This window comes from Mycetocola sp. Y719 (assembly GCF_056713205.1).
Genome location: NZ_JBWYGY010000002.1, coordinates 623,283 through 853,968, shown reverse-complemented (window position 1 = coordinate 853,968; position 230,686 = coordinate 623,283). Strand labels below are relative to the sequence as shown.

Sequence of the window (230,686 nt, the reverse complement as noted above, 5' to 3'; positions counted from 1 at the left end):
TGCGGCTCGATTCGCTTCCCGTGCTTCCCTCAGGCAAGCCCGACCGGCTCGCGATCATCGCGATCGTCGCCGTGGCTCTGCGGGACGACGAGTCCGGCCCGTCGATCCCGGTATAGCCCTCACACACGGCGACGGCCGGGGCCGAATGCCCCGGCCGTGACGACCGCGCGATCAGGCGTCGACGGACTTCTGCGATTCCTTCACCGTCAGGCTCTCCTGCTCGTTGCCTGCCGCGACCTCGATCTTGCGCGGTTTCGCACGCTCGCTGACCGGGATCGTGACGCTGAGCACGCCGTTCGTGTAGTTCGCGGCGATGCGCTCGATGTCGATTCCCTGGCCGAGGTTGAGCTGGCGGAGGAAGGAGCCAGACATCCGCTCGCGGGCGATCCACTTGGCGCCCTCGGCGGCGGCGAGGGTGCGTTCGGCGCGGATCGTCAGCAGCTGTCCGTCCACGTCGATGTCGACCGATCCGGGATCGATACCGGGGAGGTCGGCCGAGAGGACGTAGTGGTCGCCTTCACGATAGAGATCCATGGGCATCAGGCGCGGGCCCTGGCGTGCGCCGAGCATGGCTTCGGTGACGCGGTCGAGGTCGCGGAACGGGTCGAAATTCAGTGCCATCTGAGAGATCCTCCTTGTTCGTTGTCTCTGTGGGTTGTCAGAGTTGAGTCGATGGGACTCAACTTGGAAACCATATTAATAATCGCCGCGAAAATGTCCAGTCGGTTCGTGTTTGCTCTGAGAGAACGGGCAGGCGGATGCCGGGTAAGCTTCTCGCGGAACAGAGGGAGGTTGCCCCGTGGCAGCTCAGAAGCAGAGGCCGACGGCCCCACAGTCACCCAGCGGTGCCAGGCCGAAGGGCAAGGGCAGGAGCGGCAATCCGGCCGCACGGCCGTACGAGAAGATCCGCCCGGCGACGTTCGGCGACTGGGTCGCCGGTGCACGTGTCTTCACACTGTCGATGTCGATCTCCCCCGTGCTCGTCGGAACCGGCGCTGCCACCGTTGCCAACGACCCGGGCGAATTCCACTGGGTGCGCGCCCTGCTCTGCCTCGTGATCGCCGTCAGCCTGCAGATCGGCGTGAACTACGCCAACGACTATTCAGACGGCATCCGCGGAACCGACCGTCACCGCGTAGGACCGTTCCGCCTCGTCGGCAGCGGACGGGCGAAGCCGAAGACGGTTCTCATCGTCGCCCTCGCCTTCTTCGGAGTGGCTGCAGTAGCCGGCCTCGTCCTCACCGTCATCACAGGACTCTGGTGGCTCATCGCCGTCGGCGCCGTCGCCATCCTGGCCGGCTGGTTCTACACCGGTGGCCGTCGCCCGTATGGATACAACGCACTCGGCGAGCTCTTCGTCTTCGTGTTCTTCGGACTGGTGGCAACCCTCGGCACGGCGTACGTGCAGTCCTTCACGCTCAACCAGGAGGCCTGGCTCGGCGCGGTCGGCGTCGGACTCATCGCCGTGGCCACCCTCATCGTCAACAACATCCGTGACATCGCCCAGGACGAGGAGGCCGGCAAACGAACCCTCACCGTGCTGCTCGGCGGACGGGCCAGCCGTGCGCTCTACATCGTCTGCGTGCTCGCACCGTTCGGAATCGCCGTGTGGCTGGCGTTCTTCTACCCGATCGCGTGGTTCGCGCTGTTCGGGCTCCTCGCGGCGCTGCCTGCGGTCATCATCGTGGCCACAGCGCGCAGTGCGAAGGAGTTCGTGCTCGCGCTCAAGCTCACCGGTCTCGTGCAACTGCTGTACGGGCTCGCGCTGCTCTGGGCGTTCTGGAAATAGCCTCAGCGGTCGGTGGGTGAGGTGGTGTCCCTCGCGGATGCCGCCGCATCCGTCACCGAATCCTCAGCGTCCTCGTCACCGCTGGCTTTGCCCTTCGACCTGTGCCGGAGGTCGTAGAGGTCACGCGAGACGGCCTCCCGCGGCGTGCGGAGGAAGATGTACGACACGCTCAGCCCGATCAGTGCGGCGAGCACGGTCGCGATCCACGGCTCGATCCCGAGGAACAGCAGGATGACGAGCGGGATGGCGAATGCGGCCAGGCGCAGCACCGTGTAGTACACGACGGGGGGAATGCGTTTCACCCTCCCAGTGTAAACGGGCGCGGCTGAGGGAGCCCGGGCCTGCCCGGCGACAGGGGGCAAGTTCCCAGAACGGCGGGCTACGATGAAGCTATGCGCTGGTTCATCATTTTGGCGGTCGTTCTCGTTGTCGTGACGATCTATTCGGTGATCGACTGCGCCGTGATCCCCGCCAACCGCGTCCGTGGGCTGAAGAAGCCCGCGTGGATCGTCATCATCCTGCTGCTCCCCGTCCTCGGCGTCATCCTCTGGTTCGTCATCGGTCGGGCTCGCGCCGGGCACGAGGCCAAGCCGCGCCTCGCTCCCGATGACGACCCGGCGTTCATCGGCACCCTCGGCCGTGACCACGAGCAGGATGAACGAATCCGCCGCCTCGAGGAAGAACTCGCCGCGCTCGATTCAGACGCTCCAGACCCCGGTGCCACCGGCAAGCCGACACCGACACCAGACGACACCCCGGACGGTACGGCTGGCCACACGCCCGACGACTCGGGCCGAACGGATGCCTGACGCCGGTCCGGCAACCACGTACTCCGTCGCTCTCCTGGAGGAACTGGTGCGCCTCGGCGTGCAGGACCTCGTCGTCTGCCCTGGCTCGAGGTCGCAGGCGCTCTCGCTCGCTGCAGCGGCCCTGGAACGGGCCGGCTCGATCCGGCTCCACGTGCGCATCGACGAGCGGGTGGCCGGATTCCTCGCCCTCGGTCTCGCCGTGGAGAGCGGTTCGCCCGCTGCCGTGATCGTCACAAGCGGCACGGCGGTCGCCAACCTGCACCCCGCCGTTCTCGAGGCGAACCACTCTGGCGTCCCGCTGCTCCTGCTCACCGCCGATCGCCCTGACGAACTCCGCGGCATCCGCTCGAATCAGACCACCCACCAGGCCGGCATCTTCGGTGTCGCCGTGCGCTTCACCCGCGATGTGCCCGCCCCGATGGGTGAGGTCGATGATGCGGCATCCGCCAGGACCCTCGCCAGGCTTGCCGTCGATGCAGCCGTCGGTGTCGGCCCGGCCGGCCCTGGGCCCGTTCACCTCAACCTCGCACTGCGCGAACCGTTGTCGACGCCGATCGTCGCGCTCGACCGGGTTGAGCAGACGGGCACTCCCGTTGCCCGGACCTCCAGGATCACCCGGCCAGGGATCCTCCTCGAACGTGGCAAGCGCACCGTCGTCATCGCCGGCCATGGCGCAGGCCCCGTGGCCGAATCGCTCGCCCATGCCGGCGGCTGGCCGCTGCTCGCCGAGGTGTCGAGCGGAGCGCGCTTCGGCAGGAACCTCATCGTGGCCTACCGTGAGTTGCTCGCCGATCCGGACTTCGGAGGCCAGGTCGAGCGGGCCGTCGTGTTCGGGCACCCCACGCTCAGCCGCGAAGTGCCCGCCCTTCTCACCCGCGACGGCGTCGAGGTCGTCGTCGTCGCCCCGACCGGCGACGAGGTATACAACCCCGGCCACCGCGCTGCCCACATCGTCGGCGCAGCGGCCATCGTCGACGGAAGCATCGATCGCGCCTGGATCGGATCCTGGGTCCAGGCGTCCCGGACCATCTCCGACGAGAAATCCCACGACGTCGCCCCCGACCTCGAGGCCGCCCATTCGTCTGACCCCGCCGTCCGCCTCGGTTACGTGAAGGGTGAATTCGCGGCCGTCAGGGCTCGGATCGACCGCCGGATGCTCGCCCTCGCCGTCTGGGGAGCCACCTGGCCGCACGACCGCCTGGTGCTCGGCGCATCGCGACTGATTCGAGACGTCGACGCCGCCGTGCCCGGCAAAAAGATCCACGTCCACTCGAACCGGGGACTCGCCGGCATCGACGGCACCGTGGCCACAGCCCTGGGGATCGCCATCGCCAGCCAGGTCGATGGTGCTGGAGTCACCCGGGTCCTGCTCGGCGACCTGACACTTCTCCATGACGCCGGAGCGCTGCTCGGCGGCATGGGCGAGACGACGCCCAGGATCCAGGTCATCGTCGGCAACGACGGCGGAGGCACGATCTTCGACGGCCTCGAAGTGGCCGAGTCCACCGAGAACGCCGATTTCGACCGGGTGCTCTACACGCCGCAGCGGGTCGACCTGGCCGCACTGGCCGCCGCCTACGGCTGGTCGTACGTGAAGGCGACCACGAGGGGAGACCTCGACCAGGCGCTCACGGCCCCCGTGGCATCCGGCGTTCTCATCGAGGTCCCGCTCGACCGCTGACACCGCGCGGGATTCCGCAAGGCATTGAGCATCGGCTGTGCGGCCGCCACAATGAGCCAATGACCTCAACGAAGCGGCAAACAGAAACGGCGTGGGAGAAGTCCTGTGCGGAACTCCTCCGTGTGGACAGCGATTTCACACTGGCCGACGTCGACGCGAACTCGACGCCCGGATTTCTCGGCGGGAAGAAGAAAGGCAAGGCGGAACTCGCCGCCGCCGCCCTCGACCTGGACGAGAAACAGGAGCGGCTGTTCGCCGCATCGAAGGGCGAGGCGACGGATGCCGTTCTGCTCGTCCTGCAGGCGATGGACACCGCGGGAAAGGGCGGCATCGTGCGGCACGTCGTCGGCTCCGTCGACCCGCAGGGTGTCACCGTCGCGGCGTTCAAAGCGCCGACGAAGGCAGAGCTCCAGCACGACTTCCTCTGGCGGATCCGCAAACGCCTGCCCGAGCCTGGCTTCATCGGGGTGTTCGACCGATCCCACTACGAAGACGTCCTCATCGCGCGCGTCCACGGACTCGTCGAGCCCGTGGAGATCGAACGGCGGTACGGAGCCATCCTCGACTTCGAGAAGGAAATCGCCGACCGCGGCATCCGGATCATCAAGGTCATGCTGCACATCAGCGCCGACGAACAGAAGGCGCGCCTCGCTGAGCGCATCGACCGGCCGGACAAACACTGGAAGTTCAACCCGGGAGACATCGACGAGAGGCAGCACTGGCCGGAGTATCAGGCTGCATTCCAGACGATGTTCGAGCGGACCTCGACGGACGAGGCGCCCTGGCTCGTCGTGCCGGCGAACAAGAAGTGGTACGCACGGGTGGCCGTCCAGCGCCTGCTCATCGACACGCTGACCCAGATCGACCCGCAGTGGCCGCCGGCCGATTTCGATGTGGCTGAGCAGAAGGCCCGGCTGGCCGCGACCTAGCCGAACGCGTCGACGATCGGCCGGAACTTCATCCGGGTTTCGGTCAGTTCCTTGTCCGGAACGGACTCTCCGACGATTCCGCCACCGGCATATGCCGTGACGTCACCGCCAGGCGCGACCTGGGCGCAGCGGAGGGCGATGGCCCATTCGCCGTCGCCGTCCGCGCCGACCCATCCGACTGGTCCGGCGTACCGGCCCCTGTCGAACGGCTCGAGCTCGGCGATGAGGGCAACGGCGGCAGGCGTCGGCGATCCGGCGACCGCGGCCGTCGGGTGCAGCGCGTCGATGAGGTCGAGCGACGTGGCGTCGTCGGTGAGTGTGCCTTCGATGTCGGTGGCGAGGTGCCAGAGATTCGGCAGCTTGAGGGTGAACGGCATCTCGCTGGTCAGCACGTGTGAGGTGTGCGGCCGGAGCGACGCCAGCACGCTCTGCACGGCGAACTGATGCTCGTCCTGATCCTTGGTGCTGGTGACGAGGTTGACGGCCGCCTGCTGGTCCGCTTCGGCGTCCGCGCCGCGAGAGGCCGTCCCGGCGAGGACCCTGGCTGTGACCGAACCGTCCTGCACCCCGACGAGGGTCTCCGGGCTCGAGCCGACCAGGCCGTCGATGGCGAACGTCCAGCAGTCCGGGTAGCCGAGCGCGAGATCGGAGACGACGCGTCGGAGGTCGGCGTCAGCGGGGATGCGACCGGTGAGGTCTCTCGACAGAACGACCTTGCTGAGGTCGCCGTCGAGGATCCTGGCGACAGCCTGCGCCACGTGCGCCTGGAAACCGGCGGCGGTCTCGGCACCCGGAGTCAGGGTGACGCGGTACTCGGGTCCGAACGCCGTCGCCCGGAGTTCAGGCGAAACCGCGTCCTGCTGCTCGCCGCGCACCCGGATCCGGGTGAGCCAGGTCACTCCGTCGCGACGTCCGAGAACGATCTGCGGCACGATCAGCACACTCGACTGTGCCGATCGGTCGGCGAACGCGAACGTGCCGAATGCGACCAGCCCCGTGCCCGGCATCCGGAGCGGGTCGGTGACGGTGGCCGCTGCGGCCACGTCCCGCCAGGCGGTCGCGGCATCCTTCATCCGGGTCTGGCCGGAGAATTCGAGCCGCAGCGCTTCACCGATGCCGGCGATACCGGCGCCCTTGCGCAGCCAGAGGAGGGGGCGCTGGGGGTCGACGAGGGCGATGAGCGAGCGGACATCGTCGACCTTGTGGGTCTCGACGATCAGATGCTGCACGGAGGATGCGAGTGTGCCGGGTTGAGTCACCCCCCAAGCGTACGCCTCGGCGCGAGGCACCCAGCCGGCGGTCGGCTGATGTTCAGCGGGCTCCGAGGCAGTCCGGGCTGAGCACGCGGGTCGTGGATGCCGGGTTGGTCGTCAGCTTCTCCGGCGCGCGCGTCGGTCGCACGGTCAGGTCTCCTCCGCAATTGGGGCAACGGCCGCCGGGGAACGTGGCGGCGCAGTCCTCGCACCAGGTGCATTCGAACGAGCAGATGAGCACGTTCGCATCGCCGGGGGACAGGTCGCGATCGCAGCATTCACAGTTAGGACGCATCTGGAGCATGCGGTTTCCTCTTCGTCTCGCCGGTCTGCCGTCTGGTCGTGTCGCCAGCGTAGCGGGCGTTGGCCGGCGCAGACAGCACTCGGCGTGGGCCGAGCGCAAGGCCCTGCCCGGGGCCATCGGCCGGTGCACCCCCGGACGTAGACTGAGAGGATGAACAAGGCAGATCTCTCCAAGCAGCCACAGCAGGTTTCCGCCATGTTCGACCAGGTCTCGACGCATTACGACCGCACGAACACGGTGATGAGCGTCGGCAACGACCAGCTGTGGCGGGTCGCGACGACGCGGGCCATCGATCCGCACCCCGGCGACCGCATCCTCGACCTCGCCGCCGGCACCGGGACCTCGAGCGCATCCATCGCCAAGTCTGGTGCTACCGTCATCGCCGCGGATTTCTCCCCCGGCATGATCGAGGTCGGGCGCAAGAAGTTCGGTCGCGTGCGCAACATGCAGTTCGTCGAGGCGGATGCCACGGATCTCCCGTTCGCCGACGATGAGTTCGATGCGACGACCATCTCGTTCGGGCTCCGCAACGTCGTCGAGCCGAAGAAGGCGATCGCCGAGATGTTCCGCGTCACCAGGCCGGGCGGCAGGATCGTCATCTGCGAGTTCTCGACGCCGCCGAACCCGGTCATGAAGGGGCTCTACGACTTCTACCTGAAGCGCGTCACGCCGCTGCTGGTCAAGTTCTCGAGCTCCAACCCCGACGCATACGACTACCTCAACGACTCGATCAAGGCGTGGCCGCCCCAGGCTGAGCTTTCCTCCTGGTTGCGTGGAGCGGGCTGGACCGAGGTCAAGCACCGCGATCTCACCGGTGGCATCGTCGCGCTGCACCGCGGCACAAAGCCCGACGCCTGATCTATCGCCCAGGCGGAATCGGGAATCCGATGGCCCGCAGGACAGCGGAGAACCGACCCTCGCGGTACCCGGAGACGGTTGGTGGGAGGGGTCCGCTGCGGAGGAATCGATCCGCGTCGACGCCGTGCTGCATCGCGCGCTTGAGGTCGCGGGTGCGAGCGTGGGATGCACGATGTCCGGCTTCCAGCACGATCCCGCTGACCCGCTCGCGGTCGCTTCGCGTGCCTGCGGCGATCTCTGCTTCGACCTGATCCGAGTACTGGTCGAACTCCCGCTCGGGGGGCTGCGATTGCCCTCCCGCGCGCGAGAACCGGAAGGTGCTCGCTGATCGGGCTGACGCCGGTCGTAGCGAGCCGTCTGCGGTATCGCGCTGCGGCGGCGGGCCGATAGCATCGCTGGATGACCTCGCGGCCGGCCACCTCCACACGCCAGTCGCGGGCATCCCGACGGGCGGGCGTGATCGTCGGGATCGCGATCGTCGTCGCGTTCATCGCCGCCCTCCTCGTGGCGGATGCTCGCTGGGCGGTCCCCGACTGGGTCGCGCTTCTCTACCTCGGCATGAGCATCCTCTGCTTCATCGTCTATGCCGTGGACAAGTCCGCCGCCGTCGCTTCTCGGAGGAGGATCTCCGAGAACACCCTGCTCGGCCTCGGCCTCGTCGGCGGATGGCCCGGCGCGATCCTGGCCCAGCAGTTCCTTCGGCACAAACTCAGGAAGCGGCCGTTCATGGTGCCGTTCGTTGCGACGGTGATCGGAAATGTGAGCGTCCTTGTCCTGCTGCTCACGCCGCTCGGCTCACGGATTCTCGACGCCGTCCTCTGAGCGATCCCCCGCCCCGGTTCTCCCGGTCACCCACTCTCCTGATGGCAGACTGGAGGAGAGCGAAGGAGGCGTGTCATGGACCTGATCCCATTGACCCCTGTCTCCCGACGCGACGACCTCCGCGCCGACTGTTCCCGCTGTGTCGGCCTGTGCTGCGTCGCTCTCGCGTTCGCGCGTTCCGCCGACTTCGCCTTCAGCAAGGACGCAGGCGAGCCGTGCGTGAACCTCGCTGAGGACTACCTCTGCGTGATCCACCCCGACCTGAGGCAACGCGGTTTCAAGGGTTGCACGGTCTTCGACTGCTTCGGTGCCGGTCAGAAGGTGACCCAGCACACGTTCGGCGGAACCAGCTGGCGCGACGACGCCGACGTGCGCCGGGAGATGTTCGGCGTGTTCCCGCTCGTTCGCCAGCTCCAGGAGCTGCTCTGGTACCTCGACGGAGCCATCGGGATGCCGCAGACGGCTCCCATCCGTGACGATCTGGAGCGGGCGTACGAGCAGACGGAAGCGCTCACAACGGCTTCCGCCGACAGAATCCTCTCCCTGGACCTCGACGAATACCGCGGCGAGATCGCGCCGATCCTCCACCGGGCGAGTGAGCTTGTGCGGGCGGGTGTGGCGATCTCGAAAGCGGCCGGCGGCATCCAGCCGGGAGCCGACCTCATGGGAGCGCACCTCGCGGGTCAGGACCTGCGCGGCGCCAACCTGCGCGGCGCCTGGCTCATCGGCGCCGACCTCCGATCCTGTGACCTGTCGTTCGCCGACGTCATCGGGGCGGACTTCCGCGACGCCGAGCTCGGGGGAGCGGATCTTGCGTCGACCCTGTTCCTCACCCAGTTCCAGGTCAACGCAGCGCAGGGTGATGCCAGGACCGTCCTGCCGCCATCCGTCTCTCGTCCGTCGCACTGGCGGCGCTGAGGGCCGCTCAACCCCTGAGATGGCAGTTTCGACCTCAAAAAGGCTGTCCGGGTGAATCTTGGGTGCGCAACTGCACTCTCGCGTGCTCGAAGGTCAGTGAAGCATCCCCGTCACCACCGTGGCGTCGAACGCGTCCGAGTGCTCGAGAGTTGCGTGCAGACCGGCCCGCGCGACGATCTCGGCCGTGCGATCGGCCTGCCCCTCGCTGGTCTCGATGAGCAGGCGGCCGCCGGGGCGCAGCCACGCGGATGCCTCCTGTGCGATCCGTCGATGCAGGTCTAGCCCGTCGCGTCCTCCGTCGAGACTCGCCCGCGCTTCGTGGAGCCGCGCCTCCCTCGGCATGGTGTCGATGTGTTCGGTGGGGACGTACGGGGCGTTCGCCACGATCAGGTCGACGGTTCCCGGCAGCCCGCGCGGGAGGGCGTCGTAGAGGTCGCCCTGGAACGCCTGCCCTGAGATGTTGGAGCGGGCGCAACGGACGGCGTCCGGGTCGATGTCGGTCGCGTAGAGATCGATCGAGCGGACCCGGTCGGTGAGTGCTACGCCGATCGCCCCAGAACCGCAGCAGAGGTCGACGACCCTCGGATGCTCCGCCTCCGCGGCGAGTGCGGTCGCGAGTCCCACGAGGAATTCCGTGCGCCGCCGGGGAACGAAGACGCGCGGTTCCACACGGATGCGCAGGCCGCAGAATTCCGCCCAGCCGAGGATGTACTCGAGTGGTTCCCCGGCCGCGCGACGCGCGACGAGAGCGTCCAGCCCGACGGCATCCGGAGCCGCATCGAGAAGAAGCTCGGCCTCCTCCTCGGCGAACACACACCCTGCCGCCCTCAACCGGGCAGTCAGATCCCCCGAGACGCCGACCGTCACTCGTAGAACTTCTCCTTGCGGGCGAGCCGGTCGACGAACTGCTCGATCCGCCTGGCGCGGGTCTCGGGGCGCTTGGCGTCCTGGATCCGGTAGTACACGGCGTACCGGTTCTGGCTGTTGAGTGTCTCGAAGAATGCGGCAGCGTCAGGGTTCTTCTCCAGCGCCGAAACGAAATCGGGGTGGGGCTCGGCCGTCTTCGGCCCGTCGTACGCCCGTTCCCAGCGCCCATCGGCACGCGCCCGCTCCACCTCGGCCAGCCCGCGCGGCTTCATCCGGCCGTCCGCGATCATCGCCTCCGCCGTCCGCACGTTGCGCGCCGACCAGGGGCTCCTCGCCCGCCTCGGTGTGAACTTCTGCACGTAGGTGGCGTCGTCGATCCGCCGTGCCTGACCGTCGATCCAGCCGTAGGCGAGTGCGACATCGAGGGCCTCGGCATAGGTGACCGTGGTCTGACCCGAACCCTTCTTCGCCAGCACCAGCCAGACGCCAGGCGACGAGTCCTGGTTCTCCTCGACCCACCGGCGGAAGTCATCCGGCCCATCGAACCGCAGGGTCTCCTGGTCTGCGACCATCACTCGCCCAGCATCGATCCGCTGCGGAACTCGAGGATCTCGAGGTAATGCGCGTTGTACATCACCCCGAGGATGTTGCCGAACGGGTCGATGACCGACCCCGTGACGAACCCCGGCCCGCGCGTCGTGATCTCCTCGTGCAGTGTCGCACCGAGCGAGAGCAGACGTTCCATGGCGCCTTCCACGTCGTCGACATGCCAGTACGTGATCACACCGCCGGGATCACTCGACGCGCCATGGGGTGAATAACGCCGGTCGAGGAGCCCCAGTTCATGCTGGTAGTCACCGATCCGGAACTCGAGGTACGCCGGCGTCCCTTCCTCGGGTCGGGCGAAATATGGTCCGATCCCCAGTACTTCGGCGTACCAGTCCCGGGCCTTGTCCATGTCATCCGCGAACAGGACGACTGTGCTGAGTCCTCGAAGCATTCCGGCTCCTCTCGCCTGTGCGGCGCTTGCCGCAGGTCGTCTCCCATCTTCCCCCGAGCATCCGATTGCGTCTATGGCCGGGGGAAACTGTTGTGAGAATGCCCGCACGCAACCATTGACACGTGAATCCGCGCGGCAGTAGCTTTCGGGCATGACTACCCGATCAACGGATGCTTCGCGTCCGGCCGCCCCCGGCGGCGAAGGAAAGGGCCTGGCAGCAGGCACCCTCGGCCTGTGGGGATCCGTGGTGATCGGACTCGCGTCCACCGCCCCGGTGTACTCGCTGGTCGCTACCCTCGGCTTCGTTGTGCTCGCGGTCGGTGCGCAGGCACCCATCGCTTTCATCGTGGCCTTCATCCCGATGCTCTTCATCGCCTTCGCTTACCGCGAGCTCAACCGCGCCGTGCCCGACTGCGGTACCGCGTTCACCTGGGGCACGAAGGCCTTCGGACCTGTCGTCGGCTGGATGGGCGGGTGGGGCGTCGCCGTCGCCGGCATGGTCGTGCTCGCGAACCTCGCCCAGATCGGCGGCCAGTACCTCTGGCTGCTCGTCGGTGACGGATCCCTCGCGTCGAACGTGCCGCTCGTCACCGCCACCGGCGTCGCGTTCATCGCCCTGATGACGTGGGTGAGCTACCGCGGCGTCGAGTTCGGCGAACGACTCCAGAACATCCTCCTCGCCGTCCAGTACGCGGCCCTGCTGCTCTTCGTGGTCGTCGCCTTCATCCACGTCGCGAACGGAACAGCACCGAACGCCACACCGATCTCGCTCGAGTGGTTCAACCCGTTCGGCTTCACCGACTACTCCGGCTTCATCGAGGCCGTGCTTCTGGCGCTCTTCATCTACTGGGGCTGGGACACCTGCCTGTCGCTCAACGAGGAGACGAAGGACCCGAAACGCATCCCGGGCCTCGCCGCCCTCGTGACCACCGTCATCCTCCTCGTCACCTATGTGACCGTCGCCGTGGCCGCCATGTCGTACGCCGGGCTCGGGACCGATGGTGCCGGCCTCAACAACGAGGACAACGCCAACGACGTCTTCCTCGCTCTCAAGGACCTCGTCCTCGGACCGTGGGCGTGGATCCTCGTCGTGGCCGTGCTCGTCTCCGCCGTCTCGTCCACGCAGACGACCATCCTCCCCACCGCACGCGGAACGCTGGCGATGGCCGCATACAAGGCCCTGCCGCACCGCTTCTCCGTGGTGCACCCGCGGTACCACACGCCGTCGTTCTCGACCCTGGTGATGGGCATCGTCGCGATCGTCTACTACGTCGGGATGACGCTCATCTCGGAGAACATCCTGGCCGACTCGATCCTCTCCCTCGGCCTGGCCATCGCGTTCTACTACGGCATCACCGGCTTCGCCTGCTTCTGGTACTTCCGGAAGGACCTCTTCAGGTCGGCACGCGACTTCTTCTTCAAGGGACTGTTCCCGCTGCTCGGCGGCCTGATGCTGGCGTACGCATTCATCCAGTCCTGCATCGACATGTACGACGTCGAGTACGGCTACTCCGTGCTCCTCGGGATCGGCGGTACGTTCGTCATCGGGGTGGGGTCGCTCGCCTTCGGCGTCGTCCTCATGCTCATCTGGTGGGCGTTCCCCGGGTCGAAGCCGTTCTTCCGTGGCGAAAGCCTCAACCGGGACACCGCCGTCCTCGTCCCGGAAACCCCTGAGACCTATGGGCGTTCCATCGACGGCGGACTGACCTAAGGAGATCCAGCACATGCGCATCCTCATCGTCGGCACCGGCGGAGTCGGTTCGGCCGCCGTCCGCATCGCCGTCCGCCGCGACTTCTTCGAGAAGCTCGTCATCGCCGACTACGACCCGGCCAGGCCGGACGCGCTCGTCGCCGACGTCGGAGACGACAGGCTCGTCGCCGCCCAGGTCGACGCGTCAAGCGCCGATGCCGTGGCTGAGCTGATCCGCGAGCACGACATCACCCACGTGCTCAACGCCGTCGACCCACGCTTCGTCATGCCGATCTTCAACGGGTGTTTCGCAGGCGGCGCCGTCTACCTCGACATGGCGATGAGCCTGTCGCACCCCCACCCAGAGAAACCGCATGAACTCCCCGGGGTGAAGCTCGGTGACGAGCAGTTCGAGCAGGACACGATGTGGGCGGATGCCGGTCGGCTCGCGCTGGTCGGGATCGGCGTGGAGCCCGGGCTGTCCGACGTGTTCGCCCGGTACGCCGAAGACGAGCTGTTCTCCGAGATCGACGAGCTCGGGGTCCGTGATGGCGCCAACCTCACCGTCGACGGCTATGACTTCGCCCCGTCGTTCTCCATCTGGACGACGATCGAGGAGTGTCTGAACCCGCCGGTGATCTTCGAGAAGGATCGCGGCTGGTTCACGACGCCACCGTTCAGCGAACCTGAGGTGTTCGACTTCCCCGAGGGCATCGGGCCGGTGGAATGCGTCAACGTTGAGCACGAAGAGGTGCTTCTGATGCCGCGCTGGACGAAGGCGAAGCGGGTCACCTTCAAGTACGGCCTCGGTGACGAGTTCATCAACGTGCTCAAAGTGCTGCACACGCTCGGCCTCGACAAGACGGACCCGATCACGGTGAAAGGGGTCCAGGTCGCGCCGCGTGACCTCGTCGCGGCTGCGCTCCCAGACCCTGCGACGCTCGGCGACCGGATGCACGGCAAGACCTGTGCAGGCGTGTGGGTGCGCGGGATGGGCAAGGACGGCAAGCCGAGGTCGACGTATCTCTACCACGTCGTCGACAACCAGGAATCGATGGCCGAGTACGGCTCGCAGGCCGTCGTCTGGCAGACGGCCATCAACCCCGTCATCGCCCTCGAACTCGTCGCAACGGGAGTCTGGGAGGGCACAGGGGTCCGCGGCCCTGAAGCATTCGACGCCCGGCCGTTCCTCGACCTGCTCGCCGCCGACGCCCCTCGCGGGTACGGGTCGCCGTGGGGGATCGAAGAGAAATAATCGCCGGTGCAGGCACAGGTAGGCTAGACCATGTGAATCCGAGTGCCACGCGGCGTGCCACCAGCCTGTCCAGCCACCTGGGCCAGACCGACCGCATTTTCGCTTCGCCCAAAACCAGGCAACTGCTCGCCGCCGTCGACGACGGCCTCGAGCAGATCGAACGTGGGCTCGATTCGGAACTGATCTTCGCCGACACCGTCGCGGATGCCTCGACGCGCTACCTGCTCGAAGCCGGCGGCAAGCGCGTCCGGCCGATGCTCATCCTCCTCACCGCCCAGCTCGGTGGGGGGAACACCGTCGATGTGATCACCGCGGCCGAGGCGATCGAGATCACCCACCTCGCCTCGCTCTACCACGACGACGTCATGGACGATGCCGACCGCAGGCGCGGTGTGCCCAGCGCACACGCCGTCTTCGGCAACTCGGTGGCCATCCTCACCGGCGACCTGCTCTTCGCCCGCGCCAGCCAGCTCATGGCCGGTCTCGGCGAACGTGCCATCCGCCTGCAGTCCGACACGTTCGAGCGACTCGTCCTCGGCCAGCTCCACGAAACCGTGGGGCCTCAGGACGGCGAGGACGCTGAAACGCACTACCTCCAGGTGCTCGCAGACAAGACCGGATCGCTCATCGCGGCCGCCGCGCAGGCCGGCGTGATCTTCTCCGGCGCCGACGACTCATTCGAGGCGCCCGTCGTCGAGTACGGCGAGAAGATCGGCATCGCCTTCCAGCTCATCGACGACGTCATCGACCTGTCGCCGCAGCCCGAAGAGACCGGAAAGGTACCTGGCACCGACCTGCGTGCCGGTGTCGCCACCCTCCCGCTCATCCACCTCCGTGTTCTGGCCGAGACCGACGCAGACGCGGCAGCTCTCCTCGCCCGGATCGAGGCCGAGGCCGCAGAGGGGACGTACGGTGAGGCATCCGCCGATTTCACCGCAGCCATCACCGAACTGCGCCAGCACCCCGTGACCATCCGTACCCTCGCCGAAGCCCATCGCTGGGCGCACGAGGCCGTCGCAGCACTCGACCCGCTGCCTGACGGCCCCGTGAAGCAGGCACTCACTCGATTCGCGGAGACGATCGTCGACCGCAGCAAGTAAGGAACCAGACGCAGATGACCAAGTTGAGACTCGCGATTGTCGGCGCCGGACCCGCTGGGATCTACGCAGCGGACATCCTCCTTAAGGCCGAACGCAAGTTCGATGTGTCGATCGACCTCTTCGACCGACTGCCGGCCCCGTACGGACTCGTCCGTTACGGAGTCGCACCTGACCACCCGCGGATCAAGGGCATCATCAACGCCCTCCGCGAGGTGCTCGACCGTGGCGACATCCGGGTCTTCGGCAACGTCGACTTCGGCACGGACATCACTCTCGACGACCTCAAGCGCCACTACAACGCCGTCATCTTCGCGACGGGTGCCGTTCGCGACGCCGACCTGAACATCCCGGGCATCGACCTCGAGGGATCCTACGGCGCCGCGGACTTCGTCAGCTGGTTCGACGGCCACCCGGATGTTCCCCGCGAGTGGCCGCTCACCGCCAGGTCGGTCGCCGTGATCGGCAACGGCAACGTGGCGCTCGACGTCTCACGCATGCTCGCGAAGCATGCGGATGACCTGCTCTCCACCGAGATCCCGGAGAACGTCTACGAGGGGCTCAAGGCCTCCCCTGTCACCGACGTCCACGTCTTCGGACGCCGCGGCCCTGCGCAGGTGAAGTTCACCCCGCTCGAACTCCGCGAACTCGGCGAACTCAATGACGTCGACATGGTGCTCTATGACGAGGACTTCGACTACGACGACGCGTCGAAGACCGCGATCGCCAGCAACAAGCAGGTCATGGTCATCGACAAGATCCTGCAGAAATGGCGCGAGCGCCCCACTGGCACCGCTTCGCGGCGGCTGCACCTGCACTTCTACGCCAAGCCTCTCGAGGTCGTCGGCGACGAGAACGGCCGCGTCGCCGCGTTCCGGTACGAGCGCACCCGCCCGGATGCCGAGGGCGGCGTCGTCGGGACGGGCGAGATCCGCGAGGTGCCCATCCAGGCCATCTACCGCGCCGTCGGCTATTTCGGGTCGCCGCTCGACGGCATCCCGTTCGACAAGAAGCACGGTGTGATTCCCAACCGTGAGGGCGTCGCGCTCAGGAAGGGCAGCAACGACATCGTTCCGGGGGTCTACGCGACCGGCTGGATCAAGCGCGGCCCTGTCGGGCTCATCGGACACACCAAGTCGGATGCCATGGAGACGATCAAGCACGTCATCAACGGCGAAGGCAGCTGGTGGAGTCCTGAGGCGCCGGAGGAGCAGGCCATTCTCGACCTGCTCGACTCCCGCGGAGTCACCTACACGGACCTCGACGGCTGGCACAACCTCGACCAGCACGAGATCGCCCTCGGCGAGCCGCACGGCCGGGCCAGGGTCAAGGTCGTTCCTCGCGACGAGATGGTGGCGATCTCCCGGGCCGAGGCTGCCCGCGGCTGAGACCCGTCCGATCATGTGGCGGCTTGCCGCGCCCCGATAGGGTGGTGGCATGTCGACCGCAGGAAGTCCCCAGGCCCCGTACGACCAGCAGGCGCAAGGCGCCCCGACCGGATACCCGCAGGCGCAGCGGCCGACGGCTGACAAAGCCGTCGTGAGGCAGATCCTCTTCGGCGGTGCTGTCGTTATCGGGATCGCCGTCGCCACGAGCATCCTCTCCACGATCGGCACCGCGGTCTACGGATTTCGGGGAGAGCAGATCTTCGGGCTGGTCTGGAGCATCTTCATCGCTCTGGTCTTCATCGCCGGTGCCGGTCTGAGCGCTCTGTACATCGCGCCGTTCGCCAAAGCCGTCTCGGCGGCGGACCTGATCAAGCGGCTCGCGATCGCCGCGTCCGTCGGCGCAGCAGCCCTGCTCGTCCTCAACTTCATCTGGTCGGTGATCAACGGCGGACAGTACCTCGTCCAGGCGATCATCAGCGCGGGAATCTTCGGCTCGATCACGACCGGCCTGACCTACGGTGCATTCTTCGCGCTCGGTGTGTTCGTCGCCCGCGCGCTGCCTGCGGCGCCGCGCAGGCAGGGATACGCCGGCCAGCCGCAGGGCTACGCCCCTCAGCAGCCCGCCCAGCAGCAGGGATACCCGGCACCCGGACATGTCCAGCCTCAGGCGCCTGTCCAGGCTCCTGGCTACGTCCAGCCGCAGGCTCCCGGCTACGTCCAGCCGGCCGCGCAGCCCCAGCAGCCACTCCCGCCTCAGGGGTAGCACCCGATGGCCGGCGCCGAGCGATCGCCAGGGGACCACTGGGTCCCCGACGTTCTCGGTGAGCCGTTCGAGCAGCGAACCCTCGTCCTCGAGGACGATGTCGAGGGGGAGACCGTCGCGACCCTCGTGCGGCGACGGGAGCCTCCTCTCGGTGGCATCCGCTCCGTGTTCGGTCCTGCCCGCGGCTGGGACGTGCTCTACGTGCACGGCTGGTCCGACTACTTCTTCCAGAAGGAGCTTGCGGAGTTCTGGCACGGGCAGGGTGCCCGGTTCTACGCACTCGACCTGCGGAAATACGGCCGCAGCCTGCGACCGCACCACAGCCCGGGTTACGCGACGAGCCTCAGCGTGTACGACGAGGACATCGACGCTGCCCTCTCCGTCATCGGCCATGGCCCAGGTGATGACAGGGCGTCCAGGCGCCTCCTGCTGATGGGGCATTCGACCGGTGGGCTCACACTCAGCCTGTGGGCGGACAGGAACCCCGGTCGCGCTGACGCCCTCGTCCTCAACAGCCCGTGGCTCGAGTTCCAGGCCGGCGCGATCGGGCGGCGGGCGATCGCCCCGCTCGCGAACATCGGGGCGAGGCTCGATCCGAGAGGACAGCTGCCCAACGTCGACCTCGGCTTCTACACCCGGGCTGTGTCGAAGACGATGGACGGGGAGTGGGACTACAACACCGACTGGCGGCCTGCGCGCGGTTTCGCAGCCCACCCGGCCTGGCTCGCCGCCGTGCTCGCCGGGCACAACCGGGTCGCCGCCGGGCTGTCGATCTCCGTCCCTGTGCTGACCCTGCTTTCTGCCCGCTCGACGCTCTCTGCGACCTGGACACCCGAGATGCTCTCGAGCGACATCGTGCTCGTCGTCGATGAGATTGCCGAGCAGTCGCTGAGACTCGCCCCGACCGTGACGGTCGCGCGCATCGACGGCGCGCTGCACGACGTGCTGTTGTCGCGGCAGCCGGTGCGTGCGGCCGCGTACGACGAGATCACGCGCTGGGCGTCCGCCTACCTCGACTGACGGCATCCGCCCGGCGACCGACCACGAGGCTGATCTGTCCGAAAAGGCGATTCGGCAGGACCGTGAGCGACCGTTCCGGACCGATCGATCTCGCCGATAGCCGTTCGGGACCGACCGATTCGATCACGACGGCTCACTCCCCGAACTGAAGCGCCAGCCAGAGGTTCGTGCGCGCGTCCACGGTCGCGAGCGACCGCCCGGTGAGGCGTTCGACAAGCGCGACCCGGTTCTTGAGCGTGTGCCTGTGGATGTCGAGGGACCGCGCGGCCGGGTCCCACTGCCCGTTGTGCTCGAGCCAGGTCCGCACGTCGGTGAGTAGTTCTGTGTCGTGCTCGGCGTCGTGATCCCGCACCGGCCTGAGGAGGGCACGCGCGACCTCGACCGCAGCGGCGTGCGGAAGCAGCGCGGCCAGCCCGCGTTCCGCCACCTCCGAGAAGACGGCGACGGATGCCACGCCGTCGCGCGGCGAGGCTACCGGCTCCGCGGCAGCCGCTGACTCCCGCAGTACCCGGCCGAGCGCCTGCGACGCCTGGCTCACCCCGGTGGCGGTCTCGCTCCAGGGCAGTGGATCGGAGACCCCGGCCGGCAGCCTGTGCACCCGGCTCAGTTCGGACGCGAGGTCAGCGGCGGCATCCGCTGCCACCCCGACAACCACCCGGCTGTCGCTCGCCGCGAAGAAGAGGTCGCCGGCGAACTCGGCGTCACGCGCCTCGAGGTCTCCGAACAGGCCCTCCCTGCCTGCAGCAGTCGGTTCGAAGACAACGAACCCCACCGGTTCGGGCGGGAGCTCCCCGCCCATCTGCTGCACGATACGGCGAACGAGCGCGACATTGCCTTCGAGCAGGGTCTGGAACAGCCCGCTGCGCAGGCGACCTCGAGCTCGCCCGAGCTCCCGGTTCTGCTCCAGCGCCAGCCCGGTCAGGGCGATGACGCTCGTCACGACGGTCTGGTCGGCGGCGTCCAGCGGCGAATCCCCGGCGATGATGAGAACACCCCGAAGTGCACCCCTCCTGCCGAGCGTCTGCAGCGTGATCTGGCCCGCCTCGTCACTGATCGTCGAACTCGACCGCTGCCCGCGACCGATCAGGCGTTCCGCCTCGAGCACCACCCGGGCGAGGGCGCCGTCCCCGGCAAGCGCAGGGACGGCGGATGCCTCGTCGAAGACCCTGGCGAGGTGTCCGCGCGAGTCCACGAGGCCGACCCAACGGTTCAGCTGACGGGAGAGCTCCTTGAGAATCGCCGACGTGGCATCCGGCCGAAGCGCGGCGAAGGAGATGGCACGCTGGGCGTTGAGCGCCCAGGTGTCCCTGGCGTGGGATGCTTCGGCGATGAGATCGGCAGCTGTGCGGATGACCGCGATGAACGGCACCCGGTACGGGACCTCGAAGAGCGGCATGTCGAATCGGGCGCACGCGGCCACGAGTTCGGGCGGGGTGCCCGCGCGGATCACTTCGGTACCGAACCCGATGCCGACGAGACCGTGGGCGATGAGCCGTTCGACGTAGGCGTCGAAGTCGGCGGAAGAGACCGTGGCCGGGTCGAACTGGGTGCCAGTGGTCAGGACGAGCTGGCCGGCGTCGAGGAACGGCGTGGGGTCGGCGAGGTCGGAGCTGTGGATCCACGAGATCGGTGCGCTGAGCCGGTCGGATGAGCCCCCTGCCAGCAGGCGGAGGTCGAGAGCGCGGGTCTCGAGCAATCGGCGAACGGTGGGGTGCATCTGCTCACCGTACGCGAATTGACAGACTGGCAAAAGGACCTGACCCGGATGGCCATTCCGGCAGTTCCAGCGGGAGTCAGCCGCTCCTAGTCTGGCAAGCACGCTACGAGCGAAGGAGAACGACGACGATGACCCTCACCACGACCGCGACAGGCGGGCCCGCCCTTGCCCAGGAGCGGAGGATCGTGACCGCGATCCCCGGTCCGCGCTCCGAAGCGCTGATGGCGCGCAAGAACAGTGCTGTCGCCTCGGCCGTGGGAACCACGATGCCCGTCTTCGCGGAAGCGGCGGGCGGCGGAGTGGTCGTCGACGTCGACGGCAATTCGTTCATCGACCTCGGCTCGGGGATCGCCGTGACCGGCGTCGGCAACAGTGCCCCCCGCGTCGTCGAGGCGGTGCAGGCCCAGGTGGCCGCGTTCACCCACACCTGTTTCATGATCACGCCGTACGACTCGTACGTCGAGGTTGCCGAGGCACTCAACCGCCTCACGCCCGGCGACCACGACAAGCGCAGCGCCCTCTTCAACTCAGGAGCGGAAGCCGTCGAGAATGCCGTCAAGGTCGCTCGGAGCTACACCGGCAAGCAGGCCGTCGTGGCGTTCGACCACGCGTACCACGGGCGGACCAACCTCACGATGGCGCTGACAGCGAAGTCGATGCCATACAAGAGCGGATTCGGGCCGTTCGCCTCCGAGATCTACCGGGCGCCGATGTCCTATCCGTTCCGTGACGGACTGACCGGCCCCGAAGCAGCGAAGCGCGCCATCTCGATGATCGAGAAGCAGATCGGCGCGGCCAACCTCGCCGCGATCATCATCGAACCGATCCAGGGCGAAGGCGGCTTCATCGTTCCCGCCGACGGATTCATCCCCGCGATCGTGGACTGGGCCAGGGCCAACGGCGTCGTCTTCATCGCCGACGAGGTGCAGACAGGGTTCGCGCGCACCGGCGACCTGTTCGCCAGCGAGCACGAGGGAATCGTGCCGGACATCGTCGTGACGGCCAAGGGAATCGCAGGGGGCCTGCCGCTCTCGGCGATCACCGGACGGGCCGAGATCCTCGACGCCACCCACGCCGGCGGCCTCGGGGGCACATACGGCGGCAACCCGATCGCCTGCGCGGCCGCACTCGCCGCCATCGAGACGTACGTCGAAGACGACCTCGCCGGGGCGGCCCGCCGCATCGGCGCCACCATCGTCGACCGGTTCTCGTCTGCGCAGGCGACAGACCCACGTATCGGCGACGTCCGTGGCCGCGGGGCGATGATCGCCATCGAGTTCGTCGACCCGGAGACGAACGAACCAGATGCTGCGCTGACCGGCCGAATCGCGAAGGCGGCGCATCAGGCGGGCGTGATCGTGCTCACCTGCGGAACCTATGGGAACGTCATCCGTTTCCTCCCGCCCCTGTCGATCTCGGACGCGTTGCTCACCGAAGGCATCGACGTCGTCCTCAACGCATTGGAGAACGCATGATTTCCGAGAAGGATCTGCTCGCGAAGGTGCCGACGGGGCTGTTCATCGGCGGCGAGTGGCGGTCGACCGAGAAGACGATCGACGTCTTCGACCCGTCGACGGGCGCCGTCCTCGCATCCATCGCTGATGCATCGGCCGCGGATGCCACCGCAGCACTCGACGCGGCCGTCGCGGTCCAGGACGAGTGGGCGGCCACCCCGCCACGCACGAGGTCGAACATCCTCAGGAAGGCGTTCGATCTCATGCAGGAGCGCCGCGACGAGTTCGCGCTGCTGATGACGCTGGAGATGGGCAAGCCGCTGGCCGAATCCAACGGTGAGGTCACCTACGGTGGCGAGTTCCTCCGCTGGTTCAGCGAGGAGGCCGTCCGGATCACCGGCCGCTACGGCACGAACCCCGAGGGCACCGGGCGGATGATCGTCTCCCAGCACCCGGTCGGACCGTGCTACCTGATCACCCCGTGGAACTTCCCGCTCGCGATGGCCACCCGCAAGATCGCTCCGGCGCTCGCCGCTGGCTGCACCGTGGTCGTGAAGCCCGCATCGCTCACCCCGCTCACCACGCTGTACGTGGCACGGTTGTTCGAAGACGCCGGGCTTCCGGCGGGCGTTCTCAACGTGATCACGACGTCATCGTCCGGCGCTGTCACCGAGCCTCTGCTCAACGACCCTCGCCTCAGGAAGCTCAGCTTCACCGGCTCCACCCCTGTCGGGCAGAAGCTCATCGAGCAGTCGGCGAAGAACGTGCTGCGCACCTCGATGGAACTGGGCGGGAACGCCCCGTTCGTCGTGTTCGACGATGCCGACCTGGATGCCGCCGTCGACGGTGCGATCGCCGCCAAGTTCCGCAACATCGGCCAGGCCTGCACCGCAGCGAACCGCTTCATCGTGCACGCCGCTGTCGCCGACGAGTTCGCGCGCCGGGTCACCGACCGGGTGAAGGGTTTCGCCATCGGCCGCGGCACAGAGGATGGCGTCACCATCGGCCCGCTCATCGACGACCGCGCCGTCGCCAAGGCGGCCCAGCTCGTCGACGACGCCGTCGCCAAGGGCGCGACCCTGCTCACCGGCGGATCAGCCGTGGACCGCGAAGGCACGTTCTACGAGCCGACCGTGCTCTCGGACGTCCAGGCCGGGTCGGACATCCTCCGCGAGGAGATCTTCGGGCCGGTGCTCGCCATCGTCCCGTTCACCGATGAGGCGGATGCCATCCGGCTCGCCAACGACACCGAGTATGGTCTCGTGAGCTACGTCTTCACGAAGGACCTCGCCAGAGGGCAGCGCATGATCGACAAACTGCAGACCGGCATGATGGGGCTGAACGTCGGAGTGATCTCCAACGCGGCCGCCCCGTTCGGCGGCGTCAAGCAGTCCGGAATCGGCCGGGAGGGTGGGCTCGAAGGAATCCACGAATACCTCTCCACCAAGTACACGATGACCCCGGCTCCCTGAGCCGACGCCTGAAAGGACAGACAATGACGTTGACCACTCTCACCACATTGCAGAACTACATCGGCGGCAGCTTCGTCGACGCGTCGGCCGTTGACACCATCGACGTGATCAATCCGGGCACAGGCGACGTCGTCGCCCGGTCGCCGATCTCGACCATCGACGACGTGAACGCGGCGTTCGACGCCGCGAAGACGGCCTTCACGACGTGGAAGCGCACGACGCCGGGGCAGCGCCAGGCGATGCTGCTGCAGATCGCGGATGCCATGGAGGCGAACGCGGACGAGCTCGTCGAAGCGCAACACCGCAACACCGGCCAGCCGCGGGAGGCGATCCGCGTCGAGGAGGTTCTCGCTGGGGCCGATCACATGCGCTTCTTCGCCGGTGCGGCCCGGGTGCTCGAAGGCAAGAGCGCGGGGGAGTACCTCGAGGGACACACGTCGTTCGTGCGGCGTGAGCCGATCGGCGTCGTCGCCCAGGTGACTCCGTGGAACTACCCGATCATGATGGCGATCTGGAAGATCGCCCCAGCGCTCGCCGCGGGGAACACGGTCGTGCTCAAGCCGAGCGACACCACCCCGGAGTCCACCCTCGTCCTCGCCAAGCTCACCCAGGGCATCCTCCCCGACGGCGTGCTCAACGTCATCCTCGGCAACGGCGCGACCGGCCAGGCCATGACCGAGCACCCGGTGCCCGGGCTCGTGTCGATCACCGGGTCGGTCCGTGCCGGAATGGCGGTGGCGGCATCCGCTGCGAAGAACCTCCACAGGGCGCACCTCGAGCTGGGAGGCAAGGCCCCGGCGATCGTGTTCGCCGACGCCGACATCGCCGCGACAGCGGAGGGCGTCGCAGGGGCGGGGTACTTCAACGCCGGCCAGGACTGCACTGCGGTCACGCGGGTGCTTGTGCACGAGTCCATCCATGACGAGTTCGTCGCTGAGCTCGTCAAGGCCGCCGAGGCCACGAAGACCGGAGACGCCGAGGACCCGGACGCCTACTACGGTCCGCTCAACAACGCGTCACACTTCGCCAAGGTGTCGACGGTGATCGAGTCGCTGCCAGCCCACGCGAGGGTTGTGACCGGCGGCCACCGGGTCGGGGAGTCGGGCTTCTACTACGCGCCGACGGTGATCACCGGGGTCAGCCAGGTGGACGCCTGCGTGCAGGAGGAGACCTTCGGCCCCGTTCTCACGGTGCAGAGCTTCTCGACGGAGGAGGAAGCCGTCGAGATGGCCAACGACGTGCAGTACGCCCTCGCGTCAAGCGTCTGGACGAAGGACCACGGCACCGCGATGCGCGTTTCGCGCGACCTCGACTTCGGCGCGGTTTGGATCAACACCCACATCCTGCTCGCCGCGGAGATGCCGCACGGAGGGTTCAAGATGTCCGGCTACGGCAAGGACCTGTCGTCGTACGGCCTCGAGGACTACACGCGGATCAAGCACGTGATGAGCGCCCTGTGACCACCGGAAGAGAGAACACCATGACCGACCTGGAACGTGACGTCGTCATCATCGGAGCGGGAGCATCCGGCCTCACCGCGGCGACACGACTGCGTGCCGCAGGACTGAGCGTCGCCGTGCTCGAAGCGCGCGATCGCGTCGGCGGCCGCCTGTGGACCAACGACATCGACGGTGCAACGCTCGAGATCGGCGGCCAGTGGGTGTCCCCCGACCAGGACGCGCTGATCGAGACGCTTGCGGAGCTGGGCCTCGACACCTACTCGCGCTACCGCGAGGGCGACAGCGTCTACATCAACGCCCTCGGCTCCCACACGAGGTTCACGGGAGAGATCTTCCCCGTCGAAGCCTCGACGCAGCGCGAGATGGAACGCCTCATCCGTGTGCTCGACGTGCTCGTGGCCGAGATCGGGCCGCGGGAACCGTGGGCGCATCCGATGGCGGAGGAACTCGACTCGGTCACCTGGATCGACTGGCTGGAGAGCCAGACGGACGACATCGAGGCCAGGGACAACATCGCCCTGTTCATCGCCGAGGCGATGATCACCAAGCCTGCGCATGCGTTCTCGGCCCTGCAGGCCATCCTCATGGCGGCATCCGCCGGGAGCTTCTCCCACCTCGTCGACGCCGACTTCATCCTCGACAAGCGGGTCGTCGGCGGCCTGCAGCAGGTTCCACTGCTCCTCGCCGAGAAGCTCGGGGACGACGTGTTCCTCGGTCAGCCCGTCCGGCGCCTGGACTGGTCGGAGACGGGGGTCACCGCGACGGCCGACGGCATGAGCGTGAGGGCGCGTCACGCCATCGTCGCCGTCCCGCCGAACCTGTACTCGCGCATCGACTTCCAGCCTTCGCTTCCCCGGCGCCAGCAGCAGATGCACCAGCACCTGTCGCTGGGTCTCGTCATCAAGGTCCACGCCGTATACGAGTCGCCGTTCTGGCGTGACGCCGGCCTGTCCGGCACCGCGTTCAGCCCGTACGAGATCGTGCACGAGGCGTACGACAACACCAACTTCGAAGACCCGCGGGGCACGCTCGTCGGTTTCGTCTCAGACAAGAAGGCCGACCACCTCTTCACCCTGCCGGCCGAGGAACGGAAGCGGATCATCCTCACCTCGCTGTCGCACTACTACGGCGAGCAGGCGCTGAATCCCGTCGTCTACTACGAGAGTGACTGGGGCTCAGAGGAGTGGACGCGCGGAGCCTACGCCGCGAGCTTCGACATGGGGGGCCTGCACCGGTATGGCGCCGACCTCCGCACCGCCGTCGGGCCGATCCACTGGTCGTGCAGCGACCTCGCCGCCGAGGGCTACCAGCACGTGGACGGCGCCATCCGGATGGGTCGCGAGACAGCGGACGCCATTCTCGCCGACCGTTCCTGACCCCACGCCAGAACCCGACCCCGACCGTTTCGACCGCATCACACGGCTTTTCCCTGCAGTACCCGAACCGCAAAGGAGCACCCCTGCACATGCGTTACATCGTTGGTTATACCGATACACCGGCCGGCGCGGATGCGCTTGCGCTCGGGGTGCGGCTGGCACGGTCGATGGGCGCGAGCCTCGACATCGTGACCGTCCTGCACAGCGAGGCACGGCCGACACTCGTCCCGTCCGATGCCGGCTACGAGCGTTTCCTCCACGAAACAGCTGAGGGCTGGTTGAAGGAAGCGGCCGCCGTCGTCCCTCGGGACGTGCCGACCGAGGGTCACATCGTCTACGCCGAGTCGTTCGCCAGGGGGTTGCTCGACACGAGCCGTGACCTCGAGGGGTCGATGATCGTCGTCGGCGCCGCACGCGGCGGTCTCCTCGGCCGTGCCACGGTGGGTAGCGTGGCGAGCGCCCTCCTGCACTCGGCAGTCGTTCCCGTCGCCCTGGCGCCCGAGGGCTCCAGCTCGACGATCGGCCTCAACAACATCTCGCGGATCACCTGCGCGATCGGCACGCGGCCGGGAGCGGATGAACTGCTGGATGCCTCTGTCCTGACGGCGCGAGCGGCCCACGTGCCGCTCCGCCTGATCTCCCTCGTGACCCTCGACATGGACGACATGTCCACGCCGCCTGCGGTCGCCGAGCGGGCGGCCACCCACGCCGAGCAGGTGCTCGCATACGCCGCCGAGCACCTCCCGGGGGATCTCGACGTGTCGGTGCTCACGGCATCCGGCAACCGGGTGGAGGATGCCGTCAACCAGGTCGACTGGGAACCGGAAGAACTCGTCTTCGTCGGGTCCAGCCGCCTGGCGAAACCACGCCACATCTTCCTGGGCTCCACGGCAGCGAAGATGCTGCGCGAACTGCCCGTCCCCATGGTCGTGGTTCCCCGCGACTCCGTTCTGAGCATCGAGGACTGACATCATGACTGAAACCAAAGCCGAACACGGGCTGTCCAAGAAAGGCCTGAGCGCGGGTTCGGTCGGCCTGATCGGTGCCATCGTCATCGGAATCTCGTGCATCGCACCGGCGTACACGATGACGGCAGCACTCGGCCCCACCGTCTCAGAGGTCGGACTCCAGGTCCCGGCCATCATCCTCGTCGGGTTCATCCCGATGCTTCTCGTCGCTTTCGGCTACCGCGAACTCAACCGTTCGATGCCTGACAGTGGCACATCGTTCACCTGGGCGACCAGGGCGTTCGGCCCATGGATCGGCTGGATGGCCGGGTGGGGGCTCATCGCAGCGACGATCCTCGTGTTGTCGAACCTCGCCGGGATCGCGGTGGACTTCTTCTACCTGATGCTCGCGCAGATCTTCAACAACCCCGACATCGCCGATCTCGCCCTGAACCCGATCATCAACGTCGTCACCTGCCTCGCATTCATGCTCGGTGCGACCGCGATCTCGTATCGCGACATGCAGACCACCCAGAAGGTGCAGTACGTGCTCGTCGGCTTCCAGCTGCTCGTGCTCGTGCTGTTCGGAGTCGTCGCGTTCATCCACGTCGCCAACGGAACGGCGTTCGACGCCACACCGGTCAGCCTCGAGTGGTTCAACCCTTTCGCCGTCGAGTCGTTCAGTGCATTCGCCGCCGGCCTGTCCCTGTCGATCTTCATCTTCTGGGGCTGGGATGTCACGCTGACGATGAACGAAGAGACGAAGGGATCACGGTCGACCCCCGGTCGCGCCGCCACCCTCACCGTCGTCATCATCGTCATCCTGTACCTGCTCATCGCCACGGCGTCGATCAGCTTCGCAGGCACCGGGACCGGCGAGTTCGGGCTCGGCAACGAGGACATCCAGGGCAACGTGTTCTTCGCGCTGGCCGGGCCGGTTCTCGGACCGCTCGCCATCCTCGTCTCGATCGCGGTGCTGTCCAGTTCGGCCGCTTCGCTGCAGTCGACGTTTGTGTCACCGGCCCGCACCCTGCTGGCCATGGGGCACTACGGCGCCCTGCCCGCGAAGTTCGCGAAGGTCAGCCCGCGGTTCCTCACCCCCGGATACGCGACGATCGTCTCGGCCGTCGTGGCATCCGCGTTCTACGCCATCATGCGGTTCATCTCCGAAGACGTGCTCTGGGATACCATCACCGCCCTCGGCATGATGATCTGCTTCTACTACGGCATCACCGCGTTCGCGGCTGTGTGGTACTTCAGGAAGCAGTTCTTCGCTTCGGCCAGGAACTTCTTCTTCCAGCTGCTGTTCCCGCTGGTCGGAGGAATCATCCTCGCCGTGCTGTTCTTCGTGACTATCAAGGACAGCATGGACCCGGACTACGGCAGCGGTTCGAACATCGGGGGCGTTGGTCTCGTGTTCATCCTCGGCATGACTGTCATCATCTCGGGCATCGTGATCATGATCATCCAGGCGATCCGTCGCCCGGCGTTCTTCCGCGGAGAGACCCTCTCGCTCGGCGTCTCTGACGGCAAGGAGGACGACGCGCTCGACGACCTGCCGGTGTAGCCCCCACACGCGAGTTGCCGGGTTTGAGGGGGTTCCCCCGAGGTCGGACCCCGGCAAACCCGGCAACTCGCGTAGCGTGTGGGTGTGACTGATCGGCTCGCGCGGCGCCTGGGACTCGGGGATGCCGTCTTCATCGGCCTCGGCTCGATGATCGGCGCCGGCGTCTTCGCCGCATTCGCCCCGGCGGCGGCCGCAGCGGGCTGGGGTCTGCTCGTCGGACTCGTCGTGGCCGCGGTCATCGCGTACTGCAACGCGTCGGCGTCTGCGCAGCTCGCGGCCCAGTATCCGTCCTCAGGTGGGACGTATCTGTACGGCCGGGAGCGGCTCGGCCCCTGGTGGGGTTTCGCCGCGGGCTGGAGCTTCATCATCGGCAAGACCGCGAGCTGCGCGGCCATGGCCCTCACCTTCGCTGCCTATGCAGCGCCCGCCGGGTGGGAGAAGCCCGTGGCCGTCGTCGCTGTCGCCGGTCTCGTGGCCGTGAACTACGTCGGGGTCACCAGGACAGCGCTGCTCACCCGTGTGCTCGTCGTGGTGACGCTGCTCGTGCTCGCCGTCGTCGTCACCGCCGGGCTTGCGGCGCCGACGGCTCCCGTCGATTTCGCATTCATCGGAGGCGACCCGATCTCCGTCTGGCTCGGCACCCACGGGGTTTTCGATGCGGGCGTCTACGGCATCCTGCAGTCGGCCGGCCTGCTGTTCTTCGCGTTCGCCGGGTACGCCCGCATCGCGACCATGGGTGAGGAGGTGCGCGATCCGGCGCGCACCATTCCCCGGGCGATCCTCGGCGCACTCGCGATCGTGGTCGTGATCTACGCGGTGGTTGCACTCGTGTCGCTGCGCACCCTGGGACCTGTCGCCCTCGCCTCGTCCGCAGCGCCGCTCGTCGACGTGGCCACGGCAGGCGGCTGGGACTGGACGGCGCCGGTGGTCCGGATCGGAGCGGCAGCTGCCTCTCTCGGAGCCCTGCTCGCCCTCATTGCCGGCATCGGCAGGACGAGCCTGGCCATGGCGCGCGAGGGCGATCTTCCCCGCTCGCTGGCGGCGGTTCATTCGCGATACCGGGTCCCGCACCGCGCCGAGCTCACCCTCGGCGTGATCGTTCTCGTCGTGGTGCTCGTCGCCGATCTTCGGGGGGCGATCGCCTTCTCATCGTTCGGGGTGCTGCTGTACTACTTCGTCGCGAACCTGGCTGCATTCAGGCAGGATGCTCCCCAGCGGCGGTTCCCGCGCTGGCTGCAGGTGCTCGGCATGGTCGGATGCCTGGTGCTCGTCGTCACGCTTCCACCTGTCGGCATCGTGATCGGCGTCCTCGTGCTGGCTGTCGGTCTCGTGGGGCGGCTGGCTGTCCGCCGGATGGCGGCCTAGACGGACTTCTGCCCGCGATAGAACGCGACGGTGTCGTCGAGCGCACTTTCCCACGGCGTGGCCGACACGCCCAGTGCGCGTCCCGTCTCCGAGGCGTCCGACAGGAAGGGAGCGGTCATCTGGTAGCTCGACGCGGCCACCTCCCTGAGCACCGGGTTGAAGACGCCGACGGTGCGGAGGAGCCACGACGGCAGACCGGTCACCGAGCCGGTGACCCCGTAGCGTGCGTCGATCTGCCGGCAGATCTCCGTGCGGCTGAGGTCTGTGGCCGCCGGGACGTGCCAGATCCGCCCCCAGTCGCCGTCGTACGAGGATGCCGCGACGAGGGTCTTCGCCATGTCCGGCAGATAGGCCCAGCTGTGGGCCGCGTCAGGGTCTCCCACCGCGGACGACCGTTTACCGGCGAGGATCGGGCCGAAGAACCGTGTGCCCAGGTGGGCGTCACCGGTCGCGCCAGGCCCGAAGTAGTCGCTTGCCCGAACCTCGACCGCGCGGACGTCGCCGCGTTCGGTTGCGGCGCGAAGAGTTCCCCAGAGGTCGCGACGCACCTCCCCCTTCGACTCGGCCGGGATCTCGGGAGAACGCTCGGTCATCGGCATCGTCGCGTGCCCGTATGAATACAGGTTGCCGACCATCACGATGTCCGCGCCTGTGGACCGAGCCGCCTGGATCACGGCATCCACGATCGGAGGCCACTCGGAACGCCAGCGGTGGTACGGCGGATTCGTGCAGACGACGATCGTGGAGCATCCCGTGGCCGCGCGTGTCAGGGCCGCTGCGTCCGTCGCGTCGAGCCCGACGGCGCGGGCTCCGGGGAGCACGGTCGTCGACCGCGTCGCCACTGTCACCTCGTGCCCGCCATCGAGGAAGGTTCGCGTCGCGGTCGACCCGACCGGGCCGGCACCGAGAACGAGCACGCTCATGTCAACTCCATCCGCAGGGTTTCCTGGCCAGAGCCTAGCCCCGGCCGCGGCGCTATGGTGGGCGGGTGGACCTGCAGATGGTGGAGACCGCCGGCGGCGTGACGATTGCGTGCCGTGTCTCAGGAGACCGGGGAGCGCCTGCTGCGGTCCTCCTGCACGGGCTCGGAGAAGGAGCCTCGAGCTGGGATGCGGTCGAACCACGGTTTTCGGACCGGTTCCGCGTCGTGGCCGTCGACCTGCGCGGCCACGGGGCCAGCGACAGGCCCGGGGAGTATTCGTTCCCCCTGATGCGCGACGATGTCATCGGCGTGCTCGATGCTCTCGGGCTCGTGGATGTCGTCCTCGTCGGGCACTCGATGGGAGGAACGGTCGCTTACCTCGTCGCATCCGCCCGCCCGGACCTCGTCGCACGGCTCGTCGTCGAGGATGCTCCTCCGCCGTATCCGCGCGCGAAGCGGGTCCCCGAGCGCCCGGATGAGCCGCTCGACTTCGATTGGGTGGTCGTCTCGGCGATCCTCGACGAGGTCAACGATCCGACGCGCCGGTGGTGGGGTGTGCTGCCCGGGATCGCTGCGCCCACGCTGCTCATCGGGGGAGGGCCGTCGAGCTCCATCCCTCAAGACCTGCTCGTGGAGGTGTCCACACTCATCCCGGACTGTCGCCTGGTCGAGATCGACGCCGGGCACGACGTCCACGAAACCCGACCGGACGACTTCGCGGATGCCGTTGTCGGCTGGTTGGACGAGACCGCTCCGGGCAAGCGACCTAGCGGAAGTTGATGAACTGCAGGTCGATGTCGAGGTCCTTGCCCTTGAGCAGGGCGATCGTCTCCTGGAGGTCGTCGCGGCTCTTCGACTGGACACGCAATTCGTCGCCCTGGATCTGACTCTTGACGCCCTTCGGCGCCTCGTCGCGGATGATCTTATTGATCTTCTTTGCGTTCTCCTGCGTGATGCCGTCCTTGAGCTCCGCTTCTATGCGGTACTCCTTGCCGCTGGCGAACGGCTCGCCCGAGTCGAGGCTCTTCAGCGAGATGCCGCGCTTGATGAGCTTCGTCTGGAAGACGTCGAGGATCGCTTTCACGCGCTCCTCGCTGTTCGCCTTCATGAGGATCTTGTCGCCGGACTGTGCGATGGATGCCCCAGTCCCCTTGAAATCGTAGCGCTGCTCGATCTCCTTGTGCGCCTGGTGGAGTGCGTTGTCCGCCTCCATCTTGTCGACCTTGCTGACCACGTCAAACGATGAATCTGCCATGCGCCGAGTCTATCGGCCCGGATTCGGCTGTGTGCGAGGGTCAGCCGGCATCCCGGGCGCACCGGAACCCGATGTGCGTCGTTGCCGTGTCGTCCGCCTGTGGGGAGCGAGCGGCCGGGCGGTAGCGCAGGCAGTATTCGGGAGCACAGAGGTGGGACCCGCCCTTCAACGCCCGGCGCGGGATGCGAGACCCCGGCTCCATGCTCCTGGTGCGACGGGCGTCGTCGCCAGGGCTGCAACCGCACCCGCACCCCTCGTCCGCAGTGCTCATTGCGAGAAGGTCCGCACAAGTGTCGCTCGACGGGACCTCGTGCCGTGGCAGGAAGTACGAGCTCGTCCACTCCCACACGTTGCCGATCAGGTCGGAGAATCCGAAGGGGTTCGCCGGGAACGACCCCACAGGGGAGGTTCCCACCCATCCGTCTGCACCGGTGTTCAGATAAGGGAACCGACCCTGCCACGTGTTCGCCATCAACGCGCCGTCGACGCGGGGCTCCCGGCCCCAGGCGTACGGCGTGGCATCGTCACTGCCGCCCCGCGCGGCGAACTCCCACTCTGTCTCCGTGGGCAGTCGTTTCCCTGCCCATGCGGCGTACGCGGAGGCATCCTCGAACGCGATATGGACGACGGGGTGGTCATCCTTGCCTGTGAGGTCGGACTCCGGCCCGAACGGATGCCGCCACTGGGCGCCCGGCTCCCACGACCACCACTGGCGCCAGTTCCCGAGGTCGACCGGGCCGGGTGTCTGCGTGAAGACGAGAGCGCCGGGGATGAGAGCCTCCACAGGTACGCCGGGGAAGTCGACGGGGTCGAGCGCCCGCTCCGCCACCGTCACGTGGCCGGTGTCCGCGACGAACGCCGCGAACTGGGCGTTGGTCACCGGATGCCTGTCGAGATCGAATGCGGCGACGTCGGTGATGTGCTCAGGCGATTCCTCGGGGTAGAACGCGTTCGACCCCATGCGGAACCTGCCACCGGACAGGCGGATCATCGACGACGTGGCCAGCATGTCGAGAGCCTAAGCCAACGATCCTCGTCACCGCTAGGACCCCGCCCGACCGCGTGGTCCTGGACGGGCGACTCTCACCCCGAACAGATGGGGCGCACTGGTGCCGTGGCTATTTATTGTGGTCCCGACCGGTCCGCGATCCGGTGAGGAAGCAGGCGGTAGTGCTCCAGGGACTGACCCGACGGAACGTCACGACAGAGGTGCTCGCGGGCGTCACTCTGCTGGCGATCGCGGTCCCGCTCAACATCGGGTACGCCCAGATCGCTGGGCTGCCGCCGACCGCCGGACTGTACGCCCTCATTCTCCCGGCCGTCGTGTACGCGCTCATCGTCTCGTCCCGCCAGCTCGTCGCCTCACCCGACGCCGCCGCTGCAGCACTCGTGGCGTCGTCCCTGGGCGGTCTCGCGGTCGCCGGCAGCGCGAACTACGTCACACTGGCGCTGGCCCAGGCGATCATCTGCGGTGTGCTGCTCGTTCTCGCTTCCGTCTTCAAACTCGGGTTCCTCGCCAACTTCCTCAGCAAGCCGATCCTCATCGGGTTCGTCGGGGGGCTTGCCCTCGACATCATGGTGTCGCAGGTCGCGAAGATGCTCGGGGTGAAGATCGACAGTGGTGAGGAGTTCATCGGCAAGGTCGTCGCACTCGTCGGCGGACTTCCTGCCGCGAACGGCTGGTCCATCGTGATTGCGGCTGGCTCGCTCGTCGTGCTCATCGTCGGCAGGCGGATCGCCCGCGCGGTGCCATGGGCTCTCGTCGTCCTCATCCTGTCCACGATCCTGGTCGTCGTCGCAGGGCTTGAGGCGATGGACGTCGCGGTCCTCGGGCCGGTCGACGCAGGACCCCCGACACTCACCTGGCCGATTCTCCAGTGGACGACCTGGCTCCAGCTGATCCCCTCAGCCATCGCCCTGGCCATGGTGACGATGGCCGAGGGGCTCCTTGTCTCACGCAGCTACGGCGAGAAGCGCGGCTACCCGACCACCCCGAACCGCGACCTGATGGCATTCGGTGCGAGCAATGTGGCCGCAGGGATGTCCGGAGGGTTCGCGGTCGGATCATCCACCTCGCGGACGGCGGCGATGGACCAGGCGGGCTCGCGGACCCAACTGCCCTCTCTCGTCGCCGCCGTCGGCACGCTCCTCCTCGTCCTGTTCGGAACGGCGCTGCTCGAAGACATTCCGTCTTCGGCCATCGGGGCGATCGTGTTCGTCGCCATCCTTCCCCTGTTGGGGATCCGCGAATTCGCCTCGCTGTGGAGACTCCGCCGGTCGGAGTTCGTCGTCGGCGCCGCGTGCTTCGCCGGCGCCCTTCTCCTCGGCCCGATCGCCGGTATCGTCGTGGCGTTCGTCCTGTCCCTCATCGACCTGGCGCGGCGGGCAGCGAACCCGGCTATCGACGTGCTCGGCGGCGACGACTCGCCGCGTCATTCGCTCCTGCCCGTGGCACCCGACGTCTCGGTGAGCGCACCCGGGCTTGTGATCATGCGCTTCGCCGCCCCACTGTTCTTCGCCAACGCCGGCGTCTTCGAGGATTCGGTGCGCAAGGCCGTGGCGGCGGCGGGGGCCGGCCAGGTGCGGAATTTCGTCCTCGACATGGAGGCCGTCACCGACCTCGACGTGACCGGAGCGGAGTCCGCCACCTCGACGCTCGCCTGGCTCAGAGACCAGGGCATCAGCGTCGCGTACAGCCGCGTCCGACCCGATCTCGAGGCGCAGCTGAGGCACTTCGACCTCGTCGGCGACGCCGTGATGTACAGCACGAATCGTCTCGCCGTGCACGAGCTCAGCGGCCCAGGCGGACCGGCCGAAAAGGCGTGAGAGCGCACACGGATGCGATCCACGACGGATGCCACCCGGATGGGGTGAAGTTCGGACCGGTCAGGCATTCTGTGCGCGGTATGGGAATAGGTTTCTTCTCGACGGACCTCGATCCCGTCGGAGGAGTGGGGAGAAATGGAACTGTGGGATAGCTTCTGGAGCGTGTTCGTCTGGTTCTTCTGGATCTACGTGCTCATGGCGTACTTCTTCGCCCTGTTCAGCGTCATCGGCGACATCTTCCGTGACCACACGCTCAACGGATGGGGGAAGGCTCTCTGGCTCATCTTCCTCATTTTCCTGCCGATCCTGGCACTGCTCGTCTACGTGATCGCGCGCGGCAAGGGCATGAGCGAGCGGTCGATGCGCAGCGCCGCAGACGCGCGCAAGGAGACCGACGCATACATCCGCTCCGTCGCGTCGACCAGTTCAGCAGACGAGATAGCGAAGGCTCAGAGCCTCCTCGAATCTGGCGCCATCTCTCCCGAAGAGTTCGCCGCTCTCAAGGCCAGAGCCCTGGCCTGAGACGCGACCGCGGCCTCCGCTACTGCGGGGGCCGTGCTGTCGACGACCGCACGATGAGTTCGTACGGCAGAGGGACGTCTGCGCTCGAAGGAACGGTCGTCGCGGGTTCCAGGAGTTGCATCAGGGCCTCGACGGCCTGCTCTCCCTGGCGTCGGGGGAATTGCGCGACCGTCGTCAGCCCGAAGAACGTCGAGAGCTGGTGGTCGTCGATGCCGACAACCGAGACGTCGTGCGGAACGTGCAGGCCAAGGTCGCGTGCGGCGAGGATGCTGCCGATCGCCATTTCATCGGACGAGGCGAAGATCGCCGTCGGCCGGTTATGGGGACTGCCGAGCAGCTGCTTGGCTGCCTCGTACCCGCCGGGGAGGGTGAAGTCCGCGGGACGGAAGAGCGTCTCGTCGACCTGCACCCCGGCATCCTGCAGTGCACCCTCGTAGCCGATCCGACGGTTGGACGGCAGATGGAAGTCCAGGTCGAATTCCTGCCCGCCGCCGATGTGCGCGATCCGGGTGTGCCCGAGGCCGATGAGGTGTTCGGTGGCCAGCCTGGCCACCGAGACGTCGTCCATGGTGAGGCTGAACACACCGGCGATGGGCCCACCGACGCCGATCAGCGGTTTGCCCATGGCGTGGAGACTCGACACTTCGTCCTCGGTCAGTTCGAGGCCGATGGCGATGACGGCGTCAACCCGCTGCCGCAGCAGGAAGTGGTCGAACACGCTCTTGCGTTCCTCTCCGCCCCCGGTGAGGTTGTACAACGTGAGGTCGTAGCCCAGCCGGAGTAGAGCGCTCTCAGCACCTTCGATGACCGAAGCGAAGAACCAGTGGTTGAGGAACGGAACGACGACACCGACGTTGCGGGTCCTGCCGGACGCGAGGCTGGAGGCGTTCGACGAGACGACGTAGTCCAGCTCACTCGCAGCCTGGGCGACTTTGAGCCTGGTCGCGTCGGAGACGTAGCCGCGCCCGCTGAGCGCGCGCGATACCGTCGCCGTTGAGACGCCTGCGCGACGCGCGACCTCTTCGATGCCCGCCATGGGACCCCTTTTTGTGAGCGTGGATGCCAGTGGCCAGCATAGCGACGCGCGCGGATGCTCCCCGGCAGTGGCGCAAGCCGAGCCGGTGTGGGACGCTCGGAACGGACGAAAGGGCACTGCATGCACAGGGACGATGACCGCGTGATCGTGATCGGAGACGCACTGATCGACGAGCTCACGGATGCCGCCGGGAGCCGCGAATTCGTCGGCGGCGCCGCGCTCAACGTCGCGGTCGGTCTCGCCAGGCTCGGCGTGCCTACCACCCTCATCGCGATGGTCGGAGACGATGCGGACGGCAGGAGCATCCGCGCCTTCCTCGACCAGTACGGTGTCGAACTGATCGCAACCCCCGGTCTCCTCGGCTCATCGCGTGCGGTCAGCGACCGCAGCGCAGGAGAACCCAGGTACAGCTTCAACCAGGCCGCACAGCGGCGCCGGATCGTGTTCGGCGACGACGAGAGGCTCGCCATCGCCGACGCCAGACTCGTCGTCGTGAGCTGCTTCCCGTTCGACGACGACGAGCAGTCTGCCGGGCTGGAGGAATCCGTGGCCAATCCCGGCCGCCGGCTCGTGATCGACCCGAATCCGCGGAGCGGGATGATGAACGACCTCGATCGCTTCGTCGCGAACTTCGAGCGCATCGGTGCCACCGCTCTGCTGTGCAAGGTCGGGGACGAGGATGCCGAACTGCTCTACGGCACCGATCTGCCGCACCTCGTCGACCTGCTGCACCAGGCGGGCACCGCGACCGTGCTCGCCACGGCCGGCCGCGACGGGGCATCCGTCTCGACGTCCGCGGGAACGGTGTCGAGACCGATCGTTCCTCTGCAGGAGCCGGTCATCGACACGATGGGCGCCGGTGACGCGACACTCGCGGCCGCAGTGCGCACGATCCTCCTCGACGGTGTGCCCGCCGACGACGCCGGATGGGGAAAGCTCCTCGACGACGCCATGCTCATCGCGGCGCTGACCTGCCGCCACGAGGGCGCGCTGTTGCAGTTGCCGCCGGTCGCAGGGGCCTGAGGGCGGCCGATTTCCGGAAGACGACCGGCAAGGGTACTATTTTCACGCGCCTTCGGTTGTCTGTACAAGTCGGTCGAGTGCGTCTGGCGAGTTACCCAAGCGGCCAAAGGGATCTGACTGTAAATCAGACTGCTCAGCATTCGGGGGTTCGAATCCCTCACTCGCCACGCTGTTAAAAAGGGAGTCCACGCGGGCTCCCTTTTTCGTTCCCCTGCCGAGACTGCAGCAGAGGCTCCACAGGGAGCCCCGTTGGAGCCTCTGCTGCACTGTGGATGCCATCGCCCACGGACGGGACTGGCGCCACCCCGCGGGCCAGTATGCTGCAAACACAATGAAGAATCTCCGCCAATCAGCTTTCGTCGCATCCCTCGCGGTTGCGGCGACCCTGCTCATCTCCCCGGCCGTCCAAGCGTCTCAGGCAGCCCCAGCCCCTTCCACGGCCGTCGTCGCCGCTCCGCCGACGGACCTCGTTCAAACGAAGGTGTTCGGCGCCATCCGACGCGACAGCGCCACCGGGAAATGGCTCGCCATCAATGATGCGATGCATGTGTCCCACGGGATCGCATCAGTCGAGAACTACAAGAACAAGGCCCTGAAGATCACCTTCGAGACACCGGCGGCCTACGTCGGCAGTTTCACGGCAACACCGGACGAAACCCTGGCGAAGGCGAACGTAAGGATGGGGACAAGCGTCGGCCTTGCCCACGCGTACCTGTACATGTACCAGGGCACCTCGAAAATACCCGTGAACCCGAACACGATCACGGCGGCCTCAGCGAACATCTGGATCGACGTCACACACTGGGTCGTACCGTAGCGAGCCGCGCGTGTCTCGCCGAGACAGCAGTAGTGGTCTGAAAACGAGCCAGGTTCGAGTCACCGCTGCACTCTCGACGGCTCACAGTGGGTAGCGCACGCCGGTGAGGGTCTCGGATGCCGTCCACAACTCTGCGGCGAGCGTCGCGTCACTCGCGAGCGCGGTGCGTCCGACCAGTGTGGGGTGGCCGTGCTGCTCCATCCGTCCGTCGGGGCCGACGTAGCTGGCGCCTGGTAGGTCCTGCGTCGCGGCGAAGAGGGTCGGCAACGCGCCCATCTCCGGCGACTGGGCGAAGAGTCGATTGCCGAGGCTGCTGAGCCGCTTCAACACGGCGTTTGTCGCCGGCCCGCTCTGCAGGTTCGTCGACGCCCAGCCGGGGTGCGCGGCAACGGCGCGTAGCGGAGATCCGGTTCCCTGCAGTCGGCGCTGGAGCTCGAGGGTGAACAACAGGTTCGCCAGCTTCGACTGGGCGTATGCCGCCCAGGGCTTATACGTTCTCCTCTCCCAGTTGAGGTCGGAGAGGTCGATGGACCCTGTCCTGTGAACGGTGGACGAGACGGTCACCACGCGATCGGTGATCCGCGTGAGCAGGAGGTTTGTGAGGGCGAAGTGGCCGAGGTGGTTGGTGCCGAACTGCATCTCGAAGCCGTCCTTCGTCCTGGCCTCCGGGATCGCCATCACACCGGCGTTGTTGATGAGGATGTCGATCGTCCCGTCCCACCCATCGGCGAAGGCGCGGATCGACGCCAGATCGGCGAGGTCGAGCTGGCGGACCTCGATGGGCCCTGGGATTGCGGCGGCCGCCTCCTCGCCACGGGTCACGTCGCGAACGGCCATCACCACGCGGGCTCCCGCCGCGGCGAGTGCCGCGCTCGTTGCCCGCCCGAGCCCGCTGTTCGCTCCCGTCACGATCACGGTGCGGCCGTTTTGCGGGGTGATGTCGGCGGCGGTCCATGTGCTCATATCGCCCAATGTAGTCGCGGATCAGCTCCGTCGTCGGGGAGGCGCGTTCTGGCAATACCCCCCGGGTTGGGGGAGAGGCTTTTTCTCGCAACAGCAGCGTGGCGGAACCAACTATGGCACCATGACTGATACCTCGCGCACCACCCCGATAAGTGCGCGGGAGATTGGCCGAGTCTTGGATCTTCGCGATTATTTCCGCGTATTGCGCAAAGGCTGGTGGATCGTCGTCGCCTCGCTCCTCCTTGGCGTTGGCGCGGCGACCGCCGTCACGTTGGTCCAGACCCCGTCGTACAGCGCGACCGCGAAGGTCTTCGTTTCGACGCAATCCGCCGGCACGGTTTCCGACCTCGTACAGGGCAATGCGTTCAGCGTGCAGAGGGTGAGAACCTATTCCGACCTCGTGTCCACACCCCTCGTCCTGCTGCCGGTGATACGTCAGCTCGACCTGGACATGTCGCCGGAACTCCTGGCGACGCGGATCGTGGCTTCTGCGCCTCTGGACACGTCGATCATTGCCATCACCGTGAACGACACGGACGCTGAACGTGCTGCGGCCATCGCGAACTCCGCGTCACAGAACCTTGCGGCGGTGGTCCAGGACGTCGAAACTCCGGCGCTGGATGAGGCCATTTCGCCGGTGAAGCTGACGCGTGCCCAGGAAGCGACGGTGCCGCTGAGGCCAGCGAGTCCGAACATCCCGCTCTACCTCGCCCTGGGTGCTGCCGCCGGGTTGATCATCGGGATCCTGATCGCCATTCTGCGTGAGACGCTCGAAACGCGGATCCGAAACGAAAACGATCTCAAGCAGGTCACCGATGTCGCCGTGCTCGGCGGCATCGGATTCGACCCGAACGCCAGGGACAACCCTCTTACCGTGCACGCTGACCCGCAGAGTCGCCGTGCCGAGTCGTTCCGCACGTTGCGGACGAATCTGTCGTTTCTGGAAGTGGCGCGGGCAGAACGCAGCTTCGTCATCACCTCCTCCATCCAGAGCGAAGGAAAAAGTACGACCGGCGCCAACCTCGCCATTGCCCTCGCTGATGCCGGTTTTCGAGTGCTCCTGGTCGATGCCGACCTCCGCAGGCCGACGGTCGCCGACTACATGGGCCTGGAAGGTGCCATCGGGCTCACCGACGTGCTGATCGGGCGAGCGGAGCTGCGGGACGTCATGCAGCCGTGGGGAATGGCAGGGCTCTTCGTTCTTCCCGCCGGCCACGTACCGCCGAACCCCAGCGAACTGTTGGGTTCGACACGGATGTCGCAGCTCATCGCCGAGCTCAACGAGAGCTTCGACGTGGTTCTCTTCGATTCGCCGCCGCTGTTGCCGGTCACCGACGCGGCCATTCTCGCCAAGAAGGTCGGCGGCACGATCATGGTCGTCGCGGCTGGTCGAACCCACAAGAACCAGCTCAGGGGCGCCCTGGCCGCCCTGGCAAACGTCGGTGCGCCGGTGTCGGGGATCGTTCTGACGATGCTGCCGACCAAGGGGTCGAATGCCGGATACGAACTGGGCTACGGCACATACGGGTACGAGCCGGACACCACAACCGTCAAGCGCGTGAAGCTCCGAAAATGACGGTCTCAGCCGATCCCACGGCACGGGCACCTGGACGCCCGTCCGGACCCGACGCGGTGGAGCGGATCATCGTCCATCAGTTCGACCCTGCACGCCCGTCCCCAGGGGGGATCGACACCATCCTGCGTGGCATCTGCCGGTATTCCCCTGAGGGCCTGAGGCTGGCGATCGTGGGCGTGGACACCGGGGCGGGCCCATCGACTCGCCGCCTGGGCCGGTGGGAGCGACACCAGTTCGGCGACCGTTTCGTGTGGTTCCTTCCGGTCGTACGCCTGGATCCCGCAGATCTCTCGAGGAAGGTCCCGCATTCGATCCGGCTGATGGCTGGACTTCTCCGGTACCGAACGCGGCTTCCTGAACGACGGATGGTTGAGGCGCACCGAATGGATGTCGCCCTTGCGCTGCGTTTCCTTGTGCGAGTACCTCAGGGCTATTTCGTCCACACCCAGAGGAACGGCCTCACCGGCGACACGTCCGACTCCCTGTGGCGGCTGTTCCACGACGCACACGGACGACTCGAGAAGAGCGTCGTGCACAAGGCGAAAACCGTCACCGTCTTCAACGAGGCTTACGCGGAGACGATTCGCAGCTGGAATCCGCGGACTCGATTCTCGCCGACCTGGTTCGACCCCGACCTGGTCGTCGCGGGTCGTCGCGACCGGGACGCGGACAGGATCGTCTGGGTCGGCCGGCTGGAAGCTCCGAAGGACCCTGCCCTGGCGATCGATGTGTTCGAAAAGCTCAGCGCTGCGCATCCCGAACGGGATTGGTCGCTCGAGATGCTGGGATCAGGAACGCGCCTGGCCGCCCTGCGTGAGCGTGTTGAGCAGATGCCGGCCGAGCTCCGGAACCGGGTGCAGGTCCGTGGCCGGGTCGAACCGGCTGAAGTCGCAGAGACGCTGGCGCGAAGCGGTGTGTTCCTCATGACGTCGCATCCCGGATACGAGGGCTTCCCCTGTGTCCTGGTCGAGGCGATGGTTGCCGGACTCGTGCCGGTCGTGACACAGGGCTCTGACACCGGAGGGCTCGTGGTGAACGAGAGCACCGGCTACGTGACCGGCCGCGATCCGAGCGAGATCGCAGATCGTGTCGCATCCTCCGGGGCGATCAGCAGGTCTGCCGTTCGGGACACCGTCACATCGCTGAGTGCCCCCGCTGTCGTCGGTCAGATCTACGCCGATTGGCCGAGCGATGACTGACTTCAAGCTGAGGACGGACTCCGCCACCACGCTCACCAGGTTGCGTGTGCACGCGGACGGCAGCCTGACCCTGGCAGGAGAGCCGCTGTTCTGGCGATCGCCTGCGGTGCTGCTGGAGCGCATCCGGGTGATGCGGAACATGGCTCAGCCGGTGCTGGTCGTCACACCGAACGTCGATCAGACAATCGATCTCGACAGGGATCCGAAATTCCGCGGGGCGTATCGGGACGCAGGGCTACGGCTCATCGACGGGGCTCCGCTGACGATGCTTGCGCGGCTCCTCGGCGCAACCGGGGTGCATCGGCACACCGGCGCCGACCTGTTGCCCTTCCTTGTGAGCGAGTCGGAACGTGAGGGGTGGACGGTGGCGATCGCCGGAGGCAGCGCGGGTGTGAGCGGCCTGGCCGTCGCGCGACTGCAGGAGGCGCACCCGGGCGCGAAGGTGGTGAGCGTACCCTTCCCCTACCTCTCCGTCGTGGACGACCCGAGATCCAAAGAGGTCGTGGACGAACTGTGCAATATTTCCGCGGACATCGTCTTCCTGTGCCTCGGGGCACCGAAACAGGAGATGTGGTTCACGCACTGGCGCTCGATGCTTCCGCCGGGCGTGTACATCGGTGCAGGCGCCGCAGTTGATTTCGCCGCAGGAACGGCGCGTCGAGCACCCTCCGTCCTTCGACGCCTCGGAGCGGAATGGTTGTGGCGGCTTGCTCAGGAGCCGAAGCGGCTGGGGACGCGATATCTCGTGAAAGGGCCCGCATTTCTGGCTGTCGTCTGCCGGTCGATCCTCTTGCACGAACGGCGGAGCATTCGTCTGGCACGCGAGGACCTGCCGTGAAGGCTCCAGGGCCGGAAACCGTGGCGATCCTGGCCCCCAGTCTCTCCGGCGGCGGCGCGGAGCACGTGGCCTCGAGGTGGGCGTCCGCCCTGCAGGCGAGGGGATACCGGGTACGCGTTCTGCTCACCAACCCGTCGGAAGACGACCTGGCCACGGCCAACCTCGAGGTCGCGGATGTGAGCAGTCGACTGCGCAGTTTCGTGGGTTCAGTACCCCGAGTGCGGCGAGCACTCCGCGACACCCCTGTCGATGCGGTCCTGTCAGTGATGCCGTACTGGAACCTCGTCGCGCTGATCGTCGCCGCCACCCTTCCTGCGCCCATCCGGCCCAGCGTGACCATCAGCGACCACACACTGCATGTACCTCAGCGGGCGACAGCAAGCCGCTCGACCAGATTCCAGCTGGCTCTCGCCAAACTGCTTTACCGGCGAGCGGGGTCGTGGATCGCCGTGTCCCACCCTGTTGCCGCGGAGATGGCTGCGCTGTACGGGCTCGACTCTTCCCGCCTGTGGGTGGTCGTCAACCCCGTGTCGGATTCGAGCGGGACGCGCCGACTGCCGGTTCCGGTCGCTGAGTCGGATGCGACGTTGCGGCTGGTATTCGCCGGGCGGCTCTCGCCTGAGAAGAGACCGCTGACCGCGGTGCAGGTCGCGGCCACTCTCGCTCGCGACCATTCAGTCCCTGTCGCGCTCGATGTCTTCGGGGCCGGCCCGCTCGAGGACGACATGCGAACACTGGCCCGGTCGTTGGGCGTGCCGATCACCTTCCATGGCTGGGCAGATCGGTGGTACGACCGCGTCGCGCCACGCTCCGTGTTGTTGATGCCGTCCAAGGTGGAGGGTTTCGGCAATGTGCTCGTCGAGGCGGCCGCTGCCTCGATCCCCGCCGTCGTCTCCTCGCGGGCGCTCGGGGTGGCAGACGCCTGCATCCCGGGGATCACCGCCGTCCTCGCGTCAACGGATTCCGTTCCCGCGTACGCGCTCGCAGTGTTGGAGGCCCGTTCGCTTCCCTTCCCCGTCATCGATGAGTGGTTGAGACGCTTCTCGAGCGAGACCGGCGGCGATCTGGTGGCTGAAGCGGTATCCAGGGCGGCGATCCGATGAGCGCCGTCATCGGATCCTGGAACGCCCCAGCCCCCGGACTCACGGTTTCCGGCGTTGCCGGCAGGCCATCGACCGTGACATTCGTCTATGCCATCGCCGTCACGCTTCTCCTCGCCTTACGCACACCGTTCTCCGCGAACATCTCGTTCGGCGTGGCCCTGGCTCTGATCGCCTTTCCCGTGACGCTTCGCCCCTGGTTGTCGTCGCGGTGGGGAATCGTGGTGACGATCCTGGCAGGCCTTGCGCTTGCCGGTGGCGCCCTTCTGATCGAACCGGGACTGAAGGCGGACCCCGGCAGATACTTCAGCCAGGGAACCGCGATCTACCAGGCATCCGTTCTGGTGGGACTCGTGCTGGCAGCGGCGACAGCGCAATGGGCGCTCACCGTCCTCGGACTGAACCGGTTCCTCATTCTGTGGGCCGCTGGACTCATCGTGTCGACACCGTTCATGAGCGGGGGATTCGCGGAGAACCCGTGGAAATATGGCCTTGCCCTCCCCGTGAGCGTGCTCGTACTGAGCCTCGTCAGCCGTGGCGGACCCGTGTTCAACGTGACCGCGCTCGCGATCCTGGTGCTGATCTCGACGTACTTCTCGTATCGCTCCTGGGTCCAGGTGCTGGTCGCAGCAGCGGTCGTCATCTATGTCCTGCGCACCTCACGAGAGAAGCCGGGAAGACCCAGGCGTTCGCGGGTGCTCGTGGGGATCGCACTGGGTGCCGGGGTTCTTGCTTTCGCCTGGCTGCTGTCCCTTCTGGCCACCGAAGGGGTCCTCGGCGAGGCGGTGCAACGACGCACCGTGGAGCAGGCGAATGTGACAGGCAACCTTCTGCTCGGCGCGCGACCGGAGTGGGCCGCTGCATGGTCGCTCGCCGAGCGGCATCCGTTCGGAATCGGGTTGGGGGTGTCCCCATCGTCGACGGACTGGTCGACGGCAGTTCGGGCGATGCCGTTCTCGAACAGCGCCCTGCAGGACTCGGGAACAGTCTCCGGATACTTCCGATCGGGAGAGGTGTCGTTCCACTCGGTGTTGTGGTCCTTCTGGGGGACCTACGGCATTCTCGGTTTCGCACTGGTGGCGGTCGTCGTCGTTCTCATCGTGAAGACGCTGCTGTCTCTCGACTCCCTCCGGTTGAGCACGCCGGTGATGGCCGCCGTCGCGGTGTTGATGATCGGCGCCGCGTGGGATCTTCTGTTCAGCCCGCTCGCCCTGGCGCCGCTCGCCGCCACCCTCGCGGTGATCGCCTGGTTGCCTCGTGAGGCCCAACGACGGCGCGATCCGTGGCACGAACGGCTGGAGGAGTACACATGAGCGCGAGGCCCCAGCCGAAGATCACCGTGATCACGGTGACGCTCAACGACCTCGAGGGGCTGAAGAAGACCCTGTCGAGCGTGCGTGAGCAGGTGGGCAGCAATTGTGAGCATTGGGTCATCGATGGCGGATCCATCGATGGTTCCCGCGAATTGCTGGCTGACTATGTCGCGTCCACCGCCGGCGCCCACTTCGTCTCTGAGGCGGACGCGGGGATATTCGACGCCATGAACAAAGGCATCGCCCTGGCGACGGGGGAGCTCTTGGTGTTCCTCAACTCCGGCGATTGCTTCACCGACCCCGGGGTCCTGGGGTTCGTATCGCGGGAATGGGCGCGCGGGAACTGGGAGTGGGGCTACGGCGCAGTCCGGTACGTCGCCGCGGATGGCGAGGTGGTTTCCGGATCCCTCCAGTCACCGTTCCGCCGTCGGCGTCTGCAGCTCGGATTTCGGTTCGCGCCGTGGCCTGCCACCTACATCAGCCGTGACCTGATCCGGCGCGTGGGCGGCTTCGACGATCGATTCGGCTTCGCCGCAGACCAGGAGCTTGCGATCCGTGCTGCCGCCGTCGCGGAACCGGTCACCTGGGTCCGGTTCATGGCCGATTTTCTGCTCGGGGGCGTCCACTCGCAAAGCAGCTTCCTCACGCGGGAACGGCTGTGGCACCGCATGCGTGTTCACAACGGCGTTCCGGTTCTCGGTTCGAGGGTCGTCGATCTCGGGGCGGCGTACTCGATCGCCTGCTTCCGTGAGCTTCGCAGGCGGGGTGCTGCGTTCGCCGGCAGAGGGAGGCGCTGACCGGTGACGATCGACGGGTCGACGGGGGCGGTGGCTCTGCCTGTCGAGGGGAAGGCGAATGGACGCAATGCCGCGCAGGCGATCCTCTCGTCCGCAGGAGCGCGGGTGGCGGTCTTGCCGCTCACCGGTGTGTGCTCGATTCTCACAGCCCGTCTGGTCACGGATACCTACGGGGTCGACGGCTACGCCGTCTTCTCGCTGATTGCCGCCCTGCCGTTCCTCTTCCCGTTCATCGATCTCGGGGTGGGCGCCGCGGTCGCCAATGCGGCGGGCGCATTGCCCGCTCACCCGCACGAGTACCGGGAGACCCTCGCCAGGGCTCGTCGCGTGCTCCTTCTCGTCAGCGCGAGCGTGCTCCTCGCCGTGCTCGGGATCGCGGCCCTCGGCGCGTGGCCTGCGCTGACAGGGCTCCCGGACTCGGCGACCGTGAACTGGGGAATCGCGGGCGCCATGGTGCTGTTCGCCGTTGCCATTCCGGGTTCGCTCGGGCATTCGATGTTGTTCGGAATGCGCAAGAACAGCTGGTCGGTATGGATTCAGGGGCTGGGGCCGCCGATCACCCTGCTTCTCGTCGTCGCGGCAACGCTCTGGGCGTCGACGATCTTCGCTGCTCTCGTCGCGACCACCGCCGGCATCCTCGTCTCCTCCTGGGTGGCGACAGCAGTCGCTTCGCGAGTCGGAGTCGCACGTGCCGCTCGCCGTGCCGCGCGGGCATCGCCACGACGCGCGACGCGAGTTGTCCTGTGGGCCACCGCCTGGCCCATGCTGATCGTGTCCCTCTCGCTTCCGGTGAGCTTTCAGACGGGCAGGCTTGTCCTCAGCTGGCAGGCCACGCTCGAGGATGTGGCCATCTATTCCGCCGCCATGGTTGCCTTCCTTCCGGTATTCTCCATCGCCCAGGTCGCCGGCCAGTCGCTGTGGGGCGAGTTCGCCGGTGTGCGGGCTCGATCGGAGAGCGGCGCCGCCGAGTACCTGACCGGACTCAAAGTGGTCGCATTCGTGGGCCTGGTCGGTGCCGTGGGACTGGTCGTGTTCGGCCCGTGGCTCTCAGGGCTCGCGGTCAACGATGCGGTGCAGTTCCCGCCAGGGCTCTTCTGGATACTCGGGGCCACCGTGCTCGTCCAGGCGCTGTATATTCCGTCCGGAATGTACCTGACCGACGCGCCAGGGTTACGCTTCCAGGCGTTGCTCGCCGTGCTCATGGGCGTGTTCGTGCTGTCAGCGTCAGTGCTGACGGCCGGTCCGCTCGGCGTGATGGGCGTTGCGCTGAGCCTGCTCTGCGGCATCGTCGTGTTCCAACTCGTGCCCGGCACGATCAGAGTGCTTGCTTCCATCGGCCGCCACGAACACGCTGACCCGGCATGACCGAGTTTCTGGTGGCCGGTCCCCGGGCGTGGCCGCATCCGTCGTTCTACCCCGTTGAAGCTGTTGTCGACGCGCTGAGTGCTCAGGGCGGTGATCGCGTCGGGGTGGGAGGTCTCTACGGAAAAGTGGTGAGCAGGCTGGGACTGAACCTCTCCGGCCGCGGGCTCCTCCCCATCGTGGTGCCGCTCATGGGCCCCCGCAGGCACCAACTCGCGGACGCGGCGATTCGTGGCCGCCCCGTCGTACTGGCGTGGGATGTGTGGGAGGACTCCGTTGCGGAGTGGATCGAGCTTCTGCACGACTTTCGCGTGCCCGTCGTTTTCTGCACGTCAACGGCGGCACGGGACCTGTTACAGGAGCGAGGGTTCGAAGGCAGGCTTCTCTACCTGCCCGAGGCGACCTCGGTTTCTCTGTATCGACCCGGTTCGCCACTGTCCGAGCGTCCCATCCAGGTGCTCGAGCTCGGCCGAAGGTGGGATGCCTGGCACGACCCGGTGCACAGGTCCGGCCTGCTCGACCAGATCGAGTCGCGGTACGAAGTCGTGAGCGGACAGGTCGTCTTCGACAGCCGAGCCGACCTCATCGACGGGTTAGCCTCGTCGGCGATCTCCGTCTGTTTTCCACGAAGCCTGACCCACCCTGCGGCTGCCGGGAATGTGGAAACGTTCACGCACCGCTACCTGGAGTCCATGGCATCCGGCTGTCTCATTCTGGGTCACGCCCCAGCAGACCTCGTCGACCTCTTCGGCTACAACCCGGTCATCGAAGCGGACGTGCGGGATGCCGCGACGCAGTTGAGATCGATCATCAATGACCTCGACGCCTATCAGGGTCTTGTGGACAGGAATCTGGAAACCGTGAGGCGAGTGGGCGACTGGGAGCAGCGTGCACGGTACATCACCGGCGTTGTGGGCTCCCTGAAATCGTCAGGCGCCAGCCGGCGCTGGGAACGGAGGAGTCTGTGAGTCAGGCGGTTGAGCGAAATCCGGCCGATGCGCAGTTGCCGCCCCCTGCACCCGCCGGTGCACGTCGGGTGAGCTACCTGGACGGCGCACGCGCGACAGCGGCGCTGTTCGTGCTGGTGCACCACACGTACTGCATGGCTTACCCGATCCGAGACGGCATCGAACCCGCGGGCGTCCTGGGATATGCGGTTGGTTGGATGGTCTACGGTCACTTCGGGGTCACGGTGTTCATCGTCCTCGCTGGATACTCCCTGTTCATCGCGCTCGCCCATCGATCCGGTCGCCTCCCCGGTGGATTCGTCGGATATCTCAAACGCCGGGCGTGGCGGATCCTCCCACCGTTCTGGGCCGCACTGCTGGTCACGATCGTGCTTGTGCTTGTTTTCATCGGTTCTCCCACGGGAACCCATTGGGACCAGTCAGTACCGACGAGTCCGAAGGGGTGGGTGGTCGACGCCCTGCTCCTGCAGGACATCGTCCCCGTTCAGGATGCCGCATACACGTTCTGGTCGATATCCGTCGAGTGGCATATTTACTTCCTCGTTCCGGTGATCCTCGTGATTCGGACACGGTCCACCTGGGCCGTAGCGATCGGAGTCGGCGTCAGCATCGGGCTGGTCGGAATGGTGCTCGCAGTGGTGAGTGAGAAGTTCGGTCGCATTCACCCGGAGTACTACGCGGTCTTCGCCCTGGCCGCCGGCGGATGCCTCATCGTCGCCCACGCGCCAGCCTGGGCGCGCCGTGTGCCGTGGAGAGTGACCTCAGCAGTTGCCCTCTCGAGTGTCGTTGCTCTGTGCCTCACGCACGATTTCGCATGGGCGATCTCACATTTTCCCTGGCTCGACCTCGTGGTGGGCGTGGGCGTGGTGTCGCTGTTGATCGCGATCGGTCTGGGAAAGGCCGACCGCGTCGCCAGCACTCTCTCGTGGGCGCCACTCGCCCGAATCGGTGCCTTTTCCTACAGCATGTATCTTGTCCACGCTCAGTTGCTTCAAGTGTTCTGGCAGACGGCGGTGGACCCGTTCAACCTCGACCGGCCGATGCAGCTCCTCCTCGGGTGGGCTGTCGGGGTCCCCCTGATCGTCGGGGCGAGTTACGGCTTCTCCCTCCTCGCGGAACAGCCGGTCGTGCGCAGGGAAGCTCGTATCAAGGCGCTGGGCAACGCGCTCGAACCCAACGCGATCCAACGCTGAGCGGAGCGTTCCGCCGCGACCGAGCCGATGCGATGGACGGCATGTTCACCGTCGACGTGCGTCGTGGGCAGGGCCGTCGGCGCCCTGCAATCGATTTCCGAAGCCGTTCTCGCTCCCGACGAGACATATACCCCCCAGTGCGGGGGTGAAAACCAGATCACGATAGCGGAACGTGAGGAATCTTCGGTAATTTCTGACTCGTGCCCGTCGCTTCCCGAAGCGACAGGCTCACCCGATTCACCGGCACCACCTGATCCATCACCGAAGACCGCTTGCAGCCCCTCCGGCTGCGGCAGCACTAGATGCCCGACCATCGCTACCCGAGCTTTCACCAGCCTTCTCTCACGCTGGGCGCTACCTCGCGACGCTGTGCTTTGGCAGAGAAGGATAACCATGTCGTTGCGCAGTTCGTCCCTCGAGTCCCGCTCCTCCGGTTGGCTCCGCTCCGGAGCCACGATTGCGATTTCCGCGCTGACGCTCACACTTCTGAGTGCGACACCGGCCTTCGCTGTTCCGATAGCCGACGTTCCCGCCAACACCGCCGAGTGGGCATCGACGCCATACTCGCCGTTGCAGCCGGGCGAGATCGCCGCGACCGGCAACACGAAGGCACTGACCTTCGACGGTACGGAGGGCGGCCTGAATGCCAGTGGCGACGTCGCTACCGGGTTCACGATGGTCCAGCCATCCACCGCTGATCCGCAGTGGTATCAACCCGAGAATCTCTCGGTGAGCGGCGGCAAGCTCAACATCACAGCCACCAAGGGCATCGCCTACCTCAACAACGACCCCGCAGCGGGCAACGGTGGCACGCGCAACCAGCAGGACAACACCATGGGAGTCGGTCTGAGCGCCCAGGGCAAGATCCTGCGACTCAGCACCGTCGTCGCCAGCCCGACGGGAGCGTACAACTCGGCACAGGCCGGCCTGTGGTTCGGCGCCAATGACGACAACTTCGTCAAGTTCGTCCTTGCGGCGCCCGGGACCACCGTCGGTGCGAACACCCGCCAGATCCAGCTCGCCCGCGAGGTCGGTGCGGTATCGGCCAGCACCGCCGCGTACCAGGTGAACGTCGACACGACCACGGCGACCATCCCGAACGGCACGGCAGTCACGCTCCAGCTCGACATCAACACGGTCACGGGCAAGGCCAATGCCAGCTACCGGCTCGGCACAGGGGCACTGGTCCCGCTGGCAGCGGGGCTGGACGTTCCCGCCAACTTCTTCAACGGCTCGCTCCTCACCGGAACAGCACTGCCGGGAGTCGACTCGTTCGGTGGAGTCTTCACCACCAAGCGCAACATGCCGGTCGCGACACCTCTGGTGTACTCCTTCGACTCATTCGCCGTGTCAGAGCTGGACACCACGGCTCCCGCCGCCCCTACGAACCTCATCGGTCAGGCGACACCGAACGGAATCAACCTGGGCTGGGCGGCATCAGCAGACTCTGATGTTGCCGGCTACCGGGTGTACCGGTCGACGAGCACCCCTGTGAGCACCACGGGAACGCCGATCTCCGGATCCAGCCCCATCACCAGCACCACGTTCGCGGACTCCTCCACCTTCATCGGCGTCGGGTACCACTACGCCGTCACCGCGGTCGACACCAGCGGGAACGTCTCCGCGGGCGCGCAGTCCGCCGCTCTGACCTCGCCTTCGCCCCAGGGGACGCTCGTCGAGAAGGTGAACTTCTCGACAGCCGCCGGTCCGGCGGTCAACGGCTACATCAAGGACTCTGGCCTCGCCTATGACGCGACACGCGGGTACGGCTGGATCACGGCTGACAACGGAGCCCCGTTCGACTTCTCGCTCAACTCGCGGGTGCGCACCAACACCGGTGTCACAACCGACCCTCGTCTCGCGTCACTGGTGCACATGCAGTACGGCGACACGACGAACGCCAATCCCGCCACAGGCATCACGACCGAAGAGGGTGTCTGGGAGTACGAACTGCCCAACGGCACATACAACGTCGTTGCTGCGGTCGGCGACTCCGCCTCGGGCAACTACGACAGCACGCACGCACTGCGCGCCGAAGGGGTCCAGTTCCTCGCGCCGTTCCCCGGTACGGCAGCTCGCGAGTACGACGAGGCTGTGGCGACCGTCGAGGTGACTGACGGAAAGCTCTCCATCGACGCAGAGGGTGGCACGAACAGCAAGATCACGTACGTCGAGATCTTCCGCGTCGCTGCAGCAGCCCTCCCCGCCCCGACCGACGTTTCCGCAGTGCTGAACGACGACGACGGCGTCGACCTCAGCTGGCAGGGTGTCGACGGCGCCACCGGCTACAACGTCTTCCGCGGGCCGTCGGCCGACGTCGACACCTCAGGCTCTCCGGTGAACGCTGAACCGCTGACTGAGACCACTTTCACCGACGACACTGTCGAAGCGGGAACCACGTACCACTACGTCGTCATCGCACTCGGCGAAACGAACTCGGCAGCCTCGCAGGCTGCGAGCGTGTCGGTTCCTGAAGCACCGACTGCTCCTGCAACCCCGACGAACGTCGCCGGGTCCCTCGACAGCAGCGATCGCGCGGTCATCTCCTGGGATGCCGTGGCCGCTGCGGGAGGATACAACGTCTTCCGCGGCGACTCGGCGACCGTTGCGGTCAACGGGTCTCCCGTGAACACGAGCCTGCTCACCACGACGACGTTCACCGACTTCACGGCATTGGCCGGTGAGACCTACTACTACGTGGTTGTAGCCGTCGGCGCAGACGGGCTGACCTCTGCGCCGTCGTCGCCCTCCGTTCAGGTTGTGATCCCCGATGAGCCGATTGTGCCCGGGGAGTGCGTGAGCACGGAATGGTCGGTGGACTACTTCTCGGGCACCGAGCTCGGAGGTTCCGCGATCGCAACAGAATGCGTCACCGAGATCGACCAGACCACTGCGCCTGCTGGTGTGGGTCCCGATCAGTACTCGGCCCGGTTCACGAAGGTGATCGACGAGGGTGCGGGTACGTACCGGTTCTCCGCTCTGAGCGATGACGGCATCCGGGTCACTGTCGATGGCGCTCTCGTGATCGACGAGTGGTACGGCCAGGCAGGCACGGACGAGCACGTCGGTTCGATCACTCTGACCGAGGGTGAGCACGTCGTGGTCGTCGAGTACTTCCAGGGTTACGGCGGAGCGAAGCTCATCGTCGACTACGAGAAGCTCGTCACGGGCTGCGTCGACTCTGAGTGGTCGGTGAACTACTTCTCGGGCACTGCCCTTGACGGTGCGGCGATCGAGACGGACTGCGTGTCCGACATCGACCAGACCTCTGCTCCCGCCGGCGTCGGACCCGACCAGTACTCCGCCCGGTTCACCCGGACCATCGAGGGTGCCGGAGCGTACGATTTCACCGCGCTCAGCGATGACGGCGTCCGAGTCTTCGTCGACGGCGCTGTCGTCATCGACGAGTGGTACGGCCAGGCCGGCACAGAACTCCACGTCGGCTCCGTGACTCTGACCGAGGGCGAGCACGTCGTGGTCGTCGAGTACTACCAGGCCTACGGCGGGGCAAAGCTGCAGGTGGACTATGCGCCGGCTGTCACGGAATGCATCACGGCCGAGTGGTCGGTGGACTACTTCGCCGGCACCGATCTCGAAGGTTCCGCGATCTCGACCGAGTGTGTGACCGAGATCAACCAGACATTCAACTCGGGCGACGGTCCTGTGGGTGTCGGTGCCGATCAGTACTCGGCCCGGTTCACGAAGGTGATCGACGAGGGTGCGGGTACGTACCGGTTCTCCGCTCTGAGCGATGACGGCATCCGGGTCACTGTCGATGGCGCTCTCGTGATCGACGAGTGGTACGGCCAGGCAGGCACGGACGAGCACGTCGGTTCGATCACTCTGACCGAGGGCGAGCACGTCGTGGTCGTCGAGTACTTCCAGGGTTACGGCGGAGCGAAGCTCATCGTGGACTACGAGAAGGTCACGACCGGGTGCACGGCCTCTGAATGGTCGGTGAACTACTTCTCGGGCACTGCCCTTGCTGGTGCGGCGATCGAGACGGACTGCGTGTCTGACATCAACCAGACCTCCGCTCCCGCCGGCGTCGGACCCGACCAGTACTCCGCCCGGTTCACCAAGATCCTCAACGAGGGGGCGGGAACATACGAGTTCTCCGTCTTCAGCGATGACGGCGTCCGCGTCTTCGTCGACGGCGCTGTCGTCATCGACGAGTGGTACGGCCAGGCCGGCACGGAGGAGCACGTCGGCTCCGTGACTCTGACCGAGGGCGAGCACGTCGTGGTCGTCGAGTACTACCAGGCCTACGGCGGAGCGAAGCTCGTCGTCGGCTACGAGAAGACCGGTGTCGACACAGAGGCCCCCAACGCTCCCAGCGAACTGGTGACTTCTCCCGGTGACGACGCGATCCGCCTCGACTGGGCGACGAGCTCCTCCAGTGACACCGCCGGCTACCGCGTCTATCGCGGAACGGCCCCAGGAGTCGCCGCGACCGGGACACCTCTCAGCGGAACGTCGCTCCTGACGGCACCGACGTACGTCGACTCGGCGATCGTCGCCGGAACAACGTACTACTACGTCGTCACAGCAGTGGATGCCGCCGGCAACGCGTCGGTCGTCTCCAACGAGGCGATGGGGCTGTTCACCGAGGAGCCGGACACCGAAGCGCCTCTCGCGCCCAGCGCACTCGCTGCGACCGGCGGCGACGACACCGTCTCACTCACCTGGACCGCGTCGTCCTCGGCCGACACGATCGGCTACCTGGTCTACAGAGGGCTCGAGCCCTCTGTGCTCAACGAGGGTGAGATCGTCTCCGGTGCGGCTCCCATCACAGGATCGACCTACACGGACACAACCGTCTCCAACGGGACAACGTACTTCTATGCGGTTGTCGCGGTCGACCTGGCCGGGAACGAATCCGTGGCGTCAAATGAGGTCTACGCCGTGCCTGTGGTGCCGAACACGACCAACGTGAAGGTGGACTTCACCGCCACGAACGGCGTCCCCGCTGCCGGTTACGTAGCCGACTGGGGCCAGGCGTACAGTGCCCGCACCAGCGCCAACCAGGGCACAGGGCTCACGTATGGCTGGATCGACGCCGACGGAAACGATCTGAGTCTCGTCAGTAACGGCCGCGATCGCGGCCGTGCCGGAGTGGAAGAACGCGTCGACTCGATCATTCACATGCAGTACGGCGACGTGAGCGGCGGCACCGGAACCAACGGTGTGAAGAACGAGGGCCAGTGGGAGCTGGCCGTGCCACAGGGCCTCTACGAGGTCACAGTGGCCGTCGGCGACGAACCCGGCGCGGATGGTGTGTACGACTCGAACCACATCATCAACGTCGAGGGTTCGGTCGGTATCGAGACGTTCGTAGCCACTGCGGCGGCTGAGTACAGGACGGTGACGACCACCGTCGGCGTCTGGGACGGCAAGCTGACGGTGGACGCCGTAGGCGGCACCAACACGAAGCTCGGCTACGTCGACGTGAAGGGCATCGAACGCGAACCGCACGTCGACACGGTTCTCCCTGAGAACCGCTCCACCGGCCACGACGTGAACGCGGGCGTCTCGGCGACGATCCGCATTCCGTACGCCGGCGTCGGAGTCGACCCCCTTTCCCTCCCCAACAATGTCAAGCTCTTCGAACTGCCGAGCGGAACGCAGGTGCCGACAACGGTGGGAACATCCGGAGGAAACGACGTCATCTCCCTCGCGCCGAACGACCCGCTCAAGCCGAGCACGCGCTACCGGTTCGTCGTGACGAGCGGAGTGCTCGACAACTTCGGCGCCCCCTTCGTCCCCTTCACCTCTGTGTTCACGACGGGAACCGGTGAGATCGTCGAGAGCGACGACTTCACTCCGGCCACCAACATCGCGTTCGAGAAAGTGGAGCTGCCGATCGGTGCGGGGACCTACTGGTCGTCATTCACCTTCGGCCCGGACAACAAGCTCTACGCGGCTTCGATCGGTGAGGGACTCTACCGATTCACGGTGAACGCCGACGGAACCCTGTCGAACAAGGAAGACCTGGGTTACCAGGGGATGGCCATGATCGGCCTGGTCTTCGACAAGAGTGCAACCGCAGGCAACCTCAAGCTGTGGGTGACCACGACGACCGCGAACTTCAATGAGCAGGGTCAGTGGGTCAGCGGAATCAGCATGCTGACCGGACCGAACCTCGCAACGCGCAACCAGGTGTTCAGCGAGCTGCCCCGGTCGCTGTCTGACCACCTCACCAACTCGATGGCATATGGGCCGGACGGACGCATCTACTTCCAGCAGGGTTCAAACCAGGCTTCGGGCGACCTCGACAACTCGTGGGGTCAACGAGGTGAGCAACTGCTCACGGCGGCGACCCTTGTCTTCGACCCGGCGAACAGCCAGGTCTCCGCAGCCGCAGCAGGTGGCGGTGCGATCAGCGTCAAGACCGCGCAGGGTGGGACATACAACCCGTACGCACCGACGGCACCGCTGAAGATCTATGCCTCAGGCATCCGCAACGCATACGACCTCGTGTGGCACTCCAACGGACACCTCTACGTCGCGACCAACGGCACGGCCGGCGGCGCCAACACTCCCGGTGTCACGGCAAACGCCAACGGAACCTTCACGCGGGAGGCCGCAGCGGGCATCCCCGGATTCTCGACGGTCGACGGAACAGACGTGACGCCACAGTGTGTTCGCCGCGGCTACACCGGTGGTTCGGTTCCGCCGCTCGCCAACCAGCCCACGCAACGTGACCTCCTCTTCGACGTCGTCGAGGGTGGCTACTACGGACACCCGAACCCGACCAGGTGTGAGTTCGTGCTCAACGAGGGCAACGACCCGGCGAATCCGCCGAAGTCAGCCGGACAGGGCGGTTCACGGTACCCATTGGGTACGAAGGCCGACCCCAACTACCGCGGGATCGCTTACGACTTCGAGTTCAACAAGTCTCCGAACGGTTCGATCGAGTACAAGAGTGCGACGTTCGGTGGCCAGCTGAAGGGCCGACTCGTCATCACTCGCTTCTCGAACAACAACGACCTGATCTTCCTGCAGCCCGACCAGGCCACCGGCGAGATTCTCGGCGCGCAGACCGAGGTCGGCATCACCGGCGTGGCGAACACGACCATGCAGGGTGTCGGAGGGTTCAACGACCCACTCGAAGTTGTCGAGGACCTCCGAAACGGAAACCTGTATGTCAACCAGTACGACCGGAGCGGAAGCAGCCAGAAGCTGTACCTGCTGCGGGTGCCGGCGAGCCAGCAGGCGTCCAAGATCAGCACATCCGCTGACGAGATGATCTTCTCCGCCGTCAAGAGCACGACGTCGGCGACGAAGAACATCACCGTCACCAACGGAAGCACCGAAGCTGTCACGCTCTCGGCGACGGTCAGCGGGGCGAACGCAACCGAGTTCGCGGTGGTCTCCGGCAACGGGGCATCCCTCGCACCCGGTGCCAGCACCACCGTCGGGCTGCAGTTCAAGCCAGGCACGACGGTGGGCCAGCGGTCAACGCAGTTGACGCTTTCGGCGGGTTCGTCTACGGTCACGGTCGGGGTTTACGGCCTGACCATGAATGGAATCGAAGGCGGCAACGAACCCACCCTGAACAATGTGCTTGGAACGCTTGGACACAACCTCGACGTCGGATGGACGAACCTCGAGGGAGGCGTGCAGCCGACCGCCAAGGGCGACGAGGTGCTCGAACCGCTCTTCGTGAAGAGTGGAACCGGGACGGTCTCGATCACCCCGATCGCTCACTACGCTCCGCGGGAGAACATCCCGTTCGGCTGGTACACGGGTGATGGCGCCCAGGCCGATCGGCGCGAAGTCGGTGCGATCTCTTCGGCAGGCTACCAATCGCTCCTTCCCCCGGTCACGTCGGGAAGCGCTACGAGCTTCGACCCTGGCAGTGCAACCTTCGGGCTGTACTACTACTCCGGAGTGTTCCAGCGGTTCGGTTACACCGAGGACCGGCTGAACACCGGCATCGCGCACCGCGCACGCATCTACCCGGCGGCGAACAGGTCGGGTGTGCTGATGCCCAACTCCTACATCGTTGCCTTCGAGGACGCGAGCAACGGCGACTACCAGGACTACCTGTTCCTCGTGAAGGGCATCAAGCCGGTCACGGACACGGGTTCGATCGACGGAGCCGTCCGGGTGGACTTCACGACGGCGGCCGGTGACCTCGCAGCCGGGTACCTGCGTGACTACGGGCAGGCGTACGCGCCTCGCACCGGGGTCGCCCAGGGCAGCGGGCTCACCTACGGCTGGAAGGACCAGGTCACGGAAAACGACCTCGACCTCTCTGTCGGTGGAACCACTCCAGGCAACGGTCGGGACCGTGCAACCAGTCAGCCGGACACGCGGCTCGACAGCTTCATGCACATGCAGTCCGCAGACGTCGCAGGCACATTCAACGGAACTGTGGCCCGCGCGTTCTGGGAGCTCGCGCTCCCGAACGGCGAGTACACGGTGACCGTTGGAGTCGGCGACCCTGCACCGCAGACGTCCGACCAGGAGATCCACCAGATCAACCTGGAGAACACGTCACTCATCAACCTGTTCACGCCGACCGGCGCCGCCGGCGCCGCGACCCGTCACACCACCGCGACGAAGACCGTCTCCGTAACGGACGGCGCGCTGACCGTTGACGCCATCGGCGGGCGGAACACGAAGATCAGCTACATCGATGTCGTTCCTGTCGAGGACACCGGCGGGGACGATCCGACGGATGGTGCACAGGTGAAGGTGGCCTTCCAGCCCACCGCAGCCTCCACCCCCGCTGGATGGACCGCGGAGACCGGCTCGGCATACTCCGAGGCTCGTGGCTTCGGGTGGCTGAACGCCGCCAACGGGCAGCCCGTCGACCGCACGGTCGCGACTCGCACCAGGACGGCGCCCATGTCGGGCATCTCGTTCCCCACTGACCCACTGTTGAGGAGCTTCGCATTCCTCGACAACGAGTCGCAGCCCACCTATACGGACGGCATCTGGGAGTACAAGGTGCCGAACGGTTCATATGAAGTAGCTGTTTCCGTCGGCGATGCCAACTACATCGACTCGACCCACGGCGTCACCGTCGAGGGCCAGCCGATCATCGCGAACTTCCTGCCGACCGAGACCACTCCATTCCAGACCGGCGTGCGTGATGTGACAGTCACGGACGGCAAGATCTCGATCGCGAACTCCGGAACCAACACGAAGATCAACTGGGTGTCGATCAAGGGAGACGGGCTGGACGAACCTGCTCAGCCGCAGACCAGGATCAACTTCCAGCCGGCAAGCACGACGGTTCCAAGTGGCTGGCTCGCCGACACCGGCGCGGCCTTCGCGGCTACGCCCGGCTACGGCTGGCTCGTGAACGGTCAGCCGGCAGACCGGTCGGCCAACACGCGCCACCGCACCGCGGCGACCTCGGGAATCACGTACCCGGCGGGAGACGTCACGCGCCAGACGCTGATCCTCACGCAGGCCACGTCGACTGCTGGTACGTCCGACGGTGTGTGGGAGTACGCCGTCGCCAACGGTACATACACGGTTTCCGTTTCCGTCGGTGACTCAGGGTTCATTGACTCCGTGCACGGTGTATCGGCTGAAGGGTCCGCCCTGATCAGCGGGTTCACCCCGACGAACGGCACACCGTTCGCCACAGGAACCGCGACGGTCATCGTCGCCGATGGCAAGCTCACGCTCAACCCGACCGGCACCAACACGAAGTTCAACTGGGTCACCATCCAGGGAGCGGCACTGGCCGCACCGACGGTGGGGATCAAGGTGAACGGCGCGGATGTCGGTGCCACCTGGACAGGCGGAACCGCCAACGTGACCGTTCAGGCGGCTGCAGGCAACGGCGAAGCACTTGAGTCGCTCGTCTACACCGTGAACGGGGGCGCCGAAACGCCGTACACCACTCCGATCGTCCTGGATGCCGTCGGCAACTATGTGCTGGAAGTGACCGCCACCGACAGCGAGGGTCGCCAGACGGTGCGCGAGGTGCAGTTCGAAATCCTCAACATCGGCGGCACATTGACCCTGCGCAACCAGCAGGCGACCCGGGTGGGCAGCGCAACTACCGACGTCATTCCCGGATTCCGTGAAGACACGCTCGTCATGCACAGGATCAATGCCGGAAAGACAACCCACACCACGACCGAATCGGGAACGGTGAACCTCACCAACACGGGCACGAAGGACCTGCGCATCTCCAGCATCACGCTCGGCGGCGCCAGCCCGACGCAGTTCGAACTCGTGAACCCGCCTGTTCTGCCGCTGCTCATCGCTCCAGGTGCCAGTGTGCCGATCACGGCGAAGTTCATCTCGACAACCGGAAGCAGGGGAGTGCGCACCGCAACGGTGAACATCGCATCGAGCGACCCGGCCAAGGGCAACACCGTCGTGCAGCTCCGTGGCGGGTACATGACGCAACCGGAAGGCAACAGCGAGCTCACCCTCCCTCAGATCATCGATCTGTTCGGCTGGACGACGAATGTGGGCCCCCTCACCGACGGAGGCCTGGGTAACGGATCCGAGAACCCCGGTGCTCCGCTCAACGGGGAAGAGGTCAGGTCCAACCTGTGGAAGAGGCTGGACGCAGGCAAGCCGGTTCAGGTGCGCCAGCTCGCGGCATTCCACGGGTGCTGCACAGCGACCGAAACCGTGAATGTCAACGGCACATCGGCCACTCACAACGCCACGTATGGCCAGGGTGTCCTTCCGCTCAACAACGCGTTGAACGGTCCGACCCAACTCAGCACGAACCCGGGTGCCACAACCACATTCGGGATCGTCGTTGCCGGCCAGAGCACGAACAACAACAACTACCGCGCCGTCAAGACCTGGCCGGTACGCGATGCAGACGGCAAGATCGTGCCCGGTTCGTGGATCGTGGGTCACGACTACATCAGCTCGCCGAGCCAGTGTGGGATCTCCCCGACGAACTGTGACTTCCAGGACAACGTCTATCTCATCTCGAACGTCCTGCCCGTTGCATCGTCAGACACGGTGGTGCCGACCCCACCGGCCGGTCTGACCGGAGTCGTCCAGGGCACCGGGGTCAACCTGACCTGGAACGCCAGTACGGCGTCGGATCTGGCCGGATACCGGATCGAGCGTGCCACCGCTGCTGCTGGACCATGGACGAACGTGAGCGGTGCAGCATCGATCACCACCACGAGCTTCCGCGACGCGGCCCTGCCGTTCGCCAACACGGTGTACTACCGGGTGCTCGCGATCGATGCCTCAGGCAACGTCTCGGCGCCGAACTCCAGCACCGGGATCGACATCTCGTCGACGGGCAGCCAGGCGATCCGGATCAATGCGGGTGGCGGGGCGGTGACGACGAACGGCACCAGCTGGCTCGCCGACCAGTTCTTCGTCGGTGGCAAGACGTACTCGAACGCGTCGGTGACTCAGATCTCCGGCACGACCGATGACGCCATCTACCTCAGCGAGCGCAGCGCGACGACCGACCTGGGAACCTTCGGATACGACATCCCCGTACCCGACGGCACCTACACGGTCAAGCTGCACTTCGCCGAGCTCTACTGGGGTGCAACGGGCGGTGGAGCAGGGGGTAACGGCAAGCGGGTGTTCAACGCGAACTTCGAAGGAGGTACCGCAGAGATCACCGGTCTCGACCTGAACGCCAGGGTCGGCTCGATGGCCGCCTATGTCACCACCAACACCGTCACGGTGACCGGCGGAGTTCTCGACATCGACTTCTCGGCGACGGTGAACCAGCCGAAGGTGTCTGCAATCGAGGTCATCCGCTGAGGTTCAGCAGGATCATCAGGCGTCTTCGGATCCCGGCCCGATAACGGCAAAGAGCCCCGGCCTTCTCTGTGAAGGTCGGGGCTCTTTGTGAATCGCGAATGTCGTCCCCGATTCGGTGCCATCGCCGAGAGTGCAGCAGTGGCGCGAAAATCGGCTAATTTCGAGCCACTACTGCACTCTCGAAGCCTGCCGGTGTCAGTCCGCGGCAGCCAGGCTGTGCCAGGTGTCGAAGGCGACGGCCGCCGCCCCAGTGACATCGCCGGCCTCGCACAACTGAATCAGCTCCTCATGCCGGTCCGGGGAGCGCCGGCCGTCGGGCGAAGCGAAGCGAACGCGCTCGATGCGACGGAGCACCGGCATGAACTGCTCGAGAATCGACGAGATCGCCCGGTTGCCTGCGACCGCTACGGGAATGTCGTGGAACTCGTCGTCCGCGAGGATCGCGGCGTCGATGTCCCCGGCCGCGAGCGCGGTGTCGAAACGGCCGGCCGCGTCGCGCATCGCCTGGAGGTCCGTCGCGGTGAGGCGGGTGACCGCCTCGGAGACCGCCAGAGCGTGCATGGCCGCGACGACATCGCGCGCTTCCTGCGTCGCGCGCGCGTCGAGCGAGCTGACGACCGTGGACTGACCGGGGTGGGTCACCACGAGCCCGCTCTGCGCGAGGCGGAGGAGGGCTTCGCGCACAGGGGTGCGGCTCACGCCGAGCCACGCGGCCAGGTCGCCGTCCTTCAACTGTTCACCCGGAGCGAAGGTGCCATCGATGACGGCGTCGCGGAGGCGCCGGTAGACGTCGTCGCGCAGGAGCGAGCGGCCGACGGGGGGTTGGTTCGTGGGGATGGGCACCCCCATATAGTGCATCCTTTTCGCGCTCTCGCCCAATTTGACGGTGCCCCCTCGACAAACTTCTGCGATACGCAATATATTACATATCGATTGCGTTACCCTCACTACCGATTCCCCTCCCGGAAGCGGACATCACTCGAATGGAAGGAAAGTTGAAATGAACACCCCCTCTGAGAAGCAGACCATCGTCCTCGTCCATGGTGCATATGCGGACTCGTCGAGCTGGAACGGATCGGTCACCGCGCTCCGCCAGGCCGGTCATCCGGTGATCGCGGTCGCCAATCCCCTGCGCGGGCTGGACAGCGACGCGGAATACCTGCGCAGCGTCCTCGAGAGCATCACCGGCCCGATCGTTCTCGCCGGTCACTCGTACGGCGGACACGTCATGAGCCACGCGGCCGACGGCAACCCGAACGTCACCGCCCTCGTCTTCGTCGCGAGCTTCCTCGCGGAGCCGGGCGAAAGCCTCGTCGATCTCGTCGAGAAGTTCCCTGGCGCCCAGCTCGGCAGTGCGGCCCAGCCAGTTCCGTACCGCACGGCTCCGGAGGGCGATGTGGGGACCGACCTCTACATCGATCAGACGAGGTTCCCGGCCCTGTTCGCCGGCGACGTCGACCTTGCCGTTGCCGAGAGAATGGCAATGACGCAGCGTCCCCTCGCGCTCGCGGCGTTCCAGGCCCCTGCCACCCGTGCGGCCTGGACGACGATCGAGTCGTGGACGCTCGCCGCGACCGAGGACCTCGCGATCCCGACCGAGTTGTCGCGCTTCATGGCGAAGCGTGCGAACGCTCACCTCATCGAGGTGGATGCCTCACACGCGGTCACGGTGTCGCAGCCGGATGCTGTCACGGGCGTCATCCTCGAGGCGGCCAGATCAACGGTCCGTGAGGTCGCTCAGGCGGCCGTCCGGTAATCCGATCATCGTCGGCCCCGTCGCTGTCACGAGACAGCGCGGGGCCGACGGGCTGACCGAACAGACAGGACATAGACATGATCGAGCCGTTCGAGATCCCGCTCTGGGCCGAGCTCGCTGCTGCCGGCCTCGGCGGACTCCAGGGCGCGCTCTTCGCCGGCGGGGTCACCGACCGCCGCATCGATGTGCTCGGTGTGATGCTCATCGGCATCGGGGTCGCCCTCGGCGGAAGCCTGTTGCGCGACATCCTCATCGGCGAACCCCCTGCCGCGTTCCGTGGGGACTGGTACCTTCTCGTCGCCGCGGCATCCGCATTCGTCGGGATGACCCTCCAACGGCTGCTCGCCCGCCTCGATCCGATCATCCTGGTGCTGGATGCCGTGACGATCGGTCTTTTCGGCGCGATCGGCACATCCAAAGCGCTGTCCATCGGGCTCCCGGCCGTCCCGGCGGTCTTCGTCGGCGCTGCGGCCGCCGTCGGAGGATCCGTCCTTCGTGACGTGACACTCAACCTGCCGGTCACCCTGTTCCACGTCGGCTCGCTCTACGCGGTTGCCGCGGCGGCGGGATCCGTGCTCCTCGTCGTGCTGGTCGCACTGGGCATCCCCGTGCTTTACGCAGCGATCGCCGGTGTCGTGCTCACGACCATCACGCGCCTTCTCGCCGTGCTGTTCGGCTGGACCTTCCCCGAACAGCACGCACTCATCGTCAGGCGACGGAGGGCGCGAGCGGCCTGACGTCGACCCGGACTGCACAACCTTGATGGGCGAAGGATGACGGAGCGACAGCCTGATGAACGAGAACAGGGTGCCTCGCCGACGGCGAGACACCCTGAACGAAAGGGAGAAGACCTACGCGGCGACGAGGGCCTCGTCGCGCACGGACTCCATGGCGCGAGCCCAGACGACGAGCTGGTCGAGCATCGGCACGACGGTCGCGGCCGAAAGCTCGGTCGGAGCGAACGTGCTGAAGTTCTCGAAGTCGGTGAAGAGGCTGAACATGCCGGTCTTCTGGACGTGCGCGACCTGCAGCTCCGAGAGGATGCCACGGAGGTGCTCCATGGCACGGACGCCGGAGGCCGATCCGTATCCGACGAGGCCGGCAGCCTTGTTCGCGAACTCTGCGTTGAGGTACGAGAGCGCGTTGGCGAGTGCGGGGGTGACCGAGTGGTTGTACTCAGCGGTGATGAAGACGAAGCCATCGAACTCAGCGATCTTCTCGGCCCAGACCTTGGTGTGGTCGTTCATGTAGTTCTGGTATGCGGCCGGGTAGCCCTCGTCGAGGAGCGGGAGTGCGTAGTCAGCGATGTCGACCAGCTCGAATTCGGCATCCGTGCGCTGCTGGGCCTGGGCGAGAACCCACTCGGCGACGCCGATGTTGTTGCGGCCGGGACGGGTGCTGCCGGTGATGATGGCGATCTTAGTCATTCAAGACCTTTCATTTGGTTGACGTGTCAATTACACTGAGAGTCATCCTGCAGGAATTTGATTGTCATGTCAACTAAACGGACGGAGGAGGGATCATGAATGAAGAGACTTCCCAGCCTCGGTGGCTGGACGAGCGCGAGAAAGAAGTCTGGCTCGCCCTTCGCGAATTCATCTGGGGCTTCCCGGCCGCCGTCGACAGGCAGCTGCAGCGCGACTCCGACCTGTCGATCGTCGAGTATTCCGTCCTCGCCGCGCTGTCTGAATGCCCGGGCAGCCGCAAGCGATCAGGCGACCTCGCGTCAGACCTCGGCTGGGAGCGCAGCAGGCTGTCGCACCTGGTCAAGCGCATGGAGACCAAGGGCGTCGTGGAGAGAGCCCACTCGGATGACGACGGCCGCGGCCAGGAGATCGTACTGACGGATGCCGGCTGGGAACTGATCAGGGAGGCGGCGCCAGGCCACGTGACCTTCGTTCGTGAGGCGGTGTTCGATCCGTTGAGCCCCGAGGAGCAGGACGTACTCGCGAGGGCCCTCGACCGGATCCGCGGTCGGATCTCGGAGGACGGCCTGTGGAGCGGTCAGAAGCAGACCCAGGTCTGCCCGCCCGGAACCGCCTGATGCCCGTGGACGCAGCTTCGGTCCTGTGCACGCCGGTGGTCTAGCGTTGACAGGACGAAGCGAGAGGATTCCCCTGTGAGTTCAGACCTGCAGAAACTGGCCACCGACATCGCCACCCAGGCCGGGGAACTCATCCTTCGCCGCCGTCACGAAGGCGTCACCGTCGCCGCGACGAAGTCCTCGGCCGTCGACGTGGTCACGCTCGCTGACCGGGAGTCCGAGGACCTCATCCGTTCGCTGATCGCCGACGCCAGGCCCGGCGACGGATTCCTCGGCGAGGAATCGGATGCCACGTCGGGCACGACAGGTCTCACCTGGGTCGTCGATCCGATCGACGGCACCGTCAACTACCTCTACGACATCCCGAACTACGCGGTCAGCATCGCCGTCGTCGAGGGCGACCCGGGCCCGCACACCTGGACGGCGCTCGCTGCGACGGTGGTGAACCCCGCGGCGGGAGAGACGTTCAGTGCCGCTCGGGGCGCGGGTGCGACCCTCAACGGCTCGCCGATCCACGCCAACCCCGCCGTCGATGCTGCGCTTGCCATGATCGGGACCGGGTTCTCCTACACGGCCGAGCGGCGGATCTGGCAGGCCGGGATCGTCCAGCAGCTCATCGGGCAGGTGCGCGACATCCGTCGCGTCGGGTCTGCAGCGCTGGACCTCTGCTGGGTGGCCAATGGCCGGCTCGACGCCTACTACGAACGCGGGCTCAACGCCTGGGATCACGCCGCCGGTGTACTCATCGCCCAGGAGGCTGGGGCCCGAGTGGGTGGCCTGCACGGGAGGGAGGCGAGCAGTGACTTCACCCTCGCAGCATCGCCTCAGCTCTTCGACGAGCTCCACGAGCTGCTTCTCGACGCCGGCGCGGAGGCATCCATTCTCGGCTGACCTCTATGCATCGTCGGCGGGCCAAATGCAAGCCTTCCGCCTGAAATAGGGAGCGATTCGGAGTGCTTCTAGGGTTGCATCCCGGGAGGCAACACCATGACAGCCGCAACAACATCACAGACCCCGACGACGGATGCCGCACCCGCGTCGAAACTCACGCAGAAGATCACCGGTCCGCTGCTCTTTCTCTTCATCCTCGGCGACGTTCTTGGAGCAGGCATCTACGCCCTCATGGGCGTTCTCTCGGAGAACGTCGGCGGTGCGCTGTGGGCTCCGCTCGTCGTCGCCCTTCTTCTCGCGCTGCTCACCGCCGGGTCGTACGCCGAGCTGGTGACGAAGTACCCGAGGGCCGGAGGCGCGGCCGTCTTCGCTGAACGCGCGTTCAAGCAGCCGATCATCTCGTTCCTCGTCGGCTTCAGCATGCTTGCCGCCGGAGTGACGAGCGCAGCCGGGCTGTCGCTCGCCTTCTCGGGCCAGTACCTCTCCACCTTCATCGAGGTGCCCGTGGTTCCCGCGGCCATGGTCTTCCTCGTTCTCGTCGCGTGCCTCAACGCCCGTGGGATCAGTGAATCGCTCAAGAGCAACGTGGTCATGACGATCATCGAACTCAGCGGTCTCGTGATCGTGATCGTCGTCGTGGCCGTCATGCTCGGTAACGGCGGCGGAGACGTGTCGCGGATCGGCCAGTTCCCGGAGGGCTCCGTCCCGGCGATGGCGACCCTCAGCGCCGCCATCATCGCGTACTACTCCTTCGTTGGCTTCGAGACCTCCGCGAACGTCGCCGAAGAGATCCGCAACCCCAGCAAGGTCTACCCGCTGGCCCTCTTCGGCTCGCTCGCAACGGCCGGAGTCGTGTACGTCCTCGTCGGTCTCGCCAGCGCCATCGCACTGCCCGCGAACGAGCTGTCGGAGTCGTCGGGTCCGCTGCTCTCGGTCGTCGCGGCATCCGGAGTCGGTGTCCCCGAGTGGCTGTTCAGCCTCATCGCCCTCGTCGCTGTTGCCAACGGCGCCCTGCTCACGATGATCATGTCGTCGAGGCTCACCTTCGGGATGGCTGAGCACGGCCTGCTGCCAAGCGCACTCGGAAAAGTGCTGCCGAACCGCAAGACACCGTGGGCCGCGATTGTCGCCACCACCGTCGTCGCAATGCTGCTCACCCTCGTCGGTGACCTGTCGACGCTCGCCGAAACGGTCGTGCTCCTGCTGCTGTTCGTCTTCATCTCGACGAACGTCGCCGTGCTCGTGCTCCGCAAGGACAGGGTCGACCACAAGCACTTCCGGGTGTGGACGATCGTCCCTGTGCTCGGGGTGCTCTCGTGCATTCTCCTGCTCACTCAGCAGAGCGGGATCGTCTGGCTCTTCGGCGGGGGACTGCTCGCCCTCGGTGTCGTCCTCTACTTCATCGCCCGTTGGGTGCGCGGCCGCGCCTCCTGATCGCCACCCGCCCGAGAGGAGAAGCGCTCGAGAATTCGGGCGCTTCTCCCGGTGAGTGTGCTGGAGCCGCGAATCGTCCTGTCGGGTGGCAGGCCGGGTGCCTAGGCTGCGGCCGTGAGTCCGTCGATGAGCGGTGTCGTCGGACGACCGATCAGCCGCGACAGGTCGCCGGTCGTCTCGGCGAGGAGCCCGTCGCGCGTGTTCCCATCGAGGGCGACGACGAAGCCGACCGTCCCGTCGTCCAGTCCCGCGCCGCGGAGGATCTCGGCGTGGGCCTCGGGATCGACGGAGGTGTGGACGACGTCCCTGCCTGCAACTGCGGCCAGTGCAACAGCCAGGTCGTCTCCCGTCCAGGCGACATCGCCCGACAACTCGTAGGTGGCGCCATCGTGTCCGTCCGTTGTGAGCACGACGGCGGCCGCTTCGGCGTAGTCGGTCCGTGAGGCGCTGGCGATCCGTCCTTCGCCGGTGCTCGAGAGGAACACCCCGGTCTCCCTCGCCTGGGCCAGCGCCCCGGCGTAGTTCTCGGTGTACCAGCCGTTGCGGAGGATCGTGAAGGGGATGCCGGATGCCCTGATCAGTTCCTCGGTCGCCTTGTGCTCGGGTGCCAGGATCAGCTCGGACGTGTCCGCCCGTGGGGCGCTCGTGTAGACGATCCGGGAGATCCCGGCTGCCTGCGCCGCGGCGATCGCGTTGCCGTGTTGTGCCACGCGCTGTCCCACTTCGCTGCCGGAGACGAGCATGAGGGTGTCGGCGCCGTCCAAGGCAGCGTCGAGGGTGGAAGGCACCGAGTAGTCGATGACCGCCGTGCGGACGCCGGCCGAGGTGAGGTCGGCGAGCTTCGACCCGGTGCGTCCGGCGGCGACGATCTGTGCAGGATCGACACCGCGGGCGATCAGGTGGTCGACGATGAGGCGGCCGAGGGAACCGGTGGCTCCTGTGACGACGATTGACATGTTTTCCTTTCACTGGCCCGCGCTCACGGGCCTGTCCATGGGTGGAACCGACGGAGGACCGCGGTACTTCCCGATGGGAGGTACCCACTTTCCGGTAAGCTACTTACCATGACGGATACGGGAGCGAAAGAACGGTTGGCCGACCTGGTCGGAACGGGCGTGCCAGGCGGCCCGAACGTCTTCGCAGCGAACTGCTCCAGCCGCGTCGTGCTCGATCACGTCACGAGCAAATGGGGAGTCCTCATCCTCGTGGCATTGTCCGGTGAGACACTCCGCTGGGGTGAACTCCGGCGCACGATCGAGGGGATCAGCGAGAAGATGCTCGCACAGACGCTGCGCACCCTCGAAGCAGACGGTTTCGTGCATCGCGACGCTCACCCGACGATCCCGCCGCACGTCGAGTACAGCCTCACCGAGCTCGGGCAGGACCTGTCCGCGCAGCTGCTCCCGCTCGTGCGATGGGTGGGCGCGCACGCCGACGGAATCGTCGGCGGCGCACGCTGAACAGGAACGTCAAGCCAGAACCGCCCGCCGGCTCCTGTTGACCGTGCATGGGCGCCAGAATCACCTGTCGGGGATCAGGCGACGGTAGTGCCCAGCAGTGACCCGATCGCGAAGGTCGCCGCCAGCGCGAGCGCACCGCCGACGACCACTCGGACGGTCGGGCGCAGCATCGGGCTGCCACCCAGCCTCGCGCCGAGGGCCCCAGTGAGGGCGAGGGCAACGAGCACGGCTGCGAACGTGATCGGGATGCGCCATTCTGCCGGCGGCAGCAGGACGGCGAGCATCGGAAGGGTCGCGCCGATGGTGAAGGCGATCGCTGAGGCGATGGCCGCGTGCCAGGGGTTGGCGACGCTGTCCTCATCGATGTTCAGTTCCAGCGAGAGGTGAGCCGCGAGCGCGTCCTTCTCGGTCAGTTCGCCGGCGACCTGCCGTGCCGTGTCTTCCGAGAGCCCACGTTCACGGAGCATCCCGGTGAGCTCCAGGAGCTCTTCTTCTGGCATGTCGCGGAGTTCGTCGCGTTCCCTGGCGATGAGCGCACGTTCGCTGTCGCGTTGGCTCGAGACCGAGACGTATTCGCCGAGCGCCATCGAGATCGCCCCACCGACCAGCCCCGCCATTCCTGCAGTGAGGATCGGGAAGAACGCGCTCGTCGCGCTGGCAACGCCGACGACGATCGCTGCAACGGAGACGATGCCGTCGTTCGCCCCGAGCACCCCTGCACGGAGCCAGTTCAACCGGGACGCGGTCGCGTTGCCGTGGGGTTCGTCCTGGTGGGCACCGGATGGAGCCGGTTCGATCGCGTTCATGTGCTCAGCTAAGCACGAGGTCGCCGTGTCGTCACCCGGCGCAACGCAGAAGGGCGGGCAGCCGAAGCCACCCGCCCGTGTGCTGTGCGAAGACCTACGGAGTGCGCACCCAGATCGTCGAGTCCGCACCGATCGTGGTGCCGTCGACGGAACCACTCGCCAGCAGGACCTCGGACGACGCGAACGCCTCCGGGATCGCGGCGATCGTGCGGCCGGTGTTCGCGATGACCGTGATGGGCCCGTTGCTGAACGCCACGACCTGCTCGGCGAAGCCGTCGTGCCAGGTCAGGGTGCCGAGGCCGAGCTCGTGGGCCCGGCGGAGACGGAGGGCCTCGCGGTACAGCTCGAGGGTCGAACCCTCGACGCCGACCTGACTGTCCCTCGCGTAACCGTCCCAGTCGTCCGGCTGCGGGAGCCAGGCGGCGCCTGTCGCGTTGAAGCCGTATGCCGGTGCGCCTGCTTCCCAGGGGATGGGCACACGACATCCGTCACGACCGTAGCGTTCGCGGTTCGTGCGGAACCAGGTCGGGTCCTGGCGGGCGTCGTCCGGCAGGTGGATGACCTCGGGCAGGCCGAGCTCCTCGCCCTGGTAGAGGTATGCGCCGCCGGGAAGGGCGAGCATGAGCGCGGTCGCCGCGCGAGCACGGCGGAGGCCGGTCTCGCGGATGGGCTGCCCGGGACTCTTCGGCCCGATGCCGTGACCCTGGGGGTTCTCGGCCGTGACGGCCAGGCGGCTCGCGTGGCGCACGACGTCGTGGTTCGAGAGCACCCAGGTGCTCGGAGCGCCGACGGCGCTGAACGCCTCGAGGGACTCGTCGATGACGGCCCGGAGAGCGGATGCCTCCCACGGCGTCTCGAGGTACGGGAAGTTGAAGGCCTGCTGCATCTCGTCCGGACGCACCCACTTCGCCATCTTCGACAGTGGCTCGACCCACGCCTCTGCGCAGAGCACGCGGTCACCCTCGTACTCCTCGAGGACGGTGTGCCAGTCGCGGTAGATGTCGTGCACGCCTTCCTGGCCCCAGTACGGAGCACCGTCGTCACCGATGTCGTCGATGGCGGGCTCGAGTCCGACCGGAGTGCCGCTGCCGCCCATGCTGCCGCCCTCGGCTGGCGGTGTGTAGTCGGGCAGGCCGTCGGCCTTGATCATGCCGTGGGCGACGTCGACCCGGAAGCCGTCGACCCCGCGGTCGAGCCAGAACCGGAGCACGCCGCGGAACATCTCGCGGACCTCCTCGTTGGTCCAATCGAAGTCGGGCTGGCTCGCGTCGAAGATGTGCAGGTACCACTGGCCTGGGGTGCCGTCCGCATCGGTGGTCCGGCTCCATGCCGGGCCGCCGAACACGCTCTGCCAGTTGTTCGGCTCGAGTTCGCCGTTCTCGCCCTGGCCGTCGCGGAACATGTAGCGAGCGCGTTCAGGGGAGCCAGGGGCGGCCGCGAGGGCGGCCTGGAACCACGGGTGAGCGTCGGACGAGTGGTTGGGGACGAGGTCGACGATGACGCGGATGCCGAATTCGTGTGCCTTCTCGGTCATCGCGTCGAAGTCGGCGAGGGTTCCGAATATCGGGTCGACGTCACAGTAGTCGGCCACGTCGTAGCCGGCGTCCTTCTGGGGGCTCGTCATGAAGGGTGAGAGCCAGATGGCATCGATCCCCAGCGATTTCAGTGAAGACAGCCGGGACGTGATGCCGGGCAGGTCACCGAGACCGTCCCCGTTCGCGTCCGCGAATGACCGGGGGTAGATCTGGTAGATGACGGCAGAACGCCACCACTCTGTGCTGTTGCGCGAATTCATGCCGCTTACTCTATGGCATCGCCTGTGGCATGTGGAAGCGCTTGCCTACAAGGGGGCAGCGTCGAAGTCACGATTGCGCATACATTCGCTCCTGTCAGCTTGTACTTTGTTCATCGAGCAGGTATATCTGGAAACGCTTGCAGTATTGCGGGCACCGAGAGAACGGCCTTTCACTTCCGAGGAGCTCCCCACGAGGGAGACGGGACACAGCACCCGGCATCCGAGGGCGGCAACGAGGCCACTCACTCGACAGGATCCTGATGAAAGGCACACACCAATGAGGGTGAAAAACTCTTCACTTCTGAAGGCCGGCGCGATTGCGACCATCGCGACGATCGCGCTTGCCGGATGCGCCGGCGGTGGGAACACCTCCGACGACGACAACAAATCCGACGCGACCCTGACCGTCTGGGTCGACGCCGACCGCGCACCCGTCCTCAAGGACGCGGCTGCCGACTTCACCAAGGAGTCCGGCGTCAAGGTCAAGCTGGTCCAGAAGGACTTCGCCAAGATCCAGGACGAGTTCATCGCCCAGGTTCCGTCGGGCAAGGGCCCGGACATCACCATCGGGGCGCACGACTGGCTCGGCAACCTCGTCACCAACGGTGTCGTCCAGCCGATCGAGCTCGGCGACAAGGCCGCTGAGTTCGAAGACGTCGCCGTCCAGGCGATGAGCTACGAGGGCAAGACCTACGGTCTGCCGTACGCGATCGAGAACATCGCGCTGCTCCGCAACACGGCGCTCGCCGCAGAGGCACCGACGGACTACGACGACATGGTCGCCGACGGCACGGCCGCAGGCACCGAGTTCCCGTTCCTCGTCCAGGTCGGTCCCGAGAGCGACCCGTACCACCTGTACCCGTTCCAGACCTCCTTCGGCGCCCCCGTCTTCGGCACCAACGAAGACGGCAGCTACAACCCCGAAGACCTTCAGATCGGTGAGGGCACCGAGTTCGCCACCTGGCTCGGCGAGCAGGGTGCTGCAGGACTGCTGAGCACGTCGATCACGGGTGACATCGCCAAGGAGAAGTTCAACGCCGGCGCGAGCCCGTACTTCATCACCGGCCCGTGGAACGTCGGAGCGGCTCAGGAAGCCGGTATCGACGTGGCCGTCGACCCGATCCCGTCCGCGGGTGGCGAGGTCGCACAGCCGTTCGTGGGCGTCCAGGGCTTCTTCGTCTCGGCGAAGAGCAAGAACACCCTCGCGGCCAACGAGTTCCTCACGAACTTCATCGGCACCGAAGAAGTCCAGACGGCCCTGTTCGAGAAGGGCCAGCGCCCGCCGGCCCTGACCGCCTCGTTCGAGAAGGCCGCATCCGACCCGATCGTCGCCGCGTTCGGTGAAGTCGGCGCCAACGGTGTCCCGCAGCCGTCCATCCCGCAGATGGGCAAGGTCTGGCAGTTCTGGGGCGTCACCGAAGCCGCCATCATCGACGGTGGCGACCCCGTGTCGCTCTGGACGAAGATGACCGCAGACATCCAGGCTGCGATCGCAGAATAACGAGACGCATCGCCGGCCGGGCAGCATCCGCTTCCCGGCCGGCGTTCTCGTCCCGTCGATGCCAAGAAACACACTGAGGCGACAATGAGCACAGGCACGAAGCCCACGACCACCGAGAACACCCCGCAGATCGCCGAGTCCAAACGATCGAAGCGCGCCGGGCGGATCGCCGAGCAGGCATCTGGGGGCATCGTCGCCCTGCTGGTCAAGATCGGCTTGCTCGCGGTCGTCGACGCCATCGCGGTCTACGCGCTGTTCATCCTGTTCCTCAAGCAGGACTGGGTGATCTTCGCGATCGTGCTGGTCGTGACCGCGGCCATCAATGTCATCTATTTCAGGCGCGGACTGCTCCCGTTGAAGTACCTGGCGCCCGGCCTGATCTTCCTGCTCATCTTCCAGGTCTTCGTGATCGGCTATACGGCCTATATCTCCTTCACCAACTACGGCACTGGCCACAACAGCACCAAGGACGACGCCGTCACCGCGTTGATCCAGTCGGCTCAGTACCGTGTTCCCGACTCGCCCACATACGGGCTCACGATCGTCGAGCAACTCGGCGCCTTCAACTTCCTCGTCACGGACCCGGACGGCGAAGTGTCGATCGGTAACACCGAGACGCCGCTGACCGAGGTTTCCGACGCCGAGATGTCCGGCGACAAGGCAGTCAGCGTCCCCGGGTACAACACTCTCGACTTCACCGAGATCATCGCCAACCAGGACGCCATCGCGGCCATGACCGTGCAGATCTCGGACGATCCGAACGATGGAGCGCTCCGGACGCCGGACGGTTCGAGCGCCTACCTCTACCTTTCGACGCTGAGCTTTGACGAAGCCGCTGACACGATGACGAACACCGACACCGGGGTCGTCTACTCCGACACAGGCAACGGCGCATTCACCTCCGAGAGCGGTGAGGAACTCCTCCCGGGCTGGAGCGTCGTCGTCGGCGCCGAGAACTACGTGAAGGCGTTCACCGACCAGAGCATCCGCGGGCCGCTCCTCAGCGTCACAGCCTGGACCTTCGCGTTCGCCTTGCTCAGCGTCGCGACGACGTTCGTCCTCGGCCTCTTCCTCGCCATCGTCTTCAACGACATGCGGATGCGCGGGCGCAAGTTCTACCGCGTGCTGATGATCCTGCCCTATGCCTTCCCCGGTTTCCTCGGCGCACTGGTCTGGGCGGGCATGCTCAACAAGGACTTCGGTTTCGTCAACCTCGCGCTCCTCGGCGGGGCGGAGATCCCGTGGCTCACCAATGAGTGGCTGGCGAAGTTCAGCATCCTCTTCGTGAACCTGTGGCTCGGTTTCCCCTACATGTTCCTTGTCTGCACCGGAGCGCTGCAATCCATCCCGGATGAGCTGCAGGAGGCGGCGAAGATGGACGGCGCGAACCCGTGGCAGGTATTCAGGCGGATCAAGTTCCCCCTTCTCCTCGTCTCGATCGCACCGCTGCTGATCGCGTCGTTCGCGTTCAACTTCAACAACTTCAACCTCATCTACATGCTCACGAACGGTGGGCCACGGGATGCCGCAGCCAGCATCAACGTCGGCGCGTCCGACATCCTGATCTCGATGGTCTACAAGGTGGCGTTCGTCGGCGCGAACCGCGACTACGGTCTCGCCAGCGCCTTCTCGATCATCATCTTCCTCATCGTCGCGATCATCTCCATCGTGAGTTTCCGGCAGACCAAGGCCCTGGAGGATCTGAACTAATGAGTACCTCAGCACCCGTCATCTCCGGAACCGCGTCCTCGCCGCTGCCGATCCCCGAGAAGCGACCATTCAAGTTCTCCCGCTGGTTCGCGGCAACCGGATGGCGGCACCTCATCGGTATCGTCATGATCGTCTTCTCGGTGTTCCCGCTGCTCTACGTGCTGTCGGCATCTCTCAACCCGATCGGGACCCTGCTCCAGTCCAACGGGCTGTTCTCATCGATCGGCGTCGACAACTACGTCGAACTGTTCAACAACCCGCAGCGGCCATACGCCGCCTGGTTCGCGAACACCCTCGTCATCGGGATCACGACGGCAGTCGGCACCGTTTTCCTCGGTGCCCTCGCCGCCTACTGTTTCAGCAGGATGCGTTTCACCGGCCGACGCATGGGGCTTCTCTCGCTCCTGATCGTGCAGATCTTTCCGCAGCTGCTCGCCGTCGTGGCCATCTTCCTGCTCCTGACGACGCTCGGCGAGATCTTCCCGATCCTCGGGCTCGACAACCAGATCGCACTCATCATGGTGTACCTCGGAGGCGCGCTCGGCGTGAACACCTACCTGATGTACGGCTTCTTCAACACGGTGCCGTCGTCGCTCGATGAGGCCGCCAAACTCGACGGTGCCGGCCATGCCCGGATCTTCTTCACGATCATCCTGCGCCTCGTCGCGCCGATCCTCGCGGTCGTCGGTCTGCTGAGCTTCATCGCCACCACCAACGACTTCGTCATCTCGAGCGTCGTGCTCGTGACCCCGGAGAAGCAGACCCTTGCCGTCGGGCTGTACCAGTTCGTCTCGGACGAGTTCACGAGCAACTGGGGCGTATTCGCCGCCGGTGCCGTGCTCGCCGCACTGCCCGTGATGGCACTGTTCCTCTACCTGCAGAAGTACATCGTCAGCGGTCTGACCGCTGGGGCAGTCAAGTAGCGTGCTCGAACCGCACCACGACGGTTCACCGCTGTACGTCTCCAACCTCTCGCCTGACCTGGGCGACGTGGTTCGCGTGCGCATCCGTGTCCCGGAGGCGCTCGGTCCGGTCAGGGCCGTGCGGGTCAGGTCGAACCCGGACAGGGAGCCCCGGCTCTCGACAGCCGACCGGCTGCACGCCGCAGACGGCTGGGTCTGGTGGGAAGCGGAGATCCTCATCGAGAATCCGGTGCACGGGTACCGGTTCCTCGTCAGGCTCGACGACGGTACAGACCTCTGGGTGAACGCGCGAGGGGTTTTCCGGATCGAGACGCTGGACAGCGAAGACTTCAAGCTGACGACGCACCCGCCTGCGCCCACCTGGGCGGCGTCGACGGTGATGTACCAGGTCTTCCCCGACCGTTTCGCCCGCTCGGCTGCCGCAGACGACCGCGAGATCCCGGACTGGGCGATCCCCGCCGGATGGACGGATGCCGTCGACCTGGTCCCGCCTGCGCGGTCGTCGCAGCTCTACGGCGGCGACCTCGACGGAATCGTCGAACGTCTCGACCACCTCGAGCGACTCGGTGTGACGATGCTGTACCTCACGCCTGTGTTCCCCGGCCGGTCGAATCACCGCTACGACGCCTCCAACTTCGACACCGTCGACCCGCTCCTCGGTGGGGACGAAGCCCTGGCGCGGCTGACCGACGCCGCCCACGCTCGCGGGCTCACTGTCATCGGCGACCTCACCAGCAACCACTCTGGAGACGCCCACGAGTGGTTCGTTGCCGCCCACCGGCATCCCGAAGCCGTCGAAAGCGACTTCTACCACTGGCTGGACGACGAGCAGGAGACCTACGCGTCCTGGCTCGGCGTGCCCAGCCTGCCCAAGTTCAACTGGAACTCGCCCGAACTGCGCCGTCGATTCATCGGCGGGGACGACTCGGTCGTCGCGGCCTGGCTCAAACCTCCGTACTCCCTCGACGGCTGGCGCATCGACGTCGCGAACATGACAGGCAGATACGGCGACGAGGACCTGAACGCCGACGTGCGCCAGACGATCCGACGCACGATGATCGACGTGAACCCGGACACCATCCTCCTGGCCGAGTCCACGAACGACGCCTCGACGGACTTCCAGGGCGACGCCTGGCACGGTGCCATGACCTACGCGAACTTCACCAGACCGCTGTGGGGCTGGCTGTCCCGGCCGGGGAGCCCGGCAGGAGGCGGCCTCGGGATGACCATGGACGCGATCCCGACCTACAGCGGGGTCCAGTTCTACGAGGCGCATCGCCAGTTCTCGGCCGGGTTCCCCTGGCGCACCCGCCTCGCGAACATGAACGCCCTCGACACCCACGACACCCCGCGATTCGCGACGAGGGCACTCCCCGGCGTCATCCCCGTCGCCGTAGGACTGTCGATGACACTCCCGGGGATCCCTGTCGTCTTCGCCGGCGACGAGTTCGGACTGACCGGCGTCGACGGAGAACACTCCAGGACGCCGATCCCGTGGGGAGAGCTCGACGCGGCTGCCGACACGATCGACCTCTATGCGGCACTGATCGGGCTGAGGCGCAACCGCCCGGCCTTGAACGGCGGCGGGATGCGCTGGCTCCACGTCGGCGATGACGTGCTCGCCTTCGTCCGCGAGAGTGCTGATGAGAGCATCCTGATCGTCGCCGCGCGCTCAGACGTCGACATCCTGCTCGAACCGGATGCCGTCGCCGGCGTCACGGACGCCGTCCCGCTGTTCGGCGAAGGAGAGTTGCTGGCCAGCGAGGACGGGATCCGGGTACAGGCACAGGGGCCGGTGTTCCTGGCCTGGTCGTTGCGGGGGATTCCCGTCGGCTAGCCCTTCGGCTTTGCGGGCTTCTCCCGCTTGTCCTTGCCTTTCCCTTTCCCTCTGTCCTTGTCTTTGCCCGGAGCTCCTGGACCCTCGTCATCGTCATCGTCATCGTCATCGTCATCGACCGGCGCGACGGGCGTCGCCGTCTCGGTGGGCGCCGGAGTGACCTGTGCGTCGACGGCAGCCTGGACATCGGCCTTGACCACGGTCAGTGCCGCCTCGATGCGCTGGTAGCGGGAGAACGAGATCGTCCCGTCAGCGGCTGCGGCATCCAGATCCGCTTCCAGTGCGGCCACTTCGTCGAGCGCGCCCGAGTAGCTGCCGTCCGCGATCGCGGTGGTGATCGAGAGCACGCGGGTCTGAAGCTGTTCCGCCCCGTCGGAACTCAGGTCAGACGGAGCGCTCTGACACCCTGAGAGCCCGAACACGAGCGCCGAGGCGAGCGCCGTGCGAAGGAGAACGGTCTGGGTGCCGTGGAGTGCCATCCACTCACCCCTCGCCGTCTTCGCCGTCATCCTCGGCGTCCTTCTCGGCGTCCTTTTTTGCCTTCTCGTCGGCCTTCTTCTGTTCCTCAGCGAGCTTCTTCGCGGCTTCTTCCGCCTTTTTCCTGGCTTCTTCAGCTGCCTTCTCCGTCGCCTCCCTGGCCTTCTTCTCGGCTTCGGTCTCCTCATCGGGAGGGGTGTCGGTCTCGTCCGTCGGTGCGACCGGCGCGACCGTCTCGGTGGGCTCGGCGGGGGCCTGGGCGTCGATCGCGGCCTGGAGGTCTGCCTTCACCGCCGAGAGTGCGGCATCGATGCGCTGATGGCGTGAGAACGAGACGGTGCCATCCGCTGCGGCGGCGTCGAGTTCTGTTTCGAGTGCTGTCAGCTCCTCGAGTGCGGCAGCATACCCACCGTCCGCGACGGACGAGCTGGCAGCCAGCACGCGGGCCTGGAATGCTTTGGCCTGCTCGGCACCGAGATCAGGTGCGCTGGTCTGGCAGCCGGCGGTGAGCCCGAGAACGAGAATGGCCGAGGCGATCGCTGAAAAAAGTCGTGTTCTCATGGCGTCACGCTGTCCTGAAGATCCTTGAGGTGCTCGCCGATGGTCCCAGGCACGGCGGGATAGTCGACGGCGGGGTTCGCCTCACCCTGTCCGTTCATCACACCGATGCCGATAGCGACGGCGATCACGACGGCGGCGATGGTGCCGGCGATGACGAGCGTGCGGGTCCGCTTCTTCGGAGTCCTTGACGCTCGGGTGCGTCGGGCCGGAGCGGCAATCGTAGGGGAGTGCGTGGGGAGCGGGGGCGGCCCCTTCTCCAGGACGGCAGTGACCTCGGTCTCGGTCTGCACCGGGAAGAGTTTGGTGGGTTCCGGGGCGACGTCGGCCAGCGCGGTCATCGCCGCCGTGGCATCCGATTCGGCGTCCGCGCTCTTCCGGAATCCGTGTACGGGAGCGATACCTCTCAATGCAAGGGCCACCTCGTGCGCGTTGGGCCTGGATTCCGCCGTGCGCGACGTCATCGCCGCGATTGTTTCGGCGACGAGCGGGTCGAGGTCGTCGGGGATGGCGGGATCGCGTGTGATCGGGGCGAGGGCGGCTTCCTGACCGTGTCCGGCGAACGCCCGTTCGCCGGTGATGCACTCCAGCAGGACGAGCCCCAGTGAGTAGACGTCCGTGGCGGGTCCGACATTGTCGCCTCGGGCCTGCTCTGGACTCAGGTAGCCTGCCGAGCCGACGGTGAAATGCGTCGCGGTCAGGCGGGCACCGTCGACGAGCCTGGCGATGCCGAAATCACTGAGTTTCGGATGCGCCCTGGTGTCCGTCCCAGCCGTGTGGGCCAGGAGGATGTTCGCGGGCTTCACATCCCGGTGGACGACACCCTTCTCGTGGATGTAGTGGAGCGCGTCAGCGAGGTCGGCGCCGATGTGACGGACCTCGTCGACGGGGAGCGGTCCCGTGTCGAGTGCGTTGCGGAGGTCCGAACCCGAGATCAGTTCCATCACGAGGTACGAGCGCGGGTTCAGAGGGTCCGTCTCGTCGTTGCCGGCGTCGAAGAGGGTGACGAGGCCCGGGTGGCTGAGGCTGGCCAGCATCGCGACCTCGCCCTGCTGACGCCGGAAGTCCGACGGATTCGTCGAAGCGACCCTGAACAGTTTGATCGCCACGTCGCGGTTGAGGGTTTCGTCGCGGGCACGGTAGACCGACGCCATACCGCCGGTACCGATCAGGCTGATGAGCCGGTATCGGTCGCCGAGGGTGATGTCGATTGCCGGGGCGTTCGGGTTCGTATTCATGGGCGTCCTCGCCCCATGCTACGTCGAAGCGCCTTCCAGCGGCACGCTGTTCAAGAGGCACCCAGAGTGGTGCTATTCTCTACTGGTGCCATTTTGAAATGGTTGCGCCCCGATAGCTCAGTGGTAGAGCACTTCCATGGTAAGGAAGGGGTCGTCGGTTCAAACCCGACTCGGGGCTCGTTACTTTCTCGGACAGCCGGGCGAAGTTTCGCGGCAGGGTAGCTCAGTTGGTGAGAGCGCACGACTCATAATCGTGAGGTCGCGGGTTCGAATCCCGCTCCTGCTACGGGGAAAGGCTCTCAAAGCCTCTTCCCATGTGGCCCCGAGGTCTCGCCACCTCGGGGCTTTCTCCTTTTCCTGACCGCACGCAGAAGGAACCACGTGAGCGACGATCGCACCCTGGGGCTCACCCTCGGCGGTGGGGGCGCCTTCGGAGCCGCCCACGTCGGCGTTCTCCAGGTGCTTGCCGAACGCGGCATCCGTCCGGGGATCGCCACAGGGACCAGTTCGGGCGCGCTCGTCGCAGCGGCTTACGCCGCAGGCATCGAACCGTCGGCGATCGAGAATGCGGCGCTCGGGTTCCGCTGGCGCGCGATCGCCAGGTGGTCGTCCGTTCCCCGTTGGGGCCTGCTCGACACGGAAGCGCTCGCGGATGCGGTGCGCGGCGCTCTCGGCGCCGATCCGCTGATCGAGCAGCTTCCCCGCCGATTCGCTGCAGTCGCCACCGACCTTCGAACCCGGCGCACCGTGACGATCGACGAAGGACCGCTGAGCGTTGCACTGAGGTCGACGATCGCCGTCCCCGGCCTCCTCCCGCCCGTACGCCGCGGTGACGCGCTGCTGGCGGATGGCGGCATCCTCGACAACGTCCCGGTCGACGCCGCGCGCGCTCTCGGCGCATCCCGCACGATCGTGGTGAGGTTGCACGCCAAGTGGGAGAACGTGCGGATGATGCGAACCCAGAACCTCACCGCCGACCTCAGGCGCGACCCGTCGATCGTGCTGATCGAACCCGAGATGGAGGGGATGGCGCAGTGGACCATGCGCGATGTGCCCCGCCTCATCGCCGAGGGACGACGGGCGGCGACGGTGGCGCTGGACGCGGCCGCACGGCCTCCAGAGCGTGCAGGTGCAACCCCACCGGAAACCTCCGTCTCGGCCGCCAGAATGCAAGCCGGTCAACGTTCAGCCTGAGGCGACGTAAAATCGGTGGGCAGCATGTAGCCCGATCTTGCAATTCGACAGGGAGTCCCCGTGGACGGAAACGCGACCACCACGCACCGTAACGTTGCGTTGCTGTCTGTCACGAGCACCCTCGCCAGGCGCGTCACCACGTCGGAGGAGATCGACTCCAGGCTGAGTTCCGTCCTCACCCGCCTCAAACTGCCGACCGGGCTGCTGCAGCGCGTCGCCGGTGTGCACGAGCGGCGCAACTGGGACGACACCCAGTCCTTCGACCGGGCCGCCGTGGATGCCGGGCAGCGCGCGTTGGCGTCCGCAGGTGTTTCCGCGGACCGGATCGGCCTCCTCATCAACACATCGGTGACCCGGAAACACCTCGAGCCGTCGGTCGCGGTCAAGCTGCACCACGGACTCGGCTTGCCCTCGTCTGCCATCAACTTCGACATCGCGAACGCCTGCCTCGGTTTCGTGAACGGCATGAGCCTTGCCGCCCAGCTCATCGACTCGGGTCAGATCGAATACGCAATGATCATCGACGGCGAAGACGCCGACGACATCCAGAACAACACCATCGAACGGCTCGGCCGTGACGGCATCAGCCGCAAGGACTTCATGAGCGAGTTCGCCAGCCTGACCCTCGGCTCAGGTGCGGCAGCCGCTGTGCTCGGCAGGGCGGATGCCAACCCCGGGGGTCACCGTATCCTCGGTGGCGTAACCAGGGCGGCCACCCAGTTCAACGAACTCTGCGTCGGCAGCGTCGATGGCATGTTCACCGACGCCAAGGCGCTGCTCAAGGGCGGGATGCAACTGGTCGTGTCCGCCTGGAAGGAAGCCCGAAGGGACTGGAGCTGGTCAGCCATGGACCGCTACATCATGCACCAGGTCTCCGACGTGCACACCAATGCCATCATCAAGGCCGTCGGCATCGACCGGACCAGGGTCCCGCTGACCTACCCGAAGCTCGGGAACGTGGGTCCTGCATCGATCCCGATCACTCTCGAGCGCGAGTCGGCAAGCCTTCGCGCCGGCGACCGTGTCCTGCTCATGGGGGTCGGCTCAGGGCTCAACACCGCGATGATGGAAATCGCCTGGTGAGCTTCCGACTGCCCGCCGCAGCCGGAACCCTTTCGCCGGCAGCGTCGCCCCCACCCGGCCTCGACGGGCTCGACCCGGCGTTCTCCCGGGTGGTGCGGGCCCGCGAGCGCGGAGCATCCGTCGATCGCGGGTGGCATCTCCTCGACAATGCCGACCGACTGGCCGAACTCGGTGTCGAACCGGTCGGCACCATCCTCGCCGTCCACGGAAACCCGACCTGGTCGTACCTCTGGCGGCGACTGGTCGACCAGGCGACGACCACGGCGGCTGCCGGCGGTGACGCCTGGCGGGTGGTCGCCGTCGACCAGCTCGACATGGGATTCTCGGAGCGCACGGGAACCGTGCGTCCGCTCGCGCGGCGGGTCAGGGATCTCGGAGACCTGACCGACGCTCTCGGCCTGGCCGGCAGGGTGATCGCTCTCGGGCACGACTGGGGCGGAGTCGTGTCACTGGGCTGGGCGGTCGACCACCCAGACCTGCTCGCCGGGGTGATGCTTCTCAATACCGCTGTGCACCAGCCGGAGGCGCGGCCGATCCCGGCGCCGCTCCGGCTCGCACTTCGCCCGGGCGTTCTCAGCGCGTCCACCGTGTCGACGCCTGCGTTCCTCGAGACCACTCTCGCCCTCGCCCACCCTGCGCTGTCGGCGCAGGTCAAGGACGGCTACCGCGCCCCATACCGGTCGGCGGATCGGCGCGGAGGGATCGGCGGTTTCGTCGCAGACATCCCCGTCGCCCCAGACCACGAAAGTCGCGCCGAGCTCGATCGGATCGCCGACGGCGTCACCCGGCTCCGTGTCCCCGCGCTCATGCTCTGGGGCCCGCGCGATCCGATCTTCAGCGACAGGTACCTCGACGACCTCATCGACAGGATGCCGCACGCTGACGTCCATCGGTTCGAGGGCGCCGGTCACCTCGTCGCCGAAGACGTCGACTACGCGTCTGCTCTGCTCACCTGGCTGGGCGACAGCATCCGTACCCCCGAGACGATGCCGACCGTCGACGCGACCCACGACCGCCCGCCGCTCTGGCACTACCTCGACGAGCTCAGCGACAGCGCCGAGACCGCCGTCATCGACATGGTCCCTTCGGGAGGCGACGCCCCGCGCGTGGTCAGCTGGCGGCTCCTGTCTCGGCGGGTGCGGCAGCTCGCATCAGGCCTCGGCCACGCCGGTGTGAAGAAGGGCGACCGGGTGTCGCTCCTCATTCCGCCGAGCGCCGACCTCGTCGCCGTTCTCTACGCCTGCCTTCGGATCGGAGCCGTCGTGGTTGTCGCCGACGCAGGACTCGGCCTCGGCGGGCTGACCCGCGCGGTCCGCGGCGCCTGCCCCGACCACGTCATCGGTGCGGCCCCCGGCCTCGCCGCCGCCCGCGCGCTGGGCTGGCCCGGCCAGAAGATCTCGACGGCGACCTTCCCCGCGCCGGTGCGTCGCGCGCTCGGGGTGTCGCACACCCTCGCCGAACTCATCCACCTCGGATCGGACGAACGGATGCCGTCGCCGCCGGCCGCCGACGACACCGCCGCCATCCTCTTCACCTCAGGCTCAACCGGCCCCGCCAAGGGGGTCGTCTACACGCACGCACAGCTCTCGGCCGTGCGCGACGCCCTGGCCGCCCAGTACGGCGTCGGGGTCGGGACGGGACTCGTCGCCGGATTCGCACCGTTCGCCCTGCTCGGCCCTGCCCTCGGTGCGCGCTCGGTCACGCCCGACATGGACGTCACCTCTCCGAAGACGCTCACCGCGACGGCCGTTGCCGCAGCGGTGAAGGCGGTCGACGGGACAGTGGTCTTCCTCTCCCCGGCGGCTGTGGCCAATGTCGTCGCGACGGCCGGCGACCTCACCGCAGACGACCACCGTGCCCTCGGCGGCGTCGAACAGTTCCTCTCCGCAGGCGCCCCGGTGTCCGAACCGCTCCTCGCCGCCATCTCGGCGCTGATGCCAGGCGCGACGGCACATACCCCGTACGGCATGACCGAAGGGCTGTTGATGACCGACATCACCCTCGACGGCATCCGCGACGCATCGGCTGACGTAACCGGTGCCGGCGGAGTCTGTGTCGGGACCCCTTCCGGCCCCACGCGCGTGCGGATCTCGCCTCTCGATGATGCCGGTGCAGCGACCGGCGAGCCGACGGATGCCCCGCTCGTCACGGGCGAGATCCTCGTCTCCGCCCCACACGTCGAAGACCACTACGACCGTCTCTGGCTCACCCACCGCGCGAGCAGGCGCGGCGGGATCCCCGGAGAGCGCTGGCATCGCACAGGTGACGTCGGTCACCTCGACGCCGCAGGCAGGCTCTGGGTCGAGGGGCGGATGCCGCACGTCATCACCACCCCGGGCGGCGTCGTCACGCCGGTCGGGCCCGAGCAGCGCATCGAGACCGTCGCCGGGGTGGCCAGGACCGCCGTCGTCGGGATCGGCCCACGCGGCGTGCAACAGGTCGTCGCCGTGGTGGAGACCTCTCCCGTCGCACGCCGGGTCGGGCTCGCGTCACCGCAGCTCGCCGCCGCGGTTCGTGCTGCCGTCGACGTGCCGGTCGCTGCCGTGCTCGTCGTGCCGCACCTGCCCACCGACATCAGGCACAACTCGAAGATCAACCGGTCTGCGCTCTCGGAGTGGGCCGGCGGCATCCTCTCCGGCGGGCGGATGGTCTCGCCGTGAGAGTCCTCGTCACCGGGGCCAGCGGCCTGCTCGGCCGCGCCGTCGCCGCCGAACTGATCTCCGCCGGGCACGAGGTCCGCTGCTTCCAGCGACGGGCGTCTGGCGTCGCAGGCGCCGAGGATCTTCTCGGGTCGGTCACCGAACCGGACGAGGTCGCTTCGGCCGTGAGCGGGCAGGACGCGGTCGTGCACCTGGCGGCAAAGGTCTCCCTCGCCGGAGACCCCGTCGAGTTCGATGTCGTCAATGTCGCGGGGACGCGCTACCTCATGGACGCTGCCCGTTCAGAAGGCATCGAGAGGTTCGTCTACGTTTCCTCGCCGTCAGTGGCGCACGCCGGATCCTCGATCGTCGGCGACGACGCGCTCGCCGCCGACCCGTTCAGCGCCAGGGGAGATTACGCCCGCACCAAGGCTGAGGCTGAACTGCAGGTGCTGCGGGCCGATTCAGACGTTTTCCGTGTCGTCGCGGTTCGACCCCACCTGGTCTGGGGTCCCGGCGACACCCAGCTCGTCGAGCGCGTGATCGAGCGCGCCAGGCACGGCAGGCTTCCCCTGCTCGACTCGGGGGCGGCACTCATCGACTCGACGTATGTCGACAACGCTGCTTCGGCCATCGCTGCGGCACTGTCACGTGTCGACGACATCCATGGACAGTCATACGTGGTGACCAATGGAGAGCCCAGGCCCGTTGCCGAGCTGATCGCGGCGATGTGCGCGGCGGGCGGAGTCAGCGCCCCGCGGTGGCGGGTGCCGGCATCCGTCGCGAAGACCGCCGGGTCGATCATCGAAGCCGCCTGGCGGCTCAAGCCGGGCACCGATGAGCCTCCGATGACCAGGTTCCTCGCCGAGCAGCTGTCGACGGCGCACTGGTTCGACCAGCGTCGGACCCGGGCCGACCTGCAGTGGACGCCGGCGGTGTCGCTCGACGAGGGCTTCCGCCACCTCGCGGCCCACTATGGGCAGCACCCCGCCGTCGATCACTCCGTTGACGACGCCGATCGGTCCTGAAGGGTCACTCTCGCGATCGATCGGTCCCGAAAGGTCGTTCGTGCGCCGGCCGCGCATCCCTTTGGGCCCACTCGCCCCCCGAAGCTCCACGCACGCCGGCGAGCGAAGCGAAGCCGTGCTTGTACTCAGGCGGCTGACGGCATCGTGTGCCGAGGGTGTGGTCGGGCGCCCATGGGCGCCGGTGCACGAGGCCGCCAGCCGCCGTCCCACCCCATGGGCGCCGGTGCAGGACTTCGCCGCCCGCGTGAACAGAGGTCAGGAGTCGACGACCGACGCCCAGCTCTCACCGTCGACGATGTGCTGACGCCACTGTCGAACAGCCTTCGCCGCTCCGATGCCCATCACACCGACGAGTCGTCCGCCGCGTCTGAACAGGGCGATCATCCGGCGCTCGTCGAACGATCCCTCGACGACGCGCACTTCGTCGTAGCCGCGCAACCAGCCGTGGACCTGGAGTTTGTGGTCGTACTGGTCGGTCCAGAAGTAGGGAACCGCGGCGAACGGGGTGCTCTCGCCGTCGATCAGCCTGCGGGCCACGTGCATTCCCTGTTCGGTGGCGTTGGTGCGGTGCTCGACCCGCATCGACTGGTCGAAGACCGGGTTGTCCCAGCGGGCGACATCGCCGGCCGCATACACACCCGGTGCCGCCGACAGGTCGGGGGCGCACTCGATCCCGTCGCCGATCCGGATGCCGCTGCCGCGAAGCCAGTCGAGGTGGGGGGCCGCTCCGATTGCCACGAAGACCACGTCCGCGTGGAGTACCGAACCGTCGACCAGGGTGACGCCGCTGACCCGACCGGCCTCTGCGTCGACCGTGGTGACGATCGATGCCGGTCCGGTGTGGAGTGTCACGCCGTGCGCACGGTGCAGCCGGGCCACCTGCTCGCCGACCGCGGTACCGAGGCTGCGCTCGAGCAGCGTTGCTGCACCGGAGACGACCGTGACGTCGACGCCGAGCCCGACGGCGGTCGCGGCCACCTCGGTCCCGAGGAATCCGCCCCCGACGACGATGAGACGACGGCCGGGCAACAGTTCACCCTGGAGGGCGACGGCGTCGTCGATGGTGCGCATCGTGTACACACCGGTGACGCCTCTGCTCCCCGGAAGGATGCGCGGCTGGACCCCGGTGGCGAGAACGAGCCGGTCGAAAGTCAGGTCGCTGCCGTCTGAGAGCGACAGGGTGCTGCGGTCCAGGTCCAGCCCGGTCGCGGCCACTCCGGAACGGAAGCCGACGGCGAGGTCGCGGAACTCGTCCTCGGTCTTCAACTGGACCCTGGCGGCATCCCATTCGCCGGACAGCAGGTGTTTGGAGAGCGGCGGACGGTCGTACGGCCGATGCGCTTCCGCGCCGATCAGTGTGACGTCGCCGTCGTACCCGTTCCGTCGCAGTGCGGCGGCGGTCGTCAGCCCTGCGGCCGACGCACCGACGATCGCGATGCTGGTGGGGTCACCGGTCATTCATCGTCCTGCAGGCGGAGGGCGGCCGACGGGCAGCTGAGCACGGCGTCGCGAACGGCCTCGTAATCCTCGGCGTCCGGGTTCGGCGCGAGGAGGATGACCTTGCCGACCTCGTCGTCCTGATCGAACACGGCCGGGGCGAGAGTCACACAGACGCCGGCAGCGACACACACCTCAGTATCGGCAATAACCTTCATCGGGAAACCTCTTCTCTCCGGCGACGAGCTCTTCAACGCCTGGGACAATTCTGCCAGTCCCCGGCCGTCCGTCATCGCGCGGGCCAAATTCGCCGCTCTATTGGCGGCGACTGTCAGGCAGCAGGGGTATCGAGCGCCCGGTGCATGACGTGCAGTCCGACGAGGCCGTCGGATGGGTGGTCGAATGCTTCGGGCACGGTGGCCAGGATGGTGAAGCCGAGCGACTGCCACAGCGCGATCGCCGCAGTGTTCGTCTCGACAACGGCGTTGAACTGCATGGCGTGGTATCTGTCGCGCGCCGCCCGATCGAGGACGTGGGTGGCGAGGGCCCGCCCCACTCCGCGTCCGGAAGCATTCGAGGCGACCATGAACCCCGCGTTCGCGACGTGGGAGCCGGCGGCCGGCTGGTTCGGGTGCATCTCCGCCGTGCCGAGAACCGTTCCGTTCTCGTCGACAGCGACGAACACCCGCCCTCCCGGCTTCTCCATCCACCACGCTCGCGCGGCGTCCTCCGAGGTGTCCCTCGGCCAGCAGTAGGTTTCACCTGCGGCGACGATCTCCCAGAGGATCGGCCAGATCCTCTCCCAGTCGTCGGCGTGGGCATCCCGGATCAGCATGGCTCAACGCTACCGGGCATCGCCCGCCGCCGCCGGTGATAGCGTCGATGTGCACGGTCCAGAGCAGGGAGACGGATGCCGCAGCAGCACCCAACGCGATGGTGGATCGGTCTCGTTCTCCTCGGCCTCGTCGCCGGATTCCTGTCCGGGCTGTTCGGGGTCGGCGGCGGCATCCTCATCGTTCCCGCCCTTGTCCTCCTGTTCGGATTCGACCAGAGAGTTGCGGCAGGAACGTCTCTCGCCGCAATCGTGCCGATGGCCCTCGTCGGCGTGATCAGTTACGCGGTCGCCGGCTCTGTCGACTGGATCGCGGCGGCCCTGCTCGCCCTGGCAGCGATCGGCGGCGCCCAGATCGGCAGCCACCTGCTCAACCGGCTGCCCCTGCAGGCTCTGCGCTGGGCCTTCATCGGCTTCCTGGTCGTCATCATCGTGAGTCTCTTCCTCGTGATTCCGTCACGCGACTCCGTCATCGACCTGACCGTCGGATCCGTGCTCGGTCTGCTCGCACTCGGGCTCGTCACGGGGGTCCTGTCCGGTCTCCTCGGCATCGGCGGCGGAGTGATCATCGTTCCCATGCTCATCGTGCTGTTCGGCGCGAGCGACCTCGTCGCCAAAGGGACATCGCTCGTGATGATCATCCCGACCGCGATCTCAGGGACCCTCGGCAACCTCCGCCGCCACAACGTGGATCTTCGCGCAGCCGCGGTGATCGGGGTCGCAGCCTGCACGACGACGGCGCTCGGGGCGCTCGCTGCTGCTGCGCTGGATCCGGCCGTTGCGAACCTCGTGTTCGCCGCGTTCGTCGCCGTCATCGCCGTGCAGCTGACAGTGAAGGCACTGCGTACACCTCGCTGAGCAAGCCCCTATGCCCTGCCCCCGGCCGTGGCTAGCCTGAGGGACAGCGCCGCCCACAGGGGAGGCCGAGAGCGGAGGAGACCCGATGGCATCCATGGATGAACTGATGAGCCAGATCCCGATCGGCGACGTCGCCGCGAAACTCGGCGTCGACGAGCAGACGGCACGGGCCGCCGTCGAGCAGGCGCTCCCCGCTCTTGTCAGCGGGCTGGAGGCGAATGCGCACGATCCCGGCGGTGCGGCATCCATCGAGAAGGCGGTGTCGAAGCATTCCCCGTCCCTCGTGGAGGGCGGCGTGGACCTCGCCGAGGTCGACACCGACGACGGAGACAAAATCGTCAGCCACATCTTCGGCCCGAATCGGGAACAGGTCGTCGCGACCCTGGGAACACAGCCCGCCGCAGCCAGCCAGGGAACAGGTGGCCTTGTCGGCAAGCTTCTCCCGATTCTCGCGCCGATCGTTCTCAGCTACCTGGCGAAGCAGTTCCTCGAACGGAAGCAGTCGACCGAGACGGCACAGCCGACCGAACCGATGCAACCGAAGCAGCCGAAGACCGAACCAGAGGGCGGTCTCGGGGGCCTGCTCGGCGGAATTCTCGGCGGCGGTTCGTCGTCCGAATCGTCCGAGTCGTCCGGCGGCGGGATCGGCGACATCCTCGGAGGGCTTCTCGGCGGCGGATCCGGAGGGGGAATCGGAGACCTGCTCGGCGGTCTGCTCGGCGCCGGACGCAAATAACCGTCGGGAGCACCGCCCGCGGCGAGAGTGGGCGCAGGGAACCCGCGAAGGGCGCCGGGTAGGCTGGAGCCGTGTCAGTAAACCCCGAACTCCAGGGTCGCGTCTTCCCGCCGGCCCCGCCCTACCTGGTCGGACGGGAGAAGGTGCGTGAGTTCTCGCGCGCCGTCTTCGCCACCAGCCCGATCAACCTGGATCCGGATGCCGCTGTTGCGGCCGGTCACGCGGACGTCGTCGCTCCACCCACCTTCCCCGTCGTCATCCAGGAGCACACCCTCGCGCAGTTGCTCGGTGAGCCCGACGCCGGGATCGACTTCTCCCGCGTCGTGCACGGTGACCAGCGCTTCACCTACTCGCGACCGATCGTCGCAGGCGACGAGCTCACCGCGACGCTCACTGTCACGAGCGTGAAGACCCTCGGCCCCCACGCCATGGTCACCGCGTCGTCGGAAATGCTCGACGGGTCAGGTGCCCACGTCGTCACCGCGATCTCCACCCTCGTCGTGCGAGGTGGCGAATGAGCGCCCCGCTTCTCGACAGCCTGACCGTCGGCGATGTCGTCGCCGAGCGGGAGTTCGCGCTCAGCCGGGATTCCCTCGTCCGCTACGCCGGGGCATCCGGTGACTTCAACCCCATCCACTACCGGGATGACGTGGCCGCATCCGTCGGGCTCCCAGGCGTTCTCGCCCACGGGATGCTCACCATGGGCTTCGCCGTCCAGCCGGTGGTCGACTGGGTCGGCGACCCCGCCCTCGTCGCCGACTACCAGGTCAAGTTCACCCGGCCCGTTCCTGTCGACCCCGAGTCGGGCGCGACCGTCTCCGTCACCGCGAAGATCGGCGCGCTCACCGAGACCACGGCCCGCGTCGACCTCACCGTGACGTTCGACGGCTCCACGGTGCTCGGCAAAGCCCAGGTCGTCGTTGCGCTGGGATAGGCGGCGATGACCGAGACGCTCGCCGACCTGACAACGCTGAAGGTCGGCGGCCCCGCCGTTCGCCTCGTCCGGGCGACCACCCGCGAAGAGCTCGTCTCCGCCGTCGCCGACGAGTGGGAGAACGGCGAGGAGCCACTCGTCCTCGGTGGCGGGTCGAACACCCTCGCCTCCGACGACGGCTACGACGGCACGGTGGTTCTCGTCGCGACCAGCGGGATAGAACGGCTCGATGCCCCCGCAGGGCGGGTGCGGCTCCGGGTCGAAGCCGGTGAACCGTGGGACGCGCTCGTGGCGACCGCTGTCGAGAACGGATGGAGCGGGATCGAAGCCCTCAGCGGCATCCCCGGCTCGACCGGCGCTGCTCCGATTCAGAACATCGGCGCATACGGGCAGGAACTCGAATCCGCGCTCGTGTCGATCGATTTCCTCGACCGTGAGCGTTCCGAGGTCGTCCGCGTGCCTGCCGACGAACTCGCACTCGGCTACCGGACGTCCGTGCTCAAACGCCATGGTGGCTCGGTGCCCGAACGCGATGGCGTCGTGCTCGCCATCGAACTCGAGCTCGGCGACGACAGCGGGCTCAGCGCTCCGATCGGCTATGCCCAGCTCGCTTCGGCACTCGGTGTCGACCTGGGAGATCGACTTCCGATCGCAGACGTGAGGCGCACTGTTCTGACGTTGCGCGCATCGAAGGGCATGGTCCTCGACGCAGCGGATCCTGACACCTTCAGTGCCGGCTCCTTCTTCACGAACCCGATCGTCTCGGAGGCGTTCGCACGGTCGCTTCCCGCGGATGCTCCGCGCTGGCCGATCGCAGAGGGACACGACGACGCGGTCGTCATCCCGCTCCGCGAGTGGGACGGCACCGTGCCCACTCCGTCGTTCGAACACAACGCCCAGGTCAAGCTCAGCGCCGCGTGGCTGATCGAGCGTTCGGGCATCCGTCGCGGGTTCCGGCTTCCGGGGTCACGAGCGGGAATCTCGACGAAGCACACCCTCGCCCTCACCAACACGGGTGGAGCGACCGCCGACGAGATCGCCGCGCTCGCGCGTTTCGTGCAGGCGCGCGTCGCCGCCGAGTTCGGAGTCGTGCTTCAGCCCGAACCCGTGTTCGTCGGCCTCTCGCTCTGACGCCTCGCGCGGGTGTTTCAGCGTCGCGCGGGTGAGAAACCACCCGCGTCAGGCCGAACCACCCGCGCGAGCGCGGAGCGGGCTAGCCGAAGAGCTTCTGCAGCCGCTGCACGCCCTCGAGCAACGCGTCGTCGCCGAGCGCGTAGCTGAAGCGCAGGTAGCCCGACGGTCCGAAGGCCTCACCCGGGACGGCGGCGACCTCGGCCTGGTCGAGCATGAGGTCGGCGAGCTCGAGCGACGTCGTCGGGGTGACCCCGCCCCACTCGCGACCGAGCAGTGCGGAGACGTCGGGGTAGACGTAGAACGCGCCCTGCGGCGTGGGGGTGTGGAAGCCCTCGATCTTGTTGAGTTCGGCGACGATGACACCGCGGCGGCGGTCGAAGGCCTGGCGCATGGCCACGACCTCGTCCTGCGGGCCGGTCAGCGCGGCGATCGCTGCCCGCTGGGCGACGTTGTTGACGTTGCCGGACAGGTGCGACTGCAGGTTGGACAGTGCCTTGATGGCTGATGCCGGTCCGACGGTCCAGCCGACCCTCCAACCGGTCATCGCGTAGGTCTTCGCGACGCCGTTCACGAGCAGGGTCTGCCCGGCCAGCTCTGGCACGGCCTCGACGATCGAGAGCGCCTTCGCGGCGGTCCCTGAGCCTGCCGAAGGGTAGGTGAGGTTCTGGTAGATCTCATCTGTGATGACCCAGAGGTTGTTCTCGAGTGCCCACTGTCCGATCGCGGCGGTCTGCTCGGGAGAGTAGACGGAGCCGGTCGGGTTCGACGGTGAAACGAAGAGCAGCACCTTGGTGCGGTCGGTCCGTGCGGCTTCGAGCTGCTCGACGGTGACCTGGTAGTTCTGGGAGGCGTCCGCGAACACCTCGACGGCGACGCCGTCGGCCAGGGCGATGACTTCGGGGTACGTGGTCCAGAACGGCGTGGGCACGATGACCTCGTCGCCCGGGTCGAGCAGCACCTGGAATGCCTCGTACACCGACTGCTTGCCGCCGTTGGTCACGAGAACCTGGTTGATGGATGCGTCGAGGCCGGAGTCCCTGCGGGTCTTTTCGACGATGGCCTCGCGCAGGTCGGGAAGACCTGCTGCAGGCGTGTACCTGTGGTTCTTCGGGTCACGTGCTGCGGCGACAGCGGCCTCGACGATGTGCTCCGGCGTGGAGAAGTCCGGTTCTCCTGCCGCGTAGCTGATGACGGGGCGGCCCTGGGCCTGCAGCGATTTCGCCTTGGCGTCGACCTTCAGCGTTGCTGATTCGGCGATGGCGGTGATCTTCTTCGAGAGTGTCGGTGGTGTGCTCACGTTAGAAGGGTACCGCCTGCGGGGCGAGGCTGAAGGTGGAGACGAAACGTCCGAGAAGCGCCGGGTTCCCGTCGAGAATCCGCACGATCCCCTGCTCGATGGCTGCCTCGGCCGTGACGTCCCCTGCGATCACCGCATGGATGTCGGAACCCGCCGCGAAATGCAGGTCGGGGGGAGCGTCGTTCGGCGTCGGGGGCGAAACCCGCAGGGTCGCATCGTCCACACGGAGCGAGAGGTCGACGCCCGTGATGCGCGCTCGATAGGTGGTGGGCGGAAACGTGGAGGCGGCATCCGCCCGGAACGTTGATCGAAAATCCATCGTCATCGAGTCCGAGGTGATGACGTCGTCCACATCAGGCTCGCCCATGGCACGGAATCCCCACCGGCCGAGCGCCAGGACGACATCCTCGAGTTCGCGGCCGACGTCGGTGAGTTCGTAGACGATGGAGCGGAGAAGCGGGGCGCGTCGGATGACGCCGCCCTCCTGCAGCTCCTTCAACCGGGTGCTGAGGATGTTGGTGGGGATGCGAGGCAGCCCGGCCTTCAGGTCGGTGTAACGTCGCGGGCCGACGAGCAGGTCGCGAACGATGAGCAGTGCCCACCGTTCGCCGACCAGCTCGAGGGCGCTGGCGACACCGCAGTACTGACCGTAGTTACGAGCTGCCATGGGTGGGCCCTCAGGCCTGGGCTCCCTGCCCTGCCATGTACGCTTCAGGTCCCTTCTCGGCGGCGACGGGATCCATGTAGAGGAATCCCAGGATGTTGCCGTCGGGGTCTTCGATATCGCGCGAGTACATGAACCCATAGTCCTGGGCCGGGCGGGGTTCTTTCCCTCCCGCGGCGATGCCCTTCTCCATGATGAGGTCGACTTCTTCGCGGTTGTCCCTGCTGAAGGCGATCGACGCCTGCGCGTGCGTCGTCGTGTCGATGATCGTCTTGTCGGTGAAGGTTCCGAGATACTCGCGGGTGAGGACCATGAAGAAGATGTTCTTGTCGATGACGACGCACGCGGCGTTCTCATCGGTGAACACCGGGTTGATGTCCCAGCCGAGGCCCGTATAGAACGCCTTCGAGCGCTCCAGGTCCGTTGTGGGGAGGTTGACGAAGATGTCGGTCACGAGAGACTCCTTTGACGATCCGGCGATGGCGGTCACCGCCCAGAGCCATGCTTGCAAAAAACAAGTAGATCGGTCAAGGGGCAATCCAGAGAAATTCCGAGGGCGGCCATGGCTATCGAATGGATTGCACTATCTATTGTTTATCGATACGATTCGATCGACCGACATTAGGAGCATCTCATGGGCAAAGTCACCATCCTCGCGCTGCGCATCGTGATCGCGCTGGCGCTCGCCGGGTCACTCTTCGTGCAGGTGGTCATGATGCCGCTCGTGTGGGCCGACCTCGACGGAGCAGCGGACGGGGAACGGATCGCGTTCATCGCGATCCTCGTCCTCGGAATCGTGACCATGCAGGTCAGTGCCGTCTGCATCTGGCAGCTCCTGACCATGGTGCGGCGAGGGTCGGTGTTCTCGATCGCCGCCTTCAAATATGTGGATGTCGTGATCGGCGCGATCGCGGCGGCATCCGTTCTCACCTTCCTGCTCGCCGTGCTCCTGGCCCCTGGTGACGTGGCGCCCGGGATCGTCGGACTCATCTGCGGGGCCGCCCTGGTCATCGCGGGCGTCGCGCTGATCGTCCTCGTGCTGAGGGCGCTGCTCGCCCAGGCCGTCGCTCGAGAGGTCGAGGCAGAACGGCTGCGTTCCGAACTGAACGAGGTGATCTGATGCCCATCGTGGTCGACATCGACGTCATGCTTGCGAGGCGCAAGATGGCCGTCGGTACCCTCGCCGAACGCGTCGGGGTCACCCCCGCCAACATCGCCGTGCTCAAGAACGGCCGGGCCAAGGCGGTGAGGTTCACCACGCTCGAGGCTCTGTGCGAAGTCCTCGAGTGCCAGCCGGGAGATCTCCTGCGCTGGGAGCCCGGAAAGTCCGACGGCGACGGATCACGGGAAAGGCCGGGCGACACGGACACCGTGTCCGCGTCGCCAGGCCCGGCCTGATCCGTCAGCGGGATGCCTACGCCAGGTCGACGAGGAACCGCGAGTACGCGCCGACCGTGAGGAAGGTCGGGAACTCGTCCCTCAGCGCCACGTCGCGGAACACCTCGGCGGCGTCGTCGAACCGGTCGCCGTCGAATCGGGTGACGTCGGCGAGCAGGTCGGAGAGGATGCCTTCGACCCGGTCACGGGTGATCGGGGTGCCGTCGTCCGTCCGCACGTCCTGATGGATCCACTGCCAGATCTGTGACCGGCTGATCTCGGCCGTCGCGGCGTCCTCCATCAGGTTGTCGATGGCCGCCGCGCCGATGCCGCGGAGCCAGGACTCGAGGTACCGAACGCCGATCGAGACGTTGTCGCGGAGGCCGGCATCCGTCACCGCGCGACCGATGTGAACGTCGAGCAACTGCGCGGCGGTCACCTCGACGTCGTCCCGCTGCCGGGCGACCTGGTTCGGTCGCTCCCCGAGCACGGCGTCGAACTCGGCGCGGGCGGTGTCGATGAGGTCGGGGTGCGCGACCCAGGTGCCGTCGAAACCGTCACCGGCCTCGCGTTTCTTGTCTGCAGACACCTTCTCGATCGCGCGGGCCGTCACGTCAGGGTCCCTGCGGTTCGGGATGAACGCGCTCATTCCACCGATGGCGTGGGCGCCCCTGCTGTGGCAGGTCTTCACGAGAAGTTCGGTGTACGCCCGCATGAACGGCACGGTCATCGTGACTTCGCTGCGGTCGGGAAGCACGAACCTGGCACCCCTGCCTCGGTAGTTCTTGATGATCGAGAAGATGTAGTCCCAGCGACCGGCGTTGAGGCCGGCGCAGTGGTCGCGGAGTTCGTAGAGGATTTCGTCCATCTCGAACGCAGCGGGCAGCGTCTCGATCAGGACCGTGGCACGGATCGTTCCGTGGGGGATGCCTGAGCGCCGCTCCGAGAAGGAGAACACGTCGTCCCACAGCCGGGCCTCCTCGCTCGACTCGAGTTTGGCGAGGTAGAAGTACGGTCCCCGGCCGCCGTCGATGAGGGCCTGAGCGTTGTGGAAGAAATACAGGCCGAAGTCGACCAGGCTGCCCGATGCGGCCATCGCCTGTCCGGACGAATCGACGAACTGCAGGTGCTTCTCGACGAGGTGCCAGCCCCGGGGGCGCATCACGATCGTGGGGGTCTCACCGGTCGTGAGCCGGTACTCCTTCCCGTCGGCGCTGGTGAAGTCGATCTGCCTGCGGATGGCGTCGAACAACGACAGTTGGCCGCCGATGACGTTGGTCCAGGTGGGACTTGTCGCGTCCTCCTGGTCGGCGAGCCAGACCTTCGCGCCGGAATTCAGCGCATTGATCGTCATCTTGCGGTCGGTCGGCCCGGTGATCTCGACCCGGCGGTCGTCGAGGCCGGGGCCTGCTCCGGCGACGCGCCAGGAGGCATCCGCCCGGATGGCGGCGGTGTCGTCCCGGAACTTCGGGTCACGGCCGTTGCCGATCTCGAAGCGGCGGCGCATCCGGTCCGCGAGGCGGTCGTGGCGTGAGCCGGCGAATCGCTGGTGCAGGTCGGCGAGGAAGGCGAGCGCATCGGGGGTGAGGATCTCGTCGAAGCGCTCGTGCACGCGTCCGACGAGCTCAATACGTGGGCCCGCGGGCTGCTGGGTGCGGATGGGGGAGGTGGTCGGTGCCGGGGTGTGCTCGGCGAGCAGTGTGTTCATGATGAAAGTCCTTAGTATCGTGCGGGTCAGTGGAACTGGTCTTCTTCGGTCGAACCGACGAGCGCGAGGGTGGCGCTCGTCGGGTTCAGTGCCGTCGCGATCCGGTCGAAGTAGCCTGTTCCCACTTCGCGCTGGTGTTTCGTAGCGGTGTAACCGGACGCTTCCGATGCGAACTCGGCTTCCTGTAGTTCGACGTACGCGCTCATGGCGCGGTTCCTGTAGTCCTGGGCGAGCGTGAACATGGAGTGGTTCAGCGCATGGAAGCCGGCCAGCGTGATGAACTGGAAGGCGTAGCCCATGGCGGCGAGTTCCTTCTGGAAGGTCGCGATCTGCGCGTCGTCGAGGTGGGATTTCCAGTTGAACGACGGCGAGCAGTTGTAGGCGAGTTTCTTGCCGGGGAAGTCCTGGTGAATGCGCTCGGCGAACCGCCGGGCGAGCTCGAGGTCGGGTTCGGCCGATTCGACCCAGAGCAGGTCGGCGTACTCGGCGTAGGCCAGGCCTCGGGAGATGACGGTGTCGATGCCGTTGCGCACCTCGTAGAAGCCCTCGGCCGTGCGGGTACCGGTGAGGAACTCGCGGTCACGCTCGTCCACGTCGCTGGTCAGCAGTGTCGCGGCGAGGGCATCCGTTCGGGCGATGATGACGCTCGGGACACCGGCGACATCGGCTGCGAGCCGGGCGGCGTTGAGGGTGCGGATGTGCTGGCTGGTCGGCACGAGCACCTTGCCGCCCATGTGGCCGCACTTTTTCTCGCTGGCGAGCTGGTCCTCCCAGTGCACGCCTGCTGCTCCGGCCTGGATCATGGATGCCATGAGCTCGTATGCGTTCAGGGGGCCACCGAAGCCGGCCTCGGCGTCCGCCACGATCGGCGCCATCCAGTCGACGGTGGTCGAGCCGGTTTCAGCGAACTCGATCTGGTCGGCGCGGAGCAACGCATTGTTGATGCGGCGGACGACGGACGGGACCGAGTTTGCCGGGTACAGAGACTGGTCCGGGTAGGTCTGGCCGGAGAGGTTGGCGTCGGCTGCGACCTGCCAGCCGGAGAGGTAGATGGCCTTGAGCCCGGCGCGGACCTGTTGCACGGCCTGGTTGCCGGTGAGGGCGCCGAGCGCAGGCACCCACTCCTCGGTGTGGATGAGGTTCCACAGGTTCTCCGCGCCGCGGCGGGCGAGCGTCGAGTCCTCACGGACGCTGCCGCGGAGAGCGATGACCTCGTCGGCCGTGTAATCGCGGCGGACACCTTCCCAGCGGGGGTCGGCGTCCCACTCGAGCTGCAGTTCGGCTGCGGTCTGGGTCTGGTCACCTGGGCGGATGTTCTCGGTGCTCATCGTCGTGCTCCTTCGGTTCGTGTGAATCGAGTCTGTGGGCCGCGCAACCGCCGCGGTCGGGATTCTTACGCAGAAATATGGCTGTTCTTCTGTTTGGCGAAAGGACCGCCGGATGGCACGATGACAGCATGAACAGCACCGCAGCTGAGCCTGTCTTCGTCGCCGCCGACGACGAGAGCGAGGGCGCCGTCGACGCGCTCACGCTCGGTCGGCGCATCCGGGACATCCGTCTCTCCCGCCGAATGACGCTCGAGCAGCTCGGCGCCGCCATCGACAGGGCCCCGTCGCAAGTGTCGACGATCGAGAACGGCAAGCGGGAGCCGCGGTTGTCGATGCTTCGGCAGATCGCCATTGTGCTCGGCACAACAACCGACGAACTTCTGCGAGACGAGGCGCCGTCGGAGCGCGCCGCACTCGAGATCGCGGTCGAGCGAGCACAGCGGGGCCCCGTCTTCTCGGCTCTCGGAATCCAGCCGGTGCGGGTGTCGAAGGGGCACAGCGACGAGACCCTGCGGGCGATCCTCACGTTGCACCAGGAGGTCGAACGGCTGCACCGCGAACGGGCGGCAACACCCGAAGAAGCCAGGCGAGCCAACGCCCAGTTGCGCGCGACCATGCGCGCGAAGGACAACTACTTCCCAGAGCTCGAAGCGCGGGCGACGGAGCTGCTCGCCGCGGTCGGTCACTCCGGCGGCCCCGTGTCGCAGCAGCTGGTCGGCGACATGGCCAACCACCTCGGGTTCACGCTGCACTATGTCGGTGACCTGCCGCACTCGACCCGTTCGGTGACGGACAGCCGCAACGGGCGGATCTACCTGCCCACCCAGCAGTCCGCATCGAGGGACTCACGCTCGCCGGTGGTGCAGGCATTCGCCAGCCACGTCCTCGGGCACCAGGAACCGTCGAACTATGCGGACTTCCTCCGTCAGCGGGTTGAGACGAACTACCTCACCGCCGCCATCCTTCTTCCTGAAGCGGATGCCGTCCGGTTCCTCACCGAGGCGAAGAATTTCAGGCGCATCTCCCTGGAGGATCTGAGGGATGCCTTCGCCGTCTCGTACGAGACCGCTGCTCACCGGTTCACCAACCTCGCGACCGCGCGTCTCGGCATCCCTGTCCACTTCACGAAGGTGCACGAATCGGGCACGATCGTGAAGGCCTACTCCAACGACGGAGTGAAGCACCCCACTGATGCCCTTGGGGCAGTGGAGGGGACGACCGTCTGCCGTAAGTGGACCGCGTTCACCGTGTTCGCCGCGGAGGATCGTTTCAGCCCGTGGTACCAGTACACCGACAACCCCAACGGCACCTACTGGTGCACGTCGCGGATCGAGAAGGCCAAAGAGGGGGACTACTCGGTGACCGTCGGCGTGCCGTTCGAGCATGTGAAGTGGTTCCGTGGCCGTGAGACCACGAACAGGTCGCAATCCAGCTGCCCGGACGAGAGGTGCTGCAAGAGCGCTCCGAGCGAGCTCGCCGAGAAGTGGGCCCACCAGTCATGGCCGGCGGCACGGACACCGACAAGCCTGCTCGCAGCTCTCCCGACCGGAACCTTCCCCGGGGTCGACGAGGTCGAGGTCTACTCATTCCTCGAAGCGCACGAGCCTAGATGAGCGGGACCTGGGGGAGGCGGTCGCCGCGGAGGATCGACACGGCAGCGGCCAGCGTCCCGTCATCCCCGACGTTGCCGGCGAAGACGACGTAGGGGAGGCCGTCCAGGTCAGGATTCTCTCCGCCCTCGTTCAGCCAGAGCGAGACGATGCCGGGAAACAGCTGGCCGGCGACGGTCGCGCGCCGGATCTTGAGGCCGTCTGTCGCAACGTCACTCGACGTGATGCCGCCCTTGGCGAGTACCCACGCCGGTGGTGCTTCATGCACAGCAACCGAGGTGAGGCTGATCAGCGCCGCGGAAACCGTCTGGGCGATGACGAGACTGGAGTGGCCGGTGTCGCCGACGATCTGTGTCCTGCTCGAGGACAGAAGCGCGTCGGTTCGGCTGAGCGCGGCGGCGAGGGCATCGCCGCATCGGGAGAGCTCGTCCTCGGCACTGGCTGGATCGAGAAGCCGGGGCACATCCAGTTCGACGACGGCGATGTCAGGGAAGTCGTCACGCAGACGCGCCACCTGCCTCGTGGTCAGCTCGACGTGCGAGCCGACGACGACGAGTCCATTGCCAGGCCGGCTTCCTGCAGGGAAGATCTCGTCGTGCGTCAGCGGTTGGCGACCCGGTACCCCGAGGCGGGCGGCGGCGAACGACGGGCCGCTCCTGGTGAGGATCCTGGCTCCCGCCTGCTCAGCGGCGAGGATGCCATGGGCAACGACGTCCAGGTCGCTGTCATCGAGTGCATTCACCACGACAGGGGCGGCATCCGCGCAGCTGAGAATGATGTCGCGGACGCGGTCGCTCCCTCCCAGGCGGATGTCGTCGAGACCGATGCTCGTCACATCGCCGGCCCGTATTGCTCCGTGGGTCTTCTCCTCGACGTAGTCCCTGAGATTCGACGACGTGAATCCGAATGTCACATCGCGGGCGTAACCCGACTGCCCGACAGGGGTGAACGTGCCGTCGCTTTCGGCATAGTGAACGTCTCCCACGGTGACCCGCCCGGCTGCGAGGTAGGCCGGGACGAGGATGAGTGCGTCGTATGGCGCGCCCGCCACCCGGGCCTCGTCGATCAGCAGGTCGGTTTCGAGCGGGTAGTGACCACGCAGGGTCGAGTCGCCGCGCACGATGAGCGTGTAGTCCGCGCCCCGGTCGCGTGCCGCTTGTCTGATCTGCTCCGAAACAGCCGCCATCGTCGCGCGCGCTTCGTCGTCGTTGAGGCCCCGCGTATTGGTGAGGACGAAGAATCCGTTGCCCGGCTGGTCGAACGCCCAGAGCAGGTCGTCACGGGTCCAGCGTGTCAGAACGGGGGTGTCGTGCACCGACTGGCTTCCGGTGGGATCGTCGTCGAGGACGATCACCCATCTCTGTGCGGCTGCGTTCGCGTCGCGGACGCGGGCGCGGGCGTCCCCGGTCTCCACTGGCTCAGGCGCCGATGACCTCAGCTGTTCCGCGCTCTGTGGGACCAATGGTTCCGTGCCGTCGCTCATGCCGCTCCGTCCGCGTTCGCCGACTTGCTCGGCATCATTCGACTGTGACTATGCCCGCACAACTCGTGCGCATACCGAAAATATCCTATAGGATTAAAAACGAATCGGACAGGTGCCGACGTGACCGACACAGCTCAACGGTGAGGAAGAACACGATGACCAGGCTTTGGAACGAACCCGAGAACTTCGCAGACGAAATGATCGATGGTTTCGTCCGCGCCAACGGCCGCTGGGTCCGGAGGGTGTCCGGTGGGGTCACCCGCTCGACCCGATCTGAAGAGCCCACGGTGTCGCTCGTCATCGGCGGGGGTTCAGGACACTACCCGGCGTTCGGCGGCCTGGTCGGACACGGGCTCGCCCACGGCGCGGCCATGGGTAATCTTTTCGCGTCGCCGTCCGCCCAGCAGGTGGAATCGGTCGCCAGGACCAGCGATCAGGGCCGGGGAATCCTGCTCAGTTACGGCAACTATGCGGGCGATGTGCTGCACTTCACCGAGGCGCAGGACAAGCTTCGCTCGGAGGGCATCGACTGCCGCACCGTCACAGTGACCGACGACATCTTCAGCGCGCCGGCACAGGAAAAAGAGAGACGTCGAGGCATCGCCGGCGACCTCACCGTCTTCAAGGTCGCCGGGGCCGCCGCTGCCGCCGGGTACGACATCGACGGCGTCGAGCGGGCCGCGATCCTCGCCAACGACCGGACACGCTCCATGGGTGTCGCGTTCACCGGATGCACCCTCCCCGGCGCCGACGAGCCGCTGTTCTCGGTTCCTGAGGGTCGGATGGCCATCGGCCTCGGCATCCACGGCGAACCGGGAATCGACGAGGTCGACATCCCCACGGCGGACGGACTCGGCGACCTGTTCGTCGAGCGACTGCTCGACGCCGCGGAGATCCCGGAAGGAGTGTCACTCCGGGGAGCGCGGGTTGTCCCGATTCTCAACGGACTCGGCTCGGTCAAGAACGAAGAGCTCTACATCGTCTTCGCCCGCGTCGCCGCCCTGCTCGACGAGGCGGGCGCGGAGATCGTGGATCCGCAGGTCGGGGAGTTCTGCACGAGCTTCGACATGGCCGGGGTCTCACTCACCCTGCTCTGGCTCGACGACGAGCTGGAAACCCTCTGGAGCGCCCCGGCAGACACTCCCGCGTTTCGCACCGGGTCCGTCGACACCGGGTCCCTTGTCCAGCGCGGCGAGATCGACGACTCGGTAGCCGCCGAGGTCATCCCAGAGTCAAGCGATGAATCGCGCCGCGCAGCGACGGTGATCGTTGACGCGCTGGATGCGATCGTCGCCGTCATCGACGAGAACGCCGACGAACTCGGACGGATCGATTCGATCGCCGGCGACGGTGACCACGGCATCGGGATGAAGCGCGGATCACACGCCGCAGCCGCGGCAGCGCGAGAATCCCTGGCGAAGGATGCAGGGGCGCAGAGTGTTCTCGCCTCGGCGGCCGACGCCTGGTCGAACCGCGGTGGCGGAACCTCCGGTGCCATCTGGGGTGTCATTCTGCGCACGGTCGGAGAGCACCTCGGCAATACGACGCCCGTCGAGGCGGCCGCAGTGGCGACAGGCGTGGACGCTGCCAGGCAGGCCGTTATGGACTTCGGAAAGGCCACGGTCGGAGACAAGACCATGGTCGACGCGCTCGTGCCGTTCGCCGCACGTCTCAGCGACGGAGTTGCATCAGGCGATTCGTTGATCGGCGCCTGGGCGACCGCGAGCGCCGCGGCGAAGAACGCAGCAGACGCGACCGCAGACATGATGCCGGGCATGGGCCGCGCCCGCTCCCACGGCGAAAAGGCACTCGGCGTCGCCGACCCCGGCGCCGTCTCCCTGGCGATGATCACCGCGGCCGTCCTCGAGGTGCTCCGCGGAGCATCCGACCACTGATTTCGACACCTCACGAGAAGGAGCACCACCATGAGCGCACTGCGCATTGTCGTCGGCTGTGACGACGCAGGATTCGAGTACAAGGAACGGCTGAAAGCGGACCTCGAGGCAAACGACCTCGTCGCATCCGTCACCGATGTCGGTGTGAACGCCGACGGACACACCAACTACCCGACGATCGCTATCGCCGCCGCCGAGATGGTCGCACGAGGAGACGCCGACCGGGCACTTCTCATCTGTGGCACCGGACTCGGCGTCGCCATCGCGGCCAACAAGGTCGCAGGGGTGCGTGCCGTGACGGCTCACGACGGCTTCTCGGTCGAGCGTGCCGTGCTGTCCAACAATGCGCAGGTGCTCTGCATGGGGCAGCGCGTCGTCGGCATCGAGCTCGCCCGCCGCCTCGCGCGCGAATGGCTGACTTACACCTTCGACGAATCGAGCGCATCGAACGACAAGGTGCGGGAGATCAGCAGCTACGAAGGCGTCTGATGTCCGCCCCAGGCTCGCCCCGGTTCCTCATCGGGGTGAGCCACAAAATGTACTTCTCGCACGGGCGCGCCGTTCAGTGGTGCCGCGAGGTGGCCGGCATCGCGCGGGAGCACCGCGCGATCGTCGGCGGTGACGTTCAACTTTTCGTCATTCCGACCTACCTGGCGGTTCCGGCAGCGCTCGACCTGCTCGGGTCTCTCGCTCTCGTGGGAGCACAGGACCTCAGCACCGAGGACGCGGGCGCGTTCACCGGTGAGGTGAGCGGCGCGGAGATTGCCGAACTGGGCTGCGCCGTGGTCGAAGTCGGGCACGCCGAACGACGCAGGCTCTTCGGCGAGAGCGACGACATCGTTGCGCAGAAGACGGATGCGGCGCTGCGCAACGGTCTCGACCCCGTACTGTGCGTCGGAGAACCTGATCAGACTTCTCCGGCGGAGGCGATCCGTGTCTGCGTCGGTCAGATCGACTCGGCGCTTGCCCCGAGCCGGCGGGCGGGCCGCAACGGCCGCATCATCGTGGCGTACGAGCCCCATTGGGCGATCGGCGCCCCTGAACCGGCGTCCGCTGACCACATCCGGCGTGTGTGCTCGGCACTTCGCGACCACCTCGGGACACTCCCGGATTTTCCCGGGTCCGTGGTCATCTATGGCGGGAGCGCCGGGCCGGGTCTTCTGCGGCTGATCGCCGACGGCGTCGACGGCCTCTTCCTCGGCCGATTCGCCCACGATGCCGAATCGCTCGGCGTGATCCTCGATGAAGCGGCCGATGCGGCATCCGACCCTCGCCTCATTGATAGTGTCGGTACCTGAAGCCCGAGGAGAACCCATGCGAGAACCCATCTACCACCTGGGTACTGCGGTGGTGATCGAACGCAAAGGGCTGCGGGACCGCGTGTACGACCTCGTCCTTGACATGCTCGCCGGCCAGGCGATAGCTCCGGGCACCCGCTTGTCGATCGACGCGATCGCGCGCGACCTCAAGGTCTCTCCGACGCCGGTGAGGGAAGCGCTGGTCCAGCTGGAACGGACGGGCCTCGTCACACGCGAGCCTCTCAAGGGTTACCGGGTCGCACCTCAGATCACGGACGGCCAGCTCGAGTCCCTCTTCGACACCCGGATCGTGCTGGAGGGCGGCGCTGCCGCACTTGCCGCCAGGAACGCCGACGCCCTCGTTCCGCGTCTGGAAGCCGCACTGGACGAGCACCGGGCAGTCACGGCAACAGTTCGTGCTGCGGCGGCAACCGACACTCTGACGGTCGCGCTGCTCCGTGAGTATTTCACGGTCGACTGGAACTTCCACCACCTCATTTTCGAGGGGACGGACAATCCGTTCCTGATCGACATGTCGGAGGCCATCTCGACACGGGTCCACCGTATGCGCCAGACGGTGCTGAGCGGTGTGACCGACGCCGACGATGCCGTCATCGAGCACACCCGTATCCTCGAGGCGTTCCGCTCAGGAGACCCGGCCGCCGCTTCGTCTGCCATGTGTGCCCACATCGAGAAGGTTCGCTCCCGATCGCGCACGGACGCGAGCACCCCGGAGACTCCCGTTCTCTGACACGGCGTGTGGACCGTATCCACAGAGAACCGGGCTGGGTCCATGAGGACCCAGCCCGGTTTCTTCAGTTCGATGTCAGTGGACAGGGGGCGCGTCCTCGAGGAGCGCATCCGACCTGGCCTTGAAGAACCGGGTGCAGTACAGCATGACGGCGGCGAGGAAGGCGAAGACGCCGAGTGACACGACTCCCCACACTCCGCTGTCGGTCGGTACCGCTTCGTTGATGCCTGTTCGCATGATCGGTGCGACGAAGCCTCCGAGGTTTCCGAGCGAGTTGATCAGGCCGATACCAGCCGCGGCAGCGGTTCCGGTGAGGAACGCCGTCGGATATGACCAGGTGATCGGTCCGACCGAGAGGAAGCTGGCAACGGCGATGGTGATGAACAGGATGCCGATGATGGGCAGGTTGTTTGCGCCGGCCCAGGCAGAGCCGAGGATGGCGAGGCCGGTGAGGATGTAGAACGACGTTCCCCAGTTGCGGCGACGGATGATGGTCGATGCGTGCTTGCCGAAGTAGTAGCAGGCGAAGAGTCCGACGAGCCACGGAATTGCTGAGACCAGCCCGACCTGCCAGCCGACTTCCTGCCCGATGAGCCCGGCAACCTGCTGGGGGAGGTAGAACGTGGTGCCGTATACGGCGATCTGGAGGCAGAAGTAGATGATGGTGAAGTACCACACCTTCCAGCTGGACATTGCGCGCCAGACCCCGGACGGGCCGTCTTCGGTGCGGACGGCGTCTTCCTTCGCCATCACGTCTGTCAGGGCGTCCTTCTCGTCCTGATTGAGGAACTTGGCCTGCTGCGGACTGTTCACCAGGAAGACCAGAGCGGCGATGCCGGCGATGACTGCCAGCATGCCCTCGACGAAGAACATGACCTGCCAGCCGTGCCACGGGGTGAACGTGTCACCGAAGCTGATCAGGCCGCCGCTGAGCGGGGCACCGATCATCTGCGAGAACGGCTGCGCCAGGTAGAAGATCGCGAACATCTGCACGCGAACCTTGTTGGGGAACCACTCCGCGAGGAACATGATCACGCCGGGGAACAGCCCTGCCTCGGTGACGCCGAGGAGGAACCGCAGGATGATGAACATCGTGTCACCCGTGGTGAAGGCGAACGCCGCTGCGACGATTCCCCAGGTGATCGCGATGCGCGCGAGCCAGAAGCGAGCGCCGAACTTCTTCAGCAGCAGGTTGCTGGGAATCTCGAAGATCGCGTAGCCGATGAAGAAGATTCCCGCTCCGAGCGCGAATGCGCCCTCGGAGATGCCGCGGTCGACCGCGAGGGCTTCCTGGGCGAAGCCGATGTTCGTCCGGTCGAGGAACGCGACGAAGTACAGGATGACGAGCATCGGCATGAGATGCCGTGCCGCCTTCGAGATGGCCGACTTGAGAGCCGGGCTGTGGGCATTGGTGTCAATGCCGACAAGCGGAGTGGATGCTGACACGTGTTCTCTCCTTTGAGGTGTTGCGAGGTTGGGTGAAGGCATCGGCGGTCGGCGCCGGAATGCCCGGAGTCGATCAGCCGAGGAAGCTCGGGGCGATCAGCCAGATTCCGACGCCGACGAGAATGATCCCGATGGCGAGGAAGAAGATGCGTCCTTTGGACCAGGGGCCTGTTGCGCCAGTCATGATGGTCTCCTTCAATGCATGTAGAGGCCGCCGTCAACGTTCAGGGTCTGGCCCGTCACGAATCCGGAGTCCTCGCTGATGAGGTACGCGATGGCAGCCGCGATGTCACGCGGTGTACCGATGCGGGGGAGAACGCCGTCGGCAGCCATGGCTTCCTTGCGTTCCTCGGTCAGTGTTCCGCCCATGATGTCCGTGTCGATCGGGCCGGGCGAGATCACGTTGACGGTGATGCCGTCCTTACCGAGCTCGCGGGCGACACTCCTGGAGAAGCCGATGACGCCGGCCTTCGCTGCGGAGTACGCGGTCTTGCTGAACGTTCCACCGCCACGCTGGGCCGAGACGGAAGAGAGGTTGACCACACGGCCGACCCCGCTCGTGACCATGGATTCCACAGCGCGACGGGTCGCGAAATGGACTCCGTTCATGTTGATACCCATGACCCGGTTCCACTCTTCTGCGGTCACCTCGAGGTAGGGAACCGGCGACGAGACCCCGGCGAGGTTCACGAGTGCGACCACCTGGGGCAGTGCCGCCTCGAGCGTGTCGAAGGCGGCGCGCACCTGGGATTCGTCAGCGACATTGGCGCCGGCGCCGGCGGCGGCGACGCCGTGCTGCTCGGCGATCTCTGTCGCGACGGAGGAGGCGGCATCCGCGTCGAGGTCGATGATGCCGATGTTCCACCCCCGTTCGGCGAGGTAGTGGGCTGAGGCCCGACCGATCCCGCGGGGTGACGCCGCGCCAGTGAGAATGACCGTGCGGGACTCAGGAAATGGTGTTGCCATGATTCTGATCCGATCGTCAGTTCGAAGGGTGAATGGGTGCTGGGCCGAGCTCGTCCATGAGCTTCTTGATGGCCACGTATGCCTTGTTGCGGTATGCGACGAGTTCTGCGGTGCGCTCGGCGGGGACGTCGAGGTAGCCCGCGCCAGTCTTGGTGCCGAACTTGCCGGCGTCGACGAGCTCGGCGAGCGACTTCGGCGTTGCGAAACGTTCCGGCCAGCGGGTCTGCATGGACTCGTAGCAGAAGGCGTACACGTCGAGACCCGCCATGTCGGCGATTGCGAACGGTCCGAAGACCGGCAGACGGAAGCCGAACGTCGTGCGGACGATCGTGTCGACGTCTTCGGCGGTGGCGACGCCTTCTTCGACGAGCTGGGTCGCCTCGCTGAACAGTGCGTACTGGAGCCGGTTGAGGACGAAGCCGGTTGAATCCTTGACCCGCGCGGTTTCCTTACCCGTTGCCGCGACGATCTCCTCGACCACGGAGATCACCGCAGGGTCGGTTGTCTCGTGGGGGATGAGTTCGACGCCAGGGATGAACGGGGCGGGATTCGAGAAGTGGACCCCGAGGAACCGCTCGGGGTTGATCACGGCTTCGGCGAGAGAGCTGATGAGGATCGTCGAGGTGTTGGAACCGATGATCGCGTCTGCCCGCGCCGCCTCGCTGATTCGGCGAAGGGTGGCGTGCTTGATCTCGATCTTCTCGGGAACGGCTTCCTCGATGAAGTCGGCGTCTGCGACAGCTTCTTCGATGGATGCGGACGGTGAGAGGTTGGCCTGGATGCGCTCGACGGCATCCGCGGGGAACAGGCCGTCGGCGACGAACTGGCGGGCCTCTTCGATGAGGCGCTCATAGTTGTTCGTGGCGATCTCTTCGGAGATGTCAGCGATGCGGACGGTCGCTCCGGACAGCGCGAGCACCTGGGCGATGCCTCCGCCCATGTATCCCGAGCCGACGACGGCGATGATGCGATTGGTCATGATTTTCTCCTATGCCTTGGGAAGAAGTGAGCGGATGTACTTCTGGTTGGTGGCGCACATGCCGAGGCTGTCTCCGCCGTAGTGTTCGGCGAGGATGATGCCGTTGTAACCGAGAGCGAGCGCGTCGCGGAACACCTGGCGGTAGTTGATGAGCCCCGCTTCCATCGTCGAAGGAACCGAAGTGAACCAGCTGCCGTCCACCGCTTCGTCTCGGGTGTAGTTCTTCACGTGCCAGTAGTTCGCGTATGGGAGGGTCTTCGCGAAGAGTTCGCGCCAGTCCTCCACCGGGCGGTGCAGACGGATGAGGTTCGCGACGTCCGGGTTGATGCCGACGTTGTCGAGACCGACGGCTTCGACGAAGCGGACTGCGCTGTCAGCGGTGCCGATGTAGGTGTCCTCGTACATCTCGAGCGACAGCGGCAGGCCGACGGACGCTGCGTGTTCTCCGAGTTCGCGGATGCGCTTGACCGCCGTGTCCCACACGTCGCGGTCATCCGGGTCCTTCGGGCCTTCGGCCGTCCAGAACCACAGTGCCTTCTTCTGTGCGGCGCTGAAGGGCTGATGGAGTCCTGTGGAGAAGACCTCCATGCCCCACTCGGCGGCGGCATCGATCGTGCGGTGCGCGTATGCGAGGTTCTTCTCTTCCGAGCCAGGCATGATCACACTCTGGCGCTGAAGGTGGACTGACGGAATGCCGACGCCGTGCGACTTCGCGATGGAGAGGAACTCATCACGGCGCGACGGCTCGAGGTCTGCGGGGCGGACATGGCTGTCTGCGAGCTCGGCCAAAGTGAAGCCCACGTCGGCGACCTGCGCGAACATGTCGTCCCAGACCTCCGCGGGGGCGTCGTGCATCGCAAGACCCTGCTTGTCGACGGGCGGAAACGCGTGGAGACAGGTGGCGATGGGCCAGGTCTCTGCCGTATAGCTGGGCGTGTCAGTCGGCATGATTGCTCCGTTGCAGTTCGAGGGGTGTGCGCTGCACTTAGAGCAGCGAGAAAAGATCCTATAGGAAATAGTAGTCCGTGGGGTCTGTGCTGTAAAGGTCGGGGCGATTTCGCCGGCGTCCCGCGGGCGCAGGAGTGGTTTTTGCTGAGCCCCGATCGTCGCGTACACTTGTCGAGGTAGTTGAAATCTGCCAAGCTTTTTTGCGCCTATTTTTCAGGCAATCCACAGCGGACCCGAAAGAACAGCAAGAAGAAGTGCGTCAGGTTTCGCTCCCTGACCGGGATATCCGGGTCTAGGGCGGTGGCTCAATTGGTAGAGCAGCGGTCTCCAAAACCGCAGGTTGCAGGTTCGAGTCCTGTCCGCCCTGCGCGTCGGTATTGAACGTCCTGAATGCCGACACACGAAAGGTGTAACCAGGTGGCCCGAAAAGTTATCGACGAACCAAGCGAGGAAATCGTCGCAGCCGCGAAGAAGGAACGTGCGGAAAAGCGCGGACCCTTCGCCGGGATCATCCTGTTCCTGAAGCAGGTCATCGCTGAGCTCAAGAAGGTCGTCACTCCGACCAGAAAAGAGCTGTTCAGCTACACCGGCGTCGTACTCGTGTTCGTCGTGATCATGATGGCCCTCGTGTATGGCCTGGACCAGCTGTTCAGCTGGCTCGTGATCTTCGTCTTCGGGACTCCCGCCTCGTAACAACCGGGCGGCATCCGATCGACAGTGATCGACAACGCGGACGGTGGCAGTGAACATGGCCACCCCACAAGCAAAGAGGAATGAGATTTAGGTGTCTGAGAGAAATCTGGACGACGTCGACTGGGCAACTGCTGCTGAGCAGTCCAGCGAGGAAGACGAAGCACAGGAGGGCAACGTGCTGGCCGCCGAGGAAAACTCGGTAGACGCCGCAGAGCACAAGGCCCTGCACGTCGAGGACTCCAACGAGACGATCGACCTGGATGCCGTCCTCGACGCCCTGGCCGAAGCCAACGACCCCGAAGCTGACGCCGTCGTCGACGACGCGCTCGAGATCGATGAGGCCGACGAGGTCGAAGCCGCCGCTGAGGCGATCGAAGACGAGGTCGAGATCGAAGCAGAAGAGGAAGCCTCCGAAGAGCCCGAGGTCGAGCCGTACACCGGTGAAGAGCCCGACGCCGGAGAGCCGGCAGACGTCGACCCCTATGACGCCTTCCGCGCCGAACTGCGCAGCCTCCCTGGCAAGTGGTTCGTCATCCACTCTTACGCCGGCTTCGAGCGCAAGGTCAAGGCGAACATCGAGCAGCGCAAGGGCTCGCTCGACGTCGCCGACTACATCTACCAGGTCGAAGTTCCGATGGAAGATGTCGTCGAGATCAAGAACGGCCAGCGCAAGATGGTCACCCGCGTGCGCATCCCCGGATACGTGCTCGTCCGCATGGACCTCAACGAGGACTCCTGGTCGGTCGTCCGTCACACGCCCGGTGTCACCGGCTTCGTGGGCAACGCCCACAACCCGACGCCTCTGCGCTTCGAAGAGTCCTTCAACATGCTGAAGAGCCTCGTCGAGGTCAAGGACACCGCTCCGGCGAAGACCGGTGGAGGCAAGGGCGGCCAGACCCCCCGCGCCATCCCTGCCGAGGTCGACTTCGAGATCGGCGAGACCATCACGATCAAGGAAGGCTCGTTCGCAGGCCTTCCCGGTTCGATCAGCGAGATCAAGCCGGAGAGCGGAAAGCTCACCGTCCTCGTCTCCCTGTTCGAGCGCGAGACCCCGGTCGAGCTCAGCTTCGACCAGGTCACGAAACTCTAGATTTCCCTATCCACCGCGGCCCAACCGGGCCGGCGGGAGAGCATCCGTCAACTGACGGGAGCTCGAAACCCAATAAGAAGGAAGAAACATGGCACCGAAGAAGAAGGTTACTGGTCTGATCAAGCTTCAGATCAAGGCCGGCGCCGCCAACCCCGCCCCGCCCATCGGCCCGGCCCTGGGTCAGCACGGCGTGAACATCATGGAGTTCTGCAAGGCGTACAACGCTCAGACGGAAGCCCAGCGCGGCAACGTCATCCCGGTGGAGATCACCGTCTACGAGGACCGTTCGTTCACGTTCATCCTCAAGACCCCTCCGGCCGCTGAGCTCATCAAGAAGGCCGCAGGCGTTGCCAAGGGTTCAGGAACCCCGCACACCGTCAAGGTCGCAAAGCTCACCAAGGAGCAGGTCCGCGAGATCGCCGAAGTCAAGATGGCCGACCTCAACGCGAACGACATCGAGGCTGCCTCGAAGATCATCGCCGGAACCGCACGTTCCATGGGAATCACCACAGAGGCGTAGAGCCCTCACGGTCACGAGCTTCGCTCGCGGCCTCAGGTCCCGGGCTCCGCTCGCGGCCTCCAGATTTATACCGTGGCAGCGCCGGCCAGGCGCAAATGACCACATTCTCGAATTGGAGAAATTCACATGGCACAGAAGTCAAAGGCCTACCGGGCCGCAGCCGAGAAAATCGGCACTGACAAGGTTTACACCGCAGAAGAGGCAGTCGCACTCGCCAAGGAGACCGGCTCAGCCAAGTTCGACTCGACCGTCGAGGTTGCTCTCAAGCTCGGTGTCGACCCCCGCAAGGCAGACCAGATGGTCCGCGGTACCGTGATCCTTCCTCACGGCACCGGTAAGACCGCCCGCGTCATCGTCTTCGCAACGGGCCCAGCAGCAGAGGCCGCTCTCGCGGCAGGCGCTGACGAGGTCGGTGGCGACGAGCTCATCGAGAAGGTGGCCGCTGGCTACACCTCGTTCGACTCCGCCGTCTCGACCCCTGAACTCATGGGCAAGGTCGGTCGTCTCGGTAAGGTCCTCGGACCCCGCGGCCTCATGCCGAACCCGAAGACCGGCACCGTGACCCCCGACGTCGCGAAGGCTGTCTCCGAGATCAAGGGTGGAAAGATCGAGTTCCGCGTCGACAAGCACTCCAACGTGCACTTCGTCGTCGGCAAGGCCTCGTTCGCTCCCGAGCAGCTCAACGAGAACATCCAGTCGGCCCTCGAAGAGGTCAACCGTCTGAAGCCGTCCTCCTCGAAGGGCCGCTACATCCTGAAGGGCACCGTCTCGACCACCTTCGGTCCTGGCATCCCGATGGACATCAACAGCATCTAGTCCGTTCGGACTGACCGAAAGGGCCCCGCGATTTCGCGGGGCCCTTTTTGCGTGCCGTGAACGCGCGCTCGTGCACATAAAGTGGACGGGTGGATGTGAACGTGAGACGCGCAGGGGTGACGGATGCCGCAGGGCTGGCTGAGCTGGCGGAGGCGACTTTTCCGCTCGCCTGCCCGCCCGGGAGTGCGCCCGAGGACATCGCAGACTTCATCGCCACGCACCTCACCGCCGAACGCTTCACCGACTACCTCGCCGACGATCGTCGAACCATCATGGTGGCGGAGGACTCTGACGGGATGTGCGGGTACACGATGCTCATCCTCGGCGATCCGGCGGACGCCGACGTCGCAGCATCCCTCACTCTTGTGCCGACCATCGAGCTGAGCAAGGTCTACGTCCTGGCGGGTTCACATGGCCGTGGCGTCTCGGCACCGCTGATCGCCGCGACCCTCGACGCCGCAGGGAAGACCGGCGCGGCCAGTGTCTGGCTCGGTGTCAACGAGCTCAACGGCCGTGCCGTTCGCTTCTACGAGAAGAGCGGCTTCCGGATCGTCGGGAAGAAGTCCTTCAGGCTCGGCACCCAGCTGGAGAACGACTTCGTCATGGAACGCTCACTCTGACGCTGCTCGGCGCCCAGCCGGTCAGTGCGCAGGGACGGTGAGGACGATCTTTCCGCGCGTGTGACCGGATTCGAGCGCGCGGTGCGCGTCAGCGGCATCCGCCAGGTCGAAGACCTGATCGACGAAGACCCGCACGTCACCTGACTCGAGCAGCCGTGTGATCGTCGAGAGGGCGTCTCCGTCAGGCGCCACCTTGTACGTCGTCGCGCGGACGCCCGCTGCCGCCGCCTCGTCGAGGAAGGTGGGCCAGCTCCCGGTGGGCGCGTTGACGATCAGTCCGCCGGGGTTGAGGACGGACAGCGATCGGCTGCCGGTGTCGTCGTGGACGTTGCCGATCAGGTCGATGACGACGTCGATGTGGCTGAGGACGTCGTCGAACCGCGTCGTCGTGTAGTCGATGACCTCGGCGGCCCCGAGTTCGCGGAGCCAGTCCTGGTTGCGGCCGGACCCCGTCGCGATGACGTGTGCGCCGAAGTATCGCGCGAACTGTACGGCGAAGTGACCGACGCCCCCGCTGCCGGCGTGGATGAGCATCCTCTGGCCCTGGTGCGCTTTGGCGACCTCGACAACCATCCCCCATGCCGTCAGAGCGGCGAGAGGGACGCCTGCGGCTTCGACATGGGAGAGGCTCGGCGGTTTCCTGGCCACTGAGAGGCTCGACACGGCGAGGTACTGGGCGTACGTGCCCGGCATCCGCGGGACCATGGCCATTCCGTAGACCTCGGTTCCCGGGGAGAGCGGATGCGCCTCGTACGGAGACTTCACCACCACGCCGCTGAAATCGTTACCGAGGATGGCGGGGTAGCTGATGCCCGATGACACGCCTCCGCCTGCCCTGGTCTTCGCGTCGGTCGGGTTGATACCCGCTGCGACGACACGAACGACGAACTCGGAGACGTACGACGCCGGCGTCGGCACCGTCGCGAGGTGAAGCACGTCAGGTTCACCGGTCCGATCGATCACCGCAGCGAGCATGGTCTCGGGGACCGTTTCGCCTGCGGAGCCCGCTGGCATCTCATCCTGTGTGGCCGTCATGCCCCGAGTCTGCCACGTCATCCCCACACCCTCACGCATGTGAGCCCCCAGTCGTCGTTGCCATGCCCCCAGCTAACTCCCGCAATGAGTCGGCGGTGTTACGGCTCCGTTCCCGCATCGCTAACAGTTCCGCAGCAACCGCTGGGAGCGGCGATAGGGTGTGCGCATGCGCAAAGTCTTCGGCGTCATCCGCATCGTCGCGGCGGGCGTGATCCTGGCCGCGATCATCGCCCAGCTGGTCTACAGCCTCAGCTTCGACCTGCCGGACGTGCCGTTCTTCCTCGTGAACTTCTTCAGTTTCTTCACCATCCAGTCGAACGTCCTCGCCGCAGCGAGTCTTCTCGTCGGAGCATGGTTCTGTTTCACCCGCCCGGTCGATCCGGCCTGGTTCAACCTCGCCCTCGCCGCGACGGTCACCTACATGGCGACCACAGGCGTCGTCTACAACCTGCTGCTGCGCCAGGTCTCGCTCGATCAGGCGTCGACCCTGGGCTGGTCGAACGAGGTTCTCCACCTCATCGCGCCGATCTACATGGTGCTCGTCTGGCTCTTCTCGCCCGGCCGGACACCTGTGGCCTGGAACCGGCTCTGGGTTCTCGCCGTCTATCCGGTCCTCTGGTCGCTGTACACGATGCTCAGGGGCGCGATCACCGACTGGTATCCGTACCCGTTCCTGAACCCGGGCCAGCCGGGAGGCTACGGCGCCGTGGTGATCTACATCATCGCCATCGCTTCGGTCATCCTGCTCACCGGGGCCGGCGTCGTCTGGCTGAGCAGGCGGACCCTGCGCTCCAGGGCTGGGGCGGCCTGAGCTACGGGATGTCGTACGGGTCGTCGTTCACCAGATAGCGCGACACGCGCGTCGTCCGGCGGTGCAGCTCGTCGATGAGGTTGTTGGCGAGACCGACCAGCTTGCCGATCTCCTTCTCGTCGCGGTCGATCCAGCGGCAGCGTGGCTCCTCGCCCACCGGAACGAAATTGGTGTGCTCCTCCCAGACCACGAGCGTGCGCTCGGCTCCGAGGACATACTGCTGCCACCAGATCTGACGCAGGTAGTTGCGCGGGACCGAGCGCCAGGGCTTCGTGGTGGTCTTGATCTCGGCGAGGACGAGAGCACCGGATGCCGTCACCGCGAGACCGTCAGGTGTTGCCAGATGCCGTCTCTCCATTTCGGCGTGGAAGAGCGCCGACGACGGCGCGATGCCGTGGGTGGCAGCGACCCAGCGGGCGATCTCGGGCTCGCGTGCCCGCCCGTGATCGGTGAACGCGTTGCCGGAGAACCCGTTGCCTCCGCCGAGCTTCTCGGTCGCGACAGCGTCGATGGCCGCCGGGCCGGAGAGCCTGGCGACATCCGTGGCTGTGATTCCCCGAGACCGTGCCCGGAGCCACGCGACCCGGTCCGTCGAGTCAGCGACGAATCGGTCGAGGTAGGTGGTTGGCACCCCTCTATTCTGCCTCCGCTCGGGCGACACGCCCGCCAGCGCGACTCCCTCGGCGCGCCCCACGCGTAGTGGGGTGGGGGTTCCCGTCCGCAACTTCGGAGAAACGGCGCGAAAGGGCCAGATCTCGGCTCGGAGATGCCGTTGCGTCGACAATCTCCGAACGATGGCACCCCGGTGTGGCTACAGGGCCTGCGCGGCCGCCGTGAGCATCTGATTCAGCGTGGGGACGCCCGTCGCACGGAAGACCTCGGTGCCGCCGTCGTCGAGGACGATGACCGTCGGGGTGATCCGGATGCCGTCGTCAGCCGCCAGCACGTTCTCCCTGGCCACGTCGCGCTCGATGACCGTCGCCTGCGGAACGAGACGCGCGGCATCCGCGAGCACCGACCGCGCCTGGGCACACGGTGCGCAGAATGCGGAGGTGTAGAGAACGAGTTGCATGTAGCAAGCCAACCACGTCTCCGGCAATCCCATTCCCTGTACGGCCGGATGGACCAGACTGGGGGCATGAGAATTGCAGTCACAGGCGGATCAGGAAAACTCGGCAGGACCGTCGTGCGGGAACTCCGCGACGCCGGCCTTCAGGTCATCAACCTCGACGCCAACGGAGAACGTGGGCCGGGCTTCGTCAGGGTCGACCTCACCGACTACGGGCAGACCGTGGACGCGATCATGGGGGTCGACGACCAGCACGGCGGGTTCGACGCCATCGTGCACCTGGCCGCCATCCCGGCGCCAGGCATCACCAGCGACGTCGCCACGTTCCACAACAACATCCTGGCCAGCTACAACGTCTTCCACGCTGCGATTCGTGCAGGGATCCGCAACGTCGTCTACGCGTCGAGCGAGACCGTGCTCGGCCTTCCGTTCGACGTTCCGCCGCCGTACATCCCGGTGGACGAGGACTACGCGGCGCGGCCGGAGAGCACCTACTCGCTGGTCAAGCACCTCGAGGAGCAGATGGCCATCGAACTGGTCCGCTGGCATCCCGATCTCAAAATCGTCGCCTTGCGCTTCTCCAACGTCATGGATCCGGCCGACTACGCGGCCTTCCCCTCCTACGACGACGATGCGAAGAACCGCAAGTGGAACCTCTGGGGCTACATCGACGGACGGGACGGCGCGCAAGCGGTGCTCCGCGCACTCGAACTGGAGACCGTCGGGTTCGATCGGTTCATCATCGCGGCCGCGGACACCGTGTCCGATCGCCCGAACGCCGAGCTCATCGCCGAGGTCTTCCCCGACGTCCCCGTGACGCGCGAGGTGGGCGAACACGAGACGCTGCTCTCGATAGACAAGGCTCGCCGGATCCTCGACTACTCGCCGAAGCACTCCTGGCGCGACCCCAGGGACTGAGGGTCAGATCGACTCGTTGACCTTGGCGAGAAGCTCGGTCAGGCGGGTGAGGTCTGCGGTGTCCCATTCGGCCAGCCGTGAACGCCACAGCTCCTGGCCATGTGTCCTGATCCTGGTGACCCGCTCGGCTCCGACCTCGGATGCCGCCAGGTAGGTTGCCCTGCCGTCCTCCGGGTCGGCCTCCCGCACGACGAGTCCCAGCTCTTCGAGCTGTTTCACCGTGCGGCTGATCGTGCTCTTGTCGGTCATCAGCAACTCGCCGATCGTTCCGGCGTGCATCCGTCCACCCCTGACCAGCGACGACAGCACCTTATAGCCCAGGGGCTGGAGGTCGGGGTGGACCTGCTCTGCCCGCTCCCGCATGAGACCGCGTACCCGGTTGAAGATCAGGCTGAACTCGTGTTCCACGTCGCCGATGGCTGTGTCGATGTCTATCGTGCCATCGCTGGTCTCTGTCATCGTGGGTTCCGCTCTGTGCCTGCCACGGCATCCGTGTCGATCCGGGCGTCATGGCCAGTCTCGCGCACCACGGCGACGGATGCCGTCGACACGTCGACGAGGATCTCTTCCGCGTCGACAGCGGCGGTCTTCCCGTCGGCCATCCGCTCGATCGCGGTCTTCGTGCCGAGGCTGAGGTTCGGCAGAAAGATGATCGCGACGAGCGTGACGATGGCGAGCGGTGCGGCCACCAGGAAGATGTCGGCGACGGCCTGTCCGTAGACCGACTCGATGATAGTGCGGACGCCGACAGGCAGTTCGTTGACCTTCGGGATCGTGCCGCTCTGAAGGGATTCGGCGATCGCGGCCCCTGGTGCGCCGAGTTTGACGATCGCGGCCTGCAGGGCATCCGCCTTGTCGGAGAGGAGCCCTGTGACCTGGCTGGCGAGGACGGCGCCCATCACCGAGACGCCGATGGTGCCGCCGAGGCTGCGGAAGAAGGCGATCCCTGAGCTCGCGACGCCGAGCTGCTTGATGTCGACCGCGTTCTGCACGATGAGTACGAGGTTCTGCATGACCATTCCGACGCCGGAGCCGAGGACGAACATGTACACGGAGACGAGGACGTAGTTCGTGTCGTATTGGATGGTTCCCATGAGGAACATCCCGGCAGCGAGGGCGATCGAGCCCGCGATCATGTACGGCTTCCAGACGCCGAACCGGCTGATCAGGTTGCCGACGACCGTCGAGGTGATGAGCAGTCCGCCGATCATCGGAAGGGTCAGCAGGCCGGATTCGGTCGGTGTGGCGCCTCGGGCGAGCTGCATGTACTGGCCGAGGAACACCGAGGTGCCGAACATGGCGACACCGACCGCGATGGACGAGATGACCGAGAGGGTGAAGGTGCGGTTCTTGAACAGCGACATCGGGATGATCGGGTCGGCGACGTTCAGCTCGACGATCACGGCTGCGACGAGCAGGATGACGGAGAGACCGACCATCCAGGCCGTGTTCCAGCTGGCCCACTCGAACTGGTTGCCGGCCATGGTGACCCAGATCAGCAGGAGGGAGACGCCACCGGCGATGAGCGCAGCACCGAGGTAGTCGATGCGCACCTTGGCCTGCTTCGCGCGCTTGGGCAGGTGCAGTGTCTTCTGCAGAAGGATGATGGCCGCGATGGCGAACGGGAGAGCGACGAAGAAGTTCCAGCGCCAGCCGAAGCTGTCGGTGATGATGCCGCCGACGAGAGGGCCGCCGATGGTTCCGACGGCCATGACGGCGCCGAAGAGTCCCAGGTACCTGCCGCGCTCACGCGGGCTGATGATGTCGGCCATGATGATCTGGCTGAGCGCAGTGAGGCCGCCCGCGCCGAGTCCCTGGAACACGCGGAAGGTGATGAGAGTGGCGGTGTCCTGCGAGAACCCGGCGAGGGCCGAACCGACCACGAAGAGCACGAGCGACAGCTGGATGAGCAGCTTGCGGTTGAACAGGTCGGCGAATTTTCCCCAGATCGGCGTCGACACGGTCGTCGCCAGCAGGGTGGACGTGACGACCCAGGTGAAAGCCGCCTGGTCACCGTTGAGGTCGGAGATGATCCGCGGCAGCGAGGTCGAGACCACGGTGCCGGCGAGGATCGAGACGAACATGCCGAGCAGCAGGCCGGACAGCGCCTCGAGCACCTGCCGGTGGTTCATGACGGGCGCGTCTGCGCCGGTGGAAAGGGAAGTGGACACGGGAACTCCAGAAACATAGAGAAGGGAGGCCCGCCGTTGCGCCCCGAAAAGTTGACTGACATCAACTATAAATCCAATGGTGGATGTAAGTCAACTATCTCTTCCATCGGATTCGAACGACGGATGCCGCCGGCCGACTGGCCGACGGCATCCGTCGCGTTCTCTGGTGTTCCCTGGTGTGCCTAGGTGATGTCCTTCACCTGACCGTTCTTGATGTGCAGCCGACGCTGAGCGCGTTTCGCGACCGCGGAGTCATGCGTGACGATGATGAGGGTGAGCCCGAGTTCCGCCCACAGTCTCTCGAGCAGGCCCATGATGTCGTCGCGGGTGTCCTCGTCGAGTGCGCCGGTCGGTTCGTCCGCCAGGAGTACGGAGGGCTTCTTCACGATGGCCCTGGCGATGGCGACCCGCTGCTGCTGCCCTCCTGACAACTCGGCAGGCCGGTGGCTGCCGCGGTCGGCGAGCCCGACCGACGCGAGGGCTTCGACCGCCCGCTGGGCACGCTCCGCGGCGGGGAGCCTGAGTGGAACGAGGGCCATCTCGACGTTCTCCTGGGCGCTGAGTGTCGGAATGAGGTTGAAGCTCTGGAAGACGATTCCGACCTTGTGGGCCCTGAGCGCCGTGAGTCCGGATTCCGGCAGCGAGCTGAGGTCGCTGTCTCCGAAGACGATCTTCCCTGAGCTCGGCCGGTCGAGGGCACCGAGCATCTGCAGGAGCGTCGACTTGCCACCCCCCGTCGGCCCCTGCACGGCGACCATCTGCCCGTCGGGGATGGTGAGGTCGACCCGGTTGAGGGCAGTGATGGTGGTCTTGCCTTGAATGTAGGTTTTCGAGAGTGCTGAGAGCGTGTACATGATTGTCCTATCGGTGTCTGGGGGTCAGGAAACGGAGCGAAGCGCTTCGGCCGGGCGGAGACGCGAAGCGCGCCACCCGCCGATGGCGCCGGCGAGAAGGCCGCCGGCGACCGCGATGGCTGCGGCGACAAGAATCACGACCGGTGTGACAGGGGCAGTGAGCACGATGTCGGTCGTTGCGGCGACCGCCTCAGCGGGACCGCCGAATCCTCCCCGGCCGCCCGGCCCCCCGGCTCCGGTCGCCGACGTCGCGGTCGATGCACCGAGCGTGATGCCTGTCAGGTCGATCACGAGTACGGCGGTGAGGCCGACGACCACACCGACCGCTCCTCCGATCAACGCCTGCACGGTCGACTCGCCTGCGACCTGGCCGACGATCCTGCGATCCGACCAGCCGATGGCCTTGAGCGTGCCGAACTCCCGGGTCCGGCGGGCGACACCGGAGATCGTGAAGAGCACGGCGATGAGGAAGGCGGCGAGCAGGACGAGGAGGGAGAGCCAGAAACCGAGGCCGGAGACGAGACCGGATGCCGATGCCAGGGATCCCGAGACGCTCGAGGCAAGGTCGTCCTGCGTGCTGACCGTTGCATCCGTCAGTTCGGCTTCGATGTCACTCTTCACCTGGTCGATGGCGGTGGACGATGCGGCCTGGACGGAGATCGTCGACACCTGGCCGTCGAGACCGGCGACCGACTGTGCGACGTCGAGCGGGATGTAGACGTTCGAGGCCGTCGTGGCATCCGATGAACCTGATGCGACGGTACCGACCACCTCGAAGTCGGTCCCGCCGAGCTCGAGGGTGTCGCCCACGGCGAGCTCGGCGGAGGTCGCGTACGCGGCGTCGAGCACAGCGACGAAGCTGCCCTCATCGGCTGCGTCGAGCCCGCGGCCCTCGTCGAGGGTCACGGCCGAGAGCGGTCCGACATTGTCACCCGCGGGATCGAGCCCGAGCACGGTGAACGAGTCCACGTCGAAGGAGCTTCCGCCTTCGCCGTCCGCGCCGCCGGGGGCCTGGCCGTCTGCCGGCCGCTCCATCTGCGAAAAGTCCGGAAGTTCGCCGTTGAACGTCGTGTTGGTCAGCGACAGTGTGGCCGTCGCGGCGGCGACGTTTTCGACATCCTTCACTGTGGACAGGGCAGCTGCGTCAAACGTGGCTGCGCCGAAACCTGCCGAGAGACGCGACTGGCTCACCTGGGTCGTTCCGTCCTCGGTGGCCGTACCCTCGTCTGCGCCGAAATCGAAGGCTCCAGGGCCTCCGCCTGCCCCAGGTTCGCCTTCCTCAGGCGGCTCGGGTGTCGTACTGACGGTGATGTCTGTACCGACGCCGTAGACCGAGGCGAGGACGGAGGACTGTGCGTCCTTCACCCCGGCAGAGACGGCGTTGACGACGATGACCAGGGCGATGGCGAGTGCCATGCCGAGGGCGATGATGAGAGTCTGCTTCCGGCGGCCGACGAGCTCGCGCCTCAGATACGTTCCGAACATGGTTTCCTTCGCTTCGTGCCGGCATCCGGCCAGGCCTCATGGCGCGGCCTCCTGGCCGCGGTCCGACTCACGCTAGGGATGACGTTTATGGCAGGACTATGCCGTTCCTGAGTGTTTGCCCTGCGCGGTTTCCTGCGGTCACAGCCCGGACATCGGCGGTTCATAGGATGCTCATAGGAATACGTCGATACTGGAACGCGTGAGCACATTCCTTTCCTCTTCGTCCCAGCCGTCTGCTCCTCTGCGTCGTGCAGACGGAAGCCCGATCCGCGTGCTCGTCGTCGACGACGAGCACAGCCTGACGGACCTGCTCAAGATGGCCCTGCGCTACGAGGGGTGGGAGATCCGCACGGCTGACACCGGCAGGAGCGCTCTCGCCATCGCCAGGGAGTTCCGACCGGACGCGGTCGTCCTCGACATCATGCTTCCCGATCTCGACGGCCTGACCGTGCTCCAGCGCCTCCGGGCAGAGGGCGACGACGTCCCTGTGCTCTTCCTCACCGCGAAGGATGCCCTCGACGAGCGCATCGCCGGTCTCACCGCCGGCGGCGACGACTACGTCACCAAGCCGTTCAGCCTCGAGGAAGTCGTGGCGCGACTGAGGGGGCTCATCCGCCGGTCGACCCTCACGGCGGCATCCGACGGGCCGCTGCTCACCATCGGGGATCTCAGTCTCGACGAGGACAGCCACGAGGTCTCGAGGGCGGGTGTGCCGATCGACCTCACGGCGACCGAGTACGAACTGCTGCGCTTCCTCATGCGGAACCCGCGCCGAGTGCTGAGCAAGGTCCAGATCCTCGACCGGGTCTGGAGTTACGACTTCGAGGGCAAATCCAGCGTGGTGGAGATCTACATCTCTTACCTGCGCAAGAAGATCGACGCCGGCCGGGCGCCGATGATCCACACCGTCCGCGGTGCCGGCTACATGCTGAAGCCAGCGGGGGTCTCCGCGTGACACACCTGTCACGGTGGACCTTGCGGCGCCGACTCATCGTCGCCGTCGTCGCACTTCTGGCGCTCGCCGCCGTGGTGATCGGGACGTCGAGCGTGCTCAGCGTCCAGACCGTCCTGCTCGACCGCGTCGACAGCCAGCTCACCGCTGCGACCAGCCGGTCGTCGGGTGCCGCCGACGTCGGACAGCGCGGGGGGCAGTTCCCGCAGGATGCCCAGCCCCCTGTGCCCGATTTCATCGGGGCGCCTGGACAGTCCGCAGGCACGCTCGGGGCCATCATCGATGGTGGCGCCGTGCGCTACGCCGGCTACACCGACGACGCGGGCAATCTCCTGCCGCTGACCACGGCCCAGGTCGAAGCGCTCCTCACGCTCGAGCTCGGTGCCGACCCCGTTTCGGTCGACCTCCCCGGAGACCTCGGTCGCTACCGGGTCGCCGCTGTCGAGACCGCAAGAGGCGCGCTCGTCGTCGGGCTGCCACTGGCCGACCTCGACTTCACCGTCGGACAACTGATCGCGGGGATCGCGGCGATCTCTCTCGGTGCCCTCGCCATCGCCGGGTGTGCCGCCTACCTCATCGTCCGGCTCACGCTGCGCCCGCTCGAGCGTGTGGCGCAGACGGCATCCGACGTCTCCGAGCTGCCCCTCGACCGCGGCGAGGTCGCGCTCGCCGTTCGAGTGCCAGAAGAGGACGCAGACCCGCACACCGAGGTCGGCAGGGTCGGTGCCGCGATCAACAGGATGCTCGGCCATGTGTCGGACGCCCTGCAGGCCAGACAGGCGTCGGAGAACAAGGTCAGGACCTTCGTCTCCGACGCCAGCCACGAACTGCGGACCCCACTTGCATCCATCCGGGGCTACGCCGAACTGACCCGTCGATCGGGGGAGCAGCTCCCTGAGGACGCCACGTACGCGCTCGGCCGGATCGAATCCGAGGCGGTGCGGATGACTGCGATCGTCGAGGACCTGCTCCTCCTCGCCCGACTCGACGAGGGTCGCGAACTCGTCAAGAAGCCCGTCGATCTGACCGCGTTGCTCAGTCACGCGGTCAGCGACGCGCGCGCGGCATCGCCAGACCACGACTGGGCGCTCGACGGTCCTCGCGAACCAGTCGAGGTGACCGGAGACATGCAGAGGCTGTTCCAGGTCGTCTCGAATCTGCTCGCCAACGCGCGGGTGCACACCCCGTCGGGGACACGCGTCGAGACTCGGCTGACGACAACGGAGAAGGATGCCGTGATCACGATCACCGACGACGGCCCCGGCATCGACCCCGACGTGCTCGGGAACGTCTTCGAGCGCTTCGTCCGTGGCGACGCGTCGCGGCAGCGTGCCTCAGGTGGCACCGGCCTGGGACTCGCGATCGTCGCAGGCGTCGTCGATGCGCACGGCGGCTCTGTCGCTGTTGCGTCCGAGCCCGGTCGCACCGAGTTCCGGGTCACCCTCCCGCTGGCGGCGCCGACAGTGCAGTAGTGGCTCGAAGATCGACGTTTTTCCCGCCACTACTGCACTCTCGGCAACGGGCGCAGGGCGGAGGGTAGAGTGGCCGCGAGCGGAGGGCCGGATGACCAAGGTCGATCTCAAGGCGGAGCGCAAGGACCTCTACGCCCCGAAAGAGGGCGTATTCGTCGAGGTCGACGTGCCGCCGATGAGCTACCTGATGGTCGACGGACACGGTGACCCGAACTCCGAGTCCGCGTACACCGAGGCCGTCGAGGCTCTCTTCGCGGTGTCGTATGCGGTGAAGTTCACCAGCAAGCGGAAGCTCGATCGCGACTACGTCGTCATGCCCCTCGAAGGACTGTGGTGGGCCGACGACCACACCGTGTTCGCCGCCGGCAGCAAGAGCGACTGGGACTGGACGATGATGCTCCGCCAGCCGGACTGGGTGACAGGCGCGATGATCAGTGAGGCGACGGATGCCGTCACCGGCAGGAAGCACCTCCCCGGGGTGCCCCGACTCCGTTTCGCCGTCCTCGACGAAGGCCGGAGCATCCAGACCCTGCATCTCGGAGGATACGACGACGAGGGTCCCGTCCTCGACGAGCTGCATTCCCGCTACCTCCCCTCCCGCGGGCTGGCGGAGACGGGCAAGCATCACGAGATCTACCTCAGCGATCCGCGAAAAACGGATACAGCCAAACTCCGAACCATCCTTCGCCAGCCCGTGCGCGCGCTTGCATCAGAACCAAGGGAAGAAACGCCATGACCGAAACGCCAGCCGCAGTCCTCTTCGATGTCGACGGAACGCTCGTCGACTCGAACTACCTCCACGTCGAGGCCTGGATGCACGCCTTCGACGAACTGAACGTGCCAGTGCCGGCCTGGCGAGTGCACCGCTCCATCGGCCTCGACTCGGCGAAACTCCTCGACGCACTCCTCGGCGAACGGGCCGACGAACTGGGGGAGCAGGCGAAGACCCTCCATTCCGGTTTTTACCGCTCTCTGGCCTATCGGCTGACCCCGCTCAGCGGGTCGCGGGAGCTCCTGCAAGCACTCAAGGACCGCGGCACGACCGTCGTGCTGGCGACATCGGCCCCTGAGGACGAGCTCGCGCTGCTGACCGACACCCTCGACGCCGACGACCTCATCGACGCGGTCACCAACGCCGATGACGTCGAGTCGGCCAAGCCCGATCCGGCGGTCGTGGAGGTCGCCCTGAAGAAGGCCGGTGTGCCCGCAGCGCATGCGCTCTTCGTCGGCGACAGCGTGTGGGACTGCATCGCAGCCTCCCGCGCCGGCGTCAGCACGATCGGGCTGCTGTGCGGAGGCACGTCGTCCGCAGAACTTCTCTCCGCCGGTGCAATCGCCGTCTACGACGATCCGGCCGCCCTGCTGCGCGAACTCCACCTGAGCCCGCTCGCCTGACCTGCAGCCGCCCGATTTGGCCGGATGGCGACGGATGCCCTAAGCTGGGACAAAACCAAAGACCGCAGGTTTTCGGCGTGCGCGCGCAAGCGAGCATCCGATCGAAGGTTCTCATGAAGAGACAACCAGCGCAGGTGAACGAAACACTCTCGAGATTTTCTCTCTGACTGCTCCGTGCGCTTGCGCCGGAGCTTTTTTCATGTTCTGAGCCCACTGGGTCTGAGGCTCGTGCCGCTTCCGCGGTACGAGGAAGACTAATCAAGGAGTGGCTATGGCGAACAAGGAAGCCTCGGTTGCCGAACTCACGGAGAAATTCCAGAGCTCGACCGCCGTTCTGCTGACCGAGTACCGCGGCCTCACTGTTGCACAGCTCAAGACGCTGCGCACCACCATCAGTGCAGACGCAACCTACGCCGTGGTGAAGAACACGCTGACCAAGATCGCCGCGAACAATGCGGGCATTTCGTCGTTTGACGAAGAGCTCGTTGGACCGTCGGCCATCGCATTCGTGCACGGTGACCCTGTCACCGTCGCGAAGAGCCTGCGCGACTTTGCCAAGGCAAACCCTCTCCTGGTGATCAAGGGCGGTTACTTTGACGGTAACCCTCTGACCGCCGCAGAGGTAGGCAAGCTCGCCGACCTCGAGTCCCGCGAAGTTCTGCTCGGCAAGCTTGCCGGCGCCTTCAAGGCCTCGCTGTTCGGAGCCGCATATCTGTTCAACGCACCGCTCTCGAAGGCCGTTCGCACGGTCGACGCGCTGCGTGAGAAGCAGGAGTCCGCTTCCTAGGTTCAGACCTGGGCAAGCGGTGAGTAGACCAAAGAAATCTAAGGGAGAAAATCATGGCAAAGCTGTCAACTGAGGAACTGCTTGAGCAGTTCAAGGGACTTACGCTCATCGAACTCAGCGAGTTCGTGAAGGCATTCGAGGAGACCTTCGAGGTCACCGCCGCTGCACCTGTTGCTGTTGCTGGCCCGGCTGCTGCCGGCGCTGCTGCAGAAGAGGTCGAAGAGAAGGACTCGTTCGACGTCGTTCTCGAGTCGGTCGGCGACAAGAAGATCCAGGTCATCAAGACCGTCCGCGAGCTCACCTCGCTGGGTCTCGGCGAGGCCAAGGCCGTCGTCGATGGTGCTCCGAAGGCCGTCCTCGAGGGCGCAAACAAGGAGACTGCCGAGAAGGCAAAGGCTGCACTCGAAGAGGCCGGCGCAACCGTCACCCTCAAGTAATTTGCGCCCCTCTGGGGCTCTCACTTGATGTGACGTGCGCTGTCGTTTTCGACAGTCTGTTACGCGAAAGGCGTCGTTCCTCCTGGGACGGCGCCTTTCGCCGTTAAGTACCGGCGGAGACGGTCATGGAACCGTCCGAAACGGCTGCTCCCACGGTCGATCGGTCCGAATGGGTCGCTCACGGAAATGAGGAACGACCGTCGGGGGCCGATCGGCGCGTCTCAGACGGCGTCAGCGCCGAGCTGAGCGTGCGCCGTGCTGGCGCGGATGACGAGGCGTGCAGGCATCTCGATGACATCAGGGGCTGTCGGTTCGCCGGCTACGGCCGCGAGGAGGTCGGCGACCGCTGACTGCCCCTGCACCCTCGGCTGTTGCTCGATGGTCGTGAGCGAGAACATCTCGGCGTACTCGTGGCCGTCGATGCCGATGACCGAGAGGTCGCCGGGGACCCGGACCCCGATGCGGCGCGCGGCGATGATCGCGCCGATGGCGACCTCATCGCAGGCGGCGAAGACCGCACTCGGGCGAGAGGTCGCGTCGCTGAGTGCGTGGGTGCCCGCCTCGTAGCCGCCCGGCACGCTCATCGCCGTCTGGGCTGTCCGGATCTGGCTGTCGAGGCCGGCAGCAGCCATGGCCTGGAGGTAACCGGCGAGCCTGTGGCTGTGGATGGTCTGTTCGTCGGGGTGACCGATGACCCCGCCGATGTACATGATCCGCCGGTGGCCCAGCCCGATCAGGTGTTCGGTGGCCAGCCGCGCCGCGCCGACATCGTCGATCGTCAGTGACCGGATACCGGAGACGGGCGCACCGACACTGACCATCGGGATGCCCAGGCGCAGGAGCCGCTCCGTCTCGCCGGGGGTGGGTTCGACCCCGATCGCGATCACCCCGTCGAACCGCTTGCGAGCGAGGAAGAAGTCGAAGACACGGTCGCGATCGGCCGATCCGGGGTGCAGGTTGTAGAGCGTCGTGTCGTAACCGCGATTGAGCAGCGCCTCCTCGATCCCCTCGAGAATCTCGCCGAAGAACCAGCGGTTGATGAAGGGGATGACGACGCCGATGTTCTTGGTCTGACCGGTGACGAGGCCGGCAGCGTTGGGCGACGCGACGAAGCCGATCTCCTTCGCCGCCTGCTGGACCCGCCTGCGGGTTTCGTCAGCCACGTAACCCTTGCCGGAGAGGGCCCGGGATGCCGTCGCCTTGGAGACGCCGGCGCGCGCGGCGACATCCGCGATTGCGCTGCCCATGGTGGCCTCCCGACGCTGGGGGCTGAGTACCGGCGTCGAACCGGGACTGAGTTGTCTGGAACAGGGTACCGAAAACGGACACGGCATGGAACCGGTTACACATTTTGACCTCGAAGTGCCGGTGCCCGTTTACCCGAAACTCCGGAGGTTTCCGCGAGAGAGCGCGATCATGCCCTGATTTCGTTATCCCAGCGTGCTTGTGTATCTCCCTGTGGTGCCGTAACTTTTGCATGGAACCGGTTCCCTATGGGCTGCCGGAATTGCACCAGCAGGCTCGAGGCTCCCAACCTCAGCCCAGAGAAATCACACTCAATGAGGAGAACAGAGATGAGCTTCACGACCAAACGCCGCATCCTGATGCCGCTCGCGGCCGCCGGGATCGTCGGTCTCGCACTCACCGGTTGTACCGGCGATGAGGCAGCGGGAAACAAGGCCGATACGGACTGCGCCGATTACGAGACGTACGGCACTTTCGACGACAACCCCGAGGTCACGATCGGTGGCACCATCCTTGACGCTGAGGCGGATCGCCTCGTCGAATCCTGGAAGGACTTCGCTACCTGCACCGGCATCGACGTGTCCTACCAGGGCACCAAGGAATTCGAGGCCCAGATCGCCGTTCTGGCAGAGGCAGGAAACGCCCCTGACATCGGCATCGTCCCCCAGCCCGGACTTCTGCAGCGTCTCGCCGCCGGTGGTTGGCTGCAGCCGGCACCCGAGGCCGTCGAAGCCAACGTCGACGAATTCTGGGGCGAAGACTGGAAGGGCTACGGAAGCCACGACGGAACGTTCTACTCTGCTCCGCTGATGGCGAGCATCAAGGGTTATGTCTGGTACTCACCGGCCGAGTTCGAGGAGAAGGGCTATGAAGTCCCCGAGACCCTCGACGAGCTCACCGCCCTGAGCGAGGAGATCGCTGCCGAAGGCGACCACAAGCCATGGTGCGTCGGCCTCGGCTCCGGTGACGCCACCGGCTGGCCGGGAACCGACTGGGTCGAGGACTTCGTCCTTCGTCAGTCCGGTCCTGAGGTCTACGACCAGTGGGTCGCCCACGAGATCCCGTTCAACGACCCGCAGATCGTCGAGGCATTCGATGCTGCAGGCGAGTACATCAAGAACGCGGACATGGTGAACGGTGGACTCGGTGACGTCTCCAGCGTCATCTCGACCGAGTTCAACGGTGCCGGCCTGCCGATCCTCGAGGGCACCTGCTCTCTGCACCACCAGGCATCCTTCTACGAGGGATTCTGGCCAGAGGGCACCGAGGTCAGCCCAGACGGTGACGTCTTCGCCTTCCTGCTTCCCTCGGTCGAAGCCGGCGGAGACAAGGCAGTGACCGGCGGCGGAGAGTTCCCCGTCGCATTCTCCGAGGGTGAAGAGATCGACGCCGTCCGCGCCTACCTCTCCAGCGACACCTGGGCGAACAACCGGGTCAAGCTCGGCGGTGTGATCAGCGCGAACAAGGGTCTCGACCCCGAGAACGCTTCGAGCGACGTGCTGAAGCAGAGCATCGAGATCCTTCAGGACGAGAACGCCGTGTTCCGCTTCGACGGCTCCGACCTGATGCCGGCCGCAGTAGGCGCAGACTCGTTCTTCAAGGGAATCGTCGCGTGGGTCAGCGGCGACAGCACCCAGGAGACGGTCGACGCGATCGAAAACAGCTGGCCGAAGAGCTAGTTGACACCACCTGTTGAGGGCGGGGTCGCCATCCGGCGGCTCCGCCCTTGATCTCCCACTTCCGAAAGGCGTAGTTCAATGACGACCGCTGACCTCATCGGCAAAATAATCCAGGTGGTAGGCGGCCTTGCCATTTTCGCCGCCTTCATCGGCATCCTGTTCTTCATCCTCGACAGGGGCCCCAAGCGCGGCAAGGACTACGTCCAGATCGCCGTCTTCCTCGCGCCAGCCCTGTTCCTCATCCTCCTGGGCCTCATCTACCCGGCCATCCGCACGAGCCTCCTGGCGTTCACCGACAACGGTGGCGAATTCAACGGCCTCGACAACTTCGTCTGGATGTTCACGCAGCCCGCGATCATCAGCACCCTGATCAACACCGTCGTCTGGGTCCTGCTCGTGCCGCTGATCTCAACGGCCGTCGGGCTCGCCTATGCGATGTTCATCGACAAGTCCCGCGGCGAGAAGATCTACAAGGCACTCGTGTTCATGCCCATGGCCATCTCCATGGTCGGTGCCGGCATCATCTGGAAATTCGTCTACGACTACCGGCAGGCAGGCGACGAGCAGATCGGTCTGCTCAACCAGATCGTCGTGTGGTTCGGGGGCGAGCCCGTCCAGTGGCTGCAGACCTCCCCGATCAACACGTTCCTCCTCATCGTCGTCATGATCTGGATCCAGACCGGATTCGCCATGGTCGTGCTCTCTGCCGCCATCAAAGCCGTTCCGGTGGAGCAGCTCGAAGCCGCCGAGATCGATGGGACCAACGCATGGGAGCGGTTCATCAACGTGACGCTCCCTGGCATCCGTGGTTCCCTCGTCGTCGTTCTCACCACGATCTCCATTGCAACACTGAAGGTGTTCGACATCGTGCGCACGATGACCGCTGGAAACTTCGACACCAGCGTCATCGCCAACGAGATGTACACGCAGGCGTTCAGGGCCGCTGAACCCGGACGGGGCTCGGCGCTCGCGCTCGTGCTCTTCATCCTCGTTCTGCCGATCGTCATCTACAACGTCCGAGTCATGCGGAAGCAGAGGGAAATCCGATGAGCACCACACCGATTGCCCCCACCACCGGCGACGCCGGCACCGGCAAGGCCCTCGCGAAAGGAGCCGACGAGGAAGTCGGCCCCAAGTCGCACCGGGTCAAGCGACGGCTGACCTCACGCAGGGCCTCGATCGTCGCCCTGCTGATCGCCGTGATCTGGACCATTCCGACCTTCGGACTGTTCATCTCGTCGTTCCGCCCGGCCGAGCTGATCCAGACCACCGGTTGGTGGACGATCTTCCAGAACCCCGGCTTCACCCTGGACAACTACCGCGAAGTCCTGCTCTCGTCGTCCCAATCGTCGCCGCAGCTGGGTTCGTACTTCGTGAACTCACTGGCGATCGCGATCCCGGGCACCATCTTCCCGCTGATCCTCGGGGCCATGGCCGCATACGCCTTCGCCTGGATGAAGTTCAGGGGATCTGGCTGGTTGTTCATCCTGATCTTCGCACTGCAGATCGTGCCGCTTCAGATGGCACTTCTTCCGCTGCTGCAGACGTTCACGGTGTTCCTCCGGCCGATTCAGGAGACGCTGCACGAGATCATCCCGATCATCCCCGAGCAGAATTACCTGCCGGTCTGGATAGCGCACACGATGTTCGGGCTCCCGCTCATCATCTTCCTGCTGCACAACTTCATTTCGGAGATCCCGGGTGAAGTGATCGAGGCCGCACGTGTCGACGGGGCGAGCCCCGGGCAGATCTTCTTCCGGATCGTCCTCCCGCTCTCGCTGCCCGCCATCGCGTCCGTTGCGATCTTCCAGTTCCTCTGGGTGTGGAACGACCTGCTTGTCGCCCTGATCTTCTCGGGCGGCACAGCGGATGTCGCTCCACTCACGCAGAGACTCGCGGAACTCACCGGTACCAGAGGGCAGGACTGGCAGCGATTGACTGCTGCGGCGTTCGTCTCACTGATCGTGCCGCTGATCGTGTTCTTCAGCTTGCAGCGCTACTTCGTGCGCGGACTGCTCGCCGGGTCCACGAAGGGGTAGCCACGCGAATCCTCGTCACCCTGACCCCGGCATCCGCGAGTCTGATGCCGGGGTTAGGGTGAATCCATGAGTATGCATGGGGGCGGCGGCGGAGGTCGCGGCGGAGGTGGAGGAGGCCGGATGCGTGGCGGCGGCGACGAAGAAGCCCAGCGCGCCGTCAACGCCGAAGCGCCGCGGATCCCGCACCTGTTCCCCCGCATCGCCGCCCTGTTCAGGCCGCACCGCGCAAAGATCTCTCTCACCATCGCGCTCGTTCTGATCGGCGCCGCATTGAGCGTCATCCCGCCGCTGCTGGTAGAGCGCGCGTTCGACGAGGGCTTGTTCCCCGAGAGCGGCGGACCGAACCTCCCCGCCCTCACGCAGATCGTCGCGGTGATGATCGGCGTGTATGTGCTGGCGACCGGGCTCGGCGTCTGGCAGACCTGGCTCACCGCGACGGTCGGCAACACGGTCATGGGCCAGCTGCGGGTCTCCCTGTTCCGACGCCTTCAGGCGATGGAGCTGAGCTTTTTCACGCGGACGAAGACCGGAGTGATCCAATCCCGGCTGCAGAACGATGTCGGCGGTGTCGCCGGCGCGCTGAGCAACACCATCGCCAGCGTGCTCGGCAACACCGTGACGGTTCTCGCCGCGTTCGTGGCGATGGTGCTCATCAACTGGCAACTGACGATCGTCGCTTTGGTGCTCATGCCCATCCTCGTGATCGCGCAGCGTCGTGTCGGACAGGTGCGGGCGAGGATCGCGACCAAGACGCAGGAATCCCTCTCCGACATGACCGCGATCACACAAGAGACCCTGAGCGTCTCCGGCGTGCTGCTGTCGAAGAGTTTCAACCAGCAGCCCGCCGAGATCGCGCGCTATTCGACGTCGAACGACGAGCAGGTCGATCTGCAGGTCAAGCAGACGATGAGCGGCCAGTGGTTCTTCGCGATGGTGAACATCTTCCTGTCGTCGATCCCCGCCATCGTGTACCTCGTGGCCGGCATGCTCATGGCCGGCGGTGCGCCGGACATCACAGCGGGCGCCATCGTCGCCTTCACGACCGTGCAGTCGCGGCTGCTCTTCCCGCTGATGGCCCTGATGCGAGTCGGACTGGACCTGCAGACATCCGGTGCCCTCTTCGCCCGGATCTTCGAGTACCTCGATCTCAAGCCGGCGATCGCCGATCGACCGGACGCCGTGCCTGTGACGGATGCCAGGGGTCGCCTCGGCAGCGTCACCTTCGACGAGGTGTCGTTCCGATACCCCGACGCGACACCGGAGTCCCGGCCAACGCTCGATCGCGTCTCGTTCACGATCGAACCCGGGCAGTTCGCGGCCTTCGTCGGGCCGAGCGGCGCTGGCAAGACGACCGTGTCGTACCTCGTGCCCCGGTTCTATGACGCGACAGGGGGACGCGTACTCTTCGCGGGCAGGGACGTCCGCGAGCTCTCCCACGAGTCGCTGGTCTCGAACATCGGTATCGTCAGCCAGGAGACGTACCTGTTCCACGCCTCGATCGCCGAGAACCTCCGGTATGCCAGGCCGGATGCCACAGATGAGGAGCTCGAGATTGCGGCGAGGGCCGCGAACATCCACGACACGATCGTGTCGTTCGAGCAGGGCTACGACACCGTCGTAGGCGAACGTGGCTACCGGCTGTCCGGTGGTGAGAAACAGCGGATCGCGATCGCCCGGGTGATGCTCAAGGACCCGGCAGTGCTCGTGCTCGACGAGGCGACGAGTGCTCTCGACACGATCTCGGAGCGCGTCGTCCAACGGGCGCTGGAGGCGGCATCCGCCGGCCGGACGACCATCGCGATCGCCCACCGGCTGTCGACCGTGGTGTCCGCCGACGTGATCTTCGTGATCGAAGGCGGGCGGATCGCGGAGAAGGGCACGCACGCGGAGCTGCTTGCGCTCGACAGGACGTACACGCGGATGTACGAGGAGCAGGTGGTCGCGCGGCCGCTCGTCGACTGACGCCGGGTCGTGGGCGGCAGACGTGCGCGGCTAGCGGTGTTCCTTGCTGAGGTTGAGGACTTCGCCGACGTCGAGGAGCGGATAGGGAACCGGGGCCGGTCGGTCAGGGTTGAGGTAGAACAGGTCGATGACAGAGATTCCGAGGCGGGCAGCGACCTCCTCGGCGAGGTCGTCAGCGGCGACGGTGTAACTCCTGGGCTGACCGTCGACCAGGGTCACCTCACCGGTCGCACCCCCGGTCTTGCCCGAGTCGGCGACGACGAGTCCCGGCCGCATGTCCGGGATCGTCCATTCGAGGATCGCGCTCGCGGCGACGGAGACGTAGCATCCCGCCTGAAACGCCTCGAAATCGGGAACGGCGATGAGCACGGTGTCGAGGAAACTCGGATCGCCACGCGGCAAGGGGAAGGCCTGCTCCGGGTCGGCCGGGATGTTGCCGTACGAGCGATTCATGCTCGACGTCGTGCATCTCTCATCGGGTCCGACGACGATCGGCGACACACGCAGTTCGATGTCACCCTCGCGATCGGAACGGAAGTCGAGCAGCCGTAGTTCGAAGGTCCCTTTCCCGGTGACACGGACGTCGACGTCGCCGGAGATGTGGGGATCACCGACCAGCGTGCCTGTCGCCACCACGGTGCCGACGTCGAGCACCGGCGGCTCGATCGACGGCCGCGGTGTGGACGACGGGGATGAAGTGGGCGTCGGTGTGGTCCACGCGATGGTCGGTCCCGTCGTCGTGCCGAAACTGCATCCACTCAGGATGAGGGCCATCATGAGGGGCACGCCGGCGCAGAGCAAACGGCTTCTCGGTGCCACAACGCCCCCCAAGGGCCGCGGTCACTCCGGTCGGCCGTGTTGCGAGGCTAGCGCAGGGCCGTGCCAGTCGGCGAGCACGCGATCGGGGGGTGCGGCCGGGGCTCAGCGGGTGGGAAGGCGCTGCTCCCGAGCCACCGATACGCGACGCACCACCTCGAGCGGCGTCGTGAACACGTGGTGTTTTGTGAGGCGCACGATGCGCCATCCGTTCTCCACCAGCCTGTCGAGACGATCGATGTCGTGATGGATCTGCTCTGCCGTCATCCAGTGGTGGGCGCCCTCGTATTCGATCGCGATCCTGAGGTCCGGGTAGGCCAGGTCGACGCATCCGAGGAAACGTCCGCCGTCGTCGTACGCATCGAAATTGAGAACGGGCTCAGGCAGCCCGGCGTCGACGAGGATGAGTCGCACCCACGTCTCTGGCCGCGACCACGAATCGGTGCGGATGCAGCCGAACGCGTCGCGGAGGGCACCGATGCCTGGCCTGCGCCCCGCGTCTATCGCCGCGCGCAGTTGCTCCAGGGTCGCCAGTGGTGGCCGGTGGGAGCCGTTTCCTCCGCCAGAGGTTCGCCGGCAGACGATCGCGTCGCCGGCAGCAACGAGGTCGTACGGGTGGAGCAGCGCACCCAGTCCGGCCCACGTCGAAGCGGGTGTCGTGAGCCGCAATCCGTCGTGCATGGTCACGTGCGCAAGACGCAGGTCGATCTCGCGACCGCGAACGCCCGCCCCTCGCGGTGCACGGCGAGGTCGAAACACCGAAACGTCGAGGAGTTGACCGCCGAGGCGCGGAAGCGGCACGTCCCACAGAATCGCGGCCGTGGTGTGGCTGAAGAACTGAGACGGTGGCATTCCCGTCGCGTACGCCTGCGCACGCCGCAGTGTGTCCGCGCGGGCGCGCTCCGCCGAGTCCGACGCTGTGGCGATGATCGGGATCCGGGAAAGCACTCCCCGAAACGACCGGTCGAGATCGTGCGCATCGAGCCGCGACCTCCCGACACCGAGGCCCCTGGCCTGGGCGAACGTGAACGCTTCAGAAAGCTCGGACGGTAGAGGACGAGGTGTGCGCATCCGCCACGGTCCCACCGGATCATGCGGGGAGGTGGTCCCGTCGGGAAAGTGTGCACAATATCTGGCCTGTGGAAAGTGTCGAGTTGCATAGCGGTAGCCGGTGCGTAACGTGTTCATCCGTCGCGAATGTCGACTTTGACGTTTCGAATCCGGCATATGCGACGGATGAGTTCGCGGCGGCATCCCGAGCCGGCGTCATCCGTCGCCAATGCCGGCTTTCAGCACGGAAACCCAACACATACGACGGATGAACCGAACCGCTCGCGACCTATTCGGCGGGGCGCTCCTCGAGCATCGACTCCATCAGGTCGATCTCCGACTGCTGCGCCTTCACCACGCCGGTCGCGAACGTGCGCACCGTCGAGTTCGTGCTGCGGTCGAGCACGGCCTCGGCCATGTCGATCGCCCCCTGGTGGTGGGCGATCATCAGTTCGAGGAACATCCGCTCGGCGGCAACACCCTCGAGTGTCTTCAGCTCGGCGATCTGCTCGGGAGTCGCCAGACCCGGCATCGGCTCACCCGGCTGATGAGCGTCGTCTCCGCTGCCGTGGTCGTGCCCCTCGCCCTTGAGCGTTGGCCGGGTCATCCACGTCATCGACGGTTCAGACGAGGCCTGCGGCAATCCCCACGCCGCGAGCCACCCGCGCATCATGCCGGACTGTGCGCCCTGCGTGGTCGCGATGTCGTACGCCAGCAGTCGGACCTCGTCGTCGTCCGTGAGGTCGCGGATGATGAACGAAAGCTCGACGCCCTGGTTGTGGTGGGTCTGCATGTCACGCGAGAAGCCGGCCTCGGCGCTCTCCGTGGTCGGGGTCGGGTTCTGCAGCGTCGACAGTCGTCCCACCGAGAACGCCACGACACCCACGACGACGATCGCGACGATCGCCAGCAGGATCAGGGCGACAGGGGAGCGGCGTCGGGAACCGTCGGCCGTTGCTTCGTCGGATGCTCCGGCATCCGTCTCGAAACCGGCCGTCACGTTACGCCTTGCCCGGTCCGTCGATGGCGCCGGTGCAGAGAGCGCCGGGCTCCGGAACGTCCTCGCTCTGCCAGAACTCCTCGAAGAACTCGCCGATGCGCTCGTCAGAGGCCTCGTCGATCTGCAGCTGGGCGTCCCAACCGGAGAGCACGATGGGGGAGGGGAGGTCCTCGAACGGCGAGAGGATCACGTACGTGGACGGCAGCTTCGACTTGAGGGTGTCGAGTTCCTCGTCGGAGATGGACGGGTCGTATGTGACCCAGATCGCACCGTGCTCGAGCGAGTGGACGGCGTTCTCGTTGGTCTGCGGCTCGGTGTAGATGCCACAGTTCAGCCAGGCCTGCGCGTGGTCGCCACCGGCGGGCGGGGTCTGCGCGTAGTTGACGGTTCCCTCGACGTGGTTGTTGGTGTTCTCGAAGGTCTCGACGCCCTCGATCTCGGCACCCGAACCTCCTGCGGAGTATGTGGCGTTCTTCGGCATGGTCAGAACGACACTCGTCACGACGAGCGCAACGATGGCGAGACCGCCGACGACGGCCGAGATGATGCCGATCCGCTTGTTGCGGGCCTTCTTCGCCTGCTCCTTCTTGTACGACTCCACCTTGGCGGCACGCTGCTCAGCGCGCTGCTCCTTGATGGTCAACTGCCTGGCGGGGTTGCCGCTCTTGGTGCCGGGGGAATCGCTTCGGGGGGTCACGGAGGCCTCTCGTCTCTGGGGATGCTCACGGCAGAACCTCTATGCGCGCGCATATGCCGGAGTCCTTCCAGTTTATGGGCCCCCGTCACGGTTGTCTGGGAGCCTGCGGTGAACGTCGGCGTGTATGACGTCGCCAGCCCGGACCGACCGTCGCCTGTAACAGACGGATGCCAGCGGCTAGGCTCGGAAGGCACGGCCACGAGCCGGCACCGGGCCCGTCGAAACACGGCAGTGCGCCCGACGAACACACACCACCGAACGGACGAACGTGAAGTACGCAGAGAGCATCGTCGACCTCGTGGGGAACACCCCGCTGATCCGGCTCAACCGAGTGACCGATGGCATCAGCGCGACGGTTCTCGCGAAGGTCGAATACTTCAACCCAGGCGGAAGCGTCAAGGACCGCATCGCGACGCGGATCATCGACGCCGCCGAGGCAGCCGGACAGTTGAAGCCGGGCGGCACCATCGTCGAACCGACGAGCGGTAACACCGGAGTCGGCCTGGCCATCGTCGCCCAGCAGCGCGGGTACCACTGTGTCTTCGTCGTCCCCGACAAGGTCGGCGAGGAGAAGCGCCAGGTCCTCACCGCATATGGTGCCGAGGTCGTCGTCACGCCGACATCCGTCGCTCCCGACCACCCCGAGTCCTACTACAGCGTCTCCGACCGGCTCGCCGCCGAGATCCCCGGTGCGTTCAAGCCCAACCAGTACTTCAACCAGAACGGCCCGCTCAGCCACTTCGAGACGACCGGACCCGAGATCTGGGACGACACCGACGGCAGGGTCACCCACTTCGTCGCGGGGGTCGGCACCGGCGGCACGATCACAGGCACCGGCCGCTTCCTGCGCGAAGCGTCCAACGGTGGCGTCCGTGTCATCGGAGCGGACCCCGAGGGATCCGTCTACTCCGGAGGCACCGGTCGCCCGTACCTCGTCGAAGGCGTCGGCGAAGATATGTGGCCAGGGGCATATGACCCGGGCGTCGTCGACGAGATCATCGCTGTGACGGATGCCGAGTCATTCGCGATGACCCGCAGACTGGCCCTCGAGGAGGGACTGCTCGTCGGCGGATCCAGCGGAATGGCCGTCGTCGCAGCTCTCCAGGCTGCTCGCGGCCTCGGCAAGGACGACATCGTGGTCGTTCTCCTGCCAGACGGCGGCCGCGGCTACCTCGCCAAGATCTTCAACGACAAGTGGATGCGCTCATACGGCTTCCTCGACGACTCCAGCGACCAGCGCACCGTCGGAGACATCGTCCGGGCGAAGGGCGGCGAGCTTCCCGCGCTTCTCCACGCCCACCCGAGCGACACCGTGCACGACGCGATCAGCGTGATGGCCGAGTTCGGCGTCTCGCAGCTCCCCGTGCTCAGCGCCGAACCTCCCGTCGTCATGGGCGAGGTCGTCGGAGCGATCTCCGAGAGTTCGCTGCTGGACAGCGTCTTCAACGGCGATGCGAAGCTGACGGATGCCGTCGCCACCGTCAACCAGGCCCCGCTGCCGATCATCGGATCAGGTGACTCGCTTGCGGCGGCTCGCACGGCACTCAAGGCATCCGATGCCCTCATGGTCACACACGGCGGCAAGCCGCACGCGGTCATCACCCGGCAGGACCTGCTGACCTTCCTCAGCGAATAGCCCCACCCCGAAAGCAAGAGAGAATTCCATGCGCACCAAGGACACAGGATTCGCCACGCGCGCGATCCACGCCGGCCAGGCCTTCGACCCGACCACGGGGGCCGTGATCCCACCGATCTACCAGTCGTCGACGTTCGTGCAGACGAAGATCGGCGGGCTCCGCAACGGCTACGAGTACGGCCGCGGGGGCAACCCGACCCGTGACGGACTCGAAGCGCAGCTCGCGGCGCTCGAGGGCGGGGCGCACGGCATCTCCTTCGCGTCCGGCCTCGCAGCCGAAGACGCCCTGCTCCGCGGCATCCTCAAGCCCGGTGACCACATCGTCATCGGCAACGACGCATACGGCGGGACCTACCGGCTGATCAACCGCATCTTCGGCGCGTGGGGAGTCACTCACACCGTCGTCGACATGTCCAACCTGCGCTCGGTGCAGGCGGCCATCGTGCCTGAGACCCGCGTCCTCTGGGTCGAGACCCCGTCGAATCCGCTGATGAAGATCACCGACATCGCCGAACTGGCCGAGGTCGGCCATTCAGCCGGCCTTGTCGTGGTCGTCGACAACACCTTCGCGTCGCCCGCGTTGCAGCAGCCGCTGACCTTCGGCGCCGACGTGGTCGTGCACTCCACCACGAAGTACATCGGCGGACATTCGGACGTCATCGGAGGCGCCCTCGTACTCAACGACGACGAGATGCACGAGAAGGTCAGATTCATGCAGTTCGCGGCCGGCGCGGTCGCCGCCCCGATGGAGGCCTACCTCACCAGCAGGGGAGTGAAGACGCTCGACGTGCGCATGCAGCGCCACAGCGAGAACGCCCAGGCCATCGCCGAGTACTTCGCGGAGCACAGCGCCATCGACACGGTCTACTACCCCGGCCTCGAGTCCCACCCCGGTCACGCACTCGCTGCGAAGCAGATGTCCCGGTTCGGCGGGATGCTCTCACTCGCGTTCGCCGGCGGAGAGCGGGTCGCGCGCCGCTTCGCCGAGTCGACCCGGTTGTTCCAGCTCGCCGAGTCACTCGGCGGCATCGAGTCGCTCGTCAACTACCCGGCCGAGATGACGCACGCCTCGGTCGCGGGCACCGATCTCGCCGTGCCCGCGAACATCATCCGCCTCTCGGTTGGTCTCGAGTCGATCGATGACCTGCTCGCCGATGTCGATCGCGCCGTCGGGAAAGCGCTCAAGAAGCGCTGACGTCGACAACCCGGAGCCGTTCCCGCGTCGTCAACGGGGGCAGGATACCGGAGGGAGTCCACGCCCGGGAGACCGTGGACAGCCGGACGATCGTGGCGCTGTACTGGGGGAATGAGCATTCCCAATCCACTCGACCAGTACCCCCGCCCACCGTTCACCGTCGACGACTCCGGAGACGAACCGGTGATGTCGCCGAGCCCGGACCACGGTGAGGAGACCTACCGAGGCACCGGCAGGCTCGCCGGTCGCCGTGCCTTCATCACCGGCGGCAACTCGGGCCTGGGCCGCGCGACAGCGATCGCCTTCGCCCGGGAAGGTGCTGACGTCGTCTTCACCTTCCACAGCGATGAGGAAGGCGCGACCGAGGCGCTCGACGTCATCGAGAAGAGTGGCGTCACCGGGGGGATGCTCAAGGTCGACATCTCCCAGGAGGCGGAATGCGTGGATGCCGTCGGGAAGGCCGCGGCCACCCTCGGTGGCCTCGACATCCTCGTGATGGTCGCCGGGTACCAGAACAACGTGGACGACATCCTCGACCTGGAGACCGAGCAGATCGACCTCACCTTCCGCACGAATGTCTACTCGCTCTACTGGCTCACGAGGGCCGCGCTGGAACATCTCCCCGCTGGTGGAAGCATCATCACCACGAGCAGCGTCCAGGCGAATCAGCCCTCCGCTGACAAGCTCGACTATGCGGCGACCAAGGGCGCGATCGTCACGTTCACCAAGGCTCTCGCCCAGCAGCTCGCCCCACGCGGAATCCGGGTCAATTCTGTTGCCCCCGGGCCGTTCTGGACGAACCTGCAGCCCGACTCGTCGGACGCTGAGAGCCTGACCGATTTCGGCAGTGGCACCCCGTACGGACGGCCGGGCCAGCCTGCGGAGATTGCCGGGGCGTACGTCTACCTGGCGAGTGCGGACGCCAGCTACACGAGCGGGGCAACGATCGTCGTCTCCGGGGGCTCCCCGATCTGAGTCGGCGCTCGCCCGGATGGCGGAAATGCGTGGAAGTATGTCATTTCCGCCATCGCGCGGCATCCCGTCTCCCGGCACGATTGAGGGATGACCGCTCCACGTACCGCGACACCGGCCGCCCAGGATGAGGCGCCTGCCGGCGGTTCGATCGGGCTGGTCCTCGGCAGCGCGATGTACACCGCCGCCGTGCTCGGCACGGGGATCCTGCTGCTGCCCGCGCTGGCCGCGCGCGCTGCCGGCCCCGCCTCGATCGTCGCCGTCCTTGCCGTGCTCGTACTCTCGGTGCCGCTCGCCGGGACGTTCGCGGCGCTCGCGGCCCGGCATCCGGATTCCGGCGGAGTCGCCACATACGTGAGGCTCGCGCTCGGACCGACGGCAGCGAGGGCGACCGGGTACTGGTTCTTCTTCGGGGTGAGCGTCGGCATGCCCGTCATCGGGCTGCTCGCCGCCGAGTACATCGTCGCGTCCGCCGGACTCGACCGGAGCGCGGTCTACCTCATCGCGCCCGCCATCCTCATTCCGCCGCTCCTGTTCAACGCGGTCGGCCTGCGTCTCGCCGGTCCCGTCCAACTCGTGCTCACCGCAGCCCTCGTGCTGCTGGTGGTCGGCGCAGTCGCCCTGTCGCTTCCCCAGTCGGATGCCGCCAACTGGCAGCCGTTCCTCCCGAACGGCTGGGGAGGGGTCGGCCTCGCCATCAGCCTGTTCGTCTGGGCGTTCGCCGGCTGGGAAGCCGTCACGCACATCGCCGGGGAGTTCAGGCATCCGCGCCGGACCATCCCATGGGCGACGGCGATCGCCATCGCCGTCGTCGGCGCCGCCTACCTCGCCCTGCAGTACGTGACCGTCTCAGTCCTCGGTGGGCGGGCTGCCACGTCGACCGTCCCGCTCATCGACCTCGTCGACACTGCAGTGCCCGGCGCCGGTCGGATCGGCGTAACGGTGATCGCGGTGATCGTCGCACTCGGGGTGATGAACGCGTACGCCGGCGCGTTCGCGAAGCTCGGAGCCTCCCTCGGCCGTGACGGCGACCTGCCGCGCTGGCTCGGCGCAGGGGCCGAGCAGGGCGGAGTGCCCCGCCGCGCCCTGCTCCTCGTCGCTGCGCTCGGCCTCGCCTATATGACGGCCGCGTGGCTGACCGGAGGCAACCTCGAGGCCTTCGTGCTCATCCACACGAGCTCGATGGTCGCGGTGTACGCGCTGGGCATGATCGCCGCACTCCGGCTGCTCGAGCGCTACTCAGCCGGATGGTGGATGGCCGTCGTGGCAGCCGTGATGGTCGCCGGCCTGCTGTTGCTCGCCGGACTGACCCTCGTCGTTCCGCTCGCTCTCGGGCTCGCCGCGGTCGTCGTGACGCTCGTGAAGCACAGGTTGGGACGCACAGCTGTCGTGGTGCCTGGTGCGTGACTCCGCCTGGATGCCTCCGGCGGGCGCTCGTCCCGACGCTGACTGCACGCGCGGAAAATGGCTAGGCTCGAGAGCGTGACTTCCAACGCCAGGCTTGACGCGGCATCCGCGCGCCCGGGGCAGGAGGAGCCGCCTGGCATCTACTCGGCACGCTACCTGTGGGTGACGATCGGCACCTGTGCCCTCGTCTTCCTCGCTGCCTTCGAGTCGCTGGCTGTGACAACGATCATGCCGCTCGTGAGCGCCGATCTCGACGGGGCGTCACTGTACGCGCTGGCCTTCGCCGGACCTCTGGCGTCGGGAGTCGTCGGCATGGTCGTCGCGGGGAACTGGTCGGACAGAAACGGCCCCGTCGCTCCCCTGATCACGTCGGTCGCCGTGTTCATCGCCGGGCTCATCATCGCGGGGACCGCTGTGGACATGTGGATGCTCGTGGTCGGCCGCCTCGTGCAGGGCCTCGGCTCGGGAGCCATGAACGTGGCCCTCTACGTCGTGGTCGCGCGGATCTACCCACCGGCGCTCCACGCGAAGATCTTTGCCGGCTTCGCTGCTGCCTGGGTGATCCCGTCGCTGATCGGACCGTTCGCCGCCGGTGTCGTCGCCGAACTGACGAGCTGGCACTGGGTCTTCCTCGGGGTGGTCGGACTCATCCTCGTCGCCATGCTCATGGTCGTGCCTGCACTGAAGATGCTCACAGGGGATCCGGACTTCGGTGTCGAGGGTCGTCCGCGGTGGGCTGCTGGCCCGATCGCCTGGGCGCTGCTCGCAGCGACGGCCGTTCTGGGCTTGAACCTCTCCGCCCAGCTCGACGGCGCGTTCGTCGGCATCGTCGCGGTCCTGGCCATCGGAATCGCGCTCCTCGCCGTGAAACCCCTTGTCCCGACCGGCACGCTCAGGGCCGCACGTGGACTGCCGACGGTGATCCTCGTCCGCGGTCTCATCGCTGCAGCATTCTTCGGCGCCGAGGTCTACATCCCCTATTTGCTCACCGAGCAGTACGACTTCTCACCCGCCTTCGCCGGTCTTGCCCTCACCGGTGCCGCACTGACCTGGGCGTCGGCGTCGTGGCTCCAGGGCAGGCTCGGTGATGCGCTGACGCACGTGCGTGCGATGTGGATCGGGTCTCTGCTCGTGCTCGCCTCGATCCTCATCGCGGTTCTCACCTCGGCTGCCGGTCTTTCCCCGGTGGTCATCATCGCGGGTTGGCTGCTCGGCGGAGCCGGGATGGGGCTCATGTACCCGCGGCTCAGCGTGCTGACCCTCGCGTACTCGACCGAACGGGACCAGGGCTTCAACAGTTCCGCCCTGTCGATCTCGGATTCGCTCGGCGGAGCGCTCGCACTGGCATCCACCGGCATCGTCTTCACGGCCCTCGCCGGGATGGGCGGAGCATGGTCGTTCACCGGATGCTTCGCCCTCGCCGCGGCGATCGGTTGCGCGGCTGTCGCCGTCGGTTCGCGGGTCGGCACCGGACAGCGCGTCACCGGCGACACACGAGCATAACTCCGCCGTGTCGCGCGCAGGGCTCGACCCTGTCGGCGGGAAGTGCGGCCCGTGCGCCCGTTCCGCGGCGGAGCTGTGCGCCAGTCAGCCAGATGTGACAGCCGTGTGACACCGCGCCGATCTTGTCACATAGCCGTCACATCCGCCCCTGACGCCACTTCCGTGAGGTGGAGTTCCTCGCCCGGACGTGCATAATTGACGTAATCGCGCGGATGTGACCGTGCACATGGATTCAAGGGTGTTTCGGTGACAGACAGCGTCGACAAGGGCAAAGCCCCGAACATCCGCGACGTCGCGCGTCTCGCCGGAGTGAGTCACCAGACCGTTTCGCGCGTGCTCAACGACCACCCGAGCATCCGGGACTCGACCAGGCAGCGCGTCCTCGACGTGATGAACGAGTTGCAGTACCGACCCAACCGTGCCGCCAGGGCCCTCGTCACGAGCCGGTCGCGTACCCTCGGCGTGCTGGCCTCCCAGCGTGCCCACTACGGTCCGTCGAGCATCATCCAGAGCATCGAGAGCGCCGCACAGGACGCCGGCTACATGGTGTCGACGGCGAACATCACCGCCACGGACGAAGACTCGATCATCACGGCGCTCGATCATCTCAACGCCCAGGCGATCGAAGGCCTTGTCATCATCGCGCCGCAGGTCCGGGTGTTCCGCGCGATCTCCAACCTCGACCTTCGTGTGCCGTTCGTCACGATGAACACGAGCGAAGGCAGTGACGACCATGTCATCGCCGTCGACCAGGTCGCGGGCGCGCGCCTCGCCACCCGGCACCTCATCGAACTCGGTCACCGCAGCATCTACCACCTCGCAGGCCCACAGGACTGGATCGAGGCTGAAGCGCGGATGCGCGGATTCCTCGAGGAGATGAACGCGCAGGATGTTCCGACGACCGCCCCGATCCTCGGGGACTGGTCTGCGGAGTTCGGCTACTACGCCGGCAGGGAGCTGATGAGGGTGAGGGACTTCACGGCGATCTTCTCGTCGAACGACCAGATGGCGCTCGGTCTCATCCACGCCATCAGGGACGCGGGCCAGGACGTTCCGCACGATGTCTCCATCGTCGGTTTCGACGACATCCCCGAGGCCGCACATTTCTGGCCGCCGCTCACGACGGTGCGCCAGGACTTCACCGAACTCGGCAGGCGGTGCGTCGCCCAGCTCCTCGGGACGATGGGGGACGCCGCCGGCGAGTACGCCGCGCGGATCCAGCCCGAGCTCATCGTGCGCTCGTCGACGGGCCCGCCCTCGTTCTGACCGCCCCGGAACGGCTCCCCTGGCGGGGTTACCAAACTGAGACATTCCGACTTGACAGAGGAGTTGGTTTTCTGAGTAACATGTGACAACAATGTGAACGGTCACATTGCAAGGTCGGAAACGACAGTGACGAAGGAGTCCCCACACCTTTTCGCGGTTACCCGCATTCCCGTCCTGCTTCGGCAGCCGGATCGAGCACGGCATTCATGGACGCAGCCTGCTCACGCGGAACACCACCCCCTGTCTGAGATTTCAGGCGACAAAGACGTCCATGGCACCGATTACAGAGAGGTAAAACACAGTGAAGAAGATTCTCATCGCGACACTCGCGGCAGGCGCAATGGTCGTGTCGCTCGCAGCGTGCTCGCAGGGCGGCTCAGGCGAAGGCGACGGAGCGGGCGGAGGCGCCCTCGTCGGTGTCGCCATGCCCACCAAGTCGAGCGAGCGCTGGATCCAGGACGGCAACGCCGTCAAGGAGCAGCTCGAAGCCGAGGGCTTCAAGGTCGACCTGCAGTACGCAGAAGACGACATCCCCACCCAGGTCTCGCAGATCGAGAACATGATCACCAAGGGCGCAGAAGCCCTGATCATCGCTTCGATCGACGGCACGACGCTGACGCAGGTCCTCCAGGACGCCGCTGACGCCGAGATCCCCGTCATCGCATACGACCGCCTCATCCGCGACACCGAGAACGTCAGCTACTACGCGTCGTTCGACAACTACAAGGTCGGCGTCCAGCAGGCCAACTCGGTGCTCAACGGCCTCGGCCTCGTCGACCTCGAAGGTGCACCGGTTGACGGCGCTCCCGAAGGTCCGTTCAACATCGAGATGTTCGCCGGCTCACCCGACGACAACAACGCAACCTTCTTCTGGAACGGCGCTCAGGACACCCTGAAGCCGTTCATCGATGCAGGCACGCTGGTCGTCAAGAGCGGCCAGACGAGCTTCGAGCAGGCTGCCACGCTCCGCTGGGACGGCGAAACCGCCCAGAAGCGCATGGAGAACATCCTCACGTCGAGCTACTCGGACGGCACCAAGGTCAACGGCGTTCTCTCGCCGTACGACGGCATCTCCCGAGGCATCATCTCGGCTCTGACCGACGCAGGTTACACGGTCGGTGACGAATGGCCCATCATCTCGGGTCAGGACGCTGAGCTCGACTCGGTCAAGGCCATCAACTCCGGCGAGCAGTTCGCAACCATCTTCAAGGACACCCGCAAGCTGGCAACGGCCGCGGTCGAGATGACGGTTGCCGTTCTGAACGATGAGGAGCCCGAGGTGAACAACACCGAGGACTACGACAACGGCAAGTTCGTCGTCCCGTCCTTCCTCCTCGAGTCGCAGATCGTCGTCAAGGACAACATCAACGAAGTCCTGGTCGAGTCCGGCTACTGGACCGAAGAAGAAATCGGCTAACACCGGTTCACTGCTGCACGCCGGTGGGGGAGTAGATTCTCCTCCACCGGCGTACAGCCAGCAATGAAGCAGGTTTTCGGTATGGAGAAGGTGCGAAAGTGACCACAAACATCCTCGAGATGCGCAGCATCACCAAGACGTTCCCCGGTGTCAAGGCACTGTCGGACGTCACACTCGACGTTGAGCGGGGCACTGTCCACGCCATCTGCGGTGAGAACGGGGCAGGCAAGTCGACGCTCATGAAGGTGCTCTCGGGTGTCTACCCGCACGGCACGTACACGGGCGACATCGTCTTCGAAGACGAGACCGTCGAGTTCAAGGACATCCGGGACTCGGAAGCCAAGGGCATCGTCATCATCCACCAGGAGCTCGCGCTGAGCCCCTACCTCTCGATCGCCGAGAACATCTTCCTCAACAACGAACAGACCGGCGCGCTCGGTCTCATCGACTGGAACAAGACCAACCACGAGGCGGCGAAGCTGCTGGCCCGGGTCGGCCTGAAGGAAAACCCGACCACAAAGATCCTCGACATCGGTGTCGGCAAGCAGCAGCTCGTCGAGATCGCCAAGGCGCTGTCGAAGCGGGTCAAACTGCTCATCCTCGATGAGCCGACCGCTGCCCTCAACGACGAGGACTCCGACCACCTGCTCGACCTGATCCTGCACCTCAAGGAGCAGGGCATCACGTCGATCATCATCAGCCACAAGCTCAACGAGATCAAGAAGGTCGCAGACACGGTCACCGTGATCCGCGACGGCAAGACGATCGAGACCATCCAGAAGACGGATGTCACGGAAGAGCGCATCATCAAGGACATGGTCGGTCGCGACCTCGAACACCGCTACCCGGATCACACGCCGAACATCGGCGCCGAGATCCTGCGTGTCGAGGACTGGACCGCCCACCACCCGCAGGACCCCACCCGTGTCATGGTCGACAACGTCAGCCTCAACGTGCGCGCCGGTGAGATCGTCGGCATCGCCGGCCTGATGGGCGCCGGACGTACCGAGTTCGCCATGAGCCTGTTCGGACACACCTACGGCACGCGTATCTCGGGCAAGGTGTTCAAGCACGGCATCGAGATCAAGACGCGCACCGTCTCCGAGGCGATCAAGAACGGCCTGGCCTACGCCACTGAGGACCGTAAGCACTACGGACTCAACCTGCTCGAGGACATCAAGCGCAACATCGCCCTCGCCTCGCTCGACAAGCTCTCCAACAACGGACTCGTGAACGACAACGAGGAATACAAGGTCGCCGACGGCTATCGCAAGAGCATGAACATCAAGGCGCCGAACGTGCTGGCCAAGACGGGCAAGCTGTCAGGCGGCAACCAGCAGAAGGTCGTGCTGTCGAAGTGGATCTACTCCGACCCTGAGGTGCTCATCCTCGACGAGCCGACCCGCGGCATCGACGTCGGCGCCAAGTACGAGATCTACGCGATCATCAACGCCCTCGCCGCCGAAGGCAAGGGGATCATCGTCATCTCCAGCGAACTTCCCGAGCTCCTCGGCATCTGCGACCGCATCTACGCCCTCAGTGAGGGACGCATCACCGGCCAGCTTCCGATCGAGGAAGCCAACCCGGAATCCCTTCTCAAGCTCATGACCATGGAAAAGCCGCGCTAGCGCGCCCGGCACCACCAAGGAGAACCTCGACATGTCAAACACCCAGACCCCGGTGACCGAAGAAACCGCTGCAGGCGGCGGAATCCACCCCACCGAGAACAAGTTCACCAGCTGGCTCAGCCACCTGGTCTCCGACCTCGGCAAGAACGGTATCTTCCTCGCCCTGCTGGCGGTCGTGCTGTTCTTCGCCATCGTCACAGACGGCATCCTGCTGCGCCCGCAGAACATCTCGAACCTCATCGTGCAGAACGGGTACATCCTCGTCCTGGCCATCGGCATGGTGATGATCATCATCGCCGGCCACATCGACCTCTCGGTCGGTTCGGTCGCCGCATTCGTCGGCGCCTGCTCGGGTGTGTTCGCCGTCTCGTGGGGTCTTCCGTGGTGGCTCTCGATCATCCTGTCGCTCGGAATCGGTGCGCTCGTCGGTGTCTGGCAGGGCTTCTGGGTCGCGTATGTCGGGATTCCAGCGTTCATCGTGACGCTGGCAGGCATGCTCATCTTCCGCGGGCTCGCCCTCGTGGTCCTCGGCAACGCCAACATCGGTTCGTTCCCGGCCGAGTACCGCGCACTCGGAAACGGCTTCCTCAGCAACGTCTTCGGTGACCTCGAACTCGACCCGCTCACGCTCATCGTCGCTGCCGTCGCCGTCGTCGCCCTCATCATCGGTCAGTTCCGCACCCGCAGCGCCCGCCAGAAGTACGGCCAGGAGGTCGAGCCGATCGTCTGGTTCGTCGCCAAGCTCGTTCTCATCACCGTCGCGATCGGTTTCTTCGCCTACGCGCTTGCCAGCTACAAGGGCATCCCCATCACGCTCATCGTGCTGGCCGTCCTCGTGCTCATCTACGGCATCATCATGAACCGCAGCGTCTTCGGCCGCCACGTCTATGCAATCGGTGGCAACCGTCACGCCGCAGAGCTGTCGGGCATCAAGACCCGCAAGACCGACTTCCTCCTGTTCGTGAACATGGGCGTGCTCGCTGCCCTCGCCGGTCTCATCTTCACCGCCCGCCTCAACCTTGCAGGTCCGAAGGCCGGAGACGGTTTCGAACTCGAGGCCATTTCGGCCGCATTCATCGGTGGAGCGGCCGTGCAGGGTGGCGTCGGAACCATCGGCGGCGCGATCATCGGTGGTCTGATCATCGGTGTCCTGAACAACGGTATGTCGATCCTGGGCCTCGGCATCGAGTGGCAGCAGGCCGTCAAGGGCCTCGTGCTTTTGCTCGCGGTCGCCTTCGACGTCTACAACAAGCGTCGCTCGGGCGGCAAGTAACGCACCCGCCCGGGTCGCAGGCGCTCTGCCGGCGACCCGGGCGATCCTCCATGAAAGAGAAGCGGATGCCCCTCCTCGGCGCGGTGCCGGACGGCGCGCGGCTGATCGCCGTGCTCGGCGGCGTGCCCGCGTCAGACGGAGTGCCGGTTCTCGGAGCCGAATCGCTCATCATCCCGCTGCAGTCCGTCGGCTACAACGTCCTGCTCGGCGCCGAAGGGGGCAGCGGCTTCTTCCCCAGGAAGCGGGATCTCGACCGACGCGCAACCGAACTGCTCGGCATAGTCGGACTAGCCGTGAAGCCGTCGACACCGATCCTCGACCTCGACATGGTCGACCGCCGGATCGTCGAACTGGCACGGGCCCTGGCCAAGACTCCGGAGCTGGTCATCGTCGATGACCGGTCCCTGGTGTTCAGCGCCGACGAATCCCGGCGCTGGTACGCGGCGCTCGCCCGGGCGGCAGACGTGACTCCGGTCGTCGTCGCCGTGCAGGGGATCGCAGAGCTGAGACGGTCTCCGCGTCCTCTCGACGCCGTGAGCGTCATCCGGAACGGCACGGTCGTCGGCACGACGAGCCCGACGGACAGCGCCAGGCTGATGGACCTTCTCGTCGGCGACGACGAGCGGCCGGCCAGGCCCGCCCGCGTGTTCGGGCCTGTCGTTCTCGAGCTCCGGGACATCTCGGTGTCGCATCCGGTCCATCGGAACCGGCCGGTCGTGGAGGACGCCTCCCTGTCGGTACGTGCGGGCGAGATCGTCGGCCTCGCCGGCGCGCAGGATCTTGTCCTCGGCGTCTTCGGATCATCCTCAGGCGGTCGGGTCGACGGCACCGTCCTGCTCGACGGCGAACCGGTCGACCTCTCCTCCGTCGAGCGCGCAATCGCCGCACGCGTACTGTTCATCTCGGAGTACCCGCCCGCATACGACGTCGGCCTGATCGGTGGCATCCCGACAAGCGTCTCAGGGGAGTCCCTGGCGCGGCTGGCGAAGATGGGGATCATCGACTCCAGGCGGGATTATGTTCCCCGGCGTGCCCCGTCGATGCTCATCGACGCCATCCCCGGCGCCCGGTCGCGGCCGTCCACGAAGGACATGGACGACGTGCTCGCCGGATGGGCCGTTACGCCGCCACGTGTCGCGCTCCTCACCGAGCCGTTCTCCGGACTCTCGCCTGCGGAGCGCGAGGCCAGGCGCGACCTCATCGAAGCCATCGCAGAAGCAGGGGCGGCCGTTGTGCTCGAGGCCGGGGACGCCACCCAGCTCGTCGGCGTATGCGATCGCTTCGTCGTTCAGAGGGGCACCCGCCTCGCCGCCGAACTCACGGGCGACGATGCCACCGCCCGTGGCCTGGCCGAACTCAGCATCCGCACCGACTTACAACGTTAGAATTGACCGAAAAGAGAGAGGCTCACGTGAGCACCTATTCCCCTGAGATCGAAGTCGCCATCGCCCGGGTCCGGGCAGACGTCTCCCGCCTGCACGGCGAACTCGTGCGCTACGGCCTCGTCGTCTGGACCGGCGGGAACGTCTCCGGCCGAGTGCCGGGCGCCGACCTGTTCGTGATCAAGCCGTCAGGCGTGAGCTACGACGACCTGGCACCCGAGAACATGATCCTCTGCGACCTCGACGGCGCCGTCATCCCCGGAACCCCCGGCTCCGAGCGGTCGCCGTCGAGTGACACGGCAGCGCACGCTTACGTCTACCGCCACATGCCAGAGGTCGGCGGTGTCGTGCACACCCACTCCACCTACGCGGTGGCGTGGGCGGCGCGCAACGAGCCGATCCCGTGCGTGATCACGGCCATGGCCGACGAATTCGGCGACGAGATCCCCGTCGGTCCGTTCGCCATCATCGGAGACGACTCGATCGGTCGCGGCATCGTCGAGACGCTCACCGGCCACCGAAGCCGCGCCGTCCTCATGGCCAACCACGGCCCGTTCACCATCGGCAAGGATGCGAAGGATGCCGTCAAGGCCGCCGTGATGGTGGAAGACGTCGCCCGCACCGTGCACATCTCCCGCCAGCTCGGCGACGCCGTGCCGATTCCCCAGCCCGCCATCGATTCGCTGTTCGACCGCTACCAGAACGTCTACGGCCAGGCGCCGCAGGGCGCGCTCGCCGATTCCCAAGGAGACACACATGCCTAAACTCACCACCTCGCTCGATGCCTACGAGGTCTGGTTCCTCACCGGAAGCCAGAACCTCTACGGCGAAGAAACACTCAAGCAGGTCGCCGACCAGTCGCAGGAGATCGCGCGGACGCTCGGGGCCGCATCCGACGTCCCGGTGAAGGTCGTCTGGAAGCCCGTGCTCAAGGACTCCGAATCGATCCGCCGCGCGGCTCTCGACGCAAACTCCGACGACAAGGTCATCGGCCTCATCGCCTGGATGCACACGTTCTCACCGGCGAAGATGTGGATCGCCGGCCTCGACGCGTTGAAGAAGCCGCTGCTTCACCTGCACACGCAGGCCAACGTGGCGCTGCCGTGGGGCGAGATCGACTTCGACTTCATGAACCTCAACCAGGCCGCGCACGGCGACCGGGAGTTCGGCTACATCCAGACCCGTCTCGGCGTCTCGCGCAAGACGGTCGTCGGCCACGTCTCCAACCCGGCCGTCACCGCGCAGGTCGGCACGTGGATGCGCGCCGCCGCCGGGTGGGCAGCCACCCACGAGCTCAAGCTCGCGCGTTTCGGCGACAACATGCGTTACGTGGCCGTCACCGAGGGCGACAAGACCGAGGCAGAGCTGCGGTTCGGCGTCCAGGTCAACACCTGGGGAGTGAACGAACTGGCGGATGCCGTTGCCGCGGCTTCCGAGAGCGACATCGACGCCCTCGTCGCCGAGTACGAAGAGCTCTACGACGTCGTCCCCGAGCTCCGCAAGGGTGGCGACCGCCACTCCTCGCTCCGCGACGGAGCAGCGATCGAGATCGGCCTGCGCTCGTTCCTCGAGGAGGGCGGCTTCGGCGCGTTCACGACCTCGTTCGAAGACCTCGGTGCTCTCAAGCAGCTCCCGGGCCTCGCCGTGCAGCGCCTCATGGCCGAGGGATACGGCTTCGGTGCCGAGGGAGACTGGAAGACCGCGATCCTCGTGCGCGCGGCGTCCGTCATGGGCGCAGGCCTGCCAGGAGGCGCCTCACTCATGGAGGACTACACCTACCACCTCGTCCCAGGGGAGGAACAGATCCTCGGCGCCCACATGCTCGAGGTCAGCCCTGGTCTCTCGTCGGCGAAGCCGACACTCGAGATCCACCCGCTCGGCATCGGAGGCAAGGACGACCCCGTGCGCCTGGTCTTCAACGCAGACCCCGGCCCAGCCGTCGTCGTCGCCATGAGTGACATGCGTGACCGGTTCCGTCTCGTCGCGAACGTCGTCGACGTGATCGAGCCGGCGGAAGCACTGCCGAAGCTTCCCGTCGGCCGCGCGGTGTGGAAGCCTCAGCCGTCGTTCGCCACGTCGGCAGCAGCCTGGCTGACCGCGGGTGCCGCGCACCACACGGTCATGTCGACCGCGGTGGGCGTCGACGTGTTCCGTGACTTCGCCGAGATCGCGAAGACCGAGCTGCTCGTCATCGACAACGACACCACGCTCGACGGCTTCGCTCGGGAGGTCCGCTGGAACAACGCGTACTACCGCCTGGCGCAGGGCTTCTAGGGAACATCGACGAGAGGGGCGGGTGCCATCGGGCATCCGCCCCTCTTCTTGTGCCGTTTGTGATCGCTCACAATTGATCGCGAAATATTCCATAAGACTCTTGTGCTCGTCATTTTGTGAGCGCTAACATTCGAGGCACGGCCAGAATGGACTGGCCGACCGGCACCACGACACAGCAGTGCGAATCCCGTCGTCGCCGGCCGAACAAGGAGGTTTGGTTGTGAAAAAGACACTCGGAGCAGCGGTCGCGATCGGCGCGCTGCTCCTGACACTCACCGGTTGCGCCCAGGGGGGCGGGGGCGGTGACGCGGGGGAAGGGCCCAAGGACCCGGCCGACATCACCGTCGGGTTCGCCCAGGTCGGAGCGGAGAGCGGATGGCGCACGGCCAACACCGCAGACATCCAGTCCGCTTTCGAAGAAGCAGGCATCCCGCTGAAGTTCTCCGACGCCCAGCAGAAGCAGGAGAACCAGATCAAGGCGATCCGGTCGTACATCCAGCAGCAGGTCGACGTCATCGCCTTCTCGCCGGTCGTCGAGACCGGATGGGACGCCGTTCTCAACGAGGCCAAGGACGCCGGCATCCCCGTGGTGCTGACCGACCGCGCCGTCGACAGCAAGGACGACTCGCTCTACGTGAGCTTCCTCGGCTCGGACTTCATCGAGGAAGGCAAGAAGGCCGGTGAGTGGCTGGTCGAGCAGTACAAGGACTCGACCGACCCGGTGAAGATCATCCAGCTCGAGGGAACCACAGGTGCTGCACCGGCGCTCGACCGCGCCGAGGGCTTCGCCGATGTCATCAAGGCGGACGAGAAGTTCGAGGTCGTCGCGTCGCAGACCGGTGACTTCACCCGCGCAGGCGGAAAGCAGGTCACCGAGGCGCTGCTGAAATCGAACCCGGACGTCAACGTGATCTACGCACACAACGACGACATGGGCCTCGGCGCGATCGAGGCGATCGAGGCAGCGGGACTCGTGCCAGGTGAGGACATCACCATCATCACGATCGACGCGGTCAAGGACGGCATGCAGGCCCTCGCCGATGGCAAGATCAACTTCATCGTCGAATGCTCGCCGTTGCTCGGCAAGCAGCTCGTCGACATCGTGAAGAAGGTCGTCGCAGGCGAAGAGGTCGAGAAGCGCATCATCACGGAGGAGACCACCTTCACCCAGGAGCAGGCCATCGAGGCGCTGCCCGACCGTCAGTACTAGGCAAGACAGCGAGCCGGGGCCGGGCCGAGAGGTCCGGCCCCGATACGCTGCGACAGGCATCCGTCCCTCAGCGCAGAGAGATTCCAGCATGACCGAACCACAGCCAGCCGTCGCGATGGAGCACATCTCGATCAGCTTCCCCGGGGTGAAGGCCCTCGACGACGTCAGTTTCCGGATGTTCCCCGGCGAAGTCCATTCGCTGATGGGCGAGAACGGGGCCGGTAAATCGACCCTGATCAAGGCGTTGACCGGTGTGTACCGGATCGACAGCGGCGTGATTCTGCTGGGCGGCGAATCCGTCTCGTTCAGCGGTACCGCCGAAGCGCAGGCCGCCGGCGTCTCGACCGTCTACCAGGAGGTCAACCTCCTCACCAACCTCACCGTGGCCGAGAACATCATGCTCGGCCGCGAACCCCGCAGGTGGGGCGGTATCGACTGGAAAGCCACCCGCAGGCGTGCTGCCGAACTACTGAAGCGCCTCCACCTCGACATCGACCCGAACTCGCGGCTCGGCTCCCACTCGCTCGCCGTGCAGCAGCTCGTCGCGATCGCCAGGGCCACAGACATCAACGCCCGCGTGCTCATCCTCGACGAGCCGACATCGAGCCTCGACGCCGACGAGGTCCAGGAACTGTTCCGGATCATCAGGAACCTCAAGAAGGACGGAGTCGCGATCCTCTTCGTCTCCCACTTCCTCGACCAGGTCTATGAGATCTCCGACCGGCTCACCGTGCTGCGCAACGGCAAGCTCGTCGGCGAGTACCTGACCGACGAGATCCTTCGGATCGAACTCGTGCAGAAGATGATCGGCAAGGAACTCACCGTCCTCGAGGCACTCGAACGCAAGACGAAGGCGCAGTCGGTCGACGAGGACGCACTCGTGCCGTACATCAGCGCCATCGGCCTCGGCAGGAAAGGGTCGATCGAGCCGATCGACCTCGAGGTGTACGAAGGTGAGGTCGTCGGCCTCGCAGGGCTTCTCGGCTCCGGTCGCACCGAACTTGCGCGCATCCTCGCCGGAGTCGACCGGGCGGATGTCGGAACGCTCACCGTCGCGGGGGCGACCAGACGCATCCGCAATCCGCGCCAGGCGATCCGAGACCGCATCGTGTACTCCAGCGAGAACCGGAGGGAGGAAGGCATCCTCGACGATCTCTCCGTCCGCGACAACATCGCCCTTGCCCTGCAGGCAGACCGCGGCTGGTTCCGGCCGATCCCCAAGAAGCGGCAGAACGAGCTCGCCGAGAGCTACATCCAGGCCCTCAACATCCGCCCAGCGAACCCGGACGCGCTCCTCAAAAACCTCTCGGGAGGCAACCAGCAGAAGGTGCTCCTGGCGCGCTGGCTCGCCATCGCACCGCGACTCCTCATCCTCGACGAGCCGACACGAGGCATCGACGTCGGGGCGAAAGCCGAGATCCAGAAGCTCGTGTCGAATCTCGCCGAGAACGGGATGAGCGTCGTCTACATCTCCGCCGAACTCGACGAGGTTCTCCGGCTGAGCCACCGGGTCGCGGTCATGCGCGACCGCAGGATGGTCGCCGACATCGAGAACGACGATCTCACCACGGACAACCTGCTGGCGATCATCGCCGAAGGCGCTGAAACGGAGGCGGTCGCATGAGACGACTGATGGCACACCGGTTGTTCTGGCCGGTCGTGATGCTGCTCGTGCTGCTGCTGATCAACCTGATCGCGTTCCCGGGGTTCTTCTCCGTCCAGGTCCGCGACGGGCACCTCTTCGGCAGCCTCATCGACATCCTGCGCAACGGCTCACCGACCCTCATGATCGCCATCGGCATGACCCTCGTCATCGCCACCCGCGGGATCGACCTGTCGGTCGGCGCGATCTGCGCGATCTCCGGCGCGGTGGCCTGTTCGATCATTCTCGGTTCATCGGACCCTGGTAGCCCAGGCACCGTCGCCGTCGCCGTGATCGTCGCGATCCTCATCTCCCTCGTGCTCGGCCTCTGGAACGGTTTCCTCGTCTCGATCCTCGGCATCCAGCCGATCATCGCGACGCTGATCCTGATGACCGCGGGGCGGGGCGTCGCCATGCTCATCACGGAGGGGCAGATCCTCACGGTGAACAGCCCGCCGTTCAAAGTGCTCGGCTCCGGCTTCTTCGGAGGTCTGCCCGTCTCAGTGCTCATCGCAGCTGCCCTCTTCCTCTTCGCGCTGCTCATCACGAGGCGCACAGCGCTCGGACTGATGATCGAGGCTGTCGGAATCAACCCGGAGGCATCCCGCCTCGCCGGTGTCCGGTCGCGTGGCCTGCTCATCAGCGTCTACGTGTTCACGGCATTCTGTGCCGCACTCGCCGGCCTGGTGCTGACCAGCAACCAGACGGCAGCGGACGCCAACAACACCGGGTTGTTCATCGAACTGGATGCCATTCTGGCCGTGGTCATCGGCGGAACGTCACTCGCTGGCGGCCGGTATTCGCTGTTCGGGACCCTGATCGGTGCGCTCGTCATCCAGACGCTCGTGACGACCGTCTACACCGTCGGGATCCCCCCGATCGCGACCATGGTGTTCAAAGCGGCCGTCGTCACCGCCGTCTGCCTGCTCCAGTCGCCGCGGACCACCGAACTGATCGACTCCTGGCATCGCCGCAACGCGGCCCGCCGCATCTCGGAGGTTTCCGCATGACCGCCATCGCCCCGTCCCCGCAGCGGCCCGCCACGCCTGTCCGGGCATTCGACCGCATACGAGACGCTCTGACCAACCCGAAGTACGGGCCCGTCATCGTGACAGCAGTGCTGCTGGTCGGGATGTTTGTGGTCGGCGCCTTCCGTTACCGGGGGTTCACGAACCCGCAGGTGATCGCCAACCTCTTCATCGACAACGCCTACCTGCTCGTGCTCGCCGTCGGCATGACCTTCGTCATCCTCACCGGAGGCATCGACCTCTCGGTCGGCGCCGTGCTCGCGATGTCGACGATGATCACGGCCAGCCTGCTGCAGTCCGGATGGTCTCCAGGGGTGATCATCCCGCTGGTGCTCATCCTCACGTCCTTCCTCGGGTTGCTCGTCGGGCTGATGATCCACTACTTCCAGATCCAGCCGTTCATCGCGACGCTCGCGGCCATGTTCCTGGCAAGGGGGCTCTGCTACGTGATCAGCAACACGACGATCTCGATCGTCGACCCGGTGTTCGTCGCCCTCGCGCAGACACGGATCCCGCTGGCACCCCGGCTGAGCATCACGCCGAGCGTGATCATCGCGGTGCTCGTCATCGCCGTGGCGGTCTACGTCCTCCACTACACGCGTCTCGGTCGCACGGTCTATGCGATCGGCGGGAGCGAGCAGTCCGGCGTGCTGATGGGGCTCCCGATCGCGCGGACCAAGGTGCTCGTCTACGTGATCAGCGGATTCTGCTCGGGCCTCGCCGGCGTGCTGTACAGCTTCTACACGCTGTCCGGCTACGCACTGACGGCGATCGGAACGGAACTGGATGCCATCGCGGCCGTCGTGATCGGCGGCACCCTGCTGACCGGCGGGTACGGCTTCGTCCTCGGCTCGGTCCTCGGCGTGCTCGTGCTCGGCACGATCCAGACCCTCATCACCTTCGACGGCAACCTCACCTCATGGTGGACCCGCATCTTCATCGGCGCGCTGCTGCTCGTCTTCATCATCCTGCAGAAGGTGCTGACGGCGAGACGGACGTAACCCGCGGCATCCGCCCGGAAACGTGGCCGGAGCTGTCGGGCGCACCGGGTGAGGCCCGTGAGGCGGGATAATCGAATGAGCATGCAGGGGCGCGAGTCGCCGGGCAGGAGTGGGCCGAGGTGGTGACGAACGAAGACGAGCGTGCGCGCGTCGCCAACATCTTCGATGTCGCGCGGCTCGCCGGAGTCAGCCACCAGACCGTCTCCCGGGTGCTCAACGACCTGCCGAACGTGCGGCCAGCCACGAGGGACCGCGTCGAGAAGGCGATCAAGCAGCTCCGGTACACGCCGTCGCAGGCCGCCCGTGCCCTCGTCACCCGGCGGTCGCGCACGATCGGGCTGATCACGACGGGCGGACCGGACTACGGGCCGTCGTCCACGGCGCTGCACTTCAACGACGCGGCTCGCGATGCACGGTACGCCGTGAGCATGGCGAGCATGCTCGACTCAGATCCGGCCTCGCTGCGATCCGCCGTCGAGCTGCTCGTGCGACAGAACGTCGAGGCCATCGTGCTCATCGCTGCTCACGCCGGAGCGCTCGACGCGATCCTCGGCATCGAACTGGGTGTTCCGCTCGTGGCCGTCGACGCTGGCAGACGGCCGGGGGTGCACAGCGTCGCGCTCGACCAGTACGCGGGGGCGCGTGCCGCCGTCGAGCACCTGATCGGGCTGGGGCACCGCGACATCCGTCACATCTCGGGGCCGCGCGATTCGACGGACGCCTCCGAGCGGGTGCGCGGCTGGCGCGACGCGCTCGCCGAATCCGGTCTCGTCGCGCGTGAACACCTCGTCGGCGACTGGACGCCGGCGAGCGGACACCGCCACGGACTGGCGCTCGTCGGCGACCGCGAGATGACCGCCGTGTTCTCCGGTAACGACCAGATGGCGCTCGGGCTCATCCATGCGCTCACCCAGGGTGGGCTGCGGGTGCCGCAGAATGTCAGCGTCGTCGGATTCGACGACATCCCGGAGGCCGAGCACTTCGCGCCGCCGCTGACCACGATCCGGCAGGACTTCGACGGACTCGGTCGCGACATCATGACCGAGCTTCTTGCCGTACTTCAGGACGAGCAGGCCGCCGACCTTCCGCGCATCGTTCCCGAGCTCGTCGTGCGTGAGTCGACGGCGCCACCGCGAGCCTGATTCGCCGTGGTGTGTCTGGTGCTGCCGCTCGACAGGAGAGCCGCTGCTGGAGCGGCTGTCTGCTCGTGTTGAGCGTTCGTTCACGCCGGATTCTCCTGTTGGGCGTCACGCGGCGCCGGGTTCTGGCACTGTTGAAGGCATGACCGACCTCAGAGTGGCGATCGCGCCAGACTCCTTCAAAGGCACAGCGACCGCGAGCGAGGTGACGGCAGCACTCGCTGAGGGCTGGTTGTCGGTCCGCCCGAGTGACACCGTGATCCGGATGCCGCTGGCCGACGGCGGCGAGGGAACGCTCGACGCGTTCGAGCTCGCGGTGGCTGATGCGAGGCGGATGCCGGTCACTGTGACCGGTCCCGATGGCCGACCGGTCGACGCGAGCTGGATCCTCCTGCCGGACAACTCCGCGGTCGTCGAACTGGCCACGACGAGTGGCATCACCCTGCTCGATCCGCTGCAGCCGCTCGACGCGCACACCATCGGGTTCGGCGAGGCGATCGCCGCGGCCGTGGACTCGGGCGTCGACCGGCTCTACCTCGCGATCGGCGGAAGCTCGTCGACGGACGGCGGAGCAGGCACCCTGACCGCGCTCGGCGCCGTGTTGTCGGACTCATCGGGGAAGCCGGTCGTGCCGGGAGGCCGCGGGCTCGCCACCGTCGCGGCGATCGATGCCGCCGACCTCCGTGCACTCCCGGCCGGAGGCGCGACGATCCTCAGCGACGTGACGAACCCGCTGCTCGGCCCGCTGGGCGCTGCCGCCGTGTTCGGTCCGCAGAAGGGAGCAGACGAGGCGCAGGTCGCCGAGCTCGACTCCGGGCTTGAGCGGCTCGCATCCGTCCTGGGTGGAGACCCCTCGACGCCGGGAGCGGGCGCAGCCGGTGGAACCGGGTTCGCGCTCCTGGCCTGGGGCGCGACGGTCGCCGCGGGGGCAGAAGCGGTCGGTGAGGTGATGCACGCGCCGGAGACCGTGGCATCCGCGACGATCGTGATCACGGGGGAGGGACGCTTCGACGGGCAGTCGGATGCCGGAAAGGTGCCGTCATACGTCCGGTCGCTGGCCGAGCAGACCGGGGCGTCGCCGCTGCTCGTGGCAGGCGCGATCACGGCCGAGCCTGACGGGTTCGCGCACGCGGTGTCGTTGACAGACCTCGCCGGAAGCGCCGAGGCCGCCATGACAGACACGGTGCACTGGCTGCGTGAGGCGGGGGCACAGCTCGCGCGGGCGGTCGACGCGCCTCCTGCAGGCTAGCCCGCGCTCGCGCGCGCGATCTGCTCACGTGTTCCGGACGTACTCACCCGTCACGCGAGGTGAGTGGGTCCGGAAATGGTGAGTGCGCTGAAGGCGATGGCTGCGCGGCTCACAACCCGAGCGTCGGGTTCGCAGCGCGCATCGCGTCGAGCGCTGAGGTCGCGGCAGGACCCGTCGTGCTGAGGTCGTTGGAGTTGACCATGATCCACAGGTCGCCCGTGAACAGGTGGGTCGCCGCAATCGTGGAGACCTCGTTCTCGCCGGTCATCTCGAACGTCGTGACCGTCCCGGTGGTCTCGGTCGAGAAGCCCGCAGCGGTGAGCGCCGCCTCCAGGCTGCTGCGCTGCTCCTCGGTCACTTCGACCGCGTGGATCGTGAAGACGCCGTCGGAGTTCGGCACGCCCCACGAGCACGCTCTCGCCTGGGTCGACGCCGCGAGCGTGCTGTCGATCTCGTCGAGGGGGAACCACCCGCCGGATTCCGTCGGCGGCCGTTCGCCGAGGAATTCCGTCGCATCGGAGAACAACGCCCGTGCGTCCTCGATCGGCAGCAGAACCTCGCAATCGACGATCGTCAGGGGCTCGGCGGTCGGGGTCGCCGATGGGCTCGGTGTCGCCGACGGCTCGTCCGTCGCGCTCGGGCTCGGCCCTGTTCCTGTCGGCGCACAGCCCGAAAGGGCTACCGCCACCGCGGCGCCTGCCAACACCAGTCGTGCCCTCATGCGCAGCATGGTAGCCCTCGACCGGTCGGGCCGATAGGGGGGCTTCGCAGGTCGTTCGCGGTGCGGTCGCGAGTGGAGTCCGCGGCCTACTCACCTGTACCGGACGTGCTCACCCCGCGTACCAGGTGAGTACGTCCGTAACAGGTGAGTACGTCCGCAACAGGGACGTGACCCGCGTCGGCGCTACCCGGCGCTCAGCGGCACGGCCGCTGGTCGCTCGACGGTGCTGTCGACGCGCTCTTCGTGCCCGGAGTCCGCTGACCGCAGCACCGATTCGAGGATGTCGAGGACGTGGAAAGCGAGCCGTCCACCGGCGCGCGGCTCGGACCCTGCCGGGGTGTCTGCGAGGTCCGCGAGCCCGAAACCCCTGCCGCTGTCGCGGTATCCGCCGCTCACGGGAAGCTCTGCCCAGTCGTCGGCACCGAGGGGGAAATGCCTCACCGTCCCGTCGAAGGTGTTGGGGTCGGGCACCGCGAGGCTGCCGGCATCCCCGTGGACCTCGATCGGTGCCGCGAGGGTCTTGACCGCGTCGAAGCTCATCAGCAGGGTCGAGATCGCGCCGGACTCATGGGTGAGGATGCCGGTGACGTGCGTGTCGATCGACACAGGGACGCTCTCGCCTGCCCTGGGACCTGCCCCGATCACGCGGCTGTCGCGCAGGTGGCTGGCGACACCGACGACGCGGTCGACGGGGCCGAGCATCGTGACGAGCGCCGAGACGTAATACGGCCCCATGTCGAGCAGCGGACCGCCGCCTGGGGAGTAGTAGAAGTCGGGATTCGGATGCCACCGCTCGTGTCCAGGAGTGACCATGGTCGCCGTCGCAGCGACGGGAGTGCCGATGAGCCCGTCGTCGATCGCCTGCCTGGCGGTCTGGATGCCGGTGCCGAGCACGGTGTCAGGCGCACAGCCGACGAGGACGCCCGCCTGCGTCGCGGCGTCCAGCACCTCCCGTGCTTCCGCGGTGGTGACGGCGAGGGGTTTCTCGCCGTAGACGTTCTTCCCGGCGGCGATGGCCCTCAGCGCGATCGGCGCGTGCGCTGCCGGAATGGTCAGGTTGAGGACGGTGTCGACGGCAGGGTCGGCGAGGAGCTCGTCGACCGAACACGCCCGCACGCCGTGCTCGGCGGCGACGGCTTCCGCGCGGGAGATGTCGAGGTCTGCCACAGCCACGAGTTTCAGTTGCGGCAGTTTCGGGAGGTTGGCGAGGTACTGGGCCGAAATGGCTCCGACCCCGATGATCCCGAGGTTCAGCGGCTGGCCCACAGGAGTCCCCTTTCGATGATCGTGCGGACGTTCTCATCCTGCAGCACGGCGACGGAGTGCCCCGGTGTCGCCACGAAGATCCGCCCATCGCCCCACTGCCGTGTCCACACGGCAGGCGATGTGACCTCACGATGCCAGGGGTCGCCAGGGCGCACCTTCTGCGTCGTCGTCGCGAGCACGTCGTTGAGCTCGTCGGAGAGAACCCAGTACTGCTCGGTCACCAGGTCGAAATCGGCGATGCCTTCGGTGATCGGATGCCGCCGGCCGAGGTCGGTCAGTTCCACCGCGTACGGGACGAAATTGTCGGTCTCGTCACCGACGACCGGTTCACCCTCCGGCTTGCCGGGGTGGTTGGCGAACTGTCCACCGACGAACTGGAGGTAGTCGCTCGATGAGCGGAAGGAGTCGGCGATCCCGCCGTGCCAGCCCGCAAGACCGGTACCGGCACGCACCGCGGCGATCAGCCCGGCGAGTTCCGGTTTCTCGATGGTGGACATCGTCACGCACTGGACGATGAGATCCATGGATGCCATGGCGTCGGCATCCGCGTACACGGCCGTCGAGTCCTCGACGCGCACGGTGAAGCCATTGGCCTCGAGATACGGGATGAAGAGGTCGGTCGCCGCGACGGGAGCGTGGCCCTCCCATCCGCCTCGGACGATGAGTGCGTTGCGTTCGTTTGCCATTGGCGGGGTGCTCCTTTGCGGGTACTGGCCAGTCAGCCGTCCTTCGATGCTAGCCGTGCGCAGCGGCCACGTGCAGTAATTCGTTGCGTGACACGACAAAATTGAGGGATGCGGTCCGACGGTGCGTTTCAGTCGAGCCAGTGCCGAAGCGTCCTGGCCTCGCTCGCCAGGAGGGCGGGGTCGTCGTCCGGAACGAATTCGAGCAACGCGTCGGTCACGCGGGGAAGCGTCTGCAGGAACGGCAGCACCCGCTGCCAGAGTTCTGAGCGCCCGTCGAGAGGCAGCCGTTCGGAGTCCGGCCACCACGAGAACACGTGCACGGCGGACACCCAGGGGGTGACGGCCTCGAGTTCGGCGAAGGCGGCCGCGTCGGTGAGACCCTTGCTCGGCTGCCAGTATGAGCTGACGTTGTCAGACGCGACCTCCTCCAGGAGGCGTCTGGCCGAGTCGCCGGTGTCTGTCAGGGTGCCGCCGTGAAACTCGACGGCGAGTTCGACGCCGTAATCCTCGGCACGCAGGGCACTCTCGCGGAGGATGGCCGTTGTCTCCGCCCGCTCGGCGGGCGACACGCTCGCCGATCCCGCCCGCCCCGCCCAGACACGGACGCGAGGAGCGCCGATGGCGGATGCCGCAGCGAGGAGGTCGTCGATGTCCTCGCTCGGCGTGCACCGGAAGTACGAGCCCAGGGAGGCCACAGCAAGTCCCGCGTCGCGGGTCAGGTCGCCTGTGCGGCTCGCCCCATCGAGGTCGTCGATGGGGACGTGGACGTCTGTGCCCCACTCGATGGCGTCGAGTCCGACCGTGCCTGCCTGCGCGATCACGTCGTCCACAGCAAGCTCGCGGAATGTGACGGAGCAGAGCCCCGCGCGGATGGCCGCCGATCGCGTCGTCATGTGATCCAGCGTATGACGACCGGGGTCGGTGGGGATAGTCTCCGTCGCCCACCCGCCCCGGTCAGCGCAACCCACCCAGCGACGTCCTGATGCGGTCGAAGACGGCGGCGTCGACGTCGACTCCCGCCGTCTGCAGGGTGAGCACGGCAGCGCCGATCACTCCGTCGGGCACCTGCCTCGTCTCTGACACGAGCCCGGACGCCGTTGCGGCAGTCGCGACGGCCTCGGCCACGACGCTCTTCTGCGCGAGGATGCTCCCGCCGAGAACCAGGGGACCGGTGAGTTCGGGATCCGCGACCGCTCCGAACAGCCGGGCGAGCGCTTCAGCCGCTTCGCCGAGGATCGACCGCGCGGCCTCATCACCGGTCGCCTGGAAGGCGAGCGGCGCGAACCGCGACAGTTCGACCGGGCGGAGCCGGTAGACGGCGTCGGTGACGAGCCGGAGGACACCAGGGCGACCGTCCGCATCGATGCCGGCATCCGATTCCAGGCCGAGGGCATCCAGCAGAAGTCCGGTGAGAGCCGTCGGGCCCGACCTGCCGTCCAGGGCGGCCACGGCATCCCGCACGACGCGGTGCCCGATCCAGAACCCGGATCCGACATCGCCTAGCAACCAACCCAGACCGTCGGCCGCGCGGTCGACGATGCCGCCGCGCACCCGGATGCCCGCAGCCCCCGTCCCCCCGACGAGCGCGTAGCCCTCCGGCTCGTATGTGCCGGAGAAGAACGTCGCGAGCAGGTCAGAGCGCAGCTCGACCGAACCAGAGAATCCGGCATCGGCCAGGGCGCTGGTCACCCAGTCGGTCTCGGGAGAGACGCCGGACCCGGCCATCGCGAGGATCCCCGAGCCGATGTCCTGAGGGGACAGCTGCGCCACCGCCGTGGCCGTCGAGATGGCACCAACGACGGCGGATGCCGCCCGCTCGGTTCCGGAGGAGATCGGATTGCCGCCGCCGGCCGTTCCGTAACCCAGGCAGGTGCCGTCAGCGGCGACGAGGACGGCACGGGTGCTCGTGCCACCGGCGTCCACAGCGAGAAAAGCGGGCATTGTCATCCGTTCGAAACAGGACAGGGGTCATCGTTACCAATTCTTAACAAAGGCGTCATTGACCACGTGAGGTTCTAAGAATAGTTTTCAACAAAGCTTCAAACCAGTGAAACGGATTTTCAGCCAATGACGACGCAGTCAACGATGAGTACCTCAGAGGGTGGCGTTCGTGTATCCAATCGCATTCAGGCAAACCTGCCACAGATGTCGAGCGTCATGGTGAAAATCGCCGAGCTTCTTCTCGAGAATCCCGCCGCCCCTCTCGAGCTCTCGATCACTGAGCTGGCGGAGAAGGCGGGGACGTCGGCAGCGACCGTCACACGGTTCTGCCGGCTGATCGGCTACAGCGGTTACGTCCAGTTCCGGGTGGGAGTGGCCAGCGATGTCGGACGCGGGGACGCCCACCAGTCCTGGCGGGAAGACATCGGTCGCGGATTCGACCCCGACGACGCGCCTCGCGGCGTGCTCAGCACACTGCTCAACTCGCACATCCGGTCACTGCAGTCGACCGCCGAACTCATCGACCTCGACCTCGTCGCCGACATCGCGACCGCGATCAGCGAAAGTGAACACCTCGACATCTACGGCATCGGCGGAAGCGCCGGGATGGCCGCAGAGATGCAGAGTCGTCTCTACCGGATCGGCATCAATGCACACTGCTGGGGCGAAGTGCATGGCGGCCTGACGAGCGCGGCGATCCTCGGCAAAGGAGCCGTCGCGATCGGCATCTCCAACACGGGGCGCACCGAGGAGACGATCCAGATGCTCTCCCAGGCGAAGTCTTCAGGTGCCTTCACCATCGCACTGAGCAACAGCGCCGACTCGCCACTTGCCGAGGTCGCCGATGTCACCGTCATCACCGCCGCCCCCGAGCTGTACCTCCAGCCGGACGACCTGTCCGCCAAGCATTCACAACTGTTCGTCCTGGATCTTCTCTACCTCCTCGTCGCCCAACTGAACTTCACCGAGATCGCCACGAAACTCGCCGCATCGGCGATGGCTGTCTCCGAGCACCGCCGCCCAGCGCACGTGCGCACCGTTCGTCGGCCGCGCGAACGCGACATCACCCCAGGGAGTCCCGCCAATGTCTGACCTCGTCCCCGAATTCCTCGACCAGGCGACCCGTCGCCTCGAAGCGATCGCCGAGATGGCCGCCACGGGCGGCTATGACGACGCGATCGATCTCATCGTCGCGTCGCTCGACGCTGGCGGGGTCGTTCAGGCTTTCGGAACCGGCCACTCCCAGGCGTTCGCCATGGAGATCGCCGGCCGCGCGGGTGGACTCATCCCGACGAACAACCTCGCCCTGCGCGACATCGTCCTGCACGGCAGTCGCGATGTGTCCGTGCTCGGCGGCTCGAGCCTCGAGCGCGATCCTTCCGTCGTCGACGAACTCTTCACCGTGTCACTGATCAACGACGCCGACATCTTCATCATCGCGTCGAACTCCGGCGTCAATGGTTCGATCGTCGGGGTGGCTCTGAAAGCGAAGGAGCTCGGCCACAAGGTCATCGCCGTGACGAGCATCGAACACACCAACGCGGTCGAACCGAAGCACCCGAGCGGCAAGCGCCTCAGCGAGATCGCCGACGTGGTGATCGACAACCGCGCCCCGTTCGGAGACACCACCCTGTCGCTCCCCGGTGACATCGGAGTGGGTGCGATCTCCTCGATCACATCCGCATTTATCGCACAGCTTCTCACCATCGAGGTGTCCCGCCGGATCTCAGAGGCGGGGGCCGTTCCCCCTCTGTACATCTCGGCGAACATCCCGGGGGGAGATGAACACAACACCGCACTGGAAAATCTCTACCGCGACCGCATCAGGCGCACCGCATGACCCCGAGCCCTTAACCCACCCAGCACCACCCGTATCCCACACAGAGTTCCACCCCCACACGGAAGGTACACACAACAATGATGAACATCACCAACCTCGAGATGGACCGAAGGAACGTCCTCCGCGGCGCGATCGCTGCCGCGGTGCTCATTCCTCTCGGCAGCACCCTCGCCTCCTGTGCCACCGGCGGACCGTCGACCACCGCACCGGGCGGAACGGTTTCAGCGAAGAACCCGTTCGGCCTCGCAGCTGACTCGACGGTCGACTCGGTCATCTTCGACGGCGGCTACGGCGTCGACTACGTCGAGTACGCGGCCAAGATCCTTGAGAAGAACCACGACGGCGTCACCGCGAAGGTCGCTTCGTCGACCCAGATCTCGCAGGAACTGCAGCCGCGTTTCGTCGGCGGTAACCCGCCTGACCTCATCGACAACTCCGGTGCGGGCTCGATCGGCTTCAACACGATCCTCGAACAGCTCGAGGACCTCTCCGACATCATCGAGGCCGAGAACCTCGAGGGTGAGAAGATCGCCGACACCCTGTACGGCGGAGTTCTGAAGCCGGGCACATTCGATGGCAAGCTCGCCGCGCTCAACTACGTGCTGACCGTGTACGGCGTCTGGTACTCGTCGAGCCTGTTCGAGGAGAATGGCTGGACCCCGCCGACGACGTGGGCAGAGGCACTCGAGCTCGGCGCAAAGGCGAAGGAGAAGGGCAAGTACCTCTTCGTCTTCGGTAAGGAAGCCGCGACCTACTACCAGACCCTCGCCATCGAGTCGGCGATCAAGGAAGGCGGCGACGAGGTCCGTCTCGCCCTGGAGAACCTGGAGGAGGGCTGCTGGTCGCTCCCCGCCGTGCAGAGCGTCTTCGACGCCATGCACGAGGTCATCGCGGCCGGCTACATGAAGCCGGGTGGTTCCGGTACCCAGTTCACGGCCGCACAGGCACAGTGGAGCAACGACATGGACGCGCTCCTCTACCCGTCTGGTTCCTGGATCGAGAACGAGATGAAGGACAACACGGCCGAGGGCTTCGCCATGAAGGGCTTCGCTGCTCCGGTCGTCTCGTCCGGTTCGGCAATGCCCCCTGAGGCGCTGCACTCCACAGCAGGCGAGCCGTTCATCGTCCCCTCGCAGGGCAAGAACGTCGCCGGTGGCAAGGAGCTGCTCCGCACGATGCTGTCGAAGGAAGCCGCGACGAACTTCGCCAAGACGAAGCTCGCCCCGACCATCGTCAAGGGACTCGTGCCCGCCGACGGTTTCGGGTCCACGGCTCTCGTGTCGCAGACCGACATGCTCGATGCCGCCGGTGAGAACATCTTCACCTGGGGCTTCGTCGACCTGTACGGCATGAACCCCGACCAGCTCGTGCTCTGGAACACCTTCCTCGAAGGTAAATCCGACGTCGCCGCGCTCACCGCAGGCCTCCAGGCCATCACCGACAAGGTGAGGGACGACGACTCGGTCAACAAGATCGAGATCAAGTGATCGATACCGCACTCGCCAACACGAAGCCGGGCAGCCAGAAGGCTGCCCGGCCGCGGAAGCGCAAACCCACATTCGACTACGTGACGTTCATGGTGGTCTTCCTCGGGCTGCCGCTTGCCATCTTCCTGATCTTCGTGATCTGGCCGTTCGCCCAGGCCGTCTTCTACTCGCTGACGGACTGGTCGGGCTTCAGCCCCGAGATGCAGGTCATCGGTCTCGAGAACTATGTCCGGCTGTTCAACGACGACATCTTCATGACGGCCCTGTGGAACAACGTCCTGCTTGCTGTCCTCGTCCCGTTCATCACGATCGTTCTCGCGCTCGCCCTCGCCACCCTGGTGACCGTGGGCGGACCGAGCCATGGTCCGATCCGCGGACTTCGCAATTCCAGCTTCTACCGGGTCGTCTCGTTCTTCCCGTACGTCATCCCCGCGATCGTCACCGGCATCCTGTGGGGCCAGATCTACAACCCCGCCGGGCTGCTCAACGGCCTCCTGGGATTGATCGGTCTCGACATGTTCGAGTCGTTCCCCTGGCTGGGTGACGAACGGACGGCGATGGGTGCCACCATCTTCGTCATCGTCTGGGGCTTCGTCGGCTTCTACATGGTGCTGTTCGTCGCCGCGATCAAGGGCGTTCCGGCGGAGACATACGAGGCAGCGCGCATCGACGGTGCCGGACGTGCCAGGACCGCGTTCTCGATCACCATCCCGCTGATCAGGGACAACATCCAGACCGCGTACATCTACCTCGGGATCATGGCGCTCGACGCCTTCGTCTACATGCAGGCGCTCAACCCGGGCGGTGGACCGAACAACTCCACCCTCGTGATGAGCCAGCAGCTGTTCAGGACGGCATTCAACAAGGGTGAGTTCGGCCAGGCAAGCGCCATGGGCGTCGTCCTCGCCATCGTCACGCTGATCTTCGCTGCGATCGTGTTCGCCGTGAACCGCATCACCGGCGGCAAGGACGAGGAGAGCCGAGCATGACCACTGAAGCGATCACAACCCGCGGAGCCACCGGCGACCGCAAACCGCCCGTCTTCACCCGCAAACCGAAGAACACGCCAGGCGACAAGGCCGTCGGTGCGCTCTCGCACACCGCCCTTGTCATCTGGTCGATCATCGTCATCCTTCCGCTCCTGTGGACGCTGATGACGAGTTTCAAGACGACGAAGGAGATCTTCGCGTCACCGTTCTCGCTGCCGGCGGACTGGAACTTCAACAACTACGTCTCGGCGTGGACGCAGGAGGGCATCGGCAACTACTTCCTCAACACCGTCATCGTCGTCGGGTTCGCGCTCGTCATCGTGATGGTGCTCGGGGCGATGTGTGCCTACGTGCTCGCCCGCTACAAGTTCTTCGGCAGCCGCGCGATCTATTACCTGATGCTCGCTGGGCTCACCTTCCCGGTGTTCCTCGCGATCGTGCCGTTGTTCTTCGTCCTCCGCAACATCGGACTGCTGAACACGCTGCCGGGGCTGATCCTCACCTACGTCGCGTTCGCTCTGCCGTTCACGGTGTTCTTCCTGTACTCCTTCTTCAAGGGGCTTCCAGATGAGATCGCCGAAGCAGCGGCCATCGACGGTGCAGGCGAATGGCGCACGTTCTTCCAGGTGATGCTGCCGATGGCGAAACCGGGAATGGCATCCGTCGCCATCTTCAACTTCCTCGGCCTGTGGAACCAGTTCCTCCTGCCGGTGGCGTTGAACACCGACAAGAACAACTACGTGCTCTCGCAGGGCATGGCGTCGTTCGCGTCGTCTGCCGGGTACGCCGTCGACTTCGGGGCGCTCTTCGCGGCCGTGGTCATCACCATCGTGCCCGTGCTCATCGCGTACGTGATCTTCCAGCGTCAGCTGCAGGGTTCGGTCAGCCAGGGGACGATGAAGTAGTTTCTCGCACGGAATCGACAGTGCAGTAGTGGCGCGAAAAACACGTAGGGAAGCGCCACTACTGCACTCTCGACATCGGTAGGGTGTGGCCATGACTGAGACACCGGATGCCGCTGCTCCCCTCGAGCGCGCGGGCTGGATTCGCCGCAATGCGGCGCTGATCTGGGCCGGGGGACTCGTCCTGATCGGAGTCGTCGTCTCGGTGCTCGGATCGGGCCTGGCGCCCATCGCGATCGGACACCTCGGCTACGCGCCGCTCGCCGCGACGATCCTCTTCGACGGTCCGCCGTTCTGGCTGGAGCCCTTCTTCATCGGACTGGTCATCGCGCTGGCAGGGCTTCTCATTCTCGCCGCGAGCCTCGGCTACCGAGCCGGGGTCAAGCGCGCCCAGCTCACCCGCCCGTCCGTGACGGCATCGAGAGCGCAGTAGTGGCTCGAAAAGCGCTCAGTGAAGCGCCACTACTGCAGTCTCGACGCTCGGGCCGGGCACTCAGGCGCGGTGCGCCCGGTACTGCTCGCGGATGATCGACCGGAAGTCGACAGCGGGCTCGGCGACGATCGACAGCGGCCAGTCCGGGCGCTCACCGGTGAGGATCCACGCGGCCTGAGCCGCGGCACCAGCGGCGACGTATTCACCGGGGGTGGGGATGACGACGGGCACGTCGAAGACCTGGGCGGCGATCTGCTGAACGGCGGGGTTCTGGGCTGCACCGCCCACGATGAGGATGCGCTGCGCCTCGACACCCTGCGCGCGAACGGCCTCGAGACCGTCGGCGAGGCCGCAGAGCAGCCCCTCGATCGCGGCCCTCGCGAGGTTCTCGCGAGTGGTCGACCCGAGGGTCATGCCGAAGAGGGTCGCCGTGGCATCCGGAAGGTTCGGGGTGCGCTCGCCCTCGAAGTACGGCTGCAGGACGAGGCCGTCGGCACCGGGTTCTGCTGAGAGGGCGAGTGTGCCGAGTTCGTCGTGACTGACGCCGAGAAGCGCAGCGATCGAGTCGAGGATGCGTGCCGCGTTGAGGGTGGCGATGAGCGGGAGGAACAGGCCGGATGCGTCGGCGAACCCGGCGACGGTGCCTGTGGCATCCGTCGCCGGAGTCTCGGTGACGGCGAAGACGGTGCCGCTCGTTCCGATGGAGAGGACGACGTCACCGGCCGCAGCGCCCAGACCGAGGGCGGCGCCGGCGTTGTCGCCCGCGCCAGGCCCGACGAGCGTGCCACCGGGAGTGACGCCCGCCTGATCTCCTGGACCGAGAACGCGGGGGAGGACCGCCGAGTGGCCGAGGGCACGCTCGAAGAGTGCGAGGTCGTACTCGCCGGTGACGGCGGACCAGTACGCGGTTCCTGAGGCGTCCGACCGGTCGGTTGTGAGCTCTTCGAGCACAGGGCCGAGCTCGGATTCGTCCGCGGGGCCGAAGCCACGCAGGCGCCAGGTCAGCCAGTCGTGGGGGAGTGCGACGGCGGCGACCCTGACGGCGTTGTCCGGTTCGACATCGCGCAGCCAGCGGAGTTTGGACGCCGTGAACGAGGCGACGGGCACGACCCCGATGGCCTGGGCGTATTCGTCCGCGCCGACTTCGGCGATGAGGTCACGTGCGGCCTGAGCGCTCCTGGTGTCGTTCCAGAGCAGCGCGTCGCGGATGACGCGACCGTCGGCATCGAGCACAACCATTCCGTGCTGCTGTCCGCCGACAGAGATCGCCGCGACGTCATCGAGGCCGCCTGCCTCGGCGATTGCCGAGGTGAGGGCATCCCACCAGGCTGACGGTGGAACCTCGGTGCCTGCCGGATGCGACGCGCGGCCCTGGCGCACGATCGCGCCGGTGTCGGCATCCGTGACGACGATCTTGCAGCTCTGGGTCGATGAATCGATGCCGGCGACGAGTGTCATGGGGCCCTTCGGGGTCGAACGGTGAAGAACGCAGGCCCCGACGGATGGTGCTCGCCAATCCGTCAGGGCCCACGCCCGGTGTGATGGGGTCTATCGCGCGTTCAGCAGGTGCTCGAGAGCCAGCTGCTGAAGACGGACGAACCCGAAGCCCTTGCCGTTGAAGTAGGCGTCAGCGTCGAAGTTCTCGTACGCCGAGGTGTCGGCGAGGAAGTCGTCGTAGCTTTCCCCAGCGCCGAGGGTCGGGGTGCTGAGCTCGTCGACGCGCGAGGCGGCGAGGGCTTCCTGCACCTCGGGGTCGGCGCGGAACGCTGCTGCGCGCTCCTTGAGCAGGAGGTAGGTGCGCATGTTCGCCGCTGCGGACTCCCAGACACCGGTCTCGTCTTCTGTGCGGCTCGGCTTGTAGTCGAAGTGGCGGGGGCCGTCGTATGCCGGTCCGCCGTTCGGTCCGCCGTTTTCGAGCAGGTCGACGAGTGAGAACGCGTTCTGCAGGTCGCCGTGACCGAAAACGAGGTCCTGGTCGTACTTGATGCCACGCTGCCCGTTGAGGTCGATGTGGAAGAGCTTGCCTGCGTCCAGGGCCTGGGCGATGCCGGCGGTGAAGTTGAGCCCGGCCATCTGCTCGTGGCCGACCTCGGGGTTCACTCCGACGAGTTCGGGGCGCTCGAGGGTGTGGATGAAGGCGATCGCGTGTCCGAGGGTCGGCAGCAGGATGTCGCCGCGCGGCTCGTTGGGCTTGGGTTCGATCGCGAAGCGGATGTCGTAACCCTTGTCGGTGACGTAGTCGCCGAGCAGGTTGACGGCCTCGCGGTAGCGTTCGAGTGCGCCGCGGATGTCTTTGGCAGCGTCGTACTCAGCACCCTCGCGGCCGCCCCACATGACGAAGGTCTTGGCGCCGAGCTCGGCGGCGAGGTCGACGTTGCGCATGACCTTGCGGAGAGCGAAGCGGCGGACGTCGCGGTCGTTGGAGGTGAATCCGCCGTCCTTGAAGACCGGGGCGCTGAACAGGTTGGTGGTGACCATCGGCACGATGATGCCGGTGTCTGCGAGGGCCTGCTTGAGGCGGTCGATCTGCTTCTGGCGCTCGGCGTCGGTGGAGCCGAAGGCGAAGAGGTCGTCGTCGTGGAAGGTGAGACCGTATGCCCCGAGCTCGGAGATCTTCTCGACGCCGTGCACCACATCGAGGGGAGCGCGGGTCGGGCCGCCGAAGGGGTCGGCTCCGTTGTAGCCGATGGTCCAGAGCCCGAACGAGAACTTGTCTTCGCGGGTGGGGGTCAGTGACATGGGTCGTGCTCCGATTCAGCGTCGTTGATGATTTGTTGGTTGTTAAAACATATTACACGAGGCGCGCGGCCTGGCTACCCCTCACACCACAATTTCAGGAACTGTGGTCCGCGCGGCCGGCGTCGACCTCGCGGAAGAAGGCGATCGCCCGCTGCTCGTCGATGATGCCGCCTCCTTCGTGCCCGTTGTACTGCCAGAGCGACATCGACTTCTCGCCGGCGTAGACGTTGTACGCGCCGAAGATCGTGGACGGCGGGCAGGTGGCATCCATCTGGCTCGCGGAGAACAGGGCGGGCGCGTGCGCGCGCCTGGCGAAGTTCACGCCGTCGAAGTAGGGCAGCACGGCCGCGACGGTGTCGACCTTGTCGCGGTGGACGGCGAGGAAGTCGCGGATCTCCTTGTACGGGTAGGCGTCGGTGATCACCGTTGCGCGGGGGAAGTCGCAGAGGAACGGAACGCACGGCGCGACGGCGGCAAGGTCGGGCACGAGGCCGGCCACTGCGACCGCGATCCCTCCGCCCTGGCTCTGGCCGAACACGGAAACGCGCGCGGGGTCGACCATCGGAAGGTCGCGCACGGTGTCGATGGCGCGGACGGCGTCGGCGAACAGGCGCCGGTAGTAGTACGTCTCCCTGTCCTCGATCCCCCTCGTCATCACGCCAGGGCCCTGCGGCCCCGAGCCCACCGGGTCCGGGGTGTCGCCGCGCGACCAGACGCTCCCCTGGCCGCGGGTGTCCATCTGGAAGCTCACGAACCCGGACGACGCCCAGAGCAGGTTCTCGAGGTGATGCCCGCGTCCGCCGCCGTATCCGATGTACTGAACGACGGCGGGCAACGGCCCGGTCGCGCCCTTCGGCACACGCAGCCACGCCTTCACCTTCTGCCCGTCCCAGCCCGAGAACGTCACGTCGAAGACGTCGATGGTCGTGAGTCCCGAGTCGACCGGTTCGATGACGACAGCGGATGCCGCGGCGCGGGCGGCGGCGATGTTCGCCTCCCAGAACGCATCGAAATCCTCGGGTTCGGTCTGGCTGCTGCGGTAATCGGGGAGCTGGGATTCGGGCATGTCGACGTACATGGAGGCGCTTTCGCTCGGGAGACGGAAAATCTCTGACCACCCTAGCGAGGTCGATCGGAGATATGTCGGCGCAATCCACAAATGACTTGCGCCTGCCGGATCGGTGTCTTATGCTCCTGAGAAGCATCAGTCGAAACGTTTAGACAATGGAGTTCTCAGATGGCCAACATCCACGACGTCGCACGCGTCGCCGGTGTGTCCATCTCCACGGTCTCGTACGCGCTCAGCGGCAAACGGTCGATCGCCGAGTCCACGCGCCGCCGCATCGACGACGCCGTCCTCAAGCTCGACTACCGCCCGAACGCCGGTGCGCGGATGCTCAAGGGCACGCGCACGAACATCCTCGCCCTGAGCGCCCCTCTCCACTCCGGCACCTATGCGCCTGCCCACATGACCTTCGTGCTCTCCGTGGCCACCGCGGCTCGCAAATACGACTACGACGTGCTCCTGCTCACCCAGGACGAGGCGACGAGCGGCCTGCGTCGTGTCGCGCGGAGTTCACTCGTCGACGGCATCATCCTGCTCGACGTGTCAACGGTCGACGTGCGGACCGACCTCGTCCGCGAGCTGGGGCTCCCCGCCGCTCTGGTCGGAATCCCCGCAGACACCACAGGGCTCACCTGTGTCGACCTCGACTTCGAGGCGGCAGGGGCACTGAGCGTCCGACGGCTTGCCGAGCAGGGTCACCTGGCGATCGGACTGCTCGGACAGACCCCCATGGTCTACGAGCGCGGCTCGAACTTCCCCGCGCGATTCCGCAGCGGCTTCCTGGCCGAAGCGGAGCGCAGGGGACTGCGAGTCGGGTTCGTGCCGTCTGACGAAGACGCCGTGAGCGTCGCGCGCGCCTTCGACGACCTCGTGTCCGCGATCCCTGGGATGACCGCCCTCGTCCTCAACTCCAACGAATCCGTCCAGACCGCCCTGCTCGAACTGCTTCGGCACCGCGGCATCCGCGTACCGCAGGGCCTCTCGATCATCTCGGCCTGCTCCAGCTTCGATACCTCTCATTTCAACCCGCCCCTCGACGTCATCCCGCTTCCTGCCGACCTCTCCTGCACCAGGGCCATCGAGCTCACCATGGCGCAGCTGGCCGGCGACGTCGATCCGCACGTCGAGCTCATCGAGCCGTCGTATGTCGACCTCGGGTCGACGGCCCTCCCGACGTAACCGCCCCCTCGCCGTTACGTCGTTCTCTGTCCCGACTATCGAAACGTTTCGAACACCACTCAGCAGGCCCGCCTGCCTCTACAAGGAAGTAGCACTCATGAAGAAACGAAGGATCCCCCTCGCCGGAATCGCCGCCATCGGCGTCAGCGCCCTGCTGCTCAGCGGATGCTCCGGGGCCGCCGGTTCGTCCGACGGCGGCGACGTCACCCTCGACTTCTGGTCGTGGGCACCCAACACCCAGGAGCTCGTCGACGTCTGGAACGAGGAGAACCCCGACATCCAGGTCAAGTACACCGACGCCGGTGGAGGAAAAGACTCGTCCGCGAAGCTGCTCACCGCTAGCAGGGCAGGGAATGCGCCCGACCTCGCCGCCGTCGAGTACACGACGTTGCCGTCGCTCATCGTCGCCGATGTGCCGCTCGACATCACCGAGCTCGTCACCGACGCCAAGGATGCGTACACGGAGGGCACCTGGGAACAGGTCACCTTCGACGGCCACATCTTCGGGATGCCGCAGGATGTCGGACCGATGTCGTTCCTCTACCGTTCGGACAAGCTCGCCGAATGGGGCATCCCTGTTCCGACCACCTGGCAGGAATTCGCCGACGCCGCGAAGGCCGTCCGTGCTGCCGACCCGAACGCCTACCTCGCGTCCCTCCCCGCCGGCGAGTTCGGCTTCTACGCCGGAGTGGCCACGCAGGCGGGCTCGGAATGGTGGTCGATCAAGGACGACACCTGGACAGTCGGAATCGCCGACGAGGAATCGCTGGCCGTCGCTGACTTCTTCGAGAAGCTCGTCGCCGAGGATCTCGTCAACACCGACCCGCTCCTCACTCCCGAGTGGAACGCCAAGGCGAACAGCGGGCAGGTCCTCTCCTGGCCGTCTGCGCTCTGGTCGCCGGGTGTGATCGAGGGCGTCGCCCCCGACACGATCGGCAAGTGGTCGATGGCCCCCCTGCCACAGTGGGAGGCGGGCGAAAAGGCCGTCGCCTACCAGGGCGGATCGAGCGTCATCGTGACCAAGAACTCCGAGCACCCCGAAGAGGCCGCGAAGTTCGCGACCTGGCTGAACGCCAGCGAAGAGGGCGCCAACCTGGTGCTGACCGTCCAGAACGGCTACCCGGCCGCCATCTCCGGCCAGGAAGACGCCACCTCGAGCGAACCACCCGCGCTCATGCCGCAGCAGACCGACTACTACGACCTGGCCGCCGAGATCTCGTCCGACACCATCCCCGTCACCTGGGGACCGAACGTCAACGTCGCCGAGAGCACCTTCACCGACCTGCTGAACAAGGCCATCGCCGACGGCACGCCGTGGCGTGACGCGTTCATCGCCGTTCAGGACGTCGTCGTCAAGGACATGGTCAAGGCCGGATTCACGGTCTCCAACAAGTAACGCGACCCGTCGCGCTTCCGCCGCCAGGCATCCGCTCGCCCTCTCGACGGGCGGATGCCTGGGGGCACGAAGAAAGGACAGCACGTGTCTACATCACTCGCCACCAGGCCGCCGGTCACCGGCGTGCGCCAGCAGCAGCCGAGGCGCAGGAGACGACGGACGATCGCGCCATACGTCTTCCTGGCGCCCGCCCTCGCGCTGTTCGTGGTCTTCATGCTCGTGCCGATCGTCTATGCGGCCTACCTGAGCTTCCAGACCTACAAACTCGAGGGCGGTGGGATCCTCGGCACCCGCGTGCAGGTGTTCGCCGGACTCGAGAACTACATCGCCGTCCTCACCGATCCTGAACTCGGTGCAGGATTCGGACGCCTTGCGGTCTACGGCATCATCTCGGTGCCGCTGACTCTCGGCCTCGCCCTGCTCTTCGCACTGCTTCTCGACGTGCAGACGGTGAAGGCCAAGCGCTTCTCCCGCATCGCGATCTTCATCCCGTACGCGGTCCCCGGCGTCGTGGCCGCCCTGCTCTGGGGATTCATGTACCTGCCGGGGACGAGCCCGTTCTCGTACATCACGAACGCACTCGGCTGGGGCACGATCCCGTTCCTCGACGACCCGGCGATCTTCGGATCCATCGCCAACATCGCGGTCTGGGGTGGTGTCGGCTTCAACATGATCATCATCTACACGGCACTCCGCGGCATCCCGACCGAGATCTACGAGGCCGCGCGGATCGACGGCGCGAACGAGTGGCAGATCGCATTGCGCATCAAGGTGCCGCTCGTCGTCCCGGCCCTCGTCCTCACCGGGATCTTCTCCCTCATCGGTGCACTCCAGCTGTATTCGGAGCCGATGACGCTCAAGCCGATGACCAACGAGATCAGCCAGTCCTGGGTGCCGCTGATGACCATCTACAAGATGGCCTTCATCACCGATGACCTGCCTGGTGCCGCCGCCCTCTCGGTCGTGCTCGCCGTCGGAACGGTCATCGTCTCCGCCCTTGTTCTCTGGCTCACCAACCGCAAATCGACAGGAGCCGTCTCATGACCGCCATCGCCCGTGCGCCACGGTCGTCTCTGCGCGCCCCATCCGCCCCCGGTTCCCGGCCGTCGCTCAGGGCGCGCCTGATCCCGACGATCATCCTCCTCATCGGCGCCGCATACTGCCTCGTCCCCGTCGCATGGGTGTTCTCCGCGATGACGAAATCGCGCAGCGAGCTGTTCACGACGTTCTCCTTCGTTCCGGGTACCGGTCTGTGGGAGAACCTCTCCGCGCTCTTCAGCTACGGCGGAGGACAGTACGGGATGTGGGCACTCAACTCCCTCCTCTACGCGGGTGTCGGCGGCGTGCTGTCGACCCTCGTATCGGCGATGGCCGGCTACGCCCTCGCGAAGTACGAATTCAGGGGCAGGAATCTCATCTTCTTCACCATCCTCGGTGGCGTGCTCATCCCCGGCATCACCCTGGCCATCCCTCAATACCTGCTGCTCTCGCAGCTCGGACTGGCGGGCGGATACCTCTCCGTGCTGCTGCCGCTGATCATCAGCCCGTTCGGCATCTATCTCTCCCGCGTCTACGCGGCGTCGGCCATCCCGTCCGACATCATGGAGGCCTCCCGCATCGACGGGGCGAGCGAGTGGCGGATCTTCCGCTCGATGGCGCTGCCGATGATGGTGCCTGGGATGGTCACCGTCTTCATGCTGCAGTTCGTCGGCATCTGGAACAACTTCCTCCTGCCGTACGTCATGCTGTCCAACCAGGAGAGCTATCCGCTCACCGTCGGCCTGTACACGCTGCTGTCGAAGGGCTCGGGCACTCCGGCGCTCTACGGCCTGGCCATCACGGGTGCGGCGATCTCCATCGTCCCTCTCGTGCTGCTCATGCTGTTCCTGCAGCGGTTCTGGCGCCTGGATCTGCTGTCCGGTGGACTGAAAGGCTGAGCCCATGACGCCACCAGCATCCCTCCGCCCCCTCGGGACAGGCGGCCCGCTCGTCTCACGCCTCTGCCTCGGCACATCGTCCTGGTCGCAGGCCCGGGTCGGGAACGGGCCAGTGCCCGCGCTCGATGAGGTACTCGGCATGCCCGCAGACGCCCCAGGGCGCATCACCTTCCTCGACACGTCGAATGAGTACGGCGGGGGCAACAGTGAGATCGTGATCGGTGCGGCCATCGACGGCGGACCTGGCGACATCGTTCTCCAGACGAAGCTCGATCGCGACCCGGACACCGGCGACTTCGGCGGCGAGCGGATGCGACGGAGCCTCGCCGAGAGCCTCGACCGGCTCCGAATCGAATCGGTTCCCCTGCTGTACCTGCACGATCCAGAACTGATCAGCTACGACGAGGCCTTCGCCGTCGACGGCCCGGTCGCCGCCCTCGTGGCGATGAAGGAATCAGGGGTCGCCGAGCGGATCGGCATCTCCGGCGGTCCTGCGCCGATGCTCAGCCACTACGTCGGGACCGGGCTGTTCGACGCGGTGATCACTCACAACAGGTTCACCCTCGTCGACCGCTCGTCGGCTGAACTCGTCGCCGAAGCGGCAGGGCGCGGCATGGCCGTGGTGAACGCCGCGGTCTACGGAGGAGGCGCCCTCGCCAACTGGCCGCGACCGGCGACCCGGTATGCCTACGAGCAGGCCACCCCTGCCGTCACCGATGCCGTCCGGCTGATGGGAGAGGCCTGCGCGCGCGCTGGGGTTCCTCTTGCCGCCGCAGCCATCCAGTTCAGTTCGCGGCACCCGGATGTCACGTCTACCGTGATCGGCGCGACCTCCGCCGCCCACATCCGGGACGCCATCGCCGCAGACCTCCTCGACATCCCCGAGTCGCTCTGGGAGGAACTCGAAACGCTCGTGCCACCGTCGAACGCGTGGAAAGAACCACCGTCGTCGACCTGGCCGCCGGCATCCTGACCCGTCCCCTGCACACGCAGCTCCACCGAAAGAGAACCTCACCGTCATGAACAGCATCCTGTCCTGCGCCAACGACCTGCCGGAGCCGACCGCGTTCCGCCGGATCTCCGACGGATTCGCCTTCGGAGGCGACTACAGCCCAGAGCAGTGGCCGGAGGAGGTCTGGATCGAAGACATCGAGCTGATGCGCCGCGCAGGGGTGAACTCGGTCAACCTCGGCGTCTTCTCCTGGGGCCTGATCGAGGTGGCAGACGGGGAGTTCGACTTCGGCTGGCTCGATCGCATCATGGACCTCCTGCACGAGGGCGGAGTGGGCGTCAACCTGGCCACCCCGACCGCCGCGCCGCCGATCTGGCTGCACCAGGCACACCCGGAGATCCTCCCCGTCGACGACCGCGGCGTTCGGCTGGCACAGGGTGGCCGTCTCGGTTGGTCACCCAGCTCGGCGACCTTTCGGAGGTACGCCCTCCGCATCGTCGAGAAGCTCGCCGAACGCTACGGCGAGCACCCGGCGCTGCGCCTCTGGCACGTGAGCAACGAACTGGGCAACGAGAACAACCATTGCTTCAGCGACGAAACCGGACTCGCGTGGCAGGCCTGGCTGGAGAAGAAGTTCGGCGCCATCGACGCGCTCAACGACGCCTGGGGCACGGCGTTCTGGGGCCACCACTACACCTCGTTCGACCAGGTCCAGCCGCCGCGGCACAGCGGCACAGGGCACAACCCCGGCCTGCTGCTCGATTTCGAGCGCTTCAGCTCAGACGCGCTGCTCGACCACTATCGCGCAGAGCGGGAGGTGCTCCGCCGGATCACACCGAACATCCCCATCACCACCAACTTCATGGTGCAGAACCACCCTGGCGTCGCCGACTACCGAGCCTGGGCAGCCGAGGTCGACCTGGTCGCCAACGACCACTACACGATCGGCATCGACCCCGAACGGCACGGGGAGCTGGCATTCAGCGCCGACCGCGTGCGGGGTATGGCAGGGGGCGACCCCTGGCTGCTGATCGAACACTCGACATCTGCTGTCAACTGGCAGCCGCGCAACCGCGCGAAGTCCCCAGGGGAGCTTGCCCGCAACAGCCTCGCCCACATCGCCCGCGGCGCCGAAGGCGCACTGTTCTTCCAGTGGCGCCAGTCGACGGCAGGAAGCGAACAGTTCCACTCCGCGGTCGTCCCGCACGGCGGAGCGGACACGAAGGTCTACCGCGAAGCCGAAGCCCTCGGTGCGACGCTCAAGGCGATCGCAGAGGTGGCCGGGAGTCGCGTCGAACGCGCATCCGTCGCGATGCTGTTCGACTACGACGCCGCCATGGCCCTCCGCGCCGGGCGGAAACCGACCGTCGACGTCACAGCGATCGACCAGGCGCTCGAACTCCATCGCGCATTCACCGCGCGGGGGATCGCCGTCGACATCCTCCACCCGTCGGACGATCTCGACGGCTACACGGCCGTCGTCGTGCCCACCCTGCTCCTGATGAGCGGCGAGAACGCCGCGCGGCTGACCGCCTGGGTCGACGGCGGCGGGCACGCGATCGTCACCTACTTCTCCGGCATCGTCGACGAGCACAACCGGGTGCACGGCACATACCCCGGTGTCCTCCGTGAACTGCTCGGCGTGCGGGTGGAGGAGTTCTACCCGCTGTTCGAAGGCGAACAGGTCACCATCGACAACGGCTGGGCCGGCTCGATCTGGACCGAGCTCGCCCACCTCGACGGAGCCGAACCGGTTGCCTCGTACACGTCGGGCGAACTCGCCGGCGTCCCGGTGATCACGCGGAACCCGGTCGGCTCGGGCACCGCCACATACGTGGCCACCCACCTCGATGCCGCATCCACTGGAGAGCTCGTCGACGACCTCGTCAGCCGCGCCGCCCTCCGGCCGGTCGCCGTCGCCGACCGGGGCCTCGAACTGGTGCGCCGGGTCGGTCAGGACCGGTCGTGGCTCTTCGCCATCAACCATTCGTCCACACCGCTGCGCCTCGAGGCCTCGGGTCTCGACCTCGTCACCGACACCCGATTCGAGCCGGGCCCCGTCGCGCCCGGCGCCGTCATCGTTCTCAGAGAGGACACCCGCGCATGAAGTTCACAGACGGATACTGGCTCGCGCGCCCAGGCGTCACCGCTCTGTACGCCCAGGAGGCATACGACATCGACCCCGGTGAGGACGTGCTTCGGATCACGGCCCCCACGAAGGTGATCGAACGCCGTGGTGACGTGCTCAACCGCCCCGCGCTGACCGTGACCCTGTCCTCGCCGCTCGACGGCGTCATCCGGGTGCGGGTCGAGAAGGACACGGGCGCTGCCACCGGCCCCGGCTTCGACCTCGTCGGCGCCGGCGACCCGGACGTCGCGATCGAGGTGACGGATGCCGGAGGCGCGCTCACCGCGGGACCGCTCACCGCGCGCATCGCGCAGGGGGCCCCGTGGAACCTGAGTTTCGAGGCCGAGGGCCGCACGCTCACGTCGAGCGGCCACAAGTCGATCGGATACATGGCCCTGTCAGACGGCGCGCCTGTCACCACCGAGCCGGCCGGGCTTTCGGGCGTCACCGAGACCGGCCTCGCACCGGCATCCGCCTACCTGCACGGTCGACTGTCTCTCGGCGTCGGCGAACTCGTCTACGGCCTGGGTGAACGGTTCGGCCCGCTCGTCAAGAACGGTCAGACCGTCGACATCTGGAACGCCGACGGCGGAACGTCGAGCGAGCAGTCATACAAGAACGTGCCGTTCTACCTCACCAACCGTGGCTACGGGGTGCTCGTCAACCACCCGGAGCACGTCTCGTTCGAGGTCGGAACCGAGAGCGTCGAAGAGGTCCAGTTCTCGGTCGCCGGCGAAGCACTCGAGTATCTCGTCATCTACGGTCCGACCCAGAAGGACGTGCTCGAGCGGTACACCCGGCTGACCGGGCGACCCGCCCGCGTGCCCGCGTGGTCGTACGGCCTGTGGCTGTCGACGTCGTTCACCACGCAATACGACGAGGCGACCGTCTCCAGCTTCATCGACGGGATGGCCGAACGGGACCTCCCGCTCAGTGTTTTCCACTTCGACTGCTTCTGGATGCGTGAGTTCAACTGGACCGACTTCGAGTGGGACCCGCGGGTGTTTCCCGACCCGGAGGGCATGCTCGCCCGCCTGCACGACAGGAACCTGCACGTCTCCGCGTGGATCAACCCGTACATCGGCCAGCGCGCCGCCATCTTCGCCGAGGCCCGCGACGCCGGCTACCTCGTGAAGAAGCCCAACGGGGATGTCTGGCAGTGGGACATGTGGCAGGCGGGCATGGGCCTCGTCGACTTCACCAATCCGGATGCCACGGCCTGGTTCCAGGACAAGCTCCGGCGCCTGTTCGAGCAGGGGGTAGACGCCATCAAGACCGACTTCGGTGAGCGCATCCCTACAGACGTCGTCTGGCACGACGGATCGTCGCCTGACGTGATGCACAACTGGTACACCCAGCTCTACAACAAAGCCGTCTTCGAGGTGCTGGAGGAGCACCGCGGGCAGGGCGACGCCGTGCTCTTCGCCCGGTCGGCGACGGTCGGCGGCCAGCAGCAGCCGGTGCACTGGGGCGGAGACAACTCGTCGAGCTTCGAATCGATGGCCGAGACCCTCCGCGGCGGGCTGTCGCTCGCGTTCAGCGGCTTCGGCTACTGGAGCCACGACATCGGCGGGTTCGAGGGCATGCCGGACGCTGCGGTGTTCAAGCGCTGGCTCGCGTTCGGACTGCTGTCGAGCCACTCCCGCCTACACGGCTCGACGAGTTACCGCGTGCCATGGCTGTTCGACGACGGCACGGAGGCAGAGGGCCTGAGCGCCGTCGACGTGACTCGGCGCTTCACGAAACTCAAGCTCGAACTCATGCCGTACCTGTACGAGGTCGGGCTGGAGGCGCACGCGACCGGCTCGCCGTTCATGCGTCCCATGCAGCTGGAGTTCGACGGCGATCCGGCTGTCGACTACCTCGACCGCCAGTACCTCCTCGGCTCCGACCTCCTCGTCGCACCGGTGTTCAGTGCGGCCGGCGACGTTCAGTTCTACCTGCCGGCGGGCACGTGGACGAACTACCTCACCGGCGACGTCGTGGACGGTCCGTCCTGGCGGACGGAGACGCACGCCTTCGACAGCCTCCCACTCTGGGTGCGTGAGGGGTCGGTGATCGTCACAGGGTCACGCACCGATCGACCGGACTACGACTACACCGACGGCGCCATCGTCACCGTGTACCCCGGCTTCAGCGGAACACGGACGGTCGCCGTCTCGAACCCGCTCGACGGGGCATCCGTCACCCTCACGGTCACACGCGACGGTGAGACGATCACCGTGACGAGCGACGCGGATGCCACCTTCTCGGCCAGGCGTGCGGGCGGGCACACCGTCGGTGCGCGCGACCGATCGGCCGTGATCTGACCCGGATGCCCGCCACGCCCCGGCGGGGCGTGGCGGCCGTAGGGGCACGACCTTCGGTATCGTTCGAGGGAGCCGGCAACCAGTCGGCCTGCGACAGACCTCTGGACTTCCTGTGAACAACCGCGGTACCAACCTCGACACCGTCCGGCAGCACAACCTCTCGAGAATCTTCGGGCTCGTGCACCGTGAAGGCGCCGTGTCGCGCTCGACGCTCACCAGGCAGACCGGACTGAACCGCTCGACCGTCGCCGCCCTCGTCGGCGAACTCGCCGCACTGCGGCTCGTCATCGAGGTCGAGCCGGCCGGCGCGCGCAGCGTCGGCAGACCGTCTCCCGTGGTGCGGCCGCATCCGGACTGCGTCGCCTTCGCTGTGAACCCTGAGCAGGACGCCATCACCGTCGGCGTCGTCCGCATGCACGGCGAGGTCGTGTCCCAGGTGCGCCACGACCTCGACGAACCGCTCGGCGTGGCCGAGACGGTGCGGGTGACCGCGAAACTGATCGCCGGCCTCAGGGCCGGGCTGCCGGCATCCGTCGTCATCGTCGGTGTCGGGGTCGCCGTGCCAGGTCTTGTCCGCTCTGACGGACTCGTGAGGCTCGCACCGCACCTCGGCTGGGTCGACGAACCGGTTGCGACGCTCCTCGCCGACGCCACCGGGTACCCGACCCTGGCGGGGAACGACGCGAGCCTCGGCGCGCTCGCCGAGCACATCTTCGGCGTCGGCCGTGACGTCCGAGATCTCATCTACCTCAACGGAGGCGCCAGCGGTATCGGTGGCGGAGTGATCGCCAACGGGATGCCTCTCGGCGGGGTCGGCGGGTACGCGGGGGAGTTCGGTCACAACCTCGTCACCGCGCCCGACGGACCAGACCAGCCGTCGACAGGGGGAGCGCTCGAGGACGAAGTCAACCGTGGCCGCCTGCTGGACCTGCTCGGGCTGAAGTCGGCGGACTCGGCCCAGCTCGAAAGTGCGCTCCTCGACTCGGGGTTGCAGACGGTGACGAGCGAGGTCAGACGCCAGCTCGGCATCCTGAGCGTGGCACTGCGCAACGCCATCAACGTGCTCAACCCGGAACTCGTCGTGCTCGGCGGATTCCTCGGCTCGATCTACGCCGTCGACCCCGAGCTGCTCGACCGGCTCGTCGAAGGACAGACCCTGGCCGCGTCGTTCGAGGAGGTGCGGATCGTCCGCGCCACGCTCGGGGCCGACCTGCTCCTGATCGGTGCTGCCGAGCTGGCATTCGAGCCGCTCATCGCCGACCCGGCGCACGTCGCGGGAGCGGTCACGGCCTGATCACCCCGCACGGGCCCGCTCAGCAGGAGAGCGTGCCCGAAAACAGCCGTTCGCTCCTGTTGGACGTGCGCTCGGAGCGATAACTCCCGTCGAGCGCGCAGTAACTTGACTTTCCGCTGCAACGGCAACCGGATGCTAATCTTGAGAGCGTCGGCCTCGAATCGATTCGATGAAGTTTCGCCTGACGGGAATATCGCGCCTCAGCCACGCGGTTACGTTCAGGGCACCGGCAGATTCCGCCCGTGGCATCCGCGGCGCAGCCCGCTCCTATCTAGGACTTCATCTCGTGACTACCGTTGTGCACCCCGGCGACTCCCTCTCCCGCCGGCAGAGGCTCGTCTACATCCTCGTTCTCGGGTCGCTCACCGCGCTCGGACCGTTCACCATCGACCTGTACCTGCCCGCCTTCCCGGTGCTCGAGGACGACCTCAACGTCTCGGCAACCCTGATCCAGCTCACCCTCACCGGAACGACCCTCGGTTTCGCCATCGGGCAGCTGTTCATGGGGCCGTGGAGCGACAAGGTGGGGCGCAGGCTCCCGCTCATCCTCGCCACGAGCGTTCACGTGGCCGCGAGCATCGGCGTCGCGCTCTCGCCCGACATCGTCTGGCTCAGCGCGTTCCGCGTGCTGCAGGGTGCTGGCGCAGCGGCCGGCGGTGTCGTGGCGATGGCCATGGTCCGCGACCTCTTCGGCGGCAAGCCGCTGGTTCGGATGCTGTCCCGTCTTGCCCTCGTGAACGGCCTCGCGCCGATCCTCGCCCCGGTGATCGGCTCGCAGCTGCTGCTGTTCCTCGACTGGCGTGGACTGTTCGTGTTCCTGGCCATCTACGGCATCATCGTGGTCGTCGCCGTCTCGCTGTTCATCGTCGAGACCCTTCCGCCTGCGCGCCGTTCGATCGCCGGTCACTCGACCGTCCGCGACCGGTATCGTTCGGTGTTCAGCGACCGCGTGTTCGTCGGCGTCGCCGTGATCGGCGGAATGAGCTTCTCCGGGTTGTTCGCCTACCTGTCCGCGTCGTCGTTCCTGTTCCAGGAGGTCTACAACCTCGACCCACAGCAGTACGGCTTCCTGTTCGCCGTCAACTCGCTCGGCATCGTGGTCGGTGTGCAGATCTCGTCCCGCCTGATGCGACGGTTCGGCCCGCAGTGGATCCTCGCCGCCACCACGATCACGCAGGCGATCGCCGCCCTGCTGATCGTGAGCCTCGGCATGGCGGGCGCAGGGCTCATCGGCATCCTCGTGCCCTTGTTCGTCTTCATCGCTGCCGCAGGGTTCGGGTTCCCCGCCGTGCAGGTCCTCGCCCTCGTCAACCACGGCCGTGAGGCCGGAACGGCGGCATCCCTCCTCGGCGCCCTCAACTTCGGGCTCGCCGGACTGATCTCACCGATCGTCGGCTGGCTCGGCATCGACACGGCGATCCCCATGGGATCGGTGATGCTCGCCACCTCGCTCGTGTCGGTCGGAGCGCTCTGGCTCATCGTGCAGCCCAAACGGGTGCCTGCGCTCGTCGGCTGACGGCCGGTCGCGCCGGCGGACCGTCACGCGCGGGTGAATCGGCCCCGCGCGGGTGAAAAAACACCCGCGCGACGCCGGTCGACCCGCGCGACCCCGCCGACGGCATCCCACCCCGCGCCATTGGGCCCCGTTCAGGGGACAGTGGCGGTAGCATCGGAGCACAGCGACTCCGGGATCCCATGAGGATGCCGGCGCGTGCACTGACAGCGAAACTGAGGGGTTCCGATGGGCAACGACGCCGAACGAGAAACAGGCGGGCAGACGGCCGACGCCGCAGCAGCCACGATCGAACAGGATCCGAACCTTCCCCCCGTGGCGGTTCCCGACGACGAGCGCGAGGCCGAGGAACGGCACTGGACGCCGGCGAAGATCGCACTCTGGGTGGCCATCGCCCTCCTCGGTGGAGTCGCCTGGGTGATGCTCGCCATCGTCCGTGGTGAGACCGTCAACGCGATCTGGTTCGTCTTCGCGGCCGTGTGCACCTATCTCATCGCCTACCGGTTCTACTCGAAGTTCATCGAGCGGGCCATCACCAGGCCGGACGACCGCCGGGCGACTCCCGCCGAGTACAAGGCGAACGGCAAGGACTATGTCCCCACCGACCGCCGCGTGGTCTTCGGTCACCATTTCGCGGCGATCGCGGGAGCCGGCCCGCTCGTCGGGCCAGTGCTCGCAGCCCAGATGGGCTACCTGCCGGGGACGCTGTGGATCATCGTCGGAGTCATCCTCGCCGGTGCCGTCCAGGACTACCTCGTGTTGTTCTTCTCCACCAGGCGCGGCGGGCGTTCCCTCGGCCAGATGGCGCGCGACCAGCTCGGACGCGTCGGCGGCACTGCAGCCATCATCGCCACCCTCGTGATCATGGTCATCATCGTGGCCATCCTCGCCCTCGTCGTCGTCAACGCACTCGGTGAAAGCCCGTGGGGTGTCTTCAGCGTCGCGATGACCATTCCGATCGCGCTGTTCATGGGTGTCTACCTGAGGTTCATCAGACCGGGGAAGATCACCGAGGTGTCGATCATCGGCTTCGTGCTGCTCATGGCGGCCATCGTCGGCGGTGGCGCCGTCGCAGCGACGGACTGGGGCGCAGCACTCTTCACGCTCGACCGCACCACGATCGCGTGGGGCATCATCATCTACGGATTCATCGCCGCCATCCTCCCGGTCTGGCTGCTTCTCGCACCGCGTGACTACCTCTCCACATTCATGAAGATCGGCACGATCGTCATGCTCGCCGTCGCCATCGTCATCGTCCGGCCAGAGATCACGGTGCCGGCCTTCAGCGAGTTCGCCGGCGACCCCGCCGGCGGTCCCGTCGTTCCCGGATCGCTCTTCCCGTTCCTCTTCGTCACCATCGCGTGTGGTGCGCTGAGCGGATTCCACGCGTTGATCGCCTCCGGGACCACCCCGAAGCTGGTCGAGAAGGAACGCCAGACGCGGTTCATCGGGTACGGCGGGATGCTCATGGAGAGCTTCGTCGCGATCATGGCCCTCGTCGCGGCCCTCTCGATCGACCGCGGGCTGTACTTCGCCATGAACATCTCGGCGGCGAACACCGGCGGCACCATCGAAGGCGCTGTCGCCTTCGTCAACTCACTGGGGCTGACCGGGGTGAACCTCACTCCCGAACTGCTCGCCGAGACGGCGAAGAACGTCGGCGAGGAGAGCATCGTCTCCCGCACCGGTGGGGCTCCGACACTGGCCGTCGGGCTCGCGCACATCATGCAGTCGTTCATCGGCGGCGTCGGAATGATGAGCTTCTGGTACCACTTCGCCATCATGTTCGAGGCCCTGTTCATCCTCACGGCCGTCGATGCCGGGACGCGTGTCGCCCGGTTCATGCTCCAGGACACGCTCGGCAACATCATCCCGAAGTTCCGGGATGCGAGCTGGACGATGGGGGCGTGGATCTGCACGGCGATCATGGTCGCTGCGTGGGGGGCGATCCTCATCATGGGGGTCACCGACCCGCTCGGCGGGATCAATACCCTGTTCCCGCTGTTCGGCATCGCGAACCAGCTGCTCGCAGCCATCGCGCTGGCCGTCTGCCTGGCCATCGTCGCAGACAGGGGCTACTTCAGGTACCTCTGGGTCGTCGCTGTTCCTCTGGCGTTCGCCACGATCGTCACGGTCACTGCGTCCCTGTACAAGATCTTCTCGCCCGTCCCCGCCGTCGGCTACTGGGCACAGAACGCGGCGTTCCGCCAGGCGCTCGAGCAGGGCGAGGAGAGTTTCGGCACGGCCCCGAACCGCGCGGCCATGGAGGCCGTGGTCCGAAACACGACAGTGCAGGGTTCCCTGTCGATCCTGTTCGTGACGCTCACGGTCATCGTGATCGGCATCGCCGTGTGGCGCACGATCCGGGCGTTCCAGAACGGCGGCGGCATCAACACCGAGGATCCGGCGGTCCCGTCGCGGCTCTTCGGCGGCTCGGGCATCTTCTCGACGAAGGCCGAGAAACGGATCCAGAAGCAGTGGGACGAACTGCCGGTCGAGCGCCGCCGTGTGAAAGCGAGGCACGAATGAACCTCAGGTCTGGCCTGGCTTCGGCCGGCCGATATGTGAAGGCGGTGATGGGCGACAACGCATACGAGGTGTACCTCGCGCATCACGCCGCCACCCACCCGGACACGCCGCCCGTGCCCGAACGCCTGTTCTGGCGTGAGCGCGACGACGAGCAGGATCGCAACCCGCAGGGGAGATGCTGCTGACGGATGCCGCCGCATCCTTCCGACCCGCCCAGCGGTTGAAATCGGGGCGGGTGCCGCACCCCGGCCCTGCAACGTTGTAGGTTCGTACTGACACGAAGCGACGCGACGGGTTCGTTCGGTGAGCAGGAAGCGGGAAGCTCGATGGCAGTGACGCTGCACGACGTCGCGATGCTCGCCGGCGTCTCGATCAAGACGGTGTCGAACGTCGTCAACGACTACGAGCACATCCGTCCCAGTACGCGCGAGAAGGTGCTCGCGGCGATCGCAGAGCTCGGCTACAAACCCAACATCTCGGCGAGGAGCCTCCGGTCCGGTCGCACGGGAGTCATCGGCCTCGCCCTGCCCGAACTCAGCCTGAGCTATTTCGCCGAGCTGGCGGATGCCGTCATCCGCGCGGCCGAGAGGCACAAGCTCGTCGTGCTCATCGAGCAGACCGGTGGGGGAGACCGCGATCGAGAGATCGCGATGCTTTCGAGCCCCCGCCTTCAGCTCACCGACGGGCTCATCTTCAGCCCGCTCGGCATGAGCTCCGACGACGCCGGGCTGTTGAACGTGCCATACCCGCTCGTCCTCCTCGGCGAGCGGATCTTCGGCGGCCCGACCGACCACGTCACGATGAAGAACGTCGAGGCGGCGAAAGCAGCGACGGCGCACCTGATCGAGCGGGGACGCCGCCGGATCGCCGTGATCGGCGCGCACGAGGGCGAACTGGTCGGATCTGCCGCATTGCGCGTCCAGGGCTACCGGGACGCGCTCGCCGATGCCGGCCTGCCCTACGACGAATCGCTCGTGCGCTACGTGGGAGAGTGGCACCGTCTCGACGGCGCACAGGCCATGCACCGGCTGCTGGACTCCGGAGTCGAGTTCGACGCCGTGTTCGGCCTCAACGACACCCTCGCACTCGGAGCCGTCCGGGTCCTGCAGGAGGCGGGGCGGCGTATCCCGCAGGATGTCGCCGTGATCGGCTTCGACGGCCTCGACGAGACGAAATACTCGCTGCCGACGCTGTCGACGGTCGACCCCGGCCGTGACGAGATCGCCGAGACGGCGGTCCGGGTCCTGGCCGAGCGCATCGCCAGTCGGGACGAGCAGGTTCCGCCCCGTGAGTTCCTCACCGACTTCTCCATCGTCGAGCGGGAGTCCACGGCCCTCTGAGCCATCGGGGCCTCGGATGCCGCGGCACCCGCTGCGCCCGCTCGTGCTGCGCGAAAACTCCACGTCCGGTCGAGAACTCCCGGCGCACATGATGCCATCGACCGCACCTGATGTCCTCGCTGCGGCGGCGCCGTCTACAACGTTGGAAAAACTTTGCCCCAAACTCTTGACGTTCACTCAATGTCCGTGTCATTCTACTTTCCAACGTTGTAAATCAACGCGGTCAATGGATGCCCACCCCGCTCTGTGCGAAGCATCCGGCCACCCACAGCACAGCCAAACGGGAAGGACACGTGATGAAGACGTCACGTTTGATGGCCACCTCTGTAGCAATGTTCGCTGCAGCAGGCCTCTTGCTCAGCGGATGCTCCGCGACAGCCGGCAGCGACTCCGGTGAGAAGAAGCTCACATTCATGTTCCGCGGGGGCGAGGACGAGAAGAAGGCCTACGAAAAGGCCATCGGGGAGTTCGAGAAGGCGAACGACGTCGAAGTGGACGTCATCGTCACCACCGCGGACCAGTACGCCACGAAGCTCAAGGCCGCGATCGCAGGCAAGAAGGTGCCCGACGTCTTCTACATCGCCCAGGGCGACGTGCAGTCCTACGTCAAGAACGGTGTCGTCAAGGACATCACCGAATACGTCGAAGGCTCAGACACCATCGACCTCGACAACATCTGGGAGTACGGCGTCGACAGCTACCGCTACGACGGCAAGCTCGTCGGAGACGGCGCCATCTACGCGCTGCCGAAGGACGTCGGGCCGTTCTCGTTCGGCTACAACAAGACCATGTTCGAGGAAGCGGGCATCCCGCTCCCCGACAAGGACACCCCGCTCACGCTCGACGAGTTCGTCGACATCTCCAAGCAGCTCACCCAGGACAAGACAGGCGACGGCAAGATCGACCAGTGGGGCACCGGCCTGAACGTGCAGTGGAACCTGCAGCCGTTCGTCTGGTCGAACGGTGGAGACTGGCTCAACAAGGACCGCACCAAGGTCACCGTCGACACCCCGGAGTTCGCTGAGGCGCTCCAGTGGTTCGCCGACCTCCAGAACGTGCACAAGGTCACCCCGTCGGTCGCGGAAGCGCAGACCCTCGACACCTACCAGCGCTGGATGAAGGGGGAGCTCGGGTTCTTCCCTGTCGGACCGTGGGACGTTTCCACCTACGAGAAGCTCGACTTCGAGTGGGACCTGATCCCCTACCCGGTCGGTGAGAGCGGAAAGAGCGCGACCTGGGTCGGCTCCCTCGGCATCGCCGTCTCGAACGGCACCGAGTACCCCGAAGAAGCCGTCAAGCTCGTCGAGTACCTGACGGCAGACGAAGAAGCGCAGCAGAGCCTCGTCGACGCCGGGATCCAGATCCCGAACCTCAAGGACATGGCAGACACCTGGGTCGCAGACTCGACCACCATGCCCGCGAACAAGGAGGAGTTCCTCCAGATCGTCAACGACTACGGTCGCGGTCTGCCCGCCAACAACACCTACAACAGCGAGTGGTACGACGAGCTCTTCACCAACATCCAGCCGGTGATCGACGGCAAGCAGACCGCCGCCGACTACCTCAGGGAAGCCCAGCCGAAGATGCAGGCGTTCCTCGACGCCGCCAACCAGCAGGCAGGGATCGGCTAGTCGCCGACCGGATGCCGCGACGAGCGTTCGCACCGCACGTCGCGGCATCCGTCCCACCCCTTCTCGCCCCGATCAAGGAAGATCTCTGATGACAGCGACATCGACAACGACGAACCGTCGTTCCCGGCTCCACCGCAGGGAGAACCTGGCTGCGCTCGGCTTCGTCGCCATCCCGCTGATCGGGTTCCTGCTTTTCACTCTCTACCCGCTGCTGTTCAGTGTGTACGCCTCGTTCACCAGCTGGAACGGACTCGGCGACCCCACGTTCAACGGGATCGCGAATTACATCCAGATGTGGAACGACCCCTACTTCGCCAAGGCGATGTGGAACACCTTCTTCATGATGATCGGCATCCCTGTCGGTCTCGTCATATCGCTCGTCCTCGCGCTGGCACTCAACCGCAAGATGCGCGGGACCACGTTCTTCCGCACCGTGTACTACGTGCCGGTGATCTCTTCCATCGCCGCGGTGGCCATCCTCTGGCAGTGGGCGTTCAACGGTGACTTCGGTCTCGTCAACCAGGCCCTCGCACTCGTCGGCATCGACGGCCCGAACTGGCTGATGGACACCGCGACGGTCAAGCCGGCGCTCATCATCATGGCCGTCTGGAAGGGCCTCGGCTACTCGATGCTGCTCTACCTGGCCGCCCTCCAGTCCGTGCCGAGGCACCTCTACGAGGCAGCGGCTCTCGACGGAGCGAACACCTGGCAGCAGTTCAGGAACATCACCCTCCCGATGGTGCGCCCTGTCACCTTCTTCCTCGTGGTGACGAGCATCATCGGCGGATCTCAGATCTTCATCGAGATCAACATCATGACCCCGACCGGTGGGCCTGAATTCTCCTCCGCCAGCATCGTCTGGTACATCTGGCAGAAAGCCTTCAGCCAGTTGCAGATGGGGTACGCCTCGAGCATGTCCATCGTGCTCGGACTGATCATCCTCGTGATCACGATCATCCAATTCCGGCTCAACCGCCGCAACCAGTTCTCGATCGACTGAGGCAGGCAACCATGTCGTCAATCACATCAACCACGCCACCCGTCACCCCGGCGGTGGGGCCTGGCGCCCTCGGAATCCCTCCGCTCACCCCCACAGACGGGCTGCCAGGACCCGCTCCACGGGCCAACGAGAAAAAGCCCCTGTCGACGAAGGGCCGCTACGCCCTCGGCAACGTTCTCGTCACGCTCCTGCTCTCCGCCGGCGCCATCGTCATGGTCGCGCCGCTGGTGTGGACGTTCTCCACGTCGCTCAAGACCCGCGACAGTGTCTTCGCACTCCCGCCGCAGTGGATCCCCGACCCGGTGATCTGGGACAACTACATCCGGGTCTGGACGGCCGGCCCGCTGCTCAGCGGCATCCAGAACAGCCTCATCGTCGCCTGCTCGGTCACCATCGTCGGTTCCCTGGTGTCTGCCATCGCCGCGTTCGCCTTCGCGAAAATGCGGATGCCGTTCAAGAACGTCATCTTCCTCGGGCTGCTGGCCGGGCTGATGATCCCCTTCCCGACCATCATGATCCCGCAGTTCATGGTGTTCGCCGAGATCGGCTGGGTCGACACCCTGCTGCCCCTGATCGTGCCGGGGCTGTTCGGCAACATCATCATGATCTTCTTCCTCAAGCAATACCTGGCCACAGTGCCGGACTCGATCATCGAGGCCGCGAAACTCGACGGTGCCTCGTACCTGCAGATCTTCTTCACGCTGATCTTCCCGGCCATCAAGCCGGCGCTCGCCGCCCAGTTCATCCTCTGGTTCATGGCGGTCTGGAACGACTACCTCGCACCGATCATCTACCTCAACACCCCGGAGAAGCAGACGCTGCAGCTCGTCATCGCGAACTTCAACGCCGCGTACGCCATCCAGACCGACTACCCGCTGATCATGGCCGCGTCGTTCATCGCACTGCTGCCCGTGCTCGTCGTGTTCGTCATCTTCCAGCGCCAGATCATCGAATCCGTCGCCCTCACCGGCGCGAAGGGCTGAGTCATGTCACTCGCAGACGCGCTGACGAGCGCACGGCCCGAACCCACCGGCGATCCACAAGCATGGGGGGCAAGGCACGCCCACGACCCGACGGTCGTCCGAGGCGACGACGGCACCTGGTACATGTTCTCGACGGATGCCGTCGCGAACGCCGCCGACATCCCGTCCGGTGTGCACGTGCGGACGTCGAGCGACCTCGTCACCTGGACATTCGCCGGCACCGCCCTCGACGGTGTGCCTCCGTGGGCATTCGAGCTCACAGGCGCTCCTGGTCTCTGGGCTCCTGAGGTGGTGCGCTGGCCTGGTGACGAGCCGCGCTGGCACATGTACTACTCGGCATCCACCTTCGGGTCGAACACGTCGGTGATCGGGCTGGCCGTTGCATCCGACCCCACCGGCCCATGGACAGACCACGGCGTCGTCGTTGCCACTCGGGCAGGAGAGACCACGCAGAACGCCATCGACGCCGCTGTCGCCTTCGACAGGGACGGGTCGCCGTGGCTCACCTACGGGTCGTTCTTCTCCGGCATCCACACCCTCCCGCTCGATGCGGCGACCGGCCTGCCGGTGACGCCGGGCGACCTCGGCACGGTCATCGCCCGGCGGCCGCGGTCGGTCGATCGCGCCATCGAGGGGGCGTACATCGTGTACCGGGCCGAAGAGGACCGGTTCGTGCTCTTCGTCTCCTACGACTCGCTGTTCTCCACCTACCACGTGCGTGTCGCCGTGGCCGAGCAGATCGCCGGTCCATATCTCGACGCGAACGGCCGTGTGATGACCGACCTCGACGCCGACCCGACGAGCACCGGCACAAAGGTTCTCGGCAGCTACCGCTTCGGAGCCGACACCGGCTGGCTCGCCCCGGGGCACAACTCGATCCTCACCGAACCCGGCGCCGACGGCGACGAGTACCTCATGGTCCACCACGTTCGGTTCGCCGACGACCCGACCCAACACGTCGTCCAGCTGCGACGGGTCTACTTCACGGATGCCGGCTGGCCGGTCGTCTCGCCGCAACCGTTCGCGGGTGTCGAGCGAGAGTCACTCACCGAACCGGTGCGGATCGATGGAATCTGGCGCGTGCTCCTTCTCGACCCCGCGTCGACAGACCTCGTCGATGCTGTCGCGCTGCCGGTGACCGTCCCGGATGAACCCGGCCGTCTGGCGAGCGGGCGGGCTGAGCACGTGCGCCTGCGCGTCGGCGCCGTCGACCTCGATGCCGTGGTGTTCGGCTCGTTCGACTGGGCTCACGGGCGTGCGGCGCTGTCGTTCGCCGGGATCGACGCCGACGGTGTCGCGTGGCAGGGCACAGCGGGGGAGCCGTCATGAACGATTCCGAGATCGGTTGGGCAGGCCGGGTGATGGTGTGGCTCCGGTTCGGCGTCGCCCTCGTCGTGCTCAACCTGCTGTTCGTGGCGGGCACGCTCGCCGGACTCGTCGTGTTCGGCCTGTTCCCTGCTGCAGTGGCGACGTCTATCGTCGCCGCACGGATGCGCGCAGGCGTGCCTCCCGATTCCCTCGTTCGCGACTTCATCGCCGCGTACCGCGGCCAGTTCAGGCACCTTGCCGTCGTGGCCATCCCGTTCCACCTCGCCGCGATCGTGATCGCCCTCGACCTCGTCGCGTTCCAGACGCTGGCGGCGTCGGGTTCCGCGCTGGCGACCGTCCTGCTCGCCGTCTTCGTGGCATCCGGGGTCACTATGCTCCTCGCCGCGCTCGCCGCCGTCTCGATCTGCGCCCGCTACCGCGCCACCGCCCGTGCCACCTGGCGGTACGCCGTCGCACTGCCGCTGATCTCGCCTGGGACGAGCCTTTCGGTGCTGATCAGCCTGGGCGTGCTCGCCTACCTGCTGATGGCGTTCGGTGTTCTCGTGCCGCTCGTCGGAGCATCCGCGCCGCTGTTTATCGCGGGCTGGCTTCTCGACACCCGGCTCACCCGGCTCGCGGGAGGCGAGGCGTCAGTGTCGCTTCGCCAGCCGCGAGTCGCCGGGATGAACGGAATCTGAGCCGTCCGAACCATCCAGACCACTCGCGCCACACGCTTGACCCCACGACCACCATCCCACCACTATGGACTCAACCGTATTACTACGTTGTAAAGAAAAGGACCGAACCGCGTGACCACCGCATCCATCGCCATCGACCGCACCGCTGTCGTCGCTCCGCTCAATCGACGGATCTTCGGATCGTTCGTCGAGCACCTCGGCCGTTGTGTCTACGACGGAATCTACGAGCCAGGCCACCCGACTGCGAACGAGGACGGCTTCCGTCTCGACGTCGTCGAACTCGTCAAGGAACTCGGCTCGACCACCATCCGCTACCCCGGCGGCAACTTCGTCTCCGGCTACCGCTGGGAAGACGGCGTCGGCCCGCGCGAGAACCGTCCGGTCCGCCGCGACCTCGCCTGGCACGCCCTCGAATCGAACCAGGTCGGTACCGATGAGTTCGCCCGCTGGTGCAAACTCACCGGGTCAGAACTGATGATGGCCGTCAACCTCGGCACTCGCGGCATCGAAGCCGCCCTCGACCTGCTTGAGTACGCCAATCACCCCTCAGGCACGGCGCTCAGCGACCAGCGCATCGCCAACGGCACGCCAGAGCCGCACGGCATCAAAATGTGGTGTCTCGGCAACGAAATGGACGGCCCGTGGCAGACCGGCTACATGACCGCAGACGACTACGGCAAGATCGCCGCCCGCACCGCCCAAGCGATGAAGGCCGCGGACAAGACGCTCGAACTCGTGGTCTGCGGCTCGAGCGGATCGGCGATGCCCACCTTCGGCGACTGGGAACGTACCGTCCTCGAGCACAGCTACGAGCACGTCGACTACATCTCCTGCCACGCCTACTACCAGGAGCGCGGCGGCGACCTCGACTCCTACCTGGCGTCGTCGCTCGACATGCAGTACTTCATCGAGACCGTCGTCTCCACCGCAGACCACGTGGGCAATAAGCTCCGCAGCACGAAGAAGATCCAGCTCTCCTTCGACGAGTGGAACATCTGGTACCTCGACGAGCACCAGGCCTCTGACGAGGTGAACGAGGGCTGGGAGTTCGCTCCGCGCCAGCTCGAGGACGTCTACTCGGTGGCGGATGCCGTCGTGCTCGGCAACCTGCTCATCACGCTGCTGAAGAACCACGACCGCGTCGGGTCGGCGTCGCTCGCCCAGCTCGTCAACGTCATCGCCCCGATCATGACCGAACCGGGCGGAGCGGTGTGGCGCCAGACCACGTTCTTCCCGTTCTCGGTGACATCGCGGCTGGCCCGCGGCGAGGTGCTCCGCCCGCGCATCGACGTCGGAACGTACCCGACGAAGGTCCACGGCCGCGCGCCTCTCGTCGACGCGGTCGCGACGACGGATGCCGACAGCGGCACGAGCGCGGTGTTCCTCGTGAACCGCAGCCAGACCGAGTCGATCACGGTGACCATCGACGTCTCCGACCTGGCGGCATCCGCTGTCACCGAGGCCGTCACTCTCCACGACGACGACGTCTACGCGAAGAACACGCTCGAGGACCAGAACCGGGTCGGACTGCGCGACCTCGATGGCGTCGTACTCGAGGAGGGCACGCTCACGGTCACGCTGCCTCCCGTCTCCTGGTCGGCTCTGGCGCTGGCTCAGGCCTGATTGAGATGACAGTTTCGCACTCACGAACGCCGTCTGGGCGCTGGTTGGGTGCGAAACTGCCATCTCGCGTGGCGGCGCTGGTGCTGGTGGCCCTTCTCAGCGGATGCTCCGCGACCGCGACCGCGCTCGATGAACCGGTGGGCGACGTGTACACGCACGACCCGGCGCTCGTCGCCGGCGAGGGCGGCGACCCGTGGTTCGTCTACTCCACAGGGAGTGGGCAGACCGCGGACGGGAACATCCAGATCCGGCGGTCGGACGACGGGGTCGACTGGGAGTACGCCGGAGAGGTCTGGCAGGAGAAACCGGACTGGCTCAGCGAGGCCGTGCCCGGCGTCGACAACCTGTGGGCGCCCGAACTCTACGAGCACGACGGCACGTGGTACCTCTACTATTCGGCGTCGACCTTCGGGAGCAACCTCTCGGTGATCGCCCTGGCCACGAACACGACGATCGATCCGGATGCCACCGGTTACGAGTGGGTGGACCGCGGCGTCGTGATCTCGTCGGAGGGCGCCGACTTCAACGCCATCGACCCGGGGATCGTGGAGGACGCCGACGGCACACCGTGGCTGAGTTTCGGTTCATTCTGGAGCGGACTGCGGATGGTCGAACTGGCGTGGCCGGACGGCCTCCGTGCCTCGGATACCGATCCGCTCCGACTCGCCGACCGGCAGTCGCCGCCGAACGCGATCGAGGCGCCGTACATCCTGTACCACGACGGGTTCTACTACCTCTTCTTCTCCCGCGACTTCTGCTGCCAGGGCGCCGACAGCACCTACAACATTGCCGTCGGACGGTCAGCGGAGGTGACGGGCCCGTACCTCGACGCCGACGGAGTGGCTCTCATGGACGACGGCGGCACGGAGGTGCTCGGGACAGACGGGGCGCGGATCGGGCCAGGCGGACAGTCGGTGTCAGACGGCATCCTCGCGTATCACTTCTACGATGCCGAACTCGACGGAGCATTCCGGCTGGGGCTGGCGCGGCTGGACTGGGAGGATGGCTGGCCGGTGGTGCGCTGATCGCCGGACGGGCAGGCGCACACGCTCGCAGCTTCTGTCAACGCCCCGGAGCGATGGGCGATCCGGCGTCGTTCAGGGCATGATTGATGAATGTCAGAACAACGCACAGATCCGGCACAGCAGGCCGACCCATCCGCCAAGCGCGTTGCCAGCCACTGGCCGTACATCTCAGGGGGCATCGCGGTCGCCCTCGGCATACTCCTCGCCTTCCTGATCGTGCAACGCGGAAACACCATCCCGTTCGAACTCGACTCGGAATGGAGCGAAGAGGTCTTCGATGAAGACCGGCTGCCGTTCCTCGAGTGGATCTCCTACGGGATGAACTGGCTCGGAGGAGGGCTGTTCGCGTCGTTCATTCTGCCGCTCCTCATCGTCATCGTGCTGTTGATCATCAGACGCCCGTGGTCGGCGCTCTTCTTCGCACTCTGCTCACTCGTCAGCGTCGGCGTTGTGCAGCTCCTCAAGAGCGTCGTCGACCGCGCCCGTCCGGAGGAGATGCTCGTGGTGAGTGATGCCGGCTCGTTCCCGTCCGGGCACGCCGCGAACGCCGCGACGATGGCCGTCGCTCTCGGCATCATCTTCCCGAAGGTCTGGGTGTGGGTGGCAGGAGCCATCTGGGTCGCCCTGATGATGTTCTCGCGGACCTACCTCGGCGTGCACTGGCTCACAGACACCATCGGAGGGGCGCTCCTCGGGGCTGGGGTCGTCCTCATCCTCTGGGCGCCGTTCGCCGCCAAGATCTCAGGAGAGCCGATACGCAAGAAATCACCCGCCGTCGATGACAGCAGGGAGCCGGTGGCGTGACGACAGCCAGGGACCAGGCGGATGCCGCCGCACGGGACAGTGCGACGGTCATCCGGTCAGCGGCCAGCCTCGCTGACTACGTCGAGATCTGCCGCCTGCTCGATGCCACATGGGGCAGGGGTGCAGGAGCGGATCCGTCGTTCATCCAGGCGATCGCCCACGCCGGCAACACCGTGCTCCTCGCCGAGCGCGACGGCGTCCTGATCGGCACCGTCGTCGGCGTGCTGGGCTGGGACGGTGGACTCCACGTCCACTCCCACGTCGCAGCAGTGACGCCGTCCGCGCGCGGCGGAGTCGGCTTCGCCCTCAAACTGGCGCAACGCGCGCTCGCACTCGACAACGGCGTGACCGAGATCCGGTGGACCTACGACCCGCTGATCCGCCGCAACGCCCACCTCAACCTCGACAAGCTCGGGGCGAAGGTGATCGCCTACCATCCCGACTTCTACGGGCGGCTCGACGACGCCATCTCAGGCGCCGACCGCAGCGACCGGTTCGAGGTGAGCTGGCAGCTCGATTCGCCCGAGGTGCTCGAGTCGATCGCCCGCTCGCTGGAGCGCGCGGGACCCATTTCCACGTGGACCGGCCCTGACGTGCCGGCGCATGATCACGGCATCCGGTTCGAACTGCACCCGGACTTCGAGTCCTTCCGCCGTGACGATCCGGACGCCGCCGCCGAGTTCAGGGACGCATCCCGCGCCGTCTTCGGGCCGGCATTCGACGAGGGCCTGTCGGTCGAGTTCGTGCACGGGGGCTATGTATTCGTCTAGCGCTCCCGTCCCTGAGCCTGTCGAAGGATAGGGTCGGCAGATGAAGGTCGAGTCGATTGAACTGCACCGGATCGGGATGCCACTCGTGCGCCCGTTCGAAACGAGTTTCGGACGGGAGACGGAACGGGACGTGCTCCTTGTCCACCTCCGCACTGATGGCGGCGACGGCTGGGGCGAGTGCGTGGCGGGCGCGTCACCCGGCTACAGCTCTGAATACGTCGACGGCTGCGCCCACGTCATCGAGCACCACCTCGCGCCGCTCCTCTTCTCGGCGCCCGACCTTCGCGCGGCCGACCTCGAGAGGCTGTTCTCCCCGGTCGTCGGTCATCGCATGGCCAAGGCGGCGCTCGAGGCGGCCGTCCTCGATGCCGAGCTGAGGGCATCCGGAACCAGCTTCGGCGAGAGGCTCGGAGCCGTCCGCACCGAGGTGGACTGCGGTGTCTCGGTCGGCATCAGCACGTCGATCGACGAGCTGCTCGACGAAGTGCGGGGCTACGTCGACGCCGGATACCGACGGATCAAGCTCAAGATCAAACCGGGCTGGGACGTCGAACCGGTCAGGAGGGTGCGCGAACTGATCGGCGCGGATGCCCTGCTGCAGGTCGATGCCAACACCGCGTACACCCGCGACGACATCGCCCACCTCAGGCGACTCGACGCCTGGAACCTCCTCCTGATCGAGCAGCCGTTCGACGAAGAGGACATCGCCTCGCACGTCGCGCTCGCCGCAGCAATCGAGACTCCGGTCTGCCTCGACGAGTCCGTCGTCTCGGCCGGTGTTGCCGTCGACGCGATCGAACGGGGGGCGACGTCGATCATCAACATCAAGCCGGGGCGCGTGGGTGGATACCTCCCTGCGGTCGCGATCCACGACGTCTGCGTCGACCTCGGCATCCCTGTCTGGTGCGGTGGGATGCTCGAGACGGGCATCGGCCGGGCGATGAACGTCGCGCTCGCTGCGTTGCCCGGATTCACCCTGCCAGGAGACACGAGCGCCTCGGACCGATACTACGCCGAGGACCTCACCGAGCCGTTCGTTCTGCGCGACGGACGACTCACCGTCCCTACCGGGCCGGGCTCGGGGGTCACGGTGCGCACCGAGCTGGTCACGGCATGGGCCCGCCGGACGCCGACGGAGCTGCGCCCCTAGGAGACATGCACTCACCTGTTCCGGACGCACTCGCCCGGCACGCGGCGTGAGGAGGCCCGCATCGAGTGAGGAGGCCGACCGCGGCATCCGCGCTCGTCCCGCCGCCTCGTCGTCACAAACGAGCCCGCACCCGGTGTGGGCCGACGGGGATGCCCCGATTACCGGCACAATGGACGTGGCACTCGTGCCGTAATTCCGCTGGGCGATCGTGGCCCTGGCGGATGCGCATCCGGCTGCCGACGACCTGAACCCCTCGCTCGCGGAGGGACGAACCGCGCCACAGGCGCAGGAAAGGCAACTGTGACAAGCGTCATCGGCACGAACTGGTCCGGGAATCACGCCTATCGCGCGGCGCGCATCGAAGCTCCGGCGAGCGTGGACGACGTTCAGCGGCTGCTCCGCGGCGCGACGGCCGTGCGTGCTCTCGGCACCCGGCACTCGTTCAACACCATCGCCGACTCCGCCGACCTGCTGATCTCCACAGAGCTGTTGCGGTCTGCGCCATTCATCAACGCGAAGGACCGCACCGTGACGGTGGGTGCAGGCATCCGCTACGGCGACCTCGCGTCGGAGCTGCAGGCATCCGGATGGGCGCTGCCGAACCTGGCCTCCCTGCCGCACATCTCGGTCGGAGGGGCCATCGCCACGGGGACCCACGGCTCGGGCAACCGGGTCCCGTCGCTCGCGGCCTCCGTCGCGGGGCTCGAGCTTGTGCTCGCGTCCGGCGACGTGCTCCAGCTCAAGCGTGGGGATGCCGATTTCGACGGAGCCGTCGTCAGCCTCGGCGCGCTGGGCATCGTCACGCGAGTGACCCTCGACATCGAGCCGACCTTCGACATCGAGCAGTCCGTGTTCGAAGGGCTGGCGTTCGAGGCCGTCGAGGCCAATTTCGATGCCATCACCGGCGCCGCGTACAGCGTCTCCCTCTTCACCACGTGGCGGAACCCCGACGTGCTCGACCAGGTCTGGCTGAAGCGACGGTCCGGGGTGGATGCCGCGGCACCGTCCGACCTGTTCGGTGCCGTCGCGGCGCCGGCCGACCGGCATCCGCTGCCCGGAATCTCCGCCGTCAACTGCACCGCCCAGATGGGCGTGCCGGGGGCGTGGCTGGACCGGCTGCCGCACTTCCGGCTCGACTTCACCCCGTCGAACGGTGAGGAACTGCAGTCGGAGTTCCTCGTGCCGCGGCGCCATGCCGTCGATGCTCTCCGCGCCGTGCGTTCGCTCGCCGGCCGGATCGCGCCGCTGCTGCAGGTGTGCGAGGTGCGAACGTTCGCCGCTGACACGCTCTGGCTGAGCGGTGCGTACGAGACCGATGCTGTCGGAATCCACTTCACCTGGCTGAAGCAGCAGCCGGAGGTCGAGGCCCTGCTTTCCGAGATCGAGGAGGCGCTCGCGCCGTTCTCGGCGCGGCCCCACTGGGGCAAGCTGTTCTCCGCCGATACCGCAGCGCTTGAGCGGGTGTACCCGCGGATCGGTGACTTCCGGGCTCTGGCCGCGCGGCTGGATCCGTCTCGTGTATTCGTGAACGAGTTCCTCGAGCGGACCCTGCTGCCCGCCTGACCTGCGGTTTCGGGAGGACAATCGAGGGGTCTGAGTTCCATGTGCGGACGGACCCCCTGATCTTCCTCCCGAAGTGCTGGTGGTGGCGTTCCCAACGTCGGAGTTTTCGGCCGCGCCGGGCCTGCCTGCGGTCGTATCGGACCGATCCGCCGCGATTCTCCGCAGTTGTGAACGGTACTGCCGGCGAAAGGCGGTCCGCTGCAACCCCTGCGGTCCGATCCGGGCGGTGGCTAGGCTCGAGCCATGAGCGACGCCTCCGAACAGACAGATCCACTCGCCGCTGCCCGAGCCGAGGCAGCCGCCCTCGCTGAGGCGGCCGAGCAGGCCCAGACGGCAGCGGCAGCCGCGCTCAAACGCCTCGAAGACGCAGCGGCTGCGGCGAAGGCCGACGCCGAAGCGAAGTCGCAGGCGACCGTCGACCAGGCACAAGCTGACGGCAGGGCCGCGACGGATGCCGCACACGTGGCAGCCGCCGAGGCGACCGCCGCAAAGGACCAGTCGACCCAGTCTGCCGCGACAGCAGCAGCAGACGCCTCCGCCGATGCCCGTGCAGCCGCAGACGCCACGACCGCCGCCGCGCGGGATGCCGCCGAGGCAGCGGCCGCTGCGACCACCGCGGCTGCGACCGGGCAGGCCGATGCTGCCGTATCCGCAGCGGCATCCGCTGCGTCCGCTGAGTCCTCCGCGTCATCCGTTCCCGTCGCGACACCGGGCCCGCTCGGTCCAGACGACGTCGAGCGCATCCGCGCCGGCTACGCCTTCGACGGGCCGGCCCTGCAGATGGGCGCTCTCGTCAACGGCGACCCGGACCCGTCGGTCCAGGTACGGATCCCGCTCGCCATGATGAACAGGCACGGTCTCGTCGCGGGTGCGACGGGCACAGGCAAGACCCGCACCCTGCAGGGGCTCGCCGAGCAGCTCAGCGCCCACGGCGTCTCCGTATTCGCCGCAGACATCAAGGGCGACCTGTCAGGGATGGCTGTTCCGGGCGAAGGAACCGAGAAGCTCCTGAAGCGCACCGCAGGGATCGGTCAGGACTGGACCCCTGACGCCTTCCCCCTCGAGTATTTCTCCCTCGGTGGTGTCGGCAGGGGAGTGCCGATCCGGGCGACCATCGCCGGGTTCGGCCCGATCCTGCTGAGCAAGGTCCTGGGCCTCAACGACACCCAGGAGTCGAGCCTTGGCCTCGTCTTCCACTACGCCGACAAGGCCGGGTTGCCGCTCCTCGACCTCACGGACCTCCGTGCCGTGCTCAGCTTCCTCGCGAGCGACGAGGGCAAGGCCGAACTCAAGGACCTCGGCGGGCTGTCCGGCGCGACCGTCGGCGTCATCCTCCGAGAGCTCATCACGTTCGCCGACCAGGGCGCTGACGTGTTCTTCGGCGAACCCGAGATCGACACGGCCGAGTTCCTCCGCTCCACGGCAGACGGCAAGGGCGTCATCAGCCTGCTCGAGGTCCCGGGTGTCCAGGACAAGCCCGCGCTCTACTCGACGTTCCTGATGTGGCTGCTCGCGGACCTGTTCAACGACCTCCCCGAGGTCGGTGACCTCGACAAACCGAAGCTCGTCTTCTTCTTCGACGAGGCGCACCTGCTCTTCGCGGACGCCTCCAAGGACTTCCTCTCCCAGATCACGCAGACCGTGCGGCTGATCCGGTCGAAGGGGGTCGGCATCTTCTTCGTGACGCAGACGCCGAAGGATGTGCCAGGTGACGTGCTCGGGCAGCTCGGCTCCCGCGTGCAGCACCAGTTGCGGGCGTTCACTCCAGACGACGCCAAGGCGCTCCGTGCCACCGTCTCCACCTACCCGAACTCGGGCTACGACCTCGAGGAGACCCTCACCGTGCTCGGCACGGGCGAAGCCATCGTCACCGTCATGAACGAGAAGGGCGCGCCGTCACCGGTCGCCTGGACGCGGCTTCGGGCTCCTCAGGGACTGATGTCGCCGAGCCCGGATGCCTCGATCGACGCCGCCGTCGCGGCATCCACCCTTCTGCCCACCTATGGCACGCCGGTGGACCGGGAGTCGGCCCGCGAGGTCCTCGCCGCGAAGATGGAAGCGGCCAACCAGGCAGCGGCCGCTGAGGAGGAGGCACTTGCACGGGCCAAAGCCGAGGCTGAGTACGCGAAGCAGAAGGCCGCGATGGACAAGGCCCAGGCGGCAGCACAGAAGAAGGCGGATGCCGAATATGAGCGGCTGCTCAGGAAGACGCAGGGAACGACGCGGCGCACGACGTCCCGGCCGCAGAAAACCGTACTCGAAGAGGTGCTGACCTCCCGGGCGACGAAGACCATCCTCACCGGTGTCGTTGAGGGGATTTTCGGCACCCGCCGGCGGCGCTAGCGGTCGTTTCAGGAGGAAAATCCGGGGGTCCATCGTCCATGCGTGGACAGACCCCGCTAATTTCCTCCCGAAACCAACCTCTCTTCGGCGAGTGCCCCGATCCGCAACGCCCGTCGTTCGTCGCCGGTGTTGCCGTCGGTCGCGAGCCAGCTGGCGCTGAGCCCGGTCCAGGCGACCGTCCACTCGAGCAACGACTCGGGCGGAGTGCCGGCCAGGTCGCTGATGAGCGCGACCCGTCGGTCGAAGTGCGCCTCGGCGAGACCCTGGCTCGGGTTGCAGAGGATGTTCGTGTAGTCGAACGCCCGATTGCCGACGAGGAACTTGGGGTCGATGGCGAGCGGTCCGCGCTCGCCGAAGTCGAGCACGTTGCCGTGGTGCAGGTCTCCGTGCAGCACGACTGCGTCTGAGTCGTCGAGCAGGCGTCGTGCGGTCGCGGCGGCTCGCCCGTAGAAGCCTCCGCGGTCGTTCGCGAACAGCGACTCGAACCAGATGCTGAGAGGGATCAGGCCGCCGGGGCGATCGGCGAACCGGCGGGTGGATGCCGCGTGCAGCGACGCGGCCACGTCGCACAGGATCCGCGTCGCACGGTCGTCGTCCTGCCCGGCCAGGTCGACGAGTGACGCGCCACCCCATTCGAGGAGAGCGGCGTGATCATCGACCTCGAACACGCGGGCGGCGCCGTCGCCGTCCCACCAGTCGAGCAGGCGGCATCCCTTCGCCTCCTCCTCGATTCTGGCGACCTTCAGCATCGCAGGAACGTCGCCTCTGAGCACGGGCTGCAGGTGCGACGAGGGCGTGGAGAAAGCCCGGCCGGTCGGAGTGACACGCCAGCGCGTGAGGTAGTCCTCGAGGGTCGCCGGCTGCCACATGGTCCCAGCCTAGGAGGACGCCCACTCGACGGATGCCAGGCGACGTCCGGCCGGAGGGCGTTCGTATACTGAGGGGCATGACGGCGCCACAGATCTATGTCACGTTCCCCGGCACGGCGCGTGAGGCCCTCGGCTTCTACGCGGACGTTTTCGGCGGCGAGCTCTCCCTGTACACGAATGAAGATTTCGGCAGGAGCGACGGCTCACCCGACGCCATCGCTCACGGAGTTCTCTCCGGTGTGGTCGCTCTTTCGGGGTCGGATGCCGCACCGGGAGAGGCCAGCGTCCGGCTCGAGGGCGTCCGGCTCTCGTTGCTGGGAGCTGCAGAACCCGCCGTCCTCCACGAGTGGTTCGACAGGCTTTCCGTCGGCGGACAGGTGGTCGATCCCCTTGCCCCGAAGCCCTGGGGCGCCTCGGATGGCCAGGTCATCGACCGCCATGGGCTCCACTGGCTCGTCGGGTACGAACCGGAGAAATGACCGAGGTCCCGCCGCGGTTCCCTAAACTCGGACGGATGATGAACATCCGCCCGTACACTCCCGCCGACCGCGACGACGTCGCCGACATCTGCGTCCGCACCGGTGACAGCGGGCAGGATGCGACGGGGCTGTACTCCTCGGACGCCCTCCTTCCCGACATCTACGCGCTCCCGTACGTCGACCATGAGCCCGAGTTGGCGTTCATCGTCGACGACGGACAGCGGGCGGTCGGCTACATCCTCGGAACAGCGGACACGAGGGCGTTCGCCGCGTGGTTCAGCACCGAGTGGTGGCCCAGTGTCGTCGGTGGGCACACGGGCGACTCAGCTGCCGAACGTTCCGTCGTCGCGTCGGCAGGAGACCCCGAGCGGGTGCTCATCGACGCGGTCGACGAGTACCCGGCACACCTGCACATCGACCTGCTGCCCGAAGCGCAGGGGCGCGGCCTCGGGCGCAGCCTCGTTGAGACGCTCGCCGCTGCCCTCAACGCCAGGGGCGTTCAGGGGCTGCACCTCGTTGTCGGCACGAGCAACACAGCGGCTCAGGCCTTCTATGGCCGGGTCGGGTTCAGCGAGCTCGCTGCCGATGCGGACGGCGTCGTGATGGGAAAGAAGACCGCCTAGGGCATCCGGCTCGGGCGGCGTTCGAACCAATAGAGCATTTCGGGTCGGGTCGACTGCAGTTCGTCGAGCGTGACCGGGTGGTCGACGTGCTCGATCGGCGCCATCGTGAGGTGGGACGCGATCTGGTTGATGCTGTTCCTCGACCAGTACTCACCGCGCATGCGCAGCAGGGGCAGTCCACCCTTGTCGAGGACGAACATCTGCAGGCGAGACTGCGATGCCATCGTCCGGTGCATCTCCAGCATGACGACGCGGGCGATCGACTCGAGCGGGATGCGCGTGGTGCCGAAGAAGAATCGCCGTTCGATCAGGTGCGTCGGAGTGACCCCGATACGCACCCGGAGGAAGCGAACCGTCGCGAAAGCGATCGCTGCCAGGACCCCAGCCTGCGCCAGGAGGACCCACACCCAGGCTCCGGTCGGGATGGTGAGCCAGTACAACACGATGAGAATCGGCACGCTGAGAGCCAGCAATGCGACGATTCCCTGGGCGAGCAGCCCCTGGCGAACCCGCACAGACACCACAGTTCTATCGTCAGTCATGCTCATGTGTTGCGCCCCCGCTTCGGGTTTCATTCTGGTGCATAAAGTCCGGAAGGTGGTATCCACCCTTTGGGGGACGTTTCGCGTGTCGGAATTTCGTGGCGAATCAGCATGCGCTCCCACACCCGGGAGGGCTCACGGAATGAGGAGTCGCCTCTTCGCCTGCCGTCCGAGTCTTGCCCCGCTGAACCCCGCAGTCCTACCCTGAGGAGCTACCACCGCCGTCGCAGCCGGTGACCATCAGGCAGGAGGGAGGAACGCGATGACCGACACACCAGCCCAGGCGCTGTCGCCGGCGCAGCGTCGTCGGTTTCTCCTGCTCGGCCTGCTCCGCGCCCTGATCTCGGCTTCGGTTCTGGTCGCCCTGTATTTCCTGTTGCCGCTCGATGACTTCAGCCGTGTGTCTCTCGCCGTATCCCTCGTCATCGCGCTGGTGCTGATCGTGACAGTGTTCGTCTTTCAGATCCGCGCGATCATGCGGGCGGATCATCCTGCGCTCAGGGCCGTCGAAGCGCTGGCCATCACTGCCCCGCTTTTCATACTCGTTTTCGCAGCCACCTATTTCCTCATGGAGAGCAGCGATCCGGCGAGCTTCAGCCCCGACGGGATGACGCGCATCGACTCGCTGTACATGACGGTCACGACGTTCGCGACCGTCGGCTTCGGTGACATCACGCCCACCAGTCAGTCGGCGCGAGTCATCGTGACGGTTCAGATGATCCTCAACCTGCTCGTCCTCGGCGGTGGTATCCGGGTCATCTTCGGCGCCGTCAACCGCAGCAGGCAGTCGAAGGCGCCGAATCCGAAGGCGGCTCCCGAGGAGCCCTCGTAGGGCCGACTGGCCGATCGATAGCATGAGTCCCATGCTGAGCTCGTCCTCTCGCCCGGAATCGTTCGTCGCCACGACATCCCCTGCGGCGCTCGAGGATCTCCGCGCGCGACTGCGGGCGACCCGGTGGCCAGACGCGCCGGAGGATGCCGGGTGGACGCTGGGAACGGATGTGACCTCCCTCCGCGATCTGGTGGCCTACTGGCTGGACGGGTTCGACTGGTCGATGCACGAGGCGCAGCTCGCGCGGCTGCCGCGATACCGGGCCACGATCGGCGGGCTGGGTATCCACTTCGTGCACGCACGGGCATCCGAGTCAGCGCGCCCGGCTCTGCCTCTCCTGCTCAATCACGGGTGGCCCGACTCGTTCTGGCGGTATTCGAAGGTTGTTCCTCTTCTCGTGGATCCCGGAGCCCACGGTGCCGACCCGGCCGACGCATTCGACGTGATCGTTCCTGACATGCCCGGGTTCGGGTATTCCGACCGCCCCACGGGTGCTCCACTGGCTTCGCCCGCGGTGGCCGGGTTGTGGTCAGAACTGATGACCGTGCTCGGTTATGAGCGTTTCGGTGCCGCCGGCGGCGACATCGGCAGCCATGTGAGCCGATACCTCGCGCTCGATCACTCGGAACGTGTTGTCGCTGTGCACCGCATGGATGCCGGGCTGCCCGTGTTCAGCGGAGACCCCGCCGGACTGTCGTCGGCGGAGCGGAACTGGTTCGCCGAAGTCTCGTCATGGGGCGCGAGCGAGGGCGCTTACGCGGCGATGCACCGGACGAAACCGCAGACGCTCGCGTTCGGCCTCACCGACTCACCCGTCGGGCTGGCCGCCTGGATCGTCGAGAAGCTTCGCGCGTGGAGTGACGGCGAGGACCGGTTCTCGAAGGACGAGATCCTGACGAACGTCATGATCTACTGGCTCACCGGGACCATCGGTTCGTCGATGCGGATGTACAACGCCAACGCCGGCATCCCGGTCGGGCAACTCGAACGACGGGTCGAGGTGCCGTCTGGTTTCTCCCTGTTCGCCGGGGACATCGTCCGGCCGCCGCGCGAGTGGGTCGAGCGGATGGCCAACGTCGTGCGTCTCACCGAGCCCGACCGAGGGGGCCACTTCGCGCCGTTCGAGGAACCCGAACTGTACGCGCAGGAGCTCAGGGACTTCTTCCGCCCGTTCAGGTAGTTGCGCGGCCCGGGGTGCAGAAAACGCCCACCGGCCGGAACCGATGGGCGTTTCTGGTGTTGGCGGAGAATGGGGGATTCGAACCCCCGAGGGCGTTAACCCAACACGCTTTCCAAGCGTGCGCCATAGGCCACTAGGCGAATCCTCCGGACCAGCCGAATCGCTCTCGCGATTTCAGCCTCAGCTATCCTACCGTGCTTCGCGCGGACATCCGAACGCGTCGGTTTGCCCGCGGTCGCGAAGGCTTCAGGAGTCTGTAGAATGGATGCTGGCTCCTCGCGTGGCGCCATCCAGGCCAACTCCCCCAGGACGGAAACGTAGCAAGGGTAACCGGGCTCTGGCGGGTGCGCGAGGAGTCTTTTCTCGTTAACGGAGCCCAGGGCTCGCACGGAGCCGGGGATCCCGAGAGCCTCAGTGCTCCGCGCCGCCTCTCCCGTCGGACGCGAGGCCTCTCGTCACACGAACCGCCGCCCGTCAAGGGTATTTGTCGATCTTGACAACAAAAGTCGCACCCCCCTAGGATTCGAACCATTCGAGTGGTTTCGACGCAGGTGTCGAAACTTTCGAGCTTCTTCGGCATCACCCTGCAGTCGGCGGTCACGTCACCATGCAGTCTCGCTTTTCCCACGCAAAGGAGCGTTATGAGCGTCAGATCCATGTCCCGCACTCTCGTCATAGGAACGTTGGCGGCCGCGCTTCTCGTACCGGTTCTGACATCGCCGGCCGCGGCGGCAGAACCCGAAGTTCTCGCGTCCAGCGACTTCGAGGACAGCACGCTCGGAGGCTGGGAGTCGAGCGGCGGGCCTGCACTCACCTACGTCGATGACGGCGAGGGCGGCACCGCGCTGCGTGTCGGCGATCGCGCGAACGACTACAGCGGCATCCAGACCCCGACCGGGTTCTTCAGCGACCTCGAGCCGGGCGACACGCTCACCTTCACCATGAAGGCACGGCTTGCGGATGCCGCAGCGTCCCCTGTGGGCGTGCGCTTCGTGATGAAGCCCGCATACACGTGGATCGGCAACACCACGATGACAGCCGACGCCTGGACGACGGTCACCGGAACCCTCGACATCGCGGAGGGAACGGATGCTGCGGCGCTGCAGACCTACATCGGCACGGCCGACCTGCCCGGCGGCACGAGCTACAGCTACCTGCTCGACGATCTCTCGATCTCCGTACTCCGGGCGGAAGATCCGACAGATCCGACGGACCCCGGCGACTCGGACCTCTCCTCGCTCAACACCGGGTTCGAAGACGGACTCGGTACCTGGGTTCCGCGCGAGGACGCGAGCGGTGCGGCCTCCGTCATCGTGTCCACCGACGAGGCACACAGCGGCTCGCAGTCCGCGCTGATCTCGGAGCGTGTCTCCGAGGGCCAGGGAATCGGGCACGACGTGACCGGCATCCTGCTCCCCGGGCAGACCTACGAGGTATCCGCGTGGGTGAAGTTCGCCGCAGGCGAGACTCCCGGCGACGTCTGGCTGAGCCTCGCACGCACGACGGGAGGCTCGACCTCGTACGGAACGCTCGGCCAGTTCACCGGCATGTCGAACAGCTCCTGGGTACAGGTCACGCAGACGTTCCAGATGGGCGCAGCAGACGAAGCATTGCTCTACTTCGAGACCGCCTACAACGGCGGAAACACGTCGGCGTTCCTGGTCGATGACATCACCGTCACCGTGCCTGCCGCCGGTGAGGTCGAGGACCTCACCCCGATCAAGGACACCGTGGACTTCGCGAGCGGCGTCGCGATCGACAGCCGTGAAACCACAGGGACGGCCGCCGAGCTGCTCAACAAGCACTTCAACCAGGTCACCTCCGAGAACTACATGAAGCCGGAGGCCTGGTATGACGCCGACGGCGTCTTCACCCCGCACGCTGAGGCCGACACCCTGATGCAGTTCGCACAGGACAACGACCTCAGTGTCTACGGGCACACGCTCGTCTGGCACTCCCAGACCCCTGCCTGGTTCTTCCAGGACGACGCAGGAGCCGCCCTCACTGACAGCGATGCGGACCAGCAGATCCTTCGGGATCGCATGCGCGCGCACATCTTCGCGGTCGCCGAGCACCTCAGCGACACCTACGGCGAATTCGGGAGCGACACCAACCCGCTGTACGCATTCGACGTCGTCAACGAAGTGGTCTCAGACGGCAACGAGAACGCAGATGGCCTGCGTCGCAGCGAGTGGTTCCGTATCCTCGGCGAGGAGTTCATCGACCTCGCGTTCGAGTACGCCGATGAGGCGTTCAACGGCGAGTTCGCTGCCGCAGGCGCTGACCGCCCGGTGACGCTGTTCATCAACGACTACAACACCGAGCAGAGCGGCAAGCAGGCCCGCCTGCTCGCCCTCGTCGAGAGGATGCTGGAGCGCGGAACGCCGGTCGACGGTGTGGGACACCAGTTCCACGTGAGCCTGTCGACTCCGGTCGCCGCGCTCGAGACTGCGCTCGACGCGTTCACCGGACTCGGCCTCACGCAGGCTGTGACCGAACTCGACGTCACCACAGGTACGCCGGTGACCCAGGCGAAACTCGTCGAACAGGGGTACTTCTACCGCGACGCCTACCGGATCTTCCGCGACTACTCCGACGAGTTGTTCTCGGTCACGGTCTGGGGCCTCACCGACGGACGCAGCTGGCGCAACAGCTCAGGGGCGCCACTCGTGTTCACCGACTCGCTCGTCGCGAAGCCCGCGTACTACGGCATCGTCGACACGGAACTGCCCGCACGACTGCGCACCGCCAACGTCTTCCAGGGCGACGTTCCGCTCGACGGCGACGCAACGGATGCCATCGCGTGGCGTCAGCTGCCTCTGCAGGCCATCGAGCAGGACGCCGCGTTCCAGCTGCGCTGGCAGCCGGATCACCTGACCGTGTACGTCGAGGTGAACGACCCGACGACGGATGTCTCCGACGGCGTCGAGTTCGCCTGGGGCGACGAGACGGCGAGCGTCGGCCGTGACGGCAGCGGCGACGTCGATGGTGTCATCACCGAAACGGATGACGGCTACCGCATCGTCGCACACCTGCCCCTCGACGGAGCAGCCGAGGGCGACACGGTGGACTTCGACGTGCGGGTACAGAACGACGGCGCAACGGCGGGCTGGAACACCGAGGGTGCCATCGGCACCCTGACCCTGCTCGAGCCCCTCTCATACCAGGAAGTCGCTGAGACGGCCACGGCACCCGCGATCGACGGAGACCTCGACGAGTTGTGGGCAAGCGCAGGCACGGTCGAGACGACCAAGCAGGTCGAGGGAACGGCAGGAGCATCCGCGGTCTTCAGCACGCTGTGGCGCGACAACATGCTCTACCTGCTCGCCGAGGTCACCGATCCGACCGTCGACGTGTCTGGCTCAGACCCGTGGATCCAGGACTCGGTCGAGATCTACGTCGACGCAGGCAACTACAAGAACGGCTCGTACCGTTACGACGACACGCAGATCCGCATCAGTGCGGACAACGTCGTGTCGTTCGGAACCGGTGACGAAGCGTTCCAGCGTGCCAGGGTCGAGTCGGCGACGACGCGAACGGATGCCGGCTACCGCGTCGAGGTCGCCGTCAGCCTCCTCGAATCCGGTGGCGTCGGCTCGTTCCAGGGTCTCGACCTGCAGGTCAACGACGCATCGAACGGCGCTCGAACGGGCATCCGAAACTGGGCCGACCCGTCCGGAGCCGGCTACCAGTCGACCGCCCGGTGGGGTGTCGCCCAGCTGGTCTCTGCCGTCCAGGCATCCGAACCGCTGATCACGGTGACGCCAGGCAGCGTTGTCGCCGGCGGAACGGTCGACGTCGAACTCAGCGGCTTCGACGCTGACACCGAGATCGAACTGGCCTTGCGAGAGCCCACAGCGGAATTCGCACTGTTCGCGCTCGCCCTGCCGGCGGTGCTCGAGACAGTGACGACGGATGCCGACGGCAACGCATCGGTGCGGCTCACCATTCCGGCCGACACCGCGGCAGGGGCGTACGAGATCGCCGCGCTCCGGGACGGGGCCACGCTCGCTGCGGCATCCATCACGGTGACCGTCGCAGCGGGACCCGGTGCCGACCCGGCCGGAGACGATGACCTCGCGAGCACAGGATCCGACCTGGCCGGCTGGCTGTGGCTCGGGATCGTGCTGATGCTCGCCGGTGGCGTCCTGGTTCGCGCTCGCCGAGCAGCACAGGTCGCGTAACCGCCGCTGCTCCCTCGAGGGCATCCGTTTCGGTCGAAGGTTCCCGGTGTACCGGATGCCCTCGACCTGGGCGGATGCCCTCGTCGCATTATCACCCTCCACGCCGGGCCGTTCGGCCCTATCGGCCGCACGACTCGCGTCCCTAGGATGAGGCCATGGCAGCCCAGACGGACGACCCGACACCGACCATGACCACGGATGACGACCTGGCGGGCATCGATGCCTGGTGGAGGGCAGCGAACTACCTGTCGATCGGCCAGATCTACCTGCTCGACAACCCGCTGCTGCGCCAGCCGCTCGCGGTCGAGCACATCAAGCCGCGCCTGCTCGGCCACTGGGGCACCACTCCCGGCCTCAACTTCGTCTATGCGCACCTCAACCGCATCATCCGTGAGCGTGAACAGTCGATGCTCTACGTCGCCGGTCCTGGCCACGGTGGACCTGGCATGGTCGCGAACGCCTACCTCGAGGGCACATACTCCGAGGTCTACGCCCGGATCAGCCAGGACGAGGATGGCTTGCAGCGGTTGTTCCGCCAGTTCTCGTTCCCCGGCGGCATCCCGAGTCACGTCGCGCCCGAGACACCCGGGTCGATCCACGAGGGCGGCGAGCTCGGCTACGCGCTGAGCCACGCCTACGGTGCCGCGTTCGACAACCCCGACCTGATCGTAGCGGCTGTCGTCGGCGACGGAGAAGCCGAGACCGGCCCGCTCGCCACGAGCTGGCACTCGAACAAGTTCGTCGACCCGTTGCAGGACGGCGTCGTGCTGCCGATCCTGCACCTCAACGGCTACAAGATCGCCAACCCGACCATCCTCGCCCGCATCCCCGAAGAGGAACTTCTCGACCTCATGCGCGGGCACGGTCACAAGCCGCACATCGTCTCCGGCGGCTTCGACGGTGAGGACCCGATCCTCGTGCACGCGCGCATGGCCGCGACCCTCGACACCGTCATGGACGAGATCGCCGCGATCAAGCGCACAGCGGCCGAGCAGCAAGCGGCGGGTGAGGATGTCACCCGCCCCCGCTGGCCGATGATCATCCTGCGCACTCCGAAAGGCTGGACCTGCCCGGCCGAGATCGACGGACAGCCGGTGGAGAACACCTGGCGGGCGCACCAGGTTCCGCTCGCCAACGCGCGCGACACCGAGGCACACACCCGCATCCTCGAGGACTGGCTGAAGAGCTATCGGCCTGAGGAACTCTTCGGCGATGACGGTCGGCTGCACGAGGACATCGCCGCCCTCGCCCCGGCAGGCGACCTCCGGATGAGCGCCACCCCGCACGCCAACGGCGGGGTGCTGAGGCGCGACCTCGACCTCCCCGACTTCCGCGACTACGCCGTCGACGTGCCTGCGCCAGGCGCGACGACCGCTGAGGCGACGAAGGTGCTCGGCATCTGGCTCGCGGACGTCATCGCCGAGAACCCGGTCAACTTCCGCATCTTCGGACCGGATGAGACGGCTTCCAACCGGCTGGCTCCTTCTGTCTACGAACACACAGGCAAACAGTGGAACGCCGAGATCCTCCCCGTCGACACGAACCTGGCCCGCGCCGGCCGCGTGATGGAGGTGCTGAGCGAACACCAGTGCCAGGGCTGGCTCGAGGGCTACCTGCTGACCGGCAGACACGGCCTGTTCAACTGCTACGAGGCGTTCATCCACATCATCGACTCGATGTTCAACCAGCACGCCAAATGGCTGAAGACCACGCGTGAGATCCCGTGGCGCCGCCCGGTGTCGAGCCTGAACTACCTGCTCTCCAGCCACGTCTGGCGGCAGGACCACAACGGCTTCAGTCACCAGGACCCCGGATTCATCGACCACGTCGTCAACAAGAAGGCAGACGTCGTGCGGGTGTATCTGCCGCCGGACGCCAACACGCTGCTCTCCACCTACGACCACTGCCTGCGATCCGTGAACTACGTCAACGTCGTCGTAGCAGGCAAGCAGCCGCAGGCCAACTGGCTGACCATGGACGAGGCCGTCGCGCACTGCAGTCGAGGGCTCGGCATCTGGGACTGGGCGGGCACCGAGACCGAAGGCACCGATCCGGATGTCGTTCTCGCCTGCGCCGGAGACGTGCCGACCCTGGAGACGCTCGCAGCGGCATCCATCCTGCGTGAACGGCTGCCAGAGCTGTCTGTGCGCGTCGTCAACGTGGTCGACCTGATGCGGCTGCAGGACGAGCACGAGCACCCGCACGGACTCTCGGACACCGAGTACGACACCGTCTTCACGACCGACAAACCCGTGATATTCGCGTACCACGGCTACCCGTGGCTCATCCACCGGCTGGCCTACCGCCGCACCGGGCATGAGAACATGCACGTCCGCGGCTACAAGGAGGAGGGCACGACCACGACGCCGTTCGACATGGTCATGCTCAACGACCTCGACCGGTACCGGCTCGTCATCGACGTCATCGACCGGGTGCCGCAACTCGCGTCGACGTGTGCGGGGCTCCGCCAGGAGATGCAGGATGCCCGGCTCGCCGCCCGCCAGTACACGCGCGACCACGGCGAAGACATTCCCGAGGTCGCGAACTGGCAGTGGGCAGGTACCGGAGCAGGGGTTTCGCAGGAGGACGCGCAGGAACGGGTGGACGATACCGGCTCGGACAACGCCTGAGACCGGCGCCCCACAGATGACGACTGTCGCGGTGAGGGTCGTCGCCCGGGCGGGCAACGTATGGTGGACCCGTGGCGAAAAGCATTTACATCACGTCCGCCGAAGGGCACACCGGTAAGTCGACGATCGCGCTCGGCACCCTCGACACCCTCTCCCACCAGGTGCAGCGGGTGGGTGTGTTCCGTCCGATCGCCCGGTCGACCTCTGAGCGCGACTACGTCGTCGACCTCCTGCTCAGCCACGACAGCGTGGATCTCGACTACGACGAGTGCATCGGTGTGACCTACGACGCGGTGCACGTCGACGCGGACGCCGCCCTGTCGAACATCGTCGAGCGTTACAAGGCGGTCGAAGCGAAGTGTGACGCCGTCGTCATCCTCGGCTCCGACTACACCGACGTCGGAAGCCCGACCGAGCTCGGCTACAACGCTCGCATCGCCACCAACCTCGGTGCCCCCGTGCTTCTTGTGCTCGGTGGCCGCTCCAACCAGGGTTCGGGCGAACGCCTCGGCCAGGCCGACCCGCGTAGCCCTGAGCACATGGGCGACATCGCCGAACTCGCTCTTCTCGAACTCCGCAACGCGCATGCCACCCTCCTCGCCATCATCGCCAACAGGGTCGATCCTGCCCGACTCGCCGACGTCACAGCGGCGATCGAGAAGGCCGAGCCCGGTGTGCCGGTGTGGGCGATCCCAGAGGACCCGTACCTCATCGCCCCGAGCATGGAATCGATCATGACGGCGACAGACGGCGTGCTGCTCAAGGGTGATCCCGCCCTGCTCTCCCGCGAAGCGCTCGGCGTCGTGGTCGCGGGAATGGGCATGGTCAATGTGCTGCCGCGGCTGATCGAGGGAGCGGTGCTCGTCGTCGCAGGCGACCGCACCGAAGTGCTGCTCGCCGCCATGATGGCCCAGAGCTCAGGCACCTTCCCGTCGATCGCCGGGATCGTGCTCAACGGCGGGTTCGACCTGCCCGAACCCGTCGAGCAGCTGCTCGACGGCCTTCCCCAGACCCTGCCGATCATCAAGACCGGCCTCGGCACCTACGACACCATCGTCGCCATCACCAGGACCCGCGGGCGCCTGGCCGCCGATTCGCAGCGCAAGTACGACGCGGCACTGGCGCTCTACGAACAGCACGTCGATGCGACCGCTCTCCTCAACCGCCTCGAGGTGAGCCGCACTGCCGTCGTCACGCCGTTGATGTTCGAGTACGGGCTCCTCGAACGCGCCCGCGCGAACCGCAAGCACATCGTCCTGCCCGAGGGCGACGACGATCGCATCCTCCGCGCAGCGCACACCCTTCTCGCCCGTGGCGTCGCCGACCTGACGATCCTCGGTGAACCGTTCGAGGTCCGGTCCCGCGCCATCGAGCTCGGCCTGGACATCTCCGGAGCCGAGGTGCTCTCCTCCCACGATCCCGTCCTCGGGCTGAAGTTCGCCGAGGAGTACGCTCGGATCCGCGCGCACAAGGGCGTCACAGTCGACCAGGCCCGTGACCAGGTCTCCGACGTCTCGTACTTCGGCACGATGATGGTGCACCTCGGGCTGGCAGACGGCATGGTCTCCGGTGCTGCGCACACGACGGCGCACACCATCCGACCGGGGTTCGAGATCATCCGCACGAAGCCGGGCGTCAACGTCGTCTCTTCCGTGTTCCTCATGGCGTTGCAGGACCGCGTCCTCGTCTACGGCGACTGCGCCGTCATCCCCGATCCGGATGCCTCCCAGCTCGCCGACATCGCCATCTCGTCCACTGAGACCGCCGTGCAGTTCGGCATCGACCCGCGGGTCGCCATGCTCTCCTACTCGACGGGGGAGTCCGGTTCGGGCGTCGACGTCGAGAAGGTGCGAGACGCAACGGCGCTCGTGAGGTCCCGTCGCCCCGACCTGCTCGTGGAGGGTCCGATCCAGTACGACGCCGCTGCGGATGCCGCGGTCGGCGCGTCGAAGATGCCCGGTTCAGAAGTGGCCGGCCGCGCGACGGTCTTCATCTTCCCCGACCTGAACACCGGGAACAACACCTACAAGGCGGTTCAGCGTTCGGCAGGCGCCGTCGCCATCGGTCCGGTCCTGCAGGGCCTCAACAAACCGATCAACGACCTGTCGCGAGGAGCTCTGGTGCAGGACATCGTCAACACCGTCGCGATCACGGCGATCCAGGCGCAAGGCGAGACGCCCGCATGAGCGCCGTCCTCGTCGTCAACTCGGGTTCCTCGTCGTTCAAGTACCAGTTGATCGACATGGACACGGAGCAGATGCTCGCGACCGGCCTGGTCGAGCGGATCGGCGAGGACTCCGGCCACGCCGTGCACACCATCCCGTGGGACGACGTGCCGTCCGTCGACAGGTCCGATGCTCCCCAGACCACCGAGCGGGACCTCCCGATCCCGGATCACACGGCCGGGTTCAGAGTGATGCTCGACGCGTTCGCCGCCGACGGTCCGTCGCTTGACCGGCATCCGCTGATCGCCGTCGGGCACCGGGTCGTCCACGGCGGAAAGCGCTTCTTCGAGCCCACCCCGATCACCGACCTCGTGAGGATCAACATCGAGGAGCTCGCGGAACTCGCACCACTGCACAACCCGGCGAACCTCCAGGGGATCGAGGCCGCGCAGAAGGCGTTCCCCGACGTTCCGCACGTCGCCGTCTTCGACACCGCGTTCCACCAGACCCTGTCGCCCGCGGCATACAGCTATGCGATCGACGCGGCTCTCGCCAAGAAGCACCGGCTGCGCAAGTACGGTTTCCACGGCACATCGCACAAGTTCGTCTCCGAGGAGGCAGCAGCCTTCGTCGGGCGACCGCTCGCCGAGCTGAACCAGATCGTCCTCCACCTCGGCAACGGGGCGTCGGCATCGGCCATCGCCGGCGGCCGCTCGGTCGAGACCTCCATGGGGCTGACGCCGCTGGAGGGACTCGTCATGGGCACCAGGTCTGGTGACATCGACCCCGCGGTGCTCATCCACCTGCACCGTCGAACCGGAATGACGTTCGATGAGATCGACACCCTGCTCAACCGCAAGAGCGGCCTGCTCGGGATGAGCGGCGCCAACGACATGCGCGACGTCCTCAGCCGTGCCGCAGCGGGCGACGAAAACGCCCAGGTCGCCTTCGACGTCTACGTGCATCGGCTCAAGGGCTACGTCGGCAACTACATCGCGCAGCTCGGCCGGATCGACGTCATCACCTTCACTGCAGGGGTGGGGGAGAACGCCGCCGCCGTGCGCAAGGCCGCCCTGTCGGGGCTCGACGCCTTCGGCATCCGTCTCTCCGACGAACGCAACGAGGAGAAATCGCGGGATGCCCGCCGGATCTCCACCGACGACTCCGCCGTCACCGTGCTCGTCATCCCCACCAACGAAGAACTCGAGATCGCCCGGCAGACGATGTCCGTCTTATGAGAAGGTCAACGGCCGCCGTGCTGGGAACGCGATGGTTCGGCTACCGGGCCGAAGTCGCGACCCAGCTCGCCGCCGTCGTGATCGTGGTCGTCTCCATCGCCATCGCGCTCGTCGTGGATACGGCACCCTTGCGGACCGTCGCATTCGCCATAGCGAGCAGCCTGATGATCGTGGCGACGGTACTGGCCGCCATCCTCGGCCGAACCGACTCTGACTGGCTCCTGGCGGTCCCCGTTCTCGACATGATCGCGCTCATCGTGATGCAGCAGGTTCCCGAGCACCATGTCCACGCGCTGAGCATTCTTGCGATCCTCCCCGCTCTCTGGCTGGGTCTGTCCGGCCGCCCGGTCTTCGCCGGGCTGGCCGTTCTGCTCTCCCTGGGGCTGGTCGAGGTGGCCGGTGTGGGCGAGCTGGATTCGATGGATCTCGAGCACGCCCTGCGGAACTTTCTCACGCCGGCCGTTGTGAGCATCGCAGCAGCCAGTACTTTCGTCGCGTCGCGTCGCGCCGCAGCGAGCATCCGTTCGCTCATCGAGCAGGAACGGGAGACGGCCGCATCACTCGCCCGGGAGAAACGCACCTCCGAACTTCTCGACGCCATGCTCGATGCCGTCGACATCGGAATCCTCGCCTATGACGCCGAAGGCAACCAGATCCTCGCGAACCGTTCGGTCCTCAGCCATCCGGTGATCGTCAACACCGGACTCACCCCCCTCGAGCTCGACCAGCAGGGATACATGCTGCAGGAGGACAGAGTCACGTCGCTCCCTGACGGGCAGGGGTTCGTCACCCGGGCGCTCAGGGGCGATGAATACTCCAACCAGATCATCTGGATCAGCGCCCCCGGTACCCGGCAACACGCCGTTGCGGCATCCGCGCGGCCGCTGCACGATACCGATGGCCGCTTCGCCGGAACGGTGATCGCCATCGACGACGTCACGGCGTATCTCGAGACGATCGCGGCGAAGGACGAGTTCGTCGGATCCGTGTCGCACGAGTTCAGAACCCCGCTTGCGTCGATCCTCGGCTACCTCGAACTCGTTCTCGAAGAGCCTGAACGGCTGCCGGACGACGTCCGCCAGCACCTCGGCGTGGTCGAAAGGAACGCCGACCGGCTCCAGCGACTCGTCCTCGATCTTCTGGAGGCAGCCAGCCGGAAGCGCGAAGCCGTTCGCCTGCAGCGGCAGTCGACGGATGTCGTCGCCCTGTGCGCTGCTGTGCTCGAGCGATGCCGGACGGCCGCTGAGAAGGCGGGCGTCCAGTTCGCCCTCGATGCGTCCGCACCCGTGATCGCGGTGATCGACCCGAAGCGGATCAGTCAGGCCATCGACAGTCTCGTCTCGAACGCCATGAAGTTCAGTCCGTTCGGAGGGCAGGTCCGCCTGACCGTGACGTCCGACGGAGAGAACGTCACGATCACCGTGACCGACAACGGCATCGGGGTGCCGTCCGAGGAACTCGAGGCAATGACCTCGCCCTTCTATCGCGCCGGCACCATCGGTGAACACTTTCCGGGAGTCGGGCTCGCTCTCACGGTGACGAAGGCGATCGTCGAGGAGCACCGCGGGTCACTGTCGTTCGAAAGCACTGAAGGCCGGGGGACCACCGTGACGGTGAGGCTGGCGGTTCGGTAGTAACGAGCGCATGTTGTTTGCGAAAAGTCCACAAGAAACATTGCACAAGACTTCTTGTGCAACTATCGTGAAGGCATGGCCACCCCACTTCCACCCGTCCGCGCGCTGACCGATCCGCGGGCGATGCGCGCACTGGCGCATCCGTTACGTGTGAGACTGCTGGGTGAACTCCGCGTCTCGGGGCCGCAGTCGGTCGGGATGCTCGCCGACATCTTCGACGAGGCACCCGGGTCGATCAGCTACCACATCGGGGTTCTCGCCCGGTCGGATTTCGTCGTCGAAGCCCCGGAGAATGCGCGGGATGCGCGCGAGCGCTGGTGGCGGGCGGCCCAGTCGCACACGCGCTACGAACCCAGTCGGCTCAATGCCGACCCGGACACCCGGGTCGCGAGCGCGGCGATGCGTCACACGTTCCTGCAGTCCCAGGCCGCCGAGCTCGCCGAGTACATCGACCTGGAACCGACCCTCGAGCCGGAGTGGGTGGCAGCAGCGACGACCGGTGACACGGTGAGCTTCCTCACGCCAGACGAGCTACGCGAACTCGCCGACGAGCTCGAAGCGCTCGCGCGCCGCTGGGAGGCACGGAGTCGCCCGGATGCCGCAGGAGCACGCCCGTCCCGCTTCATGTACAGCGCGTTCGTCCGTCCGCGGCCCGCGCAGACCAGCGCCGACTCCTCCAGCGACGCGACCGGGCACGCAGAAGCCGGCGCGGCATCCGCTCGCCCCGATGGGCACCGACCTCAGGACCCCGCGTGACCACCGCAGTCGGAACGACCCACCGCACGCCGCTCGTCGGGCTGCTCGCTGCCGAACTCATCTCGAAGGCGGGCAACGCGATCACGATGGTGGCCGTCCCGTTGTACGTGCTCGGAACGACTGATTCGCCCGTGGCGACCGGCGTGGCCGGGGTCTTCGCCACCGTCCCGGTCGTCGTCGGGGGTGCCCTCGGCGGTGCGGTGATCGACAGGTTCGGCTACCGGACGGCGAGCATCCTCGCCGATCTCGCCAGTGGGCTCACCGTGCTGGCCATCCCTGTCTTCGCCCTGACGAGCGGGCTGCCGTTCTGGCTGCTCCTCCTGCTCGTGTTCCTCAGCGGCCTCCTCGACACCCCGGGCGACACGGCGAAGGCGGTGCTGCTTCCCGGGCTCGCCGAGCGGGGCCGTGTGCCGCTGGCGCGGGCGGCCGGGGCGCAGTCCGCCGTGCAGAGGAGCGCGTCGATGATCGGGGCCGCGACCGCTGGCATCCTCGTGGCGCTCGCAGGGGCGACGAACTCGCTGCTGGTCAACGCGGCGACCTTCGCGGTCTCCGCGTTGCTTGTCGCGCTCTGCATCCCACGAAAGGTGGCCAGGCCCCTGCGGGAGGAATCGGACGGGACCTACTGGCAGGAGCTCTCGGACGGCTTCCGGTTCCTGTCGAAGCAGCCGCTGTTGCGCAGCGTCGTGTTGCTCGTCATGGTGACGAACGCGATCGACATCGCCGGCCTGACGGTGATCAAGCCGGTCTATGCCACAGCGAACTCCGAATCGGGCGCGCTGCTCGGATTCATGGTCGGATGCTTCGCCGGTGGCGCCCTGGCCGGCTCGACCCTGTTCGCGGTCTGGGGGCACCGTCTGGCCGGACGGGGGCTGTTCGTCTTCTCGTTCTTCTGCGCGGGGGTGCCGCCGTACGTCGCGATGTTCCTCGATGTCCCTGTGCCGGTGCTGCTCCTCGTGTTCGGGCTGTCAGGACTCGCGGCCGGTGCGATCAACCCGATGCTGTCGACCGCGATGTACGGGCTGACGCCCGAGCGGATGCGCGCGCGGGTCTTCGGCGTGACGACAGCGGGGGTGGCCGCGGCGATGCCGCTCGGGAGTTTCGTCGCCGGGCTGGCCATCGCAGGGATCGGGTTCGGGCCGACCGTACTGGCCTGCGCCGTGCTCTATGCGGTGCTGACGCTGCTGCCGCTGTGGGGCAAGCGCTGGGAGGGCCTCGATGCGGCGCGGGCGGAGCCGGCTGCGGCTGCGGCCTAGGTTTCGGGAGGAAAATCCGGGGGTCGATCGTCCATACGTGGACAGGCCCCCTGCTTTTCCTCCCGAAACCCGCGCGCCCCGAGAGTTCAGGTCAGCGGTGCCTGCACTGCTGTCAGGTCGGCGGCGGTGATCGTCAACTCCACCTCGTCGCCGAGACCGAAGGACTGCGAGGCGGCGTGCTGGGTCACGACCTGCTGTGCTTCGACGAGAACGATCGTGCGCCGGAAGCTCCCGTGGAAACTCGAGCCGACGACGGTGCCGCTGCCCTGCCCGGCACGCTGGATGGCCCTGATGCCGATGTCCTCCGGGCGGACGAAGCAGAGAACGCTCCCGTTCAGGCCAGGGGTGCGCGATGGCAGATCCTGGCCGAAGATCTGTATCCGCCCACCGGATGCCGTTCCCTCCAGCCGGTTGCTCTGGCCGACGAAGTCCGCCACGAACGCCGTGGCGGGGCGCGAGTAGAGCTCCTCTGGCGTTCCGATCTGCTCGATGCGCCCCTCCCGCATCACCGCGACACGATCGGCGACGGCGAGCGCTTCGTCCTGGTCATGCGTGACGAAGAGTGTGGTGATGCCGAGCTCCTGCTGGATGCGGCGGATCTCGTCTCGCAACTGCACCCGCACCTTCGCGTCGAGAGCCGACAGCGGCTCATCGAGCAGCAGCACCCGCGGTCGGGTCACGAGTGCCCGCGCCAGCGCCACCCGCTGCTGTTGCCCGCCGGACAGTTGGTGGGCATACCGGGCGCCGCGGCTCCCGAGTCCGACCAGGTCGAGCGTTTCGGCGGCGAGCCGACGTCGCTCGGCGACCGGGACACGTCGCATCCGCAACCCGAACTCCACGTTCTCGATCGCCGTCATGTGCGGGAACAGCGAATAGGACTGGAACACCATGCCCATGTCGCGACGGTTCACCGGCATTCGTGAGATGTCGGTCCCGTCGACGGTCACCGTTCCGGACGAGACGGTCTCGAGCCCCGCGAGGGAACGAAGGGCCGTCGTCTTGCCGCAGCCGCTCGGCCCGAGCAGGGCGACGAATTCACCGGGTGCGATGCTCAGATCGAGCCCATCCAGCGCGCGGTGGACGCCGTACTGCTTCACCACGGATCGGAACTCGACTGCGGTGCCGGGGCGTGCCAGTGCGGATGCTGCGTCTGTCGACGTCACGATGTTGTCCTGTTCTGCGGGTGGCCGGCGCCGACCCGGCCGATGACGGCGAGGAGGACGAAGGCGAAGATGAGGGAGAGAAGGGAGAGGATGACCGCGGTGTACGGGTCGCTCTTCGACGCCTGCACGAGAGCGGTCTGCAGGTTCTGCCGGTTCAGCAGAGACGCGATCGTGTACTCACCGAGCACGACGGCGATGCTGATCACCGACGCGGCGAGGAGGCCACGGCGGAGCCCGGGAACGATCACCCGGACGATGACCGTTCCCCACGGGGCGCCGAGCGTGCGGGCGGCCTCCGTCAGGGTGGCGAGGTCGATCGCCTGCAGGTTGGACTGGATCGCTCGGTAGGCGAAGGGCAGCACGAGGATCCCGTAGGCGAACGCGAGAGTCCAGGCGCCGCTCCCGAAGACGCCGGCGATCACCGAGTACACCGGCGCGAGACCGACGACGAGGGCGATGGCGGGCACGGTGATCGGCAGCAGGCAGATCAGTTCCAGCGCACGTCGCAGTTTCGGGAACTGCAACTGCACCAGGATCATCGTCGGAACGAGCAGGGCGAGCATCACCAGCACGGTGAGAACCGCAAGGACGAGCGAATTCAGGATGCCGGTGAACAGCGTCCGGTATTTGCGTTCGTTCTCCGGGTCGACCAGCGCCAGCCAGTGCTCGAAGCCGTATCCGCCTGCGACACCGCGCAGCGTGAATTCGACCATCGAGACGAGCGGGATCGCGAAGACCAGCCCGAACGTGACGAGGATCACGACGGTGGCGAGGCGGCCGGGCCGGTCGCCGAGTCGCTGGGTGCCTGCGCGGCTCATCGCTGCCACCTCTCGGTCTTGCGGGCGAGCGCCGAATACACGGCCATGAGCACGGCCATGACCACGATCATTCCGAGCGCGAGGGAGCCGGCGAGGTTCTCGCGGCCGAGCACGGTCTCGCTGATCAGGGCACCGCGGATCTGCAGCGGCACGATCTGCGCACCCTGGCTGATCAGCGCGGCTGCAGTGGCGTAGGAGGAGAACGCGTTGGCGAAGAGGAGGACGAGTCCGCCGAAGAACGACGGGGCGAGGATCGGACCGGCGATCCGCGTCCAGTAGGTGATGGTGCCGCCGCCGAGGGTGGCGTTGGCCTCGGCCCACTGGGCTTTGAGACCGTCGACCGCGGGCAGGAAGGTGATCACCATGAGCGGCACCTGGAAGTAAAGATAGGGGAGGACGAGCCCGGGCACCTGGTAGAGCCACACACCGTCGGCGAAGATGTCGATGCCGAACCGGTCGCGGAGAAGAACGGTGACGACACCCTGGATGCCGATGGTTGCGATGAACGCGAAGGCGAGCATCACTCCGCCGAACTGGGCCAGCACACCGGAAATCGCGTCGACAGCTGTCCGGATCCGACCATCGGCCGTAAGACCGCTGAGTGCGTAACAGACCAGCGCTCCGAGGACGGCGCCGGACAGCGCCGTGATTCCCGAGATCGCGAACGAGGCGCCGAACGTGGTGAGGATCACCGGGTCGGCGAGCGCGGTCAGGTTGTCGAGGGTGAACTCGCCGTCGGAGTTGGTGAAGCCCGTGGCCACGGCGAGGACGACCGGGAGGACGAGCATCAGCAACACATAGAGAGCGAAGGGCGTGAGCCCGAGGTATTTCATGACGGATGCCTTCAGCCGGCGTAAGAGGACGCCGGATCGCAGATGAACGCGCCGGGACCGTGAGCCGGTCCCGGCGCGTGTCGACAGGGTCGGACTATCCCAGGACGGTCGCCCACTGCTCGGCGAGGAGCGCGTTCGCGGCATCCGTCTGCGCGGTGTCGGGGGAGAGGAGCTCCTCCGGTGCGCTGCCTGCTGTCTCGGCAGCGGCGGAGTCGACCGTTCCAGCCTCTTCCATCGCCGCGAGGCGGACCGGGTAAGCGCCGGCCTCGAGGTAGAGGTTCTGGGCCTCGTCGCTGAAGATGAACTCCTGCCATAGGCGGGCGGCGGCCGGGTTCGGCGCGTCGACGTTCACGGCCTGGTTGTAGTACGCGCCGTAGGAGGGGCCCTCGAGGACGACGGTCTTCCAGCTCGGAACGTTCTGGGCCTCGGCCAGGTTGTTGTAGCTCCAGTCGAAGACGACGGCGGTCTCACCGGATGCGATCGTCGCCGGCGTCGGGTCGAGGGGCAGGAAGTTGCCCTCGGCGTTGAGTTCGGCGAAGAAGTCGATTCCCGGCTGGAAGTCGTCGACGGTGCCTCCGGACTGGATCGCCGCGAGGCCGACGGCGGCGAAGGCCGCGCCCGCCTGCGTGGGGTCGCCGTTGATGGCGACCTTGCCCTTGTACTCGGAGCCGAGCAGGTCGTCGAGTGACTCGGGGGCGTCGACGAGGTCTTCGTTGTAGCCGATGGACATCAGACCGGTGTAGTCATTGACCCAGAGGCCGGTCTCTTCCTTGTTCTCGGCCGGGATGTCATCCCAGGTCTCGACCTGGTACGGCGCGAACTGGTCGGTGGATTCGAGGGCGACGGCCGTGCCGAGGTCGAAGACATCAGGCGCGGTGTCCTGTCCCTTGAGGTTTTCGGCTGCGGTGATCTCTTCGGCGCTCGAGACGTCGGGGTCGGCCGAGTTCACGGTGATGTCGTACTTCTCCTCGAATGCGGTGATGATCTTGCCGTAGTTGGCCCAGTTCTCGGGCAGCGCGATGACGTTGAGTTCGCCTTCGGCCTGTGCGGCGGCGACGAGCCCTTCGAGCCCACCGAAGTCCTCGGCGCTGGTGGCCGCTGTCGCGTCGACGTCCGGGTCGGTGCCGGATGCCGGCGACGCCGCGCATCCGCTCAGAAGAAGAGCCGAGGCCGCGAGAGCGGTGCCGGCGAAGATAAGTCGTGATCGGGACACAATTTCCTCCAGGGAGCGCGGGTCGTCCTGCTGTGGACGAATGGGGGCCGCGCGTCTGTGAGGCTAGGAGCGGCCGGAGGCCGGGCGGTGAACTGACGATGAATGGGGGGCTGCTCGGCGCTGAACTCGGCCGCCGCTGCCGCACACGTGCCCGTTTCGGGAGGAAAATCGAGGGGTCGATCGCCCATATCTCGGCGGGCCCCTGATTTTCCTCCCGAAACTCAGCGTGGCGGGTCAGCCGACCAGCCCGGCGCGGATGTGTCGCGCTGCCCACAGGTGCTCCCGGCGGGAGACGTAGCCGTGGATCACGGATTCCACCTCGGCCCAGCGGTACATGACCATGGCGTACGTGACGCGGATGACGATGTAGCCCAATCGGTGGAGCACGAGATCCCGTTCTCGATCCTTCACGGCTGCGTCGCCGGTATGGAATTCCAGGCCGTCTGTCTCGATGATCAGGCGGTCTCCGATCAGGATGTCGACCCGGCCGACCTCGGGAATTCTTGCCTGGGTTCGGTAGCGCAGGCCGCGACGCCCGAGTCTCAGCCGGACTTTCGTCTCGAGGCCGGACTCGCAGGTGCCGTCGACACAGTCGAGGAGCGGCCAGTATTTCCGCGGCACCCGCGATCGCAAGTCGCTGAGGTCGGAGGGTCTGATCACGCGACGGTTGAGTGCGGAGTCGATGGCGACGATGACGTTCTCGGCGGTCTGGCATCCGAATTGATCGACAAGCGAATCGACGACTGACGACAGCGGTGGGCCATCGGTCTGTCCCGCGGGGCGGGAGTAGTGCGTCACTATCCCATTGCCTGGCCTTGGCGCGTGACCCGAGTTCACGGGCACGGCGATGTGAGTTCTGTGGTCGTCGACGCACCACACCCCTGCTCTCCTGAGGGCAGTGACACACGTGATCCTTCCACCGAGGGAGCAGGCTCGGAGGAGTAGCGGGTCTGCGCCGGGAAGTGCGTACCAGCCGCGTCTCGGTCGAAGGAGCAGACCGTCCGCTACGAGACGCTGCAGGCGAGTGCGTTTCGCACCATCCGACTCCAACACGGACAGATGAGCGATGCCGCCGCGGCGCTCGAGGAGGTTGAATTCGTCAATCACGCCCACGATCGTGGTCCGGGATCGCGTCGTGCAGTGGCCAGACGGCAAAGTGGTGGACAACTCGCGTGACCTCGAGGCCTGTGGATAATCCCGGGCCATGGTTTCAGGAGGAAAATCGAGGGGTCAATCGACAATATGTAGACGGGCCCCTCGATTTTCCTCCCGAAGTTTCGGCGGCCGGGCGCCGACCCCGCCCACCCGCGGTGTCAGCGGCGGCGACTACGATAAGGGGGTGGTTACAGCCCTGTATCGCCGTTACCGGCCAGAGTCCTTTGCCGAGCTGATCGGTCAGTCTCAGGTGACCGATCCACTGATGACGGCCCTGCGCACCAACCGGGTCAACCACGCCTATCTGTTCAGCGGCCCGCGTGGCTGCGGCAAGACGACCTCGGCCCGCATCCTGGCGCGCTGCCTCAACTGCGTCGAGGGCCCGACCGACACCCCCTGCGGTGTGTGCCCGAGCTGCGTCGAACTCAGCCGTGACGGCGGCGGATCCCTCGACGTCGTCGAGATCGACGCCGCCAGCCACAACGGAGTCGACGACGCCCGCGACCTCCGCGAACGCGCCATCTTCGCCCCGGCCCGTGACCGCTACAAGATCTTCATCCTCGACGAGGCACACATGGTCACCCCGCAGGGCTTCAACGCCCTGCTGAAGATCGTCGAAGAGCCGCCGGAGCACATCAAGTTCATCTTCGCCACGACCGAGCCAGACAAGGTCATCGGCACGATCCGTTCCCGTACGCACCACTACCCGTTCCGGCTGATCCCGCCGGCCCAGATGCTCGAGTACGTGCAGACACTCTGCGAGTCCGAAAAGGTCCAGGTCGAGCCGGGCGTGCTGCCGCTCGTGGTCCGCGCCGGCGGCGGGTCCGCCCGCGACACCCTCTCGCTCCTCGACCAACTCATGGCAGGTTCCGAAGGCGACACCGTCGACTACGAACGCGCCGTCGCCCTCCTCGGCTACACCCACTCTGCGCTGCTCGACGAGGTCATCGACGCACTCTCCGCCCGGGATGCCGGCGCGGCATTCTCCGCGGTCGACCGCGTCATCCAGACCGGCCAGGACCCCCGCCGCTTCGTCGACGACCTCCTCGAACGCCTGCGCGACCTCATCGTCGTCGGCGCGACCGGGGGAGAGGCGGCATCCGTTCTCCGCGGCATCCCCCAGGACGAACTCGATCACATGGCGGTCCAGGCCACCGGTTTCGGCCAGGCCGAACTCAGCCGCACGGCCGACATCGTCAACACCGCCCTCAGCGAGATGACCGGCGCGACCTCGCCACGCCTCCACCTCGAACTCATGGTGGCGCGCGTGCTCGTCCCCTCGATGGACGACTCCGCCCGCGGCGCCCTGGCCCGCGTCGAGCGACTTGAACGCCGTGTCGGCATGTCGGATGCCGCTTCGCCGGCCGCCGCTCCGACGGATGCCGCCGCTCAGCAAAGCCCCTCCACCCGGCGCTCGTTCGACGCACCGGCCGCACCTCCTCAGCA

Annotated in this window: 200 protein-coding genes, 5 tRNA genes and 1 other RNA gene (2 of these 206 only partly in view); 144 read left to right on the top strand and 62 right to left on the bottom strand. The window is 66.5% G+C overall.

From position 1 onward, the window contains the following. A protein-coding gene (locus AC1M0F_RS10305; RefSeq protein WP_480238133.1) for an AMP-binding protein crosses the window boundary here: on the top strand, nt 1-116 show its 3' portion. The gene continues 1,042 nt to the left of window position 1, outside the view; the window shows 116 of its 1,158 coding nt (coding positions 1,043-1,158); its start codon lies beyond the left edge, outside the window; it ends in the stop codon at nt 114-116. Between the two features lie 55 nt (nt 117-171). Here the strand turns inward: AC1M0F_RS10305 and AC1M0F_RS10300 are convergent, their stop codons facing one another. Further along, nucleotides 172-621 carry an Hsp20/alpha crystallin family protein gene (locus AC1M0F_RS10300; protein WP_480238132.1) on the bottom strand — a complete coding sequence of 150 codons (450 nt, stop codon included), beginning with the start codon at nt 619-621 and terminating at the stop codon, nt 172-174. A gap of 178 nt (nt 622-799) precedes the next feature. On the opposite strand from AC1M0F_RS10300, the gene AC1M0F_RS10295 reads away from it, so the two are divergent. Next, a complete protein-coding gene (locus tag AC1M0F_RS10295) occupies nt 800-1,789 on the top strand; it encodes a 1,4-dihydroxy-2-naphthoate polyprenyltransferase (RefSeq protein ID WP_480238131.1) in 990 nt (329 codons plus the stop codon). 2 nt (nt 1,790-1,791) lie between these two features. Here the strand turns inward: AC1M0F_RS10295 and AC1M0F_RS10290 are convergent, their stop codons facing one another. After that, the gene (locus tag AC1M0F_RS10290; RefSeq protein WP_480238130.1) at nt 1,792-2,091 is read right to left on the bottom strand and encodes a DUF4229 domain-containing protein; all 300 of its coding nucleotides are present in this window, start codon (nt 2,089-2,091) and stop codon (nt 1,792-1,794) included. A gap of 90 nt (nt 2,092-2,181) precedes the next feature. On the opposite strand from AC1M0F_RS10290, the gene AC1M0F_RS10285 reads away from it, so the two are divergent. From AC1M0F_RS10285 to AC1M0F_RS10275, 3 genes are read left to right on the top strand one after another with little or no spacing between them, the layout of a single operon-like run. Continuing rightward, a complete protein-coding gene (locus AC1M0F_RS10285) occupies nt 2,182-2,598 on the top strand; it encodes a PLD nuclease N-terminal domain-containing protein (protein ID WP_480238129.1) in 417 nt (138 codons plus the stop codon). Continuing rightward, nucleotides 2,591-4,279, top strand: a complete 1,689-nt coding sequence (gene menD, locus AC1M0F_RS10280; RefSeq protein WP_480238128.1) for a 2-succinyl-5-enolpyruvyl-6-hydroxy-3-cyclohexene-1-carboxylic-acid synthase — start codon at nt 2,591-2,593, stop codon at nt 4,277-4,279. Before AC1M0F_RS10285 ends, menD begins: the two co-directional genes overlap by 8 nt. A 59-nt stretch (nt 4,280-4,338) precedes the next feature. Next, nucleotides 4,339-5,208, top strand: a complete 870-nt coding sequence (locus tag AC1M0F_RS10275; protein ID WP_480238127.1) for a PPK2 family polyphosphate kinase — start codon at nt 4,339-4,341, stop codon at nt 5,206-5,208. Here AC1M0F_RS10275 and AC1M0F_RS10270 read toward each other — a convergent pair. Beyond that, nucleotides 5,205-6,467: an isochorismate synthase gene (locus AC1M0F_RS10270; protein ID WP_480238126.1), complete on the bottom strand. Its 1,263-nt coding sequence runs from the start codon at nt 6,465-6,467 to the stop codon at nt 5,205-5,207. The genes AC1M0F_RS10275 and AC1M0F_RS10270 overlap by 4 nt on opposite strands. A gap of 52 nt (nt 6,468-6,519) precedes the next feature. After that, a complete protein-coding gene (locus AC1M0F_RS10265) occupies nt 6,520-6,756 on the bottom strand; it encodes a DUF1272 domain-containing protein (protein WP_480238451.1) in 237 nt (78 codons plus the stop codon). Between the two features lie 159 nt (nt 6,757-6,915). Between AC1M0F_RS10265 and ubiE the strand changes: the two genes are divergently transcribed. The 3 genes from ubiE (at nt 6,916) to AC1M0F_RS10250 (ending at nt 9,363) form a co-directional block, all read left to right on the top strand. Further along, a complete protein-coding gene (ubiE, locus tag AC1M0F_RS10260; RefSeq protein ID WP_480238125.1) occupies nt 6,916-7,623 on the top strand; it encodes a bifunctional demethylmenaquinone methyltransferase/2-methoxy-6-polyprenyl-1,4-benzoquinol methylase UbiE in 708 nt (235 codons plus the stop codon). A 399-nt stretch (nt 7,624-8,022) separates the two neighbouring features. Continuing rightward, nucleotides 8,023-8,445, top strand: a complete 423-nt coding sequence (locus tag AC1M0F_RS10255; protein ID WP_480238124.1) for a DUF1294 domain-containing protein — start codon at nt 8,023-8,025, stop codon at nt 8,443-8,445. Between the two features lie 75 nt (nt 8,446-8,520). Beyond that, complete coding sequence (locus tag AC1M0F_RS10250; protein WP_480238123.1) at nt 8,521-9,363, top strand: pentapeptide repeat-containing protein; 843 nt, start codon at nt 8,521-8,523, stop codon at nt 9,361-9,363. Nucleotides 9,364-9,456: 93 nt separating this feature from the next. Here the strand turns inward: AC1M0F_RS10250 and AC1M0F_RS10245 are convergent, their stop codons facing one another. Genes AC1M0F_RS10245 through AC1M0F_RS10235 form a run of 3 tightly spaced genes read right to left on the bottom strand, consistent with a single transcriptional unit; the run spans nt 9,457 to nt 11,230 of the window. Beyond that, a complete protein-coding gene (locus AC1M0F_RS10245) occupies nt 9,457-10,230 on the bottom strand; it encodes a putative protein N(5)-glutamine methyltransferase (RefSeq protein WP_480238122.1) in 774 nt (257 codons plus the stop codon). Beyond that, the gene (locus tag AC1M0F_RS10240) at nt 10,227-10,802 is read right to left on the bottom strand and encodes a YdeI/OmpD-associated family protein (RefSeq protein WP_480238450.1); all 576 of its coding nucleotides are present in this window, start codon (nt 10,800-10,802) and stop codon (nt 10,227-10,229) included. Before AC1M0F_RS10240 ends, AC1M0F_RS10245 begins: the two co-directional genes overlap by 4 nt. After that, nucleotides 10,802-11,230, bottom strand: coding sequence for a VOC family protein (locus AC1M0F_RS10235; protein WP_480238121.1), 429 nt, complete (start codon nt 11,228-11,230; stop codon nt 10,802-10,804). The genes AC1M0F_RS10240 and AC1M0F_RS10235 overlap by 1 nt, the downstream gene beginning before the upstream one ends. A 151-nt stretch (nt 11,231-11,381) precedes the next feature. Between AC1M0F_RS10235 and AC1M0F_RS10230 the strand changes: the two genes are divergently transcribed. The 6 genes from AC1M0F_RS10230 to AC1M0F_RS10205 are packed head-to-tail and all read left to right on the top strand — an operon-like array spanning nt 11,382 to nt 18,443. Beyond that, entirely contained in the window at nt 11,382-12,941 is a 1,560-nt protein-coding gene (locus tag AC1M0F_RS10230; protein ID WP_480238120.1) for an APC family permease, read from the top strand. 13 nt (nt 12,942-12,954) lie between these two features. Beyond that, the gene (locus AC1M0F_RS10225) at nt 12,955-14,175 is read left to right on the top strand and encodes a saccharopine dehydrogenase family protein (protein ID WP_480238119.1); all 1,221 of its coding nucleotides are present in this window, start codon (nt 12,955-12,957) and stop codon (nt 14,173-14,175) included. Between the two features lie 32 nt (nt 14,176-14,207). Continuing rightward, nucleotides 14,208-15,275 (top strand): polyprenyl synthetase family protein, encoded by a 1,068-nt coding sequence (locus AC1M0F_RS10220; RefSeq protein ID WP_480238118.1) that lies wholly within the window; start codon nt 14,208-14,210, stop codon nt 15,273-15,275. 14 nt (nt 15,276-15,289) lie between these two features. Beyond that, nucleotides 15,290-16,660: an FAD-dependent oxidoreductase gene (locus AC1M0F_RS10215; RefSeq protein WP_480238117.1), complete on the top strand. Its 1,371-nt coding sequence runs from the start codon at nt 15,290-15,292 to the stop codon at nt 16,658-16,660. Between the two features lie 49 nt (nt 16,661-16,709). Next, nucleotides 16,710-17,423 carry a hypothetical protein gene (locus tag AC1M0F_RS10210; protein WP_480238116.1) on the top strand — a complete coding sequence of 238 codons (714 nt, stop codon included), beginning with the start codon at nt 16,710-16,712 and terminating at the stop codon, nt 17,421-17,423. Between the two features lie 6 nt (nt 17,424-17,429). After that, on the top strand, nt 17,430-18,443 hold the full coding sequence (locus AC1M0F_RS10205; protein ID WP_480238115.1) for an alpha/beta hydrolase: 1,014 nt from the start codon (nt 17,430-17,432) through the stop codon (nt 18,441-18,443). A gap of 133 nt (nt 18,444-18,576) precedes the next feature. Here the strand turns inward: AC1M0F_RS10205 and AC1M0F_RS10200 are convergent, their stop codons facing one another. After that, complete coding sequence (locus AC1M0F_RS10200; RefSeq protein ID WP_480238114.1) at nt 18,577-20,160, bottom strand: PucR family transcriptional regulator; 1,584 nt, start codon at nt 20,158-20,160, stop codon at nt 18,577-18,579. A 128-nt stretch (nt 20,161-20,288) separates the two neighbouring features. Between AC1M0F_RS10200 and gabT the strand changes: the two genes are divergently transcribed. The 7 genes from gabT (at nt 20,289) to AC1M0F_RS10165 (ending at nt 29,801) form a co-directional block, all read left to right on the top strand. After that, entirely contained in the window at nt 20,289-21,635 is a 1,347-nt protein-coding gene (gene gabT, locus AC1M0F_RS10195) for a 4-aminobutyrate--2-oxoglutarate transaminase (protein WP_480238113.1), read from the top strand. Next, on the top strand, nt 21,632-23,086 hold the full coding sequence (locus tag AC1M0F_RS10190) for an NAD-dependent succinate-semialdehyde dehydrogenase (protein WP_480238112.1): 1,455 nt from the start codon (nt 21,632-21,634) through the stop codon (nt 23,084-23,086). The genes gabT and AC1M0F_RS10190 overlap by 4 nt, the downstream gene beginning before the upstream one ends. Nucleotides 23,087-23,109: 23 nt before the next feature. Next, on the top strand, nt 23,110-24,546 hold the full coding sequence (locus tag AC1M0F_RS10185) for a gamma-aminobutyraldehyde dehydrogenase (RefSeq protein ID WP_480238111.1): 1,437 nt from the start codon (nt 23,110-23,112) through the stop codon (nt 24,544-24,546). Nucleotides 24,547-24,566: 20 nt separating this feature from the next. Next, the gene (locus AC1M0F_RS10180) at nt 24,567-25,922 is read left to right on the top strand and encodes a flavin monoamine oxidase family protein (RefSeq protein WP_480238449.1); all 1,356 of its coding nucleotides are present in this window, start codon (nt 24,567-24,569) and stop codon (nt 25,920-25,922) included. Nucleotides 25,923-26,011: 89 nt separating this feature from the next. Then, nucleotides 26,012-26,890 carry a universal stress protein gene (locus tag AC1M0F_RS10175; RefSeq protein WP_480238110.1) on the top strand — a complete coding sequence of 293 codons (879 nt, stop codon included), beginning with the start codon at nt 26,012-26,014 and terminating at the stop codon, nt 26,888-26,890. Between the two features lie 4 nt (nt 26,891-26,894). Next, nucleotides 26,895-28,436, top strand: coding sequence for an APC family permease (locus AC1M0F_RS10170; RefSeq protein WP_480238109.1), 1,542 nt, complete (start codon nt 26,895-26,897; stop codon nt 28,434-28,436). A 147-nt stretch (nt 28,437-28,583) separates the two neighbouring features. Next, nucleotides 28,584-29,801 carry an APC family permease gene (locus AC1M0F_RS10165; RefSeq protein ID WP_480238448.1) on the top strand — a complete coding sequence of 406 codons (1,218 nt, stop codon included), beginning with the start codon at nt 28,584-28,586 and terminating at the stop codon, nt 29,799-29,801. Here AC1M0F_RS10165 and AC1M0F_RS10160 read toward each other — a convergent pair. Next, on the bottom strand, nt 29,798-30,724 hold the full coding sequence (locus AC1M0F_RS10160) for an NAD-dependent epimerase/dehydratase family protein (RefSeq protein ID WP_480238108.1): 927 nt from the start codon (nt 30,722-30,724) through the stop codon (nt 29,798-29,800). The two genes, AC1M0F_RS10165 and AC1M0F_RS10160, sit on opposite strands and share 4 nt — an antisense overlap. 65 nt (nt 30,725-30,789) lie before the next feature. Between AC1M0F_RS10160 and AC1M0F_RS10155 the strand changes: the two genes are divergently transcribed. Then, nucleotides 30,790-31,503 (top strand): alpha/beta fold hydrolase, encoded by a 714-nt coding sequence (locus AC1M0F_RS10155; protein ID WP_480238107.1) that lies wholly within the window; start codon nt 30,790-30,792, stop codon nt 31,501-31,503. Here AC1M0F_RS10155 and AC1M0F_RS10150 read toward each other — a convergent pair. Together AC1M0F_RS10150 and AC1M0F_RS10145 are read right to left on the bottom strand one after the other, a co-directional pair. Next, entirely contained in the window at nt 31,490-31,978 is a 489-nt protein-coding gene (locus tag AC1M0F_RS10150; protein ID WP_480238106.1) for a YajQ family cyclic di-GMP-binding protein, read from the bottom strand. The genes AC1M0F_RS10155 and AC1M0F_RS10150 overlap by 14 nt on opposite strands. A gap of 40 nt (nt 31,979-32,018) precedes the next feature. Further along, nucleotides 32,019-32,987: a formylglycine-generating enzyme family protein gene (locus AC1M0F_RS10145; RefSeq protein WP_480238105.1), complete on the bottom strand. Its 969-nt coding sequence runs from the start codon at nt 32,985-32,987 to the stop codon at nt 32,019-32,021. Between the two features lie 161 nt (nt 32,988-33,148). On the opposite strand from AC1M0F_RS10145, the gene AC1M0F_RS10140 reads away from it, so the two are divergent. Further along, nucleotides 33,149-34,804 (top strand): SulP family inorganic anion transporter, encoded by a 1,656-nt coding sequence (locus tag AC1M0F_RS10140; protein ID WP_480238104.1) that lies wholly within the window; start codon nt 33,149-33,151, stop codon nt 34,802-34,804. Nucleotides 34,805-34,939: 135 nt separating this feature from the next. Then, nucleotides 34,940-35,326 carry an SHOCT domain-containing protein gene (locus AC1M0F_RS10135; RefSeq protein ID WP_480238103.1) on the top strand — a complete coding sequence of 129 codons (387 nt, stop codon included), beginning with the start codon at nt 34,940-34,942 and terminating at the stop codon, nt 35,324-35,326. A 19-nt stretch (nt 35,327-35,345) separates the two neighbouring features. Here AC1M0F_RS10135 and AC1M0F_RS10130 read toward each other — a convergent pair whose 3' ends face one another. Continuing rightward, the gene (locus AC1M0F_RS10130) at nt 35,346-36,362 is read right to left on the bottom strand and encodes a LacI family DNA-binding transcriptional regulator (protein ID WP_480238102.1); all 1,017 of its coding nucleotides are present in this window, start codon (nt 36,360-36,362) and stop codon (nt 35,346-35,348) included. Between the two features lie 120 nt (nt 36,363-36,482). Here AC1M0F_RS10130 and AC1M0F_RS10125 point away from each other — a divergent pair, with 120 nt between their 5' ends. From AC1M0F_RS10125 to AC1M0F_RS10115, 3 genes are all read left to right on the top strand, one after another. Continuing rightward, on the top strand, nt 36,483-37,385 hold the full coding sequence (locus tag AC1M0F_RS10125) for a PfkB family carbohydrate kinase (RefSeq protein ID WP_480238101.1): 903 nt from the start codon (nt 36,483-36,485) through the stop codon (nt 37,383-37,385). A gap of 85 nt (nt 37,386-37,470) precedes the next feature. Continuing rightward, nucleotides 37,471-37,552: transfer RNA gene (locus AC1M0F_RS10120), tRNA-Tyr, on the top strand. Nucleotides 37,553-37,716: 164 nt separating this feature from the next. Next, nucleotides 37,717-38,202, top strand: a complete 486-nt coding sequence (locus tag AC1M0F_RS10115) for a hypothetical protein (protein ID WP_480238100.1) — start codon at nt 37,717-37,719, stop codon at nt 38,200-38,202. An 81-nt stretch (nt 38,203-38,283) separates the two neighbouring features. On the opposite strand, the gene AC1M0F_RS10110 is transcribed toward AC1M0F_RS10115, so the two are convergent. Next, complete coding sequence (locus tag AC1M0F_RS10110; protein ID WP_480238099.1) at nt 38,284-39,165, bottom strand: oxidoreductase; 882 nt, start codon at nt 39,163-39,165, stop codon at nt 38,284-38,286. A gap of 175 nt (nt 39,166-39,340) precedes the next feature. On the opposite strand from AC1M0F_RS10110, the gene AC1M0F_RS10105 reads away from it, so the two are divergent. From AC1M0F_RS10105 to AC1M0F_RS10060, 10 genes are all read left to right on the top strand, one after another. Next, nucleotides 39,341-40,741, top strand: a complete 1,401-nt coding sequence (locus tag AC1M0F_RS10105; RefSeq protein WP_480238098.1) for a tyrosine-protein kinase domain-containing protein — start codon at nt 39,341-39,343, stop codon at nt 40,739-40,741. Further along, nucleotides 40,738-41,940 carry a glycosyltransferase gene (locus AC1M0F_RS10100; RefSeq protein WP_480238097.1) on the top strand — a complete coding sequence of 401 codons (1,203 nt, stop codon included), beginning with the start codon at nt 40,738-40,740 and terminating at the stop codon, nt 41,938-41,940. The genes AC1M0F_RS10105 and AC1M0F_RS10100 overlap by 4 nt, the downstream gene beginning before the upstream one ends. Beyond that, complete coding sequence (locus AC1M0F_RS10095; protein ID WP_480238096.1) at nt 41,933-42,778, top strand: WecB/TagA/CpsF family glycosyltransferase; 846 nt, start codon at nt 41,933-41,935, stop codon at nt 42,776-42,778. The genes AC1M0F_RS10100 and AC1M0F_RS10095 overlap by 8 nt, the downstream gene beginning before the upstream one ends. Next, nucleotides 42,775-43,881, top strand: coding sequence for a glycosyltransferase (locus AC1M0F_RS10090; RefSeq protein ID WP_480238095.1), 1,107 nt, complete (start codon nt 42,775-42,777; stop codon nt 43,879-43,881). Before AC1M0F_RS10095 ends, AC1M0F_RS10090 begins: the two co-directional genes overlap by 4 nt. Continuing rightward, nucleotides 43,878-45,191: a hypothetical protein gene (locus AC1M0F_RS10085; protein ID WP_480238094.1), complete on the top strand. Its 1,314-nt coding sequence runs from the start codon at nt 43,878-43,880 to the stop codon at nt 45,189-45,191. Before AC1M0F_RS10090 ends, AC1M0F_RS10085 begins: the two co-directional genes overlap by 4 nt. After that, on the top strand, nt 45,188-45,988 hold the full coding sequence (locus tag AC1M0F_RS10080) for a glycosyltransferase family 2 protein (protein ID WP_480238093.1): 801 nt from the start codon (nt 45,188-45,190) through the stop codon (nt 45,986-45,988). Before AC1M0F_RS10085 ends, AC1M0F_RS10080 begins: the two co-directional genes overlap by 4 nt. A gap of 3 nt (nt 45,989-45,991) precedes the next feature. Continuing rightward, on the top strand, nt 45,992-47,353 hold the full coding sequence (locus AC1M0F_RS10075; protein WP_480238092.1) for a lipopolysaccharide biosynthesis protein: 1,362 nt from the start codon (nt 45,992-45,994) through the stop codon (nt 47,351-47,353). Next, nucleotides 47,350-48,318: a CgeB family protein gene (locus tag AC1M0F_RS10070; RefSeq protein WP_480238091.1), complete on the top strand. Its 969-nt coding sequence runs from the start codon at nt 47,350-47,352 to the stop codon at nt 48,316-48,318. Before AC1M0F_RS10075 ends, AC1M0F_RS10070 begins: the two co-directional genes overlap by 4 nt. Before the next feature lie 68 nt (nt 48,319-48,386). Next, on the top strand, nt 48,387-49,511 hold the full coding sequence (locus AC1M0F_RS10065) for an acyltransferase family protein (protein ID WP_480238090.1): 1,125 nt from the start codon (nt 48,387-48,389) through the stop codon (nt 49,509-49,511). A 393-nt stretch (nt 49,512-49,904) separates the two neighbouring features. Then, nucleotides 49,905-61,238, top strand: coding sequence for a PA14 domain-containing protein (locus AC1M0F_RS10060; protein ID WP_480238089.1), 11,334 nt, complete (start codon nt 49,905-49,907; stop codon nt 61,236-61,238). A 195-nt stretch (nt 61,239-61,433) separates the two neighbouring features. Here AC1M0F_RS10060 and AC1M0F_RS10055 read toward each other — a convergent pair whose 3' ends face one another. Continuing rightward, nucleotides 61,434-62,087, bottom strand: coding sequence for a GntR family transcriptional regulator (locus AC1M0F_RS10055; RefSeq protein ID WP_480238088.1), 654 nt, complete (start codon nt 62,085-62,087; stop codon nt 61,434-61,436). Between the two features lie 151 nt (nt 62,088-62,238). Here AC1M0F_RS10055 and AC1M0F_RS10050 point away from each other — a divergent pair, with 151 nt between their 5' ends. Then, nucleotides 62,239-62,994 carry an alpha/beta fold hydrolase gene (locus AC1M0F_RS10050; RefSeq protein ID WP_480238087.1) on the top strand — a complete coding sequence of 252 codons (756 nt, stop codon included), beginning with the start codon at nt 62,239-62,241 and terminating at the stop codon, nt 62,992-62,994. A 77-nt stretch (nt 62,995-63,071) separates the two neighbouring features. Further along, nucleotides 63,072-63,731: a trimeric intracellular cation channel family protein gene (locus tag AC1M0F_RS10045; protein ID WP_480238086.1), complete on the top strand. Its 660-nt coding sequence runs from the start codon at nt 63,072-63,074 to the stop codon at nt 63,729-63,731. Nucleotides 63,732-63,845: 114 nt separating this feature from the next. On the opposite strand, the gene AC1M0F_RS10040 is transcribed toward AC1M0F_RS10045, so the two are convergent. Then, on the bottom strand, nt 63,846-64,421 hold the full coding sequence (locus AC1M0F_RS10040) for an NADPH-dependent FMN reductase (protein ID WP_480238085.1): 576 nt from the start codon (nt 64,419-64,421) through the stop codon (nt 63,846-63,848). 95 nt (nt 64,422-64,516) lie between these two features. Between AC1M0F_RS10040 and AC1M0F_RS10035 the strand changes: the two genes are divergently transcribed. The 3 genes from AC1M0F_RS10035 (at nt 64,517) to AC1M0F_RS10025 (ending at nt 67,363) form a co-directional block, all read left to right on the top strand. Next, nucleotides 64,517-65,038, top strand: coding sequence for a MarR family winged helix-turn-helix transcriptional regulator (locus AC1M0F_RS10035; protein WP_480238084.1), 522 nt, complete (start codon nt 64,517-64,519; stop codon nt 65,036-65,038). A 75-nt stretch (nt 65,039-65,113) separates the two neighbouring features. Continuing rightward, a complete protein-coding gene (locus AC1M0F_RS10030) occupies nt 65,114-65,929 on the top strand; it encodes an inositol monophosphatase family protein (RefSeq protein WP_480238083.1) in 816 nt (271 codons plus the stop codon). A gap of 96 nt (nt 65,930-66,025) precedes the next feature. Beyond that, nucleotides 66,026-67,363 carry an APC family permease gene (locus AC1M0F_RS10025; RefSeq protein WP_480238082.1) on the top strand — a complete coding sequence of 446 codons (1,338 nt, stop codon included), beginning with the start codon at nt 66,026-66,028 and terminating at the stop codon, nt 67,361-67,363. 101 nt (nt 67,364-67,464) lie between these two features. Here the strand turns inward: AC1M0F_RS10025 and AC1M0F_RS10020 are convergent, their stop codons facing one another. After that, complete coding sequence (locus tag AC1M0F_RS10020) at nt 67,465-68,319, bottom strand: SDR family oxidoreductase (protein WP_480238081.1); 855 nt, start codon at nt 68,317-68,319, stop codon at nt 67,465-67,467. Between the two features lie 108 nt (nt 68,320-68,427). On the opposite strand from AC1M0F_RS10020, the gene AC1M0F_RS10015 reads away from it, so the two are divergent. Beyond that, nucleotides 68,428-68,823, top strand: a complete 396-nt coding sequence (locus AC1M0F_RS10015; protein WP_480238080.1) for a winged helix-turn-helix transcriptional regulator — start codon at nt 68,428-68,430, stop codon at nt 68,821-68,823. A gap of 74 nt (nt 68,824-68,897) precedes the next feature. Here AC1M0F_RS10015 and AC1M0F_RS10010 read toward each other — a convergent pair whose 3' ends face one another. Next, a complete protein-coding gene (locus tag AC1M0F_RS10010) occupies nt 68,898-69,629 on the bottom strand; it encodes a VIT1/CCC1 transporter family protein (protein ID WP_480238079.1) in 732 nt (243 codons plus the stop codon). Between the two features lie 94 nt (nt 69,630-69,723). After that, the gene (locus AC1M0F_RS10005) at nt 69,724-71,424 is read right to left on the bottom strand and encodes a glycoside hydrolase family 13 protein (RefSeq protein WP_480238078.1); all 1,701 of its coding nucleotides are present in this window, start codon (nt 71,422-71,424) and stop codon (nt 69,724-69,726) included. Between the two features lie 277 nt (nt 71,425-71,701). On the opposite strand from AC1M0F_RS10005, the gene AC1M0F_RS10000 reads away from it, so the two are divergent. The 4 genes from AC1M0F_RS10000 (at nt 71,702) to AC1M0F_RS09985 (ending at nt 77,395) form a co-directional block, all read left to right on the top strand. Then, the gene (locus tag AC1M0F_RS10000) at nt 71,702-72,925 is read left to right on the top strand and encodes a sugar ABC transporter substrate-binding protein (RefSeq protein WP_480238077.1); all 1,224 of its coding nucleotides are present in this window, start codon (nt 71,702-71,704) and stop codon (nt 72,923-72,925) included. An 84-nt stretch (nt 72,926-73,009) separates the two neighbouring features. Beyond that, complete coding sequence (locus AC1M0F_RS09995; protein ID WP_480238076.1) at nt 73,010-74,635, top strand: ABC transporter permease subunit; 1,626 nt, start codon at nt 73,010-73,012, stop codon at nt 74,633-74,635. Beyond that, nucleotides 74,635-75,558, top strand: coding sequence for a sugar ABC transporter permease (locus AC1M0F_RS09990; RefSeq protein ID WP_480238075.1), 924 nt, complete (start codon nt 74,635-74,637; stop codon nt 75,556-75,558). The genes AC1M0F_RS09995 and AC1M0F_RS09990 overlap by 1 nt, the downstream gene beginning before the upstream one ends. 1 nt (nt 75,559) lies before the next feature. Beyond that, nucleotides 75,560-77,395, top strand: coding sequence for a glycoside hydrolase family 13 protein (locus AC1M0F_RS09985; RefSeq protein WP_480238074.1), 1,836 nt, complete (start codon nt 75,560-75,562; stop codon nt 77,393-77,395). On the opposite strand, the gene AC1M0F_RS09980 is transcribed toward AC1M0F_RS09985, so the two are convergent. The 3 genes from AC1M0F_RS09980 to AC1M0F_RS09970 are packed head-to-tail and all read right to left on the bottom strand — an operon-like array spanning nt 77,392 to nt 79,668. Further along, nucleotides 77,392-77,904, bottom strand: a complete 513-nt coding sequence (locus tag AC1M0F_RS09980; RefSeq protein ID WP_480238073.1) for a hypothetical protein — start codon at nt 77,902-77,904, stop codon at nt 77,392-77,394. The two genes, AC1M0F_RS09985 and AC1M0F_RS09980, sit on opposite strands and share 4 nt — an antisense overlap. Then, the gene (locus AC1M0F_RS09975) at nt 77,879-78,433 is read right to left on the bottom strand and encodes a hypothetical protein (RefSeq protein WP_480238072.1); all 555 of its coding nucleotides are present in this window, start codon (nt 78,431-78,433) and stop codon (nt 77,879-77,881) included. The genes AC1M0F_RS09980 and AC1M0F_RS09975 overlap by 26 nt, the downstream gene beginning before the upstream one ends. Beyond that, nucleotides 78,430-79,668, bottom strand: coding sequence for a serine/threonine-protein kinase (locus AC1M0F_RS09970; protein ID WP_480238071.1), 1,239 nt, complete (start codon nt 79,666-79,668; stop codon nt 78,430-78,432). The genes AC1M0F_RS09975 and AC1M0F_RS09970 overlap by 4 nt, the downstream gene beginning before the upstream one ends. Before the next feature lie 106 nt (nt 79,669-79,774). Between AC1M0F_RS09970 and AC1M0F_RS09965 the strand changes: the two genes are divergently transcribed. From AC1M0F_RS09965 to AC1M0F_RS09940, 6 genes are all read left to right on the top strand, one after another. After that, a tRNA-Thr gene (locus tag AC1M0F_RS09965) sits at nt 79,775-79,846 on the top strand. A 34-nt stretch (nt 79,847-79,880) separates the two neighbouring features. Continuing rightward, nucleotides 79,881-79,954 (top strand) — tRNA-Met (locus tag AC1M0F_RS09960). Nucleotides 79,955-80,049: 95 nt separating this feature from the next. Then, complete coding sequence (locus AC1M0F_RS09955; protein WP_480238070.1) at nt 80,050-80,862, top strand: patatin-like phospholipase family protein; 813 nt, start codon at nt 80,050-80,052, stop codon at nt 80,860-80,862. A gap of 60 nt (nt 80,863-80,922) precedes the next feature. Next, a complete protein-coding gene (locus AC1M0F_RS09950) occupies nt 80,923-81,945 on the top strand; it encodes a 3-oxoacyl-ACP synthase III (protein WP_480238069.1) in 1,023 nt (340 codons plus the stop codon). Next, on the top strand, nt 81,942-84,605 hold the full coding sequence (locus tag AC1M0F_RS09945) for an alpha/beta fold hydrolase (protein ID WP_480238068.1): 2,664 nt from the start codon (nt 81,942-81,944) through the stop codon (nt 84,603-84,605). The genes AC1M0F_RS09950 and AC1M0F_RS09945 overlap by 4 nt, the downstream gene beginning before the upstream one ends. Continuing rightward, a complete protein-coding gene (locus AC1M0F_RS09940) occupies nt 84,602-85,612 on the top strand; it encodes an NAD-dependent epimerase/dehydratase family protein (RefSeq protein WP_480238067.1) in 1,011 nt (336 codons plus the stop codon). The genes AC1M0F_RS09945 and AC1M0F_RS09940 overlap by 4 nt, the downstream gene beginning before the upstream one ends. A gap of 255 nt (nt 85,613-85,867) precedes the next feature. Here the strand turns inward: AC1M0F_RS09940 and AC1M0F_RS09935 are convergent, their stop codons facing one another. From AC1M0F_RS09935 to AC1M0F_RS09925, 3 genes are all read right to left on the bottom strand, one after another. Continuing rightward, nucleotides 85,868-87,070 carry an NAD(P)/FAD-dependent oxidoreductase gene (locus AC1M0F_RS09935; RefSeq protein WP_480238066.1) on the bottom strand — a complete coding sequence of 401 codons (1,203 nt, stop codon included), beginning with the start codon at nt 87,068-87,070 and terminating at the stop codon, nt 85,868-85,870. After that, nucleotides 87,067-87,267, bottom strand: coding sequence for a ferredoxin (locus AC1M0F_RS09930; protein ID WP_480238065.1), 201 nt, complete (start codon nt 87,265-87,267; stop codon nt 87,067-87,069). Before AC1M0F_RS09930 ends, AC1M0F_RS09935 begins: the two co-directional genes overlap by 4 nt. Nucleotides 87,268-87,380: 113 nt before the next feature. Further along, nucleotides 87,381-87,884 carry an N-acetyltransferase family protein gene (locus tag AC1M0F_RS09925; protein WP_480238064.1) on the bottom strand — a complete coding sequence of 168 codons (504 nt, stop codon included), beginning with the start codon at nt 87,882-87,884 and terminating at the stop codon, nt 87,381-87,383. A gap of 75 nt (nt 87,885-87,959) precedes the next feature. On the opposite strand from AC1M0F_RS09925, the gene AC1M0F_RS09920 reads away from it, so the two are divergent. The 5 genes from AC1M0F_RS09920 to AC1M0F_RS09900 all read left to right on the top strand — a co-directional run bounded on the left by AC1M0F_RS09920 (nt 87,960) and on the right by AC1M0F_RS09900 (nt 91,540). Next, entirely contained in the window at nt 87,960-88,739 is a 780-nt protein-coding gene (locus tag AC1M0F_RS09920) for a sulfite exporter TauE/SafE family protein (RefSeq protein ID WP_480238063.1), read from the top strand. Between the two features lie 85 nt (nt 88,740-88,824). Beyond that, nucleotides 88,825-89,475, top strand: a complete 651-nt coding sequence (locus tag AC1M0F_RS09915; RefSeq protein ID WP_480238062.1) for a DUF937 domain-containing protein — start codon at nt 88,825-88,827, stop codon at nt 89,473-89,475. Nucleotides 89,476-89,546: 71 nt separating this feature from the next. Next, nucleotides 89,547-89,993 carry an FAS1-like dehydratase domain-containing protein gene (locus AC1M0F_RS09910; protein WP_480238061.1) on the top strand — a complete coding sequence of 149 codons (447 nt, stop codon included), beginning with the start codon at nt 89,547-89,549 and terminating at the stop codon, nt 89,991-89,993. Further along, nucleotides 89,990-90,409: a MaoC family dehydratase gene (locus AC1M0F_RS09905; RefSeq protein WP_480238060.1), complete on the top strand. Its 420-nt coding sequence runs from the start codon at nt 89,990-89,992 to the stop codon at nt 90,407-90,409. The genes AC1M0F_RS09910 and AC1M0F_RS09905 overlap by 4 nt, the downstream gene beginning before the upstream one ends. 6 nt (nt 90,410-90,415) lie before the next feature. After that, a complete protein-coding gene (locus AC1M0F_RS09900) occupies nt 90,416-91,540 on the top strand; it encodes a UDP-N-acetylmuramate dehydrogenase (RefSeq protein ID WP_480238059.1) in 1,125 nt (374 codons plus the stop codon). An 82-nt stretch (nt 91,541-91,622) separates the two neighbouring features. Here the strand turns inward: AC1M0F_RS09900 and AC1M0F_RS09895 are convergent, their stop codons facing one another. The 3 genes from AC1M0F_RS09895 to AC1M0F_RS09885 are packed head-to-tail and all read right to left on the bottom strand — an operon-like array spanning nt 91,623 to nt 93,958. After that, nucleotides 91,623-92,840: a pyridoxal phosphate-dependent aminotransferase gene (locus AC1M0F_RS09895; protein WP_480238058.1), complete on the bottom strand. Its 1,218-nt coding sequence runs from the start codon at nt 92,838-92,840 to the stop codon at nt 91,623-91,625. Nucleotide 92,841: 1 nt separating this feature from the next. Beyond that, on the bottom strand, nt 92,842-93,507 hold the full coding sequence (locus AC1M0F_RS09890; protein WP_480238057.1) for a winged helix-turn-helix transcriptional regulator: 666 nt from the start codon (nt 93,505-93,507) through the stop codon (nt 92,842-92,844). 10 nt (nt 93,508-93,517) lie between these two features. Next, nucleotides 93,518-93,958, bottom strand: coding sequence for a VOC family protein (locus tag AC1M0F_RS09885; protein ID WP_480238056.1), 441 nt, complete (start codon nt 93,956-93,958; stop codon nt 93,518-93,520). Nucleotides 93,959-94,138: 180 nt separating this feature from the next. On the opposite strand from AC1M0F_RS09885, the gene AC1M0F_RS09880 reads away from it, so the two are divergent. Together AC1M0F_RS09880 and AC1M0F_RS09875 are read left to right on the top strand one after the other, a co-directional pair. Further along, entirely contained in the window at nt 94,139-94,624 is a 486-nt protein-coding gene (locus tag AC1M0F_RS09880) for a DUF2975 domain-containing protein (RefSeq protein ID WP_480238055.1), read from the top strand. Next, nucleotides 94,624-94,902: a helix-turn-helix domain-containing protein gene (locus AC1M0F_RS09875; RefSeq protein WP_480238054.1), complete on the top strand. Its 279-nt coding sequence runs from the start codon at nt 94,624-94,626 to the stop codon at nt 94,900-94,902. The genes AC1M0F_RS09880 and AC1M0F_RS09875 overlap by 1 nt, the downstream gene beginning before the upstream one ends. A gap of 16 nt (nt 94,903-94,918) precedes the next feature. Here AC1M0F_RS09875 and aceB read toward each other — a convergent pair whose 3' ends face one another. After that, a complete protein-coding gene (aceB, locus tag AC1M0F_RS09870) occupies nt 94,919-96,589 on the bottom strand; it encodes a malate synthase A (protein ID WP_480238053.1) in 1,671 nt (556 codons plus the stop codon). A 26-nt stretch (nt 96,590-96,615) separates the two neighbouring features. Next, nucleotides 96,616-97,917, bottom strand: a complete 1,302-nt coding sequence (gene aceA, locus AC1M0F_RS09865; RefSeq protein WP_480238052.1) for an isocitrate lyase — start codon at nt 97,915-97,917, stop codon at nt 96,616-96,618. Nucleotides 97,918-98,045: 128 nt separating this feature from the next. Between aceA and AC1M0F_RS09860 the strand changes: the two genes are divergently transcribed. Next, nucleotides 98,046-99,530: a helix-turn-helix domain-containing protein gene (locus AC1M0F_RS09860; RefSeq protein ID WP_480238051.1), complete on the top strand. Its 1,485-nt coding sequence runs from the start codon at nt 98,046-98,048 to the stop codon at nt 99,528-99,530. On the opposite strand, the gene AC1M0F_RS09855 is transcribed toward AC1M0F_RS09860, so the two are convergent. Continuing rightward, a complete protein-coding gene (locus AC1M0F_RS09855) occupies nt 99,523-101,010 on the bottom strand; it encodes a four-carbon acid sugar kinase family protein (protein ID WP_480238050.1) in 1,488 nt (495 codons plus the stop codon). The genes AC1M0F_RS09860 and AC1M0F_RS09855 overlap by 8 nt on opposite strands. Nucleotides 101,011-101,165: 155 nt before the next feature. Here AC1M0F_RS09855 and AC1M0F_RS09850 point away from each other — a divergent pair, with 155 nt between their 5' ends. Genes AC1M0F_RS09850 through AC1M0F_RS09835 form a run of 4 tightly spaced genes read left to right on the top strand, consistent with a single transcriptional unit; the run spans nt 101,166 to nt 104,954 of the window. Beyond that, the gene (locus tag AC1M0F_RS09850) at nt 101,166-102,905 is read left to right on the top strand and encodes a dihydroxyacetone kinase family protein (RefSeq protein WP_480238049.1); all 1,740 of its coding nucleotides are present in this window, start codon (nt 101,166-101,168) and stop codon (nt 102,903-102,905) included. A gap of 30 nt (nt 102,906-102,935) precedes the next feature. Further along, on the top strand, nt 102,936-103,394 hold the full coding sequence (locus AC1M0F_RS09845; protein ID WP_480238048.1) for a ribose-5-phosphate isomerase: 459 nt from the start codon (nt 102,936-102,938) through the stop codon (nt 103,392-103,394). Continuing rightward, the gene (locus AC1M0F_RS09840) at nt 103,394-104,203 is read left to right on the top strand and encodes a triose-phosphate isomerase family protein (RefSeq protein ID WP_480238047.1); all 810 of its coding nucleotides are present in this window, start codon (nt 103,394-103,396) and stop codon (nt 104,201-104,203) included. Before AC1M0F_RS09845 ends, AC1M0F_RS09840 begins: the two co-directional genes overlap by 1 nt. 16 nt (nt 104,204-104,219) lie before the next feature. Continuing rightward, nucleotides 104,220-104,954, top strand: a complete 735-nt coding sequence (locus AC1M0F_RS09835) for a GntR family transcriptional regulator (RefSeq protein WP_480238046.1) — start codon at nt 104,220-104,222, stop codon at nt 104,952-104,954. A gap of 75 nt (nt 104,955-105,029) precedes the next feature. Here the strand turns inward: AC1M0F_RS09835 and AC1M0F_RS09830 are convergent, their stop codons facing one another. From AC1M0F_RS09830 to AC1M0F_RS09815, 4 genes are all read right to left on the bottom strand, one after another. Further along, entirely contained in the window at nt 105,030-106,400 is a 1,371-nt protein-coding gene (locus tag AC1M0F_RS09830; protein ID WP_480238045.1) for an MFS transporter, read from the bottom strand. A gap of 195 nt (nt 106,401-106,595) precedes the next feature. Next, nucleotides 106,596-107,366 carry an SDR family NAD(P)-dependent oxidoreductase gene (locus tag AC1M0F_RS09825; RefSeq protein WP_480238044.1) on the bottom strand — a complete coding sequence of 257 codons (771 nt, stop codon included), beginning with the start codon at nt 107,364-107,366 and terminating at the stop codon, nt 106,596-106,598. 16 nt (nt 107,367-107,382) lie between these two features. Then, nucleotides 107,383-108,345: a 3-hydroxyacyl-CoA dehydrogenase family protein gene (locus AC1M0F_RS09820; RefSeq protein ID WP_480238043.1), complete on the bottom strand. Its 963-nt coding sequence runs from the start codon at nt 108,343-108,345 to the stop codon at nt 107,383-107,385. Between the two features lie 9 nt (nt 108,346-108,354). After that, on the bottom strand, nt 108,355-109,293 hold the full coding sequence (locus tag AC1M0F_RS09815) for a sugar phosphate isomerase/epimerase family protein (RefSeq protein WP_480238042.1): 939 nt from the start codon (nt 109,291-109,293) through the stop codon (nt 108,355-108,357). Between the two features lie 294 nt (nt 109,294-109,587). On the opposite strand from AC1M0F_RS09815, the gene AC1M0F_RS09810 reads away from it, so the two are divergent. The 6 genes from AC1M0F_RS09810 (at nt 109,588) to AC1M0F_RS09785 (ending at nt 113,032) form a co-directional block, all read left to right on the top strand. Then, nucleotides 109,588-109,660: transfer RNA gene (locus AC1M0F_RS09810), tRNA-Trp, on the top strand. A 50-nt stretch (nt 109,661-109,710) separates the two neighbouring features. Then, nucleotides 109,711-109,986 carry a preprotein translocase subunit SecE gene (secE, locus tag AC1M0F_RS09805; RefSeq protein ID WP_480238041.1) on the top strand — a complete coding sequence of 92 codons (276 nt, stop codon included), beginning with the start codon at nt 109,711-109,713 and terminating at the stop codon, nt 109,984-109,986. A 91-nt stretch (nt 109,987-110,077) separates the two neighbouring features. Beyond that, the gene (gene nusG / locus AC1M0F_RS09800; protein ID WP_480238040.1) at nt 110,078-111,076 is read left to right on the top strand and encodes a transcription termination/antitermination protein NusG; all 999 of its coding nucleotides are present in this window, start codon (nt 110,078-110,080) and stop codon (nt 111,074-111,076) included. Between the two features lie 88 nt (nt 111,077-111,164). Then, nucleotides 111,165-111,596, top strand: coding sequence for a 50S ribosomal protein L11 (gene rplK / locus AC1M0F_RS09795; protein WP_480238039.1), 432 nt, complete (start codon nt 111,165-111,167; stop codon nt 111,594-111,596). A gap of 126 nt (nt 111,597-111,722) precedes the next feature. After that, complete coding sequence (gene rplA, locus AC1M0F_RS09790) at nt 111,723-112,412, top strand: 50S ribosomal protein L1 (RefSeq protein ID WP_480238038.1); 690 nt, start codon at nt 111,723-111,725, stop codon at nt 112,410-112,412. Nucleotides 112,413-112,501: 89 nt separating this feature from the next. Next, nucleotides 112,502-113,032: a GNAT family N-acetyltransferase gene (locus AC1M0F_RS09785; protein ID WP_480238037.1), complete on the top strand. Its 531-nt coding sequence runs from the start codon at nt 112,502-112,504 to the stop codon at nt 113,030-113,032. A 21-nt stretch (nt 113,033-113,053) separates the two neighbouring features. On the opposite strand, the gene AC1M0F_RS09780 is transcribed toward AC1M0F_RS09785, so the two are convergent. Continuing rightward, complete coding sequence (locus tag AC1M0F_RS09780) at nt 113,054-114,067, bottom strand: NADP-dependent oxidoreductase (RefSeq protein ID WP_480238036.1); 1,014 nt, start codon at nt 114,065-114,067, stop codon at nt 113,054-113,056. Between the two features lie 166 nt (nt 114,068-114,233). Between AC1M0F_RS09780 and AC1M0F_RS09775 the strand changes: the two genes are divergently transcribed. After that, nucleotides 114,234-114,878 carry a Pr6Pr family membrane protein gene (locus tag AC1M0F_RS09775; RefSeq protein ID WP_480238035.1) on the top strand — a complete coding sequence of 215 codons (645 nt, stop codon included), beginning with the start codon at nt 114,234-114,236 and terminating at the stop codon, nt 114,876-114,878. Nucleotide 114,879: 1 nt separating this feature from the next. Here AC1M0F_RS09775 and AC1M0F_RS09770 read toward each other — a convergent pair whose 3' ends face one another. Further along, nucleotides 114,880-115,539, bottom strand: coding sequence for a YqaJ viral recombinase family protein (locus tag AC1M0F_RS09770; protein WP_480238447.1), 660 nt, complete (start codon nt 115,537-115,539; stop codon nt 114,880-114,882). Nucleotides 115,540-115,689: 150 nt separating this feature from the next. Then, nucleotides 115,690-115,950 (bottom strand): thioredoxin family protein, encoded by a 261-nt coding sequence (locus AC1M0F_RS09765; protein WP_480238034.1) that lies wholly within the window; start codon nt 115,948-115,950, stop codon nt 115,690-115,692. Nucleotides 115,951-116,016: 66 nt separating this feature from the next. On the opposite strand from AC1M0F_RS09765, the gene AC1M0F_RS09760 reads away from it, so the two are divergent. Further along, complete coding sequence (locus AC1M0F_RS09760; RefSeq protein ID WP_480238033.1) at nt 116,017-116,865, top strand: NAD-dependent epimerase/dehydratase family protein; 849 nt, start codon at nt 116,017-116,019, stop codon at nt 116,863-116,865. 3 nt (nt 116,866-116,868) lie between these two features. Here AC1M0F_RS09760 and AC1M0F_RS09755 read toward each other — a convergent pair whose 3' ends face one another. From AC1M0F_RS09755 to AC1M0F_RS09740, 4 genes are all read right to left on the bottom strand, one after another. Next, nucleotides 116,869-117,324 (bottom strand): MarR family winged helix-turn-helix transcriptional regulator, encoded by a 456-nt coding sequence (locus AC1M0F_RS09755; protein ID WP_480238032.1) that lies wholly within the window; start codon nt 117,322-117,324, stop codon nt 116,869-116,871. After that, a complete protein-coding gene (locus AC1M0F_RS09750; RefSeq protein ID WP_480238446.1) occupies nt 117,321-118,997 on the bottom strand; it encodes an MDR family MFS transporter in 1,677 nt (558 codons plus the stop codon). Before AC1M0F_RS09750 ends, AC1M0F_RS09755 begins: the two co-directional genes overlap by 4 nt. A gap of 221 nt (nt 118,998-119,218) precedes the next feature. Then, nucleotides 119,219-119,890, bottom strand: coding sequence for an ABC transporter ATP-binding protein (locus AC1M0F_RS09745; protein WP_480238031.1), 672 nt, complete (start codon nt 119,888-119,890; stop codon nt 119,219-119,221). A gap of 24 nt (nt 119,891-119,914) precedes the next feature. Continuing rightward, a complete protein-coding gene (locus AC1M0F_RS09740) occupies nt 119,915-121,375 on the bottom strand; it encodes an ABC transporter permease (protein WP_480238030.1) in 1,461 nt (486 codons plus the stop codon). A 199-nt stretch (nt 121,376-121,574) separates the two neighbouring features. Between AC1M0F_RS09740 and AC1M0F_RS09735 the strand changes: the two genes are divergently transcribed. The 6 genes from AC1M0F_RS09735 (at nt 121,575) to rplL (ending at nt 126,418) form a co-directional block, all read left to right on the top strand. After that, nucleotides 121,575-122,330 (top strand): response regulator transcription factor, encoded by a 756-nt coding sequence (locus AC1M0F_RS09735; protein WP_480238029.1) that lies wholly within the window; start codon nt 121,575-121,577, stop codon nt 122,328-122,330. Then, a complete protein-coding gene (locus tag AC1M0F_RS09730) occupies nt 122,327-123,799 on the top strand; it encodes a sensor histidine kinase (RefSeq protein ID WP_480238028.1) in 1,473 nt (490 codons plus the stop codon). The genes AC1M0F_RS09735 and AC1M0F_RS09730 overlap by 4 nt, the downstream gene beginning before the upstream one ends. 91 nt (nt 123,800-123,890) lie before the next feature. Then, on the top strand, nt 123,891-124,535 hold the full coding sequence (locus AC1M0F_RS09725) for a GyrI-like domain-containing protein (RefSeq protein ID WP_480238027.1): 645 nt from the start codon (nt 123,891-123,893) through the stop codon (nt 124,533-124,535). Next, on the top strand, nt 124,532-125,194 hold the full coding sequence (locus AC1M0F_RS09720; protein ID WP_480238026.1) for an HAD family hydrolase: 663 nt from the start codon (nt 124,532-124,534) through the stop codon (nt 125,192-125,194). Before AC1M0F_RS09725 ends, AC1M0F_RS09720 begins: the two co-directional genes overlap by 4 nt. A gap of 271 nt (nt 125,195-125,465) precedes the next feature. Further along, a complete protein-coding gene (gene rplJ / locus AC1M0F_RS09715; RefSeq protein ID WP_480238025.1) occupies nt 125,466-125,981 on the top strand; it encodes a 50S ribosomal protein L10 in 516 nt (171 codons plus the stop codon). A 53-nt stretch (nt 125,982-126,034) separates the two neighbouring features. Continuing rightward, nucleotides 126,035-126,418: a 50S ribosomal protein L7/L12 gene (gene rplL / locus AC1M0F_RS09710; protein ID WP_480238024.1), complete on the top strand. Its 384-nt coding sequence runs from the start codon at nt 126,035-126,037 to the stop codon at nt 126,416-126,418. A gap of 221 nt (nt 126,419-126,639) precedes the next feature. Here the strand turns inward: rplL and AC1M0F_RS09705 are convergent, their stop codons facing one another. Then, a complete protein-coding gene (locus AC1M0F_RS09705) occupies nt 126,640-127,665 on the bottom strand; it encodes a LacI family DNA-binding transcriptional regulator (RefSeq protein WP_480238023.1) in 1,026 nt (341 codons plus the stop codon). A gap of 327 nt (nt 127,666-127,992) precedes the next feature. Here AC1M0F_RS09705 and AC1M0F_RS09700 point away from each other — a divergent pair, with 327 nt between their 5' ends. From AC1M0F_RS09700 to AC1M0F_RS09685, 4 genes are all read left to right on the top strand, one after another. After that, the gene (locus tag AC1M0F_RS09700) at nt 127,993-129,342 is read left to right on the top strand and encodes an ABC transporter substrate-binding protein (RefSeq protein ID WP_480238022.1); all 1,350 of its coding nucleotides are present in this window, start codon (nt 127,993-127,995) and stop codon (nt 129,340-129,342) included. Between the two features lie 78 nt (nt 129,343-129,420). Further along, nucleotides 129,421-130,392 carry a carbohydrate ABC transporter permease gene (locus tag AC1M0F_RS09695; RefSeq protein WP_480238021.1) on the top strand — a complete coding sequence of 324 codons (972 nt, stop codon included), beginning with the start codon at nt 129,421-129,423 and terminating at the stop codon, nt 130,390-130,392. Next, nucleotides 130,389-131,381: a carbohydrate ABC transporter permease gene (locus AC1M0F_RS09690; protein ID WP_480238020.1), complete on the top strand. Its 993-nt coding sequence runs from the start codon at nt 130,389-130,391 to the stop codon at nt 131,379-131,381. Before AC1M0F_RS09695 ends, AC1M0F_RS09690 begins: the two co-directional genes overlap by 4 nt. Before the next feature lie 66 nt (nt 131,382-131,447). Then, nucleotides 131,448-133,343, top strand: coding sequence for an ABC transporter ATP-binding protein (locus tag AC1M0F_RS09685; protein WP_480238019.1), 1,896 nt, complete (start codon nt 131,448-131,450; stop codon nt 133,341-133,343). 30 nt (nt 133,344-133,373) lie between these two features. Here the strand turns inward: AC1M0F_RS09685 and AC1M0F_RS09680 are convergent, their stop codons facing one another. The 4 genes from AC1M0F_RS09680 to AC1M0F_RS09665 all read right to left on the bottom strand — a co-directional run bounded on the left by AC1M0F_RS09680 (nt 133,374) and on the right by AC1M0F_RS09665 (nt 136,906). Then, the gene (locus AC1M0F_RS09680; protein ID WP_480238018.1) at nt 133,374-134,120 is read right to left on the bottom strand and encodes a hypothetical protein; all 747 of its coding nucleotides are present in this window, start codon (nt 134,118-134,120) and stop codon (nt 133,374-133,376) included. Nucleotides 134,121-134,264: 144 nt separating this feature from the next. Then, nucleotides 134,265-135,107 (bottom strand): endonuclease domain-containing protein, encoded by an 843-nt coding sequence (locus AC1M0F_RS09675; RefSeq protein WP_480238017.1) that lies wholly within the window; start codon nt 135,105-135,107, stop codon nt 134,265-134,267. Nucleotides 135,108-135,498: 391 nt separating this feature from the next. Then, entirely contained in the window at nt 135,499-136,209 is a 711-nt protein-coding gene (locus tag AC1M0F_RS09670; protein ID WP_480238016.1) for a DUF305 domain-containing protein, read from the bottom strand. Between the two features lies 1 nt (nt 136,210). Then, nucleotides 136,211-136,906 carry a DUF3105 domain-containing protein gene (locus tag AC1M0F_RS09665; RefSeq protein ID WP_480238015.1) on the bottom strand — a complete coding sequence of 232 codons (696 nt, stop codon included), beginning with the start codon at nt 136,904-136,906 and terminating at the stop codon, nt 136,211-136,213. A gap of 268 nt (nt 136,907-137,174) precedes the next feature. On the opposite strand from AC1M0F_RS09665, the gene AC1M0F_RS09660 reads away from it, so the two are divergent. From AC1M0F_RS09660 to AC1M0F_RS09575, 18 genes are all read left to right on the top strand, one after another. Continuing rightward, on the top strand, nt 137,175-138,542 hold the full coding sequence (locus AC1M0F_RS09660; protein ID WP_480238014.1) for a cystathionine beta-synthase: 1,368 nt from the start codon (nt 137,175-137,177) through the stop codon (nt 138,540-138,542). A gap of 28 nt (nt 138,543-138,570) precedes the next feature. Continuing rightward, nucleotides 138,571-139,737, top strand: coding sequence for a cystathionine gamma-synthase (locus tag AC1M0F_RS09655; protein WP_480238013.1), 1,167 nt, complete (start codon nt 138,571-138,573; stop codon nt 139,735-139,737). Between the two features lie 111 nt (nt 139,738-139,848). Further along, a complete protein-coding gene (locus AC1M0F_RS09650) occupies nt 139,849-140,712 on the top strand; it encodes an SDR family oxidoreductase (RefSeq protein ID WP_480238012.1) in 864 nt (287 codons plus the stop codon). 87 nt (nt 140,713-140,799) lie between these two features. After that, complete coding sequence (locus tag AC1M0F_RS09645; RefSeq protein ID WP_480238011.1) at nt 140,800-142,116, top strand: APC family permease; 1,317 nt, start codon at nt 140,800-140,802, stop codon at nt 142,114-142,116. A gap of 75 nt (nt 142,117-142,191) precedes the next feature. Continuing rightward, on the top strand, nt 142,192-143,619 hold the full coding sequence (locus tag AC1M0F_RS09640) for an MFS transporter (RefSeq protein WP_480238010.1): 1,428 nt from the start codon (nt 142,192-142,194) through the stop codon (nt 143,617-143,619). A 246-nt stretch (nt 143,620-143,865) separates the two neighbouring features. Then, nucleotides 143,866-144,885: a LacI family DNA-binding transcriptional regulator gene (locus AC1M0F_RS09635; RefSeq protein WP_480238009.1), complete on the top strand. Its 1,020-nt coding sequence runs from the start codon at nt 143,866-143,868 to the stop codon at nt 144,883-144,885. Between the two features lie 340 nt (nt 144,886-145,225). Further along, nucleotides 145,226-146,302, top strand: coding sequence for a multiple monosaccharide ABC transporter substrate-binding protein (gene chvE, locus AC1M0F_RS09630; RefSeq protein WP_480238445.1), 1,077 nt, complete (start codon nt 145,226-145,228; stop codon nt 146,300-146,302). Between the two features lie 98 nt (nt 146,303-146,400). Next, the gene (gene mmsA, locus AC1M0F_RS09625; protein WP_480238008.1) at nt 146,401-147,930 is read left to right on the top strand and encodes a multiple monosaccharide ABC transporter ATP-binding protein; all 1,530 of its coding nucleotides are present in this window, start codon (nt 146,401-146,403) and stop codon (nt 147,928-147,930) included. Between the two features lie 31 nt (nt 147,931-147,961). Then, nucleotides 147,962-149,203 carry a multiple monosaccharide ABC transporter permease gene (gene mmsB, locus AC1M0F_RS09620; RefSeq protein WP_480238007.1) on the top strand — a complete coding sequence of 414 codons (1,242 nt, stop codon included), beginning with the start codon at nt 147,962-147,964 and terminating at the stop codon, nt 149,201-149,203. A 65-nt stretch (nt 149,204-149,268) separates the two neighbouring features. Then, the gene (locus AC1M0F_RS09615; protein WP_480238006.1) at nt 149,269-150,588 is read left to right on the top strand and encodes a hypothetical protein; all 1,320 of its coding nucleotides are present in this window, start codon (nt 149,269-149,271) and stop codon (nt 150,586-150,588) included. A 26-nt stretch (nt 150,589-150,614) separates the two neighbouring features. Then, on the top strand, nt 150,615-151,349 hold the full coding sequence (locus AC1M0F_RS09610) for an L-ribulose-5-phosphate 4-epimerase (protein WP_480238005.1): 735 nt from the start codon (nt 150,615-150,617) through the stop codon (nt 151,347-151,349). Then, on the top strand, nt 151,342-152,859 hold the full coding sequence (gene araA / locus AC1M0F_RS09605; RefSeq protein WP_480238004.1) for an L-arabinose isomerase: 1,518 nt from the start codon (nt 151,342-151,344) through the stop codon (nt 152,857-152,859). The genes AC1M0F_RS09610 and araA overlap by 8 nt, the downstream gene beginning before the upstream one ends. A 220-nt stretch (nt 152,860-153,079) precedes the next feature. Next, nucleotides 153,080-154,069, top strand: a complete 990-nt coding sequence (locus AC1M0F_RS09600; protein ID WP_480238003.1) for an ABC transporter substrate-binding protein — start codon at nt 153,080-153,082, stop codon at nt 154,067-154,069. A gap of 88 nt (nt 154,070-154,157) precedes the next feature. Beyond that, nucleotides 154,158-155,693, top strand: a complete 1,536-nt coding sequence (locus AC1M0F_RS09595; protein ID WP_480238002.1) for a sugar ABC transporter ATP-binding protein — start codon at nt 154,158-154,160, stop codon at nt 155,691-155,693. Continuing rightward, nucleotides 155,690-156,721, top strand: coding sequence for an ABC transporter permease (locus AC1M0F_RS09590; RefSeq protein ID WP_480238001.1), 1,032 nt, complete (start codon nt 155,690-155,692; stop codon nt 156,719-156,721). The genes AC1M0F_RS09595 and AC1M0F_RS09590 overlap by 4 nt, the downstream gene beginning before the upstream one ends. Continuing rightward, a complete protein-coding gene (yjfF, locus tag AC1M0F_RS09585) occupies nt 156,718-157,740 on the top strand; it encodes a galactofuranose ABC transporter, permease protein YjfF (RefSeq protein ID WP_480238000.1) in 1,023 nt (340 codons plus the stop codon). Before AC1M0F_RS09590 ends, yjfF begins: the two co-directional genes overlap by 4 nt. A gap of 119 nt (nt 157,741-157,859) precedes the next feature. Beyond that, entirely contained in the window at nt 157,860-158,882 is a 1,023-nt protein-coding gene (locus AC1M0F_RS09580) for a LacI family DNA-binding transcriptional regulator (RefSeq protein ID WP_480237999.1), read from the top strand. Nucleotides 158,883-159,021: 139 nt separating this feature from the next. Beyond that, complete coding sequence (locus AC1M0F_RS09575) at nt 159,022-160,128, top strand: glycerate kinase (protein WP_480237998.1); 1,107 nt, start codon at nt 159,022-159,024, stop codon at nt 160,126-160,128. Between the two features lie 109 nt (nt 160,129-160,237). On the opposite strand, the gene AC1M0F_RS09570 is transcribed toward AC1M0F_RS09575, so the two are convergent. The 5 genes from AC1M0F_RS09570 to AC1M0F_RS09550 all read right to left on the bottom strand — a co-directional run bounded on the left by AC1M0F_RS09570 (nt 160,238) and on the right by AC1M0F_RS09550 (nt 164,742). Continuing rightward, the gene (locus AC1M0F_RS09570) at nt 160,238-160,849 is read right to left on the bottom strand and encodes a hypothetical protein (RefSeq protein WP_480237997.1); all 612 of its coding nucleotides are present in this window, start codon (nt 160,847-160,849) and stop codon (nt 160,238-160,240) included. Between the two features lie 183 nt (nt 160,850-161,032). Further along, nucleotides 161,033-162,115, bottom strand: a complete 1,083-nt coding sequence (locus AC1M0F_RS09565; RefSeq protein WP_480237996.1) for a Gfo/Idh/MocA family protein — start codon at nt 162,113-162,115, stop codon at nt 161,033-161,035. Further along, nucleotides 162,100-162,801 (bottom strand): ThuA domain-containing protein, encoded by a 702-nt coding sequence (locus tag AC1M0F_RS09560; RefSeq protein ID WP_480237995.1) that lies wholly within the window; start codon nt 162,799-162,801, stop codon nt 162,100-162,102. The genes AC1M0F_RS09565 and AC1M0F_RS09560 overlap by 16 nt, the downstream gene beginning before the upstream one ends. Before the next feature lie 128 nt (nt 162,802-162,929). After that, the gene (locus tag AC1M0F_RS09555) at nt 162,930-163,694 is read right to left on the bottom strand and encodes a sugar phosphate isomerase/epimerase family protein (RefSeq protein WP_480237994.1); all 765 of its coding nucleotides are present in this window, start codon (nt 163,692-163,694) and stop codon (nt 162,930-162,932) included. A gap of 61 nt (nt 163,695-163,755) precedes the next feature. After that, a complete protein-coding gene (locus AC1M0F_RS09550; protein WP_480237993.1) occupies nt 163,756-164,742 on the bottom strand; it encodes an N-acetylglucosamine kinase in 987 nt (328 codons plus the stop codon). 126 nt (nt 164,743-164,868) lie between these two features. On the opposite strand from AC1M0F_RS09550, the gene AC1M0F_RS09545 reads away from it, so the two are divergent. The 6 genes from AC1M0F_RS09545 (at nt 164,869) to AC1M0F_RS09520 (ending at nt 170,393) form a co-directional block, all read left to right on the top strand. Next, the gene (locus tag AC1M0F_RS09545) at nt 164,869-165,834 is read left to right on the top strand and encodes a MurR/RpiR family transcriptional regulator (RefSeq protein ID WP_480237992.1); all 966 of its coding nucleotides are present in this window, start codon (nt 164,869-164,871) and stop codon (nt 165,832-165,834) included. Then, nucleotides 165,827-166,582 carry a sugar isomerase domain-containing protein gene (locus AC1M0F_RS09540; RefSeq protein WP_480237991.1) on the top strand — a complete coding sequence of 252 codons (756 nt, stop codon included), beginning with the start codon at nt 165,827-165,829 and terminating at the stop codon, nt 166,580-166,582. Before AC1M0F_RS09545 ends, AC1M0F_RS09540 begins: the two co-directional genes overlap by 8 nt. Before the next feature lie 80 nt (nt 166,583-166,662). Continuing rightward, nucleotides 166,663-168,069, top strand: a complete 1,407-nt coding sequence (ngcE, locus tag AC1M0F_RS09535; RefSeq protein ID WP_480238444.1) for an N-acetylglucosamine/diacetylchitobiose ABC transporter substrate-binding protein — start codon at nt 166,663-166,665, stop codon at nt 168,067-168,069. Beyond that, a complete protein-coding gene (locus tag AC1M0F_RS09530; protein ID WP_480238443.1) occupies nt 168,069-169,058 on the top strand; it encodes a carbohydrate ABC transporter permease in 990 nt (329 codons plus the stop codon). The genes ngcE and AC1M0F_RS09530 overlap by 1 nt, the downstream gene beginning before the upstream one ends. Then, nucleotides 169,055-169,963, top strand: coding sequence for a carbohydrate ABC transporter permease (locus tag AC1M0F_RS09525; RefSeq protein WP_480237990.1), 909 nt, complete (start codon nt 169,055-169,057; stop codon nt 169,961-169,963). Before AC1M0F_RS09530 ends, AC1M0F_RS09525 begins: the two co-directional genes overlap by 4 nt. Before the next feature lie 91 nt (nt 169,964-170,054). Continuing rightward, a complete protein-coding gene (locus tag AC1M0F_RS09520; RefSeq protein WP_480237989.1) occupies nt 170,055-170,393 on the top strand; it encodes a hypothetical protein in 339 nt (112 codons plus the stop codon). A gap of 60 nt (nt 170,394-170,453) precedes the next feature. Here AC1M0F_RS09520 and xylB read toward each other — a convergent pair whose 3' ends face one another. The 3 genes from xylB to AC1M0F_RS09505 form a co-directional block, all read right to left on the bottom strand. Next, a complete protein-coding gene (xylB, locus tag AC1M0F_RS09515) occupies nt 170,454-171,851 on the bottom strand; it encodes a xylulokinase (protein WP_480237988.1) in 1,398 nt (465 codons plus the stop codon). Between the two features lie 90 nt (nt 171,852-171,941). Next, complete coding sequence (gene xylA, locus AC1M0F_RS09510) at nt 171,942-173,132, bottom strand: xylose isomerase (protein ID WP_480237987.1); 1,191 nt, start codon at nt 173,130-173,132, stop codon at nt 171,942-171,944. A 94-nt stretch (nt 173,133-173,226) separates the two neighbouring features. After that, nucleotides 173,227-174,210, bottom strand: coding sequence for an acetylxylan esterase (locus AC1M0F_RS09505; RefSeq protein ID WP_480237986.1), 984 nt, complete (start codon nt 174,208-174,210; stop codon nt 173,227-173,229). Between the two features lie 159 nt (nt 174,211-174,369). On the opposite strand from AC1M0F_RS09505, the gene AC1M0F_RS09500 reads away from it, so the two are divergent. The 24 genes from AC1M0F_RS09500 to AC1M0F_RS09385 all read left to right on the top strand — a co-directional run bounded on the left by AC1M0F_RS09500 (nt 174,370) and on the right by AC1M0F_RS09385 (nt 205,673). After that, on the top strand, nt 174,370-175,377 hold the full coding sequence (locus AC1M0F_RS09500) for a LacI family DNA-binding transcriptional regulator (protein ID WP_480237985.1): 1,008 nt from the start codon (nt 174,370-174,372) through the stop codon (nt 175,375-175,377). Nucleotides 175,378-175,474: 97 nt separating this feature from the next. Next, nucleotides 175,475-176,773, top strand: a complete 1,299-nt coding sequence (locus AC1M0F_RS09495) for an ABC transporter substrate-binding protein (protein ID WP_480237984.1) — start codon at nt 175,475-175,477, stop codon at nt 176,771-176,773. 84 nt (nt 176,774-176,857) lie between these two features. Further along, nucleotides 176,858-177,817, top strand: coding sequence for a carbohydrate ABC transporter permease (locus tag AC1M0F_RS09490; protein ID WP_480237983.1), 960 nt, complete (start codon nt 176,858-176,860; stop codon nt 177,815-177,817). After that, nucleotides 177,814-178,710: a carbohydrate ABC transporter permease gene (locus tag AC1M0F_RS09485; RefSeq protein ID WP_480237982.1), complete on the top strand. Its 897-nt coding sequence runs from the start codon at nt 177,814-177,816 to the stop codon at nt 178,708-178,710. Before AC1M0F_RS09490 ends, AC1M0F_RS09485 begins: the two co-directional genes overlap by 4 nt. 4 nt (nt 178,711-178,714) lie before the next feature. Further along, complete coding sequence (locus AC1M0F_RS09480) at nt 178,715-179,683, top strand: aldo/keto reductase (protein ID WP_480237981.1); 969 nt, start codon at nt 178,715-178,717, stop codon at nt 179,681-179,683. A gap of 46 nt (nt 179,684-179,729) precedes the next feature. After that, nucleotides 179,730-181,769, top strand: a complete 2,040-nt coding sequence (locus AC1M0F_RS09475; RefSeq protein ID WP_480237980.1) for a beta-galactosidase — start codon at nt 179,730-179,732, stop codon at nt 181,767-181,769. Further along, nucleotides 181,766-184,099: an alpha-xylosidase gene (gene yicI / locus AC1M0F_RS09470; RefSeq protein ID WP_480237979.1), complete on the top strand. Its 2,334-nt coding sequence runs from the start codon at nt 181,766-181,768 to the stop codon at nt 184,097-184,099. Before AC1M0F_RS09475 ends, yicI begins: the two co-directional genes overlap by 4 nt. Nucleotides 184,100-184,211: 112 nt before the next feature. Further along, the gene (locus tag AC1M0F_RS09465; RefSeq protein WP_480237978.1) at nt 184,212-185,393 is read left to right on the top strand and encodes an ROK family protein; all 1,182 of its coding nucleotides are present in this window, start codon (nt 184,212-184,214) and stop codon (nt 185,391-185,393) included. A gap of 286 nt (nt 185,394-185,679) precedes the next feature. Further along, nucleotides 185,680-186,909: a multidrug effflux MFS transporter gene (locus tag AC1M0F_RS09460; RefSeq protein WP_480237977.1), complete on the top strand. Its 1,230-nt coding sequence runs from the start codon at nt 185,680-185,682 to the stop codon at nt 186,907-186,909. A 225-nt stretch (nt 186,910-187,134) separates the two neighbouring features. Beyond that, on the top strand, nt 187,135-189,435 hold the full coding sequence (locus AC1M0F_RS09455) for a carbon starvation CstA family protein (RefSeq protein ID WP_480237976.1): 2,301 nt from the start codon (nt 187,135-187,137) through the stop codon (nt 189,433-189,435). Then, nucleotides 189,432-189,620, top strand: a complete 189-nt coding sequence (locus AC1M0F_RS09450; RefSeq protein WP_480237975.1) for a YbdD/YjiX family protein — start codon at nt 189,432-189,434, stop codon at nt 189,618-189,620. Before AC1M0F_RS09455 ends, AC1M0F_RS09450 begins: the two co-directional genes overlap by 4 nt. A gap of 141 nt (nt 189,621-189,761) precedes the next feature. Next, nucleotides 189,762-190,775, top strand: a complete 1,014-nt coding sequence (locus tag AC1M0F_RS09445; RefSeq protein ID WP_480237974.1) for a LacI family DNA-binding transcriptional regulator — start codon at nt 189,762-189,764, stop codon at nt 190,773-190,775. Between the two features lie 296 nt (nt 190,776-191,071). Next, complete coding sequence (locus tag AC1M0F_RS09440) at nt 191,072-192,406, top strand: ABC transporter substrate-binding protein (protein WP_480237973.1); 1,335 nt, start codon at nt 191,072-191,074, stop codon at nt 192,404-192,406. A gap of 88 nt (nt 192,407-192,494) precedes the next feature. Continuing rightward, the gene (locus AC1M0F_RS09435; RefSeq protein ID WP_480237972.1) at nt 192,495-193,406 is read left to right on the top strand and encodes a carbohydrate ABC transporter permease; all 912 of its coding nucleotides are present in this window, start codon (nt 192,495-192,497) and stop codon (nt 193,404-193,406) included. An 11-nt stretch (nt 193,407-193,417) separates the two neighbouring features. Further along, nucleotides 193,418-194,389 carry a carbohydrate ABC transporter permease gene (locus AC1M0F_RS09430; protein WP_480237971.1) on the top strand — a complete coding sequence of 324 codons (972 nt, stop codon included), beginning with the start codon at nt 193,418-193,420 and terminating at the stop codon, nt 194,387-194,389. Between the two features lie 3 nt (nt 194,390-194,392). Further along, a complete protein-coding gene (locus AC1M0F_RS09425) occupies nt 194,393-195,718 on the top strand; it encodes an arabinan endo-1,5-alpha-L-arabinosidase (protein WP_480237970.1) in 1,326 nt (441 codons plus the stop codon). Then, a complete protein-coding gene (locus tag AC1M0F_RS09420) occupies nt 195,715-196,395 on the top strand; it encodes a YesL family protein (protein ID WP_480237969.1) in 681 nt (226 codons plus the stop codon). The genes AC1M0F_RS09425 and AC1M0F_RS09420 overlap by 4 nt, the downstream gene beginning before the upstream one ends. A 111-nt stretch (nt 196,396-196,506) precedes the next feature. Continuing rightward, a complete protein-coding gene (gene arfA, locus AC1M0F_RS09415; protein ID WP_480237968.1) occupies nt 196,507-198,018 on the top strand; it encodes an arabinosylfuranosidase ArfA in 1,512 nt (503 codons plus the stop codon). 68 nt (nt 198,019-198,086) lie between these two features. Beyond that, the gene (locus AC1M0F_RS09410; RefSeq protein ID WP_480237967.1) at nt 198,087-199,043 is read left to right on the top strand and encodes an arabinan endo-1,5-alpha-L-arabinosidase; all 957 of its coding nucleotides are present in this window, start codon (nt 198,087-198,089) and stop codon (nt 199,041-199,043) included. Nucleotides 199,044-199,133: 90 nt separating this feature from the next. Then, on the top strand, nt 199,134-199,847 hold the full coding sequence (locus AC1M0F_RS09405) for a phosphatase PAP2 family protein (RefSeq protein WP_480237966.1): 714 nt from the start codon (nt 199,134-199,136) through the stop codon (nt 199,845-199,847). Further along, nucleotides 199,844-200,617, top strand: coding sequence for a hypothetical protein (locus AC1M0F_RS09400; protein ID WP_480237965.1), 774 nt, complete (start codon nt 199,844-199,846; stop codon nt 200,615-200,617). Before AC1M0F_RS09405 ends, AC1M0F_RS09400 begins: the two co-directional genes overlap by 4 nt. Before the next feature lie 40 nt (nt 200,618-200,657). Continuing rightward, nucleotides 200,658-201,767, top strand: coding sequence for an o-succinylbenzoate synthase (gene menC / locus AC1M0F_RS09395; protein ID WP_480237964.1), 1,110 nt, complete (start codon nt 200,658-200,660; stop codon nt 201,765-201,767). Nucleotides 201,768-202,067: 300 nt separating this feature from the next. Further along, nucleotides 202,068-203,330 carry an FAD-binding protein gene (locus tag AC1M0F_RS09390; RefSeq protein WP_480237963.1) on the top strand — a complete coding sequence of 421 codons (1,263 nt, stop codon included), beginning with the start codon at nt 202,068-202,070 and terminating at the stop codon, nt 203,328-203,330. A 243-nt stretch (nt 203,331-203,573) separates the two neighbouring features. Beyond that, complete coding sequence (locus AC1M0F_RS09385) at nt 203,574-205,673, top strand: helicase HerA-like domain-containing protein (RefSeq protein ID WP_480237962.1); 2,100 nt, start codon at nt 203,574-203,576, stop codon at nt 205,671-205,673. A 56-nt stretch (nt 205,674-205,729) separates the two neighbouring features. Here the strand turns inward: AC1M0F_RS09385 and AC1M0F_RS09380 are convergent, their stop codons facing one another. Further along, nucleotides 205,730-206,542 carry an aminoglycoside phosphotransferase family protein gene (locus tag AC1M0F_RS09380; protein ID WP_480237961.1) on the bottom strand — a complete coding sequence of 271 codons (813 nt, stop codon included), beginning with the start codon at nt 206,540-206,542 and terminating at the stop codon, nt 205,730-205,732. A gap of 77 nt (nt 206,543-206,619) precedes the next feature. Here AC1M0F_RS09380 and AC1M0F_RS09375 point away from each other — a divergent pair, with 77 nt between their 5' ends. Next, nucleotides 206,620-207,021, top strand: a complete 402-nt coding sequence (locus tag AC1M0F_RS09375; protein WP_480237960.1) for a VOC family protein — start codon at nt 206,620-206,622, stop codon at nt 207,019-207,021. A 35-nt stretch (nt 207,022-207,056) separates the two neighbouring features. Then, nucleotides 207,057-207,644 carry an N-acetyltransferase family protein gene (locus tag AC1M0F_RS09370; RefSeq protein WP_480237959.1) on the top strand — a complete coding sequence of 196 codons (588 nt, stop codon included), beginning with the start codon at nt 207,057-207,059 and terminating at the stop codon, nt 207,642-207,644. Here AC1M0F_RS09370 and AC1M0F_RS09365 read toward each other — a convergent pair. Next, nucleotides 207,641-208,186, bottom strand: a complete 546-nt coding sequence (locus AC1M0F_RS09365) for a hypothetical protein (protein WP_480237958.1) — start codon at nt 208,184-208,186, stop codon at nt 207,641-207,643. The two genes, AC1M0F_RS09370 and AC1M0F_RS09365, sit on opposite strands and share 4 nt — an antisense overlap. Before the next feature lie 262 nt (nt 208,187-208,448). Between AC1M0F_RS09365 and AC1M0F_RS09360 the strand changes: the two genes are divergently transcribed. Both AC1M0F_RS09360 and AC1M0F_RS09355 read left to right on the top strand, forming a co-directional pair. Then, on the top strand, nt 208,449-209,018 hold the full coding sequence (locus AC1M0F_RS09360) for a potassium channel family protein (protein WP_480237957.1): 570 nt from the start codon (nt 208,449-208,451) through the stop codon (nt 209,016-209,018). 31 nt (nt 209,019-209,049) lie between these two features. Beyond that, on the top strand, nt 209,050-210,198 hold the full coding sequence (locus AC1M0F_RS09355) for an epoxide hydrolase family protein (protein WP_480237956.1): 1,149 nt from the start codon (nt 209,050-209,052) through the stop codon (nt 210,196-210,198). A 60-nt stretch (nt 210,199-210,258) separates the two neighbouring features. Here AC1M0F_RS09355 and AC1M0F_RS09350 read toward each other — a convergent pair. Continuing rightward, nucleotides 210,259-210,346, bottom strand: a tRNA-Ser gene (locus AC1M0F_RS09350). Between the two features lie 119 nt (nt 210,347-210,465). Here AC1M0F_RS09350 and ffs point away from each other — a divergent pair. The 8 genes from ffs (at nt 210,466) to AC1M0F_RS09310 (ending at nt 224,058) form a co-directional block, all read left to right on the top strand. Continuing rightward, nucleotides 210,466-210,562: signal recognition particle sRNA small type (ffs, locus tag AC1M0F_RS09345), an RNA gene on the top strand. 277 nt (nt 210,563-210,839) lie between these two features. After that, entirely contained in the window at nt 210,840-214,382 is a 3,543-nt protein-coding gene (locus AC1M0F_RS09340) for an endo-1,4-beta-xylanase (protein ID WP_480237955.1), read from the top strand. A gap of 155 nt (nt 214,383-214,537) precedes the next feature. Continuing rightward, entirely contained in the window at nt 214,538-217,012 is a 2,475-nt protein-coding gene (locus AC1M0F_RS09335) for a phosphoketolase family protein (protein WP_480237954.1), read from the top strand. Nucleotides 217,013-217,083: 71 nt separating this feature from the next. Further along, nucleotides 217,084-219,198 (top strand): phosphate acetyltransferase, encoded by a 2,115-nt coding sequence (gene pta / locus AC1M0F_RS09330; RefSeq protein ID WP_480237953.1) that lies wholly within the window; start codon nt 217,084-217,086, stop codon nt 219,196-219,198. Next, nucleotides 219,195-220,415 carry an acetate/propionate family kinase gene (locus AC1M0F_RS09325; RefSeq protein WP_480237952.1) on the top strand — a complete coding sequence of 407 codons (1,221 nt, stop codon included), beginning with the start codon at nt 219,195-219,197 and terminating at the stop codon, nt 220,413-220,415. Before pta ends, AC1M0F_RS09325 begins: the two co-directional genes overlap by 4 nt. After that, entirely contained in the window at nt 220,412-222,049 is a 1,638-nt protein-coding gene (locus AC1M0F_RS09320; protein WP_480237951.1) for a sensor histidine kinase, read from the top strand. Before AC1M0F_RS09325 ends, AC1M0F_RS09320 begins: the two co-directional genes overlap by 4 nt. Before the next feature lie 75 nt (nt 222,050-222,124). Then, nucleotides 222,125-222,805, top strand: coding sequence for an ArsR/SmtB family transcription factor (locus tag AC1M0F_RS09315; RefSeq protein ID WP_480237950.1), 681 nt, complete (start codon nt 222,125-222,127; stop codon nt 222,803-222,805). Continuing rightward, nucleotides 222,802-224,058 (top strand): MFS transporter, encoded by a 1,257-nt coding sequence (locus tag AC1M0F_RS09310; protein WP_480237949.1) that lies wholly within the window; start codon nt 222,802-222,804, stop codon nt 224,056-224,058. Before AC1M0F_RS09315 ends, AC1M0F_RS09310 begins: the two co-directional genes overlap by 4 nt. Nucleotides 224,059-224,144: 86 nt before the next feature. Here AC1M0F_RS09310 and AC1M0F_RS09305 read toward each other — a convergent pair whose 3' ends face one another. From AC1M0F_RS09305 to AC1M0F_RS09285, 5 genes are all read right to left on the bottom strand, one after another. Beyond that, nucleotides 224,145-225,221, bottom strand: a complete 1,077-nt coding sequence (locus AC1M0F_RS09305; RefSeq protein ID WP_480237948.1) for an ABC transporter ATP-binding protein — start codon at nt 225,219-225,221, stop codon at nt 224,145-224,147. Beyond that, complete coding sequence (locus tag AC1M0F_RS09300) at nt 225,218-226,039, bottom strand: ABC transporter permease (RefSeq protein ID WP_480237947.1); 822 nt, start codon at nt 226,037-226,039, stop codon at nt 225,218-225,220. The genes AC1M0F_RS09305 and AC1M0F_RS09300 overlap by 4 nt, the downstream gene beginning before the upstream one ends. Beyond that, the gene (locus tag AC1M0F_RS09295; RefSeq protein ID WP_480237946.1) at nt 226,036-226,872 is read right to left on the bottom strand and encodes an ABC transporter permease; all 837 of its coding nucleotides are present in this window, start codon (nt 226,870-226,872) and stop codon (nt 226,036-226,038) included. The genes AC1M0F_RS09300 and AC1M0F_RS09295 overlap by 4 nt, the downstream gene beginning before the upstream one ends. A 94-nt stretch (nt 226,873-226,966) precedes the next feature. Next, nucleotides 226,967-228,085 carry an ABC transporter substrate-binding protein gene (locus tag AC1M0F_RS09290; protein ID WP_480237945.1) on the bottom strand — a complete coding sequence of 373 codons (1,119 nt, stop codon included), beginning with the start codon at nt 228,083-228,085 and terminating at the stop codon, nt 226,967-226,969. Between the two features lie 234 nt (nt 228,086-228,319). Beyond that, nucleotides 228,320-228,883 (bottom strand): endonuclease domain-containing protein, encoded by a 564-nt coding sequence (locus tag AC1M0F_RS09285; protein ID WP_480237944.1) that lies wholly within the window; start codon nt 228,881-228,883, stop codon nt 228,320-228,322. 541 nt (nt 228,884-229,424) lie between these two features. Between AC1M0F_RS09285 and AC1M0F_RS09280 the strand changes: the two genes are divergently transcribed. After that, nucleotides 229,425-230,686 carry the 5' portion of a DNA polymerase III subunit gamma and tau gene (locus tag AC1M0F_RS09280; protein ID WP_480237943.1) on the top strand. It continues 1,297 nt past the right edge of the window, so the window shows 1,262 of its 2,559 coding nt (coding positions 1-1,262); its start codon is at nt 229,425-229,427; the stop codon falls past the right edge of the window.

Coding starts and splice junctions, on each gene's coding strand:
- rplJ (WP_480238025.1), top strand. CDS start 125,466: ATGGCGAACAAGGAAGCCTCGGTTGCCGAACTCACGGAGAAATTCCAG.
- yicI (WP_480237979.1), top strand. CDS start 181,766: ATGAAGTTCACAGACGGATACTGGCTCGCGCGCCCAGGCGTCACCGCT.
- AC1M0F_RS10225 (WP_480238119.1), top strand. CDS start 12,955: ATGCGCATCCTCATCGTCGGCACCGGCGGAGTCGGTTCGGCCGCCGTC.
- AC1M0F_RS09900 (WP_480238059.1), top strand. CDS start 90,416: ATGACCGAGACGCTCGCCGACCTGACAACGCTGAAGGTCGGCGGCCCC.
- AC1M0F_RS10235 (WP_480238121.1), bottom strand. CDS start 11,230: ATGCTTCGAGGACTCAGCACAGTCGTCCTGTTCGCGGATGACATGGAC.
- AC1M0F_RS10215 (WP_480238117.1), top strand. CDS start 15,290: ATGACCAAGTTGAGACTCGCGATTGTCGGCGCCGGACCCGCTGGGATC.
- AC1M0F_RS09385 (WP_480237962.1), top strand. CDS start 203,574: ATGAGCGACGCCTCCGAACAGACAGATCCACTCGCCGCTGCCCGAGCC.
- AC1M0F_RS09820 (WP_480238043.1), bottom strand. CDS start 108,345: ATGACCAATCGCATCATCGCCGTCGTCGGCTCGGGATACATGGGCGGA.
- AC1M0F_RS09485 (WP_480237982.1), top strand. CDS start 177,814: ATGACCGCCATCGCCCGTGCGCCACGGTCGTCTCTGCGCGCCCCATCC.
- AC1M0F_RS09555 (WP_480237994.1), bottom strand. CDS start 163,694: ATGACGACGCGATCGGCGGCCATCCGCGCGGGGCTCTGCTCCGTCACA.
- AC1M0F_RS09495 (WP_480237984.1), top strand. CDS start 175,475: ATGAAGAAACGAAGGATCCCCCTCGCCGGAATCGCCGCCATCGGCGTC.
- AC1M0F_RS10125 (WP_480238101.1), top strand. CDS start 36,483: ATGCACAGGGACGATGACCGCGTGATCGTGATCGGAGACGCACTGATC.
- AC1M0F_RS09760 (WP_480238033.1), top strand. CDS start 116,017: ATGAGAATTGCAGTCACAGGCGGATCAGGAAAACTCGGCAGGACCGTC.
- menD (WP_480238128.1), top strand. CDS start 2,591: ATGCCTGACGCCGGTCCGGCAACCACGTACTCCGTCGCTCTCCTGGAG.
- AC1M0F_RS10005 (WP_480238078.1), bottom strand. CDS start 71,424: ATGAATTCGCGCAACAGCACAGAGTGGTGGCGTTCTGCCGTCATCTAC.
- AC1M0F_RS10020 (WP_480238081.1), bottom strand. CDS start 68,319: ATGTCAATCGTCGTCACAGGAGCCACCGGTTCCCTCGGCCGCCTCATC.
- AC1M0F_RS09825 (WP_480238044.1), bottom strand. CDS start 107,366: ATGGCAACACCATTTCCTGAGTCCCGCACGGTCATTCTCACTGGCGCG.
- AC1M0F_RS10070 (WP_480238091.1), top strand. CDS start 47,350: ATGACCGAGTTTCTGGTGGCCGGTCCCCGGGCGTGGCCGCATCCGTCG.
- AC1M0F_RS09340 (WP_480237955.1), top strand. CDS start 210,840: ATGAGCGTCAGATCCATGTCCCGCACTCTCGTCATAGGAACGTTGGCG.
- AC1M0F_RS10175 (WP_480238110.1), top strand. CDS start 26,012: ATGCGTTACATCGTTGGTTATACCGATACACCGGCCGGCGCGGATGCG.
- AC1M0F_RS09650 (WP_480238012.1), top strand. CDS start 139,849: ATGAGCATTCCCAATCCACTCGACCAGTACCCCCGCCCACCGTTCACC.
- AC1M0F_RS10060 (WP_480238089.1), top strand. CDS start 49,905: ATGTCGTTGCGCAGTTCGTCCCTCGAGTCCCGCTCCTCCGGTTGGCTC.
- AC1M0F_RS09360 (WP_480237957.1), top strand. CDS start 208,449: ATGACCGACACACCAGCCCAGGCGCTGTCGCCGGCGCAGCGTCGTCGG.
- AC1M0F_RS09500 (WP_480237985.1), top strand. CDS start 174,370: ATGGCCAACATCCACGACGTCGCACGCGTCGCCGGTGTGTCCATCTCC.
- rplK (WP_480238039.1), top strand. CDS start 111,165: ATGGCACCGAAGAAGAAGGTTACTGGTCTGATCAAGCTTCAGATCAAG.
- aceA (WP_480238052.1), bottom strand. CDS start 97,917: ATGAGCACCGAGAACATCCGCCCAGGTGACCAGACCCAGACCGCAGCC.
- AC1M0F_RS09695 (WP_480238021.1), top strand. CDS start 129,421: ATGACGACCGCTGACCTCATCGGCAAAATAATCCAGGTGGTAGGCGGC.
- AC1M0F_RS09765 (WP_480238034.1), bottom strand. CDS start 115,950: ATGCAACTCGTTCTCTACACCTCCGCATTCTGCGCACCGTGTGCCCAG.
- AC1M0F_RS10230 (WP_480238120.1), top strand. CDS start 11,382: ATGACTACCCGATCAACGGATGCTTCGCGTCCGGCCGCCCCCGGCGGC.
- menC (WP_480237964.1), top strand. CDS start 200,658: ATGAAGGTCGAGTCGATTGAACTGCACCGGATCGGGATGCCACTCGTG.
- AC1M0F_RS09755 (WP_480238032.1), bottom strand. CDS start 117,324: ATGACAGAGACCAGCGATGGCACGATAGACATCGACACAGCCATCGGC.
- AC1M0F_RS10275 (WP_480238127.1), top strand. CDS start 4,339: ATGACCTCAACGAAGCGGCAAACAGAAACGGCGTGGGAGAAGTCCTGT.
- AC1M0F_RS09815 (WP_480238042.1), bottom strand. CDS start 109,293: ATGCCGACTGACACGCCCAGCTATACGGCAGAGACCTGGCCCATCGCC.
- AC1M0F_RS10190 (WP_480238112.1), top strand. CDS start 21,632: ATGATTTCCGAGAAGGATCTGCTCGCGAAGGTGCCGACGGGGCTGTTC.
- AC1M0F_RS09840 (WP_480238047.1), top strand. CDS start 103,394: ATGTCCGCCCCAGGCTCGCCCCGGTTCCTCATCGGGGTGAGCCACAAA.
- AC1M0F_RS09750 (WP_480238446.1), bottom strand. CDS start 118,997: ATGAACCACCGGCAGGTGCTCGAGGCGCTGTCCGGCCTGCTGCTCGGC.
- AC1M0F_RS10200 (WP_480238114.1), bottom strand. CDS start 20,160: ATGCACCCCACCGTTCGCCGATTGCTCGAGACCCGCGCTCTCGACCTC.
- AC1M0F_RS09380 (WP_480237961.1), bottom strand. CDS start 206,542: ATGTGGCAGCCGGCGACCCTCGAGGACTACCTCACGCGCTGGCGTGTC.
- AC1M0F_RS10135 (WP_480238103.1), top strand. CDS start 34,940: ATGGAACTGTGGGATAGCTTCTGGAGCGTGTTCGTCTGGTTCTTCTGG.
- AC1M0F_RS09880 (WP_480238055.1), top strand. CDS start 94,139: ATGGGCAAAGTCACCATCCTCGCGCTGCGCATCGTGATCGCGCTGGCG.
- AC1M0F_RS09315 (WP_480237950.1), top strand. CDS start 222,125: ATGGCCACCCCACTTCCACCCGTCCGCGCGCTGACCGATCCGCGGGCG.
- AC1M0F_RS10050 (WP_480238087.1), top strand. CDS start 62,239: ATGAACACCCCCTCTGAGAAGCAGACCATCGTCCTCGTCCATGGTGCA.
- AC1M0F_RS10095 (WP_480238096.1), top strand. CDS start 41,933: ATGACTGACTTCAAGCTGAGGACGGACTCCGCCACCACGCTCACCAGG.
- AC1M0F_RS09520 (WP_480237989.1), top strand. CDS start 170,055: ATGACTGAGACACCGGATGCCGCTGCTCCCCTCGAGCGCGCGGGCTGG.
- AC1M0F_RS10150 (WP_480238106.1), bottom strand. CDS start 31,978: ATGGCAGATTCATCGTTTGACGTGGTCAGCAAGGTCGACAAGATGGAG.
- AC1M0F_RS09655 (WP_480238013.1), top strand. CDS start 138,571: ATGCGCACCAAGGACACAGGATTCGCCACGCGCGCGATCCACGCCGGC.
- AC1M0F_RS09370 (WP_480237959.1), top strand. CDS start 207,057: ATGATGAACATCCGCCCGTACACTCCCGCCGACCGCGACGACGTCGCC.
- AC1M0F_RS10180 (WP_480238449.1), top strand. CDS start 24,567: ATGACCGACCTGGAACGTGACGTCGTCATCATCGGAGCGGGAGCATCC.
- AC1M0F_RS10265 (WP_480238451.1), bottom strand. CDS start 6,756: ATGCGTCCTAACTGTGAATGCTGCGATCGCGACCTGTCCCCCGGCGAT.
- AC1M0F_RS10255 (WP_480238124.1), top strand. CDS start 8,023: ATGACCTCGCGGCCGGCCACCTCCACACGCCAGTCGCGGGCATCCCGA.
- AC1M0F_RS09700 (WP_480238022.1), top strand. CDS start 127,993: ATGAGCTTCACGACCAAACGCCGCATCCTGATGCCGCTCGCGGCCGCC.
- AC1M0F_RS09575 (WP_480237998.1), top strand. CDS start 159,022: ATGACCGACCTCAGAGTGGCGATCGCGCCAGACTCCTTCAAAGGCACA.
- AC1M0F_RS09890 (WP_480238057.1), bottom strand. CDS start 93,507: ATGGCAGCTCGTAACTACGGTCAGTACTGCGGTGTCGCCAGCGCCCTC.
- AC1M0F_RS09745 (WP_480238031.1), bottom strand. CDS start 119,890: ATGTACACGCTCTCAGCACTCTCGAAAACCTACATTCAAGGCAAGACC.
- AC1M0F_RS09930 (WP_480238065.1), bottom strand. CDS start 87,267: ATGAAGGTTATTGCCGATACTGAGGTGTGTGTCGCTGCCGGCGTCTGT.
- AC1M0F_RS09615 (WP_480238006.1), top strand. CDS start 149,269: ATGCCCCTCCTCGGCGCGGTGCCGGACGGCGCGCGGCTGATCGCCGTG.
- AC1M0F_RS09505 (WP_480237986.1), bottom strand. CDS start 174,210: ATGTACGTCGACATGCCCGAATCCCAGCTCCCCGATTACCGCAGCAGC.
- AC1M0F_RS09860 (WP_480238051.1), top strand. CDS start 98,046: ATGAACAGCACCGCAGCTGAGCCTGTCTTCGTCGCCGCCGACGACGAG.
- AC1M0F_RS10025 (WP_480238082.1), top strand. CDS start 66,026: ATGACAGCCGCAACAACATCACAGACCCCGACGACGGATGCCGCACCC.
- AC1M0F_RS09835 (WP_480238046.1), top strand. CDS start 104,220: ATGCGAGAACCCATCTACCACCTGGGTACTGCGGTGGTGATCGAACGC.
- rplA (WP_480238038.1), top strand. CDS start 111,723: ATGGCACAGAAGTCAAAGGCCTACCGGGCCGCAGCCGAGAAAATCGGC.
- AC1M0F_RS09540 (WP_480237991.1), top strand. CDS start 165,827: ATGTCTGACCTCGTCCCCGAATTCCTCGACCAGGCGACCCGTCGCCTC.
- AC1M0F_RS09445 (WP_480237974.1), top strand. CDS start 189,762: ATGGCAGTGACGCTGCACGACGTCGCGATGCTCGCCGGCGTCTCGATC.
- AC1M0F_RS09595 (WP_480238002.1), top strand. CDS start 154,158: ATGACCGAACCACAGCCAGCCGTCGCGATGGAGCACATCTCGATCAGC.
- AC1M0F_RS09685 (WP_480238019.1), top strand. CDS start 131,448: ATGAGTATGCATGGGGGCGGCGGCGGAGGTCGCGGCGGAGGTGGAGGA.
- AC1M0F_RS10110 (WP_480238099.1), bottom strand. CDS start 39,165: ATGAGCACATGGACCGCCGCCGACATCACCCCGCAAAACGGCCGCACC.
- ubiE (WP_480238125.1), top strand. CDS start 6,916: ATGAACAAGGCAGATCTCTCCAAGCAGCCACAGCAGGTTTCCGCCATG.
- AC1M0F_RS09570 (WP_480237997.1), bottom strand. CDS start 160,849: ATGAGGGCACGACTGGTGTTGGCAGGCGCCGCGGTGGCGGTAGCCCTT.
- rplL (WP_480238024.1), top strand. CDS start 126,035: ATGGCAAAGCTGTCAACTGAGGAACTGCTTGAGCAGTTCAAGGGACTT.
- AC1M0F_RS09850 (WP_480238049.1), top strand. CDS start 101,166: ATGACCAGGCTTTGGAACGAACCCGAGAACTTCGCAGACGAAATGATC.
- AC1M0F_RS09335 (WP_480237954.1), top strand. CDS start 214,538: ATGGCAGCCCAGACGGACGACCCGACACCGACCATGACCACGGATGAC.
- AC1M0F_RS09855 (WP_480238050.1), bottom strand. CDS start 101,010: ATGAGCGACGGCACGGAACCATTGGTCCCACAGAGCGCGGAACAGCTG.
- AC1M0F_RS09935 (WP_480238066.1), bottom strand. CDS start 87,070: ATGACCGGTGACCCCACCAGCATCGCGATCGTCGGTGCGTCGGCCGCA.
- AC1M0F_RS10170 (WP_480238109.1), top strand. CDS start 26,895: ATGACTGAAACCAAAGCCGAACACGGGCTGTCCAAGAAAGGCCTGAGC.
- AC1M0F_RS10165 (WP_480238448.1), top strand. CDS start 28,584: ATGATCGGCGCCGGCGTCTTCGCCGCATTCGCCCCGGCGGCGGCCGCA.
- AC1M0F_RS09325 (WP_480237952.1), top strand. CDS start 219,195: ATGAGCGCCGTCCTCGTCGTCAACTCGGGTTCCTCGTCGTTCAAGTAC.
- araA (WP_480238004.1), top strand. CDS start 151,342: ATGCCTAAACTCACCACCTCGCTCGATGCCTACGAGGTCTGGTTCCTC.
- AC1M0F_RS10210 (WP_480238116.1), top strand. CDS start 16,710: ATGTCGACCGCAGGAAGTCCCCAGGCCCCGTACGACCAGCAGGCGCAA.
- AC1M0F_RS10145 (WP_480238105.1), bottom strand. CDS start 32,987: ATGCTGGCCACGTCGTCGATGATCCGCCTGTCCGGTGGCAGGTTCCGC.
- AC1M0F_RS10250 (WP_480238123.1), top strand. CDS start 8,521: ATGGACCTGATCCCATTGACCCCTGTCTCCCGACGCGACGACCTCCGC.
- AC1M0F_RS09990 (WP_480238075.1), top strand. CDS start 74,635: ATGAGTACCTCAGCACCCGTCATCTCCGGAACCGCGTCCTCGCCGCTG.
- AC1M0F_RS09545 (WP_480237992.1), top strand. CDS start 164,869: ATGACGACGCAGTCAACGATGAGTACCTCAGAGGGTGGCGTTCGTGTA.
- AC1M0F_RS10100 (WP_480238097.1), top strand. CDS start 40,738: ATGACGGTCTCAGCCGATCCCACGGCACGGGCACCTGGACGCCCGTCC.
- AC1M0F_RS09740 (WP_480238030.1), bottom strand. CDS start 121,375: ATGTTCGGAACGTATCTGAGGCGCGAGCTCGTCGGCCGCCGGAAGCAG.
- AC1M0F_RS09375 (WP_480237960.1), top strand. CDS start 206,620: ATGACGGCGCCACAGATCTATGTCACGTTCCCCGGCACGGCGCGTGAG.
- AC1M0F_RS09480 (WP_480237981.1), top strand. CDS start 178,715: ATGACGCCACCAGCATCCCTCCGCCCCCTCGGGACAGGCGGCCCGCTC.
- AC1M0F_RS09780 (WP_480238036.1), bottom strand. CDS start 114,067: ATGACGGCCACACAGGATGAGATGCCAGCGGGCTCCGCAGGCGAAACG.
- AC1M0F_RS09450 (WP_480237975.1), top strand. CDS start 189,432: ATGAACCTCAGGTCTGGCCTGGCTTCGGCCGGCCGATATGTGAAGGCG.
- AC1M0F_RS10130 (WP_480238102.1), bottom strand. CDS start 36,362: ATGGCGGGCATCGAAGAGGTCGCGCGTCGCGCAGGCGTCTCAACGGCG.
- AC1M0F_RS10045 (WP_480238086.1), top strand. CDS start 63,072: ATGATCGAGCCGTTCGAGATCCCGCTCTGGGCCGAGCTCGCTGCTGCC.
- AC1M0F_RS10040 (WP_480238085.1), bottom strand. CDS start 64,421: ATGACTAAGATCGCCATCATCACCGGCAGCACCCGTCCCGGCCGCAAC.
- AC1M0F_RS10085 (WP_480238094.1), top strand. CDS start 43,878: ATGAGCGCCGTCATCGGATCCTGGAACGCCCCAGCCCCCGGACTCACG.
- AC1M0F_RS09920 (WP_480238063.1), top strand. CDS start 87,960: ATGCCGCAGCAGCACCCAACGCGATGGTGGATCGGTCTCGTTCTCCTC.
- AC1M0F_RS09560 (WP_480237995.1), bottom strand. CDS start 162,801: ATGGCAAACGAACGCAACGCACTCATCGTCCGAGGCGGATGGGAGGGC.
- xylB (WP_480237988.1), bottom strand. CDS start 171,851: ATGACACTCGTCGCCGGCATCGATTCATCGACCCAGAGCTGCAAGATC.
- AC1M0F_RS09845 (WP_480238048.1), top strand. CDS start 102,936: ATGAGCGCACTGCGCATTGTCGTCGGCTGTGACGACGCAGGATTCGAG.
- aceB (WP_480238053.1), bottom strand. CDS start 96,589: ATGAACACACTGCTCGCCGAGCACACCCCGGCACCGACCACCTCCCCC.
- chvE (WP_480238445.1), top strand. CDS start 145,226: ATGGTCGTGTCGCTCGCAGCGTGCTCGCAGGGCGGCTCAGGCGAAGGC.
- mmsB (WP_480238007.1), top strand. CDS start 147,962: ATGTCAAACACCCAGACCCCGGTGACCGAAGAAACCGCTGCAGGCGGC.
- AC1M0F_RS09475 (WP_480237980.1), top strand. CDS start 179,730: ATGAACAGCATCCTGTCCTGCGCCAACGACCTGCCGGAGCCGACCGCG.
- AC1M0F_RS09905 (WP_480238060.1), top strand. CDS start 89,990: ATGAGCGCCCCGCTTCTCGACAGCCTGACCGTCGGCGATGTCGTCGCC.
- AC1M0F_RS09915 (WP_480238062.1), top strand. CDS start 88,825: ATGGCATCCATGGATGAACTGATGAGCCAGATCCCGATCGGCGACGTC.
- AC1M0F_RS09425 (WP_480237970.1), top strand. CDS start 194,393: ATGTCACTCGCAGACGCGCTGACGAGCGCACGGCCCGAACCCACCGGC.
- AC1M0F_RS09720 (WP_480238026.1), top strand. CDS start 124,532: ATGACCGAAACGCCAGCCGCAGTCCTCTTCGATGTCGACGGAACGCTC.
- AC1M0F_RS09550 (WP_480237993.1), bottom strand. CDS start 164,742: ATGCCCGCTTTTCTCGCTGTGGACGCCGGTGGCACGAGCACCCGTGCC.
- AC1M0F_RS10055 (WP_480238088.1), bottom strand. CDS start 62,087: ATGGGGGTGCCCATCCCCACGAACCAACCCCCCGTCGGCCGCTCGCTC.
- AC1M0F_RS10205 (WP_480238115.1), top strand. CDS start 17,430: ATGGCCGGCGCCGAGCGATCGCCAGGGGACCACTGGGTCCCCGACGTT.
- AC1M0F_RS10000 (WP_480238077.1), top strand. CDS start 71,702: ATGAGGGTGAAAAACTCTTCACTTCTGAAGGCCGGCGCGATTGCGACC.
- AC1M0F_RS09355 (WP_480237956.1), top strand. CDS start 209,050: ATGCTGAGCTCGTCCTCTCGCCCGGAATCGTTCGTCGCCACGACATCC.
- ngcE (WP_480238444.1), top strand. CDS start 166,663: ATGAACATCACCAACCTCGAGATGGACCGAAGGAACGTCCTCCGCGGC.
- AC1M0F_RS10285 (WP_480238129.1), top strand. CDS start 2,182: ATGCGCTGGTTCATCATTTTGGCGGTCGTTCTCGTTGTCGTGACGATC.
- AC1M0F_RS09680 (WP_480238018.1), bottom strand. CDS start 134,120: ATGATGGCCCTCATCCTGAGTGGATGCAGTTTCGGCACGACGACGGGA.
- AC1M0F_RS09435 (WP_480237972.1), top strand. CDS start 192,495: ATGACAGCGACATCGACAACGACGAACCGTCGTTCCCGGCTCCACCGC.
- AC1M0F_RS09690 (WP_480238020.1), top strand. CDS start 130,389: ATGAGCACCACACCGATTGCCCCCACCACCGGCGACGCCGGCACCGGC.
- AC1M0F_RS10010 (WP_480238079.1), bottom strand. CDS start 69,629: ATGAACGCGATCGAACCGGCTCCATCCGGTGCCCACCAGGACGAACCC.
- AC1M0F_RS09430 (WP_480237971.1), top strand. CDS start 193,418: ATGTCGTCAATCACATCAACCACGCCACCCGTCACCCCGGCGGTGGGG.
- AC1M0F_RS09525 (WP_480237990.1), top strand. CDS start 169,055: ATGACCACTGAAGCGATCACAACCCGCGGAGCCACCGGCGACCGCAAA.
- AC1M0F_RS09645 (WP_480238011.1), top strand. CDS start 140,800: ATGACCGCTCCACGTACCGCGACACCGGCCGCCCAGGATGAGGCGCCT.
- xylA (WP_480237987.1), bottom strand. CDS start 173,132: ATGTCACTGACCCCCACCCGCGAAGACAAGTTCTCGTTCGGGCTCTGG.
- AC1M0F_RS10035 (WP_480238084.1), top strand. CDS start 64,517: ATGAATGAAGAGACTTCCCAGCCTCGGTGGCTGGACGAGCGCGAGAAA.
- AC1M0F_RS09975 (WP_480238072.1), bottom strand. CDS start 78,433: ATGAGAACACGACTTTTTTCAGCGATCGCCTCGGCCATTCTCGTTCTC.
- AC1M0F_RS09590 (WP_480238001.1), top strand. CDS start 155,690: ATGAGACGACTGATGGCACACCGGTTGTTCTGGCCGGTCGTGATGCTG.
- AC1M0F_RS09320 (WP_480237951.1), top strand. CDS start 220,412: ATGAGAAGGTCAACGGCCGCCGTGCTGGGAACGCGATGGTTCGGCTAC.
- AC1M0F_RS09980 (WP_480238073.1), bottom strand. CDS start 77,904: ATGACGGCGAAGACGGCGAGGGGTGAGTGGATGGCACTCCACGGCACC.
- AC1M0F_RS10240 (WP_480238450.1), bottom strand. CDS start 10,802: ATGGTCGCAGACCAGGAGACCCTGCGGTTCGATGGGCCGGATGACTTC.
- AC1M0F_RS10160 (WP_480238108.1), bottom strand. CDS start 30,724: ATGAGCGTGCTCGTTCTCGGTGCCGGCCCGGTCGGGTCGACCGCGACG.
- AC1M0F_RS09925 (WP_480238064.1), bottom strand. CDS start 87,884: ATGCTGATCCGGGATGCCCACGCCGACGACTGGGAGAGGATCTGGCCG.
- AC1M0F_RS09365 (WP_480237958.1), bottom strand. CDS start 208,186: ATGACTGACGATAGAACTGTGGTGTCTGTGCGGGTTCGCCAGGGGCTG.
- AC1M0F_RS09970 (WP_480238071.1), bottom strand. CDS start 79,668: ATGAATACGAACCCGAACGCCCCGGCAATCGACATCACCCTCGGCGAC.
- AC1M0F_RS10015 (WP_480238080.1), top strand. CDS start 68,428: ATGACGGATACGGGAGCGAAAGAACGGTTGGCCGACCTGGTCGGAACG.
- AC1M0F_RS09440 (WP_480237973.1), top strand. CDS start 191,072: ATGAAGACGTCACGTTTGATGGCCACCTCTGTAGCAATGTTCGCTGCA.
- AC1M0F_RS09455 (WP_480237976.1), top strand. CDS start 187,135: ATGGGCAACGACGCCGAACGAGAAACAGGCGGGCAGACGGCCGACGCC.
- AC1M0F_RS09725 (WP_480238027.1), top strand. CDS start 123,891: ATGACCAAGGTCGATCTCAAGGCGGAGCGCAAGGACCTCTACGCCCCG.
- AC1M0F_RS09705 (WP_480238023.1), bottom strand. CDS start 127,665: ATGGGCAGCGCAATCGCGGATGTCGCCGCGCGCGCCGGCGTCTCCAAG.
- AC1M0F_RS10300 (WP_480238132.1), bottom strand. CDS start 621: ATGGCACTGAATTTCGACCCGTTCCGCGACCTCGACCGCGTCACCGAA.
- AC1M0F_RS10185 (WP_480238111.1), top strand. CDS start 23,110: ATGACGTTGACCACTCTCACCACATTGCAGAACTACATCGGCGGCAGC.
- AC1M0F_RS10080 (WP_480238093.1), top strand. CDS start 45,188: ATGAGCGCGAGGCCCCAGCCGAAGATCACCGTGATCACGGTGACGCTC.
- AC1M0F_RS09295 (WP_480237946.1), bottom strand. CDS start 226,872: ATGAAATACCTCGGGCTCACGCCCTTCGCTCTCTATGTGTTGCTGATG.
- AC1M0F_RS09300 (WP_480237947.1), bottom strand. CDS start 226,039: ATGAGCCGCGCAGGCACCCAGCGACTCGGCGACCGGCCCGGCCGCCTC.
- AC1M0F_RS10115 (WP_480238100.1), top strand. CDS start 37,717: ATGAAGAATCTCCGCCAATCAGCTTTCGTCGCATCCCTCGCGGTTGCG.
- AC1M0F_RS09405 (WP_480237966.1), top strand. CDS start 199,134: ATGTCAGAACAACGCACAGATCCGGCACAGCAGGCCGACCCATCCGCC.
- AC1M0F_RS09420 (WP_480237969.1), top strand. CDS start 195,715: ATGAACGATTCCGAGATCGGTTGGGCAGGCCGGGTGATGGTGTGGCTC.
- AC1M0F_RS09995 (WP_480238076.1), top strand. CDS start 73,010: ATGAGCACAGGCACGAAGCCCACGACCACCGAGAACACCCCGCAGATC.
- AC1M0F_RS09875 (WP_480238054.1), top strand. CDS start 94,624: ATGCCCATCGTGGTCGACATCGACGTCATGCTTGCGAGGCGCAAGATG.
- gabT (WP_480238113.1), top strand. CDS start 20,289: ATGACCCTCACCACGACCGCGACAGGCGGGCCCGCCCTTGCCCAGGAG.
- AC1M0F_RS09775 (WP_480238035.1), top strand. CDS start 114,234: ATGCGCAAAGTCTTCGGCGTCATCCGCATCGTCGCGGCGGGCGTGATC.
- yjfF (WP_480238000.1), top strand. CDS start 156,718: ATGACCGCCATCGCCCCGTCCCCGCAGCGGCCCGCCACGCCTGTCCGG.